This is a genomic window from Nocardioides dilutus (assembly GCF_054779555.1).
Genome location: NZ_BAAGYA010000002.1, coordinates 433684 through 657871 on the forward strand (window position 1 = coordinate 433684; position 224188 = coordinate 657871).

General features: G+C 71.1%; 223 protein-coding genes, 4 tRNA genes and 1 other RNA gene (2 of these 228 running past the window's edge). 141 read left to right on the forward strand and 87 right to left on the reverse strand.

Going from position 1 to position 224188, the window contains the following annotated elements:
* Together ACYVC6_RS11690 and ACYVC6_RS11695 are read left to right on the forward strand one after the other, a co-directional pair.
* Positions 1 to 69: the end of a hypothetical protein gene (locus tag ACYVC6_RS11690; RefSeq protein ID WP_460714182.1), read on the forward strand. Its footprint begins 354 nt before the window's first position; only the last 69 of its 423 coding nucleotides appear in the window; the start codon falls outside the window, past its left edge; it ends in the stop codon at positions 67 to 69.
* A gap of 1 nt (position 70) precedes the next feature.
* The gene (locus tag ACYVC6_RS11695; RefSeq protein WP_460714184.1) at positions 71 to 874 is read left to right on the forward strand and encodes a M14 family zinc carboxypeptidase; all 804 of its coding nucleotides are present in this window, start codon (positions 71 to 73) and stop codon (positions 872 to 874) included.
* Positions 875 to 1042: 168 nt separating this feature from the next.
* Here the strand turns inward: ACYVC6_RS11695 and ACYVC6_RS11700 are convergent, their stop codons facing one another.
* Positions 1043 to 1873 carry an enoyl-CoA hydratase/isomerase family protein gene (locus ACYVC6_RS11700; RefSeq protein WP_460714186.1) on the reverse strand — a complete coding sequence of 277 codons (831 nt, stop codon included), beginning with the start codon at positions 1871 to 1873 and terminating at the stop codon, positions 1043 to 1045.
* 133 nt (positions 1874 to 2006) lie between these two features.
* On the opposite strand from ACYVC6_RS11700, the gene ACYVC6_RS11705 reads away from it, so the two are divergent.
* Genes ACYVC6_RS11705 through ACYVC6_RS11715 form a run of 3 tightly spaced genes read left to right on the forward strand, consistent with a single transcriptional unit; the run spans position 2007 to position 4076 of the window.
* Positions 2007 to 2174, forward strand: coding sequence for a DUF3117 domain-containing protein (locus tag ACYVC6_RS11705; protein WP_082599809.1), 168 nt, complete (start codon positions 2007 to 2009; stop codon positions 2172 to 2174).
* Entirely contained in the window at positions 2167 to 3741 is a 1575-nt protein-coding gene (locus ACYVC6_RS11710; protein WP_460714189.1) for a leucyl aminopeptidase family protein, read from the forward strand. Before ACYVC6_RS11705 ends, ACYVC6_RS11710 begins: the two co-directional genes overlap by 8 nt.
* Complete coding sequence (locus ACYVC6_RS11715; RefSeq protein ID WP_460714191.1) at positions 3738 to 4076, forward strand: hypothetical protein; 339 nt, start codon at positions 3738 to 3740, stop codon at positions 4074 to 4076. Before ACYVC6_RS11710 ends, ACYVC6_RS11715 begins: the two co-directional genes overlap by 4 nt.
* Positions 4077 to 4084: 8 nt before the next feature.
* On the opposite strand, the gene ACYVC6_RS11720 is transcribed toward ACYVC6_RS11715, so the two are convergent.
* Positions 4085 to 4738 carry an O-methyltransferase gene (locus tag ACYVC6_RS11720; RefSeq protein ID WP_460714193.1) on the reverse strand — a complete coding sequence of 218 codons (654 nt, stop codon included), beginning with the start codon at positions 4736 to 4738 and terminating at the stop codon, positions 4085 to 4087.
* Between the two features lie 191 nt (positions 4739 to 4929).
* Here ACYVC6_RS11720 and sigE point away from each other — a divergent pair, with 191 nt between their 5' ends.
* Genes sigE through ACYVC6_RS11735 form a run of 3 tightly spaced genes read left to right on the forward strand, consistent with a single transcriptional unit; the run spans position 4930 to position 7336 of the window.
* Complete coding sequence (gene sigE / locus ACYVC6_RS11725; RefSeq protein WP_460714195.1) at positions 4930 to 5565, forward strand: RNA polymerase sigma factor SigE; 636 nt, start codon at positions 4930 to 4932, stop codon at positions 5563 to 5565.
* A complete protein-coding gene (locus tag ACYVC6_RS11730; protein WP_460714197.1) occupies positions 5562 to 6023 on the forward strand; it encodes an anti-sigma factor in 462 nt (153 codons plus the stop codon). The genes sigE and ACYVC6_RS11730 overlap by 4 nt, the downstream gene beginning before the upstream one ends.
* Positions 6024 to 6070: 47 nt before the next feature.
* A complete protein-coding gene (locus tag ACYVC6_RS11735) occupies positions 6071 to 7336 on the forward strand; it encodes a S1C family serine protease (RefSeq protein ID WP_460714199.1) in 1266 nt (421 codons plus the stop codon).
* Here the strand turns inward: ACYVC6_RS11735 and ACYVC6_RS11740 are convergent.
* A complete protein-coding gene (locus ACYVC6_RS11740) occupies positions 7333 to 7575 on the reverse strand; it encodes a helix-turn-helix domain-containing protein (RefSeq protein WP_460714201.1) in 243 nt (80 codons plus the stop codon). The two genes, ACYVC6_RS11735 and ACYVC6_RS11740, sit on opposite strands and share 4 nt — an antisense overlap.
* 112 nt (positions 7576 to 7687) lie before the next feature.
* On the opposite strand from ACYVC6_RS11740, the gene ACYVC6_RS11745 reads away from it, so the two are divergent.
* Both ACYVC6_RS11745 and ACYVC6_RS11750 read left to right on the forward strand, forming a co-directional pair.
* Positions 7688 to 8371 (forward strand): hypothetical protein, encoded by a 684-nt coding sequence (locus ACYVC6_RS11745; protein WP_460714203.1) that lies wholly within the window; start codon positions 7688 to 7690, stop codon positions 8369 to 8371.
* A 10-nt stretch (positions 8372 to 8381) separates the two neighbouring features.
* Positions 8382 to 9650 (forward strand): AAA family ATPase, encoded by a 1269-nt coding sequence (locus tag ACYVC6_RS11750; protein ID WP_460714205.1) that lies wholly within the window; start codon positions 8382 to 8384, stop codon positions 9648 to 9650.
* On the opposite strand, the gene ACYVC6_RS11755 is transcribed toward ACYVC6_RS11750, so the two are convergent.
* Positions 9613 to 10974 (reverse strand): hypothetical protein, encoded by a 1362-nt coding sequence (locus ACYVC6_RS11755; RefSeq protein WP_460714207.1) that lies wholly within the window; start codon positions 10972 to 10974, stop codon positions 9613 to 9615. The genes ACYVC6_RS11750 and ACYVC6_RS11755 overlap by 38 nt on opposite strands.
* 125 nt (positions 10975 to 11099) lie before the next feature.
* Between ACYVC6_RS11755 and ACYVC6_RS11760 the strand changes: the two genes are divergently transcribed.
* Genes ACYVC6_RS11760 through ACYVC6_RS11770 form a run of 3 tightly spaced genes read left to right on the forward strand, consistent with a single transcriptional unit; the run spans position 11100 to position 14411 of the window.
* On the forward strand, positions 11100 to 12575 hold the full coding sequence (locus tag ACYVC6_RS11760) for a WS/DGAT/MGAT family O-acyltransferase (RefSeq protein WP_460714209.1): 1476 nt from the start codon (positions 11100 to 11102) through the stop codon (positions 12573 to 12575).
* A gap of 27 nt (positions 12576 to 12602) precedes the next feature.
* Entirely contained in the window at positions 12603 to 14231 is a 1629-nt protein-coding gene (gene pruA / locus ACYVC6_RS11765; RefSeq protein WP_460714211.1) for an L-glutamate gamma-semialdehyde dehydrogenase, read from the forward strand.
* A gap of 45 nt (positions 14232 to 14276) precedes the next feature.
* Positions 14277 to 14411, forward strand: coding sequence for a hypothetical protein (locus ACYVC6_RS11770; RefSeq protein WP_460714213.1), 135 nt, complete (start codon positions 14277 to 14279; stop codon positions 14409 to 14411).
* On the opposite strand, the gene ACYVC6_RS11775 is transcribed toward ACYVC6_RS11770, so the two are convergent.
* The 5 genes from ACYVC6_RS11775 to ACYVC6_RS11795 are packed head-to-tail and all read right to left on the reverse strand — an operon-like array spanning position 14396 to position 18288.
* Positions 14396 to 14878, reverse strand: coding sequence for a DUF2505 domain-containing protein (locus ACYVC6_RS11775; protein ID WP_460714215.1), 483 nt, complete (start codon positions 14876 to 14878; stop codon positions 14396 to 14398). The genes ACYVC6_RS11770 and ACYVC6_RS11775 overlap by 16 nt on opposite strands.
* Before the next feature lie 13 nt (positions 14879 to 14891).
* A complete protein-coding gene (locus tag ACYVC6_RS11780) occupies positions 14892 to 15371 on the reverse strand; it encodes a DUF2505 domain-containing protein (protein ID WP_460714217.1) in 480 nt (159 codons plus the stop codon).
* Between the two features lie 7 nt (positions 15372 to 15378).
* Positions 15379 to 15981: a DNA alkylation repair protein gene (locus ACYVC6_RS11785; RefSeq protein WP_460714219.1), complete on the reverse strand. Its 603-nt coding sequence runs from the start codon at positions 15979 to 15981 to the stop codon at positions 15379 to 15381.
* Positions 15982 to 16016: 35 nt separating this feature from the next.
* Positions 16017 to 16742, reverse strand: a complete 726-nt coding sequence (locus tag ACYVC6_RS11790; RefSeq protein ID WP_460714221.1) for a radical SAM protein — start codon at positions 16740 to 16742, stop codon at positions 16017 to 16019.
* Positions 16714 to 18288: a YjjI family glycine radical enzyme gene (locus ACYVC6_RS11795; RefSeq protein ID WP_460714223.1), complete on the reverse strand. Its 1575-nt coding sequence runs from the start codon at positions 18286 to 18288 to the stop codon at positions 16714 to 16716. The genes ACYVC6_RS11790 and ACYVC6_RS11795 overlap by 29 nt, the downstream gene beginning before the upstream one ends.
* A 69-nt stretch (positions 18289 to 18357) precedes the next feature.
* On the opposite strand from ACYVC6_RS11795, the gene ACYVC6_RS11800 reads away from it, so the two are divergent.
* The 14 genes from ACYVC6_RS11800 (at position 18358) to ACYVC6_RS11865 (ending at position 39097) form a co-directional block, all read left to right on the forward strand.
* The gene (locus tag ACYVC6_RS11800) at positions 18358 to 19170 is read left to right on the forward strand and encodes a tryptophan 2,3-dioxygenase family protein (RefSeq protein WP_460714225.1); all 813 of its coding nucleotides are present in this window, start codon (positions 18358 to 18360) and stop codon (positions 19168 to 19170) included.
* A 33-nt stretch (positions 19171 to 19203) separates the two neighbouring features.
* Positions 19204 to 24120: an NAD-glutamate dehydrogenase gene (locus tag ACYVC6_RS11805; protein WP_460714227.1), complete on the forward strand. Its 4917-nt coding sequence runs from the start codon at positions 19204 to 19206 to the stop codon at positions 24118 to 24120.
* Between the two features lie 43 nt (positions 24121 to 24163).
* Positions 24164 to 25972, forward strand: coding sequence for an ABC transporter ATP-binding protein (locus ACYVC6_RS11810; RefSeq protein WP_460714230.1), 1809 nt, complete (start codon positions 24164 to 24166; stop codon positions 25970 to 25972).
* Complete coding sequence (locus tag ACYVC6_RS11815; protein ID WP_460714232.1) at positions 25969 to 27798, forward strand: ABC transporter ATP-binding protein; 1830 nt, start codon at positions 25969 to 25971, stop codon at positions 27796 to 27798. Before ACYVC6_RS11810 ends, ACYVC6_RS11815 begins: the two co-directional genes overlap by 4 nt.
* Before the next feature lie 26 nt (positions 27799 to 27824).
* Positions 27825 to 28193, forward strand: coding sequence for a hypothetical protein (locus ACYVC6_RS11820; RefSeq protein WP_460714234.1), 369 nt, complete (start codon positions 27825 to 27827; stop codon positions 28191 to 28193).
* Positions 28190 to 29536: an MATE family efflux transporter gene (locus ACYVC6_RS11825; RefSeq protein ID WP_460714236.1), complete on the forward strand. Its 1347-nt coding sequence runs from the start codon at positions 28190 to 28192 to the stop codon at positions 29534 to 29536. The genes ACYVC6_RS11820 and ACYVC6_RS11825 overlap by 4 nt, the downstream gene beginning before the upstream one ends.
* On the forward strand, positions 29533 to 30927 hold the full coding sequence (locus tag ACYVC6_RS11830; RefSeq protein WP_460714238.1) for an amidase: 1395 nt from the start codon (positions 29533 to 29535) through the stop codon (positions 30925 to 30927). The genes ACYVC6_RS11825 and ACYVC6_RS11830 overlap by 4 nt, the downstream gene beginning before the upstream one ends.
* 33 nt (positions 30928 to 30960) lie before the next feature.
* Positions 30961 to 31863 carry an ABC transporter ATP-binding protein gene (locus ACYVC6_RS11835; RefSeq protein WP_460714240.1) on the forward strand — a complete coding sequence of 301 codons (903 nt, stop codon included), beginning with the start codon at positions 30961 to 30963 and terminating at the stop codon, positions 31861 to 31863.
* On the forward strand, positions 31860 to 32933 hold the full coding sequence (locus tag ACYVC6_RS11840; RefSeq protein WP_460714242.1) for an ABC transporter permease: 1074 nt from the start codon (positions 31860 to 31862) through the stop codon (positions 32931 to 32933). The genes ACYVC6_RS11835 and ACYVC6_RS11840 overlap by 4 nt, the downstream gene beginning before the upstream one ends.
* Positions 32934 to 32943: 10 nt before the next feature.
* Positions 32944 to 34119 carry a CaiB/BaiF CoA transferase family protein gene (locus ACYVC6_RS11845; RefSeq protein ID WP_460714244.1) on the forward strand — a complete coding sequence of 392 codons (1176 nt, stop codon included), beginning with the start codon at positions 32944 to 32946 and terminating at the stop codon, positions 34117 to 34119.
* Positions 34116 to 35543: a carboxyl transferase domain-containing protein gene (locus ACYVC6_RS11850; protein WP_460714246.1), complete on the forward strand. Its 1428-nt coding sequence runs from the start codon at positions 34116 to 34118 to the stop codon at positions 35541 to 35543. The genes ACYVC6_RS11845 and ACYVC6_RS11850 overlap by 4 nt, the downstream gene beginning before the upstream one ends.
* Position 35544: 1 nt before the next feature.
* On the forward strand, positions 35545 to 36438 hold the full coding sequence (locus ACYVC6_RS11855; protein WP_460714248.1) for an SDR family NAD(P)-dependent oxidoreductase: 894 nt from the start codon (positions 35545 to 35547) through the stop codon (positions 36436 to 36438).
* Positions 36439 to 36525: 87 nt separating this feature from the next.
* Complete coding sequence (locus tag ACYVC6_RS11860) at positions 36526 to 38298, forward strand: lactonase family protein (RefSeq protein WP_460714250.1); 1773 nt, start codon at positions 36526 to 36528, stop codon at positions 38296 to 38298.
* A 79-nt stretch (positions 38299 to 38377) separates the two neighbouring features.
* Complete coding sequence (locus ACYVC6_RS11865) at positions 38378 to 39097, forward strand: phospholipid scramblase-related protein (RefSeq protein ID WP_460714252.1); 720 nt, start codon at positions 38378 to 38380, stop codon at positions 39095 to 39097.
* A gap of 4 nt (positions 39098 to 39101) precedes the next feature.
* On the opposite strand, the gene ku is transcribed toward ACYVC6_RS11865, so the two are convergent.
* Positions 39102 to 40052 carry a non-homologous end joining protein Ku gene (gene ku, locus ACYVC6_RS11870; RefSeq protein WP_460714254.1) on the reverse strand — a complete coding sequence of 317 codons (951 nt, stop codon included), beginning with the start codon at positions 40050 to 40052 and terminating at the stop codon, positions 39102 to 39104.
* Positions 40053 to 40154: 102 nt separating this feature from the next.
* Between ku and ACYVC6_RS11875 the strand changes: the two genes are divergently transcribed.
* The 5 genes from ACYVC6_RS11875 to ACYVC6_RS11895 all read left to right on the forward strand — a co-directional run bounded on the left by ACYVC6_RS11875 (position 40155) and on the right by ACYVC6_RS11895 (position 44796).
* Positions 40155 to 41078: an ATP-dependent DNA ligase gene (locus ACYVC6_RS11875; protein WP_460715333.1), complete on the forward strand. Its 924-nt coding sequence runs from the start codon at positions 40155 to 40157 to the stop codon at positions 41076 to 41078.
* Between the two features lie 10 nt (positions 41079 to 41088).
* Positions 41089 to 42006, forward strand: a complete 918-nt coding sequence (ligD, locus tag ACYVC6_RS11880) for a non-homologous end-joining DNA ligase (protein ID WP_460714256.1) — start codon at positions 41089 to 41091, stop codon at positions 42004 to 42006.
* Between the two features lie 150 nt (positions 42007 to 42156).
* Complete coding sequence (locus ACYVC6_RS11885; RefSeq protein WP_460714258.1) at positions 42157 to 42765, forward strand: S24/S26 family peptidase; 609 nt, start codon at positions 42157 to 42159, stop codon at positions 42763 to 42765.
* Between the two features lie 94 nt (positions 42766 to 42859).
* Positions 42860 to 43558, forward strand: a complete 699-nt coding sequence (locus ACYVC6_RS11890; protein WP_460714260.1) for a response regulator transcription factor — start codon at positions 42860 to 42862, stop codon at positions 43556 to 43558.
* Between the two features lie 26 nt (positions 43559 to 43584).
* On the forward strand, positions 43585 to 44796 hold the full coding sequence (locus ACYVC6_RS11895; protein WP_460714262.1) for an ATP-binding protein: 1212 nt from the start codon (positions 43585 to 43587) through the stop codon (positions 44794 to 44796).
* A gap of 49 nt (positions 44797 to 44845) precedes the next feature.
* Here ACYVC6_RS11895 and ACYVC6_RS11900 read toward each other — a convergent pair whose 3' ends face one another.
* On the reverse strand, positions 44846 to 45364 hold the full coding sequence (locus ACYVC6_RS11900) for a hypothetical protein (protein ID WP_460714264.1): 519 nt from the start codon (positions 45362 to 45364) through the stop codon (positions 44846 to 44848).
* A gap of 117 nt (positions 45365 to 45481) precedes the next feature.
* Positions 45482 to 47596 (reverse strand): MMPL family transporter, encoded by a 2115-nt coding sequence (locus tag ACYVC6_RS11905; RefSeq protein ID WP_460714266.1) that lies wholly within the window; start codon positions 47594 to 47596, stop codon positions 45482 to 45484.
* A gap of 78 nt (positions 47597 to 47674) precedes the next feature.
* On the opposite strand from ACYVC6_RS11905, the gene ACYVC6_RS11910 reads away from it, so the two are divergent.
* The 14 genes from ACYVC6_RS11910 (at position 47675) to prfB (ending at position 59204) form a co-directional block, all read left to right on the forward strand.
* The gene (locus tag ACYVC6_RS11910; protein ID WP_460714268.1) at positions 47675 to 47998 is read left to right on the forward strand and encodes a helix-turn-helix transcriptional regulator; all 324 of its coding nucleotides are present in this window, start codon (positions 47675 to 47677) and stop codon (positions 47996 to 47998) included.
* A gap of 50 nt (positions 47999 to 48048) precedes the next feature.
* The gene (locus tag ACYVC6_RS11915; protein ID WP_460714270.1) at positions 48049 to 48690 is read left to right on the forward strand and encodes a permease prefix domain 1-containing protein; all 642 of its coding nucleotides are present in this window, start codon (positions 48049 to 48051) and stop codon (positions 48688 to 48690) included.
* A 90-nt stretch (positions 48691 to 48780) separates the two neighbouring features.
* A complete protein-coding gene (locus tag ACYVC6_RS11920; protein WP_460714272.1) occupies positions 48781 to 49215 on the forward strand; it encodes a hypothetical protein in 435 nt (144 codons plus the stop codon).
* Positions 49216 to 49401: 186 nt separating this feature from the next.
* Positions 49402 to 50691, forward strand: coding sequence for a CpaF family protein (locus ACYVC6_RS11925; RefSeq protein WP_460714274.1), 1290 nt, complete (start codon positions 49402 to 49404; stop codon positions 50689 to 50691).
* Complete coding sequence (locus tag ACYVC6_RS11930) at positions 50691 to 51545, forward strand: type II secretion system F family protein (RefSeq protein WP_460714276.1); 855 nt, start codon at positions 50691 to 50693, stop codon at positions 51543 to 51545. The genes ACYVC6_RS11925 and ACYVC6_RS11930 overlap by 1 nt, the downstream gene beginning before the upstream one ends.
* Entirely contained in the window at positions 51542 to 52492 is a 951-nt protein-coding gene (locus ACYVC6_RS11935) for a type II secretion system F family protein (protein ID WP_460714278.1), read from the forward strand. The genes ACYVC6_RS11930 and ACYVC6_RS11935 overlap by 4 nt, the downstream gene beginning before the upstream one ends.
* Positions 52493 to 52521: 29 nt before the next feature.
* Positions 52522 to 52710, forward strand: a complete 189-nt coding sequence (locus tag ACYVC6_RS11940) for a hypothetical protein (protein ID WP_460714280.1) — start codon at positions 52522 to 52524, stop codon at positions 52708 to 52710.
* Between the two features lie 8 nt (positions 52711 to 52718).
* Positions 52719 to 53102, forward strand: a complete 384-nt coding sequence (locus tag ACYVC6_RS11945) for a TadE/TadG family type IV pilus assembly protein (protein WP_460714282.1) — start codon at positions 52719 to 52721, stop codon at positions 53100 to 53102.
* On the forward strand, positions 53099 to 53548 hold the full coding sequence (locus tag ACYVC6_RS11950) for a TadE/TadG family type IV pilus assembly protein (RefSeq protein WP_460714284.1): 450 nt from the start codon (positions 53099 to 53101) through the stop codon (positions 53546 to 53548). The genes ACYVC6_RS11945 and ACYVC6_RS11950 overlap by 4 nt, the downstream gene beginning before the upstream one ends.
* Positions 53535 to 53978, forward strand: coding sequence for a pilus assembly protein TadG-related protein (locus tag ACYVC6_RS11955; RefSeq protein ID WP_460714286.1), 444 nt, complete (start codon positions 53535 to 53537; stop codon positions 53976 to 53978). The genes ACYVC6_RS11950 and ACYVC6_RS11955 overlap by 14 nt, the downstream gene beginning before the upstream one ends.
* 73 nt (positions 53979 to 54051) lie before the next feature.
* Positions 54052 to 54906 carry an NPCBM/NEW2 domain-containing protein gene (locus tag ACYVC6_RS11960; RefSeq protein WP_460714288.1) on the forward strand — a complete coding sequence of 285 codons (855 nt, stop codon included), beginning with the start codon at positions 54052 to 54054 and terminating at the stop codon, positions 54904 to 54906.
* A gap of 226 nt (positions 54907 to 55132) precedes the next feature.
* Positions 55133 to 57448, forward strand: coding sequence for a hypothetical protein (locus tag ACYVC6_RS11965; protein WP_460714290.1), 2316 nt, complete (start codon positions 55133 to 55135; stop codon positions 57446 to 57448).
* Positions 57449 to 57569: 121 nt separating this feature from the next.
* On the forward strand, positions 57570 to 58058 hold the full coding sequence (locus ACYVC6_RS11970) for a CAP domain-containing protein (RefSeq protein ID WP_460714292.1): 489 nt from the start codon (positions 57570 to 57572) through the stop codon (positions 58056 to 58058).
* Positions 58059 to 58085: 27 nt separating this feature from the next.
* Positions 58086 to 59204 carry a peptide chain release factor 2 gene (prfB, locus tag ACYVC6_RS11975; RefSeq protein ID WP_460714294.1) on the forward strand — a complete coding sequence of 373 codons (1119 nt, stop codon included), beginning with the start codon at positions 58086 to 58088 and terminating at the stop codon, positions 59202 to 59204.
* A 5-nt stretch (positions 59205 to 59209) separates the two neighbouring features.
* Here prfB and ACYVC6_RS11980 read toward each other — a convergent pair whose 3' ends face one another.
* Genes ACYVC6_RS11980 through trxA form a run of 5 tightly spaced genes read right to left on the reverse strand, consistent with a single transcriptional unit; the run spans position 59210 to position 61404 of the window.
* Entirely contained in the window at positions 59210 to 59860 is a 651-nt protein-coding gene (locus ACYVC6_RS11980; RefSeq protein WP_460714296.1) for a hypothetical protein, read from the reverse strand.
* A 33-nt stretch (positions 59861 to 59893) separates the two neighbouring features.
* Complete coding sequence (locus tag ACYVC6_RS11985) at positions 59894 to 60298, reverse strand: carboxymuconolactone decarboxylase family protein (protein ID WP_460714298.1); 405 nt, start codon at positions 60296 to 60298, stop codon at positions 59894 to 59896.
* A 40-nt stretch (positions 60299 to 60338) separates the two neighbouring features.
* Positions 60339 to 60602, reverse strand: coding sequence for a metal-sensitive transcriptional regulator (locus ACYVC6_RS11990; RefSeq protein WP_460714300.1), 264 nt, complete (start codon positions 60600 to 60602; stop codon positions 60339 to 60341).
* On the reverse strand, positions 60602 to 61054 hold the full coding sequence (locus ACYVC6_RS11995) for a DUF302 domain-containing protein (protein ID WP_460714302.1): 453 nt from the start codon (positions 61052 to 61054) through the stop codon (positions 60602 to 60604). Before ACYVC6_RS11995 ends, ACYVC6_RS11990 begins: the two co-directional genes overlap by 1 nt.
* Positions 61051 to 61404, reverse strand: coding sequence for a thioredoxin (gene trxA, locus ACYVC6_RS12000; RefSeq protein WP_460714304.1), 354 nt, complete (start codon positions 61402 to 61404; stop codon positions 61051 to 61053). The genes ACYVC6_RS11995 and trxA overlap by 4 nt, the downstream gene beginning before the upstream one ends.
* 143 nt (positions 61405 to 61547) lie before the next feature.
* Here trxA and ACYVC6_RS12005 point away from each other — a divergent pair, with 143 nt between their 5' ends.
* Together ACYVC6_RS12005 and ACYVC6_RS12010 are read left to right on the forward strand one after the other, a co-directional pair.
* Positions 61548 to 63716, forward strand: a complete 2169-nt coding sequence (locus ACYVC6_RS12005; RefSeq protein ID WP_460714306.1) for an MMPL family transporter — start codon at positions 61548 to 61550, stop codon at positions 63714 to 63716.
* 202 nt (positions 63717 to 63918) lie between these two features.
* Positions 63919 to 65904, forward strand: a complete 1986-nt coding sequence (locus ACYVC6_RS12010) for an alpha-amylase family protein (protein WP_460714308.1) — start codon at positions 63919 to 63921, stop codon at positions 65902 to 65904.
* 7 nt (positions 65905 to 65911) lie between these two features.
* On the opposite strand, the gene ACYVC6_RS12015 is transcribed toward ACYVC6_RS12010, so the two are convergent.
* Complete coding sequence (locus tag ACYVC6_RS12015) at positions 65912 to 66610, reverse strand: hypothetical protein (RefSeq protein ID WP_460714311.1); 699 nt, start codon at positions 66608 to 66610, stop codon at positions 65912 to 65914.
* Positions 66611 to 66763: 153 nt separating this feature from the next.
* Here ACYVC6_RS12015 and ftsE point away from each other — a divergent pair, with 153 nt between their 5' ends.
* From ftsE to ACYVC6_RS12055, 8 genes are all read left to right on the forward strand, one after another.
* Entirely contained in the window at positions 66764 to 67453 is a 690-nt protein-coding gene (gene ftsE, locus ACYVC6_RS12020; RefSeq protein WP_460714313.1) for a cell division ATP-binding protein FtsE, read from the forward strand.
* The gene (ftsX, locus tag ACYVC6_RS12025; RefSeq protein ID WP_460714315.1) at positions 67453 to 68364 is read left to right on the forward strand and encodes a permease-like cell division protein FtsX; all 912 of its coding nucleotides are present in this window, start codon (positions 67453 to 67455) and stop codon (positions 68362 to 68364) included. The genes ftsE and ftsX overlap by 1 nt, the downstream gene beginning before the upstream one ends.
* A 75-nt stretch (positions 68365 to 68439) precedes the next feature.
* The gene (locus ACYVC6_RS12030) at positions 68440 to 69786 is read left to right on the forward strand and encodes a peptidoglycan DD-metalloendopeptidase family protein (RefSeq protein WP_460714317.1); all 1347 of its coding nucleotides are present in this window, start codon (positions 68440 to 68442) and stop codon (positions 69784 to 69786) included.
* A 51-nt stretch (positions 69787 to 69837) separates the two neighbouring features.
* Positions 69838 to 70317 (forward strand): SsrA-binding protein SmpB, encoded by a 480-nt coding sequence (gene smpB, locus ACYVC6_RS12035; protein ID WP_460714319.1) that lies wholly within the window; start codon positions 69838 to 69840, stop codon positions 70315 to 70317.
* Positions 70310 to 71206 (forward strand): amidohydrolase family protein, encoded by an 897-nt coding sequence (locus tag ACYVC6_RS12040; protein WP_460714321.1) that lies wholly within the window; start codon positions 70310 to 70312, stop codon positions 71204 to 71206. The genes smpB and ACYVC6_RS12040 overlap by 8 nt, the downstream gene beginning before the upstream one ends.
* 51 nt (positions 71207 to 71257) lie before the next feature.
* Positions 71258 to 71626, forward strand: a transfer-messenger RNA (tmRNA) gene (gene ssrA, locus ACYVC6_RS12045).
* A gap of 192 nt (positions 71627 to 71818) precedes the next feature.
* Positions 71819 to 74188: a heavy metal translocating P-type ATPase gene (locus tag ACYVC6_RS12050; protein ID WP_460714323.1), complete on the forward strand. Its 2370-nt coding sequence runs from the start codon at positions 71819 to 71821 to the stop codon at positions 74186 to 74188.
* A 43-nt stretch (positions 74189 to 74231) separates the two neighbouring features.
* Positions 74232 to 74849 (forward strand): class I SAM-dependent methyltransferase, encoded by a 618-nt coding sequence (locus tag ACYVC6_RS12055; protein ID WP_460714325.1) that lies wholly within the window; start codon positions 74232 to 74234, stop codon positions 74847 to 74849.
* Positions 74850 to 74862: 13 nt separating this feature from the next.
* On the opposite strand, the gene ACYVC6_RS12060 is transcribed toward ACYVC6_RS12055, so the two are convergent.
* Together ACYVC6_RS12060 and ACYVC6_RS12065 are read right to left on the reverse strand one after the other, a co-directional pair.
* The gene (locus tag ACYVC6_RS12060; RefSeq protein WP_460714327.1) at positions 74863 to 75138 is read right to left on the reverse strand and encodes a hypothetical protein; all 276 of its coding nucleotides are present in this window, start codon (positions 75136 to 75138) and stop codon (positions 74863 to 74865) included.
* A gap of 109 nt (positions 75139 to 75247) precedes the next feature.
* Entirely contained in the window at positions 75248 to 75703 is a 456-nt protein-coding gene (locus ACYVC6_RS12065) for a nuclear transport factor 2 family protein (RefSeq protein ID WP_460714329.1), read from the reverse strand.
* A 37-nt stretch (positions 75704 to 75740) separates the two neighbouring features.
* Between ACYVC6_RS12065 and ACYVC6_RS12070 the strand changes: the two genes are divergently transcribed.
* The 3 genes from ACYVC6_RS12070 (at position 75741) to ACYVC6_RS12080 (ending at position 78045) form a co-directional block, all read left to right on the forward strand.
* Positions 75741 to 76154, forward strand: coding sequence for an HIT family protein (locus ACYVC6_RS12070; protein ID WP_460714331.1), 414 nt, complete (start codon positions 75741 to 75743; stop codon positions 76152 to 76154).
* Between the two features lie 6 nt (positions 76155 to 76160).
* Positions 76161 to 76928 (forward strand): SDR family NAD(P)-dependent oxidoreductase, encoded by a 768-nt coding sequence (locus ACYVC6_RS12075; RefSeq protein ID WP_460714333.1) that lies wholly within the window; start codon positions 76161 to 76163, stop codon positions 76926 to 76928.
* 73 nt (positions 76929 to 77001) lie between these two features.
* Positions 77002 to 78045: a DUF3048 domain-containing protein gene (locus ACYVC6_RS12080; RefSeq protein ID WP_460714335.1), complete on the forward strand. Its 1044-nt coding sequence runs from the start codon at positions 77002 to 77004 to the stop codon at positions 78043 to 78045.
* Between the two features lie 3 nt (positions 78046 to 78048).
* On the opposite strand, the gene ACYVC6_RS12085 is transcribed toward ACYVC6_RS12080, so the two are convergent.
* Positions 78049 to 78774 (reverse strand): TetR/AcrR family transcriptional regulator, encoded by a 726-nt coding sequence (locus ACYVC6_RS12085; protein ID WP_460714337.1) that lies wholly within the window; start codon positions 78772 to 78774, stop codon positions 78049 to 78051.
* 160 nt (positions 78775 to 78934) lie between these two features.
* Here ACYVC6_RS12085 and ACYVC6_RS12090 point away from each other — a divergent pair, with 160 nt between their 5' ends.
* From ACYVC6_RS12090 to ACYVC6_RS12110, 5 genes are all read left to right on the forward strand, one after another.
* Positions 78935 to 79456, forward strand: a complete 522-nt coding sequence (locus ACYVC6_RS12090) for a hypothetical protein (protein ID WP_460714339.1) — start codon at positions 78935 to 78937, stop codon at positions 79454 to 79456.
* A gap of 78 nt (positions 79457 to 79534) precedes the next feature.
* A complete protein-coding gene (locus tag ACYVC6_RS12095; RefSeq protein WP_460714341.1) occupies positions 79535 to 80113 on the forward strand; it encodes a YqgE/AlgH family protein in 579 nt (192 codons plus the stop codon).
* 139 nt (positions 80114 to 80252) lie between these two features.
* On the forward strand, positions 80253 to 80528 hold the full coding sequence (locus ACYVC6_RS12100; RefSeq protein WP_460714342.1) for a DUF3039 domain-containing protein: 276 nt from the start codon (positions 80253 to 80255) through the stop codon (positions 80526 to 80528).
* Positions 80525 to 82288 (forward strand): DEAD/DEAH box helicase, encoded by a 1764-nt coding sequence (locus ACYVC6_RS12105; protein ID WP_460714344.1) that lies wholly within the window; start codon positions 80525 to 80527, stop codon positions 82286 to 82288. Before ACYVC6_RS12100 ends, ACYVC6_RS12105 begins: the two co-directional genes overlap by 4 nt.
* A 10-nt stretch (positions 82289 to 82298) precedes the next feature.
* A complete protein-coding gene (locus tag ACYVC6_RS12110) occupies positions 82299 to 83258 on the forward strand; it encodes a haloalkane dehalogenase (protein ID WP_460714346.1) in 960 nt (319 codons plus the stop codon).
* On the opposite strand, the gene ACYVC6_RS12115 is transcribed toward ACYVC6_RS12110, so the two are convergent.
* Positions 83245 to 83739 (reverse strand): winged helix-turn-helix transcriptional regulator, encoded by a 495-nt coding sequence (locus ACYVC6_RS12115; RefSeq protein ID WP_460714348.1) that lies wholly within the window; start codon positions 83737 to 83739, stop codon positions 83245 to 83247. The genes ACYVC6_RS12110 and ACYVC6_RS12115 overlap by 14 nt on opposite strands.
* Before the next feature lie 55 nt (positions 83740 to 83794).
* Here ACYVC6_RS12115 and ACYVC6_RS12120 point away from each other — a divergent pair, with 55 nt between their 5' ends.
* Positions 83795 to 84319 carry a PaaI family thioesterase gene (locus ACYVC6_RS12120; protein WP_460714350.1) on the forward strand — a complete coding sequence of 175 codons (525 nt, stop codon included), beginning with the start codon at positions 83795 to 83797 and terminating at the stop codon, positions 84317 to 84319.
* 9 nt (positions 84320 to 84328) lie between these two features.
* On the opposite strand, the gene ACYVC6_RS12125 is transcribed toward ACYVC6_RS12120, so the two are convergent.
* The gene (locus tag ACYVC6_RS12125; protein WP_460714352.1) at positions 84329 to 84802 is read right to left on the reverse strand and encodes an Lrp/AsnC family transcriptional regulator; all 474 of its coding nucleotides are present in this window, start codon (positions 84800 to 84802) and stop codon (positions 84329 to 84331) included.
* An 82-nt stretch (positions 84803 to 84884) separates the two neighbouring features.
* On the opposite strand from ACYVC6_RS12125, the gene hppD reads away from it, so the two are divergent.
* Both hppD and ACYVC6_RS12135 read left to right on the forward strand, forming a co-directional pair.
* Positions 84885 to 86105 carry a 4-hydroxyphenylpyruvate dioxygenase gene (gene hppD, locus ACYVC6_RS12130; protein WP_460714354.1) on the forward strand — a complete coding sequence of 407 codons (1221 nt, stop codon included), beginning with the start codon at positions 84885 to 84887 and terminating at the stop codon, positions 86103 to 86105.
* A 112-nt stretch (positions 86106 to 86217) separates the two neighbouring features.
* Positions 86218 to 86517 (forward strand): DUF3303 domain-containing protein, encoded by a 300-nt coding sequence (locus ACYVC6_RS12135; RefSeq protein ID WP_460714356.1) that lies wholly within the window; start codon positions 86218 to 86220, stop codon positions 86515 to 86517.
* Positions 86518 to 87412: 895 nt separating this feature from the next.
* Here ACYVC6_RS12135 and ACYVC6_RS12140 read toward each other — a convergent pair.
* The 3 genes from ACYVC6_RS12140 to ACYVC6_RS12150 form a co-directional block, all read right to left on the reverse strand.
* The gene (locus ACYVC6_RS12140) at positions 87413 to 88081 is read right to left on the reverse strand and encodes a slipin family protein (RefSeq protein ID WP_460714358.1); all 669 of its coding nucleotides are present in this window, start codon (positions 88079 to 88081) and stop codon (positions 87413 to 87415) included.
* A gap of 316 nt (positions 88082 to 88397) precedes the next feature.
* Positions 88398 to 89648, reverse strand: a complete 1251-nt coding sequence (locus ACYVC6_RS12145) for a sensor histidine kinase (protein ID WP_460714360.1) — start codon at positions 89646 to 89648, stop codon at positions 88398 to 88400.
* Positions 89645 to 90352, reverse strand: a complete 708-nt coding sequence (locus tag ACYVC6_RS12150; protein ID WP_460714362.1) for a response regulator transcription factor — start codon at positions 90350 to 90352, stop codon at positions 89645 to 89647. The genes ACYVC6_RS12145 and ACYVC6_RS12150 overlap by 4 nt, the downstream gene beginning before the upstream one ends.
* Positions 90353 to 90575: 223 nt before the next feature.
* Between ACYVC6_RS12150 and ACYVC6_RS12155 the strand changes: the two genes are divergently transcribed.
* A complete protein-coding gene (locus ACYVC6_RS12155) occupies positions 90576 to 91175 on the forward strand; it encodes a hypothetical protein (RefSeq protein ID WP_460714364.1) in 600 nt (199 codons plus the stop codon).
* 40 nt (positions 91176 to 91215) lie between these two features.
* Positions 91216 to 91749 (forward strand): DUF1697 domain-containing protein, encoded by a 534-nt coding sequence (locus ACYVC6_RS12160; RefSeq protein ID WP_460714366.1) that lies wholly within the window; start codon positions 91216 to 91218, stop codon positions 91747 to 91749.
* Here ACYVC6_RS12160 and ACYVC6_RS12165 read toward each other — a convergent pair.
* The 5 genes from ACYVC6_RS12165 to ACYVC6_RS12185 all read right to left on the reverse strand — a co-directional run bounded on the left by ACYVC6_RS12165 (position 91721) and on the right by ACYVC6_RS12185 (position 96263).
* Positions 91721 to 92971, reverse strand: a complete 1251-nt coding sequence (locus ACYVC6_RS12165; RefSeq protein WP_460714368.1) for an MFS transporter — start codon at positions 92969 to 92971, stop codon at positions 91721 to 91723. The two genes, ACYVC6_RS12160 and ACYVC6_RS12165, sit on opposite strands and share 29 nt — an antisense overlap.
* Positions 92968 to 93498, reverse strand: a complete 531-nt coding sequence (locus tag ACYVC6_RS12170; RefSeq protein ID WP_460714370.1) for a helix-turn-helix domain-containing protein — start codon at positions 93496 to 93498, stop codon at positions 92968 to 92970. Before ACYVC6_RS12170 ends, ACYVC6_RS12165 begins: the two co-directional genes overlap by 4 nt.
* A 73-nt stretch (positions 93499 to 93571) precedes the next feature.
* The gene (locus ACYVC6_RS12175) at positions 93572 to 94363 is read right to left on the reverse strand and encodes an enoyl-CoA hydratase (protein WP_460714372.1); all 792 of its coding nucleotides are present in this window, start codon (positions 94361 to 94363) and stop codon (positions 93572 to 93574) included.
* Positions 94356 to 94931, reverse strand: a complete 576-nt coding sequence (locus ACYVC6_RS12180; protein WP_460714374.1) for a nicotinamidase — start codon at positions 94929 to 94931, stop codon at positions 94356 to 94358. Before ACYVC6_RS12180 ends, ACYVC6_RS12175 begins: the two co-directional genes overlap by 8 nt.
* A 15-nt stretch (positions 94932 to 94946) precedes the next feature.
* Positions 94947 to 96263 (reverse strand): nicotinate phosphoribosyltransferase, encoded by a 1317-nt coding sequence (locus tag ACYVC6_RS12185; RefSeq protein ID WP_460714376.1) that lies wholly within the window; start codon positions 96261 to 96263, stop codon positions 94947 to 94949.
* 26 nt (positions 96264 to 96289) lie between these two features.
* Here ACYVC6_RS12185 and clpS point away from each other — a divergent pair, with 26 nt between their 5' ends.
* The 8 genes from clpS (at position 96290) to ACYVC6_RS12225 (ending at position 101801) form a co-directional block, all read left to right on the forward strand.
* Positions 96290 to 96586 carry an ATP-dependent Clp protease adapter ClpS gene (clpS, locus tag ACYVC6_RS12190; protein WP_460714378.1) on the forward strand — a complete coding sequence of 99 codons (297 nt, stop codon included), beginning with the start codon at positions 96290 to 96292 and terminating at the stop codon, positions 96584 to 96586.
* A gap of 19 nt (positions 96587 to 96605) precedes the next feature.
* Complete coding sequence (locus ACYVC6_RS12195; protein WP_460714380.1) at positions 96606 to 97193, forward strand: DUF2017 domain-containing protein; 588 nt, start codon at positions 96606 to 96608, stop codon at positions 97191 to 97193.
* Positions 97194 to 97270: 77 nt separating this feature from the next.
* Positions 97271 to 97705 carry a VOC family protein gene (locus ACYVC6_RS12200; RefSeq protein ID WP_460714382.1) on the forward strand — a complete coding sequence of 145 codons (435 nt, stop codon included), beginning with the start codon at positions 97271 to 97273 and terminating at the stop codon, positions 97703 to 97705.
* Between the two features lie 47 nt (positions 97706 to 97752).
* Positions 97753 to 98196, forward strand: a complete 444-nt coding sequence (locus ACYVC6_RS12205) for a M67 family metallopeptidase (protein WP_460714384.1) — start codon at positions 97753 to 97755, stop codon at positions 98194 to 98196.
* Positions 98196 to 98468 carry a MoaD/ThiS family protein gene (locus ACYVC6_RS12210; protein ID WP_460714386.1) on the forward strand — a complete coding sequence of 91 codons (273 nt, stop codon included), beginning with the start codon at positions 98196 to 98198 and terminating at the stop codon, positions 98466 to 98468. The genes ACYVC6_RS12205 and ACYVC6_RS12210 overlap by 1 nt, the downstream gene beginning before the upstream one ends.
* Positions 98469 to 98494: 26 nt before the next feature.
* Positions 98495 to 99445, forward strand: a complete 951-nt coding sequence (locus tag ACYVC6_RS12215) for a PLP-dependent cysteine synthase family protein (RefSeq protein WP_460714388.1) — start codon at positions 98495 to 98497, stop codon at positions 99443 to 99445.
* Between the two features lie 171 nt (positions 99446 to 99616).
* Positions 99617 to 100795 carry a DUF3152 domain-containing protein gene (locus ACYVC6_RS12220; protein ID WP_460714390.1) on the forward strand — a complete coding sequence of 393 codons (1179 nt, stop codon included), beginning with the start codon at positions 99617 to 99619 and terminating at the stop codon, positions 100793 to 100795.
* A gap of 28 nt (positions 100796 to 100823) precedes the next feature.
* Positions 100824 to 101801 carry a ribose-phosphate diphosphokinase gene (locus ACYVC6_RS12225; RefSeq protein WP_460714392.1) on the forward strand — a complete coding sequence of 326 codons (978 nt, stop codon included), beginning with the start codon at positions 100824 to 100826 and terminating at the stop codon, positions 101799 to 101801.
* A gap of 7 nt (positions 101802 to 101808) precedes the next feature.
* Here ACYVC6_RS12225 and ACYVC6_RS12230 read toward each other — a convergent pair whose 3' ends face one another.
* Positions 101809 to 102546 (reverse strand): PAS domain-containing protein, encoded by a 738-nt coding sequence (locus ACYVC6_RS12230; RefSeq protein WP_460714394.1) that lies wholly within the window; start codon positions 102544 to 102546, stop codon positions 101809 to 101811.
* Between the two features lie 128 nt (positions 102547 to 102674).
* On the opposite strand from ACYVC6_RS12230, the gene murI reads away from it, so the two are divergent.
* Entirely contained in the window at positions 102675 to 103511 is an 837-nt protein-coding gene (gene murI / locus ACYVC6_RS12235) for a glutamate racemase (protein ID WP_460714396.1), read from the forward strand.
* Positions 103508 to 104275: an MBL fold metallo-hydrolase gene (locus tag ACYVC6_RS12240; protein ID WP_460714398.1), complete on the forward strand. Its 768-nt coding sequence runs from the start codon at positions 103508 to 103510 to the stop codon at positions 104273 to 104275. Before murI ends, ACYVC6_RS12240 begins: the two co-directional genes overlap by 4 nt.
* 12 nt (positions 104276 to 104287) lie before the next feature.
* Here ACYVC6_RS12240 and ACYVC6_RS12245 read toward each other — a convergent pair whose 3' ends face one another.
* From ACYVC6_RS12245 to ACYVC6_RS12255, 3 genes are read right to left on the reverse strand one after another with little or no spacing between them, the layout of a single operon-like run.
* Positions 104288 to 105037 (reverse strand): hypothetical protein, encoded by a 750-nt coding sequence (locus tag ACYVC6_RS12245; protein WP_460714400.1) that lies wholly within the window; start codon positions 105035 to 105037, stop codon positions 104288 to 104290.
* 55 nt (positions 105038 to 105092) lie between these two features.
* On the reverse strand, positions 105093 to 105746 hold the full coding sequence (locus tag ACYVC6_RS12250) for a response regulator (RefSeq protein ID WP_460714402.1): 654 nt from the start codon (positions 105744 to 105746) through the stop codon (positions 105093 to 105095).
* Complete coding sequence (locus ACYVC6_RS12255) at positions 105743 to 106903, reverse strand: sensor histidine kinase (RefSeq protein ID WP_460714404.1); 1161 nt, start codon at positions 106901 to 106903, stop codon at positions 105743 to 105745. The genes ACYVC6_RS12250 and ACYVC6_RS12255 overlap by 4 nt, the downstream gene beginning before the upstream one ends.
* A gap of 129 nt (positions 106904 to 107032) precedes the next feature.
* Here ACYVC6_RS12255 and ACYVC6_RS12260 point away from each other — a divergent pair, with 129 nt between their 5' ends.
* From ACYVC6_RS12260 to rdgB, 4 genes are read left to right on the forward strand one after another with little or no spacing between them, the layout of a single operon-like run.
* Complete coding sequence (locus ACYVC6_RS12260; protein ID WP_460714406.1) at positions 107033 to 107947, forward strand: ABC transporter ATP-binding protein; 915 nt, start codon at positions 107033 to 107035, stop codon at positions 107945 to 107947.
* A complete protein-coding gene (locus ACYVC6_RS12265; RefSeq protein ID WP_460714408.1) occupies positions 107944 to 108753 on the forward strand; it encodes an ABC transporter permease in 810 nt (269 codons plus the stop codon). The genes ACYVC6_RS12260 and ACYVC6_RS12265 overlap by 4 nt, the downstream gene beginning before the upstream one ends.
* Positions 108754 to 108774: 21 nt before the next feature.
* Positions 108775 to 109506 carry a ribonuclease PH gene (gene rph, locus ACYVC6_RS12270; RefSeq protein WP_460714410.1) on the forward strand — a complete coding sequence of 244 codons (732 nt, stop codon included), beginning with the start codon at positions 108775 to 108777 and terminating at the stop codon, positions 109504 to 109506.
* Positions 109507 to 109547: 41 nt separating this feature from the next.
* Complete coding sequence (gene rdgB, locus ACYVC6_RS12275) at positions 109548 to 110114, forward strand: RdgB/HAM1 family non-canonical purine NTP pyrophosphatase (RefSeq protein WP_460715334.1); 567 nt, start codon at positions 109548 to 109550, stop codon at positions 110112 to 110114.
* Here the strand turns inward: rdgB and ACYVC6_RS12280 are convergent.
* Positions 110065 to 110946 (reverse strand): bile acid:sodium symporter family protein, encoded by an 882-nt coding sequence (locus ACYVC6_RS12280; RefSeq protein ID WP_460714412.1) that lies wholly within the window; start codon positions 110944 to 110946, stop codon positions 110065 to 110067. The two genes, rdgB and ACYVC6_RS12280, sit on opposite strands and share 50 nt — an antisense overlap.
* 66 nt (positions 110947 to 111012) lie before the next feature.
* Between ACYVC6_RS12280 and ACYVC6_RS12285 the strand changes: the two genes are divergently transcribed.
* Positions 111013 to 111606: a 1-acyl-sn-glycerol-3-phosphate acyltransferase gene (locus ACYVC6_RS12285; RefSeq protein ID WP_460714413.1), complete on the forward strand. Its 594-nt coding sequence runs from the start codon at positions 111013 to 111015 to the stop codon at positions 111604 to 111606.
* Between the two features lie 3 nt (positions 111607 to 111609).
* Here ACYVC6_RS12285 and ACYVC6_RS12290 read toward each other — a convergent pair.
* Both ACYVC6_RS12290 and ACYVC6_RS12295 read right to left on the reverse strand, forming a co-directional pair.
* Positions 111610 to 111693, reverse strand: a tRNA-Leu gene (locus ACYVC6_RS12290).
* Positions 111673 to 112083, reverse strand: coding sequence for an HNH endonuclease signature motif containing protein (locus tag ACYVC6_RS12295; protein ID WP_460714415.1), 411 nt, complete (start codon positions 112081 to 112083; stop codon positions 111673 to 111675). The genes ACYVC6_RS12290 and ACYVC6_RS12295 overlap by 21 nt, the downstream gene beginning before the upstream one ends.
* A gap of 327 nt (positions 112084 to 112410) precedes the next feature.
* On the opposite strand from ACYVC6_RS12295, the gene ACYVC6_RS12300 reads away from it, so the two are divergent.
* Positions 112411 to 112740: a GIY-YIG nuclease family protein gene (locus tag ACYVC6_RS12300; protein ID WP_460714417.1), complete on the forward strand. Its 330-nt coding sequence runs from the start codon at positions 112411 to 112413 to the stop codon at positions 112738 to 112740.
* A gap of 104 nt (positions 112741 to 112844) precedes the next feature.
* On the opposite strand, the gene bcp is transcribed toward ACYVC6_RS12300, so the two are convergent.
* Positions 112845 to 113312: a thioredoxin-dependent thiol peroxidase gene (gene bcp / locus ACYVC6_RS12305; protein ID WP_460714419.1), complete on the reverse strand. Its 468-nt coding sequence runs from the start codon at positions 113310 to 113312 to the stop codon at positions 112845 to 112847.
* Positions 113313 to 113373: 61 nt separating this feature from the next.
* Between bcp and nicT the strand changes: the two genes are divergently transcribed.
* The 7 genes from nicT to ppsA all read left to right on the forward strand — a co-directional run bounded on the left by nicT (position 113374) and on the right by ppsA (position 121204).
* Entirely contained in the window at positions 113374 to 114474 is a 1101-nt protein-coding gene (gene nicT / locus ACYVC6_RS12310) for a Nickel transporter NicT (RefSeq protein ID WP_460714421.1), read from the forward strand.
* A gap of 12 nt (positions 114475 to 114486) precedes the next feature.
* Positions 114487 to 114741: a DUF3618 domain-containing protein gene (locus ACYVC6_RS12315; protein ID WP_460714423.1), complete on the forward strand. Its 255-nt coding sequence runs from the start codon at positions 114487 to 114489 to the stop codon at positions 114739 to 114741.
* A 38-nt stretch (positions 114742 to 114779) separates the two neighbouring features.
* Positions 114780 to 115091: a GroES family chaperonin gene (locus tag ACYVC6_RS12320; protein ID WP_460715335.1), complete on the forward strand. Its 312-nt coding sequence runs from the start codon at positions 114780 to 114782 to the stop codon at positions 115089 to 115091.
* Positions 115092 to 115159: 68 nt separating this feature from the next.
* Entirely contained in the window at positions 115160 to 117634 is a 2475-nt protein-coding gene (locus tag ACYVC6_RS12325; protein ID WP_460714426.1) for a penicillin acylase family protein, read from the forward strand.
* Between the two features lie 113 nt (positions 117635 to 117747).
* Positions 117748 to 117927 carry a hypothetical protein gene (locus tag ACYVC6_RS12330; protein WP_460714428.1) on the forward strand — a complete coding sequence of 60 codons (180 nt, stop codon included), beginning with the start codon at positions 117748 to 117750 and terminating at the stop codon, positions 117925 to 117927.
* Positions 117928 to 117971: 44 nt separating this feature from the next.
* The gene (locus tag ACYVC6_RS12335; RefSeq protein ID WP_460714430.1) at positions 117972 to 118802 is read left to right on the forward strand and encodes a pyruvate, water dikinase regulatory protein; all 831 of its coding nucleotides are present in this window, start codon (positions 117972 to 117974) and stop codon (positions 118800 to 118802) included.
* Positions 118799 to 121204, forward strand: coding sequence for a phosphoenolpyruvate synthase (ppsA, locus tag ACYVC6_RS12340; protein ID WP_460714432.1), 2406 nt, complete (start codon positions 118799 to 118801; stop codon positions 121202 to 121204). Before ACYVC6_RS12335 ends, ppsA begins: the two co-directional genes overlap by 4 nt.
* Here the strand turns inward: ppsA and ACYVC6_RS12345 are convergent.
* From ACYVC6_RS12345 to ACYVC6_RS12360, 4 genes are read right to left on the reverse strand one after another with little or no spacing between them, the layout of a single operon-like run.
* Positions 121201 to 121869, reverse strand: coding sequence for a cyclase family protein (locus ACYVC6_RS12345; RefSeq protein ID WP_460714434.1), 669 nt, complete (start codon positions 121867 to 121869; stop codon positions 121201 to 121203). The genes ppsA and ACYVC6_RS12345 overlap by 4 nt on opposite strands.
* 23 nt (positions 121870 to 121892) lie before the next feature.
* A complete protein-coding gene (locus ACYVC6_RS12350; protein ID WP_460714436.1) occupies positions 121893 to 123362 on the reverse strand; it encodes an MFS transporter in 1470 nt (489 codons plus the stop codon).
* A gap of 28 nt (positions 123363 to 123390) precedes the next feature.
* Complete coding sequence (locus ACYVC6_RS12355) at positions 123391 to 124752, reverse strand: ATP-binding protein (RefSeq protein ID WP_460714437.1); 1362 nt, start codon at positions 124750 to 124752, stop codon at positions 123391 to 123393.
* A gap of 2 nt (positions 124753 to 124754) precedes the next feature.
* Positions 124755 to 125432, reverse strand: coding sequence for a response regulator transcription factor (locus ACYVC6_RS12360; RefSeq protein ID WP_460714438.1), 678 nt, complete (start codon positions 125430 to 125432; stop codon positions 124755 to 124757).
* A 125-nt stretch (positions 125433 to 125557) separates the two neighbouring features.
* Here ACYVC6_RS12360 and ACYVC6_RS12365 point away from each other — a divergent pair, with 125 nt between their 5' ends.
* From ACYVC6_RS12365 to ACYVC6_RS12390, 6 genes are all read left to right on the forward strand, one after another.
* On the forward strand, positions 125558 to 126340 hold the full coding sequence (locus ACYVC6_RS12365) for a hypothetical protein (RefSeq protein ID WP_460714440.1): 783 nt from the start codon (positions 125558 to 125560) through the stop codon (positions 126338 to 126340).
* A 29-nt stretch (positions 126341 to 126369) separates the two neighbouring features.
* Positions 126370 to 127131, forward strand: coding sequence for a molybdate ABC transporter substrate-binding protein (modA, locus tag ACYVC6_RS12370; RefSeq protein ID WP_460714442.1), 762 nt, complete (start codon positions 126370 to 126372; stop codon positions 127129 to 127131).
* On the forward strand, positions 127128 to 127898 hold the full coding sequence (locus ACYVC6_RS12375; RefSeq protein ID WP_460714444.1) for an ABC transporter permease: 771 nt from the start codon (positions 127128 to 127130) through the stop codon (positions 127896 to 127898). Before modA ends, ACYVC6_RS12375 begins: the two co-directional genes overlap by 4 nt.
* Before the next feature lie 8 nt (positions 127899 to 127906).
* On the forward strand, positions 127907 to 128983 hold the full coding sequence (locus ACYVC6_RS12380; protein WP_460714446.1) for a sulfate/molybdate ABC transporter ATP-binding protein: 1077 nt from the start codon (positions 127907 to 127909) through the stop codon (positions 128981 to 128983).
* Positions 128984 to 129001: 18 nt separating this feature from the next.
* Positions 129002 to 129385: a TOBE domain-containing protein gene (locus ACYVC6_RS12385; RefSeq protein ID WP_460714448.1), complete on the forward strand. Its 384-nt coding sequence runs from the start codon at positions 129002 to 129004 to the stop codon at positions 129383 to 129385.
* 121 nt (positions 129386 to 129506) lie between these two features.
* Positions 129507 to 131183, forward strand: coding sequence for a sensor histidine kinase (locus ACYVC6_RS12390; protein WP_460714450.1), 1677 nt, complete (start codon positions 129507 to 129509; stop codon positions 131181 to 131183).
* Here the strand turns inward: ACYVC6_RS12390 and ACYVC6_RS12395 are convergent.
* From ACYVC6_RS12395 to ACYVC6_RS12440, 10 genes are read right to left on the reverse strand one after another with little or no spacing between them, the layout of a single operon-like run.
* Positions 131145 to 132134: a PDR/VanB family oxidoreductase gene (locus ACYVC6_RS12395; RefSeq protein WP_460714452.1), complete on the reverse strand. Its 990-nt coding sequence runs from the start codon at positions 132132 to 132134 to the stop codon at positions 131145 to 131147. The genes ACYVC6_RS12390 and ACYVC6_RS12395 overlap by 39 nt on opposite strands.
* Positions 132131 to 133255 carry an aromatic ring-hydroxylating dioxygenase subunit alpha gene (locus ACYVC6_RS12400; RefSeq protein WP_460714454.1) on the reverse strand — a complete coding sequence of 375 codons (1125 nt, stop codon included), beginning with the start codon at positions 133253 to 133255 and terminating at the stop codon, positions 132131 to 132133. Before ACYVC6_RS12400 ends, ACYVC6_RS12395 begins: the two co-directional genes overlap by 4 nt.
* A gap of 45 nt (positions 133256 to 133300) precedes the next feature.
* Positions 133301 to 134092 carry an IclR family transcriptional regulator gene (locus ACYVC6_RS12405; protein WP_460714456.1) on the reverse strand — a complete coding sequence of 264 codons (792 nt, stop codon included), beginning with the start codon at positions 134090 to 134092 and terminating at the stop codon, positions 133301 to 133303.
* A gap of 18 nt (positions 134093 to 134110) precedes the next feature.
* The gene (locus ACYVC6_RS12410) at positions 134111 to 135082 is read right to left on the reverse strand and encodes an alpha/beta hydrolase (RefSeq protein WP_460714458.1); all 972 of its coding nucleotides are present in this window, start codon (positions 135080 to 135082) and stop codon (positions 134111 to 134113) included.
* A gap of 5 nt (positions 135083 to 135087) precedes the next feature.
* Positions 135088 to 135546, reverse strand: a complete 459-nt coding sequence (locus ACYVC6_RS12415; protein WP_460714460.1) for a MaoC family dehydratase — start codon at positions 135544 to 135546, stop codon at positions 135088 to 135090.
* Entirely contained in the window at positions 135543 to 137102 is a 1560-nt protein-coding gene (locus tag ACYVC6_RS12420) for an acyl-CoA synthetase (protein WP_460714462.1), read from the reverse strand. Before ACYVC6_RS12420 ends, ACYVC6_RS12415 begins: the two co-directional genes overlap by 4 nt.
* The gene (locus ACYVC6_RS12425) at positions 137099 to 138025 is read right to left on the reverse strand and encodes an amidohydrolase family protein (RefSeq protein ID WP_460714464.1); all 927 of its coding nucleotides are present in this window, start codon (positions 138023 to 138025) and stop codon (positions 137099 to 137101) included. The genes ACYVC6_RS12420 and ACYVC6_RS12425 overlap by 4 nt, the downstream gene beginning before the upstream one ends.
* Positions 138026 to 138027: 2 nt before the next feature.
* Complete coding sequence (locus tag ACYVC6_RS12430; RefSeq protein ID WP_460714466.1) at positions 138028 to 138966, reverse strand: SDR family NAD(P)-dependent oxidoreductase; 939 nt, start codon at positions 138964 to 138966, stop codon at positions 138028 to 138030.
* Positions 138967 to 139006: 40 nt separating this feature from the next.
* Positions 139007 to 140116, reverse strand: coding sequence for an NAD(P)-dependent alcohol dehydrogenase (locus tag ACYVC6_RS12435; RefSeq protein WP_460714468.1), 1110 nt, complete (start codon positions 140114 to 140116; stop codon positions 139007 to 139009).
* The gene (locus ACYVC6_RS12440; RefSeq protein ID WP_460714470.1) at positions 140113 to 141600 is read right to left on the reverse strand and encodes an aldehyde dehydrogenase family protein; all 1488 of its coding nucleotides are present in this window, start codon (positions 141598 to 141600) and stop codon (positions 140113 to 140115) included. Before ACYVC6_RS12440 ends, ACYVC6_RS12435 begins: the two co-directional genes overlap by 4 nt.
* A gap of 258 nt (positions 141601 to 141858) precedes the next feature.
* Between ACYVC6_RS12440 and ACYVC6_RS12445 the strand changes: the two genes are divergently transcribed.
* From ACYVC6_RS12445 to ACYVC6_RS12470, 6 genes are all read left to right on the forward strand, one after another.
* Positions 141859 to 143064: an ABC transporter substrate-binding protein gene (locus ACYVC6_RS12445; protein ID WP_460714471.1), complete on the forward strand. Its 1206-nt coding sequence runs from the start codon at positions 141859 to 141861 to the stop codon at positions 143062 to 143064.
* 73 nt (positions 143065 to 143137) lie between these two features.
* Complete coding sequence (locus ACYVC6_RS12450; RefSeq protein ID WP_460714473.1) at positions 143138 to 143908, forward strand: ABC transporter ATP-binding protein; 771 nt, start codon at positions 143138 to 143140, stop codon at positions 143906 to 143908.
* Positions 143895 to 144596 carry an ABC transporter ATP-binding protein gene (locus ACYVC6_RS12455; protein ID WP_460714475.1) on the forward strand — a complete coding sequence of 234 codons (702 nt, stop codon included), beginning with the start codon at positions 143895 to 143897 and terminating at the stop codon, positions 144594 to 144596. The genes ACYVC6_RS12450 and ACYVC6_RS12455 overlap by 14 nt, the downstream gene beginning before the upstream one ends.
* The gene (locus tag ACYVC6_RS12460; protein WP_460714477.1) at positions 144593 to 145447 is read left to right on the forward strand and encodes a branched-chain amino acid ABC transporter permease; all 855 of its coding nucleotides are present in this window, start codon (positions 144593 to 144595) and stop codon (positions 145445 to 145447) included. Before ACYVC6_RS12455 ends, ACYVC6_RS12460 begins: the two co-directional genes overlap by 4 nt.
* On the forward strand, positions 145444 to 146436 hold the full coding sequence (locus ACYVC6_RS12465; RefSeq protein WP_460714479.1) for a branched-chain amino acid ABC transporter permease: 993 nt from the start codon (positions 145444 to 145446) through the stop codon (positions 146434 to 146436). Before ACYVC6_RS12460 ends, ACYVC6_RS12465 begins: the two co-directional genes overlap by 4 nt.
* Positions 146433 to 146906, forward strand: a complete 474-nt coding sequence (locus tag ACYVC6_RS12470; protein ID WP_460714481.1) for a MarR family winged helix-turn-helix transcriptional regulator — start codon at positions 146433 to 146435, stop codon at positions 146904 to 146906. The genes ACYVC6_RS12465 and ACYVC6_RS12470 overlap by 4 nt, the downstream gene beginning before the upstream one ends.
* Here ACYVC6_RS12470 and ACYVC6_RS12475 read toward each other — a convergent pair.
* The gene (locus tag ACYVC6_RS12475; RefSeq protein ID WP_460714483.1) at positions 146880 to 148367 is read right to left on the reverse strand and encodes an amidase; all 1488 of its coding nucleotides are present in this window, start codon (positions 148365 to 148367) and stop codon (positions 146880 to 146882) included. The two genes, ACYVC6_RS12470 and ACYVC6_RS12475, sit on opposite strands and share 27 nt — an antisense overlap.
* Positions 148368 to 148513: 146 nt before the next feature.
* Here ACYVC6_RS12475 and ACYVC6_RS12480 point away from each other — a divergent pair, with 146 nt between their 5' ends.
* The gene (locus tag ACYVC6_RS12480) at positions 148514 to 149236 is read left to right on the forward strand and encodes a hypothetical protein (protein ID WP_460714485.1); all 723 of its coding nucleotides are present in this window, start codon (positions 148514 to 148516) and stop codon (positions 149234 to 149236) included.
* Here ACYVC6_RS12480 and ACYVC6_RS12485 read toward each other — a convergent pair whose 3' ends face one another.
* The gene (locus ACYVC6_RS12485; protein WP_460714487.1) at positions 149237 to 149617 is read right to left on the reverse strand and encodes a winged helix-turn-helix transcriptional regulator; all 381 of its coding nucleotides are present in this window, start codon (positions 149615 to 149617) and stop codon (positions 149237 to 149239) included. It abuts the gene before it with no gap.
* Positions 149618 to 149744: 127 nt separating this feature from the next.
* On the opposite strand from ACYVC6_RS12485, the gene ACYVC6_RS12490 reads away from it, so the two are divergent.
* Together ACYVC6_RS12490 and ACYVC6_RS12495 are read left to right on the forward strand one after the other, a co-directional pair.
* Positions 149745 to 150599, forward strand: coding sequence for an SDR family oxidoreductase (locus tag ACYVC6_RS12490; protein ID WP_460714489.1), 855 nt, complete (start codon positions 149745 to 149747; stop codon positions 150597 to 150599).
* A gap of 100 nt (positions 150600 to 150699) precedes the next feature.
* The gene (locus ACYVC6_RS12495; protein ID WP_460714491.1) at positions 150700 to 152160 is read left to right on the forward strand and encodes a PAS domain S-box protein; all 1461 of its coding nucleotides are present in this window, start codon (positions 150700 to 150702) and stop codon (positions 152158 to 152160) included.
* A 32-nt stretch (positions 152161 to 152192) separates the two neighbouring features.
* Here the strand turns inward: ACYVC6_RS12495 and ACYVC6_RS12500 are convergent, their stop codons facing one another.
* The 6 genes from ACYVC6_RS12500 to ACYVC6_RS12525 all read right to left on the reverse strand — a co-directional run bounded on the left by ACYVC6_RS12500 (position 152193) and on the right by ACYVC6_RS12525 (position 159511).
* Positions 152193 to 153212 (reverse strand): LacI family DNA-binding transcriptional regulator, encoded by a 1020-nt coding sequence (locus ACYVC6_RS12500; RefSeq protein ID WP_460714493.1) that lies wholly within the window; start codon positions 153210 to 153212, stop codon positions 152193 to 152195.
* Positions 153209 to 154735, reverse strand: coding sequence for a sugar ABC transporter ATP-binding protein (locus ACYVC6_RS12505; RefSeq protein WP_460714495.1), 1527 nt, complete (start codon positions 154733 to 154735; stop codon positions 153209 to 153211). The genes ACYVC6_RS12500 and ACYVC6_RS12505 overlap by 4 nt, the downstream gene beginning before the upstream one ends.
* 28 nt (positions 154736 to 154763) lie before the next feature.
* Entirely contained in the window at positions 154764 to 155807 is a 1044-nt protein-coding gene (locus tag ACYVC6_RS12510; RefSeq protein ID WP_460714497.1) for an ABC transporter permease subunit, read from the reverse strand.
* Positions 155804 to 156868: an ABC transporter permease gene (locus tag ACYVC6_RS12515; protein ID WP_460715336.1), complete on the reverse strand. Its 1065-nt coding sequence runs from the start codon at positions 156866 to 156868 to the stop codon at positions 155804 to 155806. Before ACYVC6_RS12515 ends, ACYVC6_RS12510 begins: the two co-directional genes overlap by 4 nt.
* Positions 156869 to 156873: 5 nt before the next feature.
* A complete protein-coding gene (locus tag ACYVC6_RS12520; protein WP_460714499.1) occupies positions 156874 to 158436 on the reverse strand; it encodes a sugar ABC transporter ATP-binding protein in 1563 nt (520 codons plus the stop codon).
* Positions 158437 to 158530: 94 nt separating this feature from the next.
* A complete protein-coding gene (locus tag ACYVC6_RS12525; RefSeq protein ID WP_460714501.1) occupies positions 158531 to 159511 on the reverse strand; it encodes an ABC transporter substrate-binding protein in 981 nt (326 codons plus the stop codon).
* 312 nt (positions 159512 to 159823) lie between these two features.
* On the opposite strand from ACYVC6_RS12525, the gene ACYVC6_RS12530 reads away from it, so the two are divergent.
* The 3 genes from ACYVC6_RS12530 (at position 159824) to ACYVC6_RS12540 (ending at position 163486) form a co-directional block, all read left to right on the forward strand.
* On the forward strand, positions 159824 to 160825 hold the full coding sequence (locus tag ACYVC6_RS12530; protein WP_460714503.1) for a LacI family DNA-binding transcriptional regulator: 1002 nt from the start codon (positions 159824 to 159826) through the stop codon (positions 160823 to 160825).
* The gene (locus ACYVC6_RS12535) at positions 160818 to 161822 is read left to right on the forward strand and encodes an aldo/keto reductase (protein ID WP_460714505.1); all 1005 of its coding nucleotides are present in this window, start codon (positions 160818 to 160820) and stop codon (positions 161820 to 161822) included. The genes ACYVC6_RS12530 and ACYVC6_RS12535 overlap by 8 nt, the downstream gene beginning before the upstream one ends.
* 101 nt (positions 161823 to 161923) lie before the next feature.
* Positions 161924 to 163486, forward strand: a complete 1563-nt coding sequence (locus tag ACYVC6_RS12540; protein WP_460714507.1) for a GGDEF domain-containing protein — start codon at positions 161924 to 161926, stop codon at positions 163484 to 163486.
* A gap of 13 nt (positions 163487 to 163499) precedes the next feature.
* Here ACYVC6_RS12540 and ACYVC6_RS12545 read toward each other — a convergent pair.
* Positions 163500 to 163572 (reverse strand) — tRNA-Lys (locus tag ACYVC6_RS12545).
* A gap of 121 nt (positions 163573 to 163693) precedes the next feature.
* On the opposite strand from ACYVC6_RS12545, the gene ACYVC6_RS12550 reads away from it, so the two are divergent.
* Positions 163694 to 165025 carry a lipase family protein gene (locus tag ACYVC6_RS12550; protein ID WP_460714509.1) on the forward strand — a complete coding sequence of 444 codons (1332 nt, stop codon included), beginning with the start codon at positions 163694 to 163696 and terminating at the stop codon, positions 165023 to 165025.
* A gap of 23 nt (positions 165026 to 165048) precedes the next feature.
* On the opposite strand, the gene ACYVC6_RS12555 is transcribed toward ACYVC6_RS12550, so the two are convergent.
* Positions 165049 to 166611: a phytoene desaturase family protein gene (locus ACYVC6_RS12555; protein ID WP_460714511.1), complete on the reverse strand. Its 1563-nt coding sequence runs from the start codon at positions 166609 to 166611 to the stop codon at positions 165049 to 165051.
* 121 nt (positions 166612 to 166732) lie between these two features.
* Here ACYVC6_RS12555 and ACYVC6_RS12560 point away from each other — a divergent pair, with 121 nt between their 5' ends.
* Together ACYVC6_RS12560 and ACYVC6_RS12565 are read left to right on the forward strand one after the other, a co-directional pair.
* A complete protein-coding gene (locus ACYVC6_RS12560; protein WP_460714513.1) occupies positions 166733 to 167683 on the forward strand; it encodes a pirin family protein in 951 nt (316 codons plus the stop codon).
* Positions 167684 to 167853: 170 nt separating this feature from the next.
* Entirely contained in the window at positions 167854 to 169905 is a 2052-nt protein-coding gene (locus ACYVC6_RS12565; protein ID WP_460714515.1) for a penicillin acylase family protein, read from the forward strand.
* Here the strand turns inward: ACYVC6_RS12565 and ACYVC6_RS12570 are convergent.
* The 9 genes from ACYVC6_RS12570 to ACYVC6_RS12610 all read right to left on the reverse strand — a co-directional run bounded on the left by ACYVC6_RS12570 (position 169853) and on the right by ACYVC6_RS12610 (position 179298).
* The gene (locus ACYVC6_RS12570) at positions 169853 to 172411 is read right to left on the reverse strand and encodes an AMP-binding protein (protein WP_460714517.1); all 2559 of its coding nucleotides are present in this window, start codon (positions 172409 to 172411) and stop codon (positions 169853 to 169855) included. The two genes, ACYVC6_RS12565 and ACYVC6_RS12570, sit on opposite strands and share 53 nt — an antisense overlap.
* Positions 172408 to 173448, reverse strand: coding sequence for an ABC transporter ATP-binding protein (locus tag ACYVC6_RS12575; protein ID WP_460714519.1), 1041 nt, complete (start codon positions 173446 to 173448; stop codon positions 172408 to 172410). The genes ACYVC6_RS12570 and ACYVC6_RS12575 overlap by 4 nt, the downstream gene beginning before the upstream one ends.
* Positions 173430 to 174953 (reverse strand): ABC transporter permease, encoded by a 1524-nt coding sequence (locus tag ACYVC6_RS12580; RefSeq protein ID WP_460714521.1) that lies wholly within the window; start codon positions 174951 to 174953, stop codon positions 173430 to 173432. Before ACYVC6_RS12580 ends, ACYVC6_RS12575 begins: the two co-directional genes overlap by 19 nt.
* Before the next feature lie 68 nt (positions 174954 to 175021).
* Entirely contained in the window at positions 175022 to 176029 is a 1008-nt protein-coding gene (locus ACYVC6_RS12585; protein ID WP_460714523.1) for an iron ABC transporter substrate-binding protein, read from the reverse strand.
* Positions 176030 to 176051: 22 nt separating this feature from the next.
* The gene (locus ACYVC6_RS12590) at positions 176052 to 176975 is read right to left on the reverse strand and encodes a GNAT family N-acetyltransferase (protein ID WP_460714525.1); all 924 of its coding nucleotides are present in this window, start codon (positions 176973 to 176975) and stop codon (positions 176052 to 176054) included.
* Positions 176976 to 177015: 40 nt separating this feature from the next.
* Positions 177016 to 177091 (reverse strand) — tRNA-His (locus tag ACYVC6_RS12595).
* A gap of 106 nt (positions 177092 to 177197) precedes the next feature.
* Positions 177198 to 177842, reverse strand: coding sequence for an oligoribonuclease (gene orn, locus ACYVC6_RS12600; RefSeq protein WP_460714527.1), 645 nt, complete (start codon positions 177840 to 177842; stop codon positions 177198 to 177200).
* 44 nt (positions 177843 to 177886) lie between these two features.
* A complete protein-coding gene (locus ACYVC6_RS12605) occupies positions 177887 to 178534 on the reverse strand; it encodes a vitamin K epoxide reductase family protein (RefSeq protein WP_460714529.1) in 648 nt (215 codons plus the stop codon).
* Entirely contained in the window at positions 178531 to 179298 is a 768-nt protein-coding gene (locus ACYVC6_RS12610; RefSeq protein WP_460714531.1) for a DsbA family protein, read from the reverse strand. The genes ACYVC6_RS12605 and ACYVC6_RS12610 overlap by 4 nt, the downstream gene beginning before the upstream one ends.
* A gap of 181 nt (positions 179299 to 179479) precedes the next feature.
* Here ACYVC6_RS12610 and ACYVC6_RS12615 point away from each other — a divergent pair, with 181 nt between their 5' ends.
* Together ACYVC6_RS12615 and ACYVC6_RS12620 are read left to right on the forward strand one after the other, a co-directional pair.
* Entirely contained in the window at positions 179480 to 180571 is a 1092-nt protein-coding gene (locus ACYVC6_RS12615; protein WP_460714533.1) for an adenosine deaminase, read from the forward strand.
* A 213-nt stretch (positions 180572 to 180784) separates the two neighbouring features.
* Complete coding sequence (locus tag ACYVC6_RS12620) at positions 180785 to 181450, forward strand: response regulator transcription factor (protein ID WP_460714535.1); 666 nt, start codon at positions 180785 to 180787, stop codon at positions 181448 to 181450.
* A 32-nt stretch (positions 181451 to 181482) separates the two neighbouring features.
* On the opposite strand, the gene zwf is transcribed toward ACYVC6_RS12620, so the two are convergent.
* Positions 181483 to 182943 carry a glucose-6-phosphate dehydrogenase gene (zwf, locus tag ACYVC6_RS12625; protein ID WP_460714537.1) on the reverse strand — a complete coding sequence of 487 codons (1461 nt, stop codon included), beginning with the start codon at positions 182941 to 182943 and terminating at the stop codon, positions 181483 to 181485.
* Positions 182944 to 182995: 52 nt separating this feature from the next.
* On the opposite strand from zwf, the gene ACYVC6_RS12630 reads away from it, so the two are divergent.
* The 4 genes from ACYVC6_RS12630 (at position 182996) to ACYVC6_RS12645 (ending at position 187961) form a co-directional block, all read left to right on the forward strand.
* On the forward strand, positions 182996 to 184150 hold the full coding sequence (locus ACYVC6_RS12630) for a hypothetical protein (RefSeq protein ID WP_460714539.1): 1155 nt from the start codon (positions 182996 to 182998) through the stop codon (positions 184148 to 184150).
* A 78-nt stretch (positions 184151 to 184228) separates the two neighbouring features.
* A complete protein-coding gene (locus tag ACYVC6_RS12635; RefSeq protein WP_460714541.1) occupies positions 184229 to 185791 on the forward strand; it encodes an Ig-like domain-containing protein in 1563 nt (520 codons plus the stop codon).
* A 40-nt stretch (positions 185792 to 185831) separates the two neighbouring features.
* The gene (locus ACYVC6_RS12640) at positions 185832 to 186989 is read left to right on the forward strand and encodes a calcium-binding protein (protein WP_460714543.1); all 1158 of its coding nucleotides are present in this window, start codon (positions 185832 to 185834) and stop codon (positions 186987 to 186989) included.
* Positions 186990 to 187076: 87 nt separating this feature from the next.
* The gene (locus tag ACYVC6_RS12645) at positions 187077 to 187961 is read left to right on the forward strand and encodes a calcium-binding protein (protein ID WP_460714545.1); all 885 of its coding nucleotides are present in this window, start codon (positions 187077 to 187079) and stop codon (positions 187959 to 187961) included.
* Between the two features lie 290 nt (positions 187962 to 188251).
* On the opposite strand, the gene ACYVC6_RS12650 is transcribed toward ACYVC6_RS12645, so the two are convergent.
* A tRNA-Arg gene (locus tag ACYVC6_RS12650) sits at positions 188252 to 188325 on the reverse strand.
* Positions 188326 to 188387: 62 nt separating this feature from the next.
* Here ACYVC6_RS12650 and ACYVC6_RS12655 point away from each other — a divergent pair.
* Complete coding sequence (locus ACYVC6_RS12655) at positions 188388 to 189464, forward strand: glycoside hydrolase family 6 protein (protein ID WP_460714547.1); 1077 nt, start codon at positions 188388 to 188390, stop codon at positions 189462 to 189464.
* 16 nt (positions 189465 to 189480) lie between these two features.
* Here the strand turns inward: ACYVC6_RS12655 and ACYVC6_RS12660 are convergent, their stop codons facing one another.
* Positions 189481 to 190932 (reverse strand): aminopeptidase P family protein, encoded by a 1452-nt coding sequence (locus ACYVC6_RS12660; RefSeq protein ID WP_460714549.1) that lies wholly within the window; start codon positions 190930 to 190932, stop codon positions 189481 to 189483.
* A gap of 57 nt (positions 190933 to 190989) precedes the next feature.
* On the opposite strand from ACYVC6_RS12660, the gene ACYVC6_RS12665 reads away from it, so the two are divergent.
* The 5 genes from ACYVC6_RS12665 (at position 190990) to ettA (ending at position 197983) form a co-directional block, all read left to right on the forward strand.
* The gene (locus ACYVC6_RS12665; protein ID WP_460714551.1) at positions 190990 to 192123 is read left to right on the forward strand and encodes a PrsW family intramembrane metalloprotease; all 1134 of its coding nucleotides are present in this window, start codon (positions 190990 to 190992) and stop codon (positions 192121 to 192123) included.
* On the forward strand, positions 192120 to 193862 hold the full coding sequence (locus ACYVC6_RS12670; RefSeq protein WP_460714553.1) for an ABC transporter: 1743 nt from the start codon (positions 192120 to 192122) through the stop codon (positions 193860 to 193862). Before ACYVC6_RS12665 ends, ACYVC6_RS12670 begins: the two co-directional genes overlap by 4 nt.
* 56 nt (positions 193863 to 193918) lie before the next feature.
* Positions 193919 to 195601 carry a GTPase gene (locus ACYVC6_RS12675; RefSeq protein ID WP_460714555.1) on the forward strand — a complete coding sequence of 561 codons (1683 nt, stop codon included), beginning with the start codon at positions 193919 to 193921 and terminating at the stop codon, positions 195599 to 195601.
* A 176-nt stretch (positions 195602 to 195777) separates the two neighbouring features.
* Positions 195778 to 196215, forward strand: a complete 438-nt coding sequence (locus ACYVC6_RS12680; RefSeq protein ID WP_460714557.1) for a single-stranded DNA-binding protein — start codon at positions 195778 to 195780, stop codon at positions 196213 to 196215.
* A gap of 85 nt (positions 196216 to 196300) precedes the next feature.
* Entirely contained in the window at positions 196301 to 197983 is a 1683-nt protein-coding gene (gene ettA / locus ACYVC6_RS12685) for an energy-dependent translational throttle protein EttA (protein ID WP_460714559.1), read from the forward strand.
* Here the strand turns inward: ettA and ACYVC6_RS12690 are convergent.
* The 3 genes from ACYVC6_RS12690 to ACYVC6_RS12700 are packed head-to-tail and all read right to left on the reverse strand — an operon-like array spanning position 197980 to position 200364.
* Entirely contained in the window at positions 197980 to 198471 is a 492-nt protein-coding gene (locus ACYVC6_RS12690; protein WP_460714561.1) for a MarR family winged helix-turn-helix transcriptional regulator, read from the reverse strand. The two genes, ettA and ACYVC6_RS12690, sit on opposite strands and share 4 nt — an antisense overlap.
* A 9-nt stretch (positions 198472 to 198480) precedes the next feature.
* On the reverse strand, positions 198481 to 199695 hold the full coding sequence (locus ACYVC6_RS12695; protein WP_460714563.1) for an acetyl-CoA C-acetyltransferase: 1215 nt from the start codon (positions 199693 to 199695) through the stop codon (positions 198481 to 198483).
* Between the two features lie 60 nt (positions 199696 to 199755).
* Positions 199756 to 200364: a TetR/AcrR family transcriptional regulator gene (locus tag ACYVC6_RS12700; RefSeq protein ID WP_460714565.1), complete on the reverse strand. Its 609-nt coding sequence runs from the start codon at positions 200362 to 200364 to the stop codon at positions 199756 to 199758.
* 101 nt (positions 200365 to 200465) lie between these two features.
* Between ACYVC6_RS12700 and ACYVC6_RS12705 the strand changes: the two genes are divergently transcribed.
* Together ACYVC6_RS12705 and ACYVC6_RS12710 are read left to right on the forward strand one after the other, a co-directional pair.
* Entirely contained in the window at positions 200466 to 200666 is a 201-nt protein-coding gene (locus ACYVC6_RS12705; protein ID WP_460714567.1) for a hypothetical protein, read from the forward strand.
* A gap of 53 nt (positions 200667 to 200719) precedes the next feature.
* Positions 200720 to 201619 (forward strand): acyl-CoA thioesterase, encoded by a 900-nt coding sequence (locus ACYVC6_RS12710; RefSeq protein ID WP_460714569.1) that lies wholly within the window; start codon positions 200720 to 200722, stop codon positions 201617 to 201619.
* A 132-nt stretch (positions 201620 to 201751) separates the two neighbouring features.
* Here ACYVC6_RS12710 and ACYVC6_RS12715 read toward each other — a convergent pair whose 3' ends face one another.
* On the reverse strand, positions 201752 to 202123 hold the full coding sequence (locus ACYVC6_RS12715) for a globin (protein ID WP_460714571.1): 372 nt from the start codon (positions 202121 to 202123) through the stop codon (positions 201752 to 201754).
* 58 nt (positions 202124 to 202181) lie between these two features.
* Between ACYVC6_RS12715 and ACYVC6_RS12720 the strand changes: the two genes are divergently transcribed.
* Entirely contained in the window at positions 202182 to 202607 is a 426-nt protein-coding gene (locus tag ACYVC6_RS12720) for an OsmC family protein (protein ID WP_460714573.1), read from the forward strand.
* A 122-nt stretch (positions 202608 to 202729) separates the two neighbouring features.
* Here ACYVC6_RS12720 and ACYVC6_RS12725 read toward each other — a convergent pair whose 3' ends face one another.
* Positions 202730 to 203797: a mechanosensitive ion channel family protein gene (locus tag ACYVC6_RS12725; protein WP_460714575.1), complete on the reverse strand. Its 1068-nt coding sequence runs from the start codon at positions 203795 to 203797 to the stop codon at positions 202730 to 202732.
* Positions 203798 to 203856: 59 nt separating this feature from the next.
* Between ACYVC6_RS12725 and ACYVC6_RS12730 the strand changes: the two genes are divergently transcribed.
* From ACYVC6_RS12730 to ACYVC6_RS12745, 4 genes are read left to right on the forward strand one after another with little or no spacing between them, the layout of a single operon-like run.
* A complete protein-coding gene (locus ACYVC6_RS12730) occupies positions 203857 to 204153 on the forward strand; it encodes a hypothetical protein (RefSeq protein ID WP_460714577.1) in 297 nt (98 codons plus the stop codon).
* A complete protein-coding gene (locus ACYVC6_RS12735) occupies positions 204134 to 204529 on the forward strand; it encodes a DUF5130 family protein (RefSeq protein WP_460714578.1) in 396 nt (131 codons plus the stop codon). Before ACYVC6_RS12730 ends, ACYVC6_RS12735 begins: the two co-directional genes overlap by 20 nt.
* Positions 204530 to 204533: 4 nt before the next feature.
* A complete protein-coding gene (locus ACYVC6_RS12740; protein WP_460714580.1) occupies positions 204534 to 204788 on the forward strand; it encodes a hypothetical protein in 255 nt (84 codons plus the stop codon).
* A 42-nt stretch (positions 204789 to 204830) separates the two neighbouring features.
* Positions 204831 to 205790: a hypothetical protein gene (locus tag ACYVC6_RS12745; RefSeq protein WP_460714582.1), complete on the forward strand. Its 960-nt coding sequence runs from the start codon at positions 204831 to 204833 to the stop codon at positions 205788 to 205790.
* A gap of 3 nt (positions 205791 to 205793) precedes the next feature.
* Here ACYVC6_RS12745 and ACYVC6_RS12750 read toward each other — a convergent pair whose 3' ends face one another.
* Together ACYVC6_RS12750 and pepN are read right to left on the reverse strand one after the other, a co-directional pair.
* On the reverse strand, positions 205794 to 206735 hold the full coding sequence (locus ACYVC6_RS12750) for a lamin tail domain-containing protein (protein ID WP_460714584.1): 942 nt from the start codon (positions 206733 to 206735) through the stop codon (positions 205794 to 205796).
* A 32-nt stretch (positions 206736 to 206767) separates the two neighbouring features.
* Positions 206768 to 209341, reverse strand: coding sequence for an aminopeptidase N (gene pepN, locus ACYVC6_RS12755; RefSeq protein WP_460714586.1), 2574 nt, complete (start codon positions 209339 to 209341; stop codon positions 206768 to 206770).
* Between pepN and chrA the strand changes: the two genes are divergently transcribed.
* The 3 genes from chrA to ACYVC6_RS12770 are packed head-to-tail and all read left to right on the forward strand — an operon-like array spanning position 209340 to position 212285.
* Positions 209340 to 210497, forward strand: a complete 1158-nt coding sequence (gene chrA / locus ACYVC6_RS12760) for a chromate efflux transporter (protein ID WP_460714588.1) — start codon at positions 209340 to 209342, stop codon at positions 210495 to 210497. The two genes, pepN and chrA, sit on opposite strands and share 2 nt — an antisense overlap.
* A gap of 11 nt (positions 210498 to 210508) precedes the next feature.
* Positions 210509 to 211111, forward strand: coding sequence for a mycothiol-dependent nitroreductase Rv2466c family protein (locus ACYVC6_RS12765; protein ID WP_460714590.1), 603 nt, complete (start codon positions 210509 to 210511; stop codon positions 211109 to 211111).
* A 52-nt stretch (positions 211112 to 211163) separates the two neighbouring features.
* Positions 211164 to 212285 carry an N-acetylmuramoyl-L-alanine amidase gene (locus ACYVC6_RS12770; protein WP_460714592.1) on the forward strand — a complete coding sequence of 374 codons (1122 nt, stop codon included), beginning with the start codon at positions 211164 to 211166 and terminating at the stop codon, positions 212283 to 212285.
* Between the two features lie 16 nt (positions 212286 to 212301).
* Here the strand turns inward: ACYVC6_RS12770 and ACYVC6_RS12775 are convergent, their stop codons facing one another.
* Positions 212302 to 212985 (reverse strand): GOLPH3/VPS74 family protein, encoded by a 684-nt coding sequence (locus ACYVC6_RS12775; protein WP_460714594.1) that lies wholly within the window; start codon positions 212983 to 212985, stop codon positions 212302 to 212304.
* A gap of 34 nt (positions 212986 to 213019) precedes the next feature.
* On the opposite strand from ACYVC6_RS12775, the gene metG reads away from it, so the two are divergent.
* Entirely contained in the window at positions 213020 to 214819 is a 1800-nt protein-coding gene (gene metG / locus ACYVC6_RS12780; RefSeq protein ID WP_460714596.1) for a methionine--tRNA ligase, read from the forward strand.
* Positions 214820 to 214822: 3 nt separating this feature from the next.
* Here metG and ACYVC6_RS12785 read toward each other — a convergent pair whose 3' ends face one another.
* The 4 genes from ACYVC6_RS12785 to ACYVC6_RS12800 all read right to left on the reverse strand — a co-directional run bounded on the left by ACYVC6_RS12785 (position 214823) and on the right by ACYVC6_RS12800 (position 219432).
* On the reverse strand, positions 214823 to 216139 hold the full coding sequence (locus ACYVC6_RS12785) for a glycoside hydrolase domain-containing protein (RefSeq protein ID WP_460714598.1): 1317 nt from the start codon (positions 216137 to 216139) through the stop codon (positions 214823 to 214825).
* Between the two features lie 24 nt (positions 216140 to 216163).
* Positions 216164 to 216970 carry a hypothetical protein gene (locus tag ACYVC6_RS12790; RefSeq protein WP_460714600.1) on the reverse strand — a complete coding sequence of 269 codons (807 nt, stop codon included), beginning with the start codon at positions 216968 to 216970 and terminating at the stop codon, positions 216164 to 216166.
* Complete coding sequence (locus ACYVC6_RS12795; RefSeq protein ID WP_460714602.1) at positions 216963 to 217466, reverse strand: RNA polymerase sigma factor; 504 nt, start codon at positions 217464 to 217466, stop codon at positions 216963 to 216965. The genes ACYVC6_RS12790 and ACYVC6_RS12795 overlap by 8 nt, the downstream gene beginning before the upstream one ends.
* Before the next feature lie 115 nt (positions 217467 to 217581).
* On the reverse strand, positions 217582 to 219432 hold the full coding sequence (locus tag ACYVC6_RS12800; RefSeq protein ID WP_460714604.1) for a sigma factor-like helix-turn-helix DNA-binding protein: 1851 nt from the start codon (positions 219430 to 219432) through the stop codon (positions 217582 to 217584).
* A 102-nt stretch (positions 219433 to 219534) separates the two neighbouring features.
* On the opposite strand from ACYVC6_RS12800, the gene ACYVC6_RS12805 reads away from it, so the two are divergent.
* The 5 genes in view from ACYVC6_RS12805 to ACYVC6_RS12825 are tightly spaced (at most 34 nt apart) and all read left to right on the forward strand, a layout consistent with a single transcriptional unit that may run on beyond the window.
* On the forward strand, positions 219535 to 220881 hold the full coding sequence (locus ACYVC6_RS12805; protein WP_460714606.1) for a cell division protein PerM: 1347 nt from the start codon (positions 219535 to 219537) through the stop codon (positions 220879 to 220881).
* Positions 220882 to 220891: 10 nt separating this feature from the next.
* Positions 220892 to 221503, forward strand: a complete 612-nt coding sequence (purN, locus tag ACYVC6_RS12810; RefSeq protein ID WP_460714608.1) for a phosphoribosylglycinamide formyltransferase — start codon at positions 220892 to 220894, stop codon at positions 221501 to 221503.
* The gene (purH, locus tag ACYVC6_RS12815) at positions 221496 to 223055 is read left to right on the forward strand and encodes a bifunctional phosphoribosylaminoimidazolecarboxamide formyltransferase/IMP cyclohydrolase (protein ID WP_460714610.1); all 1560 of its coding nucleotides are present in this window, start codon (positions 221496 to 221498) and stop codon (positions 223053 to 223055) included. Before purN ends, purH begins: the two co-directional genes overlap by 8 nt.
* 34 nt (positions 223056 to 223089) lie before the next feature.
* A complete protein-coding gene (locus tag ACYVC6_RS12820; RefSeq protein ID WP_460714612.1) occupies positions 223090 to 223938 on the forward strand; it encodes a bifunctional methylenetetrahydrofolate dehydrogenase/methenyltetrahydrofolate cyclohydrolase in 849 nt (282 codons plus the stop codon).
* Positions 223935 to 224188: the 5' portion of a DUF3017 domain-containing protein gene (locus ACYVC6_RS12825; RefSeq protein WP_460714614.1), read on the forward strand. Its footprint extends 85 nt past the window's final position; 254 of the gene's 339 nt are visible here — the first part of the coding sequence; it begins with the start codon at positions 223935 to 223937; its stop codon lies off the right edge, out of view. The genes ACYVC6_RS12820 and ACYVC6_RS12825 overlap by 4 nt, the downstream gene beginning before the upstream one ends.

The following is a 224188-nucleotide window of genomic DNA, read 5'->3' on the forward strand; positions in this document are numbered from 1 at the left end:
CTGGCGCACGTCGGCATGCTGGTGGGCGTGTGCATCTTCACGTTCGCCTACCTGACCAGCGCCGTCTGACGTGCGGGCCCTCTGGCGGCCCCTGGTGGCCACGGCGCTCGCGGTGAGCCTGGGCCACGTGCCCGCGCCCGCGTCGGCCCTGCCGGCGACGTCCGAGACCCGGCCCGCCGTGCTGGAGGTCGAGGTGATCGGCAAGAGCGTGGCCGGCCGCCGCATCCGGGCCTGGCACCTCGGGCAGCGGCAGGAGGAGTTCGGCGAGGACATCCCCACAGTGGTGCTGATCTCGACCATGCACGGCAACGAGCGAGCGACCCAGCAGATCCTGGCTTCACTGCGCGACGGCGCGCCGGTCTACGAGGTCGACCTGTGGGTGGTCCCGGTCTACAACCCCGACGGCTTGGCGCGTCGCACCCGCAAGAACGCCCGCGGCGTCGACCTCAACCGCAACTACCCCTACAACTGGGCCGACCTCGACGGCAACTACGAGTCCGGCCCGAAGCCGGGCTCGGAGCCGGAGACCAAGGCGATGATGAAGTTCCTGACCCGGGTCCGTCCCGACTACGTCCTGAGCTTCCACCAACCCCTTCACGGCGTCGACATCAACGTGAAGCGGCCGAAGTTCGCCCGCAAGGTCGCCAAGCACCTGCGGCTGCCGACGACCAACCTCGACTGCGGCGGCGTCTGCCACGGGACGATGACGGGCTGGTTCAACGACCGCTTCCCGGGGTTCGCCCTCACCGTCGAGTACGGCGCCAAGCCGGGCCGCAAGCGGATGCGCGTGGTCGCACCACCCCAGGTGCTCGCGATCTTCGACGCGTTCCGGTCCGCGACCCCGCCCGACCAGCAGCTCATCCCGCCTGGCTAATACCCCCGCGAGCTTCGGCCCCGGGCCCACGACGACGCTCGCTGCGCTCGCCCGCTTCGCCGTCATCGTGGCCGCCGTGGCCGATCGCGGGGCGCGCGCGCTCCGCGCGCAACGCTCGCCTCGCTACGCTCGCTCGCAGCGCCGGGCCGAGAACCTCGCGGGGTACCGTCACCTGGCCTGGAAGGTGGGCTTCTCCTTCGCCACGAAGGCCTCGACCGCGGCCCGGTGGTCCTCGGTCGCGCCGGTGCGCTGCATCATCCGGTTCTCGAGCTCCAGGGCCTCGGCGAACGTGTGCGCGGCGGCGTAGGCCACCGACTGGCGCATCGCCCCGAGCGCGACGGTCGGCCCACTGGCGAGCCGGGTCGCGAGCTCGTCGACGGTGGCCGACAGCTCGTCGGCCGGGACCACCCGGCTGGCGAGGCCCAGCTCAAGTGCCTCCTCGGCCCGGACCGTGCGCGGGAAGTAGAGGAGCTCCAGGGCGCGGGCCCGGCCGACCAGGCGTTGCAGCGTGTAGCTCGAACCCGTGTCACAGGAGAGCGCCACGTTGGCGAACGCCAGGTTGAAGCCGGCCGTGTCGGCCACCACCCGCAGGTCGCAGGCGAAGGCGAGGCTGGCGCCGGCACCCGCGGCCACGCCGTTGACGGCGGCGATGACCGGCTTCTCCATCTCGTCGATCGCGCGGACGATGGGGTTGTAGTGCTCCTCGACGGTGTTGAACAGCACCTCGCTGGAGTCGCTCTCCAGGATCGCGATGTGCTCCTTGAGGTCCTGCCCGGTGCAGAAGGCGCGGCCGGTCCCCGTCAGCACGACGCACCGGACGGCGGGGTCCTCGGCGGCCTGCAGCACCGTCTCGCGCAGCAGCACCTTGGTGGCGATGTCGAGGCTGTTCATGGCCTCGGGGCGGTTGAGCGTGATGGTGCCGACCCCGTCGACGACTGTGTAGAGGACCGAGGACTCGGCGCTGGTGTCTGTCATGGACCCGGGCATGGACTCTGGCATGAACGCAGTCTGCCGCGTGCCGCGTGACACCGCTCACCGGGGATGAGGGATAATGACTTGGCGCCGAAGGGCGCATGTTTGTTGCCGAGGGCAGATCAGTCGGATGCAAGGCCGGAGAAAGGCGAGGTGCCGCATGGCGGCGATGAAGCCGCGGACGGGCGACGGTCCGCTGGAGGTCACCAAGGAAGGGCGCGGCATCGTGATGCGCGTTCCCCTCGAGGGCGGTGGTCGCCTAGTGGTCGAGCTCAACGCCGATGAGGCCGGTGCACTCGGGGACGCCCTCAAGGACGTTGTTGGCTGAGGCCCGTCTGACCTCGTCCCCGTCGCAGGTTTCACCTCCTGCTGTCTCGGTCGACGCCAGGCTGCCGCACGCGGTCCCGGGGGCCGACGTCGTAGCACTTCCGGTGCTGCCCGCGGGCGAGCCCGATGGCGCGCCCTTGCTCGGCCCCGGTGCGCAACAGCTGGGTGAGCTGCTCGGGCTCGATCTCGTGGGCGTCCTGGAGTCCGCGCGGGCCACGGCTGCTGCCGGCGAGGTGACCTCGCTGCCGGTCCCGGCCGGTGTCCCGGATGCTCCCGACCTGCGTTGCGTGCTGCTGGTCGGGCTCGGCTCCGGCACCCGTGACGACTTCCGCCGTGCCGGTGCCGCGACCGCCCGGGCGGCGATGGATCGCGCGACCCTGGCCACCACCGTCCCCGCAGTCGACCCGGAGCTGGGTCTCGAGGCGTTCGTCGTCGGCGCGATCCTCGGCTCCTTCGGCTTCAGCTGGCGCTCGACGCCACCCGAGCACCTGCCCGTCGGCCGGGTGGTCCTGGCCGAGCTCGCCGAGGCCGATGCCCCAGCCGTCCAGCGTGCGAGCGCGTCGGGTGGAGCCGCCTGGCGCTCGCGGACGCTCGCGTGGATGCCCGCCAATCTCAAGACCCCGGACTGGCTGGCCCAACAGGCAGTGACCATGGCCCACGAGAGCGGCCTCGAGGTGTCGGTCTGGGACGAGGCGCGGCTCGCCGCGGAGGGGTTCGGCGCGCTCGTGGCCGTCGGCCAGGCCTCACCCAACCCGCCCCGCCTGATCCGGCTCGACTACGTGCCGCGGGGGGCCACCAGGGCGGAGCGCCGCCGGCCCCCGGTCGTGCTGGTCGGCAAGGGCATCACCTTCGACACCGGCGGGATCTCCATCAAGCCGGGCGAGTCGATGACCAACATGAAGCGCGACATGACCGGCGGCGGCGCCGTCATCGCCACCATGGCCGCGCTGGACGCCGTCGGCTGCCCGGTGCCGGTCATCGGCCTGGTCGCGGCCGCCGAGAACTCGGTCTCCGGCAACTCCCTGCGACCCGGCGACGTGATCCGACACCGGGGCGGCCGGACCACCGAGGTCTCCAACACCGACGCCGAAGGGCGCCTGGTCATGGCCGACGCCCTGGCCTACGCCGTGGCCGAGCTCGACCCGGCGGTGGTGGTGGACATCGCCACGCTGACCGGTGCGATCAGGGTGGCCCTGGGCCAGCAGGTGGGCGGGCTGTTCGCCAACGACGACGCCTTGGCGGACGCGCTGGCCGCCGCAGGCACGGCCTCGGGCGAGCCCGTATGGCGGATGCCCCTGGCCGGCGCCTACGAGGACAAGATCAGCTCGCGCATCGCCGACTCCGACAACGCCGGCGGCGGCCCCGGCGCGATCATCGCGGGCCTGTTCCTCCAGCACTTCGTCGGCGACGTGCCCTGGGCACACCTCGACATCGCCTCGACCGGGGATTCCCCCGAGGATCGGTTCGAGTGGAGCAAGGGCCCCACGGGTTTCGGGGCCCGGCTGCTCCTCGAGTGGCTCGGCGGGCCGGATCCGCTGGCCGGGATCGGAAAGGGATCGAAGCGATGAACGGTCTGACCGTGCGCTGGTCGCTGGAGGGCGCCACCCCCGGGGTCGAGGACGAGCTCGCGACCTACGTCGAGACGATGTCGCACGCCCGCTTCACCGACATGACCGGGCTCCGCTACAAGACCTGGCGGATGCGTGCCGGGGAGTGGTTCGAGGGCTGCTACGTCTTCCAGGACGACGCGGCGCGCGCGGCGTTCCAGGAGACCTTCACCGAGTCCGCGGCGGAGTCGCCGGGATCGCGGATCATCGGGGCCCCGCCGATCCTCATCGAGCCCTGCGACATCGTCGCGGTCGCCGAGGGCGCCGGCGGGTTCGCGTCGATGGCGCGGGCCTGAGTCGAGGGTCAGTCGCCCTCCGGCAACCATTCCTTCTTGGCGACGAGGAGCCCGTCTCCCACCGGCAGCAGCGCCGGGATCAGCCGGTCGTCGTCCTCCACCTCGCGGATCACCTCGCGGATCGCCGTCGTCTCGGCGTCGCGCTGGGCGGGATCGGCGACCCGGTCGTGCCACAGCGCGTTGTCGAAGGCCACGACGCCACCGGGACGCAGCAACCGCACGGCCTCCCGGAGGTAGGCCGAGTATTCGGTCTTGTCGCCGTCGAGGAACACCAGGTCGTAGTGACCGTCGGTCAGCCGCGGAAGGACGTCGAGGGCGGAGCCGGCGATGGTGCGCGCCCGCTGGGTCGGGATGCCCGCGTCGGTGAAGGTCTCGCGGGCCAGTCGCTGGTGCTCGGTCTCGATGTCGACGGTCGTCAGCACGCCGTCGCCGCGCATCCCGCGCAGGAGCCACAGGCCGGAGACGCCGGTCCCGGTTCCGACCTCCACCACCGCACGGGCCTCGAGCACCGAGGCCAGGAACCGCAGCGCGGCACCGCCGCCGGACCCGATGGCGACGACGCCGACCTCGTCGGCGCGGGCGCGGGCCGCAGCCAGGATGTCGTCCTCCGCGACGTAGGTCTCGGCGTAGGACCAGCTCGCGGCGTTGATCGGCTCGGTCATAGGGGCAAGGTATCGCGCTCGAACCGTCCGGACCTGTAGCGAAACCGTCCGGAACCGCTGAGAACGACTGTGCGGGAACACCGGCTCGAGACCGGTCGTTGGGTACCTGCGTGAGGCTCAGGGAACGCTCAGGCGTCAGACGTAGTGTCGTGACCCCCAGCCGGGGCCCCCACGACGATGACGGAGCCGACGTGACCACGGAGCGGCAGACCGGTGCGACACCGCACCAGACTCCTGACGCGACTCCGGACGCGACTCCGGGCGTGCCCACGTGGGACGAGATCGTCGACCAGCACACCGCCCGGGTCTACCGGCTCGCCTACCGGCTGACCGGCAACGCCCACGACGCGGAGGACCTCACCCAGGAGGTCTTCGTCCGGGTCTTCCGCTCGCTCGACACCTACACGCCCGGCACCTTCGAGGGCTGGCTGCACCGGGTGACGACCAATCTCTTCCTCGACGGCGCGCGCCGCAAGCAGCGGATCCGCTTCGACGCCCTGTCCGACGAACGGGCCGCCCGGTTGCGGAGCAGCTCGCCCAGCCCGGACATGGCCTACGCGGACATGCACTTCGAGGACGATGTCGAGCGGGCGCTGGCGACGCTGCCGCCCGACTTCCGCGCGGCGGTCGTGCTCTGCGACGTGGAGGGGCTGACCTACGAGGAGATCGCCGAGATCCTCGGCGCCAAGCTCGGCACCGTCCGCTCCCGGATCCACCGCGGCCGCGCCCAGCTGCGTGCGGCCCTCGCGCACCGGGCCCCCGCCGAGGGGCGCTCGCGCTACTCCGGCCCCACCGCCGGGCCGTCGTCCGTACAGGGTCGGCGATGAACCCGCTCGGGGGACACCTGGGCACCCGGGTGAGCGCCCTCCTCGACGGGCAGCTGTCCGCCGAGGAGGAGGAGCGCGCGTGGGACCACGTGCACCTGTGTCACCTCTGCCGCGACCTCGTCGAGCGTGAGGGTTGGGTCAAGACCCGGCTGGCCGGTCTGACCTGGGGCTCACCGGCCGAGGTGCCCGGCCATCTGCGTGGCTCGCTGATGGGCGCACCCGACCTCACTCCTGGCGAGGCCTACCTGGCCGGAGCCGGTGGCGACCAGCGAGTACGCCGCACCGGGCTCGTCGCCCTCGGCAGTGGCGCGGCAGGGGCGGCCATCGTCGGGGTGCTCGTGCTCGGCAACGCCCCTGCCGACATCCCCAACCCCGAGCGCCGGACGCCCTCCACCACCGTCAACTCGCCCGGGGCCCCGGCCACCGTCGGCCCGAGCCGCCGCTCCACCACTCCCTGACCCTCCCGGTCGTGGGCGCGCTTCACCCCACCGGTCACAATGGCTGAGTGACCGACCAGGTGACCGACGAGCACGCCGAACCGACCGAGCCGACGCTTCCCCTGGGTGCGTCGGCCGCGCGCGGCCCGCGGCCCAGCTGGACGCCACCGCCGAACACCGAGCCGTTGCCCACCGCGCTCACCCCGGTCGCGCCGGCGCCCCGGAGCCGGCCGAGCGGCTGGGTGTGGCCGGTGGTCGCCTCGCTGGCGCTGGTCCTCGGGGTCCTGGGCGGGGTCGCCGGCAGTGCGATCTACGACCGGCTCGACGACGACTCCTCACCCGAGTCCTCGGGCCGTGTCCCGGGGGGTCTCGACCAGGTCGACACGGTGTCGGTGCCGCCGCTCGAGGCCGGCGACGCCACCATCGCCAACGTCGCGGCCGAGCTGCTGCCCAGCACGGTGCAGATTTCCGCCGCTTACGACGGCGAGGACGATGGGGCCACCGGGTCGGGCTTCGTGATCGACCAGCAGGGGCACATCATCACCAACAACCACGTCGTTGAGCAGGCCGCCGAGGACGACGGTCCGATCGAGATCGTCGACCAGGACGGCAACCGCTATGACGCCACCGTCGTCGGACGCAGCCCCGTCTACGACCTCGCGGTCCTCTTCTCCGAGGACGCCAAGCAGCTCCGGCCGGCCTCGCTAGGTGCTTCGAAAGCTCTGCGGATCGGTGAGGGCGTCGTCGCCATCGGCTCCCCGCTCGGCCTCAGCTCCACGGTGACCGCGGGCATCGTCAGCGCGGTCAACCGGCCGGTCACCACCGGCGACGGGGACGCCTCGTCCTACATCAACGCCGTCCAGACCGACGCCGCCATCAACCCGGGCAACTCGGGTGGGCCGCTGGTCAACCTCCTCGGGCAGGTCGTCGGGGTCAACTCCGCCATCGCCACGGCCGGCGGCGTCATCGGGGGCGACGCGGGCAACATCGGGGTGGGCTTCGCGATCCCGATCGAGCAGGTGCGGGTGACTGCCGACCAGATCCTCGAGACCGGCGAGGCCCGCTACCCGGTGATCGGCGCCAAGGTGCAGACGGGCGGTGCGGACGGCGAGGGCGCGCTCATCGACTCGGTGGTCGAGGGACAGCCCGCCGACGAGGCCGGCCTCGCCAAGGGTGACGTGGTGGTGGCGCTCGAGGGGGAGAGGGTGACCGACGGCATCGCCCTCATCGTGGCCATCCGGGCGCACCAGCCCGGGGAGACGCTGGCCTTCACGGTCGATCGCGACGGGGACGAGAAGGTCTTCGACGTGACCCTCGACTCCGAGGTCGGCTAGACCTCGGCGTCTGTCTCCCGGCCGCTGAACGGGTGGTCGTCGATGAACCGGTCGGCCTCGGCGTACATCCGCTGGATGTAGTCCTCGAGGTCGGACGCCTGCACCCGCCACTGGCCCCGGCCGCCGATCTTCATGGCCTTGAGCTCCCTGCGCCGGACCAGCGCGTAGACCTGCGCGACCGAGGTGTTGAGGATCTCGGCGACGTCGGCGAGGAGCAGGAACCGCGGCTGGTCGGCCATGCGCGCCATCGTCGCATCCGGCGCACCTCGCCGCAGGCGGGCACCCCAGGCCTTGTGGAGGACTTGTGGAGGACCACGTGACGAGGACGCCGCCGCGCGGCAGGATGACGCCGTGGCCACCACTCTCGGGGACGCCACGGATGTCACGACACCTGCGCAGCGGGTGCGCCGTCCGGGCTGGCGCGACCCACGTCTCTGGGTCGGTGTCGTGCTCGTCGCTGGCTCGATGGCTGCGGGGGCGCGGCTCCTCGCCGCCGCCGACGACACCGTCCAGGTGTGGAGTGCCGCCTCCGACCTGGGCGCCGGTTCCCGGCTGACCGAGGACGACCTGGTCGCGGCTCGGGTGCGGTTCGCCGACGAGGACACCCTGTCCGGCTACTTCACCGTCGACGACGAGCTGCCCGCCGACCTCGAGCTGGTGCAGGGAGTGGGCACCGGGGAGCTGGTCCCGCGTGGGGCGGTGGGCAGCGCGGGCGACAGCGGACTGGTCGAGCTGCCGATCGCAGTCGAGCCCGAGCAGGTGCCGCCGTCGGTGACGGCCGGGGCCGTCGTGGACGTCTTCGTCGTGGCCGCGCCCGCGCCCGAGGGGGAGCCCGGGAGCACGGCGCCGGCTCCCGGCGACGGGCCGGCGCTGGCCGGCGTGACCGTCGTCGACGCACCGCCGCTCGCGGAGTCGTTCGGCACCTCCGGTCGCCGACAGCTCGTGCTCGCGGTGCCCGAGGCCGCGGCGGCGCCCTTCTTCGCCCTGCTCGGCACCCATGACGCCGCCGTCCTGACCGTCGTCCGTCGCGGCTGAGCAACCAGTCGTGGTCGTCGTCCTGATCGTCGCCGCCGGGGCGCCGTGGGAATCCCTCGCACTCGCTGCCCTCGGCGCCCGCTCGGACGTGGTGGTCCTCAAGCGCTGTGTCGACGTGGACGACCTGCTCGCCACCGCCGCAGCAGGTCAGGCCGACGTCGCAGTGGTCGGGCTGGACGCCCCGGGCTTCGACGTGCCGGCCGTCGACCACCTCCAGCGACACGGCGTACGGCCCGTCGCCGTGAGCCCGGGCGGTGCGGCCCTCGAGGCCGGCCGGGTCCGCGGAGCGCGGATCGGGGCGCCCACCGTGGTGGCCGACGACGACCTCGACGGGCTCGTCGAGGCCGTTCGCCGCCCCGAGGAGCCGCCGCCACCCAGGGCTGCGGCTCCGGCCGAGCAGGTGGCGGCACCGGACGGCACCGGAGGCCGGGTCGTGGCGGTCTGGGGGCCGGCCGGTGCTCCGGGCCGCACCACCGTGGCGACCGGCCTCGCCGCGGTGCTGGCCACCCGCGCGCCCACCGTGCTCGTGGACGCCGATCCTTACGGCGGCAGCGTGGCGCAGGTGCTCGGCGTACTCGACGAGGTGTCGGGCCTGCTGGCCGCAGCCCGGCTGGTGACTGCCGGGACGCTGGCCGAAGGCTTCGGCAGCGTGCCCCGCTGCCTGGACGAGCGACTGAGCGTCGTGACCGGCCTACCGCGACCAGACCGGTGGACCGAGGTGAGGCAGGGCACCCTCGAGGCGCTGCTGGACGTCGCCAGGGACCGGGGGCACGTGGTGGTGGACACGGGGTTCAGCCTCGAGGAGGACCCTGCCACCGACTACGGGTCACGGCCGGGCCGCAACCAGCTCACCGTCGACGCGCTCACCGCCGCGGACGAGGTCGTGGCCGTGGGGACCGCCGACCCGGTCGGCCTCTCCCGGTTGGTCAGGGGGCTGAGCGAGCTGCGCGAGACCCTCGGGCCGGTGCCGATCCGGGTGGTGGTCAACCGGATGCGGTCCTCCCTCGGCTGGGCCGAGCACGACGTGGCGTCGATGGTCTCCGGCTTCGCCCGCCCGGTGGGGCTGCATTTCCTGCCGGACGACCGGGACTCCGTCGACCGGGCCCTGGTCACCGGGCGGACGCTCACCGAGTCGGCGCCGGACTCGGCACTGGTGAGGACGTTGGGCGAGGTGGCCGAGGCCATCGTGCCGGGGCCTGGTGGGACGTCCGACCGACGCGGCCGGCTCAGGCAGGGGAGACTCAGGCGGCGAAGAGCAGCAGCAGCCCGCCCACGGTGAACGCGATCATGGCGACGAGCAGGGGCAGCTGACCGGTCAGCTGGTGTCGCCTCGGCAGCAGCCGGACCGCTCGCTCGTGAGCGGCAATGACACCGATGACGTGCCCGACGATGACGGCTAGGACCTTGATGCTGGCCAGCAGTGTCGGGTGGTAGGTGAACCAGTAGCTGACCTCGAGGTCGGCAGTGCCGAACCAGTCGCTCCCGTTGCTGAACGGGTCGCTCACCTGGATCAGGGTCTGCTGCCCGTATTCGACGAGGTAGGTCAGGTAGTGGGCCACGATGTAGCCGACGATGATCGGCACGATCGAGTGACCGAACTGGTTGGGCAGGTCGCGGCGCCTGATCTCAGGCGCGACGGGCGTGAGCATCGTGCCCACCGCGAAGATGAGGCCCACGCCGACGCAGAACGACAGCAGCGCCAGGTTGTTGGCGACATCGACGAGGGTGGCGCTGGTCGAGAGGGACTCGTTGTTCTGGATGAACCTGATCCAGATGGACGAGTCCTTGAACGAGTCGAACGCCGTGCTGCCGAACAGCACCGCCGCGACGGCGACGAGCCCCGGCCGGACCTCGACAGTGTCGAGGTTGGCCAGCGGGCTGCGCACGACCAGCAGGCCGGACCCGTCAGCGGCCTCATCGTCGGGCCGGCGCCCCCAGATCGAGAGCTTGCCCACCAGGGTCGAGTAGACCTCGAACGGGTCGCCACGCTCGTAGAACCCGCTGCCGAACAACGCGCCGCCCAGGAGCATGACCGCGACGTAGGCGGCGCACCAGAGCCGGACCGGACCCAGCTCGGTGGAGTAGGGATAGATGAGCTCGAGCCACACGAACGCGAACAGGCCGACGGCGGCCGGCCAGTAGCCCAGTCGCTCGGGGTAGGTGAAGACGCCCTTGTCGGGGTCGGTGCCGGAGATCCTGGCGAACGCCGCGTTGATCGTGCGCACCGGGCTGAGCGCCTTGTAGGCGGGGCCGAACAGCAGGGACAGCGGGACGAGACCGACCCACCACCAGACGTAGAAGATCCCGAAGATCGGGTTGGTGAGCCGGTCCTGGCCCAGGATCGCGGCCATCGCCGCGAAGGCGAAGACCGCGAAGCCGATGGTGCGGGTCACGACGAGGAACGCCGGCGAGTCGACCACCCGGGCCAGCCACCCCGGCGCCGGCCGCCCGCTCGTCGCCACGTCGTAGCGGGGTGACCGCCAGGCGACCGCGAGGACGGTGAAGCTGATGGTGAGTGCGGCGACGGCGCCCGCGACCGCGAGCTCGGTCGGGATCGGGAGGTCCTTCGAACCGCCGACCCCGTGGGCAAGGATGTCGTTCACCGGATCTCGTTCACAGGTTGATGTTCAACTCGCTGCTGCTCGGGGTCGGAGTGCACCAATGCCGGACGCTCGGGACAACTCTGTCAGAATCGCTCGTCGGACCAAGCAGGCAGGGGGTGGCAGCGATGACGGAGCGTCTTCGACAACGTGACCTCTCCTTCCTCGTGGAGGAGACGCCGACCACCCCGCGCCACAACGCCACCGTCGAGGTCTTCGACCCCGAGGACTCGGGCTTCGACTACGACCGTCTGGTCGCCTTGATCTCCGACCGGATCGCGTTCGTGCCGCGATACCGCCAGCGCCTCCAGCAGGTGCCGGGGCGGGTCGCCAACCCCGTGTGGGTCGACGACGAGGCCTTCGACCTCGGCTACCACGTGCGCCGCTCGGCCCTGCCCCGCCCGGGTTCTGCCGACCAGCTCCGCGAGCTCGTGGGCCGCATCGTCTCCCGCCCGCTCGACCGCGGCCGCCCGCTCTGGGAGGTCTACTTCGTCGAGGGGCTGGCGGACGGGCAGGTGGCGCTGCTCTACAAGACCCACCAGGCGCTCGTCGACGGTGTGGAGACGGTCGACCTCGGACAGGTGCTGCTGGACCGCGACGACGAACCCAAGGTGACCGGCGCCGCGGACTGGCCCGACGACTGGTTCGCCCGGCGCAGGCCGTCGTCCGCAGGTCTCCTCATGTCCGCGCTCAAGGACACCGTGACCGAGCCCCACACGGCGGCGGACACGCTGCGCGGCACTCTGGACTCGACCCTGCGCAATGCCGAGGCCGTCGCGTCTCGGGTGGCGCGGGTGGCCAACGCGCTGACCGGCCGCCGCCCCGAGCGGGACACGCCGCTGTCCGGCCGGCTCTCCCAGCAGCGCCGGGTCGTCACCGTCACGACCGACCTCGCCGACTACCGCAGGATCCGCGACGACCACGGCGGCACAGTCAACGACGTGGTGCTCGCCACCGTCACCGGCGGTCTGCGGACCTGGCTGATGACCCGTGCCGAGTCGATGGCCGGGCTGCGCAAGGTGCACGCGGTCGTCCCGATGTCGGTCATCGACCGGGAGCTGGAGGCCACCTCGCTCGGCACCCAGGTCGCGCCCCACTTCGTCGACCTCCCGGTCGGCGAGGCCAGCCCGGTCGTCCGGCTGCACCAGGTGTCCTACTCGTTCCAGTCGCACAAGGAGACCGGCCGCGCGGTCGCCGCCAACCGGCTCGCGGGCATCGCCGGCTTCGCGCCCGCGACGTTCCACGCCATCGGCTCTCGGGTCGCGGCCTCCGAGCTCCGCCGCGGCTTCCAGATCGCGATCACCAACGTCCCGGGCCCGCAGTCGCCGCTCTACGCCGCCGGTGCCCGGATGATCGGCACCTACCCCGTGCCTCCGCTGCTGCCCGGCCACGCGCTGGCCATCGGCATCACGTCCTACGACGGCAAGGTCTTCTACGGCATCACCGCCGACCGTGACCTGGTCCCGGACGCCGACGTGCTCGGCCAGTGCATCAGCGAGGCCCTCGTCGAGCTGCTGGACACCGTCTCCGGTGCCCGGCCGCGCGCCCCGCGCGGACGCCGGAAGAGCCCGACCGCCGCGAAGAAGAAGGCCACCAGGTCCTAGGCCGGACCCGGACTAGGGTGGCTGCTCATGGACGCCATCACCTTCCCCCCGGCTCCCACCAACGAGCCGAACCTGACCTACGCGCCCGGCACTCCCGAGCGGGAGGCCCTGCGCGTCGAGCTCGAGAAGCTCGAGCGCCGGCCGAAGGACCTGAAGGCGCACATCGGCGGACGCCGGAAGTCCGGTGGCGGCCCCGAGATCTCCGTCGTGCAGCCGCACGACCACCAGCACGTCCTCGGTGTCCTCAAGGCAGCGACCCAGGCGGACGCGCAGGCCGCGATCAAGGCGGCGGGCAACGCGGCACCCGACTGGCGCCGGCTGTCGATGGACGAGCGTTGCGCGATCATGCTCAAGGCCGCCGACCTGCTCGCCGGCCCGTGGCGCCAGCGGATCAACGCCGCCACCATGCTCGGCCAGTCCAAGACCGCCTACCAGGCGGAGATCGACAGCGCGTGCGAGCTGATCGACTTCTGGCGCTTCAACGTCCACTACGCCAAGCAGATCCTCGCCGACCAGCCGATCGCCAACAGCCCCGGCATCTGGAACCGCACCGACCACCGCCCGCTCGAGGGCTTCGTCTATGCGATCACGCCGTTCAACTTCACCGCGATCGCGGGCAACCTGCCCACCGCCCCGGCGCTGATGGGCAACACCGTCATCTGGAAGCCCGCACCCAGCCAGCAGCTGGCGGCGTCGCTGACCATGGAGCTGCTCGAGGAGGCGGGGATGCCACCGGGCGTGATCAACATGCTGCCCGGCCACGGCCTCGAGATCTCGAAGGTCGCGCTCGCCCACCCCGATCTCGCGGGGATCCACTTCACCGGGTCCACGCCGGTCTTCCAGAGCCTGTGGCGGACCGTGGGCGAGAACATCGCCGGATACCGCTCCTACCCGCGGATCGTCGGCGAGACCGGGGGCAAGGACTTCGTGCTCGCACATCCCTCGGCCGATCCCGACGTGGTGCGCACCGCCCTCGTCCGCGGTGCCTTCGAATACCAGGGCCAGAAGTGCTCGGCCGCCTCCCGGGCCTACATCGCCAAGTCGGTGTGGGACCGGATGAAGGACTCGTTCCTCGCGGAGGTCGAGTCGCTGCCGATGGGTGACGTCACCGACTTCTCCAACTTCATCGGGGCGGTCATCGACGAGCGCGCGTTCGTCAAGCACAAGGCCGCGATCGCGCGGGCCAAGCGCCAGCCCAAGCTCGACGTGGCCGTCGGTGGCCAGACCGACGACAAGGTCGGCTGGTTCGTCCGCCCGACCGTCGTGGTCGCCACGGACCCCACCGACGCGATGTTCTCGACCGAGTACTTCGGCCCGATCCTGGTCGTGCACGTCTATCCCGACGACCAGTTCGAGAAGGTCACCCGCCAGCTCGAGGGCATCGCGCCCTACGCGCTCACCGGAGCCGTGATCGCCCGGGACCGCTACGCGATCGCCTGGGCCAGCGAGGAGCTGCGCTTCGCGGCAGGCAACTTCTACATCAACGACAAGCCGACCGGCGCGGTCGTGGGCCAGCAGCCGTTCGGTGGGGCCCGGGCCAGCGGCACCAACGACAAGGCCGGCGCCGCGCTCAACCTGCTGCGCTGGACCTCGCCGAGGTCGATCAAGGAGACGATGGTCCCGCCGACGGACTACCGCTACCCGTTCATGGACTGACTGGCTGTTCACGGGCTCGAGGGGGCTGGTGGCAGGATCGGCCGGGTGAACGCTCTGCACATGGGCGCGCTGCACCCGGTCGAGCAGCTGCTCACGCTGGTGCTCGCGTTCGGGCCGTTCGCGGTGCTGGGGGCGGTGATCTGGTGGCGACGCCGGAACGAGGATCAGCTGGACAGGTAGTCCCGGCCCTCGGCGTTCTCCGACTTGAGCGCCTTGCGCAGCAGATCGGCGATCAGGTTCTCGATCTTGCCGCCGACGAGCGGGATGTTGACCTTGATCTCCATCTCGACGCGCTCGGTCGTCACCCCACCCGACTCCGACAGGTTGATGGTGCCGGTCATCTCACCGGGCTTGCCGGGGATGACGACCTCGACCCGGGCGTTCTCGGCGTCGTGCCACGTCTCCGTCTGCACCAGGTTGATCTCGTCACCGACGAACTTCCTGGCGAAGCCCGGGATGCCGTCGGCGTTCTGCACCTGGTCGACCACGACGGTGACCCCGTCGGAGTCCTCGCCGATGGAGACCGTCTGGCGGATGGCGCCCTGGGCCTGGCACGCGCGCGTGCGGAAGTCCGGGTCCATCAGCATCGCGTCGACGTCGGCCATCGGGGCGTCGTAGGTGAGGTCGTGCGAGAAGCGGGTGCTCATCTGGTGGTTCCTCCTACTTCCCGGCCAGGTAGGCGGTGCCTGCCTGGTGCTCGGCGTCCATGCCGGCGGTGACCTTGTCGGCCATCAGCTTCTCGAGCTTGCCGCCGATCAGCGGGACCTTGACCTTGATCTCGAGCTCGACGACCTCCTTGGTACCGGCGCCGTCGGGCTCGAGCCGGATCGTGCCATGCATGCTCGTGGGCTTGCCGGGGGCCTCGATCCGCAGGTCGCCGCCACTGGCGCTGGTCCAGGTCTCGCGCTGGACCGCCTGCGTGGACTCACCTGCGAAGGTCCTCGCGAACCCCGGCAGGTCGTCGGTCCGCTGCAGCATGTCGATGACGAGGGTGAAGCCCTCGCCGTCGCGGTCCAGCTGGACGTCGGCGGAGATGACGTCCTGCGCCTCGCAGGCCGCCTCGCGGAACGCCGGGTCGGCCAGCATCTCGAAGACCTGCGCCGGCGGGGCGGCGTAGCGGAGCTCGTGTCGGAACTTCATGGGCGCATCATGCCCGCTTGCGCACCGCGATCCGATAGGCCGGGCGTGCCATCGCGTCCCCATACGACTCCAGGAAGGCGTCGAGCCGATCAGGGAGTCGCTCACCGGCGTAGGCCAGGTAGATGCCGACCGGCTTGTGGACGAGTGGGTCCGGGTCGGCGTGCAACAGCTCGGCGATCACATAGCCGGCCTCGACGTCCGGATCGTCGGCGTACTTCACGAACCAGAGTGGCGCGGTCATCGCGGTCCGGCGGCGCAGTGGGTCGGGCGACGCGGCGAGCTCGTGCAGCAGGTCGTACGGCCCACCGACCAGGGTCGCGCCCACCACGCGCGGCGCGGCCCGGTCGACCATGTCCCAGGCATCGATGCGGTCGTGGTGGCGCAGGTAGGTGTCGCGCAGCCCGAGGTCACCGGTCTGCTTCCTCGCCTTGAAGTCGAGGATGCAGAACGCCGTCATCCGGGCCTCGTACGACTCCTCCTCGAACAGCTTGTCGAGCTCGTCCGGTGCGATCGCGGTGGCCGCCTTGGCGGCGTCGAACAGCAGCTTCATCCGCATCCCCGGTGCCAGCTCCGCCAACACCAGGTCGGCCGTCCACTCCGTGCCACCCATGCCGGACATGGTGACGGACCCGGTCAGAGAACCGGTCAGACGGTGACAACCTGGTGCAGTCCGGCGTCCCGGAGGGCGCTGCGCGCCCGGTCGAGCACCTCCGGACCTGCCTCGGGCAGGTCGGCGTACGCGTCCCTGACCCCGTGCGCCCGGAAGCCGATCACGACGACGCGCACGCGCGGGTCCAGGTCGGCCAGCCAGGCGGCGGTCCGGGCGAGCTGCTCGTCGGAGTCGTTGAACCCGGGCACGAGCAGCAGCCTCACCTCGGCCAGCTTGCCGTGCGCGTGGAGGTAGCGGATCGAGTCGAGCACCAGCTCGTTGCCGCGGCCGGTCAGGCGGTGGTGGACCTCGGGGTCGAGCGCCTTGAGGTCGACCATGAACCCGTCGGTGACCGGCAGCAGCTCGTCCCAGACCCGGGGGAGCGCGTGCCCGTTGGTGTCGACGTACGTCGTGAGCCGGCCCAGCTGGGGATCCGCGCGGAGCTCGGTGAACAGGTCCCGCACGAACCGCCACTGCGCGGTCGCCTCTCCGCCGGAGACAGTGACGCCCGACAGGTAGGGCTCCACCTCGCGGATCTCCTCGAGCACGTGTCCGACGTCGGTGAGGCGGGTGTCGGGACCGCAGGGCGCGATCGTCTCGGGGTTGTGGCAGGCGATGCAGTCGAAGGGGCAGCCCTGGGCGAAGACGACGAACCGGTTGCCCGGCCCGTCCACCCAGGAGAACGGGACGACGTCAGCGAGCCGGACCGGCGTCGATCTCATGCGCCACCACCCGCTTGGGGACCCGCTGGTCCACGTGCGACTCACGAACCGAGCCCGCGCCGAGGAAGGTGCTGCCGTGCCGGGCGCCTCCATGGTGGGGGTCGTCGAGCTTCGCCAGGTCGGACTTGCGCACCAGGTAGCCGGTGATCCGGATGAAGTCGTTGCTGTCGAGGTTGAAGGTGAAGTCGCGCATCCCGGTGCGGAAGGCACCGCGGACCACGTCGACCACGGCGTCGGGGTTGCGGCGGGCCGTCTCGTCGAACGCCAGCACGTCACTGATCCCCGCGGGGAACAGCGAGTGGTGCGGGGTGATGGTGCGCAGGTGCTCGACCAGCCCCGGCTCCTCGCCCACGGGGATCCGGCAGCCGGCCGTGACCCCGATGTCGGAGTCGATGCCGGACTGGGCGTGCAGCAGCGCTCGGCCACCGTTGCCCTCGCAGTAGGGCAGGGGCCGGGCAGCGACCAGCTCGCTGACCCGGGTGAGGATCTGCTCGGCGAGCTCGGCCGCGGCGGCGTCGTGGCCGTAGCGACCCGACCCGCCCTCGTGCTCGAGCACCAGCGAGACCGCCTCGGCGAGCCCGTAGACGCCGAACATGGCGCTGAAGCGGTCGAGGTGGACCAGGCCCTCGGTCGCCAGCCACGAGTGCTCGAAGAACCTGGCCTCCTCGACGAGGTGCCGGATGCGGGCCTCCATCAGCTCGGCGGTCAGCTCGACGTAGTGGGGGAGCAGCTCGTCGAGGAAGGAGGCCCGGTCGCCGCTGTGCTGCTTGGCGACCTCGGCGAGGTTGAGACGCACCAGGGTGTGCGAGCCACCACCCGCGCGCAGCGAGTTGTAGCAGGAGGCGACGCCGTACGACGGGCCGAGCCCGGCGACCATCATCGGGTGGTTGACGAAGTGCGGCTGCCCGCACTCGAAGACCGTCTCGACGGCGTCACGGACGAGGTCGTCCGGCGTCAGGTCGGGGTCGACCTTGAGGGTGAGGTTGGGGACCACCTGGTGCAGCTCGCGTTCCAGCCGCAGGGCCATCCGCGCGACCCGGCCGTCAGCGGGCCCGAGGTTGGCGTGGGTGAACGCGTCGGGGAACATCCGGTCCAGGGAGATCCAGAAGAGGCGCAGCTTCCGGTGCAGCTCGGCGTCGTCCAGCCCGTCCACGCCCCGCTCGCCGACATACGGCTCGAGCAGAGCGTCGAGGTCTCCCAGCCAGACCGGGTAGCCGGTGATCGAGGGCACCTGCGAGTAGGCGATGAGGAGCCAGGTCAGCGCCTCGTCGAGGTCAAGGGCCGGTTCGAGCTCGAGGAACTCCGAGCCCTTGCTGAGCAACGTGGCGTAGTCAGGGAGCACGTAGCGGGGCCGGTGCGGCGCGTTGCCCTCGTAGAGATCGCAGATGACCCGCTTCTCCAGCGCCTCCGCGCAGGCGTCCGAGACCGCGGGTGGCTCGAGCGAGTTCTCGGCCAGGATCGCGAGGTTGTGCATGCGCTGGCGGTAGGTCAGCCGGGGGTCGTCGATGACGTCGCGGACGAGACGGCGCAGCTCGAGGCTCTCCATGGCGCCAGCCTCCGCCGTGTCCGCCCGCCGGCACAGGGTCCTAGGTCCCTCGCGACTAGGTTGGCGGTCATGGATGAAACGACGGACGACAGGTCCGAGACCTTCGTCTCGTTCGGCGAGCAGGGTGCGCAGCTGACCTACGGCAGCTATCTCCGGCTGCCGCAGCTGCTGGACTCCCAGCACCTGGAGTCGGATCCGCCGGCGCACGACGAGCTGCTGTTCATCACCATCCACCAGGTCTACGAGCTGTGGTTCCAGCAGCTCCTCCACGAGGCGACCTCGGCCCGCGACGCGATGACCCGCGGCGAGCTCTGGTGGGCCCAGCACCTGCTGCAGCGGATGCAGGTGATCGAACGGGTGCTGGTGCACCAGATCGACGTGCTGGAGACGATGACCCCGCAGGATTTCCTGGAGTTCCGGCAGCGGCTGGCACCGGCCAGCGGTTTCCAGTCGGTGCAGTTCCGCGAGCTCGAGTTCCTGTCCGGCGCCAAGGACCCGTCGTACGTCGAGCGGTTCCGGGGGATCACCGACGCAGAGAAGGCGCACCTCGACTCGCGGCTGGCCGAGCCATCGCTGTGGGACGGGTTCCTGGACGTGCTCCGCGCCCACGACCTCCCCTGCGCGGACGACGACGAGGTCCTGGCCTCCCTGCGGACCGTCGCCCACGACCGGTCTCAGTTCGCGCCGATCTGGGCGGTCGCCGAGGCCCTGCTCCAGCACGACGAGCTCGCCGCCCAGTGGAGGGCCCGGCACGTCACCATGGTCGAGCGGATGATCGGCGGCAAGTCCGGCACCGGCGGCTCGAGCGGCGCGCCCTACCTCCGCTCCCGTCTCGACCTGAAGTACTACCCCTTGCTCTGGGCACTGCGCAGCGAGCTCTGAGCCGTCGCCGCTCAAGAGGACTAATCTCGGAGGGTGTCAACGACGACGCACGATGCTGACCGGACCGGACTACTGGAGAAGGCTGTCGAGCTGGCCCGGGCAAGCAAGTGGCCCGGCGGGCCGCCGCACGAGAGCGTGGCGGAGCTGCTGCGGGCCTACTACCGCCGCGTCGCCATCGAGGACCTCGCCGAGCGCAGCGACGTCGACCTCTACGGGGCCTTCGCATCCCAGTACAAGCTGGCCGGCAGCCGGCCGCAGGGCACCGCGAAGGTGCGGGTCCATACCCCGACCCTCAACGAGAGCGACTGGTCGGCCGGTGGTCGCACCGTCGTCGAGGTCGTGGTGGACGACATGCCCTTCCTCGTCGACTCGCTGACCATGGAGCTGTCGCGTCAGCTGCGCGACGTGCACGTCGTCATCCACCCCAACTTCGACGTCGTCCGGGACATCACCGGCGAGCTCCAGTCGATCGCGCCGGTGTCCGACGGCTTCCTCGAGCCCGAGGGCGAAGCGGTGCGCGAGTCGTGGATGCACGTCGAGATCGACCGGCTGCCCGAGGGTGACGACCCCGCCAAGGTCGCCGAAGACATCCAGCGGGTGCTCCGCGACGTCCGCGAGGCCGTCGAGGACTGGGGCAAGATGCACGCCCAGGTCGTGGACATCGCCGCCGGGCTCAAGCAGGACCCGCCGCCGCTGGACCCCGATGAGGTCCGCCGGGCCCGCGAGCTCCTCGAGTGGCTTGCCGACGACCACTTCGCCTTCCTCGGCTACAAGGAGTACCAGCTCGAGACGCACGACGACGGCGACCACCTGCGCGCCGTACCGGGGACAGGGCTCGGCATCCTGCGCGCCGACTCCGACATGTCCGAGGCGTCCGGGAGGCTCCCGGACGCGGTGGCGGCCAAGGCGCGGGAGAAGACGCTGCTGGTGCTCGCGAAGGCCAACTCGCGGGCCACGGTGCACCGTCCCGCCTACCTCGACTACGTCGGCGTGAAGTCCTTCGACGCGAACGGCGACGTCGTCGGTGAGCGACGCTTCCTCGGCCTGTTCTCCAGTGCGGCCTACACCGAGTCGCTGATGCGGATCCCGCTGATCGGCGAGAAGGCCGCCGCGGTCCTCAAGCGCAGTGGCTTCGACCCGCGCAGCCACGCCGGCAAGGCGCTGATGGCCACGCTCGAGACCTACCCGCGCGACGAGCTCTTCCACACCCCGGTCGACGAGCTCGCGCCGATGGCCGAGGCCGCCATGGCCGCCGGCGAGCGCCGGGCCGTGCGGATGCTCATCCGCCGCGACACCTACGGCCGCTACGTCTCGGTGATCGTCTACCTCCCCCGGGACCGATACAACACGGCGGTCCGCGAGCGGTTCGCGCGGATCCTGCAGGAGCAGCTGCACGGCGAGTCGATCGAGTTCACGGTCCGCATCAACGAGTCAACGACGGCCCGCGTGCACTTCGTCGTCCACCTTCCCAAAGGTGACGAGATCCCTGACGTCGACACCGCGGACCTGGAGCGACGGCTCGCGGAGGCTTCTCGGTCCTGGCGCGACGACTTCGTGACCGCGGTGATCGCGGAGTACGGCGAGGAGGTCGGCACGGTGCTGGCGCGCCGCTACGTCGACTCGTTCCCCGAGGCCTACAAGGAGGACTTCAACGCCCGCACCGCCGCCGTGGACCTCGGCCGGCTGGAGTCGATCATCGACACCGAATCCGGGAAGGGGTCCGCGGAGGGCTCAGCCGGGGGCGAAGGGATCGGGCTGTCGCTCTACGAGCCCCTTGCCGCCGGTCGCGGTGAGGCCCGGCTCAAGGTCTACCGGATCGGTCCGCCGCTCTCGCTGTCCCAGGTGCTGCCGGCCCTGTCGTCGATGGGCGTCGAGGTCGTCGACGAGCGGCCCTACAGCCTCGAGGGGCTGGAGCGCTCGTCGATCGTCTACGAGTTCGGGCTCCGCTACGAGGGCAGCCTGCCCGCCGACGCCCGCGGGCTCTTCCAGGACGCGCTGCGCGCCATCTGGGACGGCGAGAACGAGATCGACGGCTTCAACGGGCTGGTGCTCGGCGCCGGGCTCACCTGGCGCCAGGCGACCATGCTGCGGGCCTACGCGAAGTACATGCGTCAGGGCAACAGCCCCTTCGCGCAGGACTACATCGAGGACGCGCTGCGCATCAACGTCGACATCACCAGGCTGTTGGTGCGTCTCTTCGAGGCCCGCTTCGACCCGGCACTGCGCGCCGGTGGCTCCACCGAGGGCCAAACCGAGGAAGCACGCATCGAGGCGGCCATCGCCCGCACGCTCGACGACGTGGCCAGCCTCGACCACGACCGGATCCTGCGCTCCTACCTCACCCACATCAAGGCGACGCTGCGCACCAACTACTACCGGAGCAACGACGCGGACCCGACCCGGCCGCGCGGCTACCTCTCGCTCAAGCTCGAACCGTCCGAGATCCCGGACCTGCCGATGCCGCGGCCCCAGTTCGAGATCTTCGTCTACTCGCCGAGGGTCGAGGGCGCCCACCTGCGGTTCGGGCCGGTGGCGCGCGGTGGCCTGCGCTGGTCGGACCGCCGCGACGACTTCCGGACCGAGGTGCTGGGCCTGGTCAAGGCGCAGATGGTCAAGAACACCGTGATCGTGCCGGTGGGCGCGAAGGGAGCGTTCTTCTGCAAGCAGCTGCCTGACCCTTCGCAGCGGGACGCGTGGCTCGCCGAGGGGAAGGCCTGCTACCGGACCTTCATCTCCGGACTGCTGGACATCACCGACAACCTCGTCGACGGCGAGACGGTGCCGCCGCCCGACGTCGTCCGACACGACGGCGACGACGCTTACCTGGTCGTCGCTGCGGACAAGGGCACTGCGACGTTCTCCGACCTCGCCAACGAGATCGCGCTGGGCTACGGGTTCTGGCTGGGCGACGCGTTCGCGAGTGGCGGCTCGGTCGGCTACGACCACAAGGCGATGGGCATCACCGCCCGCGGCGCCTGGGTCTCCGTCCAACGGCACTTCCGGGAGCGCGGCATCGACTGCCAGACCGAGGAGTTCACCTGTGTCGGCATCGGTGACATGTCGGGCGACGTGTTCGGCAACGGCCTGCTCTGCTCCGAGACCACCCGGCTGGTGGCCGCGTTCGACCACCGCGACATCTTCATCGATCCCACTCCGGACGCGGCGGCGTCGTACGCCGAGCGTCGCCGCCTGTTCGAGCTGCCGCGCTCGTCGTGGCAGGACTACGACAAGGACCTGATCTCCGAGGGTGGTGGCGTGTTCTCCCGCACCCTCAAGTCGGTGCCGATCTCTCCCCAGATGCGCCACGCGCTCGGGCTGTCCGACGAGCTCGGCGAGTCCGCGACGCCGGCCCAGCTGATGAAGGCGATCCTCCAGGCGCCGGTCGACCTGCTCTGGAACGGCGGGATCGGGACCTACGTCAAGGGCAGTGGTGAGAGCCACGCCGACGCCGGCGACAAGGCGAACGACGCCATCCGTGTCGACGGCCGCGAGGTCCGGGCCGTGTGCATCGGCGAGGGCGGCAACCTGGGCCTGACCCAGGGTGGCCGGATCGAGTACGCGCTCGAGGGCGGTGAGGGTGGCGGCCGGATCAACACCGACTTCATCGACAACTCGGCGGGCGTCGACACCTCCGACCACGAGGTCAACATCAAGATCCTGCTCGACCGGGTGGTCAAGAACGGCGACCTCACCGGCAAGCAGCGCAACTCGCTGCTCGTGGAGATGACCGACGAGGTCGCCGACCTCGTGCTCCGCGACAACTACGAGCAGAACCTGGCCCTGGCCAACGGCCTCGCGCACGCGCCGTCGCTGCTGCACGTCCACGAGGACTTCATGCGGCAGCTGGAGCGGGACGGCGTGCTCAACCGCGAGGTCGAGGGCCTGCCGACTCCGAGGAAGGTGCGCCAGCTGATGGAGCGGGGCGAGGGGTTGAGCGCTCCCGAGCTCTCGGTGCTGATGGCCTGGACCAAGATCGTGCTCGCCAAGGAGCTCCTGGCCGGCGACCTTCCGGACGACCCCTACCTCGAGCTGGACCTGCGGGCCTACTTCCCGACCGCGATGCGGGAGGGCTTCTCCGCCCAGATCGACACGCACCCGCTGCGCCGGGAGATCATCGTGACCCAGGTCGTCAACGACCTGGTCAACGGTGCCGGCATGACCTTCTGGCCGCGGCTGGCCGGGGAGACCGGCGCCGACGCGGCGGATCTGACCAGGGCCAACTTCGTGGCCCGCGAGATCTTCGGGTCGCTGCCGCTGCGCGACGAGCTCAAGGGCTACGACAACAAGCTCGACGCCCGGCTGCAGACCTCGATGCGCATCGAGATGCGGACCCTGGTCGAGCGTGCCTCCCGGTGGCTGGTCACCAACCGACGCCCACCGCTCGACAGCCAGACCACGGTCGACCAGTTCGCCGGGCCGGTGCAGGACACGATGGCGCGGCTGCCCGAGCTGATGACCGGACGCGAGCTCGCGGCCTACCAGGAGCGGCGCGAGCAGCTCGTCTCCCGGGGGGCTCCCGAGGACCTCGCCTCACGGGTCGCGGTGCTGCCCCCGGCCTACACCCTGCTCGGCGTCGTCGAGACCGCCCAGCGCGACGGCCTCGAGCCCGAGGACGTCGCCCGGGTCCACTTCGCCCTCGGCGAGCGGCTCGGCGTACCGGCCCTGCTCCAGCGGATCGTGCAGCTGCCGCGCGCCGACAAGTGGCAGACGATGGCTCGCGCCTCGCTCCGCGACGACCTCAACGGCGTGCACACCCAGCTCACCGCCCAGGTCCTGCGCACGACCTCGCCGGACGCGCCCGCGCCGGCGCGGATCGCGGAGTGGGAGGAGTCCGACTCGGTCCTGGTCTCCAGGGCCGCCGAGACCCTGGGCCAGATCTGTGCGGACGACGACACCGACCTGGCGCGGGTCTCGGTCGGGCTGCGGGTGGTGCGGGGCCTGCTCGACTAATCAGGTCGCCCGTCGTCGGTGGGCGGACGTACGGTGGTTGACGATGACATCGACCGCGCCGGAGCCCCCCAACCCGGTGGGAGATCCCCCGGCCGGTGTGCACTCGCTCTGGCGGCTGCGCGGCTACCTGCGGCCACACCTCACCGCGCTCACGATCATGTCGCTGGCCGCCATCGGCGCGGTCGGGCTGACCATCGCCATCCCGCTGGTCACCAAGGCCTTGATCGACGGCCCGATCACCGAGCGGGACCTCAGCGGTGTGCTGCCGCTGGGGTTGCTCGCGCTGTTGCTCGGGGTGCTCGAGGCGTTCCTGATCTGGGTGCGCCGGTGGTTCCAGTCAGACGCGGTGCTGGTCCTCGAGACCCAGATCCGGCACGACCTCTACGAGCGGCTCCAGCAGCTGCCGATGAGCTTCCACGCGCACTGGGGGTCCGGCCAGCTGCTGTCGAGGGTGACGACCGACCTGTCGGCCATCCGCCGGTTCAGCGGGTTCGGCCTGCTGTTCCTGGTGCTCAACATCCTCCAGCTCACTGCGACGACCATCGTGCTGCTCAACATGTACTGGCCGCTCGGCCTGGTGGTCGCCGCGACCGCGGCCCCGATCATCTGGCTGTCGATGCGGTTCGAGAAGGCCTACGTCGTCGTGTCGCGCCGGGTGCAGGACGAGCAGGGTGACCTGGCGACCCGTGCCGAGGAAGGGGCGGTCGGCATCCGGGTGATCAAGTCGTTCGGCCGCGCCGAGCACGTGTCGGCCCAGTACGACGCGGCGGCCCGCCAGCTGCACGCGACGAGCATGGACAAGGTCCGGCTCTCGGCCCGGTTCTGGACGTTCCTCGAGGTGATCCCCAACCTCGCGGTGTGCGTGGTGCTGCTGCTGGGCGCGATCGGCGTCGGCCGGGGGCAGCTCACCCCTGGCGAGCTGGTCGCGTTCATCACGCTGATGCTGTCCCTGGTGTGGCCGGTCGCCTCGCTCGGCGTGATCCTGGCGATGGCGCAGGAGGCCATGACGGCGGCCGCGCGCATCCTCGAGATCTTCGACACCGAGCCCGAGATCGTCACGGGCACCCAGGTGATCGAGCACCCGGAGGGCCGGCTGCGCTTCGAGTCCGTCGACTTCGCCTTCCCTGGCTCGCAGGAGCAGGTGCTGCGGGGCGTCGATCTCGAGCTGGCCCCCGGGGAGACCGTGGCGGTCGTCGGCGCGACCGGCTCGGGCAAGACCGTCCTGACCGCCCTGGTCCCGCGGCTGTTCGACGTGACGGGAGGGCGGGTCCTCATCGACGGCATCGACGTGCGCGACCTCGACCTGCGGCACCTGCGCTCGTTGGTGGCCACCGCGTTCGAGGACCCCACGCTGTTCTCGATGAGCGCCCGGGAGAACCTCACCCTCGGCCGTGACCCCGAGACCGACCCGGCCACCGACGAGGAGATCGACCAGGCGCTGTCGATCGCCCAGGCCGAGTTCGTCCACGAGCTGCCCTGGGGCCTGGACACCCGGATCGGTGAGCAGGGCCTGGCCCTGTCCGGCGGCCAGCGGCAGCGCCTCGCGCTGGCCCGCGCGGTGCTCGCCAAGCCCAAGATCCTGGTCCTCGACGACACCCTGTCGGCCCTCGACGTCCACACCGAGAAGCTCGTCGAGGAGGCCCTGAGCCGGGTGCTGGCCACCACGACCGGTCTGGTCGTCGCCCACCGGGCGTCCACGGTGATGCTCGCCGACCGGGTCGCGCTGCTGCAGGACGGCCGGATCACCCACGTCGGGCCGCACCGCGAGCTCCTCGACACGGTGCCCGCCTACCGCGAGCTGCTGGCGGCGGACACCGACCCCGAGAGTCGGCTGAGCGGAGCATCCACGTGACGACCGAGCAGAGCCGGTGGCGCGGGGTCGCCGAGGTCGACGCCGACGAGGCCGCCGAGCAGATGACCGCGGTCGGCCTCGGCGGCGGGTCGAAGCGGCTGCTGCGCCAGCTGCTGCGGCCCTACAAGCGCGCCATCCAGATCCTCCTGGTCATCGTCCTGGTCGAGAACGCCGCCCGCCTGTCGATCCCCTACCTCGTCAAGGAGGGCATCGACACCGGCATCCCGCCGATCCGCGAGCGCGACGACCTCTCGCCCCTCCTGACCATCGTGGCGATCGTGCTCGTGGCCACGATCGTGCAGGCGATCGCGCGACAGCTGTTCCTGGTCCGCTCCGGGGCGATCGGGCAGGACGTGCTGTTCGAGATCCGGCGGCGGGTGTTCCGGCACTTCCAGGTGCTGAGCCCGGCGTTCCACGACTCCTACACCTCGGGCCGGGTCATCAGCCGGCAGACCTCCGACGTGGATGCGGTCTACGAGATGCTCGAGACCGGCTTCGACGGGCTGGTCACGGCGGCGCTCACCCTGGTGGGGACGGCCGGCCTGCTGCTGTTCCTCGACGTGAAGCTCGGGCTCGTCGCGCTGTGCTGCGGCCCGTTCCTGGCCTGGCTGACCGCGTGGTTCCGGCGCAACTCCGCCGAGAGCTACAAGGTCACCCGCGAGAAGGTCGCGCTGGTCATCGTCCACTTCGTCGAGTCGATGGGCGGCATCCGCGCCGTCCAGGCGTTCCGCCGCGAGCCCCGCAACCAGGAGATCTTCGACGACGTCAACGACCAATACCGGCGCGCCAACCTGGTCGCCTTCCGGCTCGTCGCCTGGTTCATGCCCGGCATCCGGCTGATCGGCAACGTCACCATCGCCGTCGTCCTGCTCTACGGCGGCTACCGCGCCTACCACGGCGACGTGACCGTCGGCGTGCTCGCGGCGTTCCTGCTCTACCTGCGCCAGTTCTTCGAGCCGATGATGGAGATCTCGCAGTTCTACAACACCTTCCAGTCCGCCTCGGCGGCGCTGGAGAAGCTCGCCGGCGTCCTCGAGGAGGAGCCGTCGGTCCCGGAGCCCGCCGATCCGGTCCCGCTCGGCCGGGCCCGCGGTGAGCTCCGCTTCGACCACGTCGGGTTCGCCTACGTCGAGGACCGGCCGGTCCTGCCCGACCTCGACCTGACGGTGCCGGCCGGGCAGACGCTGGCCCTGGTCGGCACGACGGGCGCCGGCAAGACCACGCTCGCCAAGCTCGCCACCCGCTTCTACGACCCGCTCCAGGGCCGGGTGCTCCTCGACGAGACCGACGTACGCCGGCTCAGCAGCGACGACCTGCGCCGCAACGTGGTGATGGTGACCCAGGAGAACTACCTGTTCTCCGGCACCATCGCCGACAACATCCGCTTCGGCCGGCCCGACGCCACCATGGAGCAGGTCGTCCGGGCCACGACCGCGCTCGGTGCCCACGACTTCATCGCGGCGATGCCCGACGGCTACGAGACCGACGTGGCCAACCAGGGTGGCCGGCTGAGCGCCGGCCAGCGCCAGCTCGTCGCGTTCGCCCGGGCGTTCCTCGCCGACCCGGCCGTGCTGATCCTCGACGAGGCGACCTCGTCTCTCGACGTCCCCTCCGAGCGCCTCGTCCAGCAGGCCCTGCGCACCGTGCTCGCCGGCCGGACCGCGGTGATCATCGCCCACCGGCTCTCGACGGTCGAGATCGCCGACCGGGTGCTGGTGATGGAGCACGGGCGGATCGTCGAGGACGGCTCGCCGGCAGACCTGATCGCCGGCGGCGACGGCCGCTACTCCGACCTGCACCGGGCCTGGGTCGAGTCGCTGGCCTAGGCACACCCTGGTCCAGACTGGGTCCCGTGCGCACCGTCCTCGTCGTGCTCGGCACGCTGCTCTTCCTCAGCTGCGCTCTCCTTATCCTCGTGGGCTGGCGCAACCCCTCGAGCCGGTTCCTGGTCGGCTTCGTGCAGACCCGCAACGTCAAGAGCGGTGACCCGGCGCGGCGGGCGGCCGCGGCCTGCTGGCTGATCCTCGGCTTCGCCGCGGGCTTCATCGGTCTCCTGGCGTCCGTGGACCCGGACGAGCCCCTGCGGGACGCGTCGCTGCACAACGTCGTCGGATATGCCTCCGCGGTCGCGTTCGCGGCCTGCGTGGCGGTGGCCGCCTGGGTGCGCTGGGGCGGCGCCCCTCAGTCACTGCGCCCGGCCGCGATGCGCGACCCGGTGTGAGCGAGCAGCCCACCCGCAGGCAGCTCGACCGGGAGATCGTCCGGCTCGCCTTCCCGGCACTGCTGACGCTGGTCGCCGAGCCGATGTTCCTGCTCGCGGACGCCGCGATCATCGGCCATCTCGGCACTGCGCAGCTCGCCGGGCTCGGGGTGGCCGGGGTCGTCCTGCAGACGGTGGTCGGGCTGTGCGTGTTCCTGGCCTACGGCACCACGGCCGCGGTGTCCCGGTCACTCGGTGCGGGCGACCTCCGGCGGGCCCTCGCGCTCGGGGTCGACGGGCTGTGGCTGGCGGTGCCGGTCGGCGTCGCCGCCACCGTGCTCGGGGTCGTGCTCGCCGGGCCGCTGGTCAGGGCGTTCGGCGCCGACGACGAGGTCAGCCGCCAGGCCGAGATCTACCTGCGCATCGGGTCCCTCGGCATCACGCCGCTGCTCCTGATGCTGGCCGCCACCGGGGTGCTGCGCGGCCTCCAGGACACCCGCACCCCGCTCGTGGTCGCGGTCGGGGGCAACGTGCTCAACGTCGTCCTCAACCTGCTGCTCGTCTACCCGGCCGGCCTCGGTCTCGCCGGGTCCGCCCTCGGGTCGGTGATCGCGCAGACCGCGATGGCCGCGGCGCTCGTGGTCGCCGTGGTGCGCGGAGCCCGGCGCCACCGCGCTCCGCTCTCCCCCGACCGCCGGGGGATCCTGGCCGCGGCGAGGGCCGGAGTCCCGCTCGTCGTCCGCACGCTCACGTTGCGGGCCGCGCTGCTCGTCACGACGTACGCCGTGGTGCTGGCCGCCGACGGCGACTCGGCTGACATCGCCGCACACCAGCTGGCCTTCACGATCTGGGGCTTCCTGGCCTTCGTGCTCGACGCGATCGCCATCGCCGCGCAGGCCCTGACCGGCCGCTACCTCGGCGCCGGCGACGCGGCGGAGGCCCGCGCGGTGACCCGGCGGATGATCGGTTGGGGCTGGGTCGCCGGGGTCGTCACCGGTCTCGGCATCGCCGCGGCCAGCCCAGTGCTGCCGGCGGTGTTCACCGGCGACGACGCGGTCCGCGACCTGCTCGTGCCGGTGCTGCTGGTCGTCGCGATCGGCCAGCCGCTGTGCGGCGTCGTCTTCGTCCTCGACGGGGTGCTCATCGGTGCCGGCGACGGCACCTACCTGGCCTGGGCAGGGCTGGCCGTCCTCGTGGTCTTCGCACCCGTCGTCCTGGTCGTCGCCGGCACGGCCGGTGGGTTGCTGGCGGTGTGGGTGGTGTTCTCGGCGGTGTTCATGGGCGCTCGGGCCGTCGTGCTCCTCGCCCGCGCCCGCGGTGAGGCGTGGTTGGTGCTCGGCGACCCGCTAGGTTCGGGCGGGTGACCGACCTCCGCAGCATCGGCGTGGCCGAGACCGCCCGGCTCGTCGCCGCCGGCGACCTCACCGCGCGGCAGGTCACCGACGCCGCCCTGGAGCGGATCGAGCTGCTCAACCCCCGGCTCAATGCCATCTCGCAGCGGATCGACGACCGGGCCCGGGCCGAGGCCGAGGCGCGCGACGCCCACCAGGCCGCCGGAGGCGACCTCGGCCCGCTGCACGGCGTACCCCTCGTCATCAAGGAGGAGCTGGCGGTCGAGGGCCTCGTCACGACGTTCGGGGGCGAGGGCAACTCGGTGCCCGCCGAAGCCGACTGCGAGGTCGTCGGCCGGCTCAGGGCCGCCGGGGCGGTGGTCGTGGCCACCTCGGCGATGCCGGAGTTCGGTGCCTTCCCCTATACCGAGTCCGACGCGCGTGGGATCACCCGCAACCCGTGGGACACCGGACGCTCGCCCGGAGGCTCCAGCGGCGGTACGGCGGCCGCCGTGGCCAGCGGCATGGTGCCGGCCGGGATGGGCGGCGACGGTGGCGGCTCGATCCGGATCCCGAGTGCCTGCTGCGGGCTGTTCGGCCTCAAGCCGCAGCGCGGCCGGGTCACCAGTGCGCCGCACGAGCACCTGTGGTTCGCGCTGGGCACCGCGGGCCCGCTGACCCGCACGGTCCTCGACAGCGCCATCGTCTTCGACGTCATCCGCGGCACGCTGCCCGGCGACCGCTGGCACGCCGGCGAGACGGGGTCCTTCGTCGAGGCCGCGCAGCGGGAGCCGGGCCGGCTGCGGATCGGCTGGTCGACCAAGCCGGTCACCCTCGGCGTCAAGCCCGACCCGGTGCACGTGAGGGCCGTGGAGGACACCGCGCGGCTGCTCACCGACCTCGGCCACGACGTGCGCGAGGTGGACCCCAAGTACCCCGACCCGACCGCGGCGTTCGTGCCGCAGTTCTTCGCCGGCATCCGTGCCGAGGCCGACGAGATGGACCACTACGAGCGCCTCGAGCGCCGCACCCGCGAGACCTACCGCCTGGGCTCGTGGGTGACCCCGCGGGTCATCGACTTCGCCCTCAGGCAGACCGAGCGGATCAGCGAGCGGACCAACCGGGTGTTCGCGGATCTCGACGTGCTGCTCACGCCCTCCATCGCCCACCGGCCGCCGAAGGTCGGGATCCTCAAGGGCAAGGGCACCGTGCGGTCGGCGCTCTCCTCGATGCCCGCGATCGCCTACGCCGCCATCTGGAACGTCGCGGGCAACCCGGCGGCGACCGTCCCGTGCGGTCTGGCCGACGACGGCCTGCCGGTGTCGGTGCAGCTGGTCGGCCGCACCGACGGCGAACCCACCCTGCTGAGCCTGGCCGCCCAGGTCGAGGCCGCCCGCCCGTGGCCGCTGGTCTCCCCGGGCTGAGTAGCGGGCTGAGGGCTCGGTAGCGTCACGCTGGTGACCCTGGCGATCGAGGTCGAGGACCTCACGATGACCTACGGCGACCTCCGGGCCGTCGACGGCGTCAGCCTCACCGTCGAGGAGGGCGAGTTCGTCGGCATCCTCGGCCCCAACGGCGCCGGCAAGACGACCACGCTCGAGACGATCGAGGGCCTCCGCAGACCCGACAGCGGCGCCGTCCGGGTGTTCGGTGAGCCGGTCTGGCCACGCAACGCCGCCCTGCTGCCGCGGATGGGCGTGCAGCTCCAGGCCTCGTCGTTCTTCGAGCGGCTGACCGCCCGCGAGCAGATCCACACCTTCGGCGCGCTCTACGGCGTCTCCGCGGCCAAGGGCGACGAGTGGCTCGAGCGGGTCGGCCTTGTCGACAAGGCGGACACCCGGGTCGAGGACCTGTCCGGCGGCCAGACCCAGCGGCTGTCCATCGCCTCGGCGCTGGTGCACGACCCGGAGCTCGTCTTCCTCGACGAGCCCACCGCCGCCCTCGACCCGCAGGCCCGCCGCAACCTGTGGGACCTGCTGTCGGGGCTCAACGACTCCGGCCGCACCGTGGTGCTGACCACGCACTACATGGACGAGGCCGAGGTCCTGTGCGACCGGGTGGCGATCATGGACTCCGGCCGGATCCTGGCGTGCGACTCCCCGGCCGCGTTGGTCCGCCGGCTCGACGCCCCGGCCCGGATCACCGTGGCGCCGGGCCAGCTCCACCCCGACGAGGCCGAGCGCATCGACGGCGTCGACGAGGCGACTGCTGGCACCGACGGCGTCGTGCTTGTCACCAGGAGCCCGACGGTCGTGGTGTCCCGGCTGGCGGAGGCCGGGAAGCTCGACGGAGTGCGGGTGCAGACCGGCACTCTCGAGGACGTCTTCCTCGACCTCACCGGACGCGAGTACCGGCCGTGACCGCCTTCAAGGCGCTGTCCCTGGCGATCATCAAAGGCTTCCTGCGCGACAAGACCTCGGTCTTCTTCGCGGTGATCTTCCCGCTGATGTTCCTGGTGCTCTTCGGCGGCCTCTTCAGCGACCAGGACCAGTCCAAGGTCGACCTCATCCAGGTCGGCGACGTCGCGCTGGTCGACGGACTGCCCGACGACGCGCGCGCCGCGTTCGACGAGACCTTCGAGGTCTCCGAGTCCGACGACCTCGACGCCGCGATCGCGAAGGTGCGCAAGGGCGACGCCGACGTAGCCCTCGAGCAGCAGGGTGACCGGCTGGTGGCGCACTACACCCAGACCGAGCAGGTGAAGGCGGCGATAACCCAGGGTGCGCTGCGCGCGTTCGTGGACGGCGCCAACGTGGCCCTGCTGTCCGCGGAGTCGGGGCAGCCGGCGAGGTTCAGCCTGGAGACCGAGCGGGTCGAGGACGAGTCGCTGACCACCATCCAGTTCGTCACGCCGGGGCTGCTCGGCTGGGCGGTGGCGATGAGCGCCGCCTTCGGGGCCGCGGCCACGCTCCAGGGGTGGCGGCAGACCAAGCTTCTCCGCCGCCTCCAGCTGGCGCCCGTCTCGACCCGGACCGTGGTGGGGGCCCGGGTGAGCGTCACGATCGCGATCGCTCTGGGCCAGCTCGCAATCTTCATCGGGCTCGGGGCCGCGGCGTTCGGGCTCACCCTGACCGGCTCGTGGTGGATGTCGATCCCGCTCCTGGTGGTCGGCACGCTCTGCTTCATGGCGATCGGCCTGCTCGCCGGAGCCGTCACGACAACGGTGGAAGGTGCGGTCAACGCCGCCAACTTCGTCGTCCTGCCGATGGCCTTCCTCTCCGGGTCGTTCTTCCCGCTCGACGCGGCGCCGTCCTGGCTGCGGGCGATCTCCCAGGCTCTTCCGCTGAAGCACCTCAACGAGGCGATGCTCGACGTCATGGTGCGGGGCGAGGGTCCCGGGTCGGCCCTGGCGCCGATGGGCATCCTGGCGGCGTTCGCCGTCGTCGTGACCCTGGTCGCGGCGCGGCTGTTCCGATGGGAGACCTCCTAGTCTCGGGGGCATGACCGGCCCTCTCTCCGACGTCCTCGTGGTCGACCTGTCCCGCGCACTCGCCGGTCCGCACGCCACGATGATGCTCGGCGACCTCGGAGCGCGGGTGGTCAAGGTCGAGGCGCCCGGGCACGGCGACGACACCCGCGGCTGGGGGCCGCCGTTCGTCGGTGAGCCGGAGGACCGGCAGTCGACCTACTTCCTCTCGACCAACCGCAACAAGGAGTCGATCGCGCTCGACCTCAAGCAGGAGGACGACCGGGACACGTTGCTGCGTCTCGTCGACCGCGCCGACGTGCTCGTCGAGAACTTCCGCACCGGCGTGCTCGAGCGCCTCGGGCTCGGTGTGGAGTCGCTGATGCGGCGCAACCCGCGGCTGGTGGTGCTGTCGATCACCGGCTTCGGGCACGACGGCCCGGAGGGCGGTCGGGCCGGCTACGACCAGATCGCCCAGGGCGAGGCCGGGCTGATGTCGCTGACCGGTTCGGGGCCCGAGGACCCGCAGCGGGTGGGCGTGCCGATCGCCGACCTGCTCTCGGGCATGTACGGCGCCTACGGCGTGCTGGCCGCGCTGCACGAGCGGGAGCGGACGGGTCGAGGCACCGTCGTGCGGACCTCGCTCCTGGCCGCCGTGGTCGGCGTGCACGCCTTCCAGGGCACCAGGTGGACCGTGGCGGGCGAGGTCGGCCGGGCGCAGGGCAACCACCACCCGTCGATCGCGCCCTACGGACTGTTCCACTGCCGCGGCGGGTCGGTCCAGATCGCGGTCGGCAGCGAGAGCCTGTGGCGGCGGCTGTGCGAGGCGTTCGGGATCGACCCGGCCGCCGAGGGGATGGCCACCAACGGGGAGCGGGTGGAGAACCGGGCCCGGGTGATCGAGGTCGTCGAGTCGGCGTTCGCGGACTTCGACCCCGAGTCTTTGCTGGCCCGGCTCGCCGATGCCGGCGTCCCGGCCGGCAAGGTGCGCAGCCTCGACGAGGTCTACGAGTGGGAGCAGACGGCCAGCCAGGGGCTCCTGGTCGACGTGGAGCACAGCACGCTCGGCCCGCTGGTCCTCCCCGGACCGCCGCTGCGGTTCTTCTCCGCGGACGGCGACGAGGTGACCCGGCGCGACCACCTGCCCCCGCCGGTGCTGGACGAGCACGCCGACGCGGTCCGGGCCTGGCTCGACGAGGGCCCCTCGTGACCCACCGGTGGACCGCCCAGGAGCTGCTCGACCTCGTCCTCGACGAGGGCTCATTCGAGTCCTGGGACGAGCCGATCGACATCTCCGACGCGCCACCTGGCTACCGCGCCGAGCTCGAGGCAGCCCGGGAGAAGGCGGGCACCGACGAGTCGGTGCTGACCGGCCGCGGCCTGGTGCACGGCCGCCCGGTGGCGGTGGTGGCCAACGAGTTCCGGTTCCTGGCCGGGTCGATCGGGCTGGCCGCCGCCCGCCGCATCATCACCGCCGTCCGCCGCGCGACGGCCGAGGGACTGCCGGTGCTGGCGAGCACCGCCAGCGGCGGCACTCGGATGCAGGAGGGCACCCCGGCGTTCGTGCAGATGGTCGAGATCTCCCGGGCGGTGATGGAACACCGGGCCGCGGGGCTGCCCTACCTGGTCTACCTGCGCCACCCGACCACTGGCGGGGTCTACGCGTCCTGGGGGTCGATGGCGCACGTCACGGTGGGCGAGCCTGGTGCCCTGATCGGGTTCCTCGGTCCGAAGGTGTTCGAGGCGCTCAACGGCACGCCGTTCCCGGAGGGGGTGCAGACCGCCGAGAACCTCAAGCACCACGGCGTCATCGACGGCATCGCGACCGCGGAGGAGCTCCCCGCCCTCGTGGACGCCGTGCTCGCGGTCCTGGTCGACCCGCCGTCCCAGCCGCGGCTCACGCGGCGGACCGGCGAGCTCGACCCCGACCGGGACGCGTGGGCCGCCATCGAGGAGACCCGCGGTGCCGACCGGATCGGCGTCCGCGACGTGCTGGGCCACGGCACGGAGGTGCTGCTGCCGCTCTCGGGCACCGAGAAGGGCGAGCGGGACAGCACCGTGCTCGTGGTGCTGGCCCGGCTGGACGGCGAACCGTGCCTGGTCGTAGGCCAGGACCGGAGCCGGCAGGGACCGGCCAAGCCGATGGGGCCGGGGGCCCTGCGGACCGCGCGCCGGGCAATGCGCCTGGCCAATGAGATGCGGCTGCCGCTTGTCACCGTGATCGACACCCCGGGCGCCGAGCTGTCCCAGCGGGCCGAGGAGGGCGCGATCGCCGGCGAGATCGCCCGCTGCCTGGCCAGCCTGGCCACCATGACGGTGCCGACCGTCTCCGTGGTGCTCGGCCAGGGCTGTGGCGGCGGCGCGCTGGCGCTGCTGCCGGCCAAGCGGGTGATCGTCGCCGAGAAGGCGTGGCTGATGCCGCTCCCCCCGGAGGGGGCCAGCGTGATCGTGCACGGCGACCCGGGGCACGCCGACGAGCAGGCGCGCAGCATGCGGGTCCGCGCGGTCGACCTGCTCGCCAACGGCACCGCACACCACGTCGTGCCCGAGCCAGACGGTGACTCGGGCGAGGCGCTCGCCGAGGCGATGGCTGCCGAGATCGCGGCCGCGATCAGAGGGCTCGCGGGACGCTGACATGGGTCTCCTGCTCCAGACGCCTCGGGCGCGGTGGCGCCGCCTGACCGGCCGCGGGCCGGGTCTCACCGACAGTCCGCTCGCCGGCCGCACCGTCCTGGTCACCGGCGCCTCGTCAGGCATCGGCGAGGCCACCGCGGTCGCCGTGGCAGCGCGCGGGGCCATGGTCCTGCTGGTGGCTCGGCGGGCCGACGAGCTCGACCGGGTCCGGGAGCGGATCGAGTCCGCAGGCGGCCGCGCCGCGCCGTACCCCTGCGACCTGACCGACGTCGCCGACGGCGGCGCCGTCGACCGGCTCGTCGCCCAGGTGCTCGAGGAGCACGGCTCGGTCGACTACCTGGTCAACAACGCCGGCCGCTCGATCCGGCGGTCCCTCCACCTCTCCTACGACCGGTTCCACGACGTCGAGCGGTCGATGGCGATCAACTTCCTCGCCCCGGTCAAGCTCACGCTCGGGCTGCTGCCGGCGATGCGCGCACAGCGGTTCGGCCACGTCGTCAACGTCGTGACCTGGGGTGTGCAGATGAAGGCACCCAAGTTCACCGCCTACATCGCCTCGAAGACCGCGCTCGACGTCTGGAGCCGGTCGGCCGGGCGCGAGACCTACGGCGACAACGTCACGTTCACCAACATCCGCTTCGCCCTGGTGCGCACGCCGATGAGCGCCCCGACCGAGGCCTACAAGCGGATCCCCGGCCGTTCGCCCGAGGAGGCCGCGGCGACGGTGGTGCGGGCGCTGGAGGACCGGCCGATCACGGTGAGCACGGTGCCGGGACGGCTCGGCGAGATCGCCAACCTCGTGGCCCCTCGGCTCAGTGATGCGGCCTTCCACCGCCTCGACCGGCGGATGCCTGACTCCCGTGCCGCACGAGGAGAGCGCCCCACCCACCAATGACCCGGTCGAGCCATGTCGGTGTCGGCGGTCCGGGTGCTACTTTGCGCGGAAATCGCTCGGGCGCGACGTCGGGCGAGGAGGTTCGTCATGAGCCAACGGGGCAGGTTGTCAGCCGCGGTCGGCGCGGCCATCGCGTGTGTGCTGGCCTGTGGCGCGCTGTCCGCACCCGCTCCGGCGGCGCCGGTCGTCGCAGTGATGTCGGACGCCACGTCTTCCACGATGCTGGCCGCCACCGAGGTCGGTGACCTCACCTACCAGGGCTGTTTCAAGCGACCCGGAGGCAGCGCGACCTGCGCGGGCACCAACAACGGATTGGCCGGCGCCCACGCGGTCGCCATGAGCCCGGACGGCAAGTCGGTCTACGCCACGGGCCACGGCGACAACACCGTCTCGATGTTCACCCGCGACCCGGCCACGGGAGCACTCACGCCCGCCGGCTGCGTCACAGACGCCGACCTCTTCCCGGGCACGGCCGGGTGCACCGACTTCGAGGAGGGCATGGCCGAGCCCTTCGGGATCGCGGTCAGTCCCGACGGGCTGGACGTCTACGTCGCGGGCCAGGACGACAGCGCCATCACCCACTTCGAGCGCGACCCGGTGACCGGCAACCTCACCGGCGCCGGCTGCATCGCGGACACCGGGGACTTCGCGGGCTGTGGGGGAGCCACCCAGAACGGCCTGGAGCACCCCTTCAGCCTCGTGGTCGCCCCCGACGGGTCAGCGGTCTACGTCGCGGGCGGCCGTGCGCTGGTGCGGCTCGTGCGCAACACCACGACCGGCGCCCTGTCTCCGGGGTCGTGCCTGATGGGCACCGGCGACAGCATCGGGTGCGGGACCCAGCACGACGGCATCGGGGACCTCTACGACCTGGCGGTCAGTGCCGACGGCACCTCCCTGCACACGGTGTCGCGCAACGGAGGCGCGGTGTTCAGCTTCTCACCCGGGTTCGGCTCGGCGGGATGCTTCTACGACAGCGACAACGCACCCATCGGCGGGTGCGCAGCGACCCAGGGACTCGCCGCCGCTCGTGGGGTGGCGGTGAGCCCGGATGGGAAGTCCGCCTATGTCGTCTCGGGGGCCAACTCGGCGCTGGTGCCGTTCGAGAGGGGCCCGACCGGCGTGCTCGCCCCGGTGGGGTGCATCGGCGATGTCGGCACAGCTGCGTGCCCCGCCACCGCCCAGGGCCTGGGCTCAGGCGTCGACGTGACGGTCAGCGCCGACAACGCCTCGGTCTATGCCGTCACCGAGGACGGCGGCGGCGCCATCGTGAGCTTCAGCCGCAACACCACGACGGGCGCGCTCACGGCGAGGGGCTGCATCTCGCAGGTCGTGGACTCCGCGGGGTGCCCCTCTGACGAGGAGGGCCTGTTCCAGCCGCGAGGTGTGATCGGTAGCCCGGACGCCAAGTCGGTCTATGTGTCCTCCTTCGGTCAGGACGCGATCGCCCGCTTCGACCGTGTCGCCGGGGCGGTGGCGCCCTTGCCACCCAACGAGGTGAAGGTGCGCACCAAGAAGGTCACCTGCACAGGGGCCTGTCGGAAGGTCAAGGTCAAGATCGTCACCCCGCCGAAGACGGGTGGTCGACTGGCGGTCTGCTACCTGGACCCGGCGGCCAAGTTCTGCCCCGGATGGAAGGGCCGCGCGTCCGGGGACGGACGGGCCGCTCGCTCGGCACTGGTCAAGACCAAGTTCGTCAACGTCACCGGCGGAAAGGTCGTGGTGAAGCTCAAGACCACCAGGAGGGCCCGGGCCCTGTTGGCCCAGAAGGGCTTCCTCAAGCTCAAGCTGCGCATCGACTTCGAGCCGTCCGGCGGGGTGCGCAGCTCCATGAAGCACAAGATCAGGGTGACCCTCGTCTGAGCCGGGCGACCGGAGCGGCGGCCGGGAGATCTGGCCGAAATCCCTGATCGGGCACCGGTTCTCGTCCTAGTCTCGACCAATGACCGAGTCGGCCAACGGCGCCGAGGGCTGGCGTCCGGACCCCTTCGGCCGCCACGAGACCAGGTTCCACGACGGCAGGCGGTGGACGCCGTACGTCAAGGACGGGGAGGCCCACTCCCTCGACGAGCCCGTCGAGGGCATCGACGACGACGGCCCCACGGGCCCGGAGATCCTCACCGCACCCGTCCTGGTCGTCGAGCAGCACGTCTCCCCGCAGGTCCGCATCGAGCCCTACTCGGTCTTCGGCGGCGACGGGCGCGACCTCGGCACCGTACGCCGCGCCCCGGGCGCGGACGGGCGGGTCGAGGTGCTGGGTGGTGACGGGCGCCTGGCCCTCACGCTGACCAAGGCCTCCTCGACCCGCAAGACCGTGATCTCGGTGCACGCCGGCAACGGCGCCGAGATGGGCCGGCTGATGGAGCAGCACCTGCCCGGGATGACCACCTACGCGCTGGAGAGCGCGGCCGGGGGCAACGTCGGTTACGTGCGGGCCCGCACCTGGGTGGGCTGGGACATCCGGGTCGAGGACGAGCACAGCCATCCCGTCGCCCGGATCTCGAAGCACTGGGACGGGCTGGACCGGGCGGCCTACCCGACCGCGGACAGCTATGTGGTGCGGGTCGACAGGGAGATGCGCGACCCGCAGCGGGCATTGGTCTACGCCGCTGCGCTGGCCGTCGACAGCCTCTTGAAGAAGGACGGGCGCGGCTTCCAGTGAGGGCTCAGCTGGCCTTGCGGGCCGGTGCCTTCCTGGCGGTCTTCTTCGCGGGTGCCTTCTTGGCTGCGGTCTTCTTGGCCGGCGCCTTCTTGGCCGCGGTCTTCTTCGTCGCGGGTGCCTTCTTGGCTGCGGCCTTCTTCGCCGGTGCCTTGGCGGCCGGCTCGGCGTCCTCGGTGTCCTCGCCGCGGGCGGACTTGGCCGCGTCGACCGAGCGCTGCAGCGCCGCGAGCAGGTCGACGACCTCGCCCGAGGACTTGGTGGAGGTGGGGGTCCGCTTTATCTCGCCGCCCTCGATCTTCGCCTTGACCAGGGTCTCGACGGCGCCGGCGTAGTCGTCCTCGAACTCGCTGGCGTCGAAGTCGCCGGCCAGGGTCTCGACCAACATGTGCGCCATCTTGACCTCGGCGTCCTTGACCTCGCCGGTCTCGACCGAGAAGTCCGGGGTGCGGATCTCGTCGGGCCACATCATGGTCTGGAGCACGATCACGTCGTCCTTGACCCGGAGCACGGCGATGGTGGTGCGCTGGCGCAGGGCCACGGTCACGACCGCCATCCGGTCCGCGTCGAGCAGCGCCTGGCGGAGCAGGGCGTAGGGCTTGGTGCCGGACTTCTCGGGCTCGAGGTAGTAGCTCTTCTCGAAGAGCATCGGGTCGATCTGGTCGCTGGGCACGAACTTCTCGACGGCGATCTCGCGCGATGACGTCGAGGGCAGGCCCTCCATGTCCTCGTCGGTGAGGATGACCATCTCGCCGTCCTCGGTCTCGTAGCCCTTGGCGATGTCGGCATAGGCGACCTCCTCGCCGTCGATCGAGCAGACCCGCTGGTACTTGATCCGGCCGCCGTCCTTGGCGTGCACCTGACGGAAGGAGACGTCGTGGGACTCGGTCGCGGCATACAGCTTCACGGGCACGCTGACGAGCCCGAAGGACACCGCGCCCTTCCAGATCGCCCGCATGTTCGTTCCTCTCGTCGTCCGACCGGTAACCAGTGTGACCGGTGGTGCGCACAGAATCCATCGGTCGGGGCTTTCGACGGGCAGGATGGGCCCGTGCGTCCGATGCTCGCGACCAAGGGCACCCACGTGCCGGTCGACTCCGGGTGGTCGCACGAGGTCAAGTGGGACGGCGTCCGCGTGCTCGCCGACACGACCGCGGAGGGCACCCGGCTGCTCAGCCGCAACGAGAACCCGGTCACCGTCGCCTGGCCCGAGCTCAACCGCAGCCCGCTGGGCGACCGCGACCTGCTCGTGGACGGCGAGGTCATCGCGCTCAACGAGCGCGGGCTCCCCGACTTCCGGGTGCTCCAGGACCGGATGCACGTGCGCAGCGCCGCCTCGGCGGCCCGGCTCGCGGAGCGGCTGCCGGCGACCTACATGGTCTTCGACGTGATGCGCCTGGACGGCCGCGACCTCACCTCGATGCCGCTGGGGGAGCGGCGCAGGATCCTGCGCGGCCTCGGGCTGGAGCACTCGACGTGGCAGGTGCCCGACGCCTACGACGACGGCCCGATGCTGTTCGAGGCCACGCTCCAGCAGGGCCTGGAGGGCATCGTGAGCAAGCGGCTGACCTCGCGCTACGTCTTCGGCGAACGCACCAAGAACTGGCTGAAGTTCGCGCACCGGCACCGCCGGTCGTACGTCGTGGGCGGCTGGCGGCCGCAGGAGGGCACCACCGACCGGCTGGCGGCCCTGCTGGTGGGGGAGATGACTCCGGAGGGCCTGCTCTACCGCGGCCGGGTGGGCAGCGGCATCGGGGCCGCCGCGAGCCGGTCCCTGACTCCACTGGTGGCTCCGCTCGGACGCAGCGACAGCCCCTTCGCAGACGAGGTGCCGCGGGTCGACTCCGCCGGCACGTTCTGGCTCGAGCCGGTGCTCGTGGTGGACGTGGAGACGCACGGACTCGGGTACCAGCGACTGAGGCAGCCGGCGTACATCACCGTGCGCCACGACCTGACGCCGGCGGACCTGGAGACCCAGTCATGAGGCTCACCTGATGCCCAGGGAGAAGCACGAGAAGACCGAGGTGCAGGTCGACGTCGAGGGCCGGACCATGCGGCTCTCCAACCTGGAGAAGGTGCTCTACCCGCGCACCGGCACCACCAAGGGCGAGGTGCTCAACTACTACGCGCGCATCGCGCCGGTGATGCTCCCGCACCTCGCCGACCGCGCCGTGACCAGGATCCGGTGGCCGCACGGCACCGGGGACATGAGCTTCTTCGAGAAGAACGTCCCGCAGGGCACGCCGTCGTGGGTGCGCACCGTGAAGGTCCCGACGACCGGTTCGCGGACCGCCGACAAGCAGGACGGGATGCTCGTCTTCCCGATCGTCGACGACCTGGCCACGTTGACCTGGCTGGTCAACCTGGCCGCGCTCGAGCTCCACGTGCACCAGTGGACCGTGGGCCGCAACGGGCGTCCGCGCAACGCCGACCGGCTGGTCATCGACCTCGACCCGGGCGAGCCCGCGGGGCTGCACGAGTGCTGCCGGGTGGCGCTGCTCGTGCGCGACGCGCTGGCCGCCAGGGACCTGGCGGCCAAGCCGGTCACCAGCGGCAGCAAGGGGTTGCACCTCTACGCCGACCTGCCCCGCCGGCTGCCGTCCGACGAGTCCACGGCGCTGGCCAAGGAGGTCGCCGAGGCGCTCCAGGAGGAGCACGCGTCGCTGGTCACCGCCGCGATGACCAAGGCCAAGCGCCCCGGGAAGGTCTTCCTGGACTGGTCGCAGAACTCCGGGTCCAAGACCACGATCTCGCCGTACTCGCTGCGCGGCCGCGAACGTCCCTGGGTCGCCACGCCGGTCACCTGGGACGAGGTCGAGGCGGGTGCCGAGGACGAGGAGGGCCTGGGGCAGTTCCGCTTCGACGAGGTGCTCGACCGCGTGGACGAGCACGGCGACCTCTTCGCCAGCTGACCGCTCGGCGCGCCCCCGTTACCCAGAATTGGCGACAGCGTGGCTCCCGAGTGGCCACTACGGGCGTCGTGGATTCCTACGATCAGTCGGCGACCTCGGGAGGAATCCCGGGGTCGTTGTGGGTTTGCGGGACCCACGGGGAGAGGGAGCGTGGATATCACTCCGGTGCCGAGACCGAGCCCGACACTCAGTCGGGGCCGGCTGCTCGCTGCGCTCCTCGTGATCGGCCCGATCATCGTGCTCGTCTTCCTGCCCAGCGTCCTGGGGCTGCAGCGCTACGTCGTCACCGACCGGGCCATGGACGGAGACATCGACGGCAGCATCAGCCGGGGTTCGGTCGCCCTGACCCGCGCGGTGCCGTCCACGGACCTCGTGGCGGGCGACGTCATCGTCTTCCGCCCGCCGGTCGAGGACGACGCGTCGTCGGAGGACTCCGTCACTCGCCGCATCGTGGCGATCAAGAACGGCGAGGCCTGGACCCGCGGCGACAACCTCGACGCCGACGACCCGTGGCGCGTCGACGTCTCCACGGGCACCTATCCACGAGTGGTCTTCGTGGTGCCGTGGATCGGCCGGCCCTTCTCCGGCCAGGCAGGACAAGGAGGGTGGTGGCTGCTGGTCGCGGCCACCGTGATCACGCTCGTCGTCGCCCTCGTTCTCGCGATCGCGGCGCCGTGGCGGACGGCGCGGCAGCGGCAGCGGCAGCGGCGCAGACCACCGCACTCCGGACCGGTCGCCGGGGTGCGCGGAAGCCCCTGAGACGCAGTCTCCGGAGGGGTGCGGCCGGGAGGCGCGTGCGCGTGTTGTGCCGGATGGTGCCCGCGGGGTAGGCGGGTAGTCCTACTATGCGCCTATGGGTCAGAGAGTCGTCATCGTCGAGGACGAGGAGGACATCGCATTCCCGCTCGTCCGCACCCTCGAACGCGAGGGCTACGACGTGCAGTGGCTCGACTCCGGACAGAAGGCTCTCGACGACCTCCAGGCGACCCGTGCCGACGTCGTGATCCTCGACCTCGGCCTGCCCGACATGGACGGCCTCGAGGTCTGCCGCAAGATGCGCGACCAGGGCTACGACGGGGCGATCATGATCGTCACCGCGCGGGCCGGTGAGCTCGACCGGGTGGTCGGCCTCGACTACGGCGCCGACGACTACATGTCCAAGCCGTTCGGGCTGGCCGAGCTGCAGGCCCGGGTGCGGGCCCTGCTGCGGCGTACGTCCAACTCCAACAACTCGGCCGACGACGCGGTTCCCCCGGGTGGCCTGCGCATCGACGTGGCCGCCCGCCGGGTCTTCTCCGGCACCGACGAGGTGCCGCTGACCGGCAAGGAGTTCGAGGTCCTGAGCGTGCTGGCGGCCAACCGCGACAAGGTCGTCTCCCGAGACCGGCTGATGGCCGACGTGTGGGACGAGAACTGGTACGGCTCGACCAAGACCCTCGACGTCACGATCGGTCGGCTGCGGCAGAAGCTCGAGAGCGTCGGGGTGACGGAGAAGGTCGTGGCCGTCCGCGGCGTGGGCTTCCGCCTCGAGGGCGCACCGACAGCGTCCTGAGCGACCGTCGGGTCGGTCGGTGAGTCATGCGTGAGCGGCTGACCGGCGCCTTCGTCGTCCTCGCGGTCACGTTGCTGGCCGCGGTGCTGCTGGTGCGTTCCTACTCGATGGACACCAGCCTGCGGGCCTATGAGAGCGACCAGGTCGCCGGCGAGGCCGAGACCATGGCGGCCTTCCTCGCGATGCGGACGGAGGCGGGGCTCCCGATCGACGAGGGCGTGCTGCGCCTGGTGGTCGGGCCCGACCAGCGGGTGGAGTACGAGGCGGTCGGGTCGCCGCCGCTGGCCGCCGAGGGGGACGAGTTCGACGAGGGCAACGACGGCCAGGACTTCGGGGCGGTCGTCGAGATCCCCGGCCAGGACGCGTCGCTCACCCTGCTCGAGTCCGACGAGCGGCTCGACGACCTGGTGGGTGACGACCGTGCGTCGATCGCGCTGCTCCTGCTGCTGGTCGCGCTCATGGCGGCGATCGCCGGCTACCTGATGGCCAAGCTCCTCGCGGCGCCGTTCCTCAAGCTCGCCGTCGCCGCCGCACAGCTGGGTCGCGGGCGGTTCGACCTCACGATCCCCTACACCCGGATCCCCGAGGCGCGGGCGATCGGCCTGGCGCTGCAGGCCAGCGCCGGCCAGCTGCAGGAGCGGCTGGCCAGCGAGGAGGTCTTCGCCCAGCACGCCTCCGAGGTCCTGCGCGACCCGCTGACCGGGCTGCGGCTGGACCTCGAGGACCTGTCGATGCGCCAGGACCTGCCCGAGGACGCGCGCGCGACCCTGGCGCACGCCGTCGTGCGCATCGACGCCATGGACGAGGTGGCCGGTGAGCTGGTCGCCCTCTCGCGGAGCGGCAGCCTGGTCGTCGGTGCGGATATGGCCCTGCGCGACCTCGCCACGGAGTGCGCCCAGACCTGGGCCGACGCCCTCGGCCGTCACGAGCGCACCCTCACTGCCTCCATCGACGGCGAGCTCGACACGAGGTATACGCCCGGGCCGGTCGAGTTCGTGCTCGACCTCCTCCTCGCCGACGTGGTCCGGCGCAGCCGCGGCGCGGTCCGGATGTCCTTCCACGCCGACCACGAGGGTCACCTCACCATCGGCGTCACCTGCGCCGCCGAGGCCCGCACCGACCCCGGAGACGACCGCGCCCTCACCAAGGCCCGCGCCGTGGTGACCGCACTCGGCGGGCGGCTCAAGGGCGCCCACGTCGGCAACGGCGGTCTGACCATCTGGTTGCCGCGCCGCTGACTCCGCGCCGCTGACTCCGCGCCGCTGACTTCGCAACCGGGCCGGTCGGCTACGACTCGTTGGGCGGCGGAGCGTCGGCGCAGGGCTCGAGCCAGAAGACCTTGTACTTGGTGTCCGCCCCCTGCGAGCCGGGCGTGTGGACGGTGGCCTTGACGTGGTAGCTCTGCGGGTTGTCCGGGTCGGCGAAGGCTGCGGTGTAGGTGTAGGTGGCGGCACCGTCGAAGCCGCTGTCGGTGCCGGCTCCGGTGGCCGGGTCCTCACCCACGAACACCTCGGTGGGCCCGGTGACCGACAGGCCGACCCCGCTGGTCGGGGCCTGCTCCGTGAACTCGATCGACGAGACGATGTCGGCGCCCTCGTCGAAGCCGTACCACTCGACGTCGAAGGTGCACGGGGACTGCGTCGTGATCTTGACGGTGCCGTTGTTGCCGGCCGGGTCGCCGTTGTCATTGAAGGCGGACGCCGGAAGGGTGGAGACCGCCGAGCCGGCGATCGCGAGCGGGACGGCGACAGCCAGGACGCGGCGGACGCTGAACGATGGGCGGGGGGTTGGGGTGGGGTTTCGCATGGCTTTCAGTGACTCTCCAGGTGGGGGGATACGCGCCGCTGTCGGCACGTTGAGTACACGATCAGGCATCCGGCTGGCCGGCACAGGAAAACCACGAACTTCTCCGGCGTCGCCGCCTCACTCGACCCGCACCGAGGGCAGCACCCGGGCGAGCCGGCGGGGCGCCCACCAAGCCCGTTCGCCGAGCAGGTGCAGCACGGCCGGGACGACCAGGCACCTGATCACCAGCGCGTCGAGGAGCACCGCGGTGGCCAGGCCGAGACCGAACTGCTGGAGCATCCGGTCGGGCGAGAAGACGAAGGCCCCGAAGACCACGATCATGATCGCCGCCGCCGCGGTGATCACCCCGCCGGTCCGGGCGAGTCCCTCACGGACGGCCAGGGCGGCGTCGCCGGTGCGCCGCCACTCCTCGTGCATCCGGCTGACCAGGAACACCTCGTAGTCCATCGAGAGCCCGAAGACGATCGCGAAGATCATCACCGGCACGAAGGCCTCGACAGGTCCGGGCTGGGCGAACCACCACCCCTCGTCGAAGACCAGCGTGATGACGCCCAGGGCCGCGCCGATCGAGAGCAGGTTGAGGACGGCGGCCTTGACCGCGATGGCCACCGAGCCGAAGACCATGAGCAGGAGCAGCGCCGACAGGCCGACGACCACGCCGACGAAGAGCGGGAACCGCTCCGCCACCGCGTCGGCGAAGTCGACGGTGGCCGCGGTGGAGCCGCCGACCACCGACTGGTCGGGCAGGTCGCGGCGCAGCTGCTCGACCAGCGCCGCGGTCTCCTCGTCCTGCGGCGACGTCGTGGGGAACGCCAGGCTGGTGAAGAGGCGGCCGTCGGAGGTCGCCTGCGGCGGGGTCGCCGAGGCCACGCCGTCGCTGGCGGTCAGGACGGCGTACGCCGCGTCGGCTGCGGCCCGGTCGCCCTCGGTGGCCACGACGAGCGGCCCGTTGGCGCCCGGGCCGAACCCCTCCGCGATCAGGTCGTAGGCCTGACGACTGGTGGTCGACGGGTGGTCGTTGCCGGCGTCGGCCAGGCCGAGGTGCATGGAGAGCGCGGGGACCGAGAGCGCGCCGAGCACGACCGCCGCAGCCACCAGCGGGAGGACGGGCCGGCGGGCGACCAGGTCGGCCCACGCCCGCCAGCGGCGGCCCGGCTCCCTGCCCTTGGCGGCCGCGCGCTCCGCCCGGTGGCGGATCCGCCGCTCGAGCCGTCGGCCGAAGAGCGTGATCAGGCAGGGGAGCAAGGTGAGCGAGGCGAGCATGGTCATCAGCACGGTGAGCGTGACGGCGAGGGCGAGGCCCTCGAGTGACGCCAGGCCCAGGGTGAGCAGGCCCAGCAGGGCGATGACGACCGTCGCCCCGGCGAAGAGCACCGCGCGCCCGGCCGTGTCCAGGGCGGTGTCGGCGGCCTGCTCACGGGTCGCGCCGCCGACGATCTCGGAGCGGTAGCGCGCGAAGACCAGCAGCGCGTAGTCGATCCCGACGCCCAGCCCCACCAGCATCAGCACCGGCGGGGTGTAGTCCGGGATCGTCACGAGGTGGGAGGTCAGCGCCACCACGCCGACCGTGGTGCCGACCGCGAAGACCGCCGTGATCAGCGGCAGCGAGGCCGCCAGCAGCGACCCGAAGAGGAACAGCAGGATGACCAGGGCGGCGAGCATGCCCGCGCCCTCGGCGCCGCCGCCCGCCTCGCTCTCCGCGATCTCGCGGATCGCGTCGCCGGTGAGCTCGACGCGCAGGTCGTCGGTCTCGAAGGACAGGGCGGTGTCGAGGATGTCCTGCGCGGACTCGTTCGGTACGTCGCCGGTCGGGCCGTCGAGGACGACCGTGGCCAGGCCCAGCGTGCCGTCGTCGGTGACGGTTCCGGCGTCGGCGGCGGGCGGCTGGACGACCGCGACGTGGTCCAGCTCCGCGAGGGCGGCGACCAGGTCCGCGACGGTGTCCTGGTGGGCGTCGAGACCGTCCGCGGCCTGGAGCACCACGGTGATGCTGTCGCCCTGCCGCTCGGGGGCGTGCTCGGCGTACCGGTCGAGGAGCTCCTGCGACTCCGTCCCGGGCAGGGAGAAGTCGTTGCGGTAGTCGTCTCCGGCCGCCATCGAGCTGGCGGTGATGCCGGCGAGCAGCAGGACCCAGCAGACCACCGCGGTCCAGTGGTGGCGGCGCGACCACGCGGAGAGCCGGAGCAGCCGGGAGGGACGGTCGACGACGGGTGGGGAGGCGGTGGCGGTCATGGCAACCTCATGTGTAGGCGGACGACATGTAGACAGGCAACGCATAGACCGTAGACGAACTACCTGTAGGCTGTCTACATGAAGGCCGACGCCCTCCGCGGTCACCTCGACGCGATGATCCTGAGCACGGTCGAGAGCGGGCCGCTGCACGGCTACGCGATCATCGAGGCCCTCGCGGTGCGCAGCGGGGGAGCGCTGGACCTGCCGACCGGCACCGTCTATCCCGCGCTGCGCCGGCTCGAGGCGGCGGGCTACCTGGCGAGCGCCTGGTCGACCGACTCGGGCCGCAAGCGGCGTACCTATCGCCTGTCCCGCTCCGGCGCGAAGGCGCTGGCCGCCAAGCGCGGGGAGTGGGAGAGCTTCGCCTCGGTCGTCAGCAGCGTGCTGCGCCCGGCGCGATGACAGGGACATCCCTGATGCGCTCGGTGCGTCCGGCCTCCACCATGGATGGCATGGCCGACCCACGTCCCGCCTACCTCGCGCGCCTCGACGCGGCACTCGTCGGGCCGGGGCGCACCCGGCGCAGCCTGGTTCAGGAAGCAGCCGACCACCTCGACGACGCCACCGAGGCACTCGTCCGGGCGGGTCACGACGAGGATGCCGCCGCCCGGCGGGCCGTCGAGGACTTCGGCACCGTCGCCGAGGTCGCCGCGTCGTTCCAGACGACGCTGGCGGTGGCCGCCTCCCGGCGTACGGCGTGGCTCCTGCTGGTGGTGCTCGGCTTCCAGCCGTTCCTCTGGGACTCCGGCCTCGACCTCGCCTCTGACACCCAAGCGGAGCGACCGGACTTCTGGCTGGTCGGGGTCCTGGACGAGGTGATCGAGATCGGCGGCGGCCTCACGCTGCTGGGCGCGGCGCTGGCGCTGGTCGCCACCGGGATCGGCAACCGCTGGTGGTCCGCCGGTCGGTTCACGGCGCGGCTGACCGGCCGGGTCGCGCTCGCCGCCGCCGTGTTCGTGCCGCTCACCTGCGTGGTGATGACGCTCGCGGCCGGGGGGTGGACCCTGGGCTTCTGGGCGCTGGTGCTCGGCCTGGTGGTGCTGCCCCTGGGCGCGGTCGCGGGTTCGGCGCGTCGGACCCTCGCCGCGGCCTGAGCGCGTCGCTCCCGGCTTCGGGACGCAGGCCACCCGCACCGAGGCCGTTGGACCCTCGTCCGCGGTCAGCTCCGGGTGTCAGATGGACGAGTGGAGAGGTCCGACAAGAGGCCGCACGCGCGACCCCAGTCCGCGGGTCGCCAGTCCGCGGGTCGACAGTCCGCGCGCCGACCCCGCAGCGCCGCCGCGACGCGGAGCCCGGCCGACGTCGCGTACCGGTGGGCGTACCTGTCGCTGCTCCTGTTCGTGGTCTCCTTCGTGGCCGCCTTCGTCGTCGGGGAGGGACTGCTCTCCCTCGTGGCCGAGGACCCGGAGAACCCCGTGTGGTGGGAGGTGCTGGCCGCAGCGGTGCCGGCGCTGGTCGTGTTCGCCCTGCCCGTGCTGGTCGTCTGGGCCTTCGCGCGCCGGGCCGTCCGCCTCGGGCGTCCGGATGCGCGGTCCGCGGTCCTGGTCGCCGTGCTGGTCGCGCTGGCGTTCCTGGCCTCCAACCTCGTCGGCCTCCTCGCCCGGCTCGTCTTCGACTGACACCTGAGGCCGACCGGGCGAGCACGCCCCGCGCACCACCGGTCCCTGTCGTCCCATTCGTGAGCCCTCGTCGCACCCTCGTCCACAGATCCCGGTTCAGCCCTTCCGCTGCACCGCCGACCTGTCCTAGCGTCCGGTCCAGGCCTCACTCCTCGGGGGCCTGGCATCTCGGGAATCGGGGACTCGATGGCGATGACGCACGCCGCTGTGGACGGTGGGCTCGACGACGGGCCGGACGAGGCCGTCGTCCAACAGCTCGACCAGCACGTGCGGTCGCTCGTCCGCCGCGAAGGCGTCGACCCGCAGCGTGACGTCCCGGTCGTCCGGCGGATCGCCGAGACGGTGGTGCGCGACCACGACGCACGCAGCCTCACCGGCGCCGTGGCGCCGGTCGCCGACGTCGAGTCGCTGGTCGGCGAGCTGGTGGCCAGGGTCGCCGGCTTCGGTCCGCTTCAGCCGCTTCTTGACGACCCGACGGTGGAGGAGGTGTGGATCAACGACCCGAGCCGGGTGTTCGTGGCCCGCAACGGGCGGCACGAGCTCACCAACCTGGTGCTCACCAAGGCGCAGGTCGACGAGCTGGTCGAGCGGATGCTCAAGAGCTCGGGGCGGCGCATCGACCTCAGCCGCCCGTTCGTGGACGCCATGCTGCCCGAGGGCCACCGGCTCCACGTCGTGCTGGAGGGCATCAGCCGGGGCTTCTCGGCCGTCAACATCCGCAAGTTCGTGCTGCGCGCCTCGGCTCTGCAGGACCTCGTGGCGCTCGGGAGCCTCAGTCCGCGCGCGGCGTCGTTCCTCGACGCCTCGGTCCGCGCCGGCCTCAACATCCTGGTGGCCGGGGGGACGCAGGCGGGCAAGACGACGTTCCTCAACTGCCTGGCCTCCTCGATCCCGGGAGGCGAGCGCGTCGTGAGCGCGGAGGAGGTCTTCGAGCTCCGCTTCAGGCACCCGGACTGGGTGGCCCTGCAGACCCGGCAGAGCGGCCTGGAGGGCACCGGCGCGGTCCGACTGCGCGACCTGGTCAAGGAGAGCCTGCGGATGCGGCCCAGCCGGGTGATCGTCGGGGAGGTGCGGTCCGAGGAGTGCCTCGACCTGCTGCTCGCGCTCAACGCCGGGCTGCCCGGCATGTGCACCATCCATGCCAACAGTGCCCGCGAGGCGCTGGTCAAGGTGTGCACGCTGCCCCTGCTCGCCGGCGAGAACATCTCGGCGCGGTTCGTGGTGCCCACGGTGGCCGCGTCGGTGGACCTCGTCGTGCACCTCGGCATCGACGAGCACGGCGTCCGCCGGGTCAACGAGGTGGTGGCGGTGCCTGGCCGGGTCGAGAACGACGTGATCGAGACCGAGCCGGTCTTCGTCCGCGACGGCACCGAGCTGCGCCGTACCGGCGGGATGCCGCCGCGCGTGGAGAGGTTCGAGCGGCTAGGCATCGACGTGCACGGCATCCTCACCGGCACTCGTCGAGGCCCCGGCTGATGGGGGCGCTCGTCGGGCTGGGGGTCGGCTGTGGGCTGCTGCTCGTGTGGTCGGCGTTCGCATTCCCTCGGGAGGGCCGCGCCACGGTGCGGAACGACGGCCGGGTGGCGCAGCTGTTGGCCCGGGCGGGTCTGGGTGAGGTGTCGGTGACCGGGTTCGCGCTGCTCTGTGTCGCGACCGGCGTGCTGACCGCCTTCGTGATGCAGCTGGTCTCCGGGACCGCTCCGGTCGCGTCGGCGTTCGGGGTGATGGCCGGCTGGCTCCCGGTGGCGACGGTGTCGGCCCGGGCCAGACGGCGTCAGCGGGAGTTCGCGGAGGTGTGGCCGGAGGCGGTCGACAACCTCGTGTCCGCCGTCCGCGCAGGCTTGTCCCTCCCCGACGCGCTGGCCGGGCTCGGCGTGCGCGGCCCCGAGCCGCTGCGGCCGGCTTTCGACCAGTTCGCACTCGACTACCAAGTGACGGGGCGGTTCGGGGAGTCACTCGACCGGCTCAAGGCCCGTCTCGCCGACCCGGTCGGCGACCGGGTCGTCGAGGGTCTGCGGATCGCCCGAGAGGTGGGGGGAGGTGAGCTGGGCCGGCTGCTCCGCAATCTGTCCGGCTACCTGCGCGAGGACGTTCGCACCCGCTCGGAGCTGGAGTCGCGCCAGGCCTGGACGGTCAACGGCGCCCGGCTCGCCGTCGCCTCGCCCTGGCTGGTGCTGCTCTTCATGTCCTTCCAGTCCGAAGTCATCCGCCGCTACGCCTCGCCCGGCGGGGTCGTGGTCCTCGCGATCGGTGGCGGCCTCTGCCTGGTCGCCTACCGGCTGATGATGCGGATCGGCCGGCTACCCGTGGAGAGGCGGATCCTCTCGTGACGCTGGGCCTGTGGGGCGGGCTGATCGGCCTTGCGGCGGGACTCGGGCTCGTCCTGGTCGGTGCGTGGGCCCGCGCCGCCCGCCGCCCGGCGCTCGCCGACCGGGTCCTGCCCTACGTACGCGACGTCTCGTCGTTCGGGCCGTCGCGGAGCGTGGTGCTCGGCGGTGGCGCATCCTCGACACCAGCGGCCGCTGCGATCGGAGCGTTCGGACCAGTGCTCCGAGCTGCGGCCGACGGCGTCGAGCGGGTGCTCGGCGGGGCGACCTCGGTGCGACGCCGCCTCGAGCGGGCCGACCTCGACCTCACGGTGCACGACCTCCGCGTGCAGCAGGTCCTGTGGGGACTGGCCGGCTTCGCCCTGGCCGCGGCGTACTCCCTGCTCAAGGCCCTGAGCGACCCGGGTTCGGTGGTGGCCGCCGTCCTGCTCTGCCTCACCGGGTTCGTCGCCGGCGTGCTGGCCCGCGACAACCACCTCAGCGGCCAGGCCAAGCAGCGAGAGCGGCGGATCCTGGCCGAGTTCCCGACGGTCGCCGAGCTGCTCGCGCTGGCGGTCGCGGCGGGTGAGAGCCCGGTGGCGGCGCTCGACCGGGTTGTCCGCCGCAGTGGTGGCGCGCTGTCGGCGGACCTCGGCCGGGTCCTGGCGGACGTCCGCACCGGCGAGCCGGTGGGCATCGCGTTCGACCGGATGGCGGCCCGCACCGGCCTGCCACTGGTGTCCCGGTTCGCCCAGGGCATCGCCGTCGCCGTCGAACGCGGCACCCCGCTCGCCGACGTCCTGCACGCCCAGGCCGCCGACGTCCGTGAGGCCGGGCGACGTGAGCTCATCGAGGTCGCCGCCCGCCGCGAGGTCCTGATGATGGTCCCGGTCGTGTTCCTCGTGCTGCCCGTGACCGTCCTGTTCGCCTTCTGGCCGGGCGTCGTGGGCCTCTCCTTGACCACTCCCTAGCAGTCCCTCCCCACCGAAAGGTCGACCTCATGCAACAGCTCCTCCTCCACCAGATGGCTCGGCTCCTCGTGACGGATCGACAGCGCGACGACCGCGGCGACGTGCCGGGCTGGGTGCTGGTGACCGTGATGACCGCGGGCCTGGTGGCCGCGATCTGGGGAGTTGCCGAGGGCCAGCTGGTCGCGTTGCTCAACAGTGCGCTCAACCAGGTGCGCTGAGCCGGCCGATGCGCTCGACCCGCTCGGAGCGGGGAGCGGCGGTCGTCGACATCGTCCTGGTGCTCCTCGTCCTGGTCCCGCTGTTCCTCGGCATCCTGCAGGTCGGCCTGGTGCTGTTCGTGCGCAACACGATGGCATCGGCCGCGGCAGAGGGTGCGCGCCTCGCGGCCACCTCCGACCGCGGTCCCGCCGAGGGTGAGGCGCTGACCCGCGAGCAGATCTCCGGCGTGGTCTCGGGACGGTTCGCGCGTGACATCGAGGTCCGGCAGGTCATGGTCGACGGCGCCCCGGGCATCGAGGTGGTCGTGCGGGCCACCGTGCCGGCCCTCGGCATCGGGGGTCCTGGCGTCGAGGTCGAGGTGGTCGGCCATGCCGTCGAGGAGGCGCCGTGAGGCGCCGTGACGAGCGGGGCAGTGCGCTCGTCGAGCTCAGCTGGCTCGGCATCCTCCTGTTGGTGCCGATGCTGTGGATCCTGCTCAGCGTGTTCGAGGTCCAGCGCGGCGCGTTCGCGGTGAGCAGCGCCGCCCGCACCGCCGGGCGGGCCTTCGCGCTCGCGCCCAACGACGCCGTCGGCCAGGCTCGGGCCGAGGCGGCGGTACGCCGCGCCCTCGACGACCAGGGCCTCGACGGCGCCGGGTTCACGCTGCGCGTCACCTGCACCCCGATCCCCGCCGACTGCCACAGCGGCACGTCCGTGGTCACCGTCCGGGTGGACACGCAGGTGTCGATCCCGCTCCTGCCCGACGTCCTGGGCGGGGACGCGCCGAGCTTCGCCTTGGACGCCACGCACGCCGTGCCGGTCGGCCAGTACCAAGAGATCGATCGTGCCTCGCCCTGACGAGCGGGGACAGGCGACGGTGCTGATCGTCGGGCTGGCGGCGGTCCTCGCGATGACCGTCGCGCTGGTCGTCGACGCCACTGCGGCCTACCTCCAGCGCCAGGGCCTCAACACCCTCGCCGACGGCGCCGCCCTCCAGGGCGCGGACCTCGGCGCGACGGGCCGGGACGTCTACGAGGGCGGCGTGCCGGCCGACCGGCTCGAGCTGACCGCGGCCCAGGTCCGACAAGCCGTGGGCTCCTACCTCCGCAGCGCTGGCGCCTACGCCCGCTATCCGGGCCTGTCCTACCGGGTCCGCGTCGACCCTTCGGCGCAGAGCGTCGAGGTGTCCCTCAGTGCGCCGCTCGACCTGCCGCTCACCGTGCCCGGTTCGCCCGAACGGGCGACCATCGGCGCCACCGGCTCTGCCGTCGTGGGCGTGGATGACTGAGGGAGTCCGCGAACCGAACCGCTCCGGGGGGCATCAGACCTGGCAGACACCCCACCACCGAAAGGGAACTGCCATGACCTCCACGACAACGACCAGGACAGCGGCGAGGACGATCGCCGCCGCGGCAGCCGTGACGCTGCTCGTCGGCCTCGGCACCGCGGCCGCCACGACCAGCAGCGCGGCGCAGACGAAGACTCAGACCACCACCGCGGCGAAAGCCACCAAGTACGTCGTGACGGCGAGGGTCAGCAGCACCGAGCCCGAGCAGGGCGACAAGATCAAGATCCGTGGCTCGGTCACACCGTTCCAGCCCGGGGCCAAGGTGCTCCTGCAGAAGCGCTACGGCACCACCGGGAAGTGGAAGAAGGCGGACACCGACACCCTCAACAACAGGGGGAAGTTCAAGTTCACGGACAAGATGGGCAGCGTCCGCTTCCGGCAGTACCGCGTCGTCAAGCCGGCCGACGCCCACGCGAAGTCGGGCAAGAGCCAGAAGCTCGGGGTCACCGTCTTCGGCTGGCGCTACCTCACCTCCCTGACGCCGGTGGCCGCGACCGGCACCGGAGAGACCAGCTCCGTGACGATCAACGCCACGGCCTACGAGCAGTCGCTCGTCGGCAACGGCACCGACAACTCCGGCTCGATCGCCTACAACGTCAACCGAGCCTGCAAGCGGTTCGAGGGCCGGGTCGGCCTGAGCGACAGCTCGGCCCTCACGGCGACGGGACAGGTCACCCTGATGGGCGACACCTCGACGCTGTACACCAACAGCTTCGGCCTCACCCAGTCCGCGCCCGTCGGCCTCGACCTGGCCGGCGTCTTCCGCATCACCGTCGACTGGACCTCGAGCAACACCGAGGGCACGCCGGACAACCAGTCCGGTGCGGTCATCGCGGTCGGGTCGCCGCGATTGCTCTGCAGCTTCTGAGACCTGGACGTGGGGTGGACCCCTCCTGGCCGACCCCAGGAGGGGCGCCGCCTCCCACGACCGGGGGACGCGGACTAGGCCACCCCAAAGGGTGAGGAATCTTTCGGTTTCGCCGCGAGACGCAGCATGCCCCGCCTATCGTCGACGGCGGAGAGGGAGACACAACTTCACACGGCACCACCTGACCGGCGGGAACCCCCCGACCCAACCGCTCAAGGAGCCCACCATGCCTCCCCTCTCCCAGGGCGCGCTGCGCGCGTCCGTCGCTTTCGCCACCGCGGCCGCGCTTTCGCTCGGTCTGCCGGGCGCGTCGGCCGTCGCCGCGCCACTGCCCGCGACCTACGACGCCGACGCCCACGGCGACATCGTCAACCTGACGGCGGACATCGGCGGCCAGTCACTGGCCGAGGTCACCGTCGGGCACAGTCGCGCCACGACCGACTCCGATGCAGCGCCGCGGTCCCGGGGCGAGAGTGCCAACCTCGACCTCGTCCTGGGCGGCTTCCCGGGCTCGGTCGACGACGCGGTGGCCACGGCGCCACCGTCCTCCGACCCGCCGGCCGCCACATTGGTCGACGTCCCGCTCGCACCGGTGGCCGACGCCGGTGCCATCACCGGCGACGTCGCCGCCTTCTGGGCCGGCGACGACGCCTGCCCCACGCCGGCAGACGGCGCCCGGCTGCTCAACTCGGCCACCACCACCCTGGCCGGCCTGACCCTCGCGGACCTGCCGGCGGTCGGCGCGGTCGGCGAGCTCCAGACCTCGGTGAGCGACTCGCGAACCGCCCTTGTCGACCAGGCCCACAACGGCTCGCAGGTCGTGTCCACGGTCACGACCTCGGTCGGTGACATCCGACTGCTCGGCGGGGCAGCGGTGGTCGAGGTCGAGGACCCCGTCACGCTGACCGCGGCGTCCGACGGAACGAACACGGAGGTCGACTACTCCGACCCGGTCATCACGGTGACGATCGCGGGCGGCCAGGTGATCGCGGTACCTGTCGACGGCACCGCGGTCGCCGTGCCGGTCAACCTCGTCGGTCTCACCGTCGACCTGACCGTCCGTGCGTTCCAGCCCGAGGACACCAGTGCCGGGGCCACTGCGACCGGCCACCTGGACGCCGTGCTGGGGATCGACCTGACCGTCGACTCGGCGCTCGGCGAGGTCGCCGACGTCCACCTCCGGGTGGGAGAGATGACCGCGACCGCCACGTCGCCCCTCGGGGGTGTCGAGTGTGTGCCGGGCACGTCCGACAGTGACGGTGACGGTCTGAGCGACGTCGAGGAGGGTTCGCTGGGGACCGACCCCAACGACCCGGACTCGGATGACGACGGCCTGTCCGACGGTGCGGAGGTCAACACCCACCACACCGATCCGCTGGACCCCGACACCGACGACGGTGGGGTCACCGACGGTGCCGAGGTCGACAACGGCACCGACCCGCTCGACGGCGAGGACGACATCCCGGCGACCGGTGACAGTGACGGTGACGGCCTGAGCGACGTCGAGGAGGGTTCGCTGGGGACCGACCCCAACGACCCGGACTCGGATGACGACGGCCTGTCCGACGGTGCGGAGGTCAACACCCACCACACCGATCCGCTGGACCCCGACACCGACGACGGTGGGGTCACCGACGGCGCCGAGGTCGACAACGGCACCGACCCGCTCGACGGCGAGGACGACATCCCGGCGACCGGTGACAGTGACGGTGACGGCCTGAGCGACGTCGAGGAGGGTTCGCTGGGGACCGACCCCAACGACCCGGACTCGGATGACGACGGCCTGTCCGACGGTGCGGAGGTCAACACCCACCACACCGATCCGCTGGACCCGGACACCGACGACGGTGGGGTCACCGACGGCGCCGAGGTCGACAACGGCACCGACCCGCTCAACGGTGCCGACGACCTGCCGGCCAACGCGGACTCGGACGACGACGGCCTGACCAATACCCAAGAGGGCAGCTTCGGGACCGACCCCCACAACGCCGACACAGACGCTGACGGCATCGGCGACGGCGCCGAGGTCCACGGCCCGACCGGTCTCTACCCGTCCTGCCGGACCAATCCGTTGCTGCGGGACTCGGACGGTGACAAGCTCGCCGACGGCACGGAGATCGCAGGCATCACCCTCACCCAGAAGGTGATGACCAAGGCCGACCCCGCCGGAACGAAGATCGGCTTGGTCAAGCCCAACCCCTGCGCCCGCGACACCGACCGGGACGGCCTGCGTGACGACCGCGAGGTCAACGGGTCGAAGATCAAGCAGCGGGTCGCGACGGGCCCAGGTGAGTCGTACGTCATCGGGCGGCGGGTCACCAACCCGGTCAAGGCCGACACGGACCGCGACGGCGTCAAGGACAAGGCCGAGGTCAAGGGATCGGAGAACAAGGCCCACGGCCGGCGCAAGTCCGACCCGACCCACTACGACACTGACCGCGGCGGAACCAACGACGGCCGCGAGCTCGACAGCGGCTCCGACCCGAGCAACTGGGCGTCGTACCCATCGAGTCCGAAGGCGGTCGCGCGCGGGCGCGGGTAGATCAGTCGTTCCACCCCCCACGCAGGCAACCCCTGTCGCCCACCTGACAGGGGTTGCCTGTTCGCGTCGGATCGCCGTGTTTCCTCCGCAGCTGCCGGGTTGTCGACGTACGGTGAAACCCGTGCGCATCCTGACTGCTGCCGTCTCGGCGCTCGCCTACATGGGGGTCGTTGTCGCCGGGACGGCAGCTCCGGTCGAGAGCCACCCGGCGGTGCAGGCGGTCCAGAAGAAGCCGGCGTACGCCAAATACCAGCGGCAGGCCCACAACACCACCAACAAGCACCGCGAGGCGCACGGACTCCGCGAGCTCAGGCGCACCGACTGCGTCCAGCGGTTCGCGGTCCGCCAGGCCAAGAGGATGGCCAAGCAGGAGGAGATGTTCCACCAGGACCTCGGGCCGATCCTCGAGGCGTGCGGGCTCAACGCGGTCGGCGAGAACGTCGCCTACGGCTATCCCACCGGCCGCTCGGTGGTCAACGACGGCTGGATGAACTCGCCGGGCCACCGCGCCAACATCCTCAACCCCGACTTCCGGCTGATGGGGATCGGCGCCCGCAAGGGCGACAACGGACGCTGGTACGTCGCGCAGGTGTTCGGCCGCAAGGCCTGACCCACGCACCCCGTAGGCTTGGCCCTTGTGGCCGGACCCGACTTCGACGCGGAGATCAAGCAGCTCCAGTCGACCATGCACACCATCGAGCAGGTGCTCGACCTCGACGCGATGCGCGCCGAGATCGCCGACCTCGGCGAGCAGGTCGCCGCTCCCGACCTGTGGGACGACCAGGACAACGCCACCCGGGTGACCGGGCGGCTCTCGCTGCTGCAGGGCGAGCTGGACCGCTTCACCGAGCTCGCCCAGCGGCTCGAGGACCTCGAGATCATGGTCGAGCTCGGCCGCGACGAGGGCGACGCGGCCTCGCTCGCCGAGGCCGAGACCGAGCTCGCGAAGATCCAGAAGACCGTCGAGGTGCTCGAGGTCCGGACCCTCCTGTCCGGGGAGTTCGACGCCCGCGAGGCCCTGATCACCATCCGGTCCGGGGCCGGCGGCGTCGACGCCGCCGACTTCGCCGAGATGCTGATGCGGATGTATACCCGCTGGGCCGAGCAGCACAACTACCCGGTCGAGGTCTTCGACACCTCCTACGCCGAGGAGGCCGGCCTCAAGTCGGCGACCTTCGCCATCCACGCCCCCTACGCCTACGGCACCCTCTCGGTCGAGGCCGGCACCCACCGGCTGGTGCGGATCAGCCCGTTCGACAACCAGGGCCGCCGCCAGACGTCGTTCGCCGCCGTCGAGGTGGTGCCCGTGCTCGAGCAGACCGACGAGATCGACATCCCCGACGAGGACATCCGCGTCGACGTCTACCGCTCGGGCGGCCCGGGCGGCCAGTCGGTCAACACCACCGACTCGGCGGTCCGGCTGACCCACATCCCGACCGGCACGGTCGTCAGCTGCCAGAACGAGAAGTCGCAGCTGCAGAACAAGGCCAGCGCGATGGTCGTGCTCAAGGCCAAGCTGCTGGCCCTGAAGAAGGCCGAGGAGAAGGCGCAGCTCGACGGGATGCGTGGTGACGTCAAGGCCGAGTGGGGCGACCAGATGCGCAACTACGTGCTCAACCCCTACCAGATGGTCAAGGACCTGCGGACCGGCCACGAGGTCGGCAACCCGCAGGCGGTCTTCGACGGCGAGATCGACGACTTCATCGAGGCCGGCATCCGCTGGCGCCGCGGCGCCGAGAAGGCGGCCGCCAACTAGCACGACTAGGTCGCGGGTGCGGCCTGCGAGGCAGCGAGCGCGACGCCGACGCACCACGCGCCCGTACGCCGGAGGAGCTCGGCTCCGCTGACCTCGGGGTCCTTCGAGCTGAGCTCGCAGGCCAGCCAGGCGTCGCCGAACAGGCCCTGGTAGGCCGCGCGTCCCCCGCCCTCGCCGGTGCAGAGCAGCCCGACTGACGGCGCGCCGTACGCCGGCTCGGGGGAGGCCTGGCAGTCCTGGGGCCGCCCGGCGGTCGCCTCGCGGACCAGGCGCCGGGCCCGGTCCGCGTCGACCGGGGGCGCGAACACCCAAGCTCGCGCCTCGCCCTGGTCGGCGCGGACCCAGGTGCAGCCGAACTCGTGCGCCACATCAGTGACGCCCTCCGCCAGGGTGACCTCGTCGCCGCTGCTGTACGACTGCGCGTCCACCGGTTCGCCGCCGAGCGCTGCCTCGACCTGGCGCGGGTCGACCGCGTGGCAGAACGACGCCCGCGGCACGGTCAGGGTGCTGGTGTCGAAGGCGTCGAGCGGGGTCGTCGAGAAGCTCGGTGGCCCGGAGGTGGTGGGTTCGTCACCGTCTGCGAGCAGCGTTCCGGCGGTCACCCCGGCACCCGTGACGAGCACGGCGGCCGCCGCGACCAGGACCAGGTGACGCATCCGGTCAGCCTAGGGACCGGGCCGTCCAGCGGGTCAGTCGGCGGTCGCGGTGCCCTCTTCGGGCGCGAACTCGCAGAACGCGTCGTAGGCACGCGGGCCGTAGATCGTGGCGGGGCCGCCCTTCATCAGGAAGGTCACGCCGATCGCCTCGGCCGCCTCCTGGCGCGTGGCGCCGGCCTTGGCGGCGGCCTGGGCATGGGAGGCGATGCAGCCGTCGCAGCCCTCGGTCACGCCGATCGCGAGCGCGATCAGCTCCTTGGTGCGGGTGTCGAGGGCGCCGGGCGCGAACGCCGCCTGGTGCAGCTCGCGGAAGCCGGCGTAGACCTCGGGAACGGCCCGGCGCAGCTGGCGGTGCAGGGGGGACAGGTCGTCGAGGACCTGCTTGCCGTGGGACGAGTGCTCGGCCTCGACTGCGGCCTCGACTGTGGTGGTGGTCATTGCTGTCTCCTGTGAGCTCGGGTGGAGCGGTGTGTGACGGTCAGGCGAGGCCGAGGAACAGCTTCTCCATCTTCTTGACGTCGACGCTGTTGGCGCCGTCGCCGGCGGCCATGCACTGCTGGAGGCCGGTCGCGACGATGCCGAAGCCGGTCCGCTCGAGGGCCTTGAGCACGGCGGCGAGCTGGGTGAGCACGTCCTCGCACTCCGTGCCCTCCTCCATCATCGAGATCACCTTCCCCAGGTGACCGTGGGCGCGCTTGGCGCGGTTGATGAGCGGTCGCAGCTCGTCGGGATCGAGCTCCATCAGGACTCCTTCGTCGTGGGGTCGGTCGTCTCGAGCGCGTCCAGTGCGGCGCGCAGCCGGGTGCGGGCTTCCTGCGCCACCTCGCGTACGACGGGGGAGTCCTCCAGGCGGGCCATCGCGTCGGGGTCGATGGCCTCGACCGTCGTGCGCCCGTCGGTCTCGCTGCGCACCACCACGTTGCACGGCAGCAGTGCTCCGAGCGACGGCGTGGCGTCGAGCGCACGGTGGGCCAGCTCGGGCCGGCAGGCGCCCAGGATGACCTGAGCGGGCACGTCGACGCCGAGCTTGGCCTTCAGGGTGGCCTGGACGTCGATCTCGGTCAGGACGCCGAAACCCTGCGCGGCCAGCGCGATCCGGACGGCCGGCACGACGTCGGCGTAGGGCCGGTCGAGCGTCACCGCGATGGTGTAGGCGCTGCTGGTGGTGCTGGTGGTGCTGGTGGAGGTGCTCATGAGGCGCTCGCGGTGGTCTCGGCGCTGACGTCGAGGGCCTTGACGCCCTCGATGAGCTGCTCGAGGGCCGGGGCCGGCAGCGCGCCGGGCTGCGAGAAGACGAGATGGCCGTCCTTGAACGCCATCAGCGTCGGGATCGAGCTGATCCTCGCGGCTGAGGCCAGCTCACGCTCGGCCTCGGTGTCGACCGAGCCGAACACGATCTCCGGGTGCGCCTCCGAGGCGGCCTCGTAGATCGGCGCGAACATCCGGCACGGGCCGCACCAGGACGCCCAGAAGTCGACCAGCACGATCTCGTTGCCGGTGATGGTCTGCTCGAAGGTCTCGGCCGTCAGGTCGATGGTGCTCATGGATTTCCTCCCAGTTGGTGGATGGTGTCATTCTAACCCCACGGGGGGATAACCCCCTAGGGGGATCGGGCATTCCCGACCCGCCAGTCCTGACACCGACCAAGACACCGACTAAGTCACCGACGAAGACGGAGCACCCACCCATGTCCCACAGCGCGTCCGCCGCCCCAGCCACGAGCCCAGCGCCGCTGCCCGACCTCCAGAGCTACGGAGTGCTGGGCAAGCTCGGCCTCGCTGTCGCCCGGCACCGACGACTGACCCTGATCATCTGGGCGCTGGTCGTCGTCGGGCTCGGGATCTTCGCCCCGCGCGTGGAGTCCGAGCTCTCCGGCGCCGGCTGGCAGGCCGACGGCTCGGAGTCCGTGGCGGTGCGGGAGCTGGCCGTCGACCACTTCGGTGGCAACGCCAGCTCGGCGATCCAGGTGGTCGTCAACGACCCGGGCGGCGACGTCCTCGCCGGGGACGGCGGCGCGGCGATCGCCTCCGCCACCGCCATCCTCGAGGCCGACCCACGCGTGGGAGAGGTCATCGCGCCCCAGCCCGGGGCGTCGATCAGCGCGGACGGACACACCGCGGTCCTGCTCGCCGGTGCCGGCGCGGACACCAACGAGATGGTGCGGGTGGCCAACGACCACAAGGCCGCGCTGCAGGACCTGTCCGAGGGCGACGTCACCGTGCGGCCGACGGGTGCCTCGATGCTGTGGTCCGACTTCAACGAGGCCAACCTCGACGCGATGCTCAAGTCCGAGATGGTCTCCTGGCCGGTGACGCTGGTGATCCTCGTCCTGGCCTTCGGCGCGCTGCTCGCCGCGGGTCTGCCCCTGATCCTCACGCTCGCCGGGCTGGTCGCCTCGGCCGGCTCACTGGTGCTGATCAACCAGTTCGTGCCGGTCTCCATCTGGGCGATGAACTTCGCGATGATGTTCGCCCTCGCCCTGGGCATCGACTACGCGCTGTTCATCGTGCAGCGCTACCGTGCCGCCCGGCTGGGCGCGCACGAGGACCCGCACCACGCGATCGCGGAGGCCATGGACACGGCCGGCAAGGCCGTGCTGCTCTCCGGCCTGACCGTCCTGGTCTCGCTCTCGGCGGTCATGCTGGTCCCCTCGCCTGCGTTCCGCTCGATGGCCGGCGGGATCATGCTCGCCGTCATCTTCGTTCTCGCTGCCACGCTCACCCTGCTGCCGGTCGTGCTGGCCGCCCTGGACGAGCGGGTCAACTGGGGCTCGCTGCCGTGGGTGCACGCCGGTGAGCACCGCTCGCCGAGGTTCGCGGCCTGGGGCGAGCGGTTGTGGCGTCGTCCGGTGGCGTTCGGCCTGGTGGCCGTGGTCGTGCTCGTCGCGCTCGCCGCGCCGATCGTCGGCCTGCGCACCTCGATGCCCTCGATCAAGGTGCTGCCCGAGGAGTCCTCGGCCCGGGTCGGCTACGACCTGGTCGCGGAGGAGTTCGGTCCCGGGGCGCCGGGCACGCTCCAGGTGATCGCCGACGCCGACGAGGCGGACCGGACCGTCGAGGTTCTGACCGCCGACCCGGGCATCGGCGGAGTCCTCCCGGCGCAGCCGGCCCCCGACGAAAGCGGGCTGGTGCTGGTCTCGGCTGTGCCCACCGTCGACCCGTCGGACCCGGCCCTGGCCGACACGGTCGACCGGCTGCGGGCGGACCTGCCCGCGACGGCCCAGGTCGGCGGTGCCGCGGTCGAGAACCTCGACCTCAAGACCCAGCTCGACGAGTCGACCCCGCTGGTGATCGCGGTCGTGCTGCTGCTGGGCTTCCTCCTGCTGCTGGTGGCGCTGCAGGCACCGCTCATCGCGTTCCTCGGCACCCTGGTCAGCCTGCTGTCCACGGCGGCCGCCTTCGGCGTGGCCCGGCTCGTCTTCCAGGAGGGCTGGGGAGCGGGCCTGCTCGGCTTCGAGTCCCAAGGGTTCCTGGACGCGTGGGCGCCGGTGTTCTTCTTCGCGATGATCTTCGCGATCGCGATGGACTACACCGTCTTCCTCCTCGCCTCCGCCAAGGAGCACTACGAGCGGTCGGGGGACCCGCACGAGGCGATGGTCGGCGCGGTCGCCCACTCCGGCCGGGTGATCTTCGCCGCCGGGGCGGTCATGGTCGCGGTGTTCTTCACCTTCGCGCTGTCGGGGCCGCTGCCGCCCAAGGAGATGGGCATCGTGCTCGGCATCGCGGTGCTCCTCGACGCGTTCCTCATCCGCCTCGTCCTGCTGCCGGTGCTGCTGCGGCTCACCGGGGACGCCGCGTGGCGGGTGCCGTCCTGGCTGCAGCGGGTCCTGCCCAACATCCACTTCTCACACGGCTGAGGGAGCTCTCATGTGTCACGCAGCGAGGTGTCGCACCTGCGGCCGGACGACGTGGCGCGGCTGCGGCCGCCACGTCGCCCACGTCAAGTCGTCGGTGCCCCCCGACCAGTGGTGCCCCGGGCACGTCGCCGAGGAGCGGCCACCCGGTCGCAGCTGGTGGCGGCGCGGCTGAACCGGGACCAGCGCCCGGCGGTGCGCTTGAATGAGACCGATGAGCGCTCCTCCCCAGCTCCACGCCGCCGCCTCGGCCCGTCTCGAAGCGGCCGGCACCCTCGGGATCGACGCCCTCGTCGGTGGCGGGACCCGGCTGAGCCGTGACCGTCGGGAGACGTTCGGGCTGCGCCTCGACCGCTACCACGAGGACCTCGAGTCGGCCCTGCGGGAGTTCCACCCCGACCCCGGCGTGCGCGAGGCGCTCACCACGCGCCTGGTCGAGCTGGCGGCGACGGCGTACGCCGAGCGGCCCGACGAGCTGCACCGGCTGGATGCCCAGCGCCTGCTCACCCCGGACTGGCTGCAGCAGCCACGGATGTTCGGCTACGCCTGCTACACCGAGCGGTTCGCCGAGGACCTGCGCGGCGTCGCGAAGCGGCTCGACCACCTCGAGGACCTCGGGGTCACCTACCTGCACCTGATGCCGCTGCTGCAGCCCCGCGAGGGTGACAACGACGGCGGCTACGCCGTGCAGGACTACCGGGCCGTGCGCAGCGACCTCGGCACGATGGACGACCTGCGTGACCTGGCGACCACCCTGCGCGAGCGCGGCGTCAGCCTGTGCATGGACCTCGTCCTCAACCACGTCGCCAGGGAGCACGAGTGGGCGGTCCGAGCCCGCGCCGGTGACGCCGGCTACCGCGACTACTTCCACGTCTTCACCGACCAGGCCGTGCTCGACGCCTACGAGCAGACTCTGCCGGAGGTCTTCCCCGACTTCGCGCCGGGCAACTTCACCTGGGACGACGACCTGCAGGCCTGGGTGTGGACCACGTTCAACGAGTTCCAGTGGGACCTCAACTGGGCCAACCCCGCGGTCCTGCTCGAGTTCGCCGAGATCATCCTCGGCCTGGCCAACCTCGGCGTGGAGGTGCTGCGGCTCGACGCGATCGCGTTCCTCTGGAAGCGGCTGGGCACCAGCTGCCAGAACCAGCCCGAGGTGCACGCGATCACGCAGGCGCTGCGGGCGGTGACCCGGATGGCCGCACCGGCCGTGGCGTTCAAGGCCGAGGCGATCGTCGGGCCGCGCGACCTGGTGCAGTATCTCGGCACCGGCCCCCACGCCGGCCGGGTGAGCGACCTGGCCTACCACAACAGCCTGATGGTGCAGGTGTGGTCGATGCTGGCCGCGCGCAACACCGTCCTGGCCCGCCAGGCCCTCGGCGCGCTGCCCGCCACGCCCGCGACCGGCACCTGGATCACCTACGTCCGCTGTCACGACGACATCGGCTGGGCGATCGACGACGGGGACGCCCACGCCGTCGGCGTCACCGGCCACGGCCACCGGTCCTTCCTGTCCGACTGGTACTCCGGCGAGTTCCCCGGCAGCTGGGCCGAGGGCCTGGTGTTCCAGGAGAACCCGGAGACCGGTGACCGCCGGATCAGCGGGACGGCGGCGTCCCTGCTCGGTCTGGCCGCGGGTGCGCAGGCCGGTCCGGACGTCGACAACGCCCTGGCCCGGATCTTCCTGGCGCACGCCGTCGTCGCGGGCTGGGGCGGCATCCCGGTCGTCTGGAGCGGCGACGAGCTCGCCCAGGTCAACGACCCGGACTGGGCGAGCGAGCCGGGGCACGAGGACGACAACCGGTGGGCCCACCGCCCGCGCCTCGACTGGAGCCGCGCGGTCGCCCGCGACGACCTGCGCACGGTCCCGGGCCGGGTCTTCACCGGCCTCAAGCACCTCGCCGCAGTCCGGGCCCGGCTGCCCCAGCTGCACGCCTCCGCGGACACCGAGGTCATCCAGGACACCGACGACGGCGTGCTCGCCGTCGTCCGCCGGCACGCCAGTGGTGCCTTCGTGGGCCTCTACAACGTCACCGAGCAGGCCCGGCCGTTCGAGCTGCACCGTCTCCACGACGTGGGTCTTCGGGTCCCCTACGACGCCCTCGGCGGCCACGTGCTGGCCGTCGGCTCCATGGGGATGCTGTGGCTCCCGGCGTACGCCGCGTGGTGGGTCGTGGACGCACCGGGGTGAGCGTCGGTCACGGACGGCAGGTGCGATCAGCCACGAACGACCGCACGGCGCGCATCTGTCCCGCCGGGGATGGCTGTGCCGTCCTGAGGATCGAGTAGCGAGTGCCGTGCGGGTAGGCGCACAGCTGCCGCCTGATCCGTCGCGCGACTGCCGCAGTGGCGTCGGGCGGTCGGACGTACGCCGTCACCATCACCATTCCCGATGTCGTGGGGATGAACTCCACGCCCCCGACCTCGGGAGGCAGCGGATGGCCGTCGAGATACGTCAACCAGGTCGCCACACCCCGGATCGACGAGTCGCACCCGGAGCTCATCCGGCTCGGGACGCTGCGGGTCGCAGCCGGTACCGCCAGGCTCACAGAGAGGTCGTCGCCGAGCATGAAGCGGGCACCCGCCGAGAAGGCGCAGGCCTTCTCCAGCACCCGGGCGACCTCGTCTGGAGGGCTCGGCCTGGTGGAGAGGAAGGTGAGCTCCCAGCGGAACGAGGGCGGGAGGCTCCAGTCCTGAGGCTGGAAGTGGGCCTCCGCAGCGACCAGCGCACCATCGGCGTCGCCGGCTCGCAGCTCGTGGGACGCCCAGTCCCGCCACGTGTCGTGCGCCAGCGCGAGCTCCCGACTCGTCTCCGGGTCCAAGGGTTCGTCGCAGCAGTCGCCACTGTCGTCGGTGCAGGCGGACACCGCGACGACGAGCAGCGCGACGACGGTCACGAGGGGACGGCGGTGCCGGGGCATGCCGGTCCGACGCCCGCTCGGTGGGCCGGGTTCCGCCGCTGGACTCCGGCCGGCCGTGCCCCGGCTGCGCTGGACGCGCCCGCCTAGCCTCCGCAACCGCGCTGGGCGGCTCACGTAGCCTCAATCCACGTGATTCGCTTCGAGAAGGTCACCAAGACCTACCCCGGCACCGCCCACCCGGCGCTCGACCAGGTGAGCATCGACATCGAGAAGGGCGAGTTCGTCTTCCTCGTGGGTCAGTCGGGCTCGGGCAAGTCCACCGCGCTCCGCCTGGTGCTGCGCGAGACCCGCTCGACCTCGGGCCGGGTCCACGTGGCCGGCAAGGACCTCAACCGGCTCGCCGGCTGGAAGGTGCCGCGGTTGCGCCGCCAGATCGGGACGGTCTTCCAGGACTTCCGGCTGCTGCAGAACAAGACCGTCTCGGAGAACGTCGCGTTCGCGCTCCAGGTGATCGGCAAGTCGCGCGCCGAGATCCGCAAGACCGTCCCCGAGACGCTGCAGCTGGTCGGCCTGGACGGCAAGGGCGACCGGCTGCCCGACGAGCTCTCCGGCGGTGAGCAGCAGCGGGTCGCGATCGCCCGTGCGTTCGTCAACCGGCCGATGATCCTGATCGCCGACGAGCCCACCGGCAACCTCGACCCGACGACCTCGGTCGGGATCATGAAGCTGCTCGACCGGATCAACCGCACCGGCACCACCGTGCTGATGGCCACCCACGACGTCAGCATCGTCGACCAGATGCGCAAGCGCGTCGTCGAGCTCGAGCAAGGCCGGGTCGTCCGCGACCAGGCGCAGGGTGCCTATGGCGGGGTCGCCTGATGCAGCTCAGGTATGTCTGGTCCGAGCTCGGTCAGGGGCTGCGCCGCAACGTCTCGATGCACATCGCGGTGATCCTCACGCTGTTCGTCTCGATGACGCTGGTCGGCCTGGGCGTGCTGCTCAACCAGCAGCGCTCGATCGCCACGGAATACCTCGGCAACCAGCTGGAGATCGCGACGTACCTGTGCCGCGACTCCGACGTCAACCCGAGCTGCACGAGTGCGGCGACCGAGGCCCAGAAGGAGGCCATCGAGGCGGTCATCGAGGACAGCCCCGAGGTCGAGACCTACCGCTTCGAGACCAAGGAGGAGGCCTTCGAGAAGGTCAAGAAGCTCCTCGGTGAGGAGCAGTTCGAGGGTCCCAACCCGGTGATGACCGCCGAGGACATGTCCGAGGCCTACTGGATCACGCTCAAGAACCCCAAGGAGTTCGAGGGCATCACCAGCGCCGTGGTCGGCCTGGACGGCGTCTCCCAGATCCGCGACGAGCGCGAGACCGTCAAGCCGCTCTTCGACTCCCTGGACACCCTCAAGTACGCCTCGTGGGGCGTGGCCGGCTTCCTGCTGCTCGCCGCGCTGCTGCTAGTGGCCAACACGATCCGGCTGGCGGCGTTCGCGCGCCGCAAGGAGATCGGCATCATGCGGCTGGTCGGCGCCTCCACGCTCTACATCGCGTTGCCGTTCCTCCTCGAGGCGCTGGTGACCGCGGTGGTCGGCGTCGTCCTCGCGGGCGGCGCGCTCGGCGCGGTGATGTGGTTCGGCGTCGAGCAGCGGATCAGCCAGACGCTGTCGTTCATGCCGTGGATCGGCCTGCCCGACTTCACGACCGCGCTGGTGGTCATCGCGGTCCTCGGACCGTTGCTGACCCTGCTCCCGACACTCGCGCTGACCCGCAAATACCTCAAAGTCTGACCATCTGCCTCTACGGTCGGGGAGTCACACCAGCACCACTGGTCCCACACTTCCCCGAACGCAGAAGGCAGACACGTGCGCTACTTCCCCGGCGCCTCTCGTCGACGTGCGCCCCGACTGGTGGCCGGACGTCGGCTCGGACGGACCCTCGCCATCCCCGCTCTCGTCGGTGCCCTCACCATCCCCGTCGCCACCCAGACCATCGTCCCGGCCGCCCTCTCTCTTTCTGCACAGTCCAGCGATGCCGACGACCTGCGCGACCAGCGCAAGAAGGTCCAGCAGCAGATCCGCGCCGCCCAGCACGAGGCCGAGGAGTCCAGCAACCGGGTCGCCAAGGCGGTGGCGGCGTACGCCGCATCGCGGGCCGAGCTCGCGGGCGCCAAGGCCGACCTGGCGACCACCCGCCAGAAGCTCTACGCCGCGCGCGCCCTCGACGCGACCATGCAGGCGGCCCTGGTCGAGGCGGAGGCGCGGCTGGTGCAGGCCCAGGCCGACGTGGTCGCCGGCCAGCAGGCCCTCGAGGCCCAGCGGGCCGTGGTGAAGGACCTCGTGGTCGAGCTCTACCAGCAAGGTGACCCCACCCTGGTCTCCCTGTCGGGCTACCTCGGCGCGCAGAGCCCCTCCGACCTGATCCGCCACGAGGAGTACGCCGACAATGCGGCCGCGAAGCAGAGCGGCATCTTCGACGACCTGATCGCCGCCGAGGTGCTACTCCAGGTGCGCGAGGACGAGGTGGAGGCGGCTCGCAACGACGTCGCGGCCCGGCGCGCCGAGGCCGCGGCCAACCTGGTCACCATGCAGCAGCTCACCGACCAGGCCGAGGCCGCGAAGGTCAAGTTCCGGGGACTGGTCGACGCCAACGAGGCGAAGAAGCAGGAGGCCCGCGCCGCCCGGCAGGCCGACCTGCGGATGCTGGAGAAGCTCAAGCGCGAGGAGCGCCGGATCAAGAAGAAGATCCTGGCCGCCATCGCCGCCGCCGAGGCCGCCGCGGCCGCGGCGGGCAACGAGGGGTTCCAGGGCGAGTCCGACGGCTTCCTGGACTACCCGGTCAGCGGCCGGGTGACTTCACCGTTCGGCTACCGGATCCACCCCATCTACGGCTACTACGGCCTGCACGACGGCACCGACTTCGGCGCCGGCTGCGGGGCGCCGCTGCGTGCGGTCGCCGACGGGACGGTCGTCTCCGCCTACTACTCGTCGGTCTACGGCAACCGGCTCTACCTCAGCGTCGGTCGCGTCAACGGGGCCAGCATCGTCGCGGTCTACAACCACGCCAGCAGCTATCGCGTGCGGGTCGGCGACAAGGTGTCCCGCGGCGAGACGGTGGGCTACGTCGGCTCGACCGGCTGGTCCACCGGCTGCCACCTGCACTTCACGGTCCTGCAGAGCGGCAAGGCGGTCGACCCGATGGGCTACATGTAGCAGTGACCCTGTTGACGAATCGCCGTTGACCCTGGCTGAGAGGATGTCCCAATGGCCAGGGAGCAGGGGCGCAAGATGATCGCGCAGAACAAGAAGGCGCGGCACGACTACCTCGTCGAGGACGTCTTCGAGGCCGGCCTGGTCCTGCAGGGCACCGAGGTCAAGTCGCTGCGCCAGGGGCGGGCGTCGCTCGTCGACGGGTTCGTGGACATCGACAACGGCGAGGCCTGGCTGCACGGCGTCCACATCCCGGAGTACTCCCAGGGCACCTGGACCAACCACTCCGCCAGGCGCAAGCGCAAGCTGCTGCTCAACCGTGCGGAGATCGACAAGATCCAGCGCCGAGTGACCGAGAAGGGCCTGACCGTCATCCCGCTCTCGCTCTACTTCCTCGACGGCCGGGCCAAGGTCGAGATCGCGCTGGCCAAGGGCAAGAAGTCGTGGGACAAGCGGCACTCGCTGGCCGAGCGCCAGGCCAACCGCGAGGTCGAGCAGGCCGTCGGACGTCGCCTCAAGGGCATGGGTGACTGACCCGCTCGGCCAGGACGTCGAGCCGGTCCGCGCGTTCTGGCAGCAGCTCGGCCTGCCCGGGCTGGTCGACGTCCACGTCCACTTCCTGCCGCCCAACATCCAGCGCGCGGTCTACGCCCAGTTCGACGAGGCCGGGCCCAAGATCGGTCGCGAGTGGCCGATCCGCTACCGGGTCAGCCACGAGGCCCGGGTCGACCTGCTGCGCGAGATGGGGGTCCGCCGCTTCCCGACGCTGCCCTACGCCCACAAGCCCGGCGTGGCGACCTACCTCAACGCGTGGTCCTGGGAGTTCGCCGCCGGCATCCCGGAGGTCCTCTGGTCGGGGACGTTCTACCCCGAGCCCGAGGCGCCGGCGTACGTCGCCGACCTGCTCGATGCCGGCGTCGAGGTCTTCAAGCTGCACCTCCAGGTCGGAGAGTTCCACCTCGACGACGCCCGGCTCGACCGGGTCTGGGGAGTGCTCGAGGACGCCGGCACGCCGGTCGTCGTGCACGCCGGGTCCGGCCCGGTCGGCAACAGGTTCACCGGGCCCGCCTCCACGGCGCGGGTCCTGAGGAAGCACCCGCGGCTCCGTCTGGTCATCGCCCACATGGGCGCCCCCGAGGTCGCCGACTTCCTGGCGCTCGCCGAGACCTTCGACGAGGTCCGGCTCGACACCACGATGGTGTTCACCGACTTCTTCCCGCCCTACCCGCGCGAGCTGCTGCCGCGGCTGGCCGACCTCGGGGACCGGATCCTGCTCGGCACCGACTTCCCGACCATCCCCTACCCCTACGCCCACCAGCTGGAGAGCCTGGCCCGGCTCGACCTGGGGGACGTCTGGCTGCGCAAGGTTTGCTGGTCCAACGGCGCCGAGCTCTTCGGCGTACCGGCTGACCTGCAGGAATAGTCGATGGGTGGATGTCGGTTGCACCCCGTAGAGTGGAAGCACAACTCAAGAGGGGCTGATCGGTTTCGACTTGGGACGTTAGTTCCAGGAGAAGCGGGTCGAGGAGCCAGCGACATCTCGTTAACGACCGCTGGAAACCACAACTGCCAACGCTAATCGCAGTTCCTTCGCTCTCGCCGCCTGAGCGGTGATCGAAGCGTCAGACCGGGCATCCGTCTCCGTCCCGGACCCTGGCGTCATCTAGGAGACTTGCTGTTCACCCCCAGTCAGGAGGGGTGAACAGGACTCAAACCTGACTGAGTCCGTCGGCGACGTGTCAGTACGAGCGCCGGGACTGAGAACACGCCACTACTGACTGCACCCGGAGAAGACCTGGTTCGACGCTCGAGGACGCGGGTTCGATTCCCGCCAGCTCCACACGTGACATGCACCCCTGCGAAAGCGCGAAGCGCTGGCGCAGGGGTGCTGTCACGTGTGGACCGAGCCGAGTCGGCGGTACTGCCGTCTCCGCGCGAAGCGCCACCTCAGCAGTAGCGCCGACTCGGCGATCGCGAAGCGAAGATCGTGGCCATTGCCTCTTGACTCAGTACCCTACGGGGGTATGGTAGACACATGACTACGCACCACCACGACCAGCACGCCGGTCACCACCACGAGGAGCGGTCCGCAGGCAGCGAGTTCCTCGTGAAGGACCCCGTCTGCGGGATGGACGTCGACCCGCATGCGGCCGCTGGTCACGCAGAACACGGCGGCACGACCTACTACTTCTGCTCGTCGCGCTGCCAGGCCCAGTTCGAGGCCGACCCCGAGCGCTACGTGCGGCCGTCGCAGACGTCGGAGCCCGCCACCCCGCCCGAGGGCCAGGTCGTCGAATACACCTGCCCGATGCACCCGGAGATCCGCCAGCCCGGTCCGGGCTCCTGCCCGATCTGCGGCATGGCGCTGGAGCCGGTGACGGTGGCCGCCGACGACGGGCCGAGCCCTGAGCTGCGGGACATGACCCGCCGCTTCTGGGTCGGGGTGCTGCTGACGATCCCGGTGGTCGTCCTGGAGATGGGCACCCACTTCTTCCCCGAGGCGTTCGAGTGGCTGTCCGCGACCGCCGCGACCTGGGCCCAGCTGGTGCTGGCGACGCCGGTCGTGCTCTGGGGCGGCTGGCCGTTCTTCGTGCGGGGCTTGACCTCCGTGCGCACGTTGAAGCTGAACATGTTCACGCTCATCGCCCTGGGTACCGGCGTGGCCTGGCTCTTCTCGGTCGTCGCGACGGCGCTGCCCGGCATCTTCCCCGACTCCTTCCGCGACATGGACGGGGTCGTGGACGTCTACTTCGAGGCCGCGGCCGTGATCACCACGCTGGTGCTGCTCGGCCAGGTCCTCGAGCTTCGGGCCCGCGAGCAGACCTCCGGCGCGATCCGCGCCCTCCTCGATCTCACGCCGAAGACCGCTCACCTCCTGACGGCGGCCGACGGCACCGAGAAGGACGTGCCGCTGGAGCAGGTCCAGATCGGTGACCGGCTGCGCGTGCGGCCCGGCGAGAAGGTGCCGGTCGACGGCACCGTCGAGGACGGCCGCTCGTCGGTCGACGAGTCGCTGGTGACCGGGGAGTCGATGCCGGTGTCCAAGACCGCCGGCGACCTGGTGATCGGCGGCACGCTCAACCAGACCGGCTCGCTGGTCATGCGCGCCGACAAGATCGGCCGTGACACCATGCTGGCACGCATCGTGCAGATGGTGGCCGAGGCCCAGCGCTCCCGCGCCCCCATCCAGCGGATGGCCGACCGGGTGTCGGCCTGGTTCGTGCCGGCCGTGCTGCTGGTGGCCGTCGTGGCGGCGATCGTCTGGGCGGCGGTCGGTCCCGAGCCGCAGGCAGCGCACGCCCTGATCGTGGCCGTCGCCGTGCTGATCATCGCCTGCCCCTGTGCGCTGGGTCTGGCCACGCCCATGTCCATCATGGTCGGCGTCGGCCGCGGCGCCCAGCTGGGTGTGCTGATCAAGAACGCCGAGGCCCTGGAGCGGATGGAGAAGGTCGACACGCTGGTCGTCGACAAGACCGGCACCCTGACCGAGGGCAAGCCGTCGGTCACCCGGATCGTGCCGGCCGAGGGCTTCGATCCCGACGAGCTGCTCCGCCTCGCGGCTGGCGTCGAGCGGGCCTCCGAGCACCCGCTGGCGCTGGCGATCGTCGCCAAGGCCGAGGAGTCCGGGGTCAGGATCCCCGAGGTCAGCGACTTCGACTCGCCGGTCGGCAAGGGCGCCGTCGGCCAGGTGGAAGGCACCCATGTGGTCCTGGGCAGCAGCGGGTTCCTGGCGAGCCAGGACATCGACACGGCAGCCCTGGCTGACGACGCCGACCGGCTGCGCGGAGACGGCGCCACCGCCATCTTCATGGGCGTCGACGGCCGCGTGGCGGGCATCTTCGCCATCGCCGACCCGGTGAAGGAGACGACGCCGGCCGCCTTGAAGGCGCTCCGGGACGAGGGCATCGATGTCGTCATGCTCACCGGCGACAACCGGATCACGGCCGAGGCGGTGGGCCGGAGTCTCGGCATCGAGCACGTCGAGGCCGAGGTCCTGCCCGACCACAAGAGCGACGTGGTCAAGCGCCTGCGGGACGAGGGCCGGGTGGTGGCGATGGCCGGTGACGGTGTCAACGACGCCCCCGCCCTGGCGGCCGCCGATGTCGGGCTCGCGATGAGCTCCGGCACCGACGTGGCCATGGAGAGCGCCGGGGTCACCCTGCTCCGCGGTGACCTGATGGGTATCGCCAGGGCTCGCCAGCTGTCACAGGCGACGATGACCAACATCCGGCAGAACCTGGTGTTCGCGTTCATCTACAACGTGGCGGGCATCCCGGTCGCCGCCGGCGTGCTCTACCCGGTGTTCGGTGTCCTGCTGTCGCCGGTCATCGCCGCTGCGGCCATGGCTCTGTCGTCGGTCAGTGTGATCACCAACGCGCTGCGGCTGCGCTCGAAGCGGTTCTGACGCGGTTGCCGGACCCGGCACAACCACCCGGCACAATGACGGGATGGGTTGGTGGGAAGCGCATGTCGTCCCCCGCCTGGTCGACCTCACCTGCTCCCAGCCGCCGATCATGGAGCTGCGCCGCGAGGTGTGCGAAGGGCTCAGCGGGCGAGTCATCGAGGTCGGGTTCGGCAGTGGGCTCAACCTCGGCGTGCTGCCGCCGGAGGTGACGTCGCTCGACGCGGTCGAGCCCTCCGACCTGGCGTGGAAGAGGTCGGCCGGCCGGCGAGCGGACAGCAAGGTCCCGGTGGAGCGGGTGGGGCTGGCCGGTGAGGACCTCGCCGTCGGCGACGCGGCGTACGACGCCGCCCTGGTGACGTTCTCGCTCTGCACGATCCCCGACCCGGCCCGGGCGCTGGCCGAGCTCCACCGCGTGCTGCGGCCCGGCGGGGCTCTGCACTTCATCGAGCACGGCCTGGCGCCGGACGAGGGCGTCCGTCGCTGGCAGCGGCGGCTGGAGCCGGTGCAGCGCCGCGTCTCCGGCGGGTGTCACCTGACCCGAGACCCCGAGGCACTGGTCCGCGGCGCCGGGTTCGCCGTCGACGGCGTCCGGCACACCTATTTCGCCCCGGGGCCGGGCAAGCCCTTCGGCTACCTGAGCTGGGGTCGGGCCGTCAGCTGACGGTCCAGGACTGTCAGGCCGCGGCCACCGGCGCCTTCGGTCCAGCGTCCTGTCGCTCGACGGCCGCCCCGTGGACCGGCGCGGCGACCGCGGCGGGGGACGCGCTGTCGGCGGCTTCGAGCTCGCCGGCAGGCTGCGCCGGAGCCGGCGCGCCGGTCACGTTCGAGGCCTTCTGGACCATGTAGAGGAACAGGCCGATCATCGCCGTGACGAGGACGACCATGCCGAGCAGCATGAGCGCCCAGGCGTAGGGGGGCCAGTCATGCTGGACGTACTGTTCCTTGGCCATCGTTCGACCTCCTGGGGTGGTTGCTCCGTCGGCAACCAGCCTGGGCGCGCCGGATCCACGCCGGGCAGGTCCAGAGGTCCCGGCCGGCCCGGGACGTTGGTCCGGGGTCTCAGAACGTCAGGTGATGACTCAGGTCGCCGGTCTGGTCGACGAACATGACCCGGGTGTCGAAGCACCAGGCGCCGTCCACGCGGTGGAACGTGTCCTCGTAGTGACCGGTGATGATCAGCTGCAGCGGCAGCTCGTCGGTGGCCTGGGTGACGGCGTAGGACGAGCGGGCGGTGGCTGTGCCGGCCTTCTCGTCGACCTCGATCCGCGCGTTGGTCGTCAGGTGCTTGGTCTTCGGGGTGCCGGTGTCGGCATAGATCCGGGTCGACCACTGGTAGAGCGCGCGGACGGCGTCGCGGCCCTCGAAGACGGACTCGGGCGGAGGGTTCTCCTGGCCGTGGATCCGGCCGTGCGCGAACAGGTCGGCGACCCCGTCGAGGTCGCCGGCGTCGATGCGCTCCGCATAGGTGTAGAGCAGGTTCTCGATCTCACGGGCGCTGTCTGAGCCGTCAGCCACGGGCGACAGCATAGATTCGTGACCTAGATTCGCTGCCGTGGCTGACTGCGTCTTCTGCGCCATCGTCCGGGGCGAGATCGAGGCGGACCTGGTCCTGGAGGACGACGACTTCGTGGCGTTCCTCGATCTGCGGCCGGTCTTCAAGGGTCACGTGCTGCTCGTGCCTCGCGAGCACGTCGAGACGCTGCCCGACCTGCCGCCCGGCCTGCGCGACGGGTTCCTGGCCGCCGCCCAGCGCCTCGCGACCGCCGTCGTGGACGGCCTCGGCGCCCAGGGCAGCTTCGTCGCGCTGAACAACGTCGTCAGCCAGTCGGTCCCGCACCTGCACCTGCACGTGGTGCCGCGCACCAAGGGGGACGGCCTGCGCGGCTTCTTCTGGCCGCGCACGAAGTACGCCGACCCGGAGGAGCGGGGGCAGTACGCGGCGCGGCTGCGGGCCGCCTTAGAGTGACACCCCATGGGTAGGTACGACGGACGGGTCGCGGTCATCACCGGCGCGGCGCAAGGCATCGGTTTCGGGTGTGCGACCAGGTTCGCCGAGGAGGGCGCCTCGGTCGCGATCCTCGACCTCGACGAGTCGGCCGCCGGGGCAGCGGCCGCCAAGCTCCCGGCAAGCGGCGACCAGAAGCACCTCGGCGTCGGCGCCGACGTCAGCGACTCCGCCGCGGTCGACGGCGCGGTGACCCGGGTGGTCGAGGAGCTCGGCGGCATCCACGTCCTCGTCAACAACGCGGGCATCACCCGCGACAACCTGCTCTTCAAGATGACCGAGGAGGACTGGGACCTGGTCATGAACGTCCACCTCCGCGGTGCGTTCCTCATGACCCGGGCCGCCCAGAAGCACTTCGTCGAGCAGAAGTACGGCAAGATCCTCAACCTCTCGAGCGTGTCAGCGCTCGGCAACCGCGGCCAGGCCAACTACTCCGCCGCCAAGATGGGCATCCAGGGGTTCACCCGCACGCTCGGCATCGAGCTCGGCCCGTTCGGGATCAACGCCAACGCGATCGCTCCCGGCTTCATCGCCACCGAGATGACCGACGCGACCGCCCGTCGGCTCAAGATGGAGCCCGAGCAGCTGCGCCAGATGAACGCCGAGCACAACCCGGTCCGCCGGGTCGGGTTCCCGGAGGACATCGCCGCCGCCGCGGCGTTCCTCTGCAGCGACGAGGCGTCCTACATCACCGGGCAGACCCTCTATGTCGACGGCGGGGCCAAGCTCGGCTGAGGCCGCCGTGGCGCGCCTCCCGCGCCACCCAGCGCCCTCGGCGCACACTTCAAGTCGACCAGACTTGTACACCTTGATCGGAGCCACCTTCGTGCGATCGCACCGCACCGGCGCCTCGGCGCTCGCCCTCACCCTCGCGGCCGGCGTCCTGCTGGCCGGCTGTGGTGGCGACAAGCAGGACGATGCCGGGGACACTCCCGAGGCGCAGCCGGTCGCGGGCGGTGACACGCTCGCGCAGACCTGGCCGCTGACCGGGCTCGACGTGAGCGGCGACCAGAGCGCGGCGCAGACCCACCCCGTCATGGTCGTGAAGATGGACAACACGCCGTCGAGTGCCCCTCAGGTCGGGCTCGACTCGGCGGACCTCGTGGTCGAGGAGCTGGTCGAGGGCGGCAGCACCCGGCTCGCGGTGTTCTACTACTCCGACATCCCCGACGAGGTCGGCCCGGTGCGTTCGATGCGGGCCAGCGACATCGGCATCGTCGCACCGGTCGGCGCGACGATGGTCACCTCGGGGGCGGCATCGGTGACCATCGCCCGGATCCAGGACGCCGGCATCCCGTTCTTCGCCGAGGGCGACGAGGGTCTCTACCGCGAGGACAGCCGGAGCGCGCCCTACAACCTGATGGCCGACCTCGAGGAGACGACCGACGCGGCGTCGGGCGACGAGGAGACGCGGCCCGTCGACTACCTGCCGTGGGGCGACGCCGAGGAGCTGCCGGCGGGACAGCCGGCCAAGACCATCGCGGCGAGCTTCTCCGGCGGACACACGACCAACTGGCGCTTCGACGGCGGCGGCTACGTCAACGTCAACAGCTATGCCGACCCGCAGGCGCCGTTCCCCGCCGACACCGTCGTGGTGCTGCGGGTCGAGGTCGGCGACGCCGGCTACACCGACCCGGCCGGCAACCCGGTGCCCGAGACCAAGCTCGAGGGGACCGGTCCGGCGATGGTCTTCCACGACGGCCGTCTTGTCCGCGGCACCTGGAGCAAGGCCGACCTCGAGTCGCCCATCGAGCTCTCCACGAAGGCCGGGGAGCTGGTCGTCCCCGCCGGCCACACCTGGATCGAGCTGGTCCCGGTCGACGGCGGCAACGTCACCTTCACCAAGAAGTAGCGGTCACGCGTCTGGCTCAGCCTCGGGCTCTGCCTCGGGCTGGGGGGCGGTCGGCAGGTCGACGCCGGAGTCGGCCAGGGTCTGGAACCCGGTGATCATGAAGCCGATCGCCGCCTCGACGCGCCAGGCGGCCATCTCGGGATCCCTCGCCGTGGCGACCGACTCCCCGGCCGAGGACATCGCACCGAAGAAGATCCGGGCGAAGGTCTGCAGCATGCCCTCGTCGAGATCCCACCCGCCGGCGCCCAGCACGGAGCGGACGATGTCGAGGACCGAGCCGAAGGTCGAGCGTTCTTCCTGCTCGCGGAACCGCTCGTAGCCGAGGACGGCCGGACCCTCCTGGATGACGATCCGCCGGTAGCGCGGCTGCTGCACGACCTCGAGGAACGCCCGCAGGCCGGCCTGGGCCTTCTCCCACGGGTCGCGCTTGCCCCGCAGGGCCTTGTTGATGGCCTTCGACGCATCGGTCTCGACGCGCTCGAAGACCGCCTCGAACAGCGCCTGCTTGCCGCTGAAGTGGTGGTAGAGCGCGCCCTTGGTCACCCGTGCCCCGGCGACGATGGCGTCCAGGGAGGTGTTGGCGTAGCCGTTCTCGGTGAAGAGGCCCTCGGCGACGTCCACCAGCGCGCGCTTGGTGGAGGCGGAGTACTGCTGGCGCCGGGTGGCACCCGTGACGGCTGAGACGTTCGCCACCTCGCGGACCAGCCTGTGCATGGGTGACTTGGGCATTCCGGCAGAGTAATACCGACCGAAGGTACGGGTGGCCACCATCACGTCGTAAAGACTTGGCATACCCACGGTATGAAGCAGTACTCTCAGTACGTACCCACGGTATGTGGGCACCGGCTCCGCTCCGACCGGAAGGGCCGACACCCGAGAGGAAAGAACCATGACCTGGAACGCTTTCCACCGCCGCGGCGAGGTCCTCCGGACCGTTGTCGAGACCGCTGACCAGCGCGTCGATGGCGAGCTCCCCCTGTACGTTCCCGGTGTCGCCGAGACCTTCGCCGACGCCACCGACCTGCTGGGCGCCCTCCAGCTGCGCTGGCACACCCGTCTCGCCGGCCGGATCGAGCGCGAGCTGATGGCCCAGCCGATGGACCTCGAGCGGGCCGTGGTCACCGCCTGGCTGCGCACGGCGCAGGAGATGCCCGGCGTGCGCGCCATCCTCGACCGCCACCTCGAGCATCCCCTCGACGAGGAGATGGCTCGCGCCGCTGCCACCGCGGCGGCCAAGGAGCACGTCCTGCTCGCCGTGATGGCGGGTCGCGGCGGCCCCGACGACGCCGCCTCGGTGACCGTCGGTGCGCGGATCGAGGCGCGGGCCCGCGAGTCCTACGTCCCGGTGGCGCACCTCGTCGAGGAGCATCATTCGATCCTGCACCGCATCAAGGCCGCACTGGCCGCCTGACCCGCGGCTGACGACCCTCCCTCCCCGTCAGCCGCCGAAGACCTCGCCCACCCGCCACCTGTCGTGCAGGATTGTCGGGTGGGCGAGGTGCGTGCGGGGATGTTGCTGGTCGCGACTCCCGGCCTGCTCGACCCCAACTTCGCCGACACCGTCGTGCTGATGCTCGAGGTCGACGGCGACGGCGCGCTCGGTGTCGTCCTCAACCGCCCGTCGCCTGTCCCGGTCTCGGAGGTCCTGGACCCGTGGGCGGATGCGTGTGCCGAGCCCGAGGTGCTGTTCCGCGGTGGACCCGTGAGCGCCGAGGGGGCGCTCGCCGTGGCGCGGCTGCGCGACCCGGCCGACCCGCCCCTCGGCTTCCGCCCGATCGCGGGGCTCGGCGACGACGGTGACGCGGTCGTCGGTCTGGTCGACCTCGACACCCCGGTCGAGCTGGTCACCGACAGCCTGGCCGGCCTGCGGATCTTCGCCGGCTACGCCGGCTGGGGAGCCGCGCAGCTCGCGGAGGAGATCGAGGAGGGCAGTTGGTACGTCGTGCCCGGCGAGGTGCCCGACGTCTTCCGGGTCGACCCGACCGAGCTCAAGCGCGACGTCCTGCGCCGACAGCCCGGCGAGCTCGCCTGGCACTCGACGCGCCCGGTGGACCCTGATCTCAACTGATCGGCGCGTCCGAGGAACGAGGGCGGGCCGATCGATGGTGGTCGAGCAAGCCGCACGGCCGAGGAACGAGGCCGTGACCGGCGTGTCGAGACCCCCGCAGCCTGCGCTGGAACTGAGCTCCCGTCGTAAGGTGGACCCAATGAGCACCATCGGTTTCGGGCCCGGCACCGCCGTCGACACGGACGTCCGCCACGAGGAGCGGACCGTCCCCACCGACGCGGGTGACCACGAGCGGTTCTCGCACTTCGTGCCCAAGGACAAGCTCACCGAGGCGATGGTGATGGGCACCCCCGTCGTCGCGCTGTGCGGCAAGGTGTGGGTGCCGAGCCGGGCGCCCGAGAAGTTCCCGGTCTGCCCGGAGTGCAAAGAAATCTGGGAGTCGCTCAAGGACGACGGCGGGGACTCTGACGAGTGACGCTCGGGCCGGCCTGGCCCGACCGCGCCGCGTGGGGGACCGCTAGTCCGCTGCGCGCCTGGCAGTCGGCGGCCATGAACCAGTACACCGCGCGTCAGCCGCGCGACTTCCTCGCGGTGGCGACCCCGGGGGCCGGCAAGACGACGTTCGCGCTGACGGTCGCCGCGGACCTGCTCAACCGCCGGGTCGTCGAGCGGGTGACCGTCATCGCGCCGACCGAGCACCTCAAGCAGCAGTGGGCCGAGGCCGCCGCGCGGGCGGGGATCCCCATCGACCCGGCGTACGCCGCGGGGAAGGGCCGTACCTCCGCCGACTACGTCGGCATCGCCGTCACCTATGCCGGGGTCGCGGTCAACCCGCTCGCGATGCGGATCCGGACCGAGCGGTTCAAGACGCTGGTGATCCTCGACGAGGTGCACCACGCCGGCGACGCGCTGTCGTGGGGGGAGGGGATCCGCGAGGCGTTCGAGCCGGCACACCGTCGGCTCGCCCTGACCGGCACTCCGTTCCGTTCCGACGTCAACCCGATCCCGTTCGTCACCTACGCCCCCGGCGAGGACGGGATCCCGCGCTCGGCGGCCGACTACACCTACGGGTATGCCGAGGCGCTCGCCGACCACGTCGTGCGCCCCGTGCTCTTCATGGCCTACTCCGGCGACCTCCAGTGGCGCACCAGGGCCGGTGACGAGATCTCGGCCCGGCTCGGCGAGCCGCTGACGAAGGACATGCACGCCCAGGCGCTGCGCACCGCGCTCGACCCGCAGGGCGCTTGGATCCCGGCGGTGCTGGCGGCGGCCGACACCCGGCTCTCCGAGGTGCGTCGGCACGTGCCGGACGCCGGCGGCCTGGTGATCGCCTCCGACCAGGACGCCGCGCGGGCCTACGCCGCGCTGCTCAAGAGGGTGTGCAAGGAGTCCCCGACCGTCGTGCTATCCGACGAACCGGGCTCGTCGAGGAAGATCAGCGACTTCGCCGCGAGCGACAAGCGCTGGATGGTCGCGGTGCGGATGGTCAGCGAAGGGGTGGACGTGCCCCGGCTGGCGGTAGGCGTCTACGCGACCACGACCGCGACCCCGCTGTTCTTCGCCCAGGCCGTGGGTCGCTTCGTCCGGGCCCGCAGCCGCGGCGAGACCGCGTCGATCTTCCTGCCGTCGGTGCCGTCGCTGCTCGGGCACGCCGCCGAGCTCGAGGTGGCCCGCGACCACGTCCTCGGCCGGCGCCAAGAAGAAATCAGCCAGTACGACGAGGGCGACATCTTCGCCGAGGACGACCTGCTCGCCCGCGCGCAGGCGGGGGAGGGGGCGCTGGAGGAGGGCCTGCGGTTCGAGGCGCTCGGCTCGCAGGCGCGCTTCGACCACGTTCTGTTCGACGGCGCGACCTTCGGCCACGAGGGTGAGGTGCACGTCGGCTCCGACGAGGAGATGGACTTCCTCGGCATCCCGGGCCTGCTCGAGCCCGGGCAGATGCGCGAGCTGCTCCAGCAGCGGCAGGCGCAGCGCCGCTCACAGGGCCGGCGTACGGCGAAACCGGAGCCGGACACGGTCGCCGAGGTGACCACCCACGAGCAGCTCGCCGTCCTGCGCCGCGAGCTCAACGGGCTCGTCGCGGCCTGGCACCACCGCACCGGTCAGGCCCACGGCGTCACGCACGCCGAGCTGCGCCGCGAGTGCGGCGGCCCGGCCGCCGCCGTCGCCAACGCGACCCAGTTGCGCGCCCGGATCGACCGGGTGCGCGAGTGGGCCGCGCGCAAGACCTCCTAGGGTCCGTCACATGGAGCTGGTCCGGACCCCTGACGTGTGCTTCGCGGACCTGCCGGGCTATCCGTTCGAGCCGCACTACGCCGAGGTCGAGACCGACGGCCTCGCCCCGGTGCGGATGCACCACCTCGACGAGGGGCCGCCCGACGGCCCCGTCGTCCTGCTGCTGCACGGCCAGCCGACGTGGTCCTACCTCTACCGCAAGGTGGTTCCCGGCCTGGTGGCCGAGGGGCTGCGTGTGGTCGCACCCGACAACGTCGGCTTCGGCCGCTCCGACAAGCCCACCCGCGCCACCGACTACACCTTCGCCCGGCACATCGGCTGGCTGCGCAGCCTGGTGACGACCTTGGACCTGCGGGAGGTCACCCTCGTCGCGCAGGACTGGGGCGGCCCCATCGGGTTCAGCGTCCTGGCCGCGGAGCCGGAGCGGTTCGCCCGGGTGGTGGCCGCCAACACGATCCTGCACACGGCCGACCCGGCGCTGGCGGACCGGCTGACCTGGGCCGTCCACGGCACCGGCGACTCGCGCGTCGTCCTCGAGGAGGCGCTGGTCGACTACCTGCTCTACACCCAGAGAGCTCCCGAGCTCCGGGCCAGCGACTTCGTGGGCGCGGCGACCACCGGGCCGCTCTCAACCGAGGTCCTGGCGGCGTACGACGCGCCGTTCCCGACCCCGGAGCACACTGCTGGGCTGAGGCAGATGACGGCCCTGCTGCCGTTGACCCGCAACGACCCCGGCGCCCGGATCGGGCGCAGGACCATGAAGGCGCTCGAGCAGTTCGACCGGCCGTTCGTGACGGCCTACTCCGACGGCGACCCGGCCACCCGCGGCTGGGACGCGGTGTTCCAGGAGCGCGTCCCCGGCGCCCGTGGGCAGCGCCACGTCACCATCGCCGGTGCCGGCCACTTCGTGCAGGAGGACGCCGGCCCGGAGCTGGCGCGGATCGTCGCCGAGGTCGTCAGGACGACGTGAGCAGCTTGGCGCCGGACCCGGGGCGGGGGACGACCTCACGGAGCTCGTCGACCCGATGCCCGTCCTCGCAGACGAGCGCGGCGTGGACCCGCGCACCGCAGTCGCGGTGGGCCATCTCGACGGCCGGTCCCTCGGGGTCGGCGACGTACTTCGTCCCCCACTCGGCGAGTGCGGTCAGCACGGGGTAGAGGTCGAGGCCCTTCTGGGTCAGTCGGTACTCGTGGCGGACCCGGCCGCCCTCGGGCCGGTAGGGCACTCGGCGCAGGATGCCCTCGTCGACGAGGTGCGCGAGCCGGTTGCTCAGGACCTGGCGGTTGACGCCGCTGTGCTTCTGCATGTCGTCGAAGCGGCGTACGCCGTTGAAGACCTCGCGGATGACGACCATGGTCTGCCGGTCGCCGAACACGGCCAGGGCGCGACCGACTTGGCAGTTCTCGGTCGTGTAGGCCAGGGCCGAGGGAGGCGCGTCGGTGGTGGTCACCGTCACAGGCTAAGTCTGCTTGACAGACTCAGCAAGGGTCGGCGACCCTGGATCCATGACGCAGACCCAGGATCGCCCGGATCTCAGCCAGTGGCAGACGGAGACCCGCGAGGTCACCTGGGCGCTGCCGGGCCAGGGCGACTTCGAGGCCTTGTCGAAGCTCGACGGTCTCGGCCAGCTCCGGGCCATCGAGGAGGGTCTGATGCCCCCGCCGCCGGTGATGGCGACCATCGACATGAACCACTTCCACGCCGAGCGCGGCACGGTCACCTGCGGGATGCGCGCGGAGACCTTCCACTACAACCCGCTCGGCGGCGTGCACGGTGGCATGATCTCCACCCTGCTCGACACCGCGGCGGCCTGCTCGGTGCACTCGACGCTGGCCGTCGGGGAGGGCTACACCTCGCTCGACCTCACCGTGAAGTTCCTGCGGCCAGTCACCGTCGGGTCCGGCCAGCTCACGTGCACCGGCAAGGTCCTCAGCCGCGGACGGCGTACGGCGCTCGCCGAGGCGCAGCTCATGGACGAGGCCGGCCGGGTGCTCGCGCACGCGACGTCGAGCTGCATGATCTTCAGCTGATCTCGTCGTCTATCCCGATGCCTGCCGCACCAGGGGCAGCACCCGGTAGGGCACCTGGGTCGCCAGGGCGATGACCGTCGACGACCTGGTGATGGCTGGCGCGGCGAGCACGCGGTCGATGACCCGCTGCAGGTCGGCATTGGAGCGTGCCACCACGCGGACCATCAGGTCGCCGGCGCCGGTGATCGTGTGCGCCTCGAGCACCTCGGGGATGACTGCCAGGTGGGCGCCGACGGCGTCGTGCCCACCATCCGCCGCCGTCTCCTGGCGGATCTCCAGGGTGAGGAACGCCGTGACCGGATAGCCCAGGGCCTCCGGGGAGAGCTCTGGCCCGTAGCCGGTGACCACCCCGGACGACTCGAGCTTGTCGAGCCGGGCCTGCACGGTGCCGCGTGCGACGCCGAGGCGGCGGGACGCCTCCAGCACGGCGAGTCTGGGTTCGGCGGCGAAGAGGTCGATCAATCTGCGGTCCAGGTCGTCCATGTGTCGCCTCTCGGTTGGGCAGATTGTCCAGTGATTCGCGGTCAGGTTGCACAGAATGTACGCCACAGGGGAGGGTGACGTCATGACTGCCAACCCCGGTTCGACGCTGACCGCCCTCACCGACGAGGAGATCCAGGCCGGTCTCTCCCTCGACCAGCTCAAGCAGCTCGTCGGGCTGGTGGACTACGACGCCAGCAGCGACCCGTTCCCGGTGACCGCCATGGACGCCGTGGTGTTCGTGGTCGGCAACGCGACCCAGGCCGCGACGTTCTACCAGCTCGCGCTCGGGATGGAGCTCGAGGCCTACCGCGGCCCCGAGACCGGCACCCGCGACTCCAAGACCTTCGTGCTGCGCTCGGGCAGCGCCCGGTTCGTCTTCACCGGCGCGGTGTCACCTGACAGCCCGTTGCTCGAGCACCACCGCAAGCACGGCGACGGGGTCGTCGACCTGGCCCTCGAGGTGCCGGACGTCGACAAGTGCATCGCGCACGCCCGCTCGGTGGGCGCGACCGTGCTGGTCGAGCCGCACGACGAGACCGACGAGCACGGCACCGTGCGGATGGCCGCCATCGCGACGTACGGCGAGACCCGCCACACCCTGGTCGACCGCAGCCGCTACCACGGTCCCTACCTGCCCGGCTTCGTCGCCCGCACCTCGACGGTGACCCGGCGCGAGGACCACCCCAAGCGGCTGTTCCAGGCGATCGACCACTGCGTCGGCAACGTCGAGCTCGGCCGGATGGACGAGTGGGTGACCTTCTACAACAAGGTCATGGGCTTCACCAACATGGCCGAGTTCATCGGCGACGACATCGCCACCGACTACTCCGCGCTGATGAGCAAGGTCGTCGCGAGCGGCAACCACCGGGTGAAGTTCCCGCTCAACGAGCCGGCGATCGCGAAGAAGAAGTCGCAGATCGACGAATACCTGGAGTTCTACGACGGCGCCGGCTGCCAGCACATCGCGCTGGCGACCAACGACATCCTGCGCTCGGTCGACATCCTGCGCGACAACGGCATCGAGTTCCTCGACACCCCGGACTCCTACTACGACGACCCGGAGCTGCGGGCCCGGATCGGCGAGGTGCGGGTCCCGATCGAGGAGCTGAAGAAGCGCAAGATCCTGGTCGACCGCGACGAGGACGGCTACCTGCTGCAGATCTTCACCAAGCCGATGGGCGACCGGCCGACAGTGTTCTACGAGTTCATCGAGCGGCACGGCTCACTCGGGTTCGGCAAGGGCAACTTCAAGGCGCTGTTCGAGGCCATCGAGCGCGAGCAGGAGCTGCGCGGCAACCTGTGACCGCGGGCCCGCTGGTGCGGGTGGGTCGAGGTTCCCGAATTGGGGTCATGCGCCCGGCCGGGTGTCGGGTCTAGCGTCGAGACGACCCCAACCTCGAGCAAGGGAGCTCGTCATGAAGTACGTCGTCGCCTGGGAGAACCGACCGAGTGCCGTCGAGGAGACCGCGGCACGAGGGCTCCAGGTCTTCAGCAAGTGGGCGCCCTCCGAGGGCAGCAACTTCCGGGAGTTCCTGGGTCGCCTCGACGGCCGGGGTGGCTTCGCGGTGGTCGAGGCCGACGACCCCCGGTCGGTAGCCGTGGACGTGGCGCCGTTCACCGGCTTCTTCGACTTCACCGTCTACCCGGTCCAGGAGATCGCCGACACCGCGGCTGTCGGCGCCGAGGCCGTGGCTTTCCTCCAGTCGGTGCGCTAGCCGGATCCCGCGACTGTCCACCTCGCATCCACAAGGCAGTCTCGGCAAGCCCTCTCCACAGGTTCTGTCGGAGGGCTGCGACGCCCCGCCCGCCTTCGCCCAGATGCGCCACTCGACCCTTGGTCCCGAGGCGGTCGCACCGACGGCGAAGGTTGGATGCTCTGTCCGTCCGCCCACCGGCGAGCCCACGACCCCCGCTACACCCACGAACGATTGCCCAATGGCAAGGTCGCTTCCATCGGCGGACGTAGGCCGTTGACTACGCAGGCAAGATGGCGCCGACCAGGTCGGTCAGTCGTTCGGCCTCGCGTCCAGGGCATCGTTCGCTGCCTTTGACTGGGGCATGAACTTCACCCGATAGTCCGGGCCAAGTTCGTCCTGGACTCGAAGGCTCAGCGCGTGCCCGTGCCAGTCGTGAGCGCCCTCCTCAGAGTCCGCCAGGCTGTGGTGTCACGGAACGGCAGCGGGGTGCCATCACAGCAGTTCGCCCTTCCGGTTGGGGAACCCGATCCATTTCCCGCCGACGCCGTCGCTGATACGCAACTGCAACAGGACGTCGACGACAGGTGGCGAACACGAACGTCGTCAGCGTGCGTCGACCAGATGAGCCGCGGCTTCCAGATAGGCGATCGCTGATCGGAGAAGTTCTGGGTCGTCCCGGAACTTTCCGAGCCCGGGTGTTGCACTGAGTGCAACCGCGAGGGTCGGCCAGCTTCGCTAGGAATCGTCGGCTGCGGCCGGATCCTCGCGGAACGGCAGGGGTGCACCGTTACAGCAATTCGCCTTCATGTGGCAGTGCGGGCACAGCCACCGCGTGCTGATCGGGTCGAACTCCTCGCCGCAGAAGTCGCAGGGCATGCCCGCCACCGTAGTGACGGGCATGCCCCGCGAACTCTCACTCAGGCGGCGCGTCGCCCACCGACAGCTCCAGCTTGGAGCCGTACGGCAGCGCCTGCACCAGGCGCAGCCGGGCCAGCGCCGGGTGCTCGTCGAGCAGCTTGGCGCCGTTGGCCAGCGAGCGCAGCGCGGCGGTCTCGGCGCGCGCGGCCTCCAGCTGGGCCAGGCCGCGGGTCTTGGTGGTGACCAGCTCCGCGTACGCCGAGCGCAGCTCGGCCGGCAGGATCACGTCCTTGACCACGACCTCGACCACGTCGATGCCGACGGTCGCGCCCGCGGCGCGGGCGGCGTCGGCGACCGAGTCGCCGGTGGCGTGACGGGCGGTGCGCACGATCGCGTCCGCCTCGGTGTCGACCAGCGCGTCCCGCAGAGCCACCTGGATCGCCAGGTAGACCAGCGCGGACGCGTCGTGGACGGACTCGACGAAGGCGCGGGCGTCGCCGACCTTCCATCGCACGGCGGCCGTGACGCGCACCAGCACACCGTCGGAGGTCAGCACCTCCTGCGGTGCGGTCGTGACGATCCGCTCCCGGACGTCGACGCGCTGGTAGGTCGCCCGACGCGCGGTGCGGTAGCGACCGGGCCCGAGCACGCGGGTGAGCACGCCGTCGACGTACTCGAGGGCCCGCTCGTGGGCGAACACGGTGATGTGGGTGAACAGGGACATGGCTGCCTCCTCTCAGGTGTGTGGTGCCAGTCCGTGGGTCGGTATTCGGTTGTGGAGCGGGCGGGCGGTGACACGTCCGGGCGCGGGGCATCTGGGTGTCGTCCTGACCACCCGGCGCCGCAGAGCGCCCGCACGCCGATGCCACCGCCCACCCGCCCATGGATAAGGAGAGGAATCGAACCTCGGACGCTGGATGCGTTACCTATGCCATGGCAAGTGGCGAGGTACGACGCGCAGGACCGGCACGGGCACACCCGGCCGGCTGCTGATCTCGCCTCGACGAGGGTAGGGACCGGCCTCGGCCGGCGCGACCGAATTAGGATCCGGCCATGGCGGGCCGCGGGTCTGCCGCGACCTGCGCGATAGGGACGGTGCCGTGCACGGTCGTGCCGCGGCCCGGCGCGGACTGGACGCTGAGCGTGCCGCCACTCGCTCCCAGCCGGTCCTGCATGTTGACCATCCCGCCCGACCCGCGCTCCCCGGGCTCGAAGCCGACGCCGTCGTCCTGCACGGTGAACCACACCGAGCCGTGGTCCGCGCCGATCGACACCCGCACCCGGCTGGCCTGGGAGTGCTTGGCGGCGTTCTGCACCGCCTCGACACAGCAGAAGTAGACGGCCGCCTCCAGGTCGCTGGAATGGCGACCGGGGTCGTGCAGGTCCAGCGTGATCGGCAGCGGGTAGCGGTCCACGGCCGACCGCAGGGCCTCGACCAATCCGTGCTCCGAGAGCACCGGCGGGTAGACGCCCTGGGCGAGGCTGCGCACCTCGTCGTGCGCCAGGTGCAGCTGGCGGCGAAGGTCGGTGAGCGCAGCGGCCGCGGCCTCCGGGTCACTCCGGCACAGGGCGGTGGCGCCGGCCAGGCCGATCCCGATCGAGATCAGCCGCTGCTGGGCGCCGTCGTGGAGGTCGCGCTCGATGCGGCGGCGTTCGCGGTCGGTCGCGGCGACCAGGCGGGCGCGGGACCTCCTCAGCTCCTCGGCCTGGTCCGCGAGCTCCTCTTGTGCGTGGACCGCGCCGGACAGTGCGGCCTGCAGGCGCAGGCTGTTCTGCAGGACGATCAGCCCGACCATCGCGGCCAGGGCGGGCGTGAACAGCGCCAGCAGTCCGTGCTGCAGAGCCCGCGGGGTGTCGGCAGCCAACCCGGTCACGTCCTGGAGCACGCCGAGCAGCACCACCGCCGTGGAGACCAGCACCGACCCGGCGACGTAGCCGACCAGGGCCCGGCCGCTGGCGGTCGCCGTGGCCAGCACGGCCGGCAGCAGCGCCGTCAGCATCATCAGCGGCCAGGCGAACGTGGCCGAGGCGGCCGCCACGATCGAGATGCCCCAGTTGGCCGCGGCCCACCACAGCACGGCCTGCGCCACGTCGCCGCGGCGCAGCGGCCACAGCGCGCGAGCCATCACCCCGCCCGTCACCGCGACGGCGACCGTGACGGCCGGGAGCACCGGGGAGTCGACCCAGAACAGCCAGCTGAGGAACATGAGGAACGCCGCAGTCAACGCGACCGTCATGTCGACCAGGATCAGCACCCGCAACCGGGCGATCTGCTCCGGGGACGGGGTCATGGGCGACCCGGCCCCGAAGCCGGTGCCGGCTCGGCCGGGTCGCGTCCGGCGAGGAACATGACCACTGCCTTCACGCGACGGTTGATCTCGACGTCCTCGGCCAGGCCCAGCTTGGCGAAGATCGCGCTCGCGTGCTTCTCGACCGAGTGCGCCGAGACGCACAAGGACTCGGCGATGGCCGCGTTGGTCGCACCGGTCGCCATCTCGGTGAGCACCTCGATCTCGCGGGCCGACAGGGACTCCAGCGGGGAGTCCACGCTGCGCGTCTGAGACCGGACGAGCACGTCGACCACGTCGTCGTCGATGTAGGAGCCGCCGCCCGCGACGGTCCGGATCGCCCGCGCGAGACGGTCGATCTCGTCGACCCGGTCCTTGAGCAGGTAGCCACGACCGCGGGTGCCCTCCTCGAGCAGCGCCAGGACGTAGGCCGGGTCAAGGAACTGCGACAGCACCAGTACGCCGAGCTCGGGGTGCGAGGAGCGGAACCGGTTCGCCGCCCGGATCCCTTCGTCGCTGTGTCCCGGCGGCATCCGGATGTCGGTGATGACCACGTCCGGGTGGTAGTTGTCGACGGCGGCGAGCAGGTCGTCATAGCTGCTGCACGACGCGGCGACCTTCAGCCCGTCGATCTCGGCGACCAGGCGGAGGACCCCTTCCCGCACCAGCAGGTTGTCCTCGGCGACCACCAACGTCAGATCCCGCACTCCACCGGACGCTACCAGCGGGAATGCTCGCTGGGACCGGGGTTGACCGGCCTTCTGAGGTAGGGGAACCCCTACCTCGGACGACGGCTGGCCGGACCGGAAATGTGGGGCTGGCGCGGTTCGATCCCGGCACCGAAGTCGACAGGCTGAGGGCTCCCTGGTTGCGGATCGCGCCAGGCCCCACAGGTCCGGATCCGGGCCGCCCTGAGAGGACACCGAACAGATGAACGACAACGTCCGCACCACCACCCACCCGCCCCGTCGCGCCCGAGGCCGCCTGCTCGTCGCCGCCACCGCCGTGGCCGGCCTCGCGGTCGTCGCGACCACGGCTCCCGTCGTCGCGGGCAACCTGGTCACCAGCAGCGACATCGCCAAGGGAGCAGTGACCGCGCCCAAGATCGCCAAGAAGGCCGTCAAGGCCAACAAGATCGCCAACGGCGCGGTCAAGACGAAGAAGCTCAAGGACGGGGCGGTGACCTCCTCCAAGCTGGCGGCCGGCTCGGTCACGCGCAACCACGTCGCCGCCGACCTCCAGCCGCTGTGGGCGGTCGTCTGGGGTGGCCCGAGCATCGTGCGCGGCAAGGGTGCGGTGTCGGTTCAGCACGAGGGCGCCAACTGGGTGTTCCGGGTCACCTTCGACAGGGACGTCTCGCAGTGCTCCTACACCGCCACGCCCAGCCAGCCCGACTCGGGCGACCCGGAACAGATCGGCATGGTCAACGTGGCGTCGATGATCGGCAACCCCAACTCGGTGATCGTGCGGACGCGTGACCACGACGGTGTCGCGGACTCGAAGGGCTTCACGATCCACGTCTGGTGCTGACCGTCTCGTGAGCCATGGCCCCGGGCTAGGGTCCGGGGCCATGGCGACGTACGTCGGGTTCCTGCGCGCGATCAACCTCGGTGCCAACCGGAAGTTCCCCAAGGAGGCGATCGTCCGGGCGACCGAGGCGGCGGGGTTCACCGACGTGGCGACGTACATCAACACCGGCAACGTCCGCTTCGACACGACGCTGAGGTCGCGGGCGAAGATCGAGGCGGCGTTGGAGGACGCCTACCGCGCCGAGGCCGGGTTCGAGGTGCCGACGATCGTCTTCACGACCAAGGAGCTGAGGTCGATCGCCGAGGAGGCGGCCGGCTTCGGCCATGAAGGCCGGCACTACGTCTCGCTGCTCAAGGAGCCGCCGTCGGCGGCGGCCATCAAGACCATGGAGGAGGCGGGCAACGTCGACGAGGTCGCCAGGGTCGGCGGCCGGGCGGTGCACCTGCTCTACTCCGGCGACAGCCGCTACGGCTCGGACGCCAGGCTCACCAACACCGAGGTCGAGAAGCTGCTCGGGGTCGCGACCAACCGCAACCTGACCGTGATCAGTGCGCTGGCGGAGAAGTGGTGCTGACCGGCTCGGTGACCCGGGGCAGGTTGCGCACCGACCGGGACAGCAGGGTCACGGCGCAGATCACGAGGTAGGCGACACCCGAGACCAGCATCACGTCCTGGATGCCGAACACCTGGCCCAGTGGCCCGAACGCCAGCTGGCCGAGCGGGATCGCGACGAACGAGCCGAGGGCGTCGTAGGAGTAGGCGCGCGACAGCATCTCGTCGGGCACGTTCTCCTGCATCGCGAGGTTCCAGCCGAGGCCGAACACCTCGGTGCCGACGCCGCCGAGGAACGCGCCCACCATCCCGGCCGCCAGCACCGGTTCGAAACCGAGGGCGAGCATCGGCAGGCCGAGCAGCGAGACCGCGATCATCCCCGTCCGCAGTGGCCGGCGCAGTGGCAGCCGCATGAGCGCGAAGGAGCAGAGCAGGAAGCCGAGCGCCTCGGCCGACAGGATGAGCCCCCACCCGTTCTCGCCGATGTCGGAGTTCTTGGCCAGCACCGGCCCGAGGGTGTGCAGGGCGCCGCTCTGGATCATGTTGAGCGCGCCGAAGGCGAGCACGATCACCCAGAGCCAGGTCGTGGCCCGGAAGTAGTCCCAGCCCTCGCGGAGCTCGGCGACCGCTCCCGGCCGGTCCGCGCGGGGGAGCGGAGGCGGGATCCGCACGCGGATGAGGAGGGCGGCCGCCAGGAGGTACGTCGCACCGTCGACCGCGAGCGCCCACCCGGCGCCCACGGTGACGACCAGCACGCCGCTGACGGCCGGGCCGACGACGGTGAGCGCGTTGCGCTGGACCGAGACCAGCAGGTTGGCCTGCTTGAGCTGGTCGCGGGGGACCATCTGCGGGAGCACGCTGGCCAGGGCGGGGAAGCTGACCGACGAGACCGTGCCCTGGATGGCAGTCAGCACGATGAGCTGCCACAGCCGTGCCTCGCCGGAGATGACCAGCGCGGCGATCGCCAGCTGGCACAGGCCCGAGACGACGTTGGAGACCTGGATGATCAGCGTGCGCCCGAACCGGTCCGCGATCACGCCGCCGGCGAGCAGGAACACGACCATCGGGATGCTGTGCGCGGCCAGCACGGTGCCGAGCGCCGTTGCGGAGTTGCTGACCTCGAGCACGGCGAAGGCCAGCGCGACGCCGGCCATCACGCTGCCGACCAGGTTGACCAGCCGGGAGAAGAAGTAGTAGCGGAAGTTCGGCTCTCGCAGCGGAGCAAACGCCGAGGCCTCGCTCACAGCGTCACCTCCGGACGCGTCATCTCGAAGGCCCAGGAGGTCTGGCTGACGTGTAGCGTCCCGGGTGTGCGCGGCGCCTGGTTGTGCTCGTGCAGCAGGTTCGAAGCCTCCATCAGCAGCTCGAGGGCGCGTTGCCACACATCCGGAGCGACCCAGCCCTCGAGGTCGCTCAGCTGGCTGCGGGTGCGCGACTTGCGCTGGCGCACCCGCCGCTCCAGCTCGCGGCCGAGGGCTCGGGCCTCGGCGACCTGGCTCTCGGTCGTCCCTCGGGTGCGGCGCTTGGCGGATTCCTCGTGCGAATAGCGGTAGCGCTTGGCCACGCCTCCCCGGATCCGCTCCTCGCCCGCCTCCACCAGCTCTCCGGCGTCGCGGAGGATCCGCAGGTGGTACGACGCGTTGGCCTGCGTGACGCCGAGCTCGCGTGCCACCTCGGCCGCGCTCATGGCGTTGCCCGTGAGCAGAGAGAGCATCTGCAGCCGCAGCGGGTGGGCGGTCGCCCGGAGTGCCGCTGTTGCCTCGTCGGTCATATCCAACCTCCAAAGAGTTGCTTGGAGGTTAGGCCCAGAGACGGGCGACTGTCAAACAGTTCTTTGGGGGTGCTCAGCGACCCCGGAAGTGCGGCTTGCGGTGCTCGGAGAACGCCTGCATGCCTTCAGCGACGTCCTCGGTGCGGAGCAGGATCGTCTGGCCGGTGCGCTCCCTCTCCAGGGCGTCCTCGAGGCCGTCGAGGGTGGCCGCATTGACGGCCTTCTTGGCGGCCGCGTAGGCCAGCGGCGGTCCGGAGGCCAGCCGGCGGGTGAGCTTGTCGACCAGCCCCGGGAAGTCGTCGGCGCTCGCCACGTGGGTGACCAGACCGGCGTCGTAGGCCTCCTGGCCGGTGAGCGGCTCCGCGAGCAGTGTCATCCGCATCGCCCGGGCCCGGCCGATGGCGGCGGCCACCGTCGCGGAGGTGCCGCCGTCCGGCATCAGGCCGATGCGGGAGAAGGCGAGGAGGAACGCCGCCGCCTCGCTGGCCACGATCACGTCGGCGGCCAGCGCGATCGAGCAGCCGACGCCGGCCGCCACCCCGTCGACCGCGGCGAGCACGGGCTTGGCGCAGCCGACCTCGGCGCGGATGATCCGGTTGGCGGCGTCGAGGGCGCGGACGTCGAACCGCTCGTGCGCGTCGGCACCCGAGATGTCCGCGCCGGCGCTGAAGGAGCCGCCCGAGCCAGTGATCACGACGACCCGGACGTCGTCGTCGGCGTGGGCCCGCTCGAGCTGTTCGGCGACCGTGACCGCCATCAGGCCGCTGAGCGCGTTGAGCACCTCGGGTCTGGTGAACGTCAGCCGGAGCACGCCGTCGTCGAGCTCGACGGTCATGTCGTCGGGGGAGCCGGCTCCGTCACGCAAGGGAGACGCCGGCTTCGCCCATGGCCGCCAGCGCGGCCTCGGTGGTCTCCGGGGCCACGCCGACGCAGAGATCGGTGAGCACCCGGGTCTCGAACCCGTTCTCGACCGCGTCGAGCGCCGTCGCCCGGACGCAGTGGTCGGTGGCGATGCCGCAGACGTCGACCCGGGTGACGTGCCGCCGGCGCAGCCAGTCCGCCAGCGTGTCGCCGTCCTCGCTGCGCCCCTCGAAGCCGGAGTAGGCCGCCTGGTGCCGGCCCTTGAGGAACACCGCGTCGAAGGGGCGCGGCTGCAGCGCGTCGTGCCACGCCTCACCCTCGGTTCCGACCTCGCAGTGGACCGGCCAGGAGTCGACGTAGTCCGGGTCCGCGGACCAGTGGGACCCCGGGTCGACGTGGTGGTCGCGGGTGGCGACGACGTGCGCGTAGTCGGGCGCGCCGTCGCCGTGCCCGACCCACGCCTGGAGCAGCGCGCCGATCTCGCCTGCCACCCGGGCACCGCCGGTCACCGGCAGTGAGCCGCCCTCGCAGAAGTCGTTCTGGACGTCGACGACGATGAGCGCGCTCTTCACGGGGCCGACCCTAGATCAGTCGCCCTCGAAGACGGTCGGGATGACGGGGTCGCCCTTGGACATCTGCTGGGCCGCGACCGGTAGCTCGGCTCGGGCCGCGACGTGGCGTCCACGGGCGGCCGCGAGCGGCTCGCGACCGACCACCTCACCGGCACGGACGAGCGGAAGGAGCAGGGCCCGGTCGTCACCGTCGTCGTGGGCCGGGGTGCCGATGCCCACGACCTCGGCCTTGGCGACCCCGCCCGGGGTACGTCGGCGCAGCGCGTACTTGCGGCCGCCGACCGAGATCTTGTCGATGCTCTTCTTCGCCACCGGGCGCAGGACCCCGCCGTCGTCCTCCCGGGCGACGAGCTTGTAGACGAACCCGCAGGTGGGGTGACCGCTGCCGGTCACGAGCTGGGTGCCGACGCCGTAGCCGTCGACGGGCGCCGCGGCGAGCGCGGCGATCGCGTGCTCGTCGAGGTCGCTGGTGACCACGATGCGCGTGCTGGTGGCCCCGAGCGAGTCGAGCTGGGCGCGCACCTCGTGGGCCAGCACACCCAGGTCTCCGGAGTCGAGCCGGACGGCGCCCAGCCCGGTTCCAGCGATCTCGACGCCGATCCGGACCGCCTCGGCCACGTCGTAGGTGTCGACGAGCAGGGTCGTGCCGGGCCCCAGCGACTCCACCTGGGCACGGAAGGCGTCGGCCTCGGAGTCGTGCAGGAGCGTGAAGGAGTGCGCGCTGGTGCCGGCCGTCGGGACGCCGTAGCGCTGGCGCGCGGCGAGGTTGGACGACGACGCGAAGCCGGCGACGTACGCCGCCCGCGCGGCCGCGACCGCCGCCTCCTCGTGGGTGCGCCGGGAGCCCATCTCGATGCACGGACGGTCCCCGGCGGCCATCGTCATCCGGGACGCGGCCGAGGCGACCGCGCTGTCGTGGTTGTAGATGGAGAGCAGCACCGTCTCCAGCACCACTGCCTCGGCGAAGCTGGCCTCGACCACCACGAGGGGCGAGTGCGCGAAGTAGGCCTCCCCCTCGCCGTAGCCCCAGATGTCACCGGTGAACCGGTAGTCCGCGAGGTAGTCGCGGGTCGGCTCGTCGACCACGTCCTCGAGGACGGCCAGCACGGCGTCGTCGAACCGGAAGGCCTCGACCGCGTCGAGCGCGCGGCCGACGCCGGCCACCACGCCGTAGCGGCGCCCCCCGGGCAGCCGGCGCCCGAACAGCTCGAACACCGACCGCCGGTGGGCCGTGCCGGACGCCAGGGCGGCCTGGAGCATGGTCAGCTCGTAGTGGTCGGTGAGCAGCGCGGTCGAGGGTGTGTCGTGCGCTGGGTGATGGGGCGGAGGCACGGGCACGACTGTGCCACCATGGACTGGTGTCCGCCGCCGCCCCGGTCGAGGTCGAACCGGAGATCGTCCCGGACGAGTCGACCAAGCTCGCCAAGCCCTGGGTCACGATCGTGTGGAACGACCCGGTCAACCTGATGTCCTACGTGACCTATGTCTTCCAGAAGTACTTCGGCTACGACAAGTCGAAGGCCGAGAAGCTGATGCTCGAGGTCCACGAGGACGGCAAGTCAGTGGTCAGCTCGGGCAGCCGCGAAGAGATGGAGAGGGACGTGCAGGCGATGCACGAGTACGGGCTCTGGGCGACCATGGACAAGCAGAGCTGAGCGCCCTGTTGAGGATCAGTTGAGCGCGTTCCAGTGGCACCGGCGCAGCAAGCGGGTCATCGCGACCTTCACCGGCTTCGAGGCTGACCTGCTGCGGTCGCTGGCCGCCCAGCTCGTCGAGCTGCTGCGCAACGAGGCGGCGGTGCCGCGCGACGACGCCGACCCGTTCGAGGCGATGATGGACTTCTCCGGGCCGGAGACCGAGCCCGAGGACCCCGTGCTGGCCCGGCTGTTCCCGACTGCCTATCCCGGGGACCCCGAGGCCTCCGCGGAGTTCCGGCGCTTCACCGAGGGCACGCTGCGCGACGGCAAGGCCGGCGCTGCGATCGCGATCATCGACGGGCTCGAGGAGGCCGGGCTGCCCTCCGAGCTGACCGAGGAGGGCCTGATGATCGACGTCGAGCTCGACGAGGCCGAGGCCGAGACCTGGATGCGGTCCTTCACCGACCTGCGGCTGGCCCTGGCCACCCGGCTGGGGGTCGAGGAGGGGGACGAGGCGGTCTGGGCGGCGATGCCCGACGACGACCCCCGGGCCCAGGCACACGACATCTATGACTGGGTCGGCTACCTGCAGGAGACGCTGGTCCAGGCGCTGAGCCGGCACTAGCCCCGAACCGCTAGCCCCGAACCGCTGGCCCCAAACCACGTGGCACGTCGCGCCGAAGCGTTACTAGGGTGGCGTGAATGAGCTCGGTCAAGCAGTTCCAGGTCACCTTCGACTGTGCGGAGCCCGAGCGCGTCGCCCGCTTCTGGTGCGAGGTGCTGGGCTACGTCGTGCCGCCGCCACCGGAGGGGTTCGCCAGCTGGGCGGACTTCGACCGGTCGCTTCCGCCCGACGTCCAGGGTTCGGCGTTCGCCTGTGTCGATCCCTCGGGGATCGGCCCGCGGCTGTTCTTCCAACGGGTTCCCGAGGGCAAGGTCGCCAAGAACCGGGTGCACCTGGACGTCCGGGCCGGCACCGGGCTGGTGGGCGCGGAGCGACTGGCGGTGCTCGAGGCCGAGTGCGCGCGGCTGGTCGCGCTCGGCGCGGTCCGCCAACGACTCCTCGCCGCCGATGAGCACAACGAGTCATGCATCGTGATGCAGGACGTCGAGGGCAACGAGTTCTGTCTCGACTGAGCAGCACGGGCCCGGCTGCCGGGTGGTCACGCCATACCCTTGAGCATGTGCTGACGATCGACCAGGCGACCTACGACGCCATCGTGGCGCACGCCAAGCGGGACCATCCCGACGAGGCGTGCGGCATGGTCCTCGGCAAGGAGGGCTCGGACCGTCCCGAGCGCTTCAAGCCGATGACGAACGCCGCGGGGTCGCCCACCTTCTACGAGTTCGACTCGATGGAGGAGTTCGCGCTCTACAAGGAGATGTGGGCCAACGACGAGGAACCGGTCGTGATCTACCACTCGCACACGGCCACCGAGGCCTATCCGAGCCGCACGGACGTCGACCTCGCCGGCGAGCCCAACGCCCACTACGTGCTGGTCAGCACACGTGAGCACGGGAATAACGACGGTCCCGTGGAGTTCAGGTCGTATCGGATCGTCGACGGCGAGGTGTCCGAGGAAGAGGTCACCGTCGTCGAGCAACTACCCGCTAGGAGTTCCGTCTGATGGCCATCGAGGTCCGTATCCCCACGATCCTGCGCACCTACACCGACGGCGCGAAGGCCGTCGACGCGCAGGGCGAGAGCCTCAGCGCGCTGATCGACGACCTCGAGGCCCACCACCCCGGTCTCAAGGAGCGCCTCATCGAGAACGGCGACCTGCGCCGGTTCGTCAACGTCTACATCAACGACGAGGACGTGCGGTTCATCGGCGGGCTCGGTGCCGAGCTCAGCGACGGCGACCAGGTCGTGGTCCTGCCCGCCGTGGCCGGCGGATGACCGCGTGACCCTCACATGAGGCTGCCATGACGAGGTACGACAACCTCTTGGCCTCGGTCGGCGACACCCCGCTGGTCGGGCTGCCCGCGTTGTCCCCGAGCGCTGATGTCCGCCTCTGGGCCAAGCTCGAGGACCGCAACCCGACCGGATCGATCAAGGACCGGCCGGCGCTGGCGATGATCGAGGAGGCCGAGAAGGACGGCACGCTCCGTCCCGGCGCGACCATCCTCGAGCCGACCTCTGGCAACACCGGGATCTCGCTGGCGATGGCCGCCAAGCTCAAGGGCTACCGGCTCGTGTGCGTCATGCCGGAGAACACCTCCGAGGAACGCCGCCAGCTCCTGCGGATGTGGGGCGCCGAGATCGTCTCCTCGCCGGCCGCGGGCGGCTCCAACGAGGCCGTGCGGGTCGCGAAGGGCCTGGCCGAGGAGCACCCGGACTGGGTGATGCTCTACCAGTACGGCAACCAGGCCAACGCGCTCGCCCACGAGCGGGGCACCGGTCCCGAGCTGCTCGCCGATCTGCCGAGCATCACCCACTTCGTCGGCGGGCTGGGCACGACGGGGACGCTGATGGGCATCGGCCGGTTCTTCCGGCAGGCCAAGCCCGAGGTGCGGATCGTCGCCGCGGAGCCGCGCTACGGCGAGCTGGTCTACGGCCTGCGCAACCTGGACGAGGGCTTCGTCCCCGAGCTCTACGACGAGACGCTGATCGACGCGCGGTTCTCGGTCGGCCCGCGCGACGCCGTACGCCGGGTCCGCGAGCTCCTCGAGCTGGAGGGCATCTTCGCGGGCATCTCGACCGGCGCGATCCTGCACGCGGCCCTGGCCCAGGCGGCCAAGGCGGTCAAGGCGGGGGAGTCCGCCGATATCGCCTTCGTGGTGGCTGACGGCGGGTGGAAGTACCTCTCGACCGGTGCCTACGAGGGCACCATCGACGAGGCCGAGGACGCCCTCGAGGGCCAGCTCTGGGCTTAGCCTGGATCCACCGATGCCCCTGCTGCGCGCCACCATTCGGGCGCGCTGGCTGCGTTGGCGTCGCTCGATGATGAGCCAACAGCGTCGTCGCTCCGCCGCCTTGCCATCGCACCCGACTGGCGACGCTCGCGACGCGGCGAATCGGTGGATCCAGGCCTAGGGTGGAGGGCGATGAGACGCGCCTTCCTCGCCTTGGTCCTTGCTGTCGCCGCGGTCTCGGCCTGGCCGGCACCCGCCTCGGCCGCGCCGGTCAACACCGTGCCGCCCAGCATCTCCGGCACCGCGGAGTACGCCGCCACGCTCACCGCCCAGCCCGGCACGTGGACGCCGACGCCCACGTCGTACGCCTATCGCTGGCTGCGGGACGGGCAGCCGATCCCGAAGGCCGACCAGCCGACGTACGTCCCCGGCCTGGACGACCTCGGTCACCGGCTGTCGGTGGAGGTGACCGCGAGCGACGGGACCACCACCGCGGCAGCCGTCTCGGCCGAGACCGACAAGGTGGCGCGAGCGACGCTGAAGCCGAAGGGCGGCCAGAAGATCGTCGGCGAGGCGAGATACACCCACACCCTGTTGGCGAAGGCGGGCAGCTGGTCGACGAAGCCGACCCGCGTCTCCTACCAGTGGCTGCGGTTCGGTGAACCGATCGCCGGAGCCACCTCCCGCCGCTACCGGGTCGCGGTCGAGGACTTCGACACCCGGCTGCGGGTGGAGATCACGGTCAAGGCGCCCGGCTACCAGACCCTCACCGTCACGACGGACCGGACCGAGCGGGTCAAGCACCGCGTCGACGCCCGGCGGACCATCCGCTACCACGTGGAGACCCGCGGGACGCTCACCACGAGCCTGCGGACCTTCGTGCGTCAGGCGCAGGAGACCTTCGACGACCCGCGCGGCTGGCGGGGCGCCGGCATCGTGTTCCGCAGGGTCGCCCGAGGCGGCTCGATGACGCTGGTGCTGAGCGAGGCCAGCCGGGTCCCGGGGTTCTCCTCCGGCTGCAGCAGCATGTGGAGCTGTCGCGTCGGGCGCTACGTGATCATCAACCAGGAGCGCTGGAAGCATGCCTCGCCCGCGTGGAACGCCGCCAACGGCGCCCTGCGCGACTACCGGCACATGGTGGTCAACCACGAGTCCGGCCACTTCCTGGGCCTGGGCCACGCGGGGTGTCCCGGCGCGGGGCGGCCCGCGCCGGTCATGATGCAGCAGTCGAAAGGGCTCGGCGGATGCCGCTTCAACCCATGGCCCACGGCCCGGGAGCTGGCCAGCCGCACTCCGGGGCCCGGACGGGCCATGGCGTACGGCACCGGCGCTGGTTACCCTCGCCCGGGCGAGCAAACGGTCGTCGAGTGAGCTGACACCCGAGACGGGGAGTGCACCAGTGCGGGAGATCGTGGTCTTCAGCGGCAGCGCCCACCGCCCGCTGGCCAAGGCCATCTGCGAAGAGCTCGGCGTCGACCTCAGCTCGGTCGAGCTCACCCGGTTCAGCAACGACTGCCTCCAGGCACAGCTGCAGGCCAACTGCCGCCAGCGCGACGTCTACATCGTCCAGCCGCTGGTGCCGCCGACCCAGGAGCACCTGATGGAGCTGCTGCTGATGATCGACGCGGCCCGCGGGGCCTCGGCGCAGCAGATCACCGCGGTGATCCCCTACTACGCCTACGCGCGCTCGGACAAGAAGGACGCCTCGCGGCTGTCCATCGGTGGCAAGCTCGTGGCCGACATGCTGGCCGCGGCCGGTGTCCACCGGGTCATCACGATGACCCTGCACGCCCCCCAGGTGCACGCGTTCTTCTCGGTGCCGGTCGACCACCTGACCGCGCTCGGCGTGCTGGCCGACCACTTCCTGGGCCAGGACCTCAGCGACGCGGTCGTCGTCTCGCCCGACTTCGGCAACGCCAAGACCGCGAGCCAGTTCGCCCGGCTGCTCGGGCTGCCGGTGGCCGCGGGCTCGAAGAAGCGGCTGGCCGACGACCAGGTCGTCATCGACAACATCGTCGGCGACGTGGAGGGCAAGCGGGCCATCATCCTCGACGACGAGATCGCCACCGGCGGGTCCATCGTCGAGCTGCTGGAGCGTCTGGCCGAGCACGGCTGCACCGAGGCGGCCGTCGCCTGCACCCACGGTCTGTTCGTCGGCAAGGCCCTCGAGCGGCTGCGCGAGCACCCGATGATCTCCGAGGTCGTCACCACCGACACCGTGCCGCCTCCGGCGGACTGGCCCGCGCTCGAGGTGCGTTCGGTGGCGGGCCTGTTCGCGGCCGCGATCGACCGCATCCACGCGGGGGAGTCGGTGAGCAGCCTCTTCGACGGCGTGGATCCGAGTCTCGGGCCGCCGCAGCCACGCCTGTTCGACTGACCTTCGCCTACTCCGCGTCGTCGTCCTGGCCGGGGACGTCGGCGGCGTTCTCGCGCACCAGGTCGCCCGGCTGGAACTCCTCGCCCTCGATCGGGGTGCTCAGGTCGGTGATGACCCGGCGGGCCGCGTCGAGGGTGCGCAGGACGTAGCCCCGGGCGGCGTCCTCGTCGTCGACCTCCAATGCGTAGAGCGCCGCGGTCAGGCCCTGCACGACGTTGTCGTTGATCTCCAGGGCGGCGCGGCGCCGCATCCGCTCCTCGTGGGCGCGGGCAGCGTGCTCCTCGCGCTCCTGCTCGGCCAGCACCCGGTCGGTGATGTCGATGCAGGTGCCGCGCATCCGTACTGGTGCGCCGGACTCGTCGAAGAGCACCTGGCCGTTGGACGACAGGTATCTGAGCTCGCCGTCGGGCCGGATGATCCGCTCGGTCATCTGGTAGGGCTCGCCGGTGGCCAGCGCCTGCTGGTGGATCGCCTGGATGGGCTCACGGTCGTCCGGGTGCAGGAACGACAGGAACTTTTCATAGCTCGGGTTGAACGACTGGGGCTCGTAGCCATAGATCCGGTAGAGCTGGTCGGACCACCGGTTGGTGTCGGTGGGCATGTGCCAGTCGTAGTCGCCCATGTTGGCGAGCTGTTGTGCGTTGTCGACCCGCAGGCGCAGGTCGTTGAGCTGTGCCTCGACCTCGAGCCGGAGCCTGACCTCGTGCTCCACCGGGCCCAGGTCCTGCACACCGGAGTCACTCATGCACACAGCCTCCCGCTGACCGGCCCGTTTGTCTCGTCATCCCGCGAAATGTCGAGTTCGGGGACCCCCACGTGACGTGCGCGACGACACGGTGCCCGGAGCGAGCCGACGACCTACGCTCTCCTGTTGTGCCGTCCTCCTCGATCGACCAGATCGACACCGCGTCCGCCGACGCGCCGATCGGCATCTTCGACTCCGGGTTCGGCGGTCTCACCGTCGCGCGCTCGGTCATCGACCAGCTGCCGCACGAGTCGGTGCGCTACCTCGGCGACACGGCACGCCAGCCCTACGGCCCCAAGCCGATCGGCGAGGTGCGCGAATACGCGCTCGAGTGCCTCGACCACCTCTACGCCCAGGGGGTCAAGGCGCTGGTCATCGCCTGCAACTCCGCGAGCGCCGCGATGCTGCGCGACGCGCGGGAGCGCTACGACGTGCCCGTGGTCGAGGTGATCTACCCCGCGACCCGCCGGGCCGTGGCCGCCAGCCGCACCGGCCGGATCGGGGTGATCTGCACCCGCGCGACCGCCGAGTCGATGGCCTACGAGGACGCGTTCGCCGCCGCGCCCCACGTCGAGCTGACCACCCGGGCCTGTCCGCGTTTCGTCGACTTCGTCGAGGCGGGTGTGACCGGGGGCGACGAGCTGCTCGAGGTCGCGCACGGCTACCTCGACCCGCTGACCTCCGCCGGCGTCGACACGCTGATCCTCGGGTGCACGCACTACCCGCTGCTCACGGGCGTCATCTCCTACGTCATGGGCGACGGGGTCACGCTGGTCAGCAGCGCGGAGGAGTGTGCCAAGGACGTCTACCGGATGCTGGTCGACACGGGTCTCCTGCGACCGGGCGGCGAGCCCACCTACGAGTTCGCCACGACGGGGGCCCCCGAGGAGTTCGAGCGGATCGGCCGCCGTTTCCTCGGTGCCGAGATGATGGCGGCCAGCCAGTACGCCGGTGGCATCTCGTGAGGCTGACGGTCGTCGGCTGCTCGGGGTCCTACCCGGGGCCGGACTCCCCGGCCAGCTGCTACCTCCTCGAGCAGGACGACCCCGACGATCCGCAGGGCCGCACCTGGCGGATCCTGCTGGACCTCGGTAGCGGCGCGCTGGGGGCGCTGCACCACTACGCCGACCCGCTGGCGATCGACGCCGTCGCCCTGAGCCACCTGCACCCCGACCACTGCCTCGACCTGTGCGGCTTCTACGTGCTGCGGAAGTACCACCCGCTGGGTGCCCAGCCGCGCCTCCCGGTCTACGGCCCCGGCGGCACGGGTGAGCGGATGGCCCGTGCCTACGACCTGCCCGACGGCCCCGGCATGGCGCACGAGTTCGACTTCCGGACCTACGACACGACGTTCTCGGTGGGGCCGTTCACCATCGAGGCGATCCCCGTCCTGCACCCGGTCGAGGCCTACGGCCTGCGGGTCACGGCCGGGGACACCACGGTCGCCTACACCGGTGACACCGCACCCTGCGACGCCCTGGACCGGCTCGCGGCCGGTGTCGACCTGCTGCTGGCCGAGGCGTCGTTCCGGGACGGTGACGAGAACCCCCCGGAGATCCATCTCACCGGCAAGGACGCCGGGGAGCTGGCGGCCCGGGCCGGCGTCGGCCGCCTGGTGATCACGCACGTGCCGCCGTGGTTCGACAAGCAAGCGATGCTGGCCGAGGCCAAGGCGGTCTGGGACGGGCCGGCCGAGCTCGCCCGAGCCGGAGCGGTCTACGACGTCTGACGCCCGAGGCGGTCAGGGTGTCGAGAAGGTGACCTGGACCGGCACCGTGTTCTGCGCGTCGGCAGGGCTCCTCAGCCCCACCATGAGCTTCTTGCCGGCGGCCTTCCGCAGCGACTGTCCCTTCTTGCGCGGCCTGATCGTGTAACGCACCGTGTCGCCGGTCACCGTGCACTTCACCTTCAGCTTGGGCTTCCTGGTCCTCTGCGGTTGCCCCGACGCGGCGACCCTGTAGCCATTGGCGTCCTGGGTCACGGTGGCCGGGATGCTCGGGCGGTACGCACCGCACTTCTCGGCGGCGGCCGACGAACGGGCCTGCTGCCTCTTGATCAGCCCGGCCAGCTGCAGGCAGGCGAGAAGGGTCGCGCCGGCGATGGTCGCGAAGGCTCCGTTGGCCTGGAGCTCGCCCCCCTCGGGGCTGTCGAAGGTGACCAGAGCCTGGTACAGGAACACGCACGTCAGCAGTCTCTTGCCCTTGGTCATCGAGCCCATGGTGCTGACGAACCGGTCGTAGTCCTCCAGCTCGGCGATGTTCTTGGTCTTCGGCTTGACCACGACGACGAGAGTCTTGACGTCCTTGGCGAGGTCGGGCGTCGTGATCATCGAGGTGCCGCCGGGTGGCACCTCGGTCGTGACGGCCGCCGGGAAGTGGTCGCCGTCCCGAGGTCTCTCGTCCATCCCGGGCCTCGCCTGCGTCGGGCTCGCGACGACCATCGTGCCGACCAGGGCGAGGGTCGTTGCGGCGGCGACGTGACGAAGGCGCACGCGACGACGCTACGCCGACCGGTGGGGACCGGCGATGGCCCGTTCGGGTGGGGGGCTAGACCAGTCCGGCGTCGTGGACGCAGATCGCGATCTGCACGCGGTTGGTCACCTGGAGCTTCTCGAACAGTCGCGAGACGTGGGCCTTCACGGTGGGCACGGACAGGTGGAGCTCGCCGGCGATCTCGGCGTTGCTGAGCCCACGGCCGACGGCGAGGGCGACCTCGTGCTCGCGTCCGGTCAGGAGCGCGAGTCGCCGGGTGGCGCTCTCACCGCGGCCGTCCTCGGCAGAGTCACGGAGCCGCTGGATCAGGGTGCGGGTGACCGAGGGCGACAACATCGGGTCACCGGCGGCGACCGCCCGGATCGCCGCGATGATCTGGGGTGGCGGGGTGTCCTTGAGCAGGAACCCGTCCGCGCCGGCCGCCAGCGCCTCGACCACGTGGTCGTCGGCGTCGAAGGTCGTCAGCACGATGACCCGGGGCGGGTCCGAGCGGGCGTGCAGTGCGCGGGTCGCCGCCAGGCCGTCGACCTTCGGCATCCGGATGTCCATGAGTACGACGTCGGGCCGCAGTCGCTCGATCATGGCCAGGCCCTCGCGCCCGTCACCTGCCTCACCGACGACCTCGAGATCGGCCTGGCCGCCCAGCATCAGCGTGAGGGCGCTGCGGACCAGTGGGTCGTCGTCGACCAGGACGACCCGGGTGATCATGCCGCCCACGGTATCCAGCCGCGGAGGACGAACGCCGACCCGTCGCGGCCGTGCTCGAGGCGCCCGCCGCCGAGCTCGGCACGCTCGGTGAGACCGACCAGCCCAAGGCCCGCGCCGGGTGTCGTGGAACCGAAGCCGAGCGGGTTGCTCAGGACGACGTCGATGCCCTCGTCGGGCGAGCCGCTGAGCTCGATGCTCAACGTCGAGCCGGGCGCGTGCTTGTGGGCGTTGGTCAGCCCCTCCTGCACGATCCGGTAGACAGTGCGGCCGGCCGCGTCCGGGACCGGCTGGCCGGCCGTGAGCCGGTCCACGAGGGTGACCGCCATCCCGGACTGCCTGGCCTCCTCGACCAGGGCCGGCACATCGGCGTACGTCGGCAGTGGGGCGAGAGTTAGCTCGCCGGACTCGTCGCGGAGCACCCCGAGCACGTGGCGCAGGTCGGTGAGCGCCTCGTGGGCCTTGGCCTGGATGACACCGGCACTGTCGCGCATCTCGTCGGCGGTGAGGTCCTCGCGGAACGCGAGCGCCCCGGCGTGCATGGAGATCTGGGAGATGCGGTGCGCCAGGACGTCGTGCATCTCCCGCGCGATCCGCTCCCGCTCGTTGCTCCGGGACTGGGCGGCCCGCAGCTCCTGCTCGGCCTCGGCCCGTTCGGCGCGGTGCCGCAGGGACCACATCAGCTCGCGCCGGGAGCCGAGGTACATGCCCCACGCCATCATGGCGATCGTGGCCAGGAAGTTGACCCCGAGGGTGACCAGGGGCGGCTCGCCCTCCATGTCGTGGACCACCGGGAAGAACTGCGCGCAGACCAGCGAGAAGAGCGACAGCGGGATGATCTCGAGCCAGCGTCGCCGGGTCGCCACGGAGACCGCGGCGAGGACCGACGGGCCGGCGGCGCTCGCCGAGAACGTCGACATGGCGGTCGTCAGCACCGCCACGGGCAGCGGCCACCGGCGGCGGAGGAACGTGAGACCGAACGCCAGCGCGCCGAGTGACAGGTCGACCACGAACAGCAGGTCACCTTGGCCCTCGACCACGCTGATCCACGCGACCACGCTGATCGACAAGGCCAGCGCGAGCCGCCACACGTGGCTCCAGCGGGTCAGCGCCGGCTGGTAGGCCGCGGGCTCCGGCCGGTCCTGGGGAAGGCGCTCCACCCGAGCAGGGTAGGCACGACCCCGGTTGCGGCACCCGGGGCTGGGGGTGGGAGTGCACCCCTACTTTGGTCAGCGACGCACCGACACCTGACTGATGCAGGGGTCGGTGCCGTCCGGCAGGGTGGAGCCATGATCACCGTCGAGAGACTCACTCGGAAGTACGGCGCGTTCACCGCCGTCGACGACGTCAGCTTCGTCGCCCAGCCCGGCCGGGTCACCGGCTTCCTCGGCCCCAACGGCGCCGGCAAGACCACCACCATGCGGGTCATGGTCGGGCTGACCCCGCCGACCAGCGGGCGGGCTCTGATCGGCGGACACCTCTACTCCGACATCCCCAACCCGGGCCGGCACGTCGGCGTGCTCCTCGACGCCTCGGCGCAGCACGCCGGCCGCACCGGCCGCGAGATCCTCACCCTCGGCGCCCAGACGATGGGGCTGCCGGCCGCGCGGGTCGACGAGATGCTCGAGCTGGTCTCGCTGACCGACACCGAGGCCAAGCGGCGGCTGCGCAACTACTCCCTCGGGATGAAGCAGCGGCTCGGCATCGCGCACGCCCTGCTCGGCGACCCGTCCGTGCTGATCCTCGACGAGCCGGCCAACGGGCTCGACCCCGCCGGCATCCGCTGGATGCGCGGGCTGCTCAAGGGCTACGCCGACCGCGGTGGCACCGTGCTGCTGTCCAGCCACCTGCTCAACGAGGTCGAGCTGATCGCCGACGAGATGATCCTGATCGGGCACGGCCGGATCGTGGCCCAGGGCAACAAGGAGCAGCTGCTCGCCGACACCGACCACAAGGTCACCAACGTCACCTCCCTCGACAACGCGGCCCTGGCCCAGGCCCTCCAGGCCAGGGGCCACGCCGTCACCCCGGCCGGCACGGGCCTGCGCGTCGAGGCCGCCCCCGTCGATGTCGGAAGGACCGCTGCCGAGCAATCGATCGTCCTGACCGATCTGCGCTCGGCCGACGGCGCCCTCGAGGACCTGTTCCTCGAGCTCACCACTGACACGCAGCGCGACGACCAGCCCGAAGGAGCCTCCGCATGAGCACCACCGCACCCACGCCGGCCCCCCTCACGCTCGACCTCGACTCGACCCCGGGCGTGCCCATGGGCACGCTGGCCAAGGTCGAGCTCCGCAAGTCGCTGGACACCCGGGCCGGTCGCTGGTTCGTGATCGGAATCCTGGCCCTGCTCGTGGTCGTCATGCTGATCTTCTCGTTCGCGGCCAACGACGGCGACAAGGACCTCGAGATCTACCTTGCCATCGCGGGCGCCTCGCTCGGCTACTTCATGCCGATCCTGGTCATCATGCTGGTGACCAGCGAGGCCAGCCAGCGCAACGGCCTGGTGACCTTCACCCTCGAGCCGCGACGCCCGCGGGTGGTGCTGGCCAAGTTCCTGGCCGGCGTCGCGCTCGCGGTCATCGTGATGGTGCTCGCTTTCGCTCTCGCATACGCCGGCACCCTGCTGGGGTCCGCCACCGGCGGGGACGTGTCGTGGGAGCTCGACGCCAACCAGATCTTCAACGGCTTCGTGCTCGGCAACGTCGTCGGCGTCCTCATCGGCTTCGCGCTGGGGACGCTGATCATGAACACCGCGGGCGCGATCGTCGCCTACTTCGCCTACACCCTGATCCTGCCCACCGCGGTCGGCATCCTGAGCGCCCTCAGCGAGACCTTCGAGGACCTCGCGCCCTGGATCGAGTTCAACACCGCCCAGACGCCGCTGTTCAGCGGCGACTACAAGCCCTCGGGTGAAGAGTGGGCGCAGATCGCCACCTCCGGGACCATCTGGTTGGTCATCCCGCTGGTGCTGGGCATCTGGCGGCTCCTGCGCATCGAGTTCAAGTAGGGCCCCGTTAGGGTCCGCCCCATGACGCGCGCAGACGGCCGGGCCGACGACGAGCTCCGCCCGATCACCATCACCCGCAACTGGCTGGACCACGCGGCGGGGTCGGTGCTGATCGAGTTCGGGAGGACCAGGGTGCTGTGTGCGGCCTCGGCCTCCGAGGGTGTGCCGCGCTGGCGCAAGGGGTCGGGCCTCGGCTGGGTCACCGCCGAGTACGCGATGCTGCCGGCGTCGACCAACACCCGGTCGGACCGGGAGTCCGTGAAGGGCCGCATCGGGGGCCGCACCCACGAGATCAGCAGGCTGATCGGCCGGTCGCTGCGCGCGGTGATCGACTACAAGGCGTTGGGGGAGAACACGATCCAGCTCGACTGCGACGTCCTGCAGGCCGACGGCGGCACCCGGACCGCGGCGATCACCGGTGCCTACATCGCGCTCGCCGACGCGGTCTCGCACTTGCGCTCGACCGGCGCCCTGACCGGAGAGCCCCTCACGGGGTCGGTGGCCGCGGTTTCGGTCGGCATCATCGACGGTGCGCCGCGGCTCGACCTCCCCTACGAGGAGGACGTCCGCGCCGAGACCGACATGAACATCGTGATGACCGGCGCCGGGGCGTTCGTCGAGGTGCAGGGGACCGCCGAGGGTGCGGCGTTCAGCCGGGCCGAGCTCGACGCGCTGCTCGCCCTCGGCGAGAAGGGCTGCGCCGACCTCACCCGGCTCCAGCGGGAGGCCCTGGCCCAGGGCTCCGCGGCGTGAAGGTGTTCCTGGCCTCGCGCAACGCCAAGAAGCTGGCCGAGATGGAGCGGATCCTCGCCGAGCACCTCCCGGACATCGAGGTGCTCGGGCTCGACGACGTGGCGGCCTACGACGAGCCGCCGGAGGACCAGCCGACGTTCGAGGGCAACGCGCTGCTCAAGGCGCGGGCCGGTCTCGAGGCCACGGGCCTGCCGACCGTCGCCGACGACTCGGGCCTCTGCGTCGACGCGCTCAACGGCATGCCCGGCGTGCTGTCCGCGCGGTGGTCAGGTCCACCGAAGTCCGACGATCGCAACAACCGGCTGCTGCTCGACCAGCTCGCCGACGTGCCGGACGAGCGCCGCGGGGCGCACTTCGTCTGCGCAGTGGCCTTCTGTGCCGCGCCCGGGGAGGAGGTCGTCGTGCGAGGCGAGATGCACGGCCGGATCATCCGCGAGGTGCGCGGTGACGGGGGTTTCGGCTACGACGTGGTGTTCGAGGCCGACGACCGGCCCGGGGTCACGACCGCGGAGCTGTCGGTCGCCGACAAGGACGCCATCAGCCATCGGGGCAAGGCGCTCAGGCAGCTGGCACCGCAGGTGGCACTTCGGCTCGGATCCGCCGGCTGATGTAGGCGCCCCAGAGCGCCGCGAGGACGAACATGATGAGCGAGTAGACCGCCGCGGGCACCGAGATCTCGGTCGAGTCGAGCACCTCGACCGCGACATAGATCGCGAGCGTGCCGTTGTGCACGCCGATCTCCATCGAGCACGCGATCGCCTGGTCCTCGCGGACGCCGGCCGCCCGGGGGACGACGTAGCCCGTCACGAGGCTGATCGCGCAGAACACGGCGGCGGCGAACCCGACGTCGGCCAGGTAGTCGCCGACGTTGTCGCGCTGGTCGAGCAGGATGCCGAGCACCAGGACCGCGAGGATCACGGCCGACCCGACTCGGACCGGCCGGTCCATGCGTTCGGCGAAGGATGCCGCCCTGGCCCGGACCAGCATCCCGATGGCCACCGGCACCAGCACGATCGCGAATACCTCGAGCACCTTGGTGAACTGCAGGCCCACGGTGTCGTCGAGGTCGTAGTAGTCGATCGCGATGTTGGTGATCAAGGGCAGGGAGACGATCGAGATGACCGAGTTGACCGCGGTCAGCGAGACGTTGAGGGCGACGTCGCCGCGGAACAGGTGGCTGAACAGGTTGGCGCTCGTCCCGCCGGGCGAAGCGGCCAGGAGCATCATCCCGACCGCCAGCAGCGGAGGCAGGTCGAACACGGTCACCAGCCCGAAGCAGACCAAGGGCAGCAGGAGCAGCTGACAGCCCAGCGCGATGACCATGACCTTGGGCTGCTGGGCGACCCGGCGGAAGTCCGCCACGGTCAGCGACAGCCCCAGCCCGAACATGATGATGCCCAGGGCCAGAGGCAGGCCGACCGTGGTCAGAGCGGAGTCCATGGCCGGGACTCTAGGGGGACGCTGTGACAGTCGTCACGCGCGATGCCGACGCACTAGGTTCCTGTCGTGCAGCGTCACTTCCTCCTCCGTCGCAACCTTGCCCGCCTCGCCCTGCGCCTGAGCGGCTGGAAGACCGTCGGCGAGGTGCCACCGACCGCGGTGCTCGTCGGCGCACCGCACACCTCCAACTGGGACTGGGTGGTCACCCAGCTGCTGGCCTGGGACAACAGCATCAAGATCCGGCTGCTGGTCAAGGAGTCCTTCTTCAAGGGCCCCGTCGGGGTGTTCATGCGGGCCACCGGCGCCGTGGAGCTCGACCGGGCCAACCCCGGAGCCACGATCAAGCGGCTGCTGGCCGAGCAGAAGTCCGACGACCGCTTCCTGCTCGGCATGGCCGCCGAGGGCACCCGCAGCAAGAGCGACTACTGGAAGTCCGGCTTCTACCGGATCGCGATGCAGACCGGGCTCCCGATCACGCTCGCCTTCCTGGACGCCCCGTCCAAGACCGTCGGCTGGGGCCCGACGTTCACGCCGTCCGGCGACGTCAAGGCCGACATGGAGATCCTCCGCGAGTTCTTCAAGGACAAGCGCGGCTTCAACCCCGACCAGGCGACCGAGCCGCGGCTCAAGGAGGAGGAGACGGGCTTCAAGGGCTCCTGACCATGGTGCCGGAGGGGGGAGTCGAACCCCCACGCCCTAGGGCACGGCATCCTAAGTGCCGCGTGTCTACCGTTCCACCACCCCGGCAACTCCCGTCTCGCTGAGCGGTCGGGCCACGTCGTCCGGGAGAACGCGAGCGTACTTGTTCCGGCTGCGGCCGGCGAAGTTGTCAGTCTGCTGGTGACAGTTCGGGCACAGGTAGCGCAGGTTTTCGCGCGTGTTGTTGTGGAAATCGCCGTCGATGTGGTCGATCTCGAGTCTCAGTGGCCCTCCCAACCACACTCCGTTGACGCCACAACGCTCGCAAACGCGGGGGCGTCCTATCTCGTCCAAGGCGCGACGCAATAGCGCAGGATCTGTGCGCTTGGTCCCGAACGGCTTCTCGACGAGGATCTGATCGGCAGTCAGCCGGCGCCTGCGCGAGCCGTTCTGGTACCGCACAAAATGAGTGGTGTCGATCTCGAACTGCTTGATCATGCGACTGATGTGGGCGTGGGTGCCACCCGCCTGCGCTAGCCCCAGGTGACGAAGGACGCCCATCACCGAGGTCGAGTTCTCAACGGCGTCGCGGAGTACCTCCTCCGTGTACTTCCGCCAACGTGCCATCGTGAATCAAACGCTAATTGCGACCGTCGACATCCCTGGTCTGACAGTCCGGCGAAGCATGTCGGGCCGATGGTCGAGGAGGTCGCGCAGCGACCGTCACGAGACCAGGTGAGCCGTGGCCGGGACTGAACCTGCGGCGGTTATCCACAGGTCGTCGGCGGGAGGGGTTCGACGTGGTCTGCGGGGGACGTTCCGAGCATGCCCTTCACCTACATCCTCGAGTGCGCGGACGGCTCGTACTACTGCGGCAGCACCTGGGATCTCGAGCGTCGCCTCATGGAGCACAACAACGGCGTCGGCTGCAGCTACACACGACCCACGCGACGACGCCCTGCGCCTCGTCTGGTCGCTCGAGTTCGAACGGGTCGACGAGGCCTACGCGCTCGAGAAGCAGCTGCAGGGCTGGAGCCGTGCGAAGCGCCAGGCACTCATCGACGGGCGGATCGACGACATCCGCGCTCTCGCGGGTCGCTCGTTCGCTGCGCAGGACCTGCGGGCGGCCGTCAAAGGGCACGCGATGCCGGATGACGAGGAACCGGCGACGGGCTAGATTCCACCCGGCTCACCCGGTCTCGTGACGGGCGCTGCGCGCCCTCCTCGACCACCGCCGGGATCTCGCTCGCGGCGCTCGCTTAGATCCCTAGGTCCTTGCGCAGCTTGGCCACGTGTCCGGTGGCCTTGACGTTGTACTGGGCGACCTCGACCTTGCCCTGCTCGTCGACGACGAACGTCGAGCGGATGACGCCCTGGACGGTCTTGCCGTACATCTTCTTCTCGCCGTACGTCGCCCACTTGTCCATGACCGACTTGTCGGGGTCGGAGAGCAGCCGGATGCCGAGCGACTCCTTGTCGCGGAACTTCGCGAGCTTCTCCGGCTTGTCCGGGGAGATGCCGAGCACCTCGTAGCCGGCGCCGCGCAGCGAGGCGAGGTTGTCGGTGAAGTCGCAGGCTTGCTTGGTGCAGCCCGGGGTCATCGCGGCGGGGTAGAAGTAGACGATCACCTTCTTGCCCGCGAAGTCCGCGAGCGAGACCTCGGCGCCGGTGTCGTCGGTCAGGGTGAAGGCGGGGGCGGTGTCGCCGGGGGCGAGACGATCGGTCACACGGCGATCCTGCCACGGATGCCTTGTTGCAAACCATGTGCAACTAACTAGAGTGTGCGGCGTGACCGCACCCCCCGTCGACGCGCCCGCCGTGCCGACGGTTCGGACGTGGACCGAGCGCGACAAGTGGCACCTCGCCGGGATGTCGGGGTTCGTGATCCTGCTCAACGTCGTCGGCTGGGGCGTCCTGGTCCTCGCGGTGGCGCCCCACGAATACTCGCTCGGGTCCACCGGTGCCTACGGGGTCGGGCTGGGGGTGACGGCGTTCCTCCTGGGCGTCCGCCACGCCTTCGACGCCGACCACATCGCCGTCATCGACAACACCACGCGCAAGCTGGTGGGGGAGGGCAACCCCGGTCTGGGAGTCGGCTTCTGGTTCTCGCTCGGGCACTCGAGCGTGGTCTTCGGCGCCGCGGCCCTCATCGCCTTCGGCGTGGAAGCCGTCTCGGGCACCGCCCAGGACGAGAGCTCGACGATGGCCGTCACCCTGGGTCTGATCGGCAGCATCGTGGCCGGCACGTTCCTCCTAGTCATCGGGCTCACCAACCTGGCCTCCGTCATCGGCATCGTCCGGATCTTCCGGGGCATCCGCACCCGCGGTCTCGACGAGGCGGCACTGGAGCACCACCTGCACGCGCGCGGGTTCCTGGCGCGCCTGCTCGGCGGTGCCACGAAGCGGGTCACCAAGCCGTGGCACGTCTACCCCGTCGGCCTCCTCATGGGCCTCGGGTTCGACACGGCGTCGCAGGTGGCCCTGCTGGTGCTCGCCGCGGGGACCGCGGCCTCACCGCTGCCGTGGTTCGCCATCTTGGTGCTGCCGGTCCTGTTCGCCGCGGGCATGAGCCTGTTCGACACCGCGGACGGGGTGTTCATGGCCCGGGCCTACGGCTGGGCGTTCCACCGGCCGGTGCGCAAGGTGTTCTACAACCTCACGGTCACCGTGCTGTCGGTGCTGATCGCGCTGGTCGTCGGCGTGATCGTGCTGGTGGGGGTCGCCGTCGACCGGTGGGGCATCGACTCGGGTCCGCTCGCCGCCATCGGTGCGCTCGAGCTCAACTACGTCGGCTACCTCGTCGTCGGGCTCTTCGTGGTCACCTGGGCCATCGCCCTCTCGATCTGGAGGTTCGGACGGATCGAGGAGAGGTTCGCGTACGAGCGTTGATAGGTTCGGCTCGTGAGCAACGCGACCGACCCCTCGGCCCTGGCGGCGGAGATCGAGGAGACGCGCGAGCGCCTCGCCAACACCATCGACCAGCTGATGCACCGGGCGAGCCCGAAGACGATCGTGTCCCGCGAGGTCGCCGAGGTGAAGGGGTTCTTCGTCGACCCGCTCACCGGCGAGCCACGGACCGAGAACATCCTCAAGGTCGTAGGCGGCGTGGTCGGCACCATCGCGGTGTTCGTGGTGCTGCGCAAGATCACTCGTTGACCGGGCCAGGGCTCGTGAGCGACAAGACGCCGATCAAGATGCTCCACGACCGGATCCTGGTCGAGCTCGACCGGGACGCCGGCGAACGACGCTCGTCCGGGGGCATCGTCATCCCGGCCACGGCGGCGATGGGCGCCCGGCGCCTCGCCTGGTCGCGGGTGGTCGCCGTGGGTCCGCACGCGCGCGCCGTCGAGGTCGGCGACCGGGTGTTGTTCGACCCCGAGGACAAGTCCGAGGTCGAGGTGCACGGCGAGACCTACGTCGTCATGCGCGAGCGGGACATCCACGCGGTCGCGGCCGAGCGCCTGGACGCGGACTCGGACGGCGACTCCACCGGTCTCTACCTGTGAGGGACCCTGTGACGCACCTCCTGTGACGGCCGCCATAACCCTGGGCGGCCCCCGGAGTTGAGCACTCCGTGCTCCGTCGTCAGATCGCCGTCCTCGCCAGTCTCGCCCTGCTCCCGGTGGGCTACGCCGCCGCCGGGTCCACCGCGGACGCCGTCGCACCGGCCTCCTCGGCTGCACCGGGCGTGACGGTGGCCAAGGCCAAGAAGCCGACGTACTCGGTGACTATCAAGCAGACCAAGCACGGCATCCCGCACATCACCGGCAAGAGCTTCGGCGACATCGGCTACGGCAGCGGCTACATGGCCGCCGACTCCAGCGTGTGCACCCTGGTCGACACCCTGATCACCGGCCGTGGCGAGCGCTCGCTGTGGTTCGGCAAGGACGGGCGCTACGACGACCAGGTGACCCTGCAGGCCTCCAACCTCCAGGTGGACGCCTTCGTCACCGACCTGCGCAACCGCAAGGTCGTGGAGAAGCTGCTGGCCGACAAGGTCGCCGGCCCGGGCAGCGAGGCGCGGGAGATGGTCAGGGGCTACGTCGCCGGCGCCAACCGCTGGCTGCAGGACAACAAGGTGACCGACCCCGCCTGCAAGCGCCACGCCTATCTCGCTCACAACGCCAAGGGTCCCGGCAGACAGCTGGGCAAGGTCACCGAGCTCGACCTCTGGTACGGCGTCTATCTCGCCAACCTGCTCGCCTCTTCCGGCGTCTTCGTCAAGGAGATCGTCGACGCGACGCCGCCCTCGCCGGCCGACCCCGGCGTACCGGATCCCGGCGACCTGCCGGTCAGCACCGCCGACCTGAGCGCGACGCAGAGGGCGGCGATCCTCGCGGGCCTGGGCCGCGACCCGGCGCGTCCCTTCGGCTCCAACGCGACCGCGATCGGTGGCGACCGCAGCACGACCGGGCGCGGCATGATCCTCGGCAACCCGCACTTCCCGTGGCGAGGTCGCTACCACTTCACCCAGCAACACCTGACGATCCCCGGCGAGTACGACGTCGCCGGCGGCTCGCTGGTGGGATCGCCCGTCGTCAACATCGGCTGGAACAAGCGGGTCGCGTGGAGCCACACCGTGTCGACGGCCTACCGTTTCACGCCCTACGAGTACACCCTCGCCGGGCCGACGACCTACCTGACCGAGTCCGGCCCGCAGGCCCTCGAGCACCGGCAGGTGAAGGTGAGGGTGCGCAAGGGCGACGGCAGCATCGGCACCGTCGAGGAGGACCTGTGGCGCACCAAGGAGGGCTACGTCCTCGAGTCGCCGGCCACCCTGATGTTCTGGACGCCCGCCAACGTGTGGGCCCTGCGGGACGCCAACGGCGAGCACCTGCGGACCATCGACACCTTCCTGGAGATGGGCAAGGCCCGCGACGTACGCGACCTCCTGCGCCGCCAGGACCGCGCCGCCGGCATGCCGTGGGTCAACACGACCGCGGCGGACCGCAACGGCGACGCGCTCTACGCCGACCACTCGGTGGTCCCCAACGTGACCGACGCGCTGGCCCAGCAGTGCATGACGCCGGTGGGCCAGGTGCTGTTCGAGCTCGCCGGCCTGCCCGGGCTGGACGGCACCAGGGCCGCCTCGTCCTGCCGGTGGGCGACCGACCCGGACGCCGCGCGCCCCGGCATCTTCGGGCCCGCCAACCTGCCCGACGTGGTCCGCCGGGACTACGTGATGAACGCCAACGACTCCTACTGGACGCCCAGCGCCTCGGTCCGGCTGGAGGGCTTCGCGCGGATCATCGGCTGTGAGCGGTGCGAGCGGACGATGCGCACCCAGATGGTCACGACGTACGTCGAGGACCGGCTCGCCCGAAACGGCGGCACGGGCAAGGAGAGCCCCCGTAGCCTCCGGCGCCACGAGCACGAGAACCGGCTGCGCGCGGCGGAGGTGATGCGGGCCGGCAACGACCTGGTCGAGCTGTGCCAGGCGACCGGGGAGACCGAGGCCTGCGCCGTGCTGGCGACCTGGGACGGCCGCTCGACGCGGCGTTCGGTCGGCACGCACATCTTCGAGGAGTTCCTCAAGAGGGCGCCCGCGGCCTCGTTGTGGGAGGTGCCGTTCGACGAGGCCGACCCGTTCAACACCCCACGGGACCTGGCCGAGGGCAACTCCGACGTCCAGGCCGCGATGAAGGCCGCCATCGACCACCTGCGCGGCAAGGGCGTGCCGATGAACGCCAGGTGGGGATCCCTCCAGGTCGCCGGCGACCGCGGCGCCAAGCCGATCCCGCTGGGCGGCGGAATGGGGGACGCGGCCGGCAACGCCAACGCGCTGGCGTCCTACGAGCCGGTCCAGAACGCCAACCGGTTCAAGCCGGTCACCTACGGCTCGTCCCACATCCAGGCCATCGCCTTCAAGGACCGCGGCCGGGTCCAGGCCAGGACGATCCTCACCTACAGCCAGTACGAGAACCCGCGCTCGCGCTGGTCACAGGACCAGACGAGGCTGTTCTCGAAGGGCCGGTGGGTGAAGTTCCCCTTCACTGCTGCCGAGGTCGCCCGACAGCTCATCCGCACCATCACCTTGGAGGGGAGCTGACGCAGCAGGAGACTGGTCCAGACCATGTGGGGGAATTTCTCCGGTAACGGGTGACTAACAGCGCTTGTTACTCCAATGTGGATCTTGTGAGGGAGACAGGATCGGAGGAAGCGGTGCCGCGACCCCTTTTCGGGGTGCGCGCCGACAGTGAGCTGGCCTTCGCGAGCCTTCTCGGACTCGCCCCGGGCAACGGGACAGGAGTGGCCGGGGCGCACCCGATGAGAGCCGGCGTGTTCTTCAGCCTCGTGCTCGTCCTGGCCCTCGTGCTGGTCAGCGTGGGCGCGCTCCTCTAGGAGCCCCGTACAGCAGGCCCCGACGAGGGGATTACTGTCCGTCCATGGCGGCGACCTCGGGCGACGAGCACGCCGTCCCGGTCTTCTTCCTGTCCGACAGCACCGGCATCAGCGCCGAGACCATGGGCAACGCGCTGCTGATCCAGTTCCCCGAGCTGCGCTTCGACCGCCAGCTGTTCCCGTTCATCACCACGGTCGAGGAAGCCCAGCGGGTGGTCCGGATCGTCGACGCGGCCATGGCCGGGCCGGTGACGCCGCTGGTCTTCGTCACGGCCGCCGAGGACGCGATCCGGCTCGAGCTGGCGAAGACCAAGGCGCCCGCCATCGACTTCTTCGACCTGCACATGCAGCGGGTCGAGGAGATCCTGCACGCGCGCGGCATGCGCCAGGCGGCCCGGCTGCACGGCGTGGGCGACATCAAGCGCTACAACTCCCGGATGGCCGCGGTGGAGTTCACCATCGAGCACGACGACGGGCAGAGCGTCCGGTCGCTCGAGAAGGCCGACGTCGTGCTGCTCGCACCGTCGCGCTGCGGGAAGACACCGACGAGCATGTACCTCGCGCTGCAGCACGGGCTCTTCGTCGCGAACTACCCGCTCGTCCCGGAGGACCTCGACGCCGCCGAGCTCCCGCGGCCGGTCCGGGGGATCGCCGGCCGCTGCGTCGGCCTCACCACGACTGTCGAGCGGCTCAGCCGGGTACGCAACGAGCGGCGACCGGGCTCGGAGTACGCGACCCCCGACCAGTGCCGCTGGGAGCTGCGCCGGGCCGCCCAGATGTACGCCGCGCACCGGCTCCCGGTCATCGACTCGTCCGCGAGGTCGGTCGAGGAGATGGCCACCCTGATCATGCAGACGCTGAAGGAGCGCCCATGAGCACGAACGTCCGATGGTTCTCCGACCTGGGGATGGCAGACCTCGAGGAGGTCGGTGGCAAGAACGCCTCACTGGGCGAGATGGTCTCCGAGCTGTCCGACCTCGGGGTCCTGGTGCCCAACGGCTTCGCGACGACGGCTGCGGCCTACCGGGCCTTCATCGGCACAGATGTCGACGGGAATGGCGGGCTGGCCGAGCGGATCGACAGCCTGCTCGAGGGCCTCGACACCGACGACGTGGTGCGGCTGGCGGAGGTCGGTCGGGAGATCCGGGCCGCCGTCGTCGGCCAGGAGTTCCCCGTCGAGCTCGAGGCGGACGTCCGGGAGGCCTACGACGTGCTCGTGGAGGAGAGCGGCGACGAGCCGTCGTTCGCCGTGCGCTCGAGCGCCACCGCCGAGGATCTGCCGGACGCGTCGTTCGCGGGGCAGCAGGAGACCTTCCTCAACGTGCGCGGCATCGACGCGGTGCTGACCGCGATCCGCGAGGTCTTCGCCTCGCTCTACAACGACCGGGCCATCGCCTACCGGGTCCACCACGGCTTCGCGCACGCGGATGTCGCGCTGTCCGCGGGTGTCCAGCGGATGGTGCGCTCCGACGTCGGCGCCTCGGGCGTCATGTTCACGATGGACACCGAGTCCGGGTTCACCGACGCGGTCTTCGTGACCTCCGCCTACGGGCTGGGCGAGGGGGTCGTGCAGGGAGCGGTCAATCCCGACGAGTTCTACGTCTACAAGCCCGCGCTCCGCGCCGGGCGGCCGGCGATCCTCAAGCGCGGCGTGGGCGGCAAGGCCACCAAGATGGTCTACACCGACGACGCGGCAGTGGGGAGGACCACCGAGTTCGTCGACGTCGCACCGGAGGAGCGAGGGCTGCTCAGCCTCACCGACGACGAGGTCGAGGAGCTCGCCCGGCACGCGCTGGTCATCGAGGACCACTACGGGCGGCCCATGGACATCGAGTGGGGCAAGGACGGTCTCGACGGTCAGCTCTATGTGCTGCAGGCGCGTCCGGAGACGGTCCAGTCCCGGGTGACCGGTGCGCTCGAGCGCTACAAGATGCCCAAGGAGGCGGTGGCCGGCGCCGAGGTGCTGGTCGAGGGGCGCGCGATCGGCCAGAAGATCGGGGCGGGCTCGGTGCGGGTCCTGACCAGCGTCGACCAGATGAGCGACTTCCAGGCGGGCGAGGTGCTGGTCGCCGACATGACCGACCCCGACTGGGAGCCGATCATGAAGCGGGCCGCGGCGATCGTGACCAACCGGGGCGGTCGGACCTGCCACGCCGCGATCATCGCTCGTGAGCTCGGCATCCCGGCCGTGGTCGGCACCGGCAGCGGCACGCAGGAGCTGGCCGACGGCCGAGACGTGACAGTGAGCTGTGCGGAGGGCGACACCGGCCTGGTCTACGACGGGCTCCTCGACTTCTCGGTGGAGCGCACCGAGCTCGACACGATGCCGGAGATCCCGGTCAAGATCATGATGAACGTCGGCACCCCGGAGCAGGCGTTCTCGTTCGCCCAGCTGCCCCACCGCGGCGTCGGCCTGGCGCGGCTGGAGTTCGTCATCAACCGGCAGATCGGCATCCACCCGCGCGCGCTCCTCGACCTCGAGGCCGACCCGGACCGGCTGCCCGCCGACCTGCGCGCCGACATCGAGGAGACGATCGCGGCGTACGCCGGCCCGCGTGAGTTCTTCGTCCAGCGAGTGGCCGAGGGCATCGCGATGCTGGGCGCCGCCTTCGCGCCCTACCCCGTGATCGTGCGGATGTCGGACTTCAAGTCCAACGAGTACGCCAACCTCGTCGCCGGCCCGCTCTACGAGCCGGACGAGGAGAACCCGATGATCGGCTACCGGGGAGCCTCGCGCTACCTCTCCGAGGACTTCGCCGAGTGCTTCGCCATGGAGTGCGAGGCGCTGCGCTACGTCCGCGACGACATGGGGCTGACCAACGTGTGGGTGATGATCCCGTTCGTGCGCACCCTCAAGGAGGCCAAGGGGGTCATCGACCTGCTCGCCTCCCACGGCCTGGTACGCGGCCACAACGACCTCAAGGTCGTCATGATGTGCGAGATCCCGTCCAACGCGGTGATCGCCGAGCGGTTCCTGGAGCACTTCGACGGGTTCTCGATCGGCTCCAACGACATGACCCAGCTGACCCTCGGGCTGGACCGGGACTCGGCGCTGGTCGCCGAGGGCTTCGACGAGCGTGACCCCGCTGTCCTGCACATGCTCGAGCTGGCCATCAGGGCCTGCAAGGCGCAGGGCAAGTATGTCGGCATCTGCGGCCAGGGCCCCTCCGACCACCCCGAGCTGGCCCAGTGGCTGCTCGACCAGGGCATCGAGTCGATGTCGCTCAACCCGGACACCGTCGTCGACACCTGGCTGGCGCTCGCCAAGAAGTCCTAGGGCGCCTGGTCGGGGACGGCGGCGAAGGCCCGCACCGGGAACGTCGCCAGGCCGGCGACCTTCACGGGCACGGCGCTGAACGTGGCGCCGGTCGCGGGGAGCCGGTCGAGGCCCGTGAGGTGCTCCACGACCGGGATCTCGCGCTCCAACAGCAGGGTGTGGACCGGGCGGTCTCCGCGCGGCGGGGTCGCGTCGATGTTGACCGAGTCGATGCCAACGAGGACCGCTCCCTGGTCGGCCAGCCACGCGGCCGCGTCGGTCGCGAGGAACGGGTGCTCTGCGTCGCCGTACCGCTCCGTGGCGAAGTGCGCGTCCCAGCCCGTGCGGATGAGCACGGCGGCACCCGCCACCTCCAGCCCGTCGAAGGCGGAGAGCCCGACGACGCCCGTCGCGGGCCCGGTGACCACCACGGCGGGCAGCAGGGCGCACTTCTCCAGCGGGAGCCCGCTGAGGTCGTGGCCTCCGCGGTACCGGTGGCCCGGCGTGTCGAGATAGGTCCCGGTGTTCGCCACCATGTCGATCCGGCCGATCGTGAACTCGGTGCCGTCCGCATAGACGCCGTGCGAGTCCTCGAAGGACAGGTGGTCGGAGATCGACGGGGCGGGCAGCCCGGGATAGGTGACCAACCCGTGCGTGACGGTGTGGCTGAGGTCGACGAGGCGCATGGCCCTGATCCTGCCAACGAAGGTCAGCGGCCGCCGACGGCACCCGCGCCGGGTACGAGACCCAGCTCGGCGTTGTCGGCGTCCGCCAGGTGACTCGTGGTCGGCTGCACCCGCAGGTCGGGGATCCGGACCGCGGCGAAGGTGGCCAGGATCATCACCACCCCCATGACCGTGAAGCCGACGGTGTAGCCGCGCTCGACGGGATAACCGGACGAGCCGACGTGCGCGGTGACGATGCCGGCCATCACGGCGGTCCCGAGCGAGCCGCCGATGGTGCGGATGTTGGCGTTCATGCCGCTGGCCACGCCGGTCTGCTCGGCGGGGACGGCGGCGATCACGACGCCGGCGAGGCTGGAGAACACCAGGCCCGAGCCGACACCCTGGGCGGTCGTCGCGGCGTAGAGCTGCCAGGTCGCGGCGTGGAAGAACGCGATGGACAGGAACGAGACGCCGGCGAGCATCAGGCCGGTGCCGATCACGACCCGGGCGCCCAGCCAGGAGATGAGCCGGGCGGTCGCGAACCCGACCACGAAGCTGGCCGCCGCCGAGGGGACCAGCAGGTAGCCCGACTCGGTGATGGACGCGCCGAAGCCGTAGCCGGCCTCGGTCGGGGTCTGCAGCAGCTGGGGCACGAACCCGAACGCCGCGAAGGTCGCGAACCCCATCGCCCCGGCGACCACGTTGGCGGTCCACATGCCGCGCCGGCGCATCAGGTGCATGTCGATCATCGGCACCGGCACCCGCAGCTCGGTGCGCATCCAGGCCCAGCCGGTCACCGCCGCGACGGCGAAGAGCCCGAGCACCCGGGCCGAGAGCCAGCTGTGCTCGTTGCCCCAGCTGAGGCCGAGCAGCAGGGCCACCAGGAACAACGCCAGCAGGACCGCCGGGAGGACAGGGAGCCGCGCAGGGGTGCGCACCGGGGAGTCGGGGACCACGAAGAACGCCGCGAGCGCGGCGACCAGCGTCGCGCACATCGGCAACAGGAACAGCCAGGCGTAGCCCAGGCGATCGACGATCGGGCCCGCGATGACGATTCCGACCCCGAAGCCCACAGCGGTCAGGGAGGCGAGCACGCTGAGCGCGCCGTTCATCCTCGCCCCGAACTCGTCGCGGATGATGCCGAACGACAGCGGCAGCACGCCGCCCCCGGCGCCTTGGACCACCCGGGCCGCGATCATCCACCCGACGCTGGGCGCGAGCGCGGCCAGCAGTGAGCCGACCGACAGCAGCACCAGGCAGAGGACCAGCATCCGGGTCTTGCCGACGACGTCCCCGACCCGGCCGAGGAGCGGGGTGCAGATGGAGGCCGAGAGCAGGTAGGCCGTCAGCACCCAGGTCACCGTCTGCTGGTCGGTGTCGAGCTCGGCCTGGATGGTCGTCAGCACCGGGATGGTCAACGACTGGAGGAGCACGAACGACCAGACGGACAGGGCGAGCACCGCGAAGGTGACGGACGTGCCGCCCTTCGCCCACGCCCGCCGATTGGTTGCCATAGGCAACCAAGTCTAGGAGGGGGTGCGCCTAGCCGGGAATCGGGAGGGTCACCCGGAAATGGGCGCCCTCGTCCGGCTCTCCGGGCAGCAGGACCACGGTGCCACCGTGTCGCTCGGCGACCTGGCGCACGATCGCCAGGCCGAGACCGCTGCCGCCCCCGGAGCCCCGGGTGCCGGGCTGGCGGGCGGGGTCGGCGCGGAAGAACCGGTCGAAGACCCGGTCGCGGTCGCCGGCGTCGACACCCGGGCCGTCGTCGACGACGTCGAGGACGACGTGGTCGGCGGTCGTTCTCAGGGCGAGGCGGACCTCCGAGGACGCGTGGCGGACGGCGTTCTCGACCAGGTTGCGCACGAGCCGGCGAAGCGACCCCGCCTCCCCGGCCAGGGGGGCCGCGGAGACGCCCGCCGTGTCGATGGCGACCTCGGTGGCCGAGCGGGCCCGGGCGGCCTCCTCGAGAACCAGCGCGTCCAGGTCGATCAGGTCGCGGCGAACCGGCTCGTCCGTGCCTTCCTCCACCGCCAGCGCGAGCAGGTCGCCCACCAGCAGCTCCATCTCGTTGCAGGTGGCGAGCAGCATGCGCGCCCAGTCCTCGACGTCCACGTCGGCGGGCCGGGACAACCCGACCTCGAGCTGGGTGCGGAAACCGGTGAGTGGGCTCTGCAGGTCGTGCGAGGCGTCCGCGACGAAGTCACGCTGTCGTTGCGAGGACTCCTCGAGCCGGCCCAGCATCGTGTTCATCGTGGTGGCCAGCCGCCCGACCTCGTCGTCGACCCCGGTCTCGGGGACGCGGCGGTCGAGCTCGCTCGCGTCGATGCCGGCGACGGTGGAGGTGATCTCGTCGATCCGGCGCAGCGCCCGGCCGACCGCGACCCAGACCGTGGCCGCGAGGAGGGCCAGCACAAGGGGTACGCCGACCATGAGCAGCCGGCGAGCGGCGGCGGAGGCCTCCTCGACGGACTCCAGGCTGCGCCCCACGAGGACGGTGACCGGGGTGTCCGGGGACTCGCCGTCGGCGTACCAGATCCGGTAGCGCTCGGTCTCGTTGTCGTCGGGCCCCACGATCGTGTCCAGCTCGAGCTCACCGGACGTGGAGCCCGGGCTGACCAGCGCCGGCTCGCCCTCGACGTTGGCGGACGCGGCGAGCACCGTGCCGTCGGCCGCGATGACCTGGGCGACCGACTCGTCGTCGCCGGGGTCGATGCTCGCGGGCAGGCTGCCGTCGGCCGCCGCGGCGAGCAGGTCCCGCACCCGCGCCTGGGACGTCGAGTCCCCCGACTCCGTCAGCTCGTTGCTGAGCAGTGACATCAGGGCCAACGACGCGGCCACGAGCACGGCTGCGGTGGCCAGGGTGGCCAGCAGGGTCGTCCGCATCCGCACGGTGCTGAGCACGGTCAGCCGCCCTCGGGGTCCAGCCGGTAGCCGACGAGCCGCACCGTCTGGAGGCTCTGCCGACCGAACGGCTCGTCGACGCGCTGCCGCAGCTGGCGCACGTAGACCTCCACGATGTTGGGGTCACCGTCGTAGGCGAAGTCCCACACGTGCTCCAGGATCGTCGCCTTCGACACCACCTCGCCAGCGCGGCGCATCAGGAACTCCAGGAGCGCGAACTGCCGCGGCGTCAGGGCGATGGCGGTCTCCCCTCGGCTCACCTGGTGGGTCGCCGGGTCCAGGCGCAGGTCGCCGGCGGTCAGCACCGCCGGCCGCTCGGAGCTCCCGCGCCGCAGGAGGGCGCGCAGCCTGGCCAGCAGCACGACGTAGGAGAACGGCTTGGCCAGGAAGTCGTCGGCGCCGGCGTCCAGCGCAGCAGCCTCGTCGGTCGGGCTGTTGCGGGCGGTGAGCATCAGGATCGGCGTCCAGTCGCCGGCCGCCCGGAGCTCGGCGCACAGCAGGTCGCCGGTCAGCTTCGGCAGCATGACGTCGAGGACCATCGCGTCGTATGCGTTCTCCCGGGCCAGCCAACGGCCCTCCTCGCCGTCCCCGGCCACGTCGACGGCGTACCCCTCGGCGACGAGGCCCCTCCGGACCGCGTCGGCGACGAGACCGTCGTCCTCCACCAGCAGGATCCGCACGCTCGACGATCCCACGGCTGGGCTGAACGCGGCCTGAACCCCGGCGTCTCCGCGGATTCAGGCTGGCTTCAGCCGGGTGGGCGCAGGGTGGGGTCCGGACCATCGCGATCCTGGGAGGAGACACCATGAACCGCTCGCTGTTGGTGGGACCCACGGCCCTCGCAGGCCTGGCGCTGACAGCCGTCCTCGGCTTCGCGCTCAGCGCCCCGTCCGGAGCCGGCGTCGCGGCCCGCAGCCCGAGCTGCGCCGACCTGCCGCAGGGCCGGGAGACCGTCGAGCTCGACCCGGACGAATTCACGACCCGGATCGACAACCCCTACTGGCCGATGGCGCCGGGCACCACGTGGCGCTACGTCGAGCGCGAGGCCGGCGAGAAGCAGACCGTCACCGTCAAGGTGAGCCGTCGGACCAAGGTGATCGAGGGCGTCCGCGCCCGGGTCGTGCACGACGTCGTCCGCGACGCCGACGGCGTGATCCTCGAGAACACCTGGGACTGGTTCGCCCAGGACTCCGACGGCAACATCTGGTACCTCGGTGAGTTCACCCAGGAGTACGAGGACGGCGTACCGGTCAACAGCGAGGGGTCGTTCCAGCACGGGCAGGAGGGGGCGCAGGCGGGCGTCGTGGTCCCGGCGGACCCGCGGCCCGGCTGCGCCTACCGCGAGGAGTTCCTGGCCGGGGAGGCCGAGGACCGCGCCAGGATCCTGTCGACCACCGAGACGATCCAGACGCGCTTCGGCCTGCGCCACCGGGTCCTGCAGACGGCGAACACCACCCCGTTGGAGCCGGACATCCTGGAGAACAAGTTCTACGTCCGCGGTCTCGGCCCGGTGCTCGAGCTGAGCGTGTCGCCCGACCTGGGCAGTGCCGTGCTGGTGAAGGTGGACAGGCCAGACAAACCTAGGTAGTTCCTAGGCGTGCGTGATGGAATGGCCGAATGAGGTCATTCCTCGCGACCACGCTCGCCTCGGTCGTGGCCCTCAGCAGTTGCGCGTCCGGCGACGGCGACGGCGACGCAGGGAGCCAGACCTCGCTCACGGTCTATGCCGCGGCCTCGCTCACCGACAGCTTCGAGCAGATCGGCGAGCTGTTCGAGGCCGGGCACGACGGGGTGGACGTCGAGCTCGGCCTCGGTGGCTCGTCCGACCTGGTCGCGCAGATCCGGGAAGGTGCACCGGCCGACGTGTTCGCGTCCGCGGACCTGGCCACGATGGAGAAGCTGACCGCCGAGGGGCTCGAGGGCCAGGACCCCCAGAGCTTCGCCACCAACACGCTGCAGATCGCGGTCGCGCCGGACAACCCGCTCGGGATCGACTCGCTCGCCGACCTCACCGGCCCGGACGTCAACCTGGTGACGTGTGCGCCCGAGGTGCCGTGCGGGGCGGCCGCGCACCAGGTGGCCGAAGCGGCCGGGCTCGAGCTGGCTCCGGTGAGCGAGGAGCAGTCGGTGACCGACGTGCTGGCCAAGGTGACCTCCGGTGAGGCCGACGCGGGCCTGGTCTACGTCACCGACGTGATCGGCGCGTCCGGCGCCGTCCTCGGCGTCGACTTCCCGCAGGCCCGGTCCGCCGTGAACACCTATCCGATCACCACGGTCGCCGACAGTGACGCGGGCGGGCTGGCCGCGGAGTTCGTCGAGCTCGTGCTGAGCGAGGACGGGCAGGCGATCCTCCGGGACGCCGGGTTCGGGGAGCCGTGACCCTGCCGCGCTGGATCTTCGTGCCGGCGGCGCTGGGCGCGGCGTTCGTGCTGCTCCCGCTCGTTGCCATCGTGGCGCGGGTCGACTGGGCGAGCTTCGGGGAGCTGATCACCTCCGAGTCGTCGCGGGCGGCGTTCGTCCTCAGTCTCCAGACCTCCACCGCGAGCACGATGCTGTGCGTGCTCGTGGGTGTGCCGATGGCGGTGGTGCTGGCGCGCACGGAGTTCCGCGGTCAGGGCGTGGTGCGCTCGCTGGTGCTGCTCCCGCTCGTCCTGCCGCCCGTCGTCGGTGGCCTGGCCCTGCTCTACACCTTCGGTCGTCGCGGCCTGCTCGGCGAGTCGCTGGAGGCACTGGGCGTCCAGATCGCGTTCTCGACGGTCGCGGTGGTTATGGCGCAGACCTTCGTGGCCCTGCCCTTCCTCGTGATCAGCATCGAGGGCTCCCTACGTACGGCGGGGGAGCGCTTCGAGGTGGTCGCCGCGTCGTTGGGCGCGCGGCCCACGACGGTGTTCCGCCGGATCACGCTGCCGCTGGTGCTCCCTGGCCTGGTGTCGGGTGCCGTGCTGGCCTTCGCGCGGTCCTTGGGGGAGTTCGGCGCGACCATCACCTTCGCGGGGAGCCTGCAGGGGGTCACGCGCACGCTGCCGCTCGAGATCTACCTGCAGCGCGAGACCGACCCCGACGCCGCCGTCGCTCTCGCCCTGGTGCTCGTCGTGGTCGCGGTGCTCGTGATCGGCGTGGCCCGCCAGAGCCGGAGCTCGCTGTGAGCCTCCCGGTGAACCTCCCCGTGAACCTGGACGTCGACGTGGCCGTCCCGGAGCGGGACGTCGAGGTCGCCCTGGACGTCCGGGACGGGGAGACGCTCGCGCTGCTCGGTCCCAACGGGTCGGGCAAGTCGACCCTCCTCGCCGTGGTGGCGGGTCTGGTCCGCCCCGAGCGAGGCCGGGTGGTGCTGGCCGGCCGGGCGCTGACGGTCGCCGAGGAGGGCGCCTCGGTGCACGTCGCGCCGCACGACCGGCGGACGGCTCTGCTCGGCCAGGACCCGCTACTCTTCCCGCACCTGAGTGCCCTGGACAACGTGGCCTTCGGTGCGCGCAGCAGCGGGATGGGCCGGCGGGAGGCGAGGGAGCGGGCCCAGCACTGGCTCGACCGGGTAGGCGTCGGGGGGTTGTCGGGCCGCAAGCCGGGCCGGCTCTCGGGCGGCCAGGCGCAGCGGGTGGCGGTCGCGCGCGCGTTGGCCGCCGAGCCGGAGCTCCTGCTCCTCGACGAGCCGATGGCCGCGTTGGACGTCGACGTGGCTCCGGCGATGAGACAGACGCTGCGCACCGTGCTGGCCGGGCGGACCGTCGTGCTGGTGACCCACGACGTGCTGGATGCGCTGCTGCTCGCGGACCGGGTCGTCGTGCTCGAGGCCGGCCGCGTCGTCGAGGAGGGTCCGGCCGCGGAGGTCCTGGCCAGGCCGAGGAGCCCCTTCGCGGCGAGGCTGGCCGGCCTCAACCTGGTCGCGGGGACCTGGTCCGGCGACGCGGTTCGCGGCGACGAGGGCGTCACCGTGCACGGCCTGGCGTCCGAGCCGGCGCCCGTGCCTGGTGACCGCGTCGTCGCGACGTTCCGCCCGCACGCCGTCGCGGTCTACCGCGAGCGCGTCGACGGCAGCCCGCGCAACTCCCTGCCTGTCACCGTCACCGGCCTCGAGCCGCTCGGCGACCTGATGCGGGTCCGCGCGACGACGAACGGTCAGAGCCTCGCTGCGGACGTGACCGTCCAGTCGGTGGCCGCCCTGGAGCTCGCCACCGGCCAGGAGGTCACGTTCACCGTCAAGGCGACCGAGGTCGCCGTCTACCGGCTCTGACCGTCCTAGGGTGACCTGATGGCGACGTACCTGCGGATCGGCGAGGTGGCCCAGGCGGTCGGGGTCAGCGTCGACACCCTGCGACGCTGGGAGGCCGATGGCCGGGTCGCCTTCGAGCGGCGCGGCAGCCAGCGGGTGCTCCCGGCCGAGGACCTCGCTCCGCTGCTCGCCTCCCTGGCCGGCTCGTCGAGCACGTCCAGCGCACGCAACCGGATGGCGGGCATCGTGGTCGCGGTCAAGCGGGACGAGGTGATGGCCCAGGTCGAGCTGGCCTGCGGTGACTTCCGGGTGGTGTCCCTGATGAGCAGGGACGCGTGCGACGAGCTGGGGCTCGAAGTGGGGAAACCGGCGGTCGCGGTGGTCAAGGCCACCAATGTGATCGTTGAGACCGAAGGGACCTGAGTTCCGTCCACGTCCTCGTTCTGGCCCGGTTCTGGCCTCATGTTGTGTGGACTTCTGCTCAGTTGAGTCACATTTCCGCGATTCCGGCAGGCCGTCCCGGACAATCGCGCAGACTCGTCGCATGGACGAGGGGGGCGGCTGGGGGGCCGCACTTCGGCAGTGGCGTGCTGCTCTGCTGGTGACGGCGTGCGTGCCCGCGCTGGTGCTCCTCGGTCTGCCCTTCGCGGACACGCCGGGACCCGAGATCGCCGGGTTCAGCGTCGTGTGGCTGACGCTGGTGCTGGTGTGCGACCTCACCACCGCCGCACTCCTGGTGGGGATGTCCCGCAACGGGGTGAGGCCCCGCGTGCTGCTGCTCGCCATGGCCTTCCTCTGGTCGGGCGCCTTCATCCTGATGACCGCCTTCGCGGTCCCCGGCGCGGTGAGCGCGACGCCGACCTTCGCCTCCGAGGCCGGGGGAGTGGGCTGGCTGTGGCTCCTGCGCCACACCGGCCCCCCGCTCCTGATCGCCGCGGCGCTCGCGCCGTGGGCGGCGCAGTGGGAGCACCACGGACAGGTTTCCCGCCGGCGCACCTTCGTCGTCCTGGGCGGGTCGTTGGTCGCTGGACCTGGCCTGCTGCTCGCCTGTCTCACGCTCGCGCCCGGGTTGCTGCCCACCATCTTCGACCCGGTCACCGGACGCTACGACGCGGCTGTGATGGTGCTGGTGCTCCTCGTCGGGGGCGGCGCGGTGCTCGCGTCCTTCGCCGGGGTGCTGCGGCGCGGCTCGAGCTCGGGCATCGAGGTCTGGGGAGTCGTCGCCGCGACGGCGTGGCTGGGCGACGGTGCGTTCACGTTCATGTACGAGGACCGCTTCAGCCTGGCTTGGTACGGAGCCCGGCTGCTGGGGATCGCGGCCTCCGGGGTGGTGCTCAACGTGATCCTGCGCGAGAACAACCGGGTGCGTCGCCGCCTGGCCGCCGACAACCGCGACCTCGAGGCCCAGGTCGACGACCTCCTCGAGGCCCAGCTGCTGCGCGACCACGTGGCGGCCGTGGTCAGCCACGACATGCGCGCCCCGATCGCCGGTCTGCAGGGCTATCTCGAGATCGTCGACGACGAGGAGGTCGACCAGGCCTTCGCGCGCCGGATCCACGAGCGCTGCCTGGTCCTCGTCCGCCGCCTCAGCCTGCTCACCGAGGACCTCCAGGCCGCGGCGGTCGCTGCCCACGGGGACCTCGAGGTCCTGCCCGAGCTGCTGGACGTGGAGTCCCAGCTGGCCGAGTCCGCTGCGGGGTTCCCCGGCCTCGACCTGCGGATCGACTGCCAGCCGGGTCTGGTCGCCTGGGCCGACCCGCTCCGGCTGCAGCAGATCCTCGCCAACCTGATCCGCAACGCCGAGCGGCACGGGGCCGAGCCGATCAGCGTCCGGGTCAGGTCGGAGCCGGACGGCATGGTCGTGTTCCGGGTGACCGACGCCGGGCCAGGCGTCTCCGAGACGTTCATCCCGCGGCTCTTCGAGCGCTACGCCCAGGGTCCCGGCTCCGCTCCCGGCGGCTCGGGTCTCGGACTGTCCGTGACCCGTGACCTGGTGCGGGCCCACGGCGGGACCGTGCGCTACGACCTCACCGAGCCGGCGTTCATCGTGACGCTCCCGGCGGCTCCGACCGAGATCCGCACCCCCAACGGACGGGTCATCTCCCCGCCGCGACGGATCGCCACACGGCCCAGGACGGTGACGGCGCGAGACGCGGACGACACCGGCTTCGCCGGTGAGACGTCATGGGACGGCCAGGTCCACAGCGGGTTGCCCAACTGATCCCGGGGCTCCGACCACCCGAGACACACAGGTCGCCAACGTCCGGTCGCTCTCCTGCTGGGCCCGGCTGAGGAACACGTCGCGATGGTCGAGCGTGCCCTGGACGCACGCCACGTCGAGCAGGCACAAGCCGCACTCGCCTTTGCGGCAGTCGTACATCAGGTCGACACCGGCTCGCGTCAACGCCTCGAGCAGGGTCTCGTCCGCGCGGACCGTGGTCTCCACCTGCCGGCCGGGGATGCGGGCCACGAACTCCTCGGACTCGAACCAGCCGCTGCTGCCGAACGTCTCGTAGCGCAGGTCGGCCGGCGGCAGGGCGTGGTCCTGCCAGCGACGCCGGACGTCGTCCATCAGGCGGATCGGCCCGCACATGTAGAGCTCGGTCCCGGACTCGACCGAGCCCACCAGCCGGTCGACGTCGAGCGGCGTGCCCTCGGCGTCGACGTGCAGCACCAGGCGGTCGCCGTGCAGCTCCGCCAGCTCGGCGAGGTAGGCCATCCGCGCGCGGGTCCGCCCGACGTAGACAAGGGAGTAGTCGGCACCCACGTGGCGGAGCACCCGCGCCATCTCGGCCAGCGCGGTGATGCCAATACCACCGGCCAGCAGCACGTAGCGGGGTGCGCCCACACGCAGCGGGAAGTTCTGCAGCGGCTGCGTCACCTCGAGCTCGTCCCCGGGGGAGATGCCGTGCAGGTACGCCGAGCCGCCGCGCGACTGCGGCACCCGCAGCACGCTGATGGTGAGCAGCCCGCCGTCGTCAGAGGACTCGACGACGGAGTAGGAGCGCACGTCCGTCGAGCCGCCCAGCGGCAGCCGTACGTCGACGTGGCTGCCCGGCGCGGCCCGGCCGCGAGCCGGGCGCTGCAGGGTGATCCGCCGCACGCCCTCGGCGACCGGGTCACTGGCCACGACGACGCCGGTGGCCCAGTCGGGCAGGGACTCGGTCGTCATCGCGCGTGTTCCGGGGCCGGGGCCGGCGCCGCCTGGCCGCGGCCCTCTGCCTCGAGCATCCGGTCCAGGATCCGGCGCACCCACATCCCGCCGGCGTCGATGTTGAGGCTGTAGAACTCGTGGTCCGGGTTGGCGTCGATCGCCGCCTGCTGCGCCGCCAGCATCGCCTCGTCCTCCGCGAACACGTTGCGCACCCCCTCGCGCAGCTGGGTCGTGATCAGCTGGCTGTCGAGCCGGTAGTTGCGCATGAACGCCCAGAAGTAGTGCGAGGTGCGCTCGGTCTCGGGCGTGATCGTGTTCATGACGTATCCGTTGACACCCTGGCTGCGGTCGCCCTGCGGCGCCCCGGTGCCGGCCCGTGCGACGCCGACATCGATGCAGATCGTCGACGGGGCGTAGTAGTGGATGATCTGCCATCGGTCGACCCGCCCGTCGAAGTCGGGGAACCGGTCGCGGATGTTCTTGCGCCAGAACGGCGGGGGCAGCACGTCGAGCATCCAGCGCTCGACGGTGACGCTGCCGTCGTCCTCGACGCGGGTCTGGAACGCCGACTCGCTGAGCTCTTCCTGCCCGATGCTGCTGCCGTGCACGAACTCCTCGTGCGTGAGGTCCATCAGGTTGTCGAGGACCAGCTGGTAGTTGCACGGCGCGTGGATGGTCAGCCCGTCGCCCGCCCACTCGGGGTCGTCCATCTGGTGCATGTCGGGGACCAGGTCGGGGTCGGCCAGCGTGATGTCACCGGGCCAGACCCACAGGTAGCGGTAGCGCTCGACGACCGGGTACGACGGCACCATCGCGCTGGGGTTGACCGTCTCCTGCGCCGGCATCGCGGTGCAGCGGCCGGCGGAGTTGAAGCGGAGCCCGTGGTAGGGGCACTGCACCTCGTCGGATCCGACCAGCTTGCCCATCGACAGTGGCGCCAGCCGGTGCCAGCACGCGTCCGCGAGCGCCACCGGCCGGCCGTCGGCGGTGCGGTAGAGCGCCATCGGCTTGCCCGCGACGGTGCGCGCGAGCAGTCCCTTGCCGGTCACCTCGTGGTCCCACGCCACGGCGTACCAGGCGTTCAGCGGGTGCGGGAAGATCTTGGCGGTGACGCGGCCGCTCGGCATCAGATCGGTCATGCTGGCTCCTCGGACGGGATGGAGCACCGAGCGTGTCGGGCGGGGTCAGGCGCCGACCACATCGTTTCCGGCAGGCGGAAGTGCGGGGCCGAGCCGCCCGTCGCGGGGCACCGCGCCGAGAGCACGAGAGATGCCGTTGCCGGCTGCGCGGACGGCCGGGATGAGCGCCTGAGGTGACAGCGAGCCGTACCTCACGACCACCGAGAGCGCGGCCACGACGTCACCGGCGGGACCGACGACGGGGCTGGCCACCGAGAGCGAGTCCTCGGTCACCTGGCGGCTGCTGATGGCCACGCCGGTCCGGCGGACCTCGGCAAGGGTGGAGCGCAGGACCTCGGGATCCGTGATGGTGTAGGGCGTCCAGGCCTGCAGGGGGCGCTCGAAGACGGCGGTCTGCACCTCGGCCGGAGCATGTGCCAGCAGCACCAGACCCACGCCGGTCGCGTGCAGGGCGAACCGGTCGCCGACGCGGGTGAGCACCCGCACCGCCAGACGGCCGGTGAGCCGCTCGACGTAGACCGCCTCGGACCCCTCGCGCACCGCCAGCTGGACGTTCTCACCCGTGGCGACGTAGAGGTCCTCCATGAAAGGCAGCGCCACCTCGCGCAGCCCCAGTCCCCGGGGTGCTTGCGACGCGACCTGCCACAGCCTGAGCCCGATCTGCAGGCCGCCGTCAGGAGCACGTTCGAGCGCACCCCACTCCACCAGGTCGGTCACGATGCGGTGGGTGGTTGTGAGCGGCAGACCGCTGTGGTGACTGAGCTCCGAGAGCGACCGGATCGGCTGGTCCGGGGTGAAGCAGGCCAGCAGGTCCAAGGTCCGGTAGGTGAGGCTCACGGCGGCCTCCTCGATGTCTCAGACAGTGCTCATGGCGGTGGCTCCCAGCCCGCGACGCAGTCCGTCGACGACATCCTCGAGCACCGTCTGGCAGATCCCGACGTCGGCGAGCCAGGTGCAGGCATGGAAAGCGCCAGGATAGACGTGCAGCTCGGTCGGCACACCGGCCGAGAGCAGCCGCTGCGCGTAGGCGACGTCCTCGTCACGCAGCGCATCGAGCTCGTACGCCGTCACGAGCGCCGGCGGCAGCCCGGCGAGGTCGGTGGCGCGCGCCGGTGCGGCGTAGGGCGACACCAGGTCGGTCCCGCGCACGCCCGGCCCGAGGTAGCTGTCCCAGCTGATCTCGCCGTTGGCGATCGTGGTGATGGGGGAGTCGATCCCGAGTGCGCGCATCGACCCGGTCTCCAGCCGGTCGTCGAGCTCGGGGATGCCGAGGAACTGCAGGCACAGCCGCGGCCCGCCGCGGTCACGAGCGAGCAGCGACACGCCCGCCGCGAGACCCCCGCCGGCGCTCTCGCCGCCCACGCCGATCCGGTCGGGGTCCACGCCGAGCTCCGCGGCGTTCTCGGCCACCCACAGCAGGGCGGCGTAGCAGTCCTCGAGCGGAGCGGGAAACGGGTGCTCGGGCGCAAGGCGGTAGTCGACCGACACGACGACTGCGCCGACCTCGGCCGCGATCCGTCGGCAGTCCGCGTCGTAGAGGTCGAGGCTGCCGACCACGAAGCCGCCGCCGTGGAAGTAGACGAGTGCCGGCAGTGGCCCGGCCGGGTCCGCGGGCCGGTAGCGGCGGACCCGCACCTGCGGCGCGTCCTCCGGTCCGGGGACCATGAGCTCGTCGATGTCGAGCGGGACCGGCGGGACGTAGGGCGGCAGCGCGGCCAGCAGGTCCGCCTCCCCGGCGCGCGCGGCCGGGAGGTCGGCGAAGGAGAGCTGGCCGAAGATCGGTGCCCAGGGCGCGAGCCCGGGGTCGTAGGCGGGGGTCTGCGTCATGAGGGTCAGTCCTTGTAGTAGCGGTGGACCATCTGCGCGATGCAGACGGGCTTGGCGGCGCCTTCGACGTGCATGACGGCGTCGATGGTGGCCTGGATGCCGTTGCCGGCCACCTCCTCGGCGTCGGCCAGGGTGGCCGTCACCTGCACCCGCGACCCGGCCGGCACCGGAGCGGGGAAGCGCACCTTGTTGAGGCCGTAGTTGACCGCCATGTCCAGCTCCTCGATCACGAGGATCTCCGACCAGAGAGGGATCAGCAGCGACAGCGTGAGGTAGCCGTGCGCGATCGGGCCGCCGAAGGGCCCGGTCTTCGCCCGCTCGACGTCGACGTGGATCCACTGGTGGTCGTCGGTCGCGTCGGCGAAGGTGTCGATGCGCTGCTGGGTGACGTCCAGCCAGGGGCTGCTGCCGAGGTCCTGGCCGATCATGGTCAGCAGGTCCTTGGGGTGGGTGATCGTGGTCATGGGGCCTCCGGGGTGTCGGTGGTTGGGGTGGGGTGGTCGTGCTTGGCCTGTTCGCGCAGCGCTGCGCGGAGCACCTTGCCGGTGGCGTTGGTGGGCAGCTCCTCGAGGAACTCGAGGTAGCGCGGGATCTTGTAGCGAGCCAGTCGCTGGTCGAGATGTGCGCGCAGGGCGAGCTCGTCGAGGTCGGCGCCGGGGCGGAGCACGACGTACGCGCAGCCGACCTCGCCCCATTTGGGGTCCGGGACGGCGACCACGGCGGCGGCCCGGACGTCGGCCAGCTCGGCGATGGCGGCCTCGACCTCGGCCGGGTAGATGTTCTCCCCGCCGGAGATGATCACGTCCTTGACGCGGTCGACGATCTGGGCCCAGCCGTCGTCGCCGACGCGCACCACGTCGCCGGAGCGGTACCAGCCCTCGGTGCTGAGCACCTGTGCGGTTTCCTCAGGGCGGTTCCAGTAGCCAGAGAAGACGTGCGGGCCGCGCACCATCAGCTCGCCCTGACCGGGCCCGGCCAGGTGGCTCCCGTCCGGTGCCTCCAGCTCGACGTCGGTGAAGAAGTGGGGGACGCCCGGCGACGTGGGGTGGGACGCGGCCCCGTCCGGCAGCGCCATGAACACCCCGGGCGCGGCCTCGGTCATGCCGTAGCCCTGCTGCAGCACGACGCCGCGGTCGAGCCAGGCCTGCGCCACCCGGTCCTCCACCTGCGACCCGCCGTAGAGCACGTAGCGCAGGGACGACAGGTCGGCTCCGGCCCAGCCGGGGTGGTCGCACATGATCTGGAGCATCGTCGGCACCGCCGAGAACGACGTCGCCCGGCGGCGCCCGATCAGCTCCAGGAAGTCGCCGGCGTCGAACTTGCGGACCACCACGACGGTCCCGCCCTTGAGCAGGGTGGGCATCGAGACCTGTCCTAGCCCGGTCACGTGGAAGAGCGGCGCGACACAGAGCGCGACATCGCTGCTGAGCACGTCGACGTGGGCGAGCTGGTTGACGGTGTTCCAGGTGATGTTGCCGTGCGTCAGCACCGCACCCTTGGGCCGGCCGGTGGTGCCGGAGGTGTAAAGGATCAGCGCCGGGTCGTCGAGGTCGACCAGGCGGTCCGGCCAGGACACCGCGACGCCGTCCCCGCTCCTGCCTGAGGCCGTCGCCTCCCGGAGCTCCGCGACGGTGAGCACGTGCTCGACCCCCTGGGTGCTGGGGTCGGCTGCTTGCGCCAGCTCGGCGCACTCGGGCCCGTGCACGAGCAGCACGGTCCCGCTGTCGTGCAGCATGTAGCCGATCTCCGGAGCGGCCAGCCGGGTGTTGAGCGAGACGAAGACCCCACCCAGCCGCGCGGTGGCGAAGAAGCAGACGAACGTGTCGATGCTGTTGGGCCCGAGGTAGGCCACGCGGTCGCCCGGTGAGACGCCCAGCTCGCACAGGTGGCTCGCGGTCGCCTCGACCCTGGTCGCGAGCTCGGCGTACGTCAGCTCCTCGTCGTCGGTCGCGAGCGCCACCGTCGCGGGGTTCATCCGAGCTCGTCGGGCCGGCCAGCTGCCGATGCCGGGACCGTTCATGGCGCCTCCCTCAGTGCCACGTTTCTGAGGCCGAGCGCGGTCAGCGCGTTCTCCTTGAGGATCAGCGGCCGCACCTCGTCCTTGACGCCCAGTGTCTCGAAGTCGGCGAGCCAGCGGTCGGGCGAGATGAGCGGGAAGTCCGAGCCGAACATGACTTTGTGCTTGAGCAGACTGTTGGCGTAGGTCACCAGCTGCGGCGGGAAGTACTTCGGCGACCAGCCCGAGAGGTCGATGTAGACCTTCGGCTTGTGCGAGGCGACCGCCAGCGCCTCGTCCTGCCAGGGAAACGAGGGGTGGGCGATGATGATCGTCAGGTCGGGGAAGTCGACGGCCACGTCGTCCAGGGCCAGCGGGTTGGAATACTTCAGCCGGATCCCCCCGCCGCCGGGAAGTCCCGACCCGATCCCGGTCTGGCCGCTGTGGAACAGGGCGGGCACGCCGAGCTCCTCGAGCACCTCGTAGAGCGGGTAGACCTTCGGGTCGTTCGGGTGGAAGGCCTGGACACTGGGGTGGAACTTGAAGCCGCGCACCCCGAGCTCCTCGACCAGCCGGCGCGCCTCGGTGACGCCCGCCTTGCCCTTGGCGGGGTCGATGCTGGCGAAGGGGATCAGTACGTCGTTGTTGCGGCGGGCGCCCTCGACAACGGCCTCGTTGGCGATCCGGGTGTGCCCGAGCGCGGCCTCGGCGTCGACCGTGAACACGACGGCGGCCATCTTGCGCTCGCGGTAGTAGGTCGCGAGCTGGTCGATCGTCGGGGGTCCACCACCATCGACACCGAAGTACTTGTCGGCCCCGGCGCGGAGCTCCTCGGGCAGCGAGTAGTGGCCGCAGCCGTCGGTCTCGGCGTGCGTGTGCACGTCGATCGCCACGAGCGCGTCGACATCGATGTCGGACAGGTAGGGCTCAGGCGAATCCTGGTCCATGGTCAGGCGCTCGCCCTCTCGGCCACCTGCTGCTCCGTTGGAGGGAGCTTGGGGGCCGCGATGCCGTAGGTCTCCGGGACCTCGGCCACGGTGGATTCGAACGCCTCCGAGATGGCGTCGGCGCTCCAGCCTCCGTCGCGGAAGGCGCTGCGGATCTCGGTGGGGTGCGACCACAGCGACAGCCGGTCGCCACCGATGCCGATGGCCTGGCCGGTCACCTCAGCCGAGGCGTCGGAGGCGAGATAGACGATCAGGCCGGCGACGTCCTCGGGGGTGCCGAACGATGCGGCCCGGCGGACCACCGAGGGGACCGGCAGACCCTGGGCCATCAGGTCGACGTAGGGCGCGAGGAACGGGATCGTCTCGGTCATCGCGGTCGCGGCGTTGGGGACCACGGCGTTGACCGTGACCCCGGCCCGGGACAGCTCCATCGCCCAGGTGCGGGCCATGGCGACGATGCCCGCCTTCACGGCGGCGTAGTTGGTCTGGCCGAAGTTGCCTCGCTGGCCGGCTGGGGAGCCGGCCAGGATCAGCCGGCCGCCCTCGCCCTGGGAGCGGAAGTGCTTGGCCGCCTCCCGGGCGCAGGTGAACGTGCCGCGCAGGTGGACCTGGACGACGGTGTCGAAGTCGTCGTCGGTCATGTTCCACAGCACCCGGTCGCGCAGCACTCCGGCGTTGGTGACCATGACGTCGAGGCGCCCGAAGTCCTGGAGAGCGCGACGAACGAGCTGCTCGGCCGCTGCCGTGGTGCCGACCGGCACCGGCTCGGCGACGGCGCGGCCGCCCGCGGCGTTGATCGTCTCCACGACGGCGCCGGCGGTGTCGGCGTTGACGTCGTTGACCACGACGGCGGCTCCCGCCTCGGCGAGGGCGATGGCGTAGGCGCGGCCGAGGCCCTGCCCGGCGCCGGTGACGACGGCGACCTTGCCGGTGATGTCCATGTGGTGACTCCCGTTGGGTTGGTGGGTTGGGTGGGTCGGGTCAGCCGAAGGTGAGCACGGGCTTGATGGTCGCCCCGCTCTTCACGTCGGCCGCCGCCTGCTCGATGTCGGCGAAGTCGTAGGTCTTGACCAGCTCACCCACGGGCAGCCGTCCGTCGGCGACCATGGCGGCGAGCAGCGGGATGAAGGTCTGGGTCTCGCTGTCGCCGAGGGTGATGCCGGTGACGGTCCTGCCGCCGAGCATCCCGTTGACGTCGAGCCCGACCTCCGTGCCGAAGGGCGGCGCCCCGACGACGACGGCCGTGCCGCGCGCACCGAGGCTGTCGACGGACTGGCGCAGCACCTGCACGTTGCCGGTCGTCTCGATGACGCCATCGGCGCCCGCCCCGCCGGTGATCTCGGCGATCCGCGCCGGGAGGTCCTCGCTCGAGCCGTCGACCACGTGGGTCGCGCCGAGCTTGCGGGCGAGGTCGAGCCGGCTCGTCACGATGTCCACCGCGACGATCCGGAGCGCCGGGGTGAGCGCCGCGGCCATCACGGCGGACAGGCCGACCGCCCCGGCGCCGGCCACCACGACGGTGCTGCCGGGGCCGGGCCTGAGCACGTTCCACACCGCGCCGACGCCGGTCTGCACGCCACAGCCGAGCGGGGCGATGACCTCGAGGGGAGCGGAGGGGTCGACCTTGACCACGCTGCGCTCGTCGGCGACGGCCAGCCGGGAGAACGACGACTGGCCGAAGAAGCGCCCGCCCAGCGGCTCGCCGTCACGGGTGATGGTCGCCGACCCGTCGCGGCGGACGCCGCCGAGCAGGTTGTCGGGCAGCCAGGTGGCGCAGTAGGCGGGGTGTCCACCCCGGCAGCTGCCGCAGCCACCGCACGAGGTGAACGAGAGCAGCACGTGGTCACCCGGCGTGACCGAGGTGACCGCGGCGCCGACCCGCTCGACGACGCCGGCGCCCTCGTGGCCGAGCACGCCGGGCAGCGGGAACGGCAGTCCGCCGGACGCGACCCCGAGGTCGGTGTGGCACAGGCCGGCAGCGGTCATCCGGACCAGGACCTCGTCGGCTCGGGGCTCGTCGAGCTCCACCTCGGCGAGGGTGAAGGGGGCGCCGCCGGACTCGACCACGGCCGCCTGGGTGGTGATGGTCATGGCTGCTCCTGCGGCTCGGTCGCCGGGGTGGGAAGGGAGACGACGACGGACTTCACGCGGGTGTAGGACTCCAGCGCCTCGGGGCCGTACTCACGGCCGAAGCCGGAGTCCTTGACGCCACCGAACGGGACGGCCGGGTCGAGCATCGCCCAGTCGTTGACCCACACGATGCCGGCGTCGAGCCGGGCCGCGACCCGGTGTGCCCTAGCCACATCGCGGGTCTGCAGGCCGGCGGCCAGGCCGTACGGCGTGGAGTTGGCCAGCGCCACCGCCTCGTCCTCGGTGTCGAAGGCCTGCACCGTGAGGACCGGGCCGAAGACCTCCTCGGCGATGACGCGCGAGTCTTCCGGGAGGTCGGCGATGACCGTGGGGCGGTAGAAGTAGCCGCCGTCGAGGTCGAGCGGCTCGCCACCGCAGACGATCCGGCCGCCCTCCTTGCGAGCGAGCTCGACGTACTCCTCGACCTTGCGCAGCTGCCGCTCGCCGGCCATCGGGCCGATGATCGTGGCCTCGTCGCGAGGGTTGCCGATGGGCACGGTCGGGACGGCGTGCTCGAGGATGCCGAGCACGGTGTCGTGCAGGGGACGGGCGACCAGCAGCCGCGGCCCGGCCATGCAGAACTGACCGGAGTTGAACACGAACGCCTTGATCACCGCGCCGATCGCGACCTCGAGGTCGGCGTCGTCGAAGACGATGTGGGCGGCGTTGCCGCCGAGCTCCATCGTGACGGGCTTCAGGTGCTCCCCGGCCACGCTGGCGGCGTGCCGCCCGACCGCGGTGGAACCGGTGAAGGCGATCTTGTCGACACCCGGGTGCCGCAGCAGCGCCTCACCGACCACCTGGCCGCTGCCGGTCACCACGTTGAGCACGCCGTCGGGAACGCCGGCGTCGGTCAGCAGCTGCGCCATGAAGAGGGCGCTGAGCGGGGTGTCGTCGGCCGGCTTGTGGACCACCACGTTGCCGGCGGCCAGAGCGGCGGCGATCTTGGTGCTCGACAAGATGAGCGGGAAGTTGAACGGCGTGATGGCCGCGACCACACCAACGGGCTCGCGAAGCGTGTAGGCCAACGCGGGGATCGGCGTCGACCGGGTCGAACCCTCCAGGCTCTCGGCCAAGGAGGCGCAGTATTCGTACTGCTGGGCGGCGGTCTCGACATCGACCGCTCGGCACAGGGTGACCGGCTTGCCCACGTCATGGCTCTCGACGGCGACCAGCTCGTCGGCGCGCTCGCGGATCAGGTCGGCGGCGCGGCGCAGGACCCGGGCCCGGTCGCGGGCGGCCATCCGTGGCCACGGCCCGTGCTCGAAGGCCTCCCGGGCGTTGCGCACGGCGGCGTCGACGTCCGTGGCGTCGGCCTCCACCACCGTGGTGAGGACCTGCCCGTTGGCGGGGTCGACCACGTCGCGCCGGGCTGCGCCGCCCTCGCGCGGCGCGCCGCCGATGTAGAGGTGGCCGGGAGGGAAGGTCGTTGTCTGGTTGTTCATGTCGCCGTCCTTGTTATCAGGGTTCCTGACGAAAAGGCAGTGTGCTGTGGTCAGCGTCACCCTGTCAATGGGTCCGCTGGAAGAACTTCCTCGAGGAGCTCCTGACCGGAGAACGTCGCTGGTTCAGGCGTGCTTGCAGGATTTTCTGGTGAACCCTTGACGGCCCATGTGACTGCGGTCATACTCCACGATCAGGTTTCCTGATGAACAGGGATCCTGACAATTCCCGGCTCTCGGACCGTCCCTCAGAGGTGACCCATGCTCAGCACAAGACGCACCATCCCGACCGTCGCAGGAGCGCTGGCCCTGGCCCTTGGCCTGGCCGCGTGCGGCTCCGCCGAGGGTGGGGCCGGCAGTTCCTCGGGCCCCATCAAGATCGGCGTCGTCGTCCCTCTCACGGGGCCGTTCGCGCCGCTCGGCATCGGCGACAAGGCCGCCATCGAGCAGGAGGTGGCCCGGATCAACGCCGACGGCGGCGTCCTGGGTCGCGACCTCGAGGTGACCATCAAGGACGACAAGACCGATGTCCCCCAGTCGGTCACCGAGTACAACAAGATGGCCGCGGACGGGAGCTACACCGCGATCCTCTCCTCCTCCAACGTGGCGGCCTCCACCGCGATCGGGCCGACGGCGGAGAGCAACAAGATCCCGACCATCGCGCTGGGCCCGGTGAGCGCCTTCAAGGACGGCTCGAACAAGTACGCCTTCACCGCCGTGGCCATCCCCGAGCTGTACGGCGAGGCGATGGTCGACTACCTGGCTGCGGAGGGTTTCGAGTCGATCGCGGTCGCCGCGACCACCGAGGACCCCTACGGCTCGCTGGGCCGTGAGGCCACCGTCGAGGCCGCGGAGGCCGCCGGCATCGACGTGGTGGTCGACGAGAAGATCGACGTCGCGGCCACCGACTTCACCCCGGTGATCTCCAAGGTCAAGGCCGCCAAGCCCGACGGTTTCGTGGTCTGGGTCGCCGGGCCTGCCGCGGTGATCATCACCAAGCAGATGGCCGGCTCCGGCATCCCGCTGCTGTTCACCGGCGCCCAGGCGTCGAACCTCTACATCGAGCCGGCCGGCCAGGAGGCCGAAGGCGTCACGATGACCAGCAGCATCGCCGTTCCGGGCCGTGAGCTGCCCGCCGGGCCGCTCAAGGACGCCGTCGACGCGTTCGCCGGACCGTGGTTGGAGGACAACGACAACGTCTACCCGCCGCAGTTCGCCTTCGACGGTGCCGCCGCGCTGCAGCTGATCGTGGCCGCCATCGAGGAGGCCGGGTCGAGCGAGCGCGAGAAGGTCCGCGACGCGCTGGAGGACCTGGACGTGCTGACTCCCATCGGCCGGTTCAAGTTCTCCTCCGAGGACCACGGTGGGCTGGGCAAGGACGCGATCGCGATCGTGACCGTGACCGGCGGCGAGATGAAGGCCACGCCGTACTCCCTCGAGCAGTGGAAGACCAACCTGCCCGAGTAGTAGCCCGCGGGCCGGGCGGGCCCCCGAGTCCCCGCCCGGTCCGCGACCACTCGTCGTCCCTGAAGGAGGAGCAGTGCTCCGTATCGACCAGGTCTCCAAGCACTACGGAGGCGTCTACGCCAACCGGGACATCAGCCTGGAGGTGGTGGAGGGTGAGCTGCGCGGCGTGATCGGCCCCAACGGCGCGGGCAAGTCGACGTTGTTCAACCTCATCGCCGGGCACGCCCGTCCGGACAGCGGGACGATCAGCCTGGCCGGGACGCGGATCGACCGGCTCCCCGCGCACCGGCGGGCCCGGCTCGGGGTCTCGATCGTCTTCCAGGGGGCGCGGCTCTTCCCGGGCATGAGCCTCCTGGAGAACGTCATGGTCGGCGCCCACGCCCGCACCCGCGCCGGCCTGGTCGCCGCAGCCCTGCGGCCCCCGTGGCAGCGGCGAGAGGAGCGCGAGCTGCGCGCCGACGCCGAGGAGTGCCTCGACCGGGTCGGCCTGCTGCAGTGGGCGGGACGCCCTGCCGAGGGGCTGCCCCTCGGGCAGCAGCGCAGGCTCCAGGTCGCGCGTGCCCTCGCCGGACGGCCTCGGCTGCTGCTGCTGGACGAGCCGGCCTCCGGGCTGCGTGCGTCCGAGCGAGCGCAGCTGGCCGACCTGGTGCGCGGCCTCAACGAGGCCGGCACCACGATCCTGCTCGTCGAGCACGACGTCGGCCTGGTCACCTCCCTGGCTCGGCACATCACCGTGCTCGACCTCGGGCGGGTGATCGCCGATGGCACGCCCGAGGACGTCACCTCTGACCCGGCGGTCATCGAGGCCTACCTCGGGACGGGAGCCCAGCATGCTGCGCATTGAGAACCTGGTCGTCCGCTACGGCGCGGCGACCGCCCTGGACGGTGTCTCGCTGCAGGTCGACGCCGGCGAGATGGTCGCCCTGGTGGGCCCGAACGGCGCGGGGAAGTCGACCCTGATCAACGCGGTGTGCGGGCTGCTGCGGCCGGCCGCCGGGTCGGTGACCTGTGCGGGCCGGGTCGCGCAGGTGCCCGAGGGCCGGCAGATGTTCCCCGACATGAGTGTCGAGGACAACCTCGTACTGGGTGGCTGGTCCATCCGCAACAAGCACGTCGACGAGGTGTTCGACCTCTTCCCCGACCTCGCCACGATGCGCAAGCGCAAGGCCGGTCGGCTCTCCGGCGGCCAGCAGCAGATGGTGGCGATCGGCCGAGCCCTGATGGCCAGGCCGGACGTACTCGCGATCGACGAGCTCTCGCTCGGCCTCGCGCCGCTGGTGGTGGCCGAGCTGGCCGAGCACCTGCGCTACCTCAACCGCGAGCGCGGCACGACGGTGCTCCTCGTCGAGCAGGAGGTCACCTTGGCCTTCGAGGTGTGCCCGCGCGCGTGCGTGCTCGAGGCCGGCCGAGTCGTCGCCGCCGGCCCGAGCCAGGAGCTGGGGGCGAGCGAGACGGTCCGCAAGGCCTACTTCGGCGACCTGTCGGTGGAGCCCACGATGAGCGCCGAGCCGGTGAAGGAGCTGTGGGGATGAACGAGCTCGTGACCTATTTGGTCGGGGGGATCGCCGTCGGCTCCTCCTTCGCGCTGATCGGCAGTGGCTTCGTCGTCGTCCATCGGGTGACCCGGGTGGTGAACTTCGCCCAGGGGTCGCTGGCGGTCTTCGGCGCGATGCTCTCGGCATCGCTGCTGTCCGGGCGGCTCCCGCACGTGTTCGGCGAGGCGCTGGCGGTCCTCGTGTGTGGTCTGCTGGGCCTCGTCGTGGGATTCGTGGCGATCGGCAAGCGGGGCACCCATCCCCTGAACTCGCTCATCGTGACACTGGGGCTCAGCCTGCTCTGCTCGGCGCTGATCATCTTCCTCTGGGGCCAGGACCCGGTGTCCCCTCCCGGCGTGAAGGGGTCGGTGACCCTGTTCGGCACGGAGATCGAGCGCCAGCGGCTGCTCATCGTGATGGTGACCATGCTGGCGTTCGGGGCGCTGTGGCTGTTCTTCTCCCGCTCCTACCTCGGCAAGGCGCTGACCGCGAGCGCGTCGAACCCGCGGGCCGCCCTGCTCGTCGGGATCGACATCCGCAGGATGGGGCTGGTCGCCTTCGGCGTCGCCGGTCTGCTCGGCGGTCTGGCCGGCGTGCTCGTGGCCCCCACCGTCGCCATGTCGTTCTACTCCGACCTGCCGCTGGCCGTCAGCGGCTTCGCGGCCGCGGTGTTCGGGGGACTGGTCAGCCCGGTCCGCACACTCGTGGGCGGGCTCGTACTGGGGGTTGCCGGCCAGCTCACTGCGGGGTACCTCAACGGCTCTTACCAGACCGAGATGGCGATGCTGCTCATGCTCGGAATCATGATCGCAAGGAGCGGCAGCTTCGTGCTGGAGGAGGCAAAATGACCAGGACCCTGAAGCCTCGGGTCGTCGTCGCCGTCGTGGTCGCCGCGGTCGGCATCGCGACGCCGCTCATGCTCGCCGACCTCACCTTCTTCGTCCGCACGCTCGTCGCGGCGATGGTCGTCACGGGCCTGTCCCTGCTCATGGGGTACGCCGGCCAGGCCTCGCTCGGCCAGGGCGCATTCGTCGCCGTGGGCTCGCTCACCGTCGCAGTAGGCACCACTCGCCTGGAGCTGCCGCCGCTGGTGGCGCTGCTGATGGCGCCGCTGGTGGCAGCCGCGTTCGCGGTGGTCGTCGGGTTGCCGCTGCTCCGCTTGCAGGGCCACTATCTGGCCTTCGGCACGCTGGCCCTGCTGTTCCTGGTGCAGGCCGCGATGAGCGCCTTCGACTTCCTCGGCGGGCCCCTGGGCATCAGCGGCATCCCGGCGTTCGGGATCGGCGGCTGGGTGGTCACCAGTCAGCTGCAGTACGCCTACCTCGCGCTGGTCTGCCTGGCCGTGGTGCTCCTGCTGACCCACCTGATCGTGGACAGCCGGTTCGGGCGCGGTATCCGGGCGGTGGCAGGGAGCGAGTCGGCAGCGGAGTCCGCGGGAGTCCCCGTGATGAGGAGCAAGGTCGCGGTGTTCGCGCTGTCGGCCGCGTTCGCCGGCCTGGCCGGTGCGATCGCCACCTTCTTCACCCCTTATGTCAGCCCGGACTCCTTCCCCGCACTCGAGTCGATCACCTACGTCATCATGGCTGTCGTGGGTGGACTTGGGACGTTGTGGGGCGGAGTGGCTGGTGCGGTGGTGGTCTCGGTGCTGCTGCAGTTGCTCAACAACGTGAGCAGCCAGCCCGGGCTGCCGCCGACGGCGGCGCCGATCATGCAGTACGCGACGTACGGCGTGCTGCTGATCCTGGCCCTGCTCTTCATGCCTCGCGGGATCGTCCCCGCCGTCGACGTCGGTGTCGGTCGGCTGTCACAGCGACGACGGGTCGGGGTGTCCGGATGACCTCGAAGCTGGCCAGCTCGACCGAGGAGCCGGTCCGTGATCGCGACGTCACGCTGCTCTACCTGATCAAGCAGGTGGAGCTAGCGGTCCGGCAGGAGCTCGACGACGTCGTGGCTGCCGCCGACCTGACCACGCTGCAGTACACCGCGCTCACCGTGCTGGAACGCCATCCCGGGATGACGTCGGCAGAGCTGGCCAGGAACTCGTTCGTCCGGGCCCAGACCATGGCCGAGATGGTGACCTACCTGCTCGACCGGGGACTCGTCACGCGTGAGCGGGACCCGGCCAACCGCAAGCAGTACCTTCTCGCGTTGAGCCGTGAGGGCCATCAGGTGCTCGACAACCTCCATGGCGACGTGGCCGACATCGAGGCGCGGATGCTCGAGGGGTTCGACGTCGGCCAGACGGAGATACTTCGCACGTATCTGTCGCGGTGCCGGCACTCACTGGCCGGGCAGCCGCACCGCTGAGAGTCCGCTCGGGCCGGGCCTGGGGTCGATGGGCGTGAGCGACCCCAGGGCCCGCTCGACGAGGAGACCGGCGTGCAGACAGGTGCTCTCCTGGAATCGGTCACCGATGAGCTGAACCCCCTGCGGCCGGTGTGACTCGTCGAGCCCGACCGGGACAGCCAAGGCTGGAAGCCCCAACAGGTTGACTGCGACGACCAGGCGGTGTGAGTGCCAGAGCGCGTCGGCGTTGTCGGGACCACCGAGGTCGAACCCGACGGCGTGGATGGGCTGGGTCGCGACGGGACCCAGAACCAGGTCGTAGCCCGCGTAGAACACGGACCAGGCCGCCGCGATGGCGTGCCTGCGGGCCAGCCCGTCGACGTAGCCGGCCAGGTCGAGGCGAGCAACGTGCGCCATGGACTGCTCGAGATAGGTCGCTGCGTCGGCAGAACCCAGCGGGCGAATGACGTGGTCGAGCGCTCCCTGGAGCTCCGCCGTCGTCAGCGTGCGCCACAGCTCGGCGGACTCGAGCACCTGCGGCGGATCGGCCTCCTCGACGATCGCCCCGGCGTCGGCGAGGGAGTCAGCCGCCCGGCGGACGGCCGCCGCGATGTCGGCGTCCACGCCGCCGGCGCCGGGATCCGTGGTGACCGCGACCCTGATCCGGTCCGGCACCGGCTGCCGGGCCGGTGCCGGAACCCACTTCGGATCGCGGGCGTCGGGTCCACACATGAGCTCGTAGGCGAGCTGCACGTCCTCGACCCGGCGGCCCATGGGCCCGTCGACGGCGAAGAGCTGCAGCGTCGCCGTGGGAGGGAAGGGGTTGGTGGAGGTGGCGGACGCCACGCGGCCGGCGGTCGGCCGAAGCCCCACGGTGCCGGCCGCCGCCGAGGGCAGCCTGATGGAGCCGCCGTAGTCGTTGCCGAGGCCGAGGGGCGACATCCCGGTCGCCAGCGCGACCGCCTCACCGCCGCTGGACCCGGCGGCTGACAGCGCAGGGTTCCAGGGGTTGCGGGTCGCTCCGAAGAGCCCGCTGTCGGTGTGCCAGCGCATGCCGAGGTCCGGCATGTTGGTGCGGGCGAGGGGGATCGCGCCGGCCGTCCGGAGCTGTGCGACCGCCGGCGCATCGGCCGTGGCGACCCGGTCCCGGAAGGCCACGACACCGTCGGTGGTCGGCTGCCCGGCCACGTCGACGTTCTCCTTGATCGTGAACGGGACGCCTGCCAGCGGGCCCAGCGGCTCTCCGTCGGCGACCGCCCGGTCGACCCGCTCGGCGTCAGCACGAGCCGAGTCCGCCAGGACCGCCGTGACCGCGTTGACAGCGGGATTGACCTCGCCGATCCGGGCCAGGTGGGCGTCGACCACCTCCCGTGCGGTCACCGCGCCCTGCGCGATGCGGCGCGCCAGCTCGGCCGCGGGGAGCGCGCACAGCCGGTCCGGCTCCAGGTTGGCAGGCGGGTCGTCCCGCTCGGTCAGCGTCATGTCGTTCGCCCTCTCGACCTGACGGACGTCAGATCCGTAGAATTTCTATGGATGAAGGTAGGGTGCTGGGGCGTGGGTGTCAACGAGGTCGACCGGCTCCACTTCGCCACACTGGAGGTCCCATGGCACGCCGTACCGGAACCCGCATGCCGAGGCGCACTCCGGAGGAGACCCGCGACCTCATGCTGCGCGCTGCGGTGGAGCTCATCCGCGAGCGTGCCCAGGCCTGCGGAGACGAGGTCCTGGCTGCCGCGCTGGCGCACCTCCGGCTGACCCAGGTCGCGCAGCGGGCCACGGCGATCGTGCGGGAGCAGACTCGCGACGACGAGGCGAGGGCCATCACGACCGGGGCGATCTACCAGCAATGGCCGTCCCAGGCCGACTTCCAGATCGACCTGCTCTTCCACATCGCCGACCTGCAGGCGACCTTGGTGCCCGGCCTGGCCGAGAGTGTGGCGCACTTCAGAGCGGCTGAGTCCGAGGATCTTCCGCTGGAGACGGTGCTCATGCGGCTCATGGAGGACGTCCATCGGCACTACCGTGAAGATCCGCTGTTCCGGGTCGAGCTGAGCTTCTTGCTCGGCACCGGCGACGCCCGCCTCCGTGCGGCGATCGCACACCGGCAGACCACCTTCTACGAGACGGCAGACCGGGCGTGGCAGGCCTTGCTGGACACCTACGGACTCCGGATGAGACAGCCCTTCGCGATCCGTGACCTCACTCGGGCGATGGCTGCCCAGGTGGTCGGCTCGGTCGTCGTGTGGTTCGCCGATCCGGAGATCCTCCATGACCCCCTCGGTGAGGAGGACGCGTCGCTGATGTCCCGGGTCATGGTTGCCATCTTCGACCGGCTGACCGAACCCGCGTGATCAGCCTGCCTTCGAGTCCTCTGCAAGGGAGCGGTCGGCCACGAAGCTCATCAGGGCCAGCAGCCGCGCGGTGAGCTCCTCGCCGTCCGGGGTCAGTGAGTACTCCACGTGCGGGGGCACCACCGGGCGGGCCTCGCGGTGCACGTAGCCGTCCTCCTCGAGCATCCGGAGGGTCTGCGCCAGCATCTTCTCGGTGATGCCGCCGGCCCGGCGGCGCAGCTCGTTCCAGCGCAGTGGCTCGCCGTCCGAGAGCGCCGCCAGCAGGAGCGGCGCCCACTTGCTGGTCACCCGGGTGAGCGCCTCCCGGGTCGGGCATTTCTCGGTGAAGACGCCCTCGCCGAAGGCCTCGGCGAGCCGGGCTGATCCCTGACTTACTTCCATGCCAGTACCTTACTTCAAAGTGGGTACATGCGATTGGGAAGGGTTCCACGAGGGGGCGGGTTGACGGCGGTGTCAGAGCTCGCACGAGCCCCACGGTCGAGAGACCACTGCACCAGGAGACATCCCCATGACCTTCCTCGTGACCGGCGCCGCCGGCAACCTCGGAGCCCTCGCGGTCGAGGCACTGCTCGAGCGCGGTGTAGCCCCCGGCGACCTCGTCGCCACCGCCCGCGACACCGACCGGCTGAGCGCCTTCGCTGAGCGTGGCGTGGTCACCCGCCGCCTCGACTACGACGACCTGGAGTCGGTCGAGGCCGCTCTCGAAGGAGTGGACCGACTGTTGCTGGTGTCCTCCAGCGCCGTCGGGCAACGGGTCGCCCAGCACCGGACGGTGCTCGAGGCGGCGGCCCGCAAGGGCGTCGAGCTGGTCGCCTACACCAGCATCCTGCGGGCCGACTCCAGCACCCTGGCGCTCGCCGCCGAGCACCTGGCCACCGAGACGCTGCTGGCCGAGCTCGGGCTTCCGCACGTGCTGCTGCGCAACGGCTGGTACCTCGAGAACTACACCGCCCAGGTCCCGGTCCACCTCGAGCACGGCGTCATCGGCGCCGCCGGCGCCGGCCGGATCAGCGCCGCCGCCCGTGCTGACTACGCCGACGCGGCCGCCGTGGCCCTCCTCGCCGACGACAGCGTCGGCCAGGTCCACGAGCTGGCGGGGGACGAGTCGTTCACGATGGCCGAGTACGCCGCCACCCTGGCCGAGGCGTCCGGCCAGGACGTCGCCTACGTCGACCTGCCCCAGGCCGACTACGCCGCCGCCCTCGTGTCCGCAGGGGTCCCCGCGCCGTACGCCGAGCTGCTTGCCGACGGCGACCGTGGCGTCGCTGCCGGCGAGCTGCACGATGCCTCCGGCAGGCTCAGCACCCTCATCGGCCGGCCCACCACGCCGTTGGCCGACGGGGTCAAGGCCGCACTGGTCTGACCCGGGGGTGGGAGTTGCGGCGAGGCCCGGAGCCGTGGCCGCCTCAGCCCCTACCCTGTAGACGCCAACGGGGGGACGTCTCAAGCGGGGTAGGTGCCACATGCCCGAGGATCACGAGTCCCCGGCCGGGACCACCACGGATCTCGCGGGCCTCGTGGACGCGGCCCCGGACGCGGTGGTGGTCGTGGACCGGGCGGGCGTCATCGTGCTGGTCAACCGCCAGACCGAGTCGTTGTTCGGCTACCAGCGCGCCGAGCTGGTGGGCGAGTCCATCGAGGTCCTGGTCCCCGTGGGTCTTCGCGACTTCCACGCCCGCCACCGGCAGCGCTACGTGGACCAGCCTCGGGTCCGCCCGATGGGGACCGGCCTGGACCTTCGGGCCCGGCGCAGGGACGGGACGGAGTTCCGGGTCGAGATCGCGTTGGGGCCCTTCCTGAGCCACGGTGAGCCGATGATCTCGGCCTCCATCCGCGACGCGACGCACAAACGGGGCGAGGAGCGGCTCTTCCGGGCGCTCGTCGAGGCGGCGCCGGATGCGATGGTGATCGTGGACGAGAGCGGTCGCATCCTGCTCGTCAACGGACAGCTGGAGGAGCTCTTCGGCTACCAGCGCAGCGAGCTCGAGGGCCGGCCCGTGGAGATCCTCATGCCCGACCGGTTCGTCGGGATGCACGTGGGATACCGCTCCGGCTACATGGCCAACCCCACGAGGCGGCCGATGGGCATCGCCCGGGACCTGGTGGCGCGGCGCAAGGACGGCTCCGAGCTCCCGGTCGAGATCTCCCTCGCGGCCCTGCACCGGGACGAGGGGATGCTCGTGTCGGCCGCGGTGAGGGACCTCACCGAGCGTCGTCGTCTCGAGGCGAGCGAGGAGCTGCTGCGGACCAAGACCGAGTTCTTCGCCACCGTCTCCCACGAGCTCAGGACGCCGCTGGCGTCCATCCTCGGCTACGGCGAGCTGATGGCCGACAACGAGGGGCTGCCCGATGACTGCCGGGACTTCCTCGAGGTGATGATGCGGGGGGCGCAGCGCGAGCTGCGCCTGGTCGACGACCTGCTGACACTGGTGCACATCGACCGCGCCGGCCTCAGCATCCAGGCGAAGGCGGTCGACCTCGTCCAGGTCGCCCACGGGTGTGTCGGAGGACTGCAGCCGACCGCCCACGGACAAGGCCTTTCGCTGACCCTCGACTCCTCCGTCCGGGAGCTCCTGGTGCACGGCGACGAGCAGCGCATCGCCCAGTGCCTGGACAACCTGCTGTCCAACGCCATCAAGTTCACGCCACAGGGTGGCGCCGTCGTGATCCGCCTCGGGCACGAGGACGCGCTGGCTGTGGTCGAGGTGGAGGACACCGGCACCGGCGTCGGCACCGCCGAGCGGGACCGGATCTTCGAGCGTCTCTACCGGAGTCCGACCGCGGTCAAGCAGCAGATCCCCGGCGCCGGGCTGGGGCTGGCGATCGCCCGGGCGATCGTCGAGGCGCACGACGGGTCGCTCGACCTGGTCAGGAGCGATGAGTCGGGGACCGTGCTCAGGATGGTGCTGCCGCGCCTGCGGTGACGAAGGACGCGGCTGGCTGAGACGAGACCTCGTCAGCTCTCGATTGCCCGAGTGGACTGGCGGATGATCAGGCGCGTGGGTATGGGGGTGTCCTCGGTCAGCGGCGCGGAGTCCTCGACGGCGATCAGCACCTTCTGCATGATCAGTTCGCCGAGCATGTCGAAGTCCTGCCGCACCGTCGTCAGCGGCGGGAACAGATAGCCGGCCTCGGGTACGTCGTCGAACCCGATGACGCTGACGTCCTCGGGGACGCGGAGGCCGCGCTCGCGAAGCGCGGAGAGGAGGCCGATCGACATCTGGTCGTTGCCGACGAACACGGCGACATCGGGTTGCACGTCCAGCTCGGCGCCCAGCCGATGGCCGCTGGCGGCGGACCAGTCCCCGTGGACCGGCGGGACGATCTCGAGGCGACGCGTTGCCAGCTCGTCGCGCCAGCCGCGGATCCGCTCGAGTGAGTCGGGCGCGGTCCTGGGACCGGCGAGATGCAGGATGCGGCGGTGGCCGAGCTCGGCGAGGTGACGCACGGCCGAGCGGGCGCCACGGTATTGGTCGATGGAGACGATCAGCGGGCTTCGTCGGGCGGTCGATGCGGCCACGACGACCGGGATGCTGAGGTCGAGGCCGCGCACCAGCTCCAGGACCCCGACGTCGACGACCACCAGCACGATGGCGTCGACCCGTTGCCGCAACAGGCCGTCGACGGCCGCGCGAGTCGCCTTCGGGTCGTCGGGTGGGGTGCTCACCGTCTCGACGTTGTAGCGGCCCGCCCGGGCAGCGAAGTTGAAGGCCACCGCGATCGAGGTGGGCCCGTAGTCGGAGATGCCGGGCGTGACGAGCCCGATGGTGCGCGTCCGCTGGGTGACGAGGGCGCGGGCCTGGGGGGAGGGGGTGTAGTTGAGCTGGGCGATGGCCTTCTCCACCCGGGCGCGGGTCGCGGGCCGGACGTTCGTCATGTCGTTGATGACCCGCGACACCGTCTGGTGAGAGACCCCGGCGAGGCGGGCCACATCGAAGATGTTCGCGGCCCGGCCGCGCTCGGCTGCCCCGCTCACGCAGAGCCCGCTGGTGCGGTGTCGTCCGGGCTGGCCACCAGGGCAGTGAGGGAGTCGACGGTCAGCTCCTCCGACGACACGGTGTCGACTATCCGGCCGTCGTGCACGATCGCGACCCGGTTGGCGACCCGCAGGATCTCCTCGAGCTCGGCGGAGATGAACATGACCGAGAGACCGTTGTCGGCCAGCTCTCCGATGAGGTTCTGCACCTCGACCTTCGCGCCCACGTCGATGCCCCGGGTGGGCTCGTCGAGCACGAGCGCACGGGGGGAGATGGCCAGGAGCCGGGCCAGCAGCACCTTCTGCTGGTTGCCGCCGGACAGGGTGCCCGCCAGCCGGTCCGCGTCCGGTGGCCGGATGTCGAGCGCATCGATCCAGCTGAGTGCGAGCTCGCGCTGTCGCGCCGGCCGGATCCGGCGCAGGATGCCCCGCTCGGCCTGCAGGGCCAGGGTGATGTTCTCCTGCACGCTCAGCTCACTGAAGATCCCCTCTGACCGCCGGTCCTCGGAGGAGTAGACGACGCCGAGCGAGAGCGCCGACCGGGGGCCCGCGATGCTCTCGTCGCTGCCTTGGATGCGGATGATCCCGGCGTCCAGCTTGTCGATGCCCGAGAGCGCCCGGGCCAGCTCGGTCCGCCCGGACCCCAGCAGGCCGGCAACCCCCAGCACTTCGCCCTCCACGAGGTCGACGTCCGCCTCGCTGATGCCGGACCCGACGCTCACCGAGCGAGCGCTGAGGTAGGGCTCCTTGCGATCGTCGGCGACATGCAACAACGAGCGAGTCCGCAGGGAGTCGGCGCTGCGCCCCAGCATCGCGTGCACCAGGTCGATGCGCAGGAACTCCCGGGTGAGGTACTCGCCCACGAGCTTGCCGTCGCGCAGCACCGTCACGCGGTCACAGAGCTCGTAGACCTGGTCGAGGAAGTGGGAGACGAACAGGATCGCGACGCCGCGCCGCTTGAGGTCGCCGATGACGCGGAACAGCTCCGCGCACTCGTCGAGGTCCAGGCTCGACGTGGGCTCGTCGAGCACCAGCACGCGCACGTCGGTGGAGATCGCCCGTGCGATGGCCACGAGCTGCTGCACGGCCAGCGAGTGTCGGCCCAGGGTCGAGGCGGGGTCGATCGTCAGTCCGAGATCGGCGAGGACGGCGTGCGCGTCCTCGCGCATCTGCGCCCAGTCGATCATCCCGAACCGGCGCGGCTCGCAGCCGAGCGCAATGTTCTCGGCGACCGAGATGTTCGGGATCAGGTCGATCTCCTGGTAGACGGTGCGGATCCCCAGCTCCTGGGCATCGTGCGGTGACCCGAGGTGCACCCGGGCCCCATCCAGCCGCAGCTCCCCCGCCGTCAGGGGGAGCGCCCCCGTGATCGCCTTGATCAGGGTGGACTTGCCGGCGCCGTTCTCGCCGATGAGGGAGTGCACCTCGCCCGGAAAGAGCCGGAAGTCGACTGCGTCGAGGGCGGCATCCGCGCCGAAGTAGACGGTGCCGCCCGTGAGCTCCAGCAGGGGGCGGGTCACCATCCGGCCATTATCGCGGTTGGGCGGGTCGCTATCTTCGACGCTCCGCGCGGAACACGATGATGCGCTGGACGCCGATGAACACCAGCAGCATCAGGCCGACGATGATCCGGGTCCAGGACTGCTCGGCTCCCTGGAACGAGATGACCGTCTTGATGGTGCCGTAGACGAACACGCCGATCACCGATCCCAGCACGTATCCGGTGCCGCCGGTCAGCAGCGTGCCACCGATGACGACCGCCGCGATCACGTCCAGCTCGGTGCCGATGCCGTTGCGGGGGTAGCCGGCGCCGGAGTAGGCCGTCAGCACGAGCCCGGAGAGGCCGGCGCACACACCGCTGATGACGTAGACCAGCACCTTGGTGCGGGCGACGTTGAGCCCCATCAGCCGGGCCGACTGCTCGTTGCCGCCGACGGCATAGATGGTGCGGCCGAAGCGGGTGTACTGCATGACGAAGGCGCCGATCGCCGCCACGGCGAGCGCCATGATGCCGGTCGGCGTGATGTACCACTCGCCCAGTCGGAACCGGGTCGTCTGCAGCCAGAGCACCGCCTCGCTCTCGACCCGGACCGACGACAGGCTCACGACGTAGGCCAGGCCGCGGGCGAGGAAGAGGCCCGCCAAGGATGCGATGAACGGCTGGACGTCGAAGTACTGCACCAGCACGCCGATGAGCAGGCCGATCGCCGCGCCGCCGAGGATGATCACCGGGATGACGACCTGGGCCGAGTGCCCGGCCTCCAGCAGGTAGGCGCACAGGATGCCGGTGAATGCCATGACCGAGCCGACGGATAGGTCGATGCCGCCGGTGACGATGACGAAGGTCATCCCCACCGCCAGGATCAGCAGGTAGGCGTTGTCGAGCAGCAGGGCCGACATGTTGAGCGGCGTCACGAAGTTGCCGAAGTGGATCTCCGCGCCGACCAGGAGGATCACGAAGATGACGAATGCGGCGAACGTCGGCATGAGGGACGCGTGGCGGTCGAGGAAGGTCCGGGCGTAGCGGCCGACGACGACGCTCCGCGAGGGGGTGGGCGACGGAGTGGGGGACGGGGTGGCGACGTCGGTGCTCATGCGGTGACCTCCGCGTCCGTGGGGGCTGGGGCCTGCGGGGACTGCGGTGGCGGCGGCACCTGCGGTGGCCGGGAGCGCCCGGTGAGCCTTCTGGCCATCTTGTGCAGGCGGGGCGACTGGATCAGCACCACGAGGATCACGACGGCCGCGAAGAACACCGGGCTCTGCGCCGAGGGCACGCCGAGGAAGAGGATCGTCGACTCGAGGGTCTGGATGATGAAGACGCCGATGACGGTGCCCGCGATCGTGAACTTGCCGCCCATCAGCGAGGTGCCGCCGAGGACGACCGCGAGGATCGCGTAGAGCTCGATGAGGTCACCGGCGGCGTTCGCATCGGCCGCCATGATGTTGGAGCTGTAGATGATCCCGGCGATCCCGGCGAACATGCCGCTGACGACGTAGGCGCCGAGGATGATGCCCCGTGAGCGCACGCCGGCCAGCCGACTCGCCTCGGGGTTGATACCGACCGCCTCGGTGAGCACCCCGAGCGCGGTGCGTCTCTCGAACACCGCGATGACGGCGATGGCGGCGGCGGCGATGATGAACGCGAACGGCAGGAACAACACGTAGCCGCTCGCGACGAACTTGAGCGGGGGGCTGTTGACCGTCGTGATGAAGCCGTCGGTGATCAGCAGGGCCACCCCGCGCCCCGCGAGCATGAGCACGAGCGTCGCGATGATCGGTTGGATGTTGAGGACCGCCACCAGGAAGCCGTTCCAGACCCCGAGCAGGAGGGCGACGCCGACCCCGACGGCGATGGCGACGAGCACGGTGCCGGTGCTGCCGGGGTCGGAGGAGCCGTCGATGATCGTCAGGGTGACCGCTCCGGAGACCGCCATCACGGCGCCGACGGAGAGGTCGATGCCGCGGGTCGCGATCACCAGCGTCATGCCCAGGGCGACCAGCATCAGCGGCGCGCTGTTGCGCATGATGTCGATGAGGGCGCCGTAGAGCTCGCCGTCGCGGACGGTGATCTTGACGAACTGGGGGCGTGCGATCGTGTTGACGACGATCAGGGCCACCAGGGAGAAGACCGGCCAGAACAGCCGGTGCCGGAACATCTTCCTCACGCGACGCTCCCTTCGCCCTCGTTGGCCATGTAGTCGATGAGGCCGTTGACGTCGACGGCGCCGGAGTCGAGTACTCCGAGCTGGCGACGGTCGCGCATCACCACGACACGCTGGGCCAATCGAAGCACCTCCTCGAGCTCGGAGGAGATGAAGATGACCGAGAGGCCCTGGCTGGACAGCTCAGCGACCTTGCGCTGGATGTCCGCCTTGGCACCGACGTCGATGCCGCGGGTCGGTTCGTCGAGGATGATCAGCTCGGGCGCGGTCGCGAGCCAGCGGGCCAGCAGCACCTTCTGCTGGTTGCCACCGGAGAGCGTGCCGACCAGCGCGTTCGGATCGGCAGGGCGCACGCCCAGAGCGCGGATGTACTCCGTCACCACGGCGTCGTGCTCGGCCCGCCGCAGCCGGCGGTGCCACCCGCGGCGAGCCTGGATGCCGAGCACGATGTTCTCGCCGACCGTGAGGTCCGCGACGATCCCCTCGGCGTGCCGGTTCTCGGAGGAGAAGGCGATCCGGTGCCCGAGCGCGTGCCGCGGCGAGGTGATCCGCACCGGGTCGCCGTTGAGCTCGAGCTGACCGGCGTCGGGCCGGTCCGCGCCGTAGAGCAGCCGGACCAGCTCGGTCCGTCCCGAGCCGAGGAGCCCGGCGATGCCGACCACCTCGCCGTCGTAGACGTCGACGTCGGCCGGCTCCAGGACCCCGCGCCGGGCGACGCCCGTCGCGCGCAGCACCGGCGTCGCCGAGCGGTCGATGCGGCGCTCGGCGATCTCCGAGATGGCCTCGAGCTCGACGATCGCGTGGCCGACCATCTTCGTGACCAGGTCGCCGCGGGAGAGCTCCTGGGCGGAGTACTCGCCGACGAGCTGACCGTTGCGGAGCACCGTGATCCGGTCCGAGATCTCGTAGACCTGCTCGAGGAAGTGGCTGACGAACAGGATGGCCACCCCCTGGTCGCGGAGGTCCCGGATCACCGTGAACAGCCGCTCGACCTCGTCCCGGTCGAGGCTCGAGGTCGGCTCGTCGAGAACCAGCACCCGGGCGTCGAGCACCATCGACCGGCTGATAGCGACCAGCTGCTGCACCGCGATCGAGTGGCTGGACAACAGGGAGTGGGTGTCCAGGTGGAGCCCCAGGCTCTCCAGGTGCCGGGCCGCCTCGCTGTGGGTGGCCTTCCAGTCGATGCCGAGGCGGTTGCGCGGCTCGTGGCCGAGCATGACGTTCTCGCCGACCGAGAGGTTGGTACACAGGTTGACCTCTTGGTAGACGGTCGAGATGCCGGCGTCCTGGGCGTCCGCGGTGGAGCCGAAGGAGCGCTCCTCGCCGGCGACCGTGATGGTGCCCGTGTCGACGGTGTAGACCCCGGTCAGCGCCTTGATCAGCGTCGACTTGCCGGCGCCGTTCTCGCCCATGAGGGCGTGCACCTCTCCTCCCCGGAGAGTGAAGTCCACGGCGTCGAGCGCGAGCACACCCGGGAAGCGGATGGTGATGTCGCGCATCGCGACCAGTGGTGCCGCGACGGGCGTCGCAGGTGCGAGGTCGGCGTCGAGATCGGCGGTCATGGGTCACTCACCCTTGGCTGAGAGAAGCGCTGCCCCGCCGGGAGAGGCGGGACCCGGCGGGGCAGCGCTGGTGGATGTGACAGGAGATGGCGGCTCAGTAGGGACGCGAGTCGATGACCTCGGCGGCCTGCTCCTGGGTGAAGCTCTGGTCCTCCACGTAGTAGGCCTTGTCGACATCCTCGCCGTCGAGCACCTTCTTCACGAGGTCCGCTGCCTGCTCGCCCAGCAGCGGGTTGCACTCGACGATGAAGTTGATCTTGCCGTCGACGAGTGCCTGCATGCCGTCCATGACCGCGTCGATGGACACGATCTTGATGTCCTCGCCAGGCTTGCCACCAGCGGCCTCGATCGCCTCGATGGCGCCCAGCGCCATGTCGTCGTTGTGGGCGTACACCAGGTCGATGCCGTCGACGCCGTACTTCTGGAGGAAGCCCTCCATCACGGTCTTGCCACCGTCACGGGTGAACTCGCCGGTCTGCGAGTCGATCGTCTCGATGGGCGCGTCACCGATGCCCTCGGTGAAGCCCTCGGCTCGGTCATTCGCCGGGGCGGAGCCGGTGGTGCCCTCGAGAACGACCATCTTGGTCGGCTCGGTGAAGTTCTCAGCGGCCCACTCGCCGGCGGTGACGCCTTCCTGCTTGAAGTCCAGCCCGACCCAGCTGGCGTAGAGGTCCTCGGAGGAGGTGACGGTCCGGTCCTCGAGGATCACCGGGATGTCGGCGTCCTTGGCCTCCTGGAGGACGTCGTCCCAGCCGTCCTCGACGATGGGGGCGATCACGATCGCGTCGACCCCCTGGCTGATGAAGCTGCGGACGGCGCTGATCTGTGCGGCGGGGTCGTTGTCGGCGGCGTTGAACACCAGGTCGAAGCCGTTCTCCTTGGAGAACGCCTCCTTCATCGACTCGGTGTTGGCGCTGCGCCAGCCGGACTCCGAGCCGGTCTGGGCGAACCCGACCTTGATCGTGTCGCCGCCCGAGCCCGAGCCACCCCCCGAGTCTGAGTCGTCGCCGCAACCTGCTGCGAAGAGTGCCAGGGCACCCAGCATGGCCACACCGGTACGGAACTTCGTCTTCACTCCAGAACCTCCTCGTTGGTCCGGTGGTGCGCCAGCCGACTGAGTGTGCCGGACGCTTCCGGGACTGCGTTTTCGCGGATGTTAACCCTCACATTCCGAGATTGCCGAGGAGGCTAGCCGTAACATCCCGACAACACAACCATCACTTTTCCCGCCGTGCGGAGCCGTTTGGACCCGAAATTCGGGGGATAGCGGTCGGCGGATGTTATCGGTAACATCCGCGACCTGCCGCTTGATTCGCGAGCGGCCCGATCAGGGACGGCTGCAGTGACCGAGGACGCTCCCCGCCCGCCAGTCGAACGCTCCCCCGTCATGGCTGACGTCGCCATGCTCGCGGGCGTCTCCCACCAGACCGTCTCGCGGGTGATCAACGGGCACAGCAGCCTGCGCCCGGAGACCCGTGAGCGCGTGCTGGCGGCCATTCGACAGCTCGGCTACCGACCCAACACCGCGGCCCGCGCCCTGGTGACCCGTCGCTCGGCGACCATCGGGGTCATCGGCGCCAAAGGCGGGTTCTGGGGACCCAGCACCGTGCACCGGACCGTCCAGACCGCTGGGCGTGAGGCGGGCTACTTCGTGAGCTCAGCGAGCCTGCCCGGCCTGACCCGTGACGAGCTGCTGGACGCGATCAACCACCTGCGCAACCAGAGCGTCGAAGGGATCGTGCTGATCGCGGCCACCGACGAGGCCCTCGAGGTGGCGCGAGCCCAGGAGAGCCTCGGGCTCCCGGTCGTCGTGGTCGAGGGTGACGAAACCAAGACGCACTGGACCGTCGGCGTGGACCAGGTGGCCGGGGCCGAGCTCGGCACCCGGCACCTGCTCGAGCAGGGGCACACCGAGATCGTCCACGTCGCCGGCCCACAGTCCTGGACCGAGGGGCGGGCGCGCCTCGCCGGCTACCAGCAGGCGATGCACGCCAGCGGCCTGCGGCCCGCGCCGCACGTCGAGGGTGACTGGACCGCCAGGTTCGGTTTCGAGATCGGGCAGCAGCTCGCCCGGCGCCGGGACGTCTCGGCGGTCTTCTGCGCCAACGACCACATGGCCATCGGCCTGCTGCGGGCGCTGTCCGAGGCCGGCATCCGCGTGCCGGACGAGGTCAGCGTCGTCGGGTTCGACGACATCCCCGAGTCGCCCTATCTCATCCCGCCGTTGACCACCGTCCGCCAGGACTTCACCGCGGTCGGGCAGCGGGCGATCGAGATACTTCAGGCGGCCATCGCCGGGACGCCCGCCCCGGACCGCCTCATCAGTCCCGAGCTGGTCGTGCGGGCCAGCTCCGCCGCACCACCACCCGAGAGTGAGAGAGATGTCTGAAGCAATGCGTCAGCGAGCCCTGGGTCGCACGGGACGCCAGATCTCGGTGGTCGGGCTCGGCACGTGGCAGCTCGGCGCCGACTGGGGGTCGGTCACCGAGCGCGACGCGTACGCCGTGCTGGAGGCCTCCGCCGAAGCCGGCGTCACGTTCTTCGACACCGCGGACGTCTACGGGGACGGGCGGAGCGAGCAGATCATCGGCCGGTTCCTCGCTGCTCGCCCCGACCTCGACATCACGGTCGCCACCAAGATGGGTCGCCGCCTGGAACTGGTCCCCGAGAGCTACACGCCCGCCAACTTCCGGTCCTGGGTCGACCGGTCCCGCCGGAACCTCGGGGTGGACCGTCTCGACCTGGTCCAGCTGCACTGCCCCCCGTCGGCGGTGATCGATGCCGACGCGACGTACGACGCGCTGGACGACCTCGTCGACCGGGGCTCCATCGCAGCCTACGGGGTGAGTGTCGAGACCGTGGACGAGGCCATGTCAGCGATCGCGAGGCCGCACCTCGCCTCGGTGCAGATCATCCTCAACGCGTTCCGCCTCAAGCCCCTCGACCACGTGCTGCCGGCGGCCGTGGAGGCGGAGGTGGGGATCATCGCCCGCGTGCCCCTTGCCTCGGGCCTGCTCTCCGGCCGCTACGACCTCAGCACCACCTTCGCGCCAGACGACCACCGCACCTACAACCGCCACGGTGAGGCCTTCGACGTGGGGGAGACCTTCTCCGGCGTCGACTTCGAGACCGGCGTCGCGGCCGCTCAGGAGTTCAAGCAGCTCGTCGAGCGCTTCGCGGCACCGCTGACCCCCGCGCAGGCGGCGATCGCCTGGGTGTGGCAGCAACCCGGCGTGACCACCGTGATCCCGGGGGCGCGCAACGTGGAGCAGGCGCGCGCCAACGCGGCAGCAGGCCTGGCCGAGGACCTGCCCGACGAGTTCCTGGACGGCGTCGGTCAGATCTATGCGAAACATCTGGCCGACGCCCTGCAGTCACGGTGGTAGCCCCCGACTGACCCGAACAGTCTGGGTTCCGGCGCCTTCTTGGCGGTTCTCCGGTGCGGACCCGCGGCTCTGCGCATACTCGAAGCGCATGGGTGCGCTGCGTGGGGCAGCGCGAGCAGGAGGCGGGGACTTCCGTGGTCGACCAGCTGCGTGACGCGGTGCAGCGCGTCGATGCCTTGCTGCGCGAGGACGCCAGGGCGGCGCTGGAGCTGGCGCGCGAGCACCTGGACCGGACGGAGACCGGCGCGGACGGTGTGGACTACCAGAGCCTGCTGCTGCTGAAGGGCGCGGCCCAGGCGCGGATCGGGGAGACCGAGGACGGCGCGCGCCTGATGCGAGAGGTGAAGGCGTGGGCCGAGGACCACGGCGAGACGTTCCTGGTGGCGCGCAGCCACCGCAGGCTCTCGGCCCTGTTCCGCCGCGTCGGGGATCCCGCCCTGATGCTCGAGCACGCGGTGGCCGCCGTCGAGCTTCTGGGTCCGGACGCCGAGGAGGACATCCGGGCCGACCACCTGCTGTGCCTGGCGGACGCGCTGGGAGCCGGTGGCGACTACGCCGCCTCGATCGCCAGGTATGAGGAGTGCGCCGACCTCCTCGCGCGGTGCGAGGACCCGATCATGCGCAGCGCCTGGCTCAACAACTTCGCCTTCACCCAGTTCGAAGCCGGCCTCATCGACCAGGCGCTGGTGACCGCGGAGACCCTGCGGGCCGACGCCGCCGCGGAGGGCCGCGACCTCATGGCCCACGACTGCGACACCATCGCGAGGATCTACATGGCGGTGGGTCGACTGGACGAGGCGATCGAGGTCCTGGTCCCCGTCTGCTCGGCGGAGGCGGCGGGCGAGGACTGCGACGGCCGGGTGCTGGCGCTGCTGGCGCTGACCGAGGTCTACCGGCTCGGGGGCCGGCTCGACGCCGCCCAGGCCGCGCTCGACCAGTGCTTCGAGCTGATCGACCAGTACGCGCTGACCGGCCGCCGCGCCGAGGCCCAGCACGAGCTCGCCGGGCTGGCCGCGGCCAGGGGTGACTACCAGGCGGCCTACGAGGCGTTCCGGGAGTTCCACGAGGCCGAGGCCCGGCTGCGGGCCCTGCAACGTGAAGCCCAGGCCCGGACCATGCACGCCATCTTCGAGGCCACCGAGGCGCGGCGCGCCAGCGAGCACTTCCGGGAGCTGTCGGTCCGCGACCCACTCACCGGGTTGCGCAACCGCCGCGGCCTGGACGGCTGGATCGAGGAGCTGTTGGGCACGGCCTGCGATGACGGATCGGGCGTCACGGTCGGCCTGATCGACCTCGACCACTTCAAGCGCATCAACGACACGATCTCCCACGCCGTCGGCGACGAGGTGCTCCGAGTGGTCGCCGGCCTGCTCGACTACGCGGCGCTCGGCGTGGACGGCGGCGTCGCCGCCCGCGTTGGCGGCGAGGAGTTCCTGCTGGTCCTGCCGGTCGGCCGCGCCGAGGGCATCAAACGGCTGGACTCGCTGCGCCGGGAGATCGCCATCCACCCATGGTCCGAGGTGGCGACCGGGGTGGCCGTGACCGCCAGCATCGGCGTCGCGACCTCACCCGAGGACGGCATCGACAGAGCGGCCCTGCTCTCCCTCGCCGACGCCCGCCTCCACTCGGCCAAGCGCGGCGGCCGGAACCGGGTGATCTCCTGAAATTTCTGCTCGGTACGCCATGAGGGACTTGAACCCCCAACCCGCTGATTAAGAGTCAGCTGCTCTACCAATTGAGCTAATGGCGCGCGTTGAAGCGACCACCAACGCTACCAGCGCGGCGGGGCGCACAGAAATCGGGACGGCGTAACCGCGGGGGGTCCCGGGTCGTTGCCCGCACAGACCCTCAGACGCCCACCGAAGGCCCTCATGTCCCGCCCTGCACGCGCTCCCTCACTCGTCCTCGCCACGGTGCTCGCCGTGCTCGCCGGCCTCGCCGGCCCGGTCAGCACGGAGGCCGCCCCAGCAGCCTCGGCGGCCGCCGAGGAGGCCGGGATCCCCTTGCCGCACGACGACCCGTTCTACACCTACACCGGCACCAAGCCGCTGGGACAGATCGCCCGGGGCACCGTGCTCAAGAGCCGGTCGGTGACGATCGGCGTCCCGCAGTCGGGCCAGGGATTCCTCCCCGCGACACAGCTGCTCTACCGCACCCAGGACCAGCAGAAGAAGCCCAGCGTGACGGTGACGACGGTGGTCAATCCGACGGGTCCGGCCAATGCCGGCCTGGTCGCCTACCTCAGCTTCTACGACGCCCTCGGCGACAAGTGCAGCCCGAGCTACACGCTGCGCGGCGGGGACCCCGGTCAGGAGAACGCCGAGCTGGCGCAGACGGAGCTGGGGCTGGTGACGACCCTCGCCGCGCAGGGGTACGCCGTCACGGTGCCCGACTTCGAGGGCACCGACCTGCACTGGGTGGCCGGCCAGGAGTCGGGCTGGAGCACCCTGGACAGCATCCGCGCCACCGAGAGCTACCTCGGCATGCCCAAGAGCCAGAAGGTGGCGCTCTTCGGCTACTCAGGGGGCTCGATCGCCGGCGAGTGGGCCAGCGAGCTAGCGCCGACGTACGCACCCGAGCTCAACGTCGTCGGCACGGCCATCGGCGGCATCCCGGTGCACCTCGCCCACAACCTCAGCTATGTCAACGGCAGCCAGACCTGGTCGGGCGTCATCCCCGCGGTGCTGGTGTCGCTGGGCCGCGCCTTCGGGCTCCGGATGGACAAGTACGAGTCGCCCTACGGCAAGCGGGTCACCGACGAGGTCGAGGACGAGTGCATCGGCGGGTTCAACGGCAACTACCCGGGCCTGCGGGTGCAGCGGCTGGTGAAGAAGAAGTACAAGCGCTTCCTGCGGGTGCCGGCCTTCGCGCGCGTGGTCAACCGGCTGATCATGGGCAGCGCCAAGGGGCACCCGACGATGCCGATCTACATGGGGGTCGGCAACCACGACGGCATCGGTGACGACGTGATGGTCGCGAAGGACGTCGAGGCCCTCGCCCACCAGTACTGCGGTCAGGGGGTGACCGTCGAGTTCGAGGTCTACGACGGCGCCGACCACACCCAGGGCGGTCTGCAGTTCTTCCCGACCGCGATGGAGTTCCTCGGCGAGCGTTTCGCCGGCGCCCCGTTCGCCGGCAACTGCGCCGACATCGGTCCGGGCAACTCCCTGGCGCCGCTCAAGGTCAGGAAGAAGCGGCCCTAGTCCCAGCCCTGCCCGAGTCTCGTCTAGCGCGAGGCGAGCACGGCCTGTGCGGCGTTGTGGCCGCCGATCCCGGAGACGGCTCCGCCGCGTCGGGCGCCGGCCCCGCACAGCAGCACCGGTGCGTGGTCGGTCTGGACCCCCCACTGCTGGGCTGGCGTGTCCAGCCGCGCCCGGTTGGAGGCCCAGGGCCAGTCCAGGTCGCCGTGGTGGGGGTGGCCACCGGGCATCGCCAGCTCGTGCTCGATGTCCTGGGGGATGCTGGCATCGAGGCAGGGGCGTCCGGCCGCGTCCACGGCCAGACAGCTCTCCAGCGGGTCGACGAGGTGCGCGTCCAGCGCGGAAATCGCCCGCGACACGACGGTGCCCTTGGTCATGGGGGAGTTGGCGCTGAACAGCGACGCCGGGGTGTTGAGCGTGGTCAGCGTCAGGGTGTGCTGCGCCGACGCCGCGCTCCCCAGGACCGAACGGTCGGTGAGGGTGTGGCACACGACCGAGCAAGGGATGGTGGCCGGCACCCGGCCGGCCGCCGCCTCGGCGTACGACGCCTCCTGGGTCGAGTATTCCGACGCGACGTAGAACGTGCCGGCGAAGGCGACCGCGGGGTCCATCCCGGACTTGAGCCGGGGCAGCCGGTCGAGTAGGAAGTTGACGGTCACCTGCGCGCCCGCGGGCTTCGTCTCCAGGTCGTCGGCCTCGCCCATCAGGATGCGCAGGACCCAGGGGGCCACGTCGGCGAGGACGAACCGGGTCTGGACCGTGTGGGACCCCGACGGGTCGTCCCAGGTCACCTCGGCCGAGTCCTCCCCGGCCCGGATCGCGCTGACGCCGGCGTTGGTCAGGACCTCCGCACCCGACCTGATGGCCGAGGCCGCGAGGGCGTCTGACAGGGCACCCATGCCGCCGACCGGCACCCGCGCCTCACCGGAGCCGTGGCCCATCAGGGCGTAGAGGAAGGCCCGGTTCTGCGCCAGCGAGTCGTCCTTGATCGAGGTGAACGTGCCGTGCAGGGCGTCGGCGGCCACGACGCCGCGGACCGTGTCGTCGGCGAAGCGCCGCTCGATCACCTGACCCAGGGGGACGGTCACGAACTCCCGCCAGGTGCCGGGGTCGAGGTGCTCGGAGACCATGCGCTCGGTCGGCAGAGGCTGCAGCATGGTGGGTGCGACGGCCCGGGCCATCGCGGCGACCTCGCCGTAGAACGAGCACCAGACGTCGTACTCGCGGCCCCCGCCGGTCAACGCGATGAAGGAGTTGCGCGTGGCGCGACCCTCGGGCCGTTCCACCACGAGACCGCTGGCCTTCCCGTCTCGGAACACCGGGGTGTAGGACGCCATCGGGCGCGGCGCGAGCCGGACGTCCACCCCGAGGTCGTCGAGGATCTCTTGCGGCAACAACCAGACCAGGGAGGCGTAGCGCGGCAGCAAGGCCGGGTGACCGTCGAACGCCGCCGTCGACGCCGCCGCGCCACCCACCGACGCGAGCCGCTCGAGGACGAGGACCCGAAGGCCGGCGCGGGCCAGGTAGGCAGCCGAGACGAGTCCGTTGTGTCCGGCGCCGACCACGACGACGTCGTAGGTGCTGCTCATCCCGCCAACCTACGTTCCGGTGGCGGTGAAGTCGGGGAGGCGGCTGACCCGCGGAATATCCAATCTTCAACTACCGTTGAGCCGGGTGCCCCACACCATCGAACGAGAAGAGTGACCCGCCATGCCCGCCATCACCGTCGACGACCTCACCGTGCTCGGTCGCGTCAAGGAGCCCGGCCTGGGTGACCAACCGCGGCCGGTCTGGCAGGTGAGCACCGCCCCGTCGGGATACGAGGGCGAGGGCTTCCCGGTGCGGCGCGCGTTCGCCGGCATCGACCTGAGCCACCTCGACCCGTTCATCATGATGGACCAGATGGGTGAGGTGGAGTATGCGCCGGGAGAGCCCAAGGGCACCCCGTGGCACCCGCACCGGGGTTTCGAGACCGTCACCTACATCATCGACGGCGTCTTCGACCACCGGGACAGCCACGGTGGTGGCGGCACCATCACCAACGGCGACACCCAGTGGATGACGGCCGGCTCCGGGCTGCTGCACATCGAGGCTCCGCCGGAGTGGCTGGTGCAGCAGGGCGGCCTCTTCCACGGCATCCAGCTCTGGGTCAACCTGCCCCGCGACGCCAAGATGAACGACCCGAGATACCAGGACATCCGCTCGGGCGAGGTCGCGCTGCTGACCTCGGCGGACGCTGGGGCGCTGATCCGGGTCATCGCCGGATCGGTCGACGGGCACCACGGCCCGGGATCGACCTTCACGCCCATGTCGCTGGTGCACGCGACGATCGAACCGGGCGCCCGACTGGACTTGCCCTGGGATGTCGACTTCAACGCCCTGGTCTACGTCCTCAACGGTCGCGGCACCGTCGGCACCGAGGGGCGCCCGATCCACCAGGGACAGTCCGCGGTCCTCGGGGCCGGCGACTACCTCACGGTCACCGCGGACGGCAGCCAGGAGAGTCGGTCGCCGAAGCTGGACGTGATCGTGGTCGGTGGCCAGCCGATCCGCGAGCCGCTGGCCTGGGCCGGACCCTTCGTGATGAACACCAAGTCGGAGGTCCTGCAGGCCTACGAGGACTTCCAGCGCGGGATCTTCGGGCACATCCCCGGACTCTGAGCCTCCGAGGAACGAGGAGGGTCAGAGTAGGAGGGGGTCGAGCAGCGCGCGCGACTGAGGGACGAAGTCGGGTCCGCGCGAGTCGAGACCCTCGAAAGCCGATGCTGGAACGTGAGCACGGCCGGTAGGTTTCGAGGCTCGCATGCTCGCAACCCGACCACCGAGGGAACATGGCCCGGCTCTATCGCGACGCGTACGGCGTCCCACACGTGCGGGCCACCTCGGTGCTCGACCTGGTCCGCGGCCAGGGGCTGATCACGGCCAAGGACCGCGCCTGGCAGCTGGAGTACCTCCGCCGCCGGGCGACCGGCACCGCCGCCGAGATCCTCGGGCGGCGGCTGCTCGGCTGGGACGTGCTGGCCCGCCGGACCCGGATGGCCGAGACCGCGCAGCGCGCCTTCGACAACCTGGGCGCCGAGACGCAGGACTTCGTGACGGCGTACGTCGAGGGTGTCAACGCCGGGCTGCACGCGGACGCGCCCGAGCTGGCCGAGCTCGGCGTCGCGCCGGAGTCCTGGGAGCCGTGGACCCCGTTGGCTGTCTTCCACGCCCAGCACCTGCTCTTCGCGGCCCTGCCCGACAAGCTCTGGCGACACCGGGCCCGGTCGGTGCTCGGCGACGATGCCCGGTTCCTGGCCCGGGACGGGGCGGTGACGGCCGGCAGCAACGCCTGGGCGGTGGGTGGCGGTCGGACCACGAGCGGGGTGCCGCTCATCGGCGGTGACCCGCACCGCACGATCGAGTCGCCCGGTGTCTACATGCAGGTGCGTCTGGCCTGCGAGGACCCGGGTGACGGGTTCGACGTCGCCGGGCTCACCTTCCCGGGCGTGCCGGGGGTCCAGCACTTCGCGCACGCGGGCCAGGTGGCCTGGGGTATCACCAACGCCTGCGCCGACTACCAGGACGTGTTCGAGGAGTCGCTGGACGACGTCGTCGAGCAGCACGAGGAGATCGTCGTCGTGCGCGGCGGCGAGACGGTGACCGTCGAGGTGGCGACGACCCCGCGCGGCCCGCTCTTCGAGCTGGACCGTGAGGCGGGGCGCGGGCTCAGCCTCCGGGACGCGGCCACGGTCCTGGGCGACCTCGGCTTCGAGTCGCTGCTGCCGCTGCTGCGGGCGCGCACCGTCGACGACGTCGACGCCGCGCTCGACGCGTGGGTCGAGCCGGGCAACAACGTCGTCATCGCCGACGCCCACGGGGCGGTCCGGTTCCGCAACGCCGGCCGGGTGCCGGTGCACCCGGCCGCCAGTCGCCAGGGGATCGTGGTGTCGTCGGACCCGGAGGGCGGCTGGGACGGCTGGGTCGAGCTGCCCCGCCACGACATCCCGCCGGACGGGCAGGTCGTCACCGCCAACGAGCGCCGGGGCACGGAGAGCGAGCTGATCGGCAACACCTTCGCCCCGCGACATCGCGCCGAGCGCCTGCGCAGCCTGCTCGACGGACGCGACGACCTCGCGCCGTCCGACTTCGAGGCGTTCCACAGCGACACCCTCAACACCGCCGCCGCCGGCCCGGTCGCGCTCGTCCGCGAGCTCGCGCCGACGGCCGCCGGCGCCGAGGTCCAGCGCCTGATCACCGAGTGGGACGGGCGGATGGACGCCGACTCGGCGGGAGCCGCGGCGTTCGCCGCGTGGCGTACCGCGCTGACCAGGCGGCTGGTCGACGAGCCGGCGCTGGCCGGGCTGCGCGACTCCTCGGTCCACGGTGACGTGTTCGCGGTCTTCCTCGACCTCACCGCGTGGGTCGGGCTCGCGATCGAGACGATCGTCGCGGCGGGCGACCCGTTCGGCATCGACGTGCGCCGCCTGGCGACGGCCGCACTGGACGACGCGGCCGGCCACCCGCCGACCTGGGGCGCGACCCATGTGCTGGGGCCCACGCATGCCTTCGACCTTGGAGACGAGGACCTGGTCGCGCCCGAGGTCCCGGCCGTCGCGGTCTCCGGCGACATCGACTGCGTGCTCTGCACCGGCTCGCTGCCCGCGATCACCGACGAGTGCTATCGCGGGTCGGTCGCCCGCTACGTGTGGGACCTCTCGGGCACCGCGACCAGTGGCTGGGTCGTCCCGATGGGCTCCTCGGGAGACCCGCGCAGCCCGCACCACACCGACCAGCTCGAGGCCTGGGCCGAGGGCCGGCTGCTCCCGATCGTCACCGACTGGGGCCTGCTCAACGAGGTGAGCGCAGAGCCGCGCCCAGCCGCCGGACCAGCGGGCGCATGAGCAGCCAGTAGGCGATGCCGACCGCGAACGAGGCGAGCGTCGCCAGCAGGGGGTAGTCGTCCTCGAGGTGGGGATAGACCTGCCAGTGCGTCAGGTAGACGAACAGCGACGACGCGGCCAGCACGCCCAGCGCCGCCGCGACCCGGGCGGGCAGCCGCACCGAGGGGACGTAGGCCAGGGCGGCGACCGACACCACCAGCAGGAGCTCGCGCTGCGGGTCGCCGAAGAACCCGGCAGCCCCGGCCACGGTGCCGATGAGCACGACGACGCGCTGCCGGCTGCTCCTGGCCCGTTGGGCCGCCCAGCCGGCTACGAAGCACCACGCGACGACCCCGACGGTGTAGCGCTCGGTGGGCCCGGCCTCGAGGCCGACCCACGCGAACCGGAGGAGGAGCGCGACCGCCAGGAGCGCGGCGGCTGTCGAGAAGGGCCGGCGCCGCTCCCAGCGGTCGAACGCGCGGACGGACACGAGCGCCACGAGGGCCAGCGAGGTCCACACCAGCGCCTCGAGGAACCAGAACTGCCACTGGTCGGTCCACCGGTCCTGCCCGAGCACCCCGTTGAGGTAGACCGCCGTGCGCAGGTCGTAGTCGCCGGTCGCCAGGCCCACCGCTGCGATGAACAGCGTGCTCGGCACGACGACCTGGGTGGTCGCCACCAGCGCGGCACGGACGCGGGTCGCGCGCGGAGAGTCGGTGAGCTGGAACCGGGCGAAGTTGTAGCCGGCGACGGCGAGCAGCAGGTGTGCCCCGCCGACGACCGTGAACAGGTTGGCGTGCGTGCCGACGATCGCCAGGATCGCGAGCGCACGCAGCAGCACGGTCGGGTCGAGGAGCACCCCACGGCCCGCACGCCGGACCTGCGCCAGCTCGGCCGCGGTGCGGGTGTGCCAGTCGGGTGGGAGGTCGCCGAGCCCTCGGCTGAGCCGGGTGGCGAGCTCGACGTAGGAGAGTGAGTCCCCGCCGAGCCCGACGAAGGTGGAGTCCACCGTGGCGTCCGGACGGCCCAGGACCATCGCGAGCTCGTCGCGGACGTCTCGGGGGGTGAGCGGGGCGGTCTCGGTCGTCGGTGGCAGTGAACTGGCCCCGGCGACCGCCGCCAGCTCCGCCTGGTGCTCCAGTGCCGCCCGGTCCACCTTGCCCGCGCCCGTCCGAGGGAGCTCGTCGATGCTCACGACCCGGACGGCAGTGGCCGGCAGTCCGGTGGCCGCGACGACCCGGGCGCGGACGGCGTCGGTCCGACGCCGGTGCGTCGTGAACGCATGCAGCGCGTCGCCCTGAGTGACGCACCAGACCGGCGTGCGCGGCGTCGAGGCGATCTCCTCGACCCGGTCGAGGTCGAGCCGCAGGCCGAACAGCTTGGTGTGCCGGCCGGTCCGGCCCGTGAGCTCGAACAACCCGTCGCGGAGGCGCCCGAGGTCCCCCGTGCGCAGCTCGGTCAGGGTCCGCCCCTTGGCCAGGTCCGCGGCGGTCTCCGCGTAGCCCAGCATCACGTTAGGGCCGGAGTAGACGAGCTCGCCGACGCCGGGCTCCGTGTCGTCGAGAAGGCCGTCGACCCGGTCGATGCGCAGCGCGCCGCCGGGGATCGGCACACCGATGGCGTCGGGCCTCGAGGCCGCCAGCCGCGGCGGCAGGTAGGCCATCCGGGCGGTCGCCTCGGTCTGCCCGTACATCACGACCAGGTCCCAGCCGTCGCGCTCTCCCAGGGCGGCGTACCTGCGGACCAGGTCCGGCGCGAGCCGGCCACCGGCCTGGGTGACGTAGCGCAGCGACGGGTGCCGCCGCTGCGGGAACCCGGAGCGCTCGAGCAGCTCGAAGGTGTAGGGCACGCCGGCGAACGACGTCGCCCGAGCGTCGTCGAACCGGTCCCAGAAGCAGCGGTCCACGACCGACCCCTCGGTCAGCAGGAGGCTGGCCCCGACCGCGAGATGACTGTGCACCACCGACAGCCCGTAGCAGTAGTGCAGGGGGAGCGAGGTGGCCGCGCGGTCCGCCTGGGTCAGGCCCAGGTAGGTCGCGATGCTGGCCGCGTTGCTGCGCACGTTGTCCGCGGAGAGCCGGACCAGCTTGGGCGAGCCGGTGGAGCCGGACGTGCTCAGCAGCAGCGCCAGGTCCGGGTGCAGGTCGTGGGCCGAGCCGGCGCGACGGATGTCGCTGTGCCAGTGGTCGCCGCGCCGGCGTACGACCACGTCGGGGTCGTAGGTGTCCAGCACCGCGCGTGATCGGGGCACCGCGTCCGGGGAGCCGTCGGGGACGAGGAGGACGACGTGGCCGTGCTGGAGGGCGGCCAGGTAGGCGACCAGGGCGTCGGGGTGGTTGGCGCCTTCGACCAGCACCAGGCGACGGGTGGTCCCGAGCACGGTCTCGGCGAACGCGTCCGCGCGCCCGGCGAGCTCGGAGTAGGAGACCGGACCATCCGGACCGACGAACGCCGTGCGGCCACCGTGGAGCGCCAGGTCGGGCAGGACCTTGCCGCGGGTGCGCTTGGGCGCGAGCAGGACCGTCACCGGAAGACCACCACGGGCCCGGCCACGGCGACGGTGACCGTCGCTCCGGGCGTCGGCACGTCCCACCCGCCGGTGCGGGCGACCAGCACGGGCCCGCCGGGCAGCACGGTCAGCGTGACCGCCGCGGCGTGGCCGTAGTAGGCGACCTCCTCGACCCGGGCCTTGGTCGCGGCGCCGTCCACGCCGAGCAGCAGCTGCTCGGGGCGCACCAGCACCTCGACCTCGCCGTCCGGGACGTCGCCGACGACGTCCAGAACGCCGAGCGCCGTGGTTGCGCGGCCGGAGCGGACCGTCGCCGGCAGCACTCCTGCGCCCCCGACGAACCTGGCGACCTCCGCGTCCACCGGTGACCGGTAGATCTGGCGCGGAGAGGCCGCCTGCACGACCCGGCCCTCGCGCATGACCGCCACCTGGTCGGCCAGGCTGAGCGCCTCGTCCTGGTCGTGGGTGACGAGCACCGCCGTTGCCCCGGCCACCCGCAGGGCCCGGACGACAGCTCGCCCGGTGCTGGCCCGCAGCGACGCGTCGAGCGACGAGAACGGCTCGTCGAGCAGGACCACCGCGGGGTCCGGCGCCAGCGCCCGCGCCAGGGCCACCCGCTGCTGCTGGCCACCGGACAGCTCGTGCGGGTGACGCGAGGCGTAGGACGCGGGCAGCTCGACCAGGTCCAGCATCTCGCCGACCCGGGCCGAGCGACGCAGAGCCCGGGGGAGTCCGAAGGCGATGTTGGCGGCCACGTCGAGGTGCGGGAAGAGGGCGCCCTCCTGCGGGACGTAGCCGACCTTGCGCTGCTGCGGCGCCGTCGCCCGTCGGTCATCGGCGACGACGTCGTCCCCGAACCGGATGGTGCCGGTGTCGGGAACCAGGAAGCCGGCCACGAGCCGCAGGAGGGTGGTCTTGCCGCAGCCCGAGGGGCCGAGTACGGCGGTCACCGAGTCATGCGGCACCGTGAGGTCCACCGACACCACCGCGCGCACGTCGGCGAAGGACTTGCTGACGCCCTCGAGCTGCAGCCGGGTCACCGCGGTGCCTCCCACGGAGAGGTCAGGCTCGCGTGCCGCCCGAGCAGGATCGCGGCCGGCACCGAGATCAGCACCATGAGGAGCGCGTAGGGCGCGGCGGCGCCGTAGGACACCGACGACGACTCGGCCCAGAAGCGGGTGGCGAGTGTGGTCGTGTCGATCGGGGCGATCATCAGCGTCGCGGTGAGCTCGGTCGACACGGCAAGGAAGACCAGGGCGGCGCCCGCACCCAGGCCCGGTGCGATCAACGGCAGCGTGACCCGACGGACCGTCTCGAGCGGACCGACGCCCAGGCTGTGCGAGACCTCGTCCAGCACGACTGGCGCCTGCTCGAGGGCGGCCCGGACGCTGACCACGGCCCGGGGCAGGAACATGATCGCGTAGGCAAGGAGCAGCAGCGCGAAGGTCTGGTAGACCGGCTGGAACACCCGGATGGAGACCGTCACCAGGGCGAGCGCCACCACGATGCCGGGTAGCGCGTTGGCGACGTAGGTGCTGCGCTCCACGAGGTTGCTGGCCAGGCCCGGGTAGCGCACCGCGAGCCAGGCGGCCGGCATCGCCAGCAGGACGGTCAGCGCTGCCGCGGCCGCGCCGAGCCCCAGTGAGGTGCCGGCGGCAGTCGCCAGCGCGCCGACCGGGAACTCGGTGGAGGAGCCGACCCGGAGCCAGTGGACCAGGCTGTAGGCCGGCAGCCCCACGGCCAGTGCGACCACCGCGGCGAGCGCCAGCGTGAGGGGCGCCTTGCCGAGCCCGAGCCGCATCGGCTGGGCGGGGCGGGCGGCGCCGCGTGCGACCCGGGAGTAGCGCCGGTGACCACGCAGCCGCAGCTCGGCCACCAGGATGAGCACGCAGGCCAGCACGAGGACGCTGGCAAGCATGGTGGCCGCCGGGCCGTTGAAGGTCGAGCTGTACTGGTCGTAGATCGCGGTGGTGAACGTCGGGAACTGGAGCATCTGCAGCGCCCCGAACTCCGCGAGCAGGTGCAGCGAGACGAGGAGGCAGCCGCCCAGGACCGCCGGCCGCAGCTGCGGCAGCACCACCCGCACCCACGTCGTCGCCCGGCTGTGGCCCAGCGAGTAGGACGCCTCCTCCAGGGCCGGGTCCAGGCCACGCAGGACCGCGACGACCGGCAGGTAGACGAGCGGGTAGTAAGACAGCGTGATGACGACGAGAGCGCCCGTGAACCCGTGGATCCCGGTGACGAGCGAGGCCCAGCTGTAGCTGTTGACGAACGCCGGGATCGCCAGCGGTGCCACCAGCAGGCCGTGCCAAAGCCGGCGCAGCGGCACGTCCGTGCGTTCGACCGCCCACGCGCACCCGACGCCGAGCACGGTGCAGGTCACCGTGCACGCGGCGACCAGGGCCACCGTGTTGGTCAGGAGCTCTCCGACACGTGGCCGGACCAGCAGGTGCCAGGCCTCGCCGGGCCCGATCAGGACGGTGTAGACGACCACGAAGCCGAGCGGGACCAGCGCCAGGACCCCCACGGCCACCCCGGCGGTAAACAGCGCCGTCGGCACGCGACGTCGCTCGCCCGGGACCTCGGTCGCTGGTGCGCGAGGCCCGTCGGCGGGGGCGGTGGTCGTGCTCAGAGCAGACCTACGTCCTGCATCATCTCGACGACCACCTCGCTGTTGAGGGTGGACACGTCGATCACGGGTGGCTGCAGCTCGCTGAAGGGCTTGACCGGAGGCGCGAGCGAGACGGCGGGGTTGAGCGGGTATTCCAGGGCGTAGGAGTCGGCGATGGCCTGCTGGCCCTCCTCGCCGGCCAGGAACCTGACGAACTCCTGGGCGTCGTCCTGCTTGTCGCTGGACGCGAGCACGCCGGCACCCGAGACGCTGACGAAGGCACCCGGGTCCTGGTTGCCGAAGAAGTGCAGTGCGGAGGAGTCGCTGTTCTCGCCGGACTCCGCCTGGTCGCGGTACCAGTAGTAGTGGTAGATGATCCCGGCGTCGGCCTCGCCGTCGTTGACGGCCTTCATCACGACCAGGTTGTTCTCGAGCACGGTCCCGTTGTCGGCGAGGCTCTGGATCCACGCGCGCGCCGCGTCCTCGCCCTGCGTGGCCACGACCGCGCTGACGATCGCCTGGAAGTCCGCGCCGGTGGGCGAGAACGCCACCCGGCCGGCCCACTCCGGCTCGGCGAGGTCCATCAGCGAGGTGGGCAGCTCCTGCTCGGAGACGGCATCGGTGTTGTAGACGAGCACCGTCGAGCGGGCGATGAAGCCCAGCCAGCTCTTGTCCGAGGGGACGTACTGCGGGGGGATGAGGGCGAGCGTCTCCTCGTCGACGGGGGCGAACAGCCCCGCGTTGTCGACGAGGGTCATCGCGGGGGAGTTCTCGGTGAGGAAGACGTCGGCCGGCGAGGCGTCGCCCTCCTGGACGAGCTGGTTGGCGAGCTCGAGGTCCTTGCCGCTGCGGAGCTTGACGTCTATCCCGGTCTTCTTCTCGAAGAGGGGGGCGACCTCGTTGAGCAGCTCCTCGTGCTGGGCGTTGTAGACCGTGATGAACGGGCCGTCGTCCTCGCCGCCGCAAGCGGCGAGTAGCGGGGTCGTCAGGACGACGGCGGACAGCGCGACCAGTGCGCGGCGCATGGAGAGGCCTCTCGGGGCAGGCTTAGGGACGCCTAACCTTACCTGCTGCCGGCCGGGTCTCGGGTGAGAGATGCTTCACGAAGAACGCCTGGGCGTACGGGTTGTCGTTGTAGCGCTCCGTCGGCCGGTAGCCGGCCCGCTCATACATCGCGATCGCCTCGGTCAGGGTGCCGTTGGTGTCGAGCCGCACGATGCGGTGCCCCATCTCCTGCGCCACGTCCTCGAGCCTCCGCAGGAGCCGGGCACCGAGGCCGGCTCCGCGCCAGCCGTCGTGCACCCACATCCGCTTGATCTCGCCGACGCCCGGTTCGAGCTCGCGCACCCCTCCGCACGCGACCGGCTCCCCGGCGCTCGTGGCGACCAGGAACCGGACGGCGTGCAGTTCGGGGTCGGCGAGGTCGTCCGCCTCGGCGGCCGCGACGTCGAACCCCTCGGCGAAGCGGGTGTCCAGCTCGGCGAAGTAGTGTCCGACGGCTGACCTCGCGGCCGGCGAGCGCGGATCGACCTCCACGAGGTCGACCGTGGCGGCCCGGACCAGCAGGTCGGCCGTGGCCAGCGCTTCGGTCAGCCGGGCCCGCTGTCGCTCGGTGAGCGGCTCGACCAGCCGGGCTGCCAGATGCTCGGACCGGTCGTCGAGACGACGGCGCAACACCCGTCCGCTGCGGGTCAGCGTCACCACTCGGCGGCGCCGGTCGGCGGGGTCGGGACGTACCTCGACCAGCTCGCGTTCCTCCAGCGATCGGAGCTGCCGGGCGAGGTGACCCGAGTCGAGGCCCAGCCGCACCCGCAGGTCGCGCACGGTTGGGTCGCCAGGCTCGCTGCCGATCTCGAACACGAGCCGGGCGAGGCCCAACGGCAGGCCGAGCCCGAGGAACGACTCGTCCAGCGCGCCGATGCGCTGGGTGTAGGTCCGGTTGAACCGCCGGATCACGTCGGTGTCGCCCATTCTCTGACTTTAGTCAGAGAATGGGCCGGGGCAACAGACCTGGGGTGAGTGACGGGACTTGAACCCGCGACATCCGCGACCACAACGCGGCGCTCTACCAGCTGAGCTACACCCACCAAGTGGTCCTGGGCGGGCCAGGACCGACACGGGAGTCTAAGGGAGACCCGCCGTCGGCCGGGAATCGGTATCCACGCCGGGCGTCGTCGGTGGGAGCCGGGCCGGTCAGCCCTCGGCGGCTGCCTCCGCGGGTGGCACCTCGGGCAGGCCGGTGATCGACCCGCTGTGCTTGGCCGCGATCCGCCGGGACGTGTCGCTGTCGGGACCCGGGGAGGGCACGAAGACGGCCTCGCGGTAGTAGCGCAGCTCCTCGATGCTCTCCTGGATGTCAGCAAGGGCACGGTGGTTGCCGCGCTTGGACGGCGCTTGGTAGTAGGCCCGCGGGAACCAGCGCCGGGACAGCTCCTTGATGGAGGACACGTCCACGATCCGGTAGTGGAGGAAGGACTCCAAGGTCGGCATGTCTCGGATCAGGAACGACCGGTCGGTGGCCACGGTGTTGCCGGCCAACGGCGGCCGGCTGCCCTCGGCGCAGAACTTGCGGACATAGGCCAGCACCTGCCGCTCGGCCTCCTGCAGCGTCACGCCGGAGTCGAGCTGGGCGGTCAGACCCGACTTCTGATGCATCTGGCGGACGTAGTCGCCCATCTGGGCGATGGCCTCGTCCGGGGGCTTGATCACGATGTCGACCCCGTCGCCGAGCACGTTGAGGTCGAAGTCGGTCACGAGCGCGGCGACCTCGATCAGCGCATCGTTCACCAGGTCGAGACCTGTCATCTCGCAGTCGATCCAGACCAGTCGCTCGCTCACCCCACCACCCTAGAGCGGCGCAGCGGGAAGCAGCGGGGCCGGCCTCAGGCGAACAGCGCCTCGCCGTACCTCAGGACCACGGCCAGGACCAGGACGAGCAGCCAGACGACGAGCAGGATCAGGTCCAGGTTGGACCGGATGAAGCCGGTCAGCGCGGCCTGCAGTCGTCGAGGCAGGTAGAGGTTGTCGTCGCGGATGTTGATGTAGGTCATCTCGAAGAACACCAGCGTCGTGGCGAGAGTGATCAGCATGCACCACGGGCAGAGCGCGCCGATGTCGAACATCGCCTGCTGGAACAGCCAGTAGGCGAACGCCAGCCCGATCGTGTAGACGACCTGGGCGGCGAGCATGAACCACCGGGGGAAGCGCACGCCGGCCAGGCCGGCGACGGCGATCGTGATCACGACGGGCTCGGTCATCAGCCCGAGGAACGCGTTGGGGAAGCCGAGGACGTGGGCCTGCCAGGAGTTGGCGACGGTGCCGCAGCTGATCACCGCGTTGATGTCGCAGCCCAGGTCGGCGTTGGGGTTCTCCGCGAGCGTCAGCGCCTCGACCGACAACACGAACGACGCCACGAGGCTGGCCAGCGAGGCGATCAGCATCGTCACCCAGACGGTGACACTGCTGTGGCGGAACTCGCCCAGCCGCGACCCGTGGACCGGGGGCGCGAGCTCGTCGAGGGTGCGGGTCACTGGTCGCCGGCGGCGGACTCGATCGCCTCGGTCAGGTCTCCGACGGAGTAGGGGTCGCCCCCGAACACCTCGCCGTCGATCTTGATCGTCGGGGTGCCCTTGATGCCGGAGTCGAAGGCCTCCACGGTGACCGACGCGACCCACTGCTCGAACGTGTCGTCCGTGAACCGGTCGACCACGTCATCGGGAACCCCGGAGTCGCGGGCGATCGCCGCGATGTCGTCGTCGCTGAGCCCTTCGGTGCCCTCCTCCGGCTGCTCCGCGTAGAGCGCGCGGTGGAAGGTCCAGGCCGTTTCGGGAGCGCCGTCCACGACGGTGGCGAAGGCGTTGGCCGCGCGCGTGGAGTAGCGGGTGCCCTCGGACGTCTCGTCGAGGAAGGAGATCGGACGCAGCTCCAGCCGAGCGACGCCCTCGCTCATCAGCCGGTCGAGCTCGTCGCCGTTGGCGGCCTCGAAGGCGCCGCACGCGGGACACATGTAGTCGTAGAAGACCTCGACAGCCACCGGAGCGTCCGCAGTGCCGACCTGGACCGCGCCCGAGTCCGTGATGTTCCGCGGCGGGACGACCTCCCCGGTCGGCCCCGCGACGTCGCGATCGCTGCCACCGGTCGCATTGACCACAGCCAGCACGATCGCCGCGACCAGACCGACGATCACGATGCCGCCCAGCACCTGCACGATCCTGCGCTGCTTCGCCTTCTTCGCAGCTGCCTCGAGCTGTGCCTTGCGCAGCTCCTGGGTCCTGATGCGTGACTGCTTGCTCATCCGCTGCTTTCGTTGTCGTGCCGGTCGATGCCTCGGGCTCGTTCGCGTCCAGGGTAGGAGGCGATTCCTCGATCACCATGGGCCCAGGCCGTGGTCGGGACGAACGTCCCCCCAGGTCGGGACGTCGTGCCCGGCGGTCGACAACTGGCAGTCCACCCGTTCCAGGAGGTTGAGTGGTCTGGTGACACCTCCCACCCGCCACGGCCCCGACCAGTTCATCCGGGGCCTCCCCAAGGCCGAGCTGCACGTGCACCACGTCGGCTCGGCCTCGCCGCGCATCGTCAGCGAGCTGGCCGCCCGCCACCCGGGCCCGGTCCCGAGCGACCGCGACGAGCTGGGCCGCTTCTACGAGTTCCGCGACTTCGCGCACTTCATCGAGGTCTACCTGGCCGTCGTCGCGCTCATCCGGACCCCCGAGGACGTGCACTACCTGACCTACGAGGTCGCCCGGGAGATGGCCACCGAGCAGCGGCTGCGCTACGCCGAGCTCACCTGCACGCCGTACACCTCGGTCCGGCCCGACGACCCGTCGCTCGGCATGCCGATCGAGGCCTACACCGAGGCGATCGAGACCGCTCGGGTCGAGGCCGAGCGCGACTTCGGGCTGGTCCTGCGCTGGATCTACGACATTCCCGGCGAGTTCGGGCTGCCGGCCGCCGAGGCGACGCTGTCGTACGCCGTCGACCACCGTCCGGAGGGGCTGGTCGCCTTCGGGCTGGGTGGCCCTGAGATCGGCGTGCCGCGCGCCCAGTTCAAGCCGGTGTTCGACGCCGCGCGTGCGGCCGGTCTGCACTCGGTCCCGCACGCCGGCGAGACGACCGGGCCGGAGACGGTCTGGGAGTCGCTGCGCCTCCTCGGTGCCGAGCGCATCGGGCACGGCACCTCGTCGGCGCAGGACCCGGCCCTGCTCGCCCACCTCGCGGACACCGGCGTACCGCTGGAGGTCTGCCCGTCGTCCAACGTCGCCACCCGGGCGGTGGCCAGCCTGGCCGAGCACCCGATCACCGCGTTCCGCGACGCGGGCGTCGTGATCACCCTGGGCTCGGACGACCCGCCGATGTTCTCGACCTCCCTCAACCGGGAGTACGAGATCGCTGCGGACCTGCTCGGCCTGGACCGGGAGGGAGTCGCTGACCTGGCCCGGGCCGGCGTCCACGCGTCGTTCGCCGAGCCGCAGGTCAAGGCCCGCATCCTCGGCGAGATCGACGAGTACACCGCGCAGTCGTCGGGACCGGGAAGTGGTCAGGCACCAAGTAGTCCAGGCCCCAAATAGTTCAGGCCCCGCAACCTCATACGATGCGGGGCCACGACCAACGTAGGGGCGGCACCGCCTCGGTCCCCGGATTGACGCGGCGTGTCGCACGTGGCTGATGTGACGGCCGCGCGACGCTCCGAGTCCCGTCGGCGGAAGCGCCGTGACCCGCTTCACCCCGACGTCGTCACCCTTTGGGGTGTCGAACGGGCGGTCGCGGGGTAACGCGGTGACATGAGCACTCACCCAGGAAACGGCCCTGTCCGGGTGGCCGTCGTCAACGACTACGAGCTCGTCGTGCGGGGGGTCGCCGGCCTACTCGAGCCCTACTCCGACCGGGTCGCGGTCGTCGAGCTCGACGCCAAGGTCGCCGTCGTGCAGGACGTCGACGTGGTCCTCTACGACACCTTCGGCCAGGTGCAGGGTGATGGGATCGACCTCGACGACCTCGTCGAGGGCAACGGCGCCAAGGTGGCGATCTTCAGCTGGAACCTGCAGCCCGAGCTGGTCGCCCGCTCGATCCAGCAGGGCGCGTCCGGCTACCTGTCGAAGAGCCTCCAGGGGGAGGAGCTGGTGCGTGCGATCGAGGCTGTGCACGCCGGCCACGTCGTGGTGCCGACCAGGCCGGCCGGCCGGGACCGCGAGGCAGGTGACTGGCCGGGCAAGGCGATGGGCCTGACCGCCCGGGAGGCCGAGATCATCGCGCTCATCACCCAGGGCCTGTCCAACCAGGAGATCGCCAGGCGCAGCTACCTGTCGATCAACTCGGTCAAGACCTACATCCGCACTGCCTACCGCAAGATGGGGGTCGCGAGCCGCTCGCAGGCCGTGCTCTGGGGTGTCAGCCACGGCTTCCGCCCCGACGTGATGCGGGAGACCTCGACGCCGCCCCCCGGCTAGGACACAGTCCTAGTCGGCCCGACGTCCGCGGTTCAGCCGCCGAGCCGCCAGCCGCCCAAGGGCAGGTCGAGCGCGGCCTGCGGGCCCCACGAGCCCTTCGCGTAGGGCAGCACCTCGGGCGGGTCGTCGAGCAACGGCTGGCAGACCTCCCAGAGCCGTTCGACCTCGTCGGACCGGGTGAACAGGGTGCGGTCCCCGCGCAGGACGTCGAGGATCAGTCGCTCGTAGGCCTCGAGCGGGTCGTCGTGCGGGAAGTCCTGGGCGAAGTCGACCGCCATCACGGCCTCGACGAGCTCCATGTCGGGGCCGGGCTTCTTGGCCCGCATCTCCAGCGAGATGTGGGCCTCGTCGCTCAGCTGGAGGATCAGCTCGTTGGGACCCGGGTCGACCCCGTCCGCCGACAGCGGCGCCCACCAGTCGCAGACCGGGTTGCGGAAGCGCAGCGTGATGGTGCGGCAGCTCAGCGCCATCGCCTTGCCGGTGCGCAGGTAGAAGGGGACGCCGCGCCAGCGGTCGTTGTCGACGAACGCCTCGATCGCCACGAACGTCTCGACCGACGAGTCGGGGTCGACATCCTCCTCGTCGCGATAGCCCTCGTACTGGCCGAAGACCACCCGCTCGCGGTCGAGTGGCTGCAGCTGCTCGAACACCCGAGCCTTGGCGTCGCGCAAGTGTCGCTCGTGGAAGGCGCCCGGATCCTCGAGCCCCACGAAGCCGAGCAGCTGGCACAGGTGGGTCGAGATCATGTCCCGCAGACAGCCGGTGCCTTCGTAGAAGCTGCCGCGGCCCTGGATGTCGAGCTCCTCGGGCACGTCGATCTGCACCGACTCGATGCTGCGCCGGTCCCACGCCGGCTCGAACAGCCCGTTGGCGAAGCGCAGCGCCAGGATGTTCTGGACCGCCTCCTTGCCCAGGAAGTGGTCGATGCGGAACACCTGGTCCTCCTCGACGACCTCCTTGAGCGCCGCGTCGAGCGTCCGGGCGGACCCCAGGTCGAGACCGAACGGCTTCTCGACGACCAGCCGGGCGCGGTCGGCGAGCCCCTCCCGGCCGAGCATCGCGATCATGCCGAGCATCGCCGACGGTGGCACGGACAGGTAGACCAGGCGGCGTACGTCGTCTGTCGACGTGTCCCCGTCACCGAGCTCGGCCTCGGCCGCCTGGACGGCTGCGGCGAGGTCGGCGCCGTCCTCGGCGTTGGAGGTCTGGAAGCTGACCCGCGCGAGCAGGTCGTCGGCCACCTCCTCGTCGAGGTCCTCGACCCGTTCCTCGAGCGACCCACGCACCGACCTGCGGAACTCCTCGTCCGTGCCCGGGGACGTGCGGCCGCTGCCGATGACCCGGAAGTCGTGGGGCAGCCGGCCTGCGGCCGCGAGGTTGTAGAGCCCGGGGAACAGCTTGCGGGCGGCGAGGTCGCCCGTCGCACCGAACAGGACCAGGACGTGCGGAGCGAGGCCGTTGCCGTTCGGGGAGCTCGAGGAGGACGCGGACATGGCCCCATGGTTACCCAGGCAACCCAGCCGGCACCGATAGCGTCCCAGGACCATGCGCACTCGACTCCCAGCTCTGGCTGCCGCCGGTGCGGCCTCCCTCGCCCTCTTCGCCGCCTGCGCCGATCCCGAGACCGACGACGCGGACCCGGACGCCAGCGAGTCGCCGACGGCCAGCACCGATGGCTCCCCGACCGCCTCGCCGACCGCCGAGCCGACCGAGGAGCCTCCGTCAGGAGCCGGCACGACGATGTTGTCGACGAAGGGGCTGGCCCAGGGCCCCGCGCCGGCCGTCCCCTACCTCGTCGCGACCGACCCGAACGACCCGGCCGGCACCTGGGCGCTGGTGCGGCCGGCGGGCGAGACGCTCGAGCTCGACGTGGAGCGCCCCTTCGGGTTCGCGACGATGGGCAACGGGCTGGTCGTCCTGGCCGACGACGGCGACGGGGCCGCAGTCTCGATCCTGGACGGGACCGGTGACGCCGAGAGCAGCGAGGAGGTCCGTGGCTACCGGCTCGCCGTGACGCCGGACCGGTCGATCGTCGCCTGGCTCGGCACCGCCGGCCAGCCGACGGCCGTCGAGGGTGGCGGTGCCCGCTCGTTCGACCTTCCCGAGGTCGCGCAGGGCACCGAGCTGGGCGCCATCCTCGGCAGTGGCACCTGCAAGGAGGCCGAGCCGGAGGGGGGTGGCTGCACCGCGTTCGTCAACGCCGACGAACCTCGCGCCGCCTACGTCTCGACCTCGCACGGCCTCGTCGACGTCGCCGGCTCGATGCTCGCCGTCGTCGACGCGGCCGCGGACGGACGGATGGTCGGCCTGCAGTCGGTGACGGATGAAGGGTCGTGCAGCGGCGTCTATCTCGTCGGCGACGACATGGCCTGGCAGACCTGCGACCACACCCTGACCCAGTTCGCCCCCGACGCGACCCGCGTGCTGGGCACCGACGCCTACCTCGACGGTTTCGGCCAGCGCTCGGTGGCGTTCCTCGACGCGGCCGACGGGGCCCTCCTCCACGAGTTCACGAGCAAGGGCAAGGGACCGACCGTGCTGCAGACGGCCTGGGAGGACGAGGACCACGTGCTCGCGGTCGTCTACGAACGGGGCCGGTGGTCGGTCGTGCGGCTGGGCGCCGACGGCTCGGCGGAGCTGGCCCTCGCGCCGCAGGCGGGCAGCGACCTCGACCGTCCCTACGTCCTCGAGGAGGACTGAGAGCGCTGTCAGGGCGAGAACCGCTTCGGCTTTGCCGATTCTCCCTCGCGCACCGATGGCCCGACGTACCTTGAACGGGTGAGGGAGAAGTCTCGTGGTGTGACCCGTGTGGTCACCGTTCTGTTCCTGTCCATCTCGGTCGCGCTCAGCGGTCTGGTTCTCGCCTCGCCGGCCTCGGCGGTGGTCTCGACGATCGACTACACGCTGGACGGCGCCGACCCGACGATGACGACCCCGCTCGGGGGCGACAGCACCGCGCCCTGCGTGGACGACGCGACCGCCGGCACCTACTCCTACGAGGTCGTCAGGTTCAAGCCGACGGTGACGGGGAGCTACACGATCTCCGAGGGCGCGGCGTCGCCTGACGGCCGGATCGGCATCTACACCGCTGCGTTCGCGCCCACCGACAAGCTCGCGAGCTGCCTGGCGTTCATCGACGACAACACCTCCTCGCCGTTCAGCGTGGGACTGACCGCCGGCGTCACTTACACCATGGTGCGCTCCTCGGGTGTCAGCGGCGGCTCCGGCAGCTACCAGTTCGACGTCGACGGCCCGGGCGTCCTCACCGTCCTGACCTCGACGGCCACCACCTTGACCACTACGCCCAACCCGTCCGAGCTGTCCAAGGCGACCACCCTCAAGGCCGTCGTCGCAGGTGGGGCCACGCCGAACGGGACCGTCGAGTTCCGCGACGGAGCCACCCTGCTCGGCTCCGTGCCACTTGCGGGCGGCGTCGCACAGCTGGCGGTCTCGTCGATGGCCGTCGGCAACCACACGCTGAGCGCGGCCTACCTCGGGGACGACACCCACGACGTCTCCACCGGGATCGCGCTGCACAAGGTGCAGTACGGCCCGAAACCCAAGGTGAAGCTGTCGGTCTCCGACAAGACCCCCTACGTCGGTCAGAAGATCAAGCTGACCTGGGTCACGACCGGCGCCGACGAGGTCAAGGCGAGCGGCAACTGGAAGGGCAGCCGCGCCAAGAAGGGCAGCAAGCGGATCAGGATCAAGACCCTCGGGTTCCACGTCTTCAAGCTCAAGGCGACCAACGTCAACGGCTCGGACCGGGCGAAGGTCAAGGTCATCGCCCAGCGCGCCCCGAAGAAGTTCACCGTGACCGTGCCGGACGAGTTCCTCACGGTGAACTCCAAGGTGCGGGTCAAGGCCGACGGGCTGGATGCCAAGGAGCGCTTCAAGGTCTTCCTCGACGACGAGCTGCTCGGCAAGGGGTTCGCCGACAAGCGGGGCGACGCCAGTGCGCTGGTGCTCATCCCCAAGGGCGTCAAGGAGGGTGACCACACGCTGACCGTCATGGGCAGCAACAAGTCTCGGGTCGGCAGTGTGGATGTCGTCGTCCTTGCTCCCAAGGAGCTGGAGGTCGAGCTCAGGAAGAAGGTCATCAAGTCGGACGGCACCCAGACCGTCACCGTCACCGGCCTGCTGGAGGGCGAGCGCGTCACGCTGACCTACGACGGCGAGGAGCTGGTCGAGGCCAAGGCCGACCAGGACGGCGAGTTCAAGTACACGTTCCCGGTCGGCAGTGATCCCGGGACGAAGACCGTCGAAGTGGTCGGCGGCATCCCCGGCAGGGCCGGGGAGGCGACCTTCGAGGTCGACTCGGGGCCTGGCCCCGATCTCTAGGGAGACCTACACTTCAGCGAACTTCACGGGGGAGGGCCTGATGAGTGCTAGGAGAGCGGCCGCGACGTTGGTCGCCGGGTTGCTGCTGGCGGTGCCGGCGGTCGCCGAGGCGAAGACGATCAACGGCGACAACGGCAAGAACCGCCTCAAGGGCACCAACAACGCCGACACGATCAACGCCAAGGGCGGCAACGACAAGATCAAGGCCAAGGGCGGCAACGACCGGGTCGACGGTGGGCTCGGCAAGGACAAGGCCTTCGGCGACGACGGCAACGACAAGCTGTCGCTCGGAGCCGGCGATGACAGGGGCTACGGCGGCTCGGGCTCGGACACGATCCAGGGCCAGGACGGCAACGACGTCCTGCACGGCGAGTCCGGCAACGACAAGGTCGCCGGCGGTCTGGGCAACGACACCATCACCGGCTCCGACGGTGACGACGCCCTCGAGGGCGACGACGGCAACGACAGCATCGACGCCGGGATCGGCAACGACAGCGTCAACGGCGGAGGCGGCAACGACAGCGTCCTGGGCGGCGACGGCTCGGACACGATCAACGGCAACGCCGGCGACGACACGATCGACGGCAGCACCGGCAACGACGACATCAACAGCGGGACCGAGAACGACTCGGTCATCGGCGGCGATGGCAACGACCGGATCCAGCTCGGCGCAGGCAACGACCGGGGCATGGGTGGCGCGGGCGACGACGACCTGATCGGGATCGACGGCAACGACTACATGGACGGCGAGCTCGGTGACGACCATGTCTCCGGCGGTGGCGGCAACGACACGCTCATCGGTGGCGACGGCGCCGATGACATGGACGGCGGGGACGGCAACGACCTCATCTACGGCGGTCCGGGCGACGAGGGGCTCGAGAAGGACCCGGACGGCAAGGGCAGCATCACCGGTGACGCGGGCGACGACATCATGGTGCCGGGTCCGGGGCGTGACTTCGTCTACGGCGAGGAAGGCAACAACGTCATCATCGCCCGCAACGACGGGGTCCAGGACGAGTTCTTCTGCGCGCTCAAGGTCGGCAACACGGTGGGCATCCTGATCTACATCGTCTCGACGGATCCGCTGGTCCCCACGGTCGACCCCCTGGACAGCCCGGTGACCCAGTGCCGGGTCCTCGAGTGGACCGAGTCCCAGGTGGCCGAGCGCTACCCGACGGTCGACCTCAGTCTCATCTGACGCAGCAAAATCCCGAAACCGCCGTGCGGCGGCGTTCCGACAGCAACACTGGAGACACAAGTCGGTAACAGCCCCCCGGAGATCGCCGTGACCCGCACCAAGAGCCTGCTCGCAGCGCTCACTGCCTGCCTGCTGCTGTCCGTGCCGGCGGCAGCCGAGGCGAGGAACCAGTACGGCACCGGCGGCGACAACAAGATCAAGGGCACCGCCAAGGACGACACCATCAAGGCCCGGGCGGGCAACGACCGGGTCAAGTCGCTGGGTGGCAACGACCGGGTCGCCGCCGGGTCCGGCAGAGACCGGGTGATGGGCGGCGACGGCGCGGACGACATCGACGGCAACGCCGGCAACGACACCCTCTGGGGTGGGTCCGGCGGCGACGACCTCAACGGCGGCAGCGGCACCGACGTCGTCTACGGCGAGGACGGCGACGACAGGATCCAGCTCGGTGCCGGCAGCGACAGGGGTTTCGGCGGGGTCGGCCACGACGAGATGGTCGGCATCGACGGCGACGACCTGATGTCCGGCGACGACGGAGACGACCACGTTTCCGGCGGTGCAGGCAACGACTCGCTGTGGGGCGGCCTCGGCAGCGACACCATGGACGGCGGCGACGGCAACGACCTCATGTATGGCGGGCCCGGTGACGAGGGCAACCTCAGCGACTCGAGCGTGAAGCGCAGCATGACCGGCGACGCCGGCGACGACATCCTGGTGCCGGGACCCGGCGAGGACGCGGTCTACGGCGAGGAGGGCGACAACCACATCGTCGTCCGCAGCGACGGGTCCCGGGACAACCTCTACTGCGGACTCGTCTCCGACACCTCGCAGCCCAACGGGCTGCTCACCATCGTCGGCAGCCCCGAGGACCTGCGCAACAAGCTGGACGACGCCCGCAAGTGCGACATCGAGATCCTGACCGAGACGGAGTTCGCCCAGAAGTACCCGGGGATCGACCTCACCCTGGTGTAGGCCGGGCGGGAACCCCCTCTACACCCCCCGGATGGAGGGGGTTCCCAGTCTCAGCCCGCCGAGAATGGCGTCGTCAGAGGCGGCAGATCGCCCGCGCCGCGTCCCGTCGGATCCGCGCCGGCAGCAGGAGTGTCAGGAGCCTTCGCGCTCGCGCGGTGAGAGTCATCCGTGCCCCCAGAGTTCGCTGTCGTGCTTGGTGCTGAGCCCTCCCATCATGCCCCCGACGGCTCGTTCGATAACCACCCCTCCGGGTGCCTGCCCGAACGAGCTCAGGCACCTCTCGGCAAGTGCGCCCCCGGCAGGATTCGAACCTGCGGCATCCGGATTAGAAGGCCGGCGCTCTATCCAGCTGAGCTACGGAGGCTGGTTGGAGCCCATTGTTCCTGAAGTCCGGCGCAACACCCGCACTCCGTGGTGCAGTGGAGTGTGCGTACTCGTGTCGCGCTGCTGGTGCTCGCCCTGACGGCTGCCCTGGCCCCGGCGCCAGTTGGCGCCGACGTCGGTGCCGTGCAGCTCACGTACTCCGTCGCGCAACCGAGCAACGACAACCCGCTCGCCGGACGGAAGTGGGGGGTCTACAAGGGCAAGGCAGACCAGGCGTGGGAGCCGTACGTCCGGGCCAAGGGCCACCGCAAGAAGCTGCTGGCCAGGATCGCGCTGCGGCCCAAGGCGAAGTGGTACGGCGCCTGGATTCCGGACCGGGGCATCGAGGCGAAGGTCCGCGAGCACGTCGCCAACGCGACCAAGCGCAAGCCGGAGACGCTGTTCTCCGCTGCCGTGTTCCGGATGGTGCCGTGGGAGCACGAGGCCTGCGACCGGCTGCCGACCGCGGCCGAGGCGCGCAGCTACAAGACCTGGATCCGGGGGTTCGCCCGAGGCATCGGTGACGCGCATGCGATGCTCGTCCTGCAGCCCGACGGGCCGTTTGCGCTGTGCGTGCCCGACGGCTCGGACCTCCCGTCGTCGTTGATCGGCTTCGCTGCCCGCCGGTTCGCGCGGCTCCCCCACGCCAGCGTCTACATCGATGCCGGGGCGGCCGACTGGACCAGCGTCGAGGAGGCGTTGGACATCCTGGTGCCCGCGGGCATCGAACGCGTCCGCGGCTTCGCGCTCAACTCGACCCACTACGTCGCGACTGGTGACGAGATCCGCTACGGCGCCGAGGTCGTCGCTGCCCTCGACGAGCTCGGTATCACCGGCAAACGGTTCGTGGTCAACACCGCCGCCAACGGGAGGCCGTTCAACGGCTACGACTACGAGGGCGCGAACTTCGACAACGCCGAGACCTGCGCGAGCAAGGCCGACACCAGCTGCGTCACCCTCGGCATCCCACCGACCGCCGACGTCGCCAACCCGGCCTGGGGGCTGAGCGAGGAGGAGAACGCGCTCGCCGCGGCCTACGTCGACGGCTACGTATGGGTGGGCCGGCCCTGGCTGTACATGCAGAACGACCCGTTCGTGATGAGCCGGGCGCTCGCGGTCGCCCGGACCACGCCGTACTGACCTGGGCCGACCGGCCTCAGGGCAGCAGACTGCCCATCCAGCTCTCCACGTCGTCGGCCGTGCGGGGGAGCGCCGCGGAGAGGTTCCGGCTCCCGTCGGCCGTGACCAGGATGTCGTCCTCGATCCGGATGCCGATGCCGCGCAGCTCCTCGGGGACGAGGAGGTCGTCGGCCTGGAAGTAGAGCCCCGGCTCGACCGTGAGCACCATCCCCTCGACGAGGTCGCCGCGTGGGTAGATGTCCACCGACGCGGCGCCGCAGTCGTGCACGTCCATTCCGAGCATGTGGCTGGTCCCGTGCAGCGTCCACCGCGCGTAGACCTTCGAGTTGGGGTCCAGCGCCTCCTCGGCGGACACGGGGAGCAGGCCCATCGCCTCCAGGCCGTGCGCCAGTACGCCCATCGCGGCCTCGTGCGCGGCCAGGAACGGCACGCCCGGGCGGACGGCCTCGATGCCGGCCTGCTGGGCGGCGTGGACGAGGTCGTACAGCTCGCGCTGGACGGTGGAGAACCGGCCGTCGATCGGCAGGGTGCGGGTCACGTCCGCGGTGTAGAGGTTGCTGCCCTCGGCGCCCATGTCGAGCAGGACCAGCTTGCCCGGGTCGATCGTGCCCGTGTTGTCGATCCAGTGCAGCGTCGTCGCGTGCTGTCCGCCCCCGACGATGGAGTCGTAGCCGATGTCGTTGCCCATCGCCCGGGCCCGACGGAAGAACGTGCCCTCGATCCAGCGCTCGCCGTACTCGAGGGCGTTGGACCAGTCGCGGACGACGTCCTCGAACCCCAGGGTGGTGATGTCACAGGCCTCCTGGAGCTCGCCCACCTCCCAGTCGTCCTTGACCAGCCGGGCCTCGGAGACCACCCGCGCGAGTTCGGTGTCGCGGGACTCGTCGGCCGTCACCAGGGCATCGACGTCGCTCGAGACCCCGCGCAGGACCCGGGTCTTGCCGGTGCCGGCGAGCGCGTCGGGAAGCCCGTCGACGTGCCTCACCTCGAGCCCCAGGGAGTCGGAGATCTCCCGGAGCGACGGTCGGCGCCCGACCCAGAGCTCGCCGTACATCCGGTCCCGGAAGAACTCGTCGCTGTTGCGTGGGGGGCTCGGCCGGGCGTAGAGCACGGCCTCGCCGTCCTCGATCACGAGGACGGCGTCGCTGGTCTGGTTGCCGCAGTAGTAGGTGTGCGCGGTGTCGGAGCGGAACCGGTACTCGGTGTCGTGGGAACGCACCTTGAACGTGCCCGACGGCAGGACCAGCCGCTCTCCGGGGAACAGCTCGGCGAGTGCCGCTCGCCGGCGGGCGGCCGGACCGGCGATCGGGTGCGGGGGCAGGTCCACGTCGGCTCCGCCCCAACCCTCCCGCATGAACCGCGAGTAGGCCTCGGGGACCGCCGGGTCGTGGGCCTCTGTGTGCAACCCGTCGTGCAGCTGCTCGCCGCCCTCCGAGGTCGTGGTGTCGAGTGATGTCTCGTCGGTCACGCGGCCAGCGTACGCCGCTCTCCGGGACCCGTGAGCGGCCCAGTTACGCTCCTGCGCATGGACACGACGAGGACGAAGGTGCGGCGTGACAGCCGCGCCTTCACGGTCATCGTCTGCATCCTCGTCGGGCTCGGCGCGATCCCGATGCTGCTCGTCGTCGCGCTGTCCAGCGCCCCGGCCATCACCATCCTGGCCACGGTCATGGCTGCCGTCCCGGTGGTGCCGCTGGTGCTCTGCTTCCTGTGGCTGGACCGCTACGAGCCGGAACCGCGCCGGCTGCTCCTCATGGGTCTCCTGTGGGGGGCCTTCGCCGCGACCTTCGGCGCGCTGGTCGTTCAGGGGATCGGCGGCATCTTCGCCGGGGTGACCGAGGAGGCCTCGCTGGCCGTGGTGGCGCCGATCAGCGAGGAGCTCACCAAGGGCCTCTTCCTCTTCTTCCTGCTGTGGTGGCGACGCGCCGAGCTGGACGGGATCCTCGACGGTCTCGTCTACGCCGGCATGGTCGGCATCGGCTTCGCGTTCACCGAGAACATCCTCTACCTCGGCGCCGCCTACAACGGCGCCGACGGCATGGGCCCCGGTGGCGTCGTGGGCATCACCACCACGTTCGTGCTCCGCTGTGTCTTCAGCCCCTTCGCCCACCCGCTGTTCACCGCGTTCACCGGCATCGGCATCGGGATCGCGGTGACCACCCGGCGCCCGGTGCTGCGCTGGGTCGCCCCCGTCGTGGGGTACCTCTGTGCCGTGCTGGCACATGGCCTATGGAACGGCTCGACGATCTTCGGCGCCGAGGGGTTCTTCGGCACCTACCTGGTCATCATGGTGCCGGCGTTCATCGGCCTGATCTGCCTGGGCGTGTGGGCCCGGCGCTCGGAGCGCCGGATGCTCACCGCGGCGCTCGGCGACGCCGCCCAGCGCGGGCTCATCCCCGCCACCGACATCGGCTGGGTGGTCGACCTGACCGCCCGTCGCCGGGCCCGCGCCCACGCCAAGCAGACCGGCGGCAAGGCCGCCGAACAGGCCATGCGCGACTACCAGCAGGCCGTCATCGAGCTGGGCTTCCTCCACCACCGCTACCTGCGCGGCACCGCGCCCCGGGACTTCGCGGCGCGAGGTGGCGACTACGTCGCCCGGATCAACGCGGTGCGCCCGGGGATCGCCTTCCCCGGCCAGGTGGTGCCCACCCGATGACCCACAGCAGCACCCCCGCGACGTACGGCACAGTCATGCTGACCGCGCTCATCCGCCTCCACGACGCCCTGAAACAGGTGCGGCTGCCGCTGGAGATGCCGGGCACGGACGCCCACCGGGCGGCCCAGCGGGAGATGATCGACCAGCTCGAGGACTACGTGATCCCCCGGGTCACCACGATCGAGGCGCCACTGCTGGCGGTGGTCGGTGGCTCGACCGGCGCCGGCAAGTCCACCCTGGTCAACTCACTCGTGGGCGAGAAGGTGACGCAGCCCGGGGTGCTGCGCCCCACCACCCGGTCGCCGGTGCTCGTGCACCATCCGGAGGACGGCTCGTGGTTCGGGCAGGACCGGTTGCTGCCCGACCTCGAGCGGGTCTCGTTCGCGACCAACGACCCCGACGCGCTGCAGCTGGTCCCGAGCGCGGCGATCCCCCAGGGTCTGGCGATCCTGGACGCCCCCGACGTCGACTCGGTGGAGGAGCGCAACCGGCTGCTCGCCGCCCAGCTCCTCGCCGCGGCCGACCTGTGGGTCTTCGTCACCTCAGCGGCGCGCTACGCCGACCAGGTGCCCTGGGACTTCCTCAGGCAGGCGGCCGACCGCTCGACCGCAGTGGCGATCGTCCTGGACCGGACCCCGGAGGAGGCCGTGCAGACGGTCTCCACCCACCTGGCGCGGATGCTGGCCAGCCGCGGTCTCAAGGACTCGCCGTTGTTCATCATCCGGGAGGGACCGGTCGACGGGGAAGGGCTGCTGCCCGCCGACTACGTCGCCGACGTGCGGGCCTGGCTACGGATGCTCGCCGAGGACTCCGGCGCGCGCAGCGCGGTGGTCCTGCAGACGCTCGACGGGGCCGTCCGCACGCTCACCCTGCGCACGTTCCCGGTCGCCGACGCGGCCGCCGAGCAGACCGTGACCGTGGACAGCCTGCGGGCGGACGCCACCCGGGCCTACGACGACGCGGTCGCGGCGGTGGTCGAGGCCACGGCCGACGGCACGCTGCTGCGAGGTGAGGTGCTCGCCCGGTGGCAGGAGTTCGTCGGCACGGGCGAGCTGCTCAAGGGCCTGGAGACCAGGGTCGGCCGGATCCGCGACCGCCTCGTCAACACGGTCAAGGGCAAGCCACAGCAGGCCGAGCGGGTCACGGTCGCGGTCGAGTCCGGCCTGGAGCTGCTCATCCTGGAGCACGCCGAGGCTGCTGCCGAGCGGGCCGCGGCGTCGTGGCAGCAGCTCGCGGCGGGCCAAGGGCTCCTGCGGGACGCGGAGGGGGACCTCGGCCGGGCCTCCCGCGACCTGCGCCGGCGGGCCGAGCGGTCCGTGCGGGAGTGGCAGGCCGACGTGCTGGAGATGGTCCGCACCCAGGGCGCGGACAAGCGCTCGACCGCACGGTTCCTGGCCTTCGGCGTCAACGGCCTGTCCGTCGCGCTGATGATCGTGGTCTTCTCCCACACCGGCGGACTGCTCATGGGGGCCGAGGTCGGGATCGCGGGAGGGTCCGCGGTGGTCGGCCAGAAGCTGCTCGAGGCGGTCTTCGGTGACCAGGCCGTCCGCAGCCTCGCCGAGCGAGCCCGGCGGTCGCTGGAGGTCCGGGTCACCGACCTGCTCGCCGCGGAGCGGGCCCGCTACACCGACCTGCTCGACTCCCTCGACCTGGATCCCGAAGCGCCGGAGGCGCTGCGCCGTGCCTCACGGAGGGTAGAGGACGCCCGCTACGCGGGTCAGCTGCCGGATAGCCTGTGACGCTGTCCCTGCGCCCCCCTGTCACACCTCTGTCACCAACCGACCCGAGAGAACCGATGCCGTCCCTGCTCGAGAGTGCCCGCAAGATGGTCACCCGCGGCTCCGACCTCGGCGCCCGGATCGAGGGCCTGGAGGTGGCGATCCGTGCGGCGCGCGGCCGGCTCGACGACGACCTGGTCACGCAGGCCGAGGAGGTCGTCGACCGGGCGGCGGCGCGGCTCCGGCTGTCCGCGGACCACACCGTCGTGGCCATCGCCGGTGCGACGGGCTCGGGCAAGTCCTCGACGTTCAACGCGCTCACGGGCCTGGAGCTCTCCGCGGTCGGCGTACGCCGCCCCACCACCTCGTGGGCGACCGCCTGCGTGTGGGGCTCTGAGGGTGCGGCCGAGCTGCTCGACTGGCTGGGCATCCCGCCGCGGCACCAGACGACCCGGGACTCGATGCTCGACGCCCGCCTGGACCGCGGCAAGGACTCTGCCGGCAAGGACTACGCCGGCAAGGAGATGGAGGGCGTCGTCCTCCTCGACCTGCCGGACCACGACTCCACCGAGCTCGCCCACCACCTCGAGGTCGACCGGCTCGTGTCCCTGGCGGACCTCCTGATCTGGGTGCTCGACCCGCAGAAGTACGCCGACGCGGCGGTCCACGACCGCTACCTTGCGCCGTTCGCCTCGCATGCGGGGGTCATGGTCATCGTGCTCAACCACATCGACACCGTGCCCGAGGACCGGCGTCAGGCGATGCTCGACGACGTGCGGCGCCTCCTCGTCAACGACGGCCTGGGCGAGGTGCCGGTGTTCGCGACGAGCGCCCGGCACGGCGACGGCATCGCGGAGCTCCGTGCCGAGATATCCCGCCGGGTCGCCGAGAAGCGGTCGACGCGGCAGCGGCTCGAGGCCGACCTGCGCGCCGTGGCGGCCCGGCTCCACGAGGAGAGCGGGTCGGGCAATCCGCGTTCCCTCGCCCGGCAGCGGGTCGAGGCCATGGAGGACGCGCTCGCCGACGCTGCGGGCGTGCCGACCGTGGTCGCGGCCATCGAGCGGTCCACACGGCTGCGGGCCGGTCAGGCGACCGGCTGGCCACTGGTCTCCTGGCTGGCCCGGCTGCGCCCCGACCCCCTCAAGCGGCTCCACCTCGACCTGGGCGCGGCCGGCAAGCACCTGACGTCGCGGGCGCGGACGTCGATGCCCCGGGCCACGCCGGTGCAGCGGGCCAGGGTCGACAGCGAGGTCCGTGAGCTCGCCGAGGACGTCTCGGCCGGCATGACACCGCCGTGGACCGATGCCGTCCGGCGTGCCTCCCTGTCCCGGCTGTCGGAGGTGACCGACCGGCTCGACCTGGCGATCGCGGAGACCGACCTCGGGGTCGCCCGGCTCCCGGTCTGGGCCAACCTGGTCCGTGTCGTCCAGTGGCTGCTGATCCTCACGGCGCTCGTCGGCGGTGTCTGGTCGGTGGCCATGGCGGCATCCGGGACGCTCGGCTCCTCGTCGGTGCCGAAGTACGCCGGCGTCAGCCTGCCCCTGCTCATGTTGCTGGGCGGGGTCGCCGCAGGGGTGCTGCTGGCGCTCGTGTGTCGGCTGCTGGTCTCGGTCACGGCCCGGTCGCGGGCCGCCTCGGCGAACAGGCGGCTCCGGGACGCGGTCGAGGAGGTCGCGGCCGAGCTCATCGTCACCCCGATCGCAGCCGAGCTGGATGCCTTCCGGACCGTGCGCAACGGGCTCACGACTGCCCTGAAGTAGGTCCCTGCAGTAGTGCTCTGAAGGAGCGCTGTCCGGCCGGAAGGCGTCCACAGCGCCGCGGCCCGGGCCTCTGTCCACAGGTCCGGCCGGCGAGGCCCGGGTCCGGTCGGTGCCCGCAGCCAGCCTCGGACCCGCGCCGTCCCACGGGGGACGGCCGGACGGAGAGGAGACAGCGGGTGAACGACACACTCGTGACGTTGCAGGGCAACCTCGGCGGGCCGGTGAGACTGCGGGCGGCCGGCGAGACGGTGGTGGCGAGCTTCCGGCTGGCCTGCACCCCCCGGCGCTACCAGCGGGGGAGCGACACCTGGTCCGACGGCGAGACGCAGTGGTTCACGGTCAATGCCTGGCGTGGCCTGGCCGACAACTGCGCGGCCTCGTTGCGCACGGGGGATGCGGTGTTCGTCAGCGGACGGATGTCCCTGCACACGTGGGTCAACGCCGACGGCGTCGAGCAGCAGACCTGGGAGGTCACGGCCAGTGCGGTCGGCCACGACCTCAACCGCGGGACCAGCCGGTTCGTCCGGCCGGCACGTCCGGACGCGCCGCCCGAGACGACGGCGCCCCCCGCAGAACCGGAGGCGTCGCCGGACCGGGCCGAGGTAGCGGCGTGAGCTCGCTCAGTCCTCGGGGGCGTAGTCCGCCCAGGCCGGCCCCCCGAATCGGTCTCACGGCGATGTCGAACTAGGCTCGTCGACCATGGCTGAGTACGTGTTCACGCTGCGCAACGTGCGCAAGGCCCATGGCGACAAGGTCGTTCTCGACAACGTCACCCTGTCCTTCCTGCACGGCGCGAAGATCGGCGTTGTCGGGCCCAACGGGACCGGCAAGTCGACCCTCCTGAAGATCATGGCCGGCCTCGAGCACGCCAACAACGGGGACGCCATCATCGACCCCGACGCGACGGTCGGGATGCTCCAGCAGGAGCCGCCGCTGACCGAGGGCCGGACCGTGCTCGAGAACGTCGAGGAGGCCGTCGGCGAGATCAAGGCCAAGATGAAGCGGCTCGACGACCTCTACCTGGCGATGGGTGACCCGGACGCCGACCTCGACAAGCTCAACGACGAGGCCGGCGCGCTGCAGAGCGAGCTCGACGCGGCCAACGTGTGGGACCTCGACAGCCGGCTCGACCAGGCCATGGACGCGCTGCGCTGCCCGCCCCCGGACGCGATCGTCGACACCCTCTCCGGTGGTGAGCGCCGCCGGGTGGCCCTGTGCAAGCTGCTGCTCCAGCAGCCCACGCTGCTCCTGCTCGACGAGCCCACCAACCACCTCGACGCCGAGTCCGTCCAGTGGCTCGAGGGTCACCTCAAGTCCTACCCCGGCGCGGTGCTGGCCATCACCCACGACCGCTACTTCCTCGACAACGTCGCCGAGTGGATCCTCGAGCTCGACCGTGGCAAGACGCACCCCTACGAGGGCAACTACTCGACCTACCTGGAGACCAAGAAGGAACGGCTCAAGATCGAGGGCCAGAAGGACGCCAAGCGGGCCAAGATGCTGGAGCGAGAGCTCGAGTGGGTCCGGTCGAACGCCAAGGCTCGCCAGACGAAGAGCAAGTCCCGGCTGGCGCGCTACGAGGAGATGGCCGCCGAGGCCGACCGCGCCCGCAAGATCGACACCTCGGAGATCAACATCCCGGCCGGGCCGCGCCTGGGTGACGTGGTGCTGGAGGCCAAGAACCTCACCAAGGGCTTCGACGACCGCGTCCTGATGCGTGACCTGTCGTTCTCGCTGCCGCGCGCCGGCATCGTCGGCGTCATCGGTCCCAACGGCGTCGGCAAGACCACGCTGTTCCGGATGATCACCGGTTCGGAGAAGCCCGACGAGGGCGAGCTCGTGGTCGGCCAGACGGTCAAGCTCTCCTACGTCGACCAGAGCCGCGGCGGCATCGACCCCAACAAGAACGTCTGGGAGGTCGTCTCCGACGGCCTCGACTTCATCAAGGTCGCCAACTTCGAGATGAACTCGCGCGCCTACGTGGCCTCGTTCGGCTTCAAGGGCCCCGACCAGCAGAAGAAGGCTGGTGTCCTCTCCGGTGGGGAGCGCAACCGGCTCAACCTGGCCCTGACCCTCAAGATGGGCGGCAACCTGCTGCTGCTCGACGAGCCGACCAACGACCTCGACGTCGAGACCCTGTCGTCCCTCGAGGACGCGATCCTCGACTTCCCGGGCTGTGCCGTGGTCACCTCGCACGACCGCTGGTTCCTCGACCGTGTCGCCACCCACATCCTGGCCTGGGAGGGCGACGACGAGGACGAGGCGAAGTGGTTCTGGTTCGAGGGCAACTTCGCGTCCTACGAGGACAACAAGGTCGAGCGTCTCGGCGTCGAGGCGGCCCGCCCGCACCGGGTGACGCACCGGCGGCTGACCCGCGACTAGTCCTGGGACTGTCGCATCTCCATCTCGGGATGCGCCTCGACCAGGTTGTCCGCCACCGCGTCCATGACCCTGCCGAGGGCGGCCAGGTCATCGTCCCGGACGAGGTCGACGAGGTGCTCGCGCACCCCTTCGACATGGGTGGGCGCCGCCCGGACCAGCAGGTCGAGGCCCTTGTCGGTGAGGCTGGCGATGATGCCGCGCCCGTCCTCGTCGGAGCGCGAGCGCTGGACCAGACCGGCCTTCTCCATGCGGGTGACGGTGTGGGTCACCCGACTGCGGCTGTGGGCGAGCGCGTCGGCCAGTGCGGCCATCCGCATGTGTCCGTCGCGCTCGGAGAGCCGCACGAGGATCTCGTACTCGACAAGGGAGATGTCGAAGGCTCGGCGCAGGTCCTCGTCGAGCCGGTCGAACAGCAGGGTGGTGCCCATCACCAGCGCTCGCCATGAACGCTGCTGGCCATCGTCGAGCCAGCGTGCTTCCCCGGACACGGGGAGAGGCTAGACCCGCTCGAGGATGAGCGCCATGCCCTGACCGCCGCCGACGCACATGGTGATCAGCCCGGTCGACTTGTCGTGGAAGTCGAGCGAGTTGAGCATCGTGTTCTGCAGACGGGCGCCGGTCATGCCGAACGGGTGGCCGACCGCGATCGCTCCGCCGTTGACGTTGAGGCGGTCGAGGTCGATGCCGAGGTCCTGGTAGGACGGGACGACCTGAGCGGCGAAGGCCTCGTTGATCTCGACCAGGTCGATGTCTCCGATGCTCATGCCGGCGTTGGCCAGGGCCCGCTTGGTCGCCTCGACCGGACCGAGGCCCATGATCTCGGGGGAGAGCCCGCTGACGCCGGTGGCGACGATCCGCGCCAGCGGCGTGACCCCCAGCTCGGCCGCCTTGGTGTCCGACATGATGATGACGGCCGCGGCCCCGTCGTTGAGGGCGCAGCAGTTGCCGGCGGTCACGACGCCGTCGGGCCGGAAGACCGGCTGCAGCTGGGAGATGGCCTCGTAGGTGACCCCGGCGCGCGGTCCGTCGTCCGCCGAGACGACAGTGCCGTCAGGGGTTGTGACCGGGGTGATCTCCCGGGCCCAGAAGCCGTCGGCGATCGCCTTCTCGGCGAGGTTCTGCGAGCGCACGCCGAATTCGTCGAGCTCCTTTCGGTCCAGGCCGCGCAGCCGGGCGACGTTCTCCGCGGTCTGGCCCATGGCGACGTAGACGTCGGGCAGCAGGCCGTTGTCGCGGGGGTCCTGCCAGTCCTGGCCGCCCTGGGCCAGCTCCTCGGTGTGCGCGGTGGCGGCGTCGAACAGCGGGTTCTTGGTGTCGGGCCAGTGGTCGGAGGTGCCCTTCGCGAAGCGCGACACGGTCTCCACGCCCGCGGAGATGAAGACGTCGCCCTCGCCGGCCTTGATCGCGTGGAACGCCATCCGGGTGGTCTGAACCGAGGACGAGCAGTAGCGGGTGATCGTCGCGCCGGGCACCTCGTCGAGGCCGAGCAGCACGTTGACGATGCGCGCCATGTTGTTGCCGGACTCGCCGCCCGGGAGACCGCAGCCGAGATAGTGGTCGTCGATCGTGGTCGGGTCGAGCTCGGGCACCTTGTCCAGCGCCGCCCGGATGATCGTGGCGGTGAGGTCGTCCGGACGGAGGTCCTTGAGCGATCCCTTGTTGGCTCGGCCGATGGGTGAGCGGGCGGCGGAGACGATGACGGCTTCAGGCATGGGCCGAGCCTAGATGAGAACACGTTCCACCGCTGCTGTGCGCTCGGTCACTAGGAGCTGTCAGTCGGCGGTCCCGGTGAGCGCGTGCAGGACGAGGGACAGCGACTCGGACAGGAACGCCCGACGCTCGGTCGGCGGCTTCTGCAGGGCCGCGATCAGCAGCCCGTCGAACGAGGCGACCAGCGCCTCGGCGCGGGCGACGCCGTGCAGCTCGCAGGCCCGGGTCAGCATCCCGTCGACGACGGCGACCAGACGGCTCCGCCAGGTCGTGAGGACCTCGGCGACGGCCGGGTTGCGCGGGGCCTCGAGCGAGAGCTCGAGCTTGGCCAGGACCAGCTGGCGCTCCTCGAGCCAGCGCTCGAAGAGAGCCAGCGTGCGCGCCACCGCCTGCTCCTCCTCGCCGCCGCCGCAATCCGCCAGCTCGAGGGCGAGCAAGTCGACGTCGGAGGCGAGCGTCGCGGCGACATGCTCGGTCACGGCGAGCAGCAGCAGCTGCTTGGTCCGCAGGTACGCCGAGCAGGTCCCCTCGGGGAGCCCGGCACGCCGGTCCACGGCGCGATGGGTGAGCCCGCGCAGACCCTCGTCCGCGACGACCTGCACGGCGGCGTCGAGGAGCTCGCGCCGGCGACCGGTCGCGGGCGCGAGGAGGGAGCTGGAGGTGCTGGTCATGTGACTCCGGACACTAACCGCCGGTTCGGGGAAGGTCCCGCTTGACACCGTCATTCTACAGATGTAGAACTTCTTCTACAAACGTAGAAAGGATCCACCTCATGAGCAACATGGCCCCGGACCTCAGTGGTCTCGACCCCTTCATCAACGCCTTCGTCATCGTCGCCGTCGTCGGCGCACTCGTGTCGCTGGTGATCATCGGCGAGACGATCTACTCGTTCGTCGCAGCCAACCACCGGGCGCGCGTGGCCCGTCGCGAGAGCAGCCCGACGTACTACCGCCGACTCGTCACCACGCAGTGACCTCCTGACCCGACCGCGGTGTCGGGTCCGCCGAAGCACCTAGAGTCGACGCCGTGCGCCATGTCTACGAGTGCCCCATGCGCTGGGCCGACCTGGACTCGCAGGGACACGTCAACAACGTGACTTACGTCGACTACCTCCAAGAGGCCCGCGTCGACATGCTGCGTATCCACGGCTCCCACGGGCACGCTCCGCAGGAGGACCTCGCCGAGGGTGTCGTCGTGGTCCGCCACGAGGTGACGTATCTGCGCCCGCTGCTCTTCACCTTCGAGACGGTCCTGATCGAGTGCTGGGTGACCGACGTGCGCGCCGCCTCGTTCACGATCGCCTACGAGATCTTCCGGGAGTCCCGCAGCCGACCGGGTGAGCGCAACGTGTTCGCCCGAGCGGCCACGGTGCTGACGCCCTACGTCTTCGCCGCGGAGCGCCCGCGACGGATCACTGCCGAGGAGCGCGCTCGGCTCGAGGAGTTCCTTGAGCCAGAGGAGGACCGTCCGCGACCGCCCCGACCGGAGCCGGTGACACCGTCCAAGCTGGGGCACTTCCCGGTCCACGTCCGGTTCAGCGACGTCGACGTCTACGGCCACGTCAACAACGTGAAGTACTTCGAGTATTTCCAGGAGGCGCGGCTGCTCTTCCTGACGTCGCGGCTGTGGGGCGAGATGCGGAGTGACGTTCCGCCGCCCAGCATCGTGATCGCCCAGACCGACGTCGACTATCGGCTTCCCATCCTGTTCCGCGCCGAGCCCTACGACTGCTGGACCCGCATCGAGCGGGTCGGGACTCGCTCCCTCACGCTCCAGTCGGAGATCCGCGACGGGGAGGCCCTCCTGGCCAGGGCGCGCGTCGCCATCGTCTTCGTCGATCCCGAGTCGGGACGCTCGGCCGAGCCGCCCGAGGTCTACCGGACCGCGTTGCTGGCCGCCCAGGCGGCGGCCCACCCGGAGAAGTGAAGGCCCGGCGGTAGCGCTAGGTCTACCGCCGGGCGGGAAAGGTCGTTCGGGGGGTTTGACGACCTATCGCGGACACGTGTCACGGGCCGTGACGGCCGTTACATGCCCCAGGGACGAATATCCCGGACTCAGTTACTCGAGCGTGTTGACCATGAACTGGGCAGCGTGGGTGACGTAGTCCCAGAACTGCGCGTCCTGCTCGGGGGTGAGCCCGGCGTCGTCGAGCGCGGCGCGGAAGTGGGTGAGCCAGCGCTCGGCGGCCTCCGGCGTGACGGCAAAGGGAGCGTGACGCATCCGCAGCCGGGGGTGTCCGCGGGTGTCGGAGTAGGTCGTCGGCCCGCCCCAGTACTGGATGAGGAAGCCCCGAAACCTCTCCTCGGCCGGGCCCAGGTCCTCCTCGGGGTACAACGGCCGGAGCACGGGGTCGGTGGCGACGCCCTCGTAGAACTTGGCGACGATGCGGTGGAAGGTCGCCTCGCCGCCGACCTCGTCGTAGAACGTCACCAGTCCATTCTGCCGAGGGCTGTCCAACCCCGAGAATCGGCGTGGAAGGATCGTCGGCATGGCTACTACTCGCACCGCGTCCACCCACTGGGAAGGCACCCTGTTCGAGGGCGCCGGCAAGGTCACGCTCGACTCGTCGGGCCTCGGCACCTACGACGTGTCCTGGCCCGCGCGCACCGAGGAGCCGGGCGGCAAGACCAGCCCTGAGGAGCTCATCGCCGCGGCTCACTCGGCGTGCTTCTCCATGGCGTTCTCCAACGGCCTGGCCAAGGCCGGGACGCCGGCCACCAGCCTCGACACCGCAGCCGAGGTCGACTTCGTGCCCGGCACCGGGATCACGCAGATCCGGCTCAAGGTCCGCGGCACGGTCGAGGGCATCAGCGAGGACGACTTCGTCGCCGCCGCCGAGCAGGCCAAGGCGGGCTGCCCGGTCAGCCAGGCGCTCGCTGCCGTCGACATCACCCTCGACGCCGCCCTGGCCTAAGCGAGCGACGCGCGCGCAGCGCGCGAGCGAAGCGGACGGTCGTCGAGGAAGGCGCTCCGCGCCTGTCGCGAGACGGGGTGAGCCGGTGCTGGAACTTGCCGAGCACGGTCGGTCTGGGAGCCTCAGGTCACCTGGTCTCGTGACGGCGCTTGCGCGCCTCCTCGACCACCGTCGGAGGCCTCGCTCGCTTCGCTCGCCTTGGCCTCCTCACGGTGCCAGACGACCCGCTGGGCGAAGGGGATCTCGATCCCCTCGTGGTCGAAGCGCGCCTTGATCCGCTGCCGCAGCTCACGGGCCACCGCCCACTGCTCCATGGGGAGGGTCTTGATCATGACCCGCAGGTTCACCGAGTCCGCCGCGAGCATCTCCACGCCGGTGACCTCGGGCTCCTCGATGATCAGCTCGCGGAAGTCGTCGTCGTCCCAGAGGTCGTGGGCGACCTCGGACAGCACCCGCTTCACACGGTTGAGGTCCTCGCTGTAGGCCACGGACACGTCGACGACCGCGCGCGACCAGTTCTGGCTCATGTTGCCGACCCGCAGGATCTCCCCGTTGGGCACGTACCAAACAGTGCCGTTGAGGTCGCGCAACCTGGTGACCCGCAGGGTGACGGCCTCGACCGTGCCGATCGCCTCACCGAGGTCGATCACGTCGCCGACCCCGTACTGGTCCTCGACGATCATGAAGACGCCGCTGAGGAAGTCCTTGACGAGTGACTGGGCGCCGAAGCCGAGCGCGATGCCGATGATCCCGGCGCTGGCAATGATCGGAGCGATGTCGACGCCGACCTCGCTCAGCATCATCGTGCCGATGATGGCGACCAGGACGCCGGTGACGATGCTCTTGAACAAGTCGCCGATCGTCTTGGACCGCTGGGCCCGCCGCGTGGTCGCGGCCAGGTCGCGGGCATGCGCTTGGGCGGCTGCCTCCGACACCTGCCCGCGGCGCCGCCGGAACCGGCCGACCCCGCGGGGAAGCACTCCGCCCTCGGCACGTCGTACGACGCGGTCGATGAACCGGTGCAGCGCCCATCGGACCACGAGCAGCAGGAGGAACAGGCCGGCCAGGACCAGGGGCTTGCCGACGATCAGGTCGGCGACGTTCGCAGCCTGGTTGCTGTCGGTCCACTTGAAGACCTGCCGACAGATCGCCTCGTCGGCCTCACAAGGGTCGTTCATGTCGAACGGCATGCGGCCCAGGTTTCCATGCCCTGGAGGCTCACCCCAATCCAGCCGATAGGCTCGGACCCGTGATCACCGCGCTGATCCCGCTCGACGTCCCGGTCGGCTGGAGCAACAACCCCGAAGACGTCGACATGCTTCAGGCCGTGCTGCTCCTCGGGGGTGTCCCGCTGCTGTTGTTCATCGGCATCACCTTGGCGGTCTTCGTCCCGTCACTGGTGCGGGGTGAGTCGATCACGCCCGGTGCGCCGGCCGTCGAGAACCAGTGGCTGGGCGGGCCGCGGACCCGTGCCGGTGAGCTGGCCGGCCCGAACGCCGGCGACGATCAGGACCCGGACTCCGGCGGTGCCAGTGGCCGGTGGTGACCCCTTCCGCACCGCTGACCGGGTCGTCCTCGACGAGACGATCCGCAAGGCCGAGCAGCTCGCGAGAGTCGAGTTCTCGGTCTTCGTCGGCAACGCCGAGGGTGAGCCGCGCCAGTTCGCCACGAGTCTGCACGCCGCACTGGTCGCCCCGGCACGGAGCATCCTGATCATGGTGGACCCCACCAAGCGCCTCCTCGAGGTCGTCACCGGCAGCTATGTCCGCTGCACGCTCACTGACAACGAGGTCGAGCTGGCCGTGGCCGCCATGCAGTCCGAGTTCACCGCCGGCGACCTCGTCGGGGGCCTGCGGCGCGGCATCCAGATGCTCGCCGAGCACGCGCGGGCGCCGCAGACGCTCCACGCGGGACCGGAGTAGCGACATGGCAACCCTGCTCGGAATCATCGGCGTGGTCATCGTGGCGCTGATCGGCGTCGCCGTCGTCGCCTTTTTCCGGTCCATCGCCGAGGAGCGGGCTCGCGCCGCCGAGGCCGAGAGCAGGCGCCTGCGCAGCCTGCTCGAGGAGGTCAAGGAGATCGCCTGGACCAACCGGGACATCGCACCCGAGCTGTCCACGATCATCATCGACACGATCCGCACCCGCGAGGACTCCGACCGTCGGCGCGAGCTGCCCTAGACATCCCGGATCGGTGGCCCGTCGCCCACTAGCCTGCCGCCCATGGCCAACGACACTGCCGGGCGCTCGGCCCGCGGCATCCTGATCTTCGTCATCCTCGCGCTGGTGGTCGGGCTGTTCTGCCTGATCTTCGTGCGGCCCTCGACGGCCTCGACCGGGCCCGACCAGGTCGCCCTGCACTACAAGGGCGGCGCGTTCACCTCGAAGCGCTTCTCCGACTGCATCGCCCCCTCCAACCGGGTCTTCGACGGCCCGGGTGACGGCCACTTCGCCTACCCCGCCTCGCAGACCAACTTCGTCTTCGACGCCGGCGACGGGGACGGCGGCCCGATCACGTTCGTCACCAAGGACGGGATCGAGATGACGGTCGAAGGAGTGGCCAACTTCCTGCTCAACACCTCGTGCGAACCCCTCACCATCGGTGACGTGCGCTACGAGGGCGGGGCGCTGCAGCGCTTCCACGAGCTGATCGGCAACCGCTACGCGGCCTACATGACCGAGGACGGGTTCCGCTCCGACGGCTGGCGACAGATGCTCAGCGTCTACATCGCCCGCCCGCTCGACACCGCCATCGACCGGGCCGGACAGGGCTACACCTACACCGAGCTCTACACCGACCCGGCGAAGAAGGCGCTCTGGGAGCAGTCCGTCCTCGACCAGCTCCCGACGCTGATCAACCGCCAGACCGACGGCGACACGGAGTTCTTCCTCAACTTCGCGATCACGCTGCAGAAGCCGGAGCCGCCGCAGTCGATCAAGGACGAGCTGATCAAGCAGCAGGCCGCGGTCGCCGCGGCCAAGGCCGCGCAGGCCGAGGCGGAGGCCCGTGAGGCCGCTGCGCTGGCTCAGGTCCAGGTCGAGAAGGCCGAGGCGCAGAAGATCCAGGCCCGGGTCGACGTGCTGGGTCAGCTCGGGTTCCTGCAGCAGTACGCCATCGACAACGGTCTCAACCCGTTCCAGCCGTCGACGAACTCGCTGATCAACGGGGGCGGCACCCCGTAGCGCTCACGGGCACTGCGTGTTGAGGGCTCCGGGAGTGCCGAAGTCGCCCCCGGTGCCATAGGGCGTGCTGCCAAGGCAGTAGTTGGCCGGGGCGTCGTTGTCAGCGGCGGTGTAGTGGTCGGGGTCGAGCGACAGGCTCTTGCCGATCGTCTCGCTGGCCCAGCTGACGGTGTCGATGACGTTGGCCCCGCACGTCAGGGTCAGTGAGTCGCTCGACGTCAGGGCAAAGCCGAACGTCGCGTCCTCAGCGAGGCCGCCGTTGGAGCCGGCGCCAGGCGAGCGGGCCAGGAGGTAGCGACCGCCCGCCGCAACGACCGCCGTAGGCAGGACCGCAGATCCGGCCGCCTGGTTGGTCACGGTGCAGCCGGTCAGGGTCCGGGGACCGCCCGCGACGTTGTGCAGCTCGAACCACTCGCCCTGCGAGTCGGGGACCGTCGACGGGTTCGACAGCCACTCGGTGATGATGACGTCTCCCGCGGCCGGCCCGGGCGGGTCCGGAGGCGGCGGAGGCGGGCTGAGCTTCAGCTCGAGGGCGTCGACATAGACGCCTCGCCCGGGCTTCTTGACCTTCAGGGTGACCACGCCGTCCCCGGAGAAGCGCACCTTCTTGATCTGCTTGGAGTCTGCGGCGGTCAGGACGACCTTCTGCCTGACGCCCCCGACCTTGATGACGAGCTTCCCGCGGCCGGGACCGAACTGAAGCAGCACCTTGCCGCCGCCGGTGGTGGCGTCGACGCTCGTCAACGTGGCGCCCTTGTCCTTGGACTTGGAGAGCGTCCCTGCGTGGGCGCCCGCGAACGACTTGTTGCGCCAGACCCCCTTGCGGACGAGCGCTCGGTCGTCGACCGTCGTCGTCGCGCTCGGGGCTGCCGCGACCGGAGCCGTCAGCAGTGGCACGCCCAGCGCCAGTGCGGTCACGACGGCCAGGCCAGCGGTTGTCCTCATCGGCCCATAGTGCGCCTCGAGGGCGGATCGCTCTACCCCGGGGCGTCCTTGGCCTGGGCCCGCAGTGCCCGGGCGATGTCGTCGCGGTTCTCGCGGACGTAGCGCTTCGCGGCCGGGTTGGCCGGCGACTCCTCGAGCCACGTGTCGAGCCGGTCGAGCAGTGCCGGGCTGGCGAGGTGCTTGGGGAAGATGTGTTCCAGTGCCGTCGAGGCCCGCTGGGTGCCCTTGTCCTCCCACATGGTGTCGGCCGCGGCGAGGTACTTCTCGACGTAGGGCGCCAGCACCTCGTCCTGGCCGTAGGCGCCGAACGCCAGCACGATGCTGCGCTGGGTCTCGTTGGGGACGTCGTCGCGCACCATCGCCAGCTCCCACGCCTCGGCCTTGGCCTCGGCGGTGGGCCGGAGGGCTCGTGCCGCGGCTGCGTGCTCCTGGCCGGAGATCGTGTGGTCCCTGGCCAGCTCGTCGTTGATGCGGTCGCCGTCGGCGCGACCGTTCTTGGCCAGCGCCGAGAGCAGGGTCCAGCGCAGGTCGGTGTCCACGGCGAGTCCGTCGATGTCGAAGGAACCGTCGAGAAGCCCCTCGAGGTCTGACAGTGCCTGGTCGCTGTGCGCCGCAGCGGCGTAGGCCCGGGCGAACGAGAGCTGGTGGTCACCGCCAGGCTCGGCGGTCATGAGGAGCTGGCGCAGCCCGGACTCCCAGGTCGCCCGGAGTGCGTCCCGGTTGGCCGGCGCGGAGTAGAGGGTCGTCGCCGCCGCGGCGTAGTTGGGCAGGCTCCTGACCCCGAACGCATCGGTCTCCGAGGCGATCCCGGAGAGCACGAGCGTCACGAAGTCGGTCGCCGACATCTCCGCATCGCGGGTCATGTCCCAGGCGGCGCCCCAGCACAGTGCGCGGGCCAGCGAGTCGTCGATCGTCTCGATGCTCGACACGAGCGTCTCGAGTGAGCGCTCGTCGAGCCGGATCTTGGCGTAGGCGAGGTCGCCCTCGTTGAGCAGCAGCAGGTCGGGCTGCTTCTGGCCGACCAGCTCGCCGATCTCGGTGCGGTCTCCCTCGACATCGACCTCGAGCGAGGTACGCCGGACCAGCCGGCCCTCAACCTTGTCGTAGAGGCCGATGCCGAGACGGTGCCGGCGGAGTGTCGGGTGGTCGGGGTGGGCGGTCTGCGCGACGGCGAACGACGTATAGCAGCCGTCGGCGTCCAGCTCGAACCGCGCTGCCAAGGTGTTGACCCCCGAGGTCTGCAGCCACTCTTGGGCCCACGACTCGAGCTCGCGTCCGCTGGACTTCTCCAGCGCCATCAGCAGGTCCTTGAACTCGGAGTTGCCGTAGGCGAAGTCCTGGAAGTAGCCGCGGATACCTTCCAGGAAGTTGTCCAGCCCGACCCAGGCGACCAGCTGCTTGAGCACCGACGCGCCCTTGGCGTAGGTGATCCCGTCGAAGTTGACCTCGACGGCCTGCAGGTCGTAGTTGTCGGCCGCGATCGGGTGGGTCGAGGGCAGCTGGTCCTGCCGGTAGGCCCAGTTCTTGCGGGCGTTGGTGAAGCCGGTCCACGCCTCCTTGAACTCAGTCGCCTGGACGGCGGCGTGGTAGCAGGCCCACTCGGCGAACGACTCGTTGAGCCAGAGGTCGTCCCACCACCTCATCGTCACCAAGTCGCCGAACCACATGTGCGCCATCTCGTGGAGGATCACCTCGGCGCGGAACTCGTAGAAGGCGCGGTCCTGGCGGCTGCGCGGGAGGTATTCGTCGCGGAACGTGACGCACCCGGCGTTCTCCATCGCGCCCATGTTGTATTCCGGCACGAACAGCTGGTCGTACTTGCCGAACGGGTAGGGGTAGCCGAATGCGTCCTCGAAGAACGCGAACCCCTGCCGGGTGACCTTGATCAGCTCGTCGGCGTCGAGGTGCTCCACCAGCGACTGGCGGCAGTAGAGGCCGAGCGGGATGTTCTGCGTCTTGCCCTCGTAGGTGTATTGCACCTCGTGGTACTCGCCGGCGACCAGGGCGGTGATGTAGGTCGACATCGGCTTGGTGGCCTCGAAGCGCCACACCGCCTTGGCGGGCCCGTCACCGCCGGTGTCCAAGGGCTCGGGCTGCGGGCTCGGGGCGTTGGAGACGACCTTCCAGTGGGCGGGAGCGGTCACCGTGAACGTGTAGGGCGCCTTGAGGTCGGGCTGCTCGAAGGTCGTGTAGACGCGGCGCGCGTCGGGCACCTCGAACTGGGAGTAGAGGTAGACGCGGTCGTCGGCCGGGTCGACGAAGCGGTGCAGGCCCTCGCCGGTGCGTGAGTAGCTGCAGTCGGCCCGGACCACGAGCGTGTTGTCGGCCGCGAGCCCCGTGAGCGCGATGCGGTTGTCCTGGTAGGCGCTGAGGTCGACAGGCTGGCCGTTGAGGATGATCTCGTGCACGGTCGCGTCGACCAGGTCGGCGAAGGTCTCGGTCCCGGGCTGGGTGCACGTGAACTCGATCGTGGTCGTGGACCCGAAGTGGGTGGTCTCCCCGTCTTCTTGGCGAGTCGTGAGGTCCAGGTCGATCGCGTATGACGTGACATCCAGGAGAGCGGCGCGGGCGCCGGCCTCGTCCCGGGTGAGATTGGTTCCAGGCATGCGTGCCATCCTGCCACCCGTGGTGCTCTCGCGGCCTCCCGGTTCGGGGGCGTCTGCACGCGAGGTGGCCGCCGTGTTCCTGAGGCTCGGCGTCGTCGCGTTCGGCGGCCCGGCGGCGCACACCGCGATGATGCGCGAGGAGCTCGTCCGGCGCCGTGCGTGGGTCGACGACGAGCGCTTCGTCGACCTGGTGGGGGCGACCCAGCTGGTGCCCGGCCCGAACTCCACCGAGCTGGCGATCCACCTCGGTCACGACCGGGCCGGCTGGCGGGGGCTGCTCGTCGCCGGCGTCTGCTTCATCGTGCCGGCGGCGCTGCTCGTCGGGGTGCTGGCCTGGGCCTACGTCGAGCACGGCGACACCTCGGTCGTGGGCGACGTGTTCGACGGCGCGGTGCCGGTCGTGCTGGCGATCATCGCGTGGTCGGTTGTCCCGCTGCTCAGGGCGGCGGCCACGTCGTGGTGGCTGGCCGTGGTGGGTCTTGCCGCGCTCGCGGCGTACCTCCTCGGGCTCAACGAGCTTGTCGTGCTGGTCGGCGGTGCGCTCGCCGCGCTGGTCCCGTACGTCGGGGGGCGGGCGCGGGAGGGCGGCACCGCGGCCCTCCTCCTGCCGCTGGCGCTCGCCCCCTCCGGCGACGGGCGCCTCGGCGAGCTGTTCGTGACGATGCTCAAGATCGGGGCGGTGCTCTACGGCAGCGGCTACGTGCTGATCACGTTCCTCGAGGGCGACTTCGTCGAGCGGCTGGGCTGGTTGAGCAACCAACAGCTCGTCGACGCCGTCGCGGTGGGTCAGGTGACGCCGGGCCCGGTGTTCACGACGGCCACGTTCGTGGGCTACCTGGTGGCGGGCTTCTGGGGCGCGGTCCTCGCCACGGTCGCGATCTTCCTGCCGTCGTTCGTCTTCGTCGGCCTGCTCACCCGTCTCGTCGGGTGGCTGCGGTCGAGAGCCTGGACGGCCGCCGTGCTCGACGGTCTCAACGTCACTGCGCTGGCGCTGATCCTGGGAGTGGCCGTCGACCTCGGGCGTGACAACCTGGCGAGCTGGTGGGCACCACTGCTGTTCGCGGTCACGCTGCTGCTGCTGTGGCGGACCCGCCTCAACTCCGGGTGGTTCGTGCTGGCCGGCGGGGCGGCGGGAATACTCACGGGCGCTCTGTAGTTGAATCTTTTATGACCAACGTCGACTTCTGGTTCGACCCGCTCTGCCCCTTTGCCTGGATCACCTCTCGGACGGTGATCGAGGCGGCGCAGGTCCGAGACATCGAGGTCACCTGGCGGATCATGAGCCTGGCCTACCTCAACGAGGACAAGGACATCTCCGACGCCTACCGGGAGCTGCTCAAGGACGCCTGGGAGCCGGTGCGGGTCTGCATGGCTGTGGAGCAGGAGTACGGCCAGGCGAAGCTCGGAGAGCTCTACACCGCGCTCGGCACCCGCAAGCACGCGGAGGGCCGGGAGAAGCTCGACCGGCCGCTGATCGAGGAGGCGCTGGAGGCCATCGGGGTGCCGGCCGCCCTCGCCGACGCCATGGACGACGACTCCTACGACGACGCGATCAAGAAGTCCCACCACGCGGGCATGGACCAGGTCGGCGACGAGGTGGGGACCCCCACGATCGCCATCGACGGGCAGGCCTTCTTCGGCCCGGTCCTCACGAGGATCGCCCGCGGTGAGGACGCCGGCCGGATCTGGGACGGCGCCGTCGCGCTGTCGTCGTTCCCCTACTTCGCCGAGCTCAAGCGCACAAGGGAGCAGCAGCTCGACTTCTCCTGACCTTCTCCAGACCGGTGGCGGCTGTGACGAAAGTGACGCATGATGACATGCCATGGACGCGATCTCCGGTAGCGCCACGCCGACCAGACGAGGTTTTCTGCTCGGGTCGGCGGCGCTGGGGGCGGCCGTGTCCTCGGCGTACGCCGCACCGGCGCACGCCGCGACCGCCGCGGCTGACTCGAGCGCCGATCTGGTCCTGAGCGCGGCCCGCGGCCTGCGGACCGGCCCCATCACCGGGCACAGGTTCTCGATGGTCGGCGTGACCTGGCGGGGCGGGCCGGTCAAAGCCGCGGTGCGGGTCCGGGTCCGGCGCCACGGCGAGTGGACGGGCTGGCGGCCCTTGCGCCCGCTGCACGACGGCCCCGACCGAGCAGCCGAGGGCGTGCCCGGGCTGCGGGCGACCGAACCCCTCTGGACCGGCGACTGCGACGCCGTCGACCTCCGCGGCGGCGACGGCATCGCCGCACTGACCCTCTCCCTGATCGCGCCGGGGCCGGACCCGGTGCTGCTCGACCGGGCGGCGCGCTACGAGCCCGCCGAGCGGGCGGAGCGGAAGAAGGCGCCCAAGCCGGACATCGTCCGTCGTCGGGCCTGGGGCGCGAACGAGAAGTGGCGCAACGGCGGACCGTGGTTCAACCGCACCATCCAGCAGGTGCACATCCACCACACGGTCAACAGCAACGACTACGCACCCGAGGACGTCCCGGCCCTGCTCCGTGGCATCTACCGCTACCACACCAAGAACCTCGGCTGGTCCGACGTCGGCTACAACTTCCTGGTCGACCGCTTCGGCGGGATCTGGCAGGGCCGCGCCGGCGGCTCGGCCCTCCCGGTGCGGGGCGCACACACGCTCGGCTTCAACAGCACCTCCACCGGCATCGCCGTGATCGGCAACTTCGAGGAGGTGCTGCCCGAGCGACCGGTCATCTCCTCGATCGTCCGGCTGGCGGCGTGGAAGCTCGACAAGTACGACCGCAAGCCATCGGGCCGCGCCGCCGTGTTCTCCCAGGGCAGCGACAAGTTCTCCGCCGGCCAGAAGGTCAAGCTCCCGGTCATCGACGGGCACCGCGACACCAACGACACCGCCTGCCCGGGCGGTCACCTCTACGCCGCCCTGCCGAGGATCCGCGAGCGCACCCAGAAGCGGGTCGACCGGTTCGGTCCGGACGCCTAGCAGGACGGGGTGCTGGCTAGCCTCCGGCCGCCGCTCCGGCGGCGGCCGTCACGGCGGCGATGACCGCGGCGTGGGTGGCCTTGATGGCGTCTCGGACGCCCGTGGCCGCCCACGCGCCCTCGGTGACCTCCTTGGCCCGCTTCTTGACCTCACGGCGGGAGAGCCCGTCGTGGTCGACGACCTTGTGCGTCCGGTCGATGGCGGAGAGCACCGCGACCAGGGCCCCGGTGCGGGCGTCGGGTGTGGTGCCCTGCACGAGCACCGACGCCAGGGCCTGCCGGACCGCCTCTTCGTGGGTGCTGTCGGCGGCCGGCCACCGGGTGCGCGGCAGCATGCCGAGCAACCGGGACTCGCGCCGCTCCAGCATGCCGCGGTCGGCCATCCGGTCGCCCAGCGTCTTGACGAGACCCTTGCCGAGCCGGGCCACGAGGTCCTGGGCGGTCCGCTCCTTCTCCGCGACGACGTCCAGGGCATCGGCGAGGACCCGGTCCTCCGGAGCCGGGCCGGCGACCCGCACCTTGGGCGACCGGAACCTGCCCGTCGGTTCGTCAACCGTCACCGCCCCGAGGATCGCCAGCTCCGCCAGCACCGCACCGCCGAGGGCCACGTCGGCGACGTCGGAGGCGGTCACCTTGCCCGACTCGTCGTCCAGCAGGAGGAGCAGCAGGTCCTCGGCGACCAGGTAAGGGGAAAGGGGCATGAGGTGACCGTAGTCACCGCCCTAGGCTGACGTCATGAGCAAAGTCCTCTCCGCCGTCGCCTGGCCGTATGCCAACGGCCCGCGCCACATCGGCCACGTGGCCGGCTTCGGCGTACCGTCCGACGTGTTCAGCCGCTACCAGCGGATGGCGGGCAACGACGTGCTCATGGTGTCCGGCTCCGACGAGCACGGCACCCCCATCCTGATCGCCGCCGACGAGGCCGGGGTGAGCCCGCAGGAGCTCGCGGACACCAACCACCGGCTGATCTGCGAGGACTTCGTCGCGCTCGGGCTCACCTACGACCTCTACACGCGCACGACGACCCGCAACCACCACGCGGTCGTCCAGGAGCTGTTCCTCGGTGTCCACGAGAACGGCTACTTCGTCGAGCAGACGACGCATGGCGCCATCTCGCCGTCCACCGGTCGGACCCTGCCCGACCGCTACATCGAGGGCACCTGCCCGATCTGCGGCTACGACGGCGCACGCGGCGACCAGTGCGACAACTGCGGCAACCAGCTCGACCCGGCCGACCTGATCAACCCGAGAAGCAGGATCAACGGCGAGACTCCGGAGTTCATCGAGACCCAGCACTTCTTCCTCGACCTGCCGGCCCTGGCCGAGGCGCTGGGGGAGTGGCTCGACGGACGCGAGGCGACCGGGCTGTGGCGACCCAACGTGATCCGTTTCAGCAAGAACATCCTCGAGGAGATCCGTCCCCGGGCGATGACCCGCGACATCGACTGGGGGATCGCGGTCCCGCTGGACGGCTGGCGGGACAACCCGACCAAGAAGCTCTATGTCTGGTTCGACGCGGTCATCGGCTACCTGTCGGCCTCGATCGAGTGGGCCCGTCGCAATGTCGCCTCTGGGGGCGACCCGGAGGCCTGGCGCCAGTGGTGGAACGACCCGGACGCCCTGTCCTACTACTTCATGGGCAAGGACAACATCACCTTCCACAGCCAGATCTGGCCGGCCGAGCTGCTCGCCTACAACGGGCAGGGCGCCAAGGGCGGGTCACCGCGGCAGTTCGGCACGCTCGACCTGCCCACGGAGGTCGTGAGCTCGGAGTTCCTCACCATGGAGGGCAAGAAGTTCTCCTCCTCCAAGCGGGTCGTGATCTACGTCCGCGACCTGCTCAGCCGCTACCAGCCCGACGCGTTCCGCTACTTCGTCGCGGCTGCCGGCCCCGAGAACCAGGACGCCGACTTCACCTGGGCCGAGTTCGTACGCCGCACCAACGACGAGCTCGTCGCGGGCTGGGGCAACCTGGTCAACCGGACCGCCACCATGATCAGCAAGAACTTCGGGGAGATCCCGCCCCTGGGCGAGACCACTCCGGAGGACGAGGCGGTGCTGGCCGCCGCCGAGACGGCGTTCGACGTGGTCGGCGACCTCATCGGGCGGAACCGGATGCGTCAGGCGATCAACGAGGCGATGCGAGTGGTGGCCGAGGTCAACAAGTACGTCTCGGACTCGGAGCCGTGGAAGATCAAGGACGACCCGGCGCGGCTCGGCACGGTCCTGCACGTCACCGCGCAGTGCGTGTCCGACCTCAACCTGGTGCTGGCGCCGTTCCTCCCGTTCGCGGCCAATGAGGTCGACCGCGCCCTCGGGGGCAAGGGCGAGGTCGCCCCGATGCCGAGGATCGAGGAAGTGGAGGACCTCGACGGCGGTGCGCCCTACCCGATCATCACCGGCGACTACACCGCGGTGCCGGAGTGGCGACGTCACCCCCTCGCGGTCGGCGCGCCGGTCGACAAGCCGACCCCGATCTTCACCAAGCTCGACCCGAGCATCGTGGACGAGGAGCTGGCCCGACTGGGCGGGTGAGCATCAGCGCCCGCTGAACAGACGGTCCCAGGTCTCGTTGTCGACGATGCCCGTGGCCGAGAGACCGGCCTTGCGCTGGAACTTGTTCACGGCCTTGGCGGTCTTCTTCGACAAGGCGCCGTCGATGACCACGCGCTTGCCGAGGGCGGCAGTCAGCGCACGTTGGACCCGGCGGACCGGGTCACCGGTCGACCCGACCTTGACCAGGGGGTGCGAGCCGCGCGCGAGCAGCGCCACCCACGTACGACGGTCGAGCTTGCCGGTCACCTTCAGGTGCAGCTTCGTCTGCGCCTTCTTCACCGCCGCGACGGTCGCCGCGTCGTAGGTCCCGGTGATCGGCGCCCTGGTGTAGCCGTGCCGGCGGAGCAGGCACTGCGCGGCCTCGACCGCGGGCCCGCGCGAGCCCTTCGTCCGCTTCGGGTAGGCCTTGAGGTCGACGGAGACGCCCCCGCCCCTGACCTTGCACAAGGCCTTGGACGGCGACCCGACCGAGCCGGCGCCGACGTCGACCCAGTTCGCGTCCACGGTGAGCGTGTGGCCGCCGTAGGTCTGCTGGACGTCGAGGTCGTACTGGTGGATCCGGGAGTGGTCGTCCCAGAGCCTGCTGTCGACCCAGTCGCCGTCGGCGGTATCGGCCTTGCCGTTCTCCCAGGCGAACCAGATGTCGTCCGGCATGGCGTAGGAGCCCGGCGAGGCGATGGACGCATAGTCGAGCGACGTGATCGCCGCGGCGATGTTGGAGTAGACGCCGGAGTCGTAGCCGGCCGCGTGCAGTGACTTGGTCCAGCCGGACAGGAACGACAGTGCCGCTCGACGGCAGTCGTCCGGCCCGGTGTCGTAGTCCTCGAGGTCGTAGTAGAGCGTGCTGCCCCGGCCGATGCCCAGGTCCTGTGCCGTGGCCATCGCCTTGGCGGCCTCCGCCCGGCCCTGCTGCTCGGCCGTGGCGAGGTCGGACGACATCCGGTCGGCATAGCCGGAGCAGCTGGCCTGCGGCCCGACCTGCACAGGCAGCAGGTGCCAGCCGGTCCGCTGCTGCTTGCGCACCCAACCCGCGTCGAGCTCGGGCTGCTCGCAGAGCCGGTTGCTGCCGCCGATGTAGATGCCGACCGCGGCGTACGGCGAGCTCTCCCACCAGGCGTCCATGACCTCCTGGGCGGGGGCGGTGCAGGCGTCGAAGCCGTAGCCGGTCAGCGAGCCCGGCGCGCCGGCCTTGCGCTCGCCGTCGCCAGGGGCGGCGGACGCCGCTCCGCTGCCGAGGGCGACGAGCGCGGCCACCGTGAGGACGAGGGCACGGACGATGGTCGAGGTTCCCGAGAACACCGGCACATCCTGCCTCACCGTTCCTTAGCAGCCATCCTTGGTGAACACGCACATCGCGGCCCGGGTCGCGGCGGACCTGTCCGCGAGGATCTGGGTCGCGATCGCGATCGCCTGGTCGCCGCCGGCCGCGCCGTAGGACATGTCCACCAGCACGGCATTGCCGACCTGGGTCACCTCCACGGTGGTCAGCTGGCTGACCAACCCGTCGTCGGCGACGATCTGCTGGGCGAAGGTGAGCGACGCGTCACCACCGGTGTCGAAGTCGACCAGCCGAGTCTCGATCACGTCCTCACCGCCCGCGCTCGGCTGCTGGGGGCACGCCTGCACCGCGTCCTTGAGACGGTCGAGGCTCAGGAAGGCCGCGGCGTCGTCCGGCCAGAGCTGGAAGACGCGGGTCGCCGAGCTCTCGCCGTCACCGCTGAAGAACCAGGTCTGGGAGTCGGTCGTGCCCTGGGAGGTGGGGTAGGACGTGTCGCAGAGGGCGATGGCGTCGAGGTCGCCCTCGGTCGGCTTGCCCTCGTTCGTCATGCCCTCGGTCACCGGGAAGCCGGCGGGGATCTCGGTCAGCCAGTCCGGCTGGGCGTCTTCGGTGACGGTCGGGGTGGGCTGCGGGGCGGGGTCGATGTCGTCGCCGCCGTCGTTGCCGGACATGAGCGCCACCGGCGTACCGATGAACACGGCCGCGGCCACGACGCCACCCACGGTGGCGAGGGCGGTGTTGCGGCGGCGCATCCGGTCGCCGCGGCGGCGGACCTCGGAGGCAGGCAGGGCGTTCACGTGCAGTCCTTCGGAGAAGTTGTCGAGTGACTCCAGCGGGTCGTTGTCAGGCATGAGTGGCTCCCGGGTCGAGCGGTCCGTCGGCGAGGAGGAGGGCGAGGGCGGCGCGGCCCCGGGCGAGGCGGGCCTTTACCGTGCCCTCGGGGGCTCCGGTCTCCCGGGCCACCTCGTGCACGGGCAGGTCCGCGATGTGGTGGAGCACCAGCGCCTGGCGCTGGGCCTCCGGCAGCTGCTTGAGCGCTTCGACGAGCGCGACGTGGGTCTCGCTCGGCGCCGCCGACTCGGTGGCCGGGCTCAGGGCCCGGTCGGCGGGACGTCGGCCGCGGACGGTGCGGCGCCACCGGCTGACCGCCAGGCGGTAGGCCGTCGTCCGGACCCAGGCCTCGGGGTGCTCGGCACGGTCCAGCTTGCGGCGGTGCGCCCAGGCGCGTACGAACGCCTCCTGCACGCATTCCTGCGCCTCGTCGCGGTTCCCGATCATCGCGTAGACCTGGGCGGTCAGGCGTGAGAAGGAGGCGGCGTAGAAGTCGTCGAACTCGCGTTCGTCCATCGACCTGTGTCTCGTCTCGTGTCAGTTGGTGAGGGTGCTTCCACGGGTGGTACGCCCGGGCAGACCTCACGGTTGCACGCGACACCCGGATTTCCCCGGCGGCAGGCGGGGTGGGTCAGCCCTTCGGCCGGCCGAGCCGGGCGAGCCGGTCCTGGGCGCGCACCGCGAGCGCGATGAACGGCTCGCCGCCCATGACGACCCCGTCGGCCGGGACGAAGGTCAGCTGCGAGACCGCCGTGCCGTTGCGCAGGATGCCCATCAGGTAGGTGACCGAACGCTCGTCGGAGACCTCGACAGTGAGCCGCCAGACGGTGAGCTCGCGGTCGCCCTCGCTCGTCGTCTTGACCTCGTCGACCTGGGTGGCCAGGTCGCGGTCGGGACAGGACGTGAGCTTCTTGCGGACTCCGGCGATGAAGGCCTCGGCGTCCTTCCGGGGCAGCGCGCCGACGGTCTGGGTGAGCCCGAACTCGGGCGGGAGGTCCGCACCCGGGACGAGGAACGATCGGGTCTCACCGCGGCTGAAGCCGTCGGCGGAGAAGTCCGACTCGTCGCAGCGGGTCGCGGCGAGGTTGGTCGTGGCCTCCTCCGGGGGCGTGCCCACCCACGGCTGGGTCACCTTCGTGACCGGCGGCAGGTCGACCTCGCTGAGCAGCGCCGGGGACGAGCCCGTCGCCATGGGAGGCACGGCCTTGAGCCGAGGAGTGTCGGCGCAGGTGCCGCCAGCAGGCAGCCCGCACAGGCCGTCGACCGCGCTGGCGAGCAACGTGGCGCTCGGCTCTGCGTCAGGGTCTCGGGTGCCGGTGCGGGTGAGCGAGGTCGTGGTGGTCACGGCGCCGCTGCGTGCGACGCCGACGACCTGGGCCTTGGTCGGCTCGTTCCAGTCGCGCAGGACGAAGAGCATGGCCTGGTCGCCGACGCCCTTGACCCGGTGGGTGGACAGCAGCTGCATCCGGGGGGCCATGCACCCGGCGTACCAGCCCGCAGTGGTCCGGTAGGTCGTCCGCCCGGCTTCCTCGTCGGCGGACACCTCCACGGACTGGCCGGCGGTGGACGGGTCGTCGGCGGCCTCCGGCTTGAAGGTGCGGACCAGCGCGGCCAGGCCGGCGGGGTCGGCGTAGCGCCCGCCCTGGCACGCGAACACCAGGCCGTCACCCTCGGTGTTTCCCGAGGTCTTGCCCTGGGTCCAGGTGCCGGTCAGCGCGCCACCGACGAGGTCGGCGGTGAGCAACGCCTCCGGCGTCAACGGCGGGACGTCGGGGTCGGGGCGGGGGGTGGTCTCGGGCGGCTCCGGCTGGACGCCCTCGAGCAGTCCCTTGGTGTCGAGGCTGGGCCGGACCCCGGCGGCGTCGGTGACGACCGAGCCGGAGACGACCAGGGCCGCCACGGCGACCGCCGCGCCGAACGTGGTGTGGGAGCGGCGCCGTGCCGAGCCGGCGCGGGTGATGATGGAGGGCCTCGGCCAGCGGACCTCGTCGATCTGGGTGCGGAGCACCTCCAGCACCGGGCGGATGCCGGTGGACTCGACCTCGCGGTTGACCGCGAACTGCGCGGTAGCGTTCTGCAGCTCCCGCTCGGTGTTGGCCCGGGAGATCCCGACCTCCCGCGAGATCCCCTCGAGCGGCAGCGAGGTGAGGTGGCTGAGGAGCAGCACCCGGCGCTGGGTCACCGGCAGCTTCGCCAGCGCGTCGAGGGTGGCGGCGACCTCGGCGTCGAGGCCCTTCATCCGGCTCCACCACCGGGCCTGGCTTCGCCGCAGCGCCCGGGACCAGGCCAGCGGGCGGACATAGTCCTCGCGGTCCTCGAGCCGCGACACCTTCCGCCAGTGGTGCCAGGCGACGACCATCGCGTCGCGCACCGCCTTCTGCGACGCCTGGAGATCCCCGGTCAGGGCATAGGTCTGGACGAGGAGGCCGGACCGGACGTCCTTGTAGAACGACTCGAAGCTGTCCTGGTCGGCCCGATTCATGGCCCGTTAACGCTACGGGACCGGGCTAATCCTGGCCAAAGTGCGCCAGGGTCGGCGTGGCAGCGCGGAGGTACGACGACGCCCGGCGACCATGGACAAGCCATGACCGCCCTGCTGCCCGACCGGGAGACCCGCCGCGAGGCCAAGCGATCCGCGGCCGAGGTCAGCCACGACCTGCGGCACCGCCGGCCGCTGGTGCTGCTGGCACTTCTCGCCGGCGTCCTGGCCGCGGCGGGCACCCTCATGGTCTGCCTGGCCATCGGGGTCGCCGGCTGGTTCCTCACCGACGCCGGCGCTCACGGGGCGCCCCGTGACGGACTGCGGACGGGAGCGCTCGCCTGGTTGATGGCGCACGGCTCGGGAGTCCGGGTCGATGGCGTGCTCGTGAGCGTGATCCCGCTCGGGATCACCGCCGTCTGTGCTTGGGCCACCTGGCGGACCGCCCACCGGCTCGGCGACTCGGTCTCGGGCCACGGCCCCGACGCCGACCGGATCGCCGACGGCGAGCGCGACTGGACCGTGCCCGTGGCCGCGATGGTCTTCACGGCCGGCTACGTCGCCACCGCGGTCGGGGCCGGCGCCCTTGCCGCGACTCCCGCGACCGGACCCGACATCGCCCGAGTCATGCTGTGGTCGGTCGTGCTGTGCGGGCTGTTCGGCGTCCCGGCCATCGCCGCCGGCTCGGGACGGGCCGCGGTGTGGGGGGCGTGGCTTCCGACGTCCGTGGTCTCCACCGCCGCCGCCTGTCGCTCCGTCCTGACCACGTGGGTCGGGGTCTGCCTCGCCTTCTTCGTCGGGGCACTGGTCCTCGACCTCGGCACGGCCCTCAACCTGGTCTCCCAGCTCGGCACCGACGGCCCCGCCACGGCACTGCTCGTGGTCGTGTCCGTGGTGCTGGTGCCCAATGCCACGGTGTTCTCCGGCGCCTACCTCCTCGGCCCCGGCTTCACCGTGGGCGTCCAGACGATCGTCTCGCCCGCCGAGGTCACCGTCGGGGCCCTGCCCGTGTTCCCGATGCTCGCGGCCCTCCCGGACAGCGGTCCCACCCCGGGCTGGACCCCCTGGCTGGTCCTCGTGCCGCCGGTCATCGGCGCGGTCGGGGCGGCCCGTGCCCAGCGACGCCGTCCGACGCTGCGCTACGAGGAGGGTGCGCTGCACGGCTGTGCCGGCGGGATGCTGGCCGGAGCGGTGTTCGGTGTCCTCGCCTCGCTGGCCGGCGGCGCGGTCGGGCCGGGCCGGATGACCGAAGTCGGCCCGCTCGTCGGATCGGTGCTGGTCCACGCGGTCACGGCCTTCGGGATCGGCGGCCTGCTGGGCGGCCTGGCCATCACCTGGTGGCAGCGAGCGAGCGAGGCGAGCGCCAGCGAGCCCGCGCAGCGTCGGTGGTCGAGGAGGTCGCGCAGCGACCGTCACGAGACCTCGGAAGCCGAGGCACCTGCTCAGCCCTAGACTCCACCGCGTGCCTGCGCGCCTGGTGGTCCTCGTCTCCGGGTCCGGCACCAACCTCCAGGCGCTGCTGGACGCGACCGCCGACCCGGCCTACGGCGCCGAGGTGGTCGCAGTGGGCGCGGACCGCAATGGGATCGAGGGCCTCGCCCGGGCCGAGCGGGCCGGCGTCCCGACGTTCGTGCACCGGGTCAAGGACTACCCGGACCGCGGCGCGTGGGACCGCGCCCTGGCGGCCTCGGTCGCCGAGCACCAGCCGGACCTGGTGATCTCGGCCGGTTTCATGAAGCTGGTCGGCCGCGACTTCCTGGCCGCCTTCGAGGGCCGGTTCCTCAACACCCACCCGGCGCTGAGCCCGAGCTTCCCCGGCATGCACGGCCCGGCCGACGCCCTGGCGTACGGCGTCAAGGTCACCGGGTGCACCCTGTTCGTCGTCGACGACGGCGTCGACACCGGGCCGATCGTGGCGCAGGCCGCGGTCGAGGTGCGCGAGGACGACGACCCGGAGTCGCTGCACGAGCGGATCAAGGTGGCCGAGCGGGCGTTGCTCGTCGACACCGTCGGACGGATGGCCCGCGAGGGCTTCACCATCGAGGACAGAAGGGTCCGAATCGGACATGGATGACCAGATCCCCATCAAGCGAGCGCTCGTCTCGGTCTACGACAAGAGCGGGCTCAAGGACCTGGCGCAGGGCCTCCACGGCGCCGGCGTCGCGCTGGTCTCCACCGGCGGCTCGGCGGCCCTGATCGAGGGCCTGGGGATCCCCGTGACCAAGGTCGAGGACCTCACCGGCTTCCCCGAGTGCCTCGACGGGCGGGTCAAGACCCTGCACCCCAAGGTGCACGCCGGGATCCTGGCCGACCGCCGCCTCGACTCGCACGTGCAGCAGCTCGCCGACCTCGGTGTCGAGCCGTTCGACCTGGTGGTCTCCAACCTCTACCCGTTCACCCAGACCGTCGCCTCCGGCGCCACCCCCGACGAGTGCGTGGAGCAGATCGACATCGGCGGGCCCTCGATGGTCCGCGCGGCGGCGAAGAACCACCCGTCGGTCGCGATCGTCACCTCCCCGGGTCGCTACGCCGACGTGCTGGCGGCCGTGGCTGCCGGAGGGTTCACGCTGACCCAGCGTCAGGCGCTGGCCGCGGAGGCGTTCGTGCACACCGCGACGTACGACGTGGCCGTCGCGTCCTGGATGGGCAGCGTCCTCACCGACACCTCCGAGGGCTCCGGGTTCCCGGCCTGGGTCGGCGCCACCTGGGACAAGGCGGCGTCGCTGCGCTACGGCGAGAACCCGCACCAGCCGGCCGCGCTCTACCGGCAGGGCTTCGGCGCGCCCGCCCTCGCCCAGGCCGAGCAGCTGCACGGCAAGGAGATGTCCTACAACAACTACGTCGACGCGGACGCGGCGCGGCGGGCCGCCTACGACTTCGACGAGCCGGCCGTGGCGATCATCAAGCACGCCAATCCCTGCGGCATCGCGGTCGGCGCGGACGTGGCCGAGGCTCACCGCAAGGCACATGAGTGCGACCCGGTCTCGGCGTTCGGCGGCGTGATCGCCACCAACGTGCCGGTCTCGGTGGCGATGGCCGAGCAGGTGGCCGAGGTGTTCACCGAGGTGGTCGTCGCTCCGGCGTACGACGACGGAGCGGTCGAGATCCTGGCCGCGAAGAAGAACATCCGGCTCCTCGTGTGCGCTCCCGACCCCCGCGGGGGTGTCGAGACCCGGCCGATCTCCGGAGGGCTCCTGATGCAGCACCGGGATGGGATCGACGCACCCGGCGACGACCCGACGACGTGGACCCTTGCGACCGGTGCGGCCGCCTCGCCGGAGGTGCTGGCCGACCTGGCGTTCGCGTGGAAGGCCTGTCGGGCTGCCAAGTCCAACGCGATCCTGCTCGCCAAGGACGGCGCCTCGGTCGGCATCGGCATGGGCCAGGTCAACCGGGTCGACTCCTGCCGGCTCGCGGTGTCCAGGGCCGGGGACCGTGCGGCCGGCTCAGTAGCCGCGTCCGACGCGTTCTTCCCGTTCGAGGACGGTCCGCAGATCCTCATCGACGCCCAGGTGGCCGCGATCGTGCAGCCGGGAGGCTCGGTCCGCGACGAGCTCACCATCAAGGCCTGCGAAGCGGCCGGAGTGACCATGTACTTCACGGGGACACGGCACTTCGCCCATTGATCCAGCGGAGGGACCCGGCTGACAGGATGACCCGGTGACCGCACAGAAGCTCGACGGGACCGCCACCGCCGCCGCGATCAAGGAGGAGCTGCGGGTGCGCGTGGCCGCGCTGAAGGAGCGTGGCGTGGTGCCCGGGCTCGGCACGGTGCTGGTCGGCGACGACCCGGGCTCGCGCTGGTATGTCAACGGCAAGCACAAGGACTGCGCCGAGGTCGGGATCGAGTCGATCCGGGTCGACCTGCCCGAGGTCGCCTCACAGGAGGAGATCGAGGCCGAGGTCGCGAGGCTCAACGCCGATCCGGCCTGCACCGGCTACATCGTCCAGCTGCCGCTGCCTCGCGGCCGCGACGAGAACCGGGTCCTCGGGCTCATCGACCCCGCCAAGGACGCCGACGGCCTGCACCCCACCAACCTCGGCTGGCTGGTCCTCGGCCACCCCGCCCCGCTGCCGTGCACGCCGCACGGCATCGTCGAGCTCCTGCGCCGCCACGACGTCCCGATTGCCGGCGCGGACGTGGTCGTGGTCGGCCGCGGGGTGACTGTCGGGCGTCCGCTCGGCCTCCTGCTCACGCGCAAGTCGGAGAACGCCACCGTCACCCTCTGCCACACCGGCACCGTCGACCTGGCCGCGCACGTGCGCCAGGCCGACATCGTGGTCGCGGCGGCCGGCGTGCCCGGCATCGTGCGCGCCGACATGGTCAAGCCCGGGGCCGCGGTGCTCGACGTCGGTGTCTCCCGGGTCGAGGGCAAGCTCGCCGGCGACGTGGCCGACGGTGTCTGGGACGTGGCCGGCTGGGTCTCACCCAACCCCGGTGGCGTCGGCCCGATGACCCGGGCGATGCTGCTGTCCAACATCGTGAGCATGGCCGAGCAACGGCTGTGAATGACGATCCGGACCTGCCGGAGCCCGACCCGGAGGAGGGTCCGGGCGAGGAGGAGGAACGGCGCTACCCCTCGACCATCGGCGGCGCGTTCTACCTGGTGATCCTCGGCGTCTGCGGCGCGGGGATCGCGGTCGTCGCCAGTGGCGACTGGCGCCTCGGCGTCCGCGTGCTGGCGGTCGCCCTGATGGCGGCTGCGGGCCTACGGCTCGTCCTGCCTGCCAAGGACGCCGGCATGCTGGCGGTCCGGCA

Bases quoted from the DNA above. Each gene is read 5' to 3' on its own strand.
- ACYVC6_RS12060 (WP_460714327.1), bottom strand. From the start codon at position 75,138: ATGGCCAAGGAACAGTACGTCCAGCATGACTGGCCCCCCTACGCCTGG.
- ACYVC6_RS12510 (WP_460714497.1), bottom strand. From the start codon at position 155,807: ATGAGCACCGACGTCGCCACCCCGTCCCCCACTCCGTCGCCCACCCCC.
- ACYVC6_RS12295 (WP_460714415.1), bottom strand. From the start codon at position 112,083: ATGATCAAGCAGTTCGAGATCGACACCACTCATTTTGTGCGGTACCAG.
- ACYVC6_RS12485 (WP_460714487.1), bottom strand. From the start codon at position 149,617: ATGGAAGTAAGTCAGGGATCAGCCCGGCTCGCCGAGGCCTTCGGCGAG.
- ACYVC6_RS11785 (WP_460714219.1), bottom strand. From the start codon at position 15,981: ATGGGTGGCACGGAGTGGACGGCCGACCTGGTGTTGGCGGAGCTGGCA.
- ACYVC6_RS12610 (WP_460714531.1), bottom strand. From the start codon at position 179,298: ATGAGCAAGCAGTCACGCATCAGGACCCAGGAGCTGCGCAAGGCACAG.
- ACYVC6_RS11845 (WP_460714244.1), top strand. From the start codon at position 32,944: ATGACCGGCCCTCTCTCCGACGTCCTCGTGGTCGACCTGTCCCGCGCA.
- ACYVC6_RS12800 (WP_460714604.1), bottom strand. From the start codon at position 219,432: ATGAATCGGGCCGACCAGGACAGCTTCGAGTCGTTCTACAAGGACGTC.
- ACYVC6_RS11855 (WP_460714248.1), top strand. From the start codon at position 35,545: ATGGGTCTCCTGCTCCAGACGCCTCGGGCGCGGTGGCGCCGCCTGACC.
- ACYVC6_RS12720 (WP_460714573.1), top strand. From the start codon at position 202,182: ATGGCTACTACTCGCACCGCGTCCACCCACTGGGAAGGCACCCTGTTC.
- rph (WP_460714410.1), top strand. From the start codon at position 108,775: ATGACGCGCGCAGACGGCCGGGCCGACGACGAGCTCCGCCCGATCACC.
- ACYVC6_RS12055 (WP_460714325.1), top strand. From the start codon at position 74,232: ATGGGTTGGTGGGAAGCGCATGTCGTCCCCCGCCTGGTCGACCTCACC.
- ACYVC6_RS12335 (WP_460714430.1), top strand. From the start codon at position 117,972: ATGGCGGCGACCTCGGGCGACGAGCACGCCGTCCCGGTCTTCTTCCTG.
- ACYVC6_RS11800 (WP_460714225.1), top strand. From the start codon at position 18,358: ATGGATGAAACGACGGACGACAGGTCCGAGACCTTCGTCTCGTTCGGC.
- ACYVC6_RS12430 (WP_460714466.1), bottom strand. From the start codon at position 138,966: ATGGACATCACCGGCAAGGTCGCCGTCGTCACCGGCGCCGGGCAGGGC.
- ACYVC6_RS12765 (WP_460714590.1), top strand. From the start codon at position 210,509: ATGACCAACGTCGACTTCTGGTTCGACCCGCTCTGCCCCTTTGCCTGG.
- ACYVC6_RS11910 (WP_460714268.1), top strand. From the start codon at position 47,675: ATGAAGGCCGACGCCCTCCGCGGTCACCTCGACGCGATGATCCTGAGC.
- ACYVC6_RS12585 (WP_460714523.1), bottom strand. From the start codon at position 176,029: ATGCGCCGCGCACTGGTCGCGCTGTCCGCCGTCGTCCTGACGACCCCG.
- ACYVC6_RS12215 (WP_460714388.1), top strand. From the start codon at position 98,495: ATGACGAGGTACGACAACCTCTTGGCCTCGGTCGGCGACACCCCGCTG.
- ACYVC6_RS12320 (WP_460715335.1), top strand. From the start codon at position 114,780: ATGCTCCACGACCGGATCCTGGTCGAGCTCGACCGGGACGCCGGCGAA.
- ACYVC6_RS11810 (WP_460714230.1), top strand. From the start codon at position 24,164: ATGACATCGACCGCGCCGGAGCCCCCCAACCCGGTGGGAGATCCCCCG.
- ACYVC6_RS12010 (WP_460714308.1), top strand. From the start codon at position 63,919: ATGAGACCGATGAGCGCTCCTCCCCAGCTCCACGCCGCCGCCTCGGCC.
- ACYVC6_RS12745 (WP_460714582.1), top strand. From the start codon at position 204,831: ATGGCCAACGACACTGCCGGGCGCTCGGCCCGCGGCATCCTGATCTTC.
- ACYVC6_RS12160 (WP_460714366.1), top strand. From the start codon at position 91,216: ATGGCGACGTACGTCGGGTTCCTGCGCGCGATCAACCTCGGTGCCAAC.
- ACYVC6_RS11775 (WP_460714215.1), bottom strand. From the start codon at position 14,878: ATGAGCACCCGCTTCTCGCACGACCTCACCTACGACGCCCCGATGGCC.
- ACYVC6_RS11990 (WP_460714300.1), bottom strand. From the start codon at position 60,602: ATGGAGCTCGATCCCGACGAGCTGCGACCGCTCATCAACCGCGCCAAG.
- ACYVC6_RS12005 (WP_460714306.1), top strand. From the start codon at position 61,548: ATGTCCCACAGCGCGTCCGCCGCCCCAGCCACGAGCCCAGCGCCGCTG.
- ACYVC6_RS12085 (WP_460714337.1), bottom strand. From the start codon at position 78,774: ATGCCCAAGTCACCCATGCACAGGCTGGTCCGCGAGGTGGCGAACGTC.
- ACYVC6_RS11740 (WP_460714201.1), bottom strand. From the start codon at position 7,575: ATGGCCGACCAGCCGCGGTTCCTGCTCCTCGCCGACGTCGCCGAGATC.
- pruA (WP_460714211.1), top strand. From the start codon at position 12,603: ATGGACGCCATCACCTTCCCCCCGGCTCCCACCAACGAGCCGAACCTG.
- ACYVC6_RS12075 (WP_460714333.1), top strand. From the start codon at position 76,161: ATGGGTAGGTACGACGGACGGGTCGCGGTCATCACCGGCGCGGCGCAA.
- ACYVC6_RS12050 (WP_460714323.1), top strand. From the start codon at position 71,819: ATGACTACGCACCACCACGACCAGCACGCCGGTCACCACCACGAGGAG.
- ACYVC6_RS11720 (WP_460714193.1), bottom strand. From the start codon at position 4,738: ATGACCGAGCCGATCAACGCCGCGAGCTGGTCCTACGCCGAGACCTAC.
- ACYVC6_RS12345 (WP_460714434.1), bottom strand. From the start codon at position 121,869: ATGCGCCTCGTCGACCTCAGCCACACCGTCACGCACGGGTTGGTCACC.
- ACYVC6_RS12770 (WP_460714592.1), top strand. From the start codon at position 211,164: ATGGACGCGATCTCCGGTAGCGCCACGCCGACCAGACGAGGTTTTCTG.
- ACYVC6_RS12365 (WP_460714440.1), top strand. From the start codon at position 125,558: ATGAACCGCTCGCTGTTGGTGGGACCCACGGCCCTCGCAGGCCTGGCG.
- ACYVC6_RS11875 (WP_460715333.1), top strand. From the start codon at position 40,155: ATGCTCGCGACCAAGGGCACCCACGTGCCGGTCGACTCCGGGTGGTCG.
- ACYVC6_RS12565 (WP_460714515.1), top strand. From the start codon at position 167,854: ATGGCCCGGCTCTATCGCGACGCGTACGGCGTCCCACACGTGCGGGCC.
- ACYVC6_RS12550 (WP_460714509.1), top strand. From the start codon at position 163,694: ATGTCCCGCCCTGCACGCGCTCCCTCACTCGTCCTCGCCACGGTGCTC.
- ACYVC6_RS11905 (WP_460714266.1), bottom strand. From the start codon at position 47,596: ATGACCGCCACCGCCTCCCCACCCGTCGTCGACCGTCCCTCCCGGCTG.
- ACYVC6_RS11965 (WP_460714290.1), top strand. From the start codon at position 55,133: ATGCCTCCCCTCTCCCAGGGCGCGCTGCGCGCGTCCGTCGCTTTCGCC.
- ACYVC6_RS12230 (WP_460714394.1), bottom strand. From the start codon at position 102,546: ATGAGTGACTCCGGTGTGCAGGACCTGGGCCCGGTGGAGCACGAGGTC.
- ACYVC6_RS12490 (WP_460714489.1), top strand. From the start codon at position 149,745: ATGACCTTCCTCGTGACCGGCGCCGCCGGCAACCTCGGAGCCCTCGCG.
- ku (WP_460714254.1), bottom strand. From the start codon at position 40,052: ATGCGGGCGATCTGGAAGGGCGCGGTGTCCTTCGGGCTCGTCAGCGTG.
- ACYVC6_RS12630 (WP_460714539.1), top strand. From the start codon at position 182,996: ATGCGCACTCGACTCCCAGCTCTGGCTGCCGCCGGTGCGGCCTCCCTC.
- metG (WP_460714596.1), top strand. From the start codon at position 213,020: ATGAGCAAAGTCCTCTCCGCCGTCGCCTGGCCGTATGCCAACGGCCCG.
- ligD (WP_460714256.1), top strand. From the start codon at position 41,089: ATGCCCAGGGAGAAGCACGAGAAGACCGAGGTGCAGGTCGACGTCGAG.
- ACYVC6_RS12395 (WP_460714452.1), bottom strand. From the start codon at position 132,134: ATGACGACCGAGTCCCTGCCCGACTGGGCCACCGGCGTCGTCGTGGCC.
- ACYVC6_RS12640 (WP_460714543.1), top strand. From the start codon at position 185,832: ATGAGTGCTAGGAGAGCGGCCGCGACGTTGGTCGCCGGGTTGCTGCTG.
- ACYVC6_RS12740 (WP_460714580.1), top strand. From the start codon at position 204,534: ATGGCAACCCTGCTCGGAATCATCGGCGTGGTCATCGTGGCGCTGATC.
- hppD (WP_460714354.1), top strand. From the start codon at position 84,885: ATGACTGCCAACCCCGGTTCGACGCTGACCGCCCTCACCGACGAGGAG.
- ACYVC6_RS11790 (WP_460714221.1), bottom strand. From the start codon at position 16,742: ATGAGATCGACGCCGGTCCGGCTCGCTGACGTCGTCCCGTTCTCCTGG.
- ACYVC6_RS11995 (WP_460714302.1), bottom strand. From the start codon at position 61,054: ATGAGCACCTCCACCAGCACCACCAGCACCACCAGCAGCGCCTACACC.
- ACYVC6_RS12750 (WP_460714584.1), bottom strand. From the start codon at position 206,735: ATGAGGACAACCGCTGGCCTGGCCGTCGTGACCGCACTGGCGCTGGGC.
- ACYVC6_RS12705 (WP_460714567.1), top strand. From the start codon at position 200,466: ATGAGCAACATGGCCCCGGACCTCAGTGGTCTCGACCCCTTCATCAAC.
- ftsX (WP_460714315.1), top strand. From the start codon at position 67,453: ATGCAGCTCAGGTATGTCTGGTCCGAGCTCGGTCAGGGGCTGCGCCGC.
- ACYVC6_RS12155 (WP_460714364.1), top strand. From the start codon at position 90,576: ATGAACGACAACGTCCGCACCACCACCCACCCGCCCCGTCGCGCCCGA.
- ACYVC6_RS12560 (WP_460714513.1), top strand. From the start codon at position 166,733: ATGCCCGCCATCACCGTCGACGACCTCACCGTGCTCGGTCGCGTCAAG.
- ACYVC6_RS12520 (WP_460714499.1), bottom strand. From the start codon at position 158,436: ATGACCGCCGATCTCGACGCCGACCTCGCACCTGCGACGCCCGTCGCG.
- ACYVC6_RS12695 (WP_460714563.1), bottom strand. From the start codon at position 199,695: ATGCCTGAAGCCGTCATCGTCTCCGCCGCCCGCTCACCCATCGGCCGA.
- ACYVC6_RS11900 (WP_460714264.1), bottom strand. From the start codon at position 45,364: ATGCGAAACCCCACCCCAACCCCCCGCCCATCGTTCAGCGTCCGCCGC.
- ACYVC6_RS12700 (WP_460714565.1), bottom strand. From the start codon at position 200,364: ATGACCAGCACCTCCAGCTCCCTCCTCGCGCCCGCGACCGGTCGCCGG.
- pepN (WP_460714586.1), bottom strand. From the start codon at position 209,341: ATGCCTGGAACCAATCTCACCCGGGACGAGGCCGGCGCCCGCGCCGCT.
- ACYVC6_RS11940 (WP_460714280.1), top strand. From the start codon at position 52,522: ATGCAACAGCTCCTCCTCCACCAGATGGCTCGGCTCCTCGTGACGGAT.
- ACYVC6_RS11715 (WP_460714191.1), top strand. From the start codon at position 3,738: ATGAACGGTCTGACCGTGCGCTGGTCGCTGGAGGGCGCCACCCCCGGG.
- ACYVC6_RS12260 (WP_460714406.1), top strand. From the start codon at position 107,033: ATGATCACCGTCGAGAGACTCACTCGGAAGTACGGCGCGTTCACCGCC.
- ACYVC6_RS12805 (WP_460714606.1), top strand. From the start codon at position 219,535: ATGACCGCCCTGCTGCCCGACCGGGAGACCCGCCGCGAGGCCAAGCGA.
- purH (WP_460714610.1), top strand. From the start codon at position 221,496: ATGGATGACCAGATCCCCATCAAGCGAGCGCTCGTCTCGGTCTACGAC.
- ACYVC6_RS12440 (WP_460714470.1), bottom strand. From the start codon at position 141,600: ATGAACAACCAGACAACGACCTTCCCTCCCGGCCACCTCTACATCGGC.
- ACYVC6_RS11930 (WP_460714276.1), top strand. From the start codon at position 50,691: ATGGGGGCGCTCGTCGGGCTGGGGGTCGGCTGTGGGCTGCTGCTCGTG.
- ACYVC6_RS11780 (WP_460714217.1), bottom strand. From the start codon at position 15,371: ATGAAGTTCCGACACGAGCTCCGCTACGCCGCCCCGCCGGCGCAGGTC.
- ACYVC6_RS11760 (WP_460714209.1), top strand. From the start codon at position 11,100: ATGACGGAGCGTCTTCGACAACGTGACCTCTCCTTCCTCGTGGAGGAG.
- ettA (WP_460714559.1), top strand. From the start codon at position 196,301: ATGGCTGAGTACGTGTTCACGCTGCGCAACGTGCGCAAGGCCCATGGC.
- ACYVC6_RS12675 (WP_460714555.1), top strand. From the start codon at position 193,919: ATGCCGTCCCTGCTCGAGAGTGCCCGCAAGATGGTCACCCGCGGCTCC.
- ACYVC6_RS12590 (WP_460714525.1), bottom strand. From the start codon at position 176,975: ATGGGCGACACCGACGTGATCCGGCGGTTCAACCGGACCTACACCCAG.
- ACYVC6_RS11945 (WP_460714282.1), top strand. From the start codon at position 52,719: ATGCGCTCGACCCGCTCGGAGCGGGGAGCGGCGGTCGTCGACATCGTC.
- rdgB (WP_460715334.1), top strand. From the start codon at position 109,548: ATGGAGCGGATCCTCGCCGAGCACCTCCCGGACATCGAGGTGCTCGGG.
- ACYVC6_RS11925 (WP_460714274.1), top strand. From the start codon at position 49,402: ATGGCGATGACGCACGCCGCTGTGGACGGTGGGCTCGACGACGGGCCG.
- ACYVC6_RS12300 (WP_460714417.1), top strand. From the start codon at position 112,411: ATGCCCTTCACCTACATCCTCGAGTGCGCGGACGGCTCGTACTACTGC.
- ACYVC6_RS12475 (WP_460714483.1), bottom strand. From the start codon at position 148,367: ATGACGCTGACCGAGCGGGACGACCCGCCTGCCAACCTGGAGCCGGAC.
- ACYVC6_RS11700 (WP_460714186.1), bottom strand. From the start codon at position 1,873: ATGCCAGAGTCCATGCCCGGGTCCATGACAGACACCAGCGCCGAGTCC.
- ACYVC6_RS12250 (WP_460714402.1), bottom strand. From the start codon at position 105,746: ATGATCACCCGGGTCGTCCTGGTCGACGACGACCCACTGGTCCGCAGC.
- ACYVC6_RS12100 (WP_460714342.1), top strand. From the start codon at position 80,253: ATGAGCACCATCGGTTTCGGGCCCGGCACCGCCGTCGACACGGACGTC.
- ACYVC6_RS12220 (WP_460714390.1), top strand. From the start codon at position 99,617: ATGAGACGCGCCTTCCTCGCCTTGGTCCTTGCTGTCGCCGCGGTCTCG.
- ACYVC6_RS11730 (WP_460714197.1), top strand. From the start codon at position 5,562: ATGAACCCGCTCGGGGGACACCTGGGCACCCGGGTGAGCGCCCTCCTC.
- ACYVC6_RS11985 (WP_460714298.1), bottom strand. From the start codon at position 60,298: ATGACCACCACCACAGTCGAGGCCGCAGTCGAGGCCGAGCACTCGTCC.
- ACYVC6_RS12725 (WP_460714575.1), bottom strand. From the start codon at position 203,797: ATGCCGTTCGACATGAACGACCCTTGTGAGGCCGACGAGGCGATCTGT.
- ACYVC6_RS12555 (WP_460714511.1), bottom strand. From the start codon at position 166,611: ATGAGCAGCACCTACGACGTCGTCGTGGTCGGCGCCGGACACAACGGA.
- ACYVC6_RS12090 (WP_460714339.1), top strand. From the start codon at position 78,935: ATGACCTGGAACGCTTTCCACCGCCGCGGCGAGGTCCTCCGGACCGTT.
- ACYVC6_RS12125 (WP_460714352.1), bottom strand. From the start codon at position 84,802: ATGGACGACCTGGACCGCAGATTGATCGACCTCTTCGCCGCCGAACCC.
- ACYVC6_RS11960 (WP_460714288.1), top strand. From the start codon at position 54,052: ATGACCTCCACGACAACGACCAGGACAGCGGCGAGGACGATCGCCGCC.
- ACYVC6_RS12445 (WP_460714471.1), top strand. From the start codon at position 141,859: ATGCTCAGCACAAGACGCACCATCCCGACCGTCGCAGGAGCGCTGGCC.
- ACYVC6_RS12420 (WP_460714462.1), bottom strand. From the start codon at position 137,102: ATGAACGGTCCCGGCATCGGCAGCTGGCCGGCCCGACGAGCTCGGATG.
- ACYVC6_RS11890 (WP_460714260.1), top strand. From the start codon at position 42,860: ATGGGTCAGAGAGTCGTCATCGTCGAGGACGAGGAGGACATCGCATTC.
- ACYVC6_RS12535 (WP_460714505.1), top strand. From the start codon at position 160,818: ATGTCTGAAGCAATGCGTCAGCGAGCCCTGGGTCGCACGGGACGCCAG.
- ACYVC6_RS12530 (WP_460714503.1), top strand. From the start codon at position 159,824: ATGGCTGACGTCGCCATGCTCGCGGGCGTCTCCCACCAGACCGTCTCG.
- ACYVC6_RS12140 (WP_460714358.1), bottom strand. From the start codon at position 88,081: ATGTCCCTGTTCACCCACATCACCGTGTTCGCCCACGAGCGGGCCCTC.
- ACYVC6_RS12350 (WP_460714436.1), bottom strand. From the start codon at position 123,362: ATGGCAACCAATCGGCGGGCGTGGGCGAAGGGCGGCACGTCCGTCACC.
- ACYVC6_RS11860 (WP_460714250.1), top strand. From the start codon at position 36,526: ATGAGCCAACGGGGCAGGTTGTCAGCCGCGGTCGGCGCGGCCATCGCG.
- modA (WP_460714442.1), top strand. From the start codon at position 126,370: ATGAGGTCATTCCTCGCGACCACGCTCGCCTCGGTCGTGGCCCTCAGC.
- smpB (WP_460714319.1), top strand. From the start codon at position 69,838: ATGGCCAGGGAGCAGGGGCGCAAGATGATCGCGCAGAACAAGAAGGCG.
- ACYVC6_RS12135 (WP_460714356.1), top strand. From the start codon at position 86,218: ATGAAGTACGTCGTCGCCTGGGAGAACCGACCGAGTGCCGTCGAGGAG.
- ACYVC6_RS12145 (WP_460714360.1), bottom strand. From the start codon at position 89,648: ATGACCCCGTCCCCGGAGCAGATCGCCCGGTTGCGGGTGCTGATCCTG.
- ACYVC6_RS12210 (WP_460714386.1), top strand. From the start codon at position 98,196: ATGGCCATCGAGGTCCGTATCCCCACGATCCTGCGCACCTACACCGAC.
- ACYVC6_RS12620 (WP_460714535.1), top strand. From the start codon at position 180,785: ATGAGCACTCACCCAGGAAACGGCCCTGTCCGGGTGGCCGTCGTCAAC.
- ACYVC6_RS11795 (WP_460714223.1), bottom strand. From the start codon at position 18,288: ATGGAGAGCCTCGAGCTGCGCCGTCTCGTCCGCGACGTCATCGACGAC.
- ACYVC6_RS12170 (WP_460714370.1), bottom strand. From the start codon at position 93,498: ATGACCGACGAGGCAACAGCGGCACTCCGGGCGACCGCCCACCCGCTG.
- ACYVC6_RS12265 (WP_460714408.1), top strand. From the start codon at position 107,944: ATGAGCACCACCGCACCCACGCCGGCCCCCCTCACGCTCGACCTCGAC.
- ACYVC6_RS12280 (WP_460714412.1), bottom strand. From the start codon at position 110,946: ATGGACTCCGCTCTGACCACGGTCGGCCTGCCTCTGGCCCTGGGCATC.
- ACYVC6_RS12460 (WP_460714477.1), top strand. From the start codon at position 144,593: ATGAACGAGCTCGTGACCTATTTGGTCGGGGGGATCGCCGTCGGCTCC.
- chrA (WP_460714588.1), top strand. From the start codon at position 209,340: ATGCGTGCCATCCTGCCACCCGTGGTGCTCTCGCGGCCTCCCGGTTCG.
- ACYVC6_RS12790 (WP_460714600.1), bottom strand. From the start codon at position 216,970: ATGCCTGACAACGACCCGCTGGAGTCACTCGACAACTTCTCCGAAGGA.
- ACYVC6_RS11865 (WP_460714252.1), top strand. From the start codon at position 38,378: ATGACCGAGTCGGCCAACGGCGCCGAGGGCTGGCGTCCGGACCCCTTC.
- ACYVC6_RS12200 (WP_460714382.1), top strand. From the start codon at position 97,271: ATGAGCTCGGTCAAGCAGTTCCAGGTCACCTTCGACTGTGCGGAGCCC.
- ACYVC6_RS12385 (WP_460714448.1), top strand. From the start codon at position 129,002: ATGGCGACGTACCTGCGGATCGGCGAGGTGGCCCAGGCGGTCGGGGTC.
- ppsA (WP_460714432.1), top strand. From the start codon at position 118,799: ATGAGCACGAACGTCCGATGGTTCTCCGACCTGGGGATGGCAGACCTC.
- ACYVC6_RS12470 (WP_460714481.1), top strand. From the start codon at position 146,433: ATGACCTCGAAGCTGGCCAGCTCGACCGAGGAGCCGGTCCGTGATCGC.
- ACYVC6_RS12120 (WP_460714350.1), top strand. From the start codon at position 83,795: ATGACGCAGACCCAGGATCGCCCGGATCTCAGCCAGTGGCAGACGGAG.
- ACYVC6_RS12665 (WP_460714551.1), top strand. From the start codon at position 190,990: ATGGACACGACGAGGACGAAGGTGCGGCGTGACAGCCGCGCCTTCACG.
- ACYVC6_RS12425 (WP_460714464.1), bottom strand. From the start codon at position 138,025: ATGGACCAGGATTCGCCTGAGCCCTACCTGTCCGACATCGATGTCGAC.
- ACYVC6_RS12795 (WP_460714602.1), bottom strand. From the start codon at position 217,466: ATGGACGAACGCGAGTTCGACGACTTCTACGCCGCCTCCTTCTCACGC.
- ACYVC6_RS11895 (WP_460714262.1), top strand. From the start codon at position 43,585: ATGCGTGAGCGGCTGACCGGCGCCTTCGTCGTCCTCGCGGTCACGTTG.
- ACYVC6_RS12505 (WP_460714495.1), bottom strand. From the start codon at position 154,735: ATGGTGACCCGCCCCCTGCTGGAGCTCACGGGCGGCACCGTCTACTTC.
- ACYVC6_RS12435 (WP_460714468.1), bottom strand. From the start codon at position 140,116: ATGACCATCACCACCCAGGCGGCCGTGGTCGAGTCCGGCGGCGCCCCC.
- ACYVC6_RS12670 (WP_460714553.1), top strand. From the start codon at position 192,120: ATGACCCACAGCAGCACCCCCGCGACGTACGGCACAGTCATGCTGACC.
- ACYVC6_RS12455 (WP_460714475.1), top strand. From the start codon at position 143,895: ATGCTGCGCATTGAGAACCTGGTCGTCCGCTACGGCGCGGCGACCGCC.
- ACYVC6_RS12110 (WP_460714346.1), top strand. From the start codon at position 82,299: ATGGAGCTGGTCCGGACCCCTGACGTGTGCTTCGCGGACCTGCCGGGC.
- ACYVC6_RS12390 (WP_460714450.1), top strand. From the start codon at position 129,507: ATGGACGAGGGGGGCGGCTGGGGGGCCGCACTTCGGCAGTGGCGTGCT.
- ACYVC6_RS12515 (WP_460715336.1), bottom strand. From the start codon at position 156,868: ATGTTCCGGCACCGGCTGTTCTGGCCGGTCTTCTCCCTGGTGGCCCTG.
- ACYVC6_RS11980 (WP_460714296.1), bottom strand. From the start codon at position 59,860: ATGCGTCACCTGGTCCTGGTCGCGGCGGCCGCCGTGCTCGTCACGGGT.
- ACYVC6_RS11915 (WP_460714270.1), top strand. From the start codon at position 48,049: ATGGCCGACCCACGTCCCGCCTACCTCGCGCGCCTCGACGCGGCACTC.
- ACYVC6_RS12415 (WP_460714460.1), bottom strand. From the start codon at position 135,546: ATGACCACGATCACCCACCCCAAGGACCTGCTGACCATGATCGGCCAG.
- ACYVC6_RS12480 (WP_460714485.1), top strand. From the start codon at position 148,514: ATGCCGAGGCGCACTCCGGAGGAGACCCGCGACCTCATGCTGCGCGCT.
- ACYVC6_RS12775 (WP_460714594.1), bottom strand. From the start codon at position 212,985: ATGCCCCTTTCCCCTTACCTGGTCGCCGAGGACCTGCTGCTCCTCCTG.
- ACYVC6_RS12410 (WP_460714458.1), bottom strand. From the start codon at position 135,082: ATGACGCAGACCCCCGCCTACGACCCCGGGCTCGCGCCCTGGGCACCG.
- ACYVC6_RS12465 (WP_460714479.1), top strand. From the start codon at position 145,444: ATGACCAGGACCCTGAAGCCTCGGGTCGTCGTCGCCGTCGTGGTCGCC.
- trxA (WP_460714304.1), bottom strand. From the start codon at position 61,404: ATGAGCACCATCGACCTGACGGCCGAGACCTTCGAGCAGACCATCACC.
- ACYVC6_RS12495 (WP_460714491.1), top strand. From the start codon at position 150,700: ATGCCCGAGGATCACGAGTCCCCGGCCGGGACCACCACGGATCTCGCG.
- zwf (WP_460714537.1), bottom strand. From the start codon at position 182,943: ATGTCCGCGTCCTCCTCGAGCTCCCCGAACGGCAACGGCCTCGCTCCG.
- ACYVC6_RS11705 (WP_082599809.1), top strand. From the start codon at position 2,007: ATGGCGGCGATGAAGCCGCGGACGGGCGACGGTCCGCTGGAGGTCACC.
- ACYVC6_RS12400 (WP_460714454.1), bottom strand. From the start codon at position 133,255: ATGACCGATCTGATGCCGAGCGGCCGCGTCACCGCCAAGATCTTCCCG.